Here is a 226482-nt window from a genome sequence, read left to right as displayed (position 1 = left end):
TGAGCGGCTTGCCGTCGACTTCCAGGCCGACCATCGTGAACTCGCCGTTGTTGAAGCGCAGGCCTTGGTCGCGGGTGCAGGTGAAGCTGAACAGCGTGTCGGTCCAGTGGTGGACGGACAGGACGGTAGCGGTGTCGAATTTGCTCATGGATTCGGAAACTGACGCGTATAACGGGCCTCAAAACGGGCCCAAACCGAGGGCGTCGGCCCGATCACGGATCGGCCGGCCGGCGCGTCGGACACGCGCCTTCTCGATCAAAAGACGATTGAGGAACTTGCCATTTTACCCTGCTTGGGGCAAGCGCGGGCTTGACCCCCGCGGCGCGCGCGGATTTGGCGCAGCGAATGCGCGCCGACGACCGTCATCGGTCGGCCGCGAGCTTCGCGCCGAGGCCGACGAGCGCCGCCCCGCACAGCGCGTCGAGCGGGCGCCGCACGCGCCGGTAGCCGCGCTGCGCGCGCGGGTTCGCGAACAGGTATGCGACGCTGCAATACCAGCCGCCCGACATCGCGCCGATCGTCAGCAGCGTCGCGCCGTTGAACCACAGCGGCACGTGCGCGGGCATCATCGCCGCGAACACGCTCGTCCAGAACGCGCACGATTTCGGGTTGGTCAGGCACGTGAAGAGCCCTGTCCGGTACGCGCGCAGGTAATCGCGCATCGCGGGCGGCGGCAGGGGGGCGCGGGCGTCGTCCGGGCGGTCGGCCGCCAGCGCCGGCTCGCGCCGCGCGCTCGCGCGCAGCAGCTTGAGGCCGAAATACACGAGATAGATCGCGCCGCCGATCCGGATCGCCTCGTACAGCCACGCGAGCTGGTGCAGCACGGCCGCGAGGCCGAGCATCGCGAGCGTCGCCCACGTGAGCGACGCGGTGCCGACGCCGAGCGCCGACACCGCGCCGAGGCCGCGGCGGCCCGAGAGCGACAACTGCGAGATCATGAAGACGTTCGGGCCCGGCGTGACGAGCGCGACGAGGTAGACGGCGGCGATTTGCAGCAGGATCGGCAACAGGTTCATGGCGGCGCGGGCTCGGCGGCGGGGGCAAGCCGTTAATGTAGCGCGCGCCGCGCCGCCGCGCTCACGGCGGGTCCAGCCGCAGCCGCGCGATGTACGGCAGATGGTCGGACAGCCATGCGGTCTCGTCGCCGGGCGCACGCCATTCGAGCGGCGTCATCCCGCGCACGAACATCTTGTCGAGCGCGAGCGCGGGCGAGAACGCCGGAAACGTGCGGCCCGGCTCGCCGAGCAGCGTCGCCACTTCCGACAGGCCGATCTCGCCGAAAAGCGGGATCGAATCGTTGCGCCAGTCGTTGAAGTCGCCCGCGAGCACGAGCGGCCCCGTGCTCGCGTTGCGCACGATCCAGTGCGCGATCCAGTGCATCTGCCGCAGTCGCGCGGCGCGCGTGAGCGCGAGGTGCGCGCACAGCAGCGTCACGGGCGCGCCGCCCGCGAGCGTCGCGCGCGCGACGAGCAGGCCGCGGCGCTCGAAGCGGTGCGCGGAGATGTCCCAGCGGCCGCCGAGATCGAGCGGGTGCGGCGAAAGGATCGCGTTGCCGTGCCGCCACGATGGCTTGAACACGTTTGGCCCGAGCGCGATCTGCCAGTCGAGCGCGCGCGCGATCTCGGTCGCCTGGCAGTGCCAGATGTCGTCGACGGGCTCCGCCATCGGCGTGCCGAAGCGGGACGCGAGCACCGGGCGCGGCATGCGCCGCGCCATCGCTTCCTGCAGGAAATAGATGTCCGCGTGCGTCGATTCCACCCAACTGCGCATCGCGTCCCACGCGGTGAAGCCGAGCGGCGAGCGCCCCTTGTGCAGATTCCAACTGACCGCCGTGATCTCGTTGGCGGCGGGCAGCGGCTCGGCGAGCAGCACGGTTTCGGGGACGTGCATGGCCGCTCAGTCCGCGACGACGCGTGCGCGCACGCGGTAGACGAGCTGCGGGCCGCGGTCGGCGAGCGTCCAGTCGGTCCACTGCGCGGCGCGCGCGTTCAAGTCCGGGTGGCTTGCGACGATGCGCCGCGGCGGCGCCGACGTGCACGGCGCGCCGGCGGACGGCGCCGCGCCTTCGTCGGCGAGCGTCTCCTGCGCGTCGATCGCGAGCGCGACCGCGCCGTCCTCGACGTACAGCGGCGCGACGGTGATCGTGCGCGACAGGCCGGAGCCGGGTGCGTCGGCCGCCGACGCGGCCGCTGCGGCGCAGCCTTGCGCCGGCGCGACGGGAAAGCTGTGCGTGTCCGAACGGGCCTGGCCGACGGTGGTTTTCTGCTCGAACGTGTCGATCGTCTGGCCGTCGCGCACCACCTGGATCTCCCAATCGATCACGGGCTGCGGGCCGCTTTGCGCATGCGCGACGAGCGCGGCGCCGGCGAGCGCGCCCGCGACGCAGGCTTCGAGCACGAATTCTCCGGCGCGGGCGAGCCGGGAGGCGGGACAGGCGGACATCTTACGCTTAAACGAAATCATCGAACTTCCGACCGCGCGGGTTTTTGCTCGGTTCAATTTTCGCGCGCGGCGCCGTTATCGGGGACATCGACGACATGTGCGCGACGCGCGGATTTTTCAAGCGTCGGGCGACGCGGCAAACGGGCGCGGCGGCGCGGCGCGCAGGGGCGGCGCGCCGCGGATGGCGGCGCGATGCGCACGACGTGAACTCATGATCATACGCGCGGCGCGTGTCGCGTGCAGCATCGCGAGCATGTCAGCAGCAGACCCCGACGGCTGCTCGCTTGCACGGGATGCCGGGCTGGCTACACTGAAATCGAAGGGGTCCGATGGACGGACAGCGGTAGCAAGGCGAGGTGGGCGATGACGACGGCGATGGTGAAACAGGAACTGGCGGTGGCTTCGTTCAGCACGGTCTACGATATCGAGCGAGTCGAGACGGCGCTGAATGATCTGAACGAAGGCGCGAGCGATGCGCTGCGCGCGACTTACGAGAAGATGCTGAAGACGGGCAACCTGCGCTTTTGCGTGAAGCCGACGCGCATGCCCGCGTTCGATTCGCTCGCGGACGAATTGCCGAACTTCGCCGAGCCGCTCGACGACGTGCGCAAGCAGGTGGCGCTGTGCCTTGAAACCGACGACCGTCTCGAATTGATGCCGATCCTCCTGCTCGGCGAGCCGGGCATCGGCAAGACGCATTTCGCGAAGGCGCTCGCGAAGATGCTCGGGACCGCTTACCACTACGTGCCGATGAGTTCGCTGACGGCCGGCTGGGTGCTGTCGGGCGCATCGTCGCAGTGGAAGAACGCGAAGCCGGGCAAGGTGTTCGACGCGCTCGTCAACGGCTGCTACTCGAATCCCGTGATCGCGATCGACGAGATCGACAAGGCGGGCAGCGACGCGCAGTACGATCCGCTCGGCGCGCTGTATGCGCTCCTCGAGCACGATACCGCGTGCGCGTTCGTCGACGAATTCGCCGAGGTGCCGATCGACGCGGGCAACGTGATCTGGATCGCGACCGCGAACGACGCGAGCGCGATTCCCGAGCCGATCATGAACCGGATGAACGTGTACGAGATCGAGCCGCCCGACGCGTCGGGCGCGCGCCGCATCGCGCAGACGATCTACGGCGAGATCCGCAACGCGCACGCGTGGGGGCGGCGCTTTCCCGACGCGCTCGGCTGCGACGCGCTCGACGTGCTCGCCGCGATGCCGCCGCGCACGATGCGCCGCGTGCTGCTGCACGCGTTCGGCGCGGCGCGGCTCGACGGGCGGGACGCGATCGCGCCGCGCGACATCCGCACCGACGAAAGCGCGGGGCGCCGCCGGCCGATCGGCTTTTGACGGCCGCCACGCGCGCACGCTTCGCGCGACGTACAATCGAAGGTCCTGCCTTCGAAGCGTGAGCGAAGCGAATGACAATGGAGCGGATTGATTGTGTGGTGATCGGCGCCGGCGTTGTCGGCGTGGCGATCGCGCGCGAGCTGGCCGCGCGCGGCCGCGAGACGCTGATCCTGGAAGCGGCCGACGCGGTCGGCACGGGCGCGAGCTCGCGCAGCAGCGAGGTGATCCACGCGGGGCTCTACTACCCGCGCGGATCGCTGAAGGCGTCGCTGTGCGTGCACGGGCGAGACCTGCTGTACGACTTCTGCGACACGCACCACGTGCCGCACCGGCGCTGCGGCAAGCTCGTCGTCGCGACCTCGCCCGCACAGGCGAAGCAGTTGAAGGTGATCGCCGCGCGCGCGGAAGAAAACGGCGTGCTCGATCTGCTGACGCTGTCGCGCGACGAGGTGCAGGCGCTCGAGCCCGAGCTCGAATGCATCGAGGCGCTGTTCTCGCCGAGCACGGGCATCGTCGACAGCCATCAATTGATGCTCGCGCTGCTCGGCGACGCCGAGCGCGGCGGCGCATCGTGCGCGCTGCGCTCGCCCGTCGAATCGATCGACGCGGCGGGCGGCCGCTTCGTTGTGCGCACGGGCGGCGATGCGCCGGCCGCAATCGAGGCCGCGTGCGTGATCAACAGCGCGGGGCTCGGCGCGCAGGCGCTCGCCAAGCGCATCCGCGGGCTCGATTCGCGCTGGGTGCCGCCGCTCTATCTCGCGCGCGGCAATTACTTCAGCCTGTCCGGCCGCGCGCCGTTCGCGCACCTCGTCTATCCGGTGCCGGACCGCGCCGGGCTCGGCGTTCATCTGACGCTCGATCTCGCCGGCGGCGCGCGCTTCGGGCCCGACGTCGAATGGATCGACACGCTGCGTTACGACGTCGATCCGCATCGCGCCGAATCGTTCTACACGTCGATCCGCGCGTATTGGCCCGGATTGCCCGACGGCTCGCTTCAGCCGGCTTACGCGGGCATTCGTCCGAAAGTCTCCGGGCCCGGCGAGCCCGCTGCCGATTTCGTGATCCAGGGCGCGGCGCAGCATGGCGTGCGCGGGCTCGTGAACCTGTTCGGCATCGAGTCGCCCGGGCTCACCGCGGCGCTCGCGATCGCGCAGCGCGTCGGCGAAATGGCGGCGCGCACGCCGCATGCGTAGGCTGCGTGACGATTTCTTGTTCTCCGTTGGCTTATCTTCGGAATTACCCGCGACACATCGGGGCGCGTGAGCGGTATGCTTGTGCGCTGCTGCCGCCAGAGCAGCGACAACCCACAATGTTGGAGCGAATTCCCATGAAAACGTCCCGCCGGAGTTTCCTGATCACGAGCGTCGGCGCCGTGTCGGCGCTCGCGCTCACGCGCGAAGCGTTCTCGGCCGATCTGCCGATGCTGTCCGAAACCGATCCGACCGCCGTCGCGCTCGGCTACAAGGCCGACGCCACCAAGGTGGACAAGGCGAAGTTCCAGAAATACGTGGCAGGCGAAACCTGTTCGGGCTGCATGCTGTATCAGGGCAAGAAGGGCTCGGCATCGGGCCCGTGCGGCGCGTTCCCCGGCAAGCAGGTGGTGGCGAAGGGCTGGTGCAGCGCGTTCACGAAGAAGATGGCGTGACGCAGGCCTGGCGCGGCGTCGCGCCGCGCCGCACCGTGCCGAATCGACATGCACAGACGCCCGCCGTCCGACGACGGCGGGCGTTTTTTTTATTGCTTGAAATCGATTCCGCCGCTTTCTACACTCGCTCCACGACGCTCGGCGCGGCGCCCGCCCTTTTTTTCAGGCGGCGATATCGGCGCACGGCGCATCACGAAAGCACGACGACAGCGAGGAGCGAGGATGTCATCCATTGCGGTTTCGACGAAAACGGCGGGACATGCGCTGAACCGGCGCGCGGTGGCGGCGGCCGTGATCGGCAACGCGCTCGAGTGGTACGACTTCACCGTTTTCAGTTTCATGACGGTCGTGATCGCGCAGTTGTTCTTTCCGACCAGCAACGAATATTCGTCGCTGCTCCTCACCACCGCGACGTTCGGCGTCGCGTTCTTCATGCGGCCGATCGGCGGCATCGTGCTCGGCCTCTACGCGGATCGCGCGGGACGCAAGGCGGCGCTGTCGCTCGTGATCCTGCTGATGACGGTCGGCATCTTCCTGATCGCGGTCGCGCCGCCGTATGCGGCGATCGGCATCGGCGGGCCGCTTCTCATCGTGCTCGGCCGCCTGTTGCAGGGCTTCTCCGCGGGCGGCGAATTCGGCAGCGCGACCGCGCTGCTGATCGAGGCGGCGCCGTTTTCGCGGCGCGGCTACTACGGCAGTTGGCAGATGGCGAGCCAGGCGGCGGCGCTTCTGCTCGGCTCGCTCGTCGGCGTGGCCGTGACGCGCGGCCTGTCGACCGAGGCCCTGCATGCGTGGGGCTGGCGCGTGCCGTTCCTGATCGGGCTCGTGATCGGGCCGGTCGGCTTCTACGTGCGCCGCCATCTCGTCGATTCGGAGGCGTTCCTGCAGGCGCGCGAGCGCGGCGAGCACGTGACGCTTCGCGAAGTGTTCGCGCGGCACGCTCGCGCGGTGATGTGCGGGCTCGGCGCGGTGATCGCGCTCACCGTCACCGTCTACGTGCTGATCAGCTATCTGCCGACGTTCGCCGTCAAGCAACTGAAGCTGCCTTACGGGCAATCGTTCTACGCGGTGATCATCGGCAACCTGCTGCTGACCGCGCTGTCGCCCGTCGCGGGCGCGTGGTCCGACCGGATCGGGCGCAAGGGGCTCTCGCTGTGGGCGCTCGGGCTCACGCTCGTGATGATCTATCCGCTCTTCGTGTGGCTCGACGCGTCGCCGAGCATCGCGCGGCTGATCGTCGTGCAGGCGATCCTGTCGGTGACGCTCGCCGGCTACTATGGCCCGTTCGGCGCGATGATCGCCGAGCTCTTTCCGGCGAACGTGCGCTCGACGGGGCTGTCGCTCGCCTATAACGTCGCGGTGATGGTGTTCGGCGGCTTCGGCCAGTTCATCGTCACGTGGCTCATCAAGACGACGGGCACGCCGCTTGCACCGACCTATTACGTGATGGCGGGGCTCGCGCTGTCGCTCGTCGCGCTCGCGTTCGTGCCGGCGAGAGGCAGCGATCCCGATTGATCGACGTTGACGGCCGCACGCTGAAAAGCATCACGCATTCCGTAACAGCCGCGGCCCGAATCCGTTCGATCTCCGATGACCGTTGCGAAAATACGAAGATATAAGGGATAACGCTGATCTCGGCGCATCGTGCCGAATCGGCTCGGCATCGCGCGCGTTTTGCGCCGCAAAGCCGCGCATCTCCTTGCAATTGACGATTGCGAGCATATGACGAACGGTTTTTTCTCCAGCTTGTTCCTCTTACGAAAGCTCAAGTAATATCCGCCTACGCCGGCCTGGGCCGGCCTTGAACCGGAGACCTGGAGGAAACATGGAACATAACCGTCTGTTGCGCGCACTGCGTGTTACCGCCATCGCGGGCGTTGCAGCGGCATCTTGCGGCATCGCGGGCTCTGCATTCGCACAGATCCCGAACAAAACGCTCGTCTACTGCTCAGAAGGCAGCCCGGCGGGCTTCGATTCCGCGCAATTCACGACGGGCGTCGATTTCACTGCATCTTCGTTCCCGATCTACAACCGCCTCGCCGAGTTCGAGCGCGGCGGCACGAAGGTCGAGCCCGGCCTCGCCGAGAAGTGGGACATCTCGCCCGACGGCAAGGTCTACACGTTCCATCTGCGCCACGGCGTCAAATTCCACACGACCGATTTCTTCAAGCCGACGCGCGAATTCGACGCGGACGACGTCACGTTCACGTTCGAGCGGATGCTCGATCCGAACCAGCCGTTCCGCAAGGCGTATCCGGTGTCGTTCCCGTACTTCACCGACATGGGCCTCGACAAGCTGATTACGAAAGTCGAAAAGCTCGATCCGTATACGGTCCGCTTCACGCTGAAGGAGCCGAACGCGCCGTTCATCCAGAACCTCGCGATGCAGTATGCGTCGATCCTGTCCGCCGAATACGCGGACCAGTTGATGAAGGCGGGCAAGGCGGCCGACATCAATCAGAAGCCGATCGGCACGGGCCCGTTCATCTTCCGCAGCTACACGAAGGACGCGACGATCCGCTTCGACGGCAATCCTGATTATTGGAAGAAGGGCGCGGTGAAGATCTCGAAGCTGATCTTCTCGATCACGCCCGATCCGGGCGTGCGCGTGCAGAAGATCAAGCGCAACGAGTGCCAGGTGATGAGCTATCCGCGGCCCGCCGACATCGCGACGCTGAAGGCCGATTCGAACGTCGACATGCCGTCGCTGCCGGGCTTCAACCTCGGCTACCTCGCGTACAACGTGCAGCACAAGCCGGTCGACAAGCTCGAAGTGCGCCAGGCGCTCGACATGGCGATCAACAAGAAGGCGATTCTCGAATCCGTCTATCAGGGCGCGGGCCAGGCGGCGAGCGCGCCGATGCCGCCGACCCAATGGTCGTACGACAAGAACCTGAAGGCCGCCGCCTACGATCCGGCGAAGGCGAAGGCGCTGCTCGCGAAGGCGGGCTACCCGAACGGCTTCCCGATCACGCTGTGGGCGATGCCCGTGCAGCGCCCGTACAACCCGAACGCGAAGCTGATGGCCGAGATGATCCAGGCCGACTGGGCGAAGATCGGCGTGCAAGCGAAGATCGTCACGTACGAGTGGGGCGAGTACATCAAGCGCGCGCATGCGGGCGAGCACGATACGATGCTGATCGGCTGGAACGGCGACAACGGCGACCCCGACAACTGGCTCGGCACGCTGCTCGGCTGCGAGGCGGTCAAGGGCAACAACTTCTCCGAGTGGTGCTACAAGCCGTTCGACGAGCTGATCCAGAAGGGGCGCGTGACGACGTCGCAGGACGGCCGCACGAAGATTTACATGCAGGCGCAGCAGATCTTCGCGCAGCAACTGCCGTTTTCGTCGATCGCGAACTCGACCGTCTATCAGCCCGTGCGCAAGAACGTCGTCGACATGCGGATCGAGCCGCTCGGCTATGCGCGCTTCGACGGCGTCAGCGTGAAATAAGCGCGTTGGTGCGCCGTTAGCCCGACTGCACGATAATCACCCGGCGACGGGGGGCCACGAGCTCCTCGTCGCCGGTCGCACATTTCCCACAAGAAAATATCGAGAAGCGTCATGTTCCGATTCGTCTTGCGCCGCGTGGGCATGGTGATCCCGACCTTCATCGGCATCACGGTGCTCGCGTTCGCGCTGATCCACCTGATACCGGGCGACCCCATCGAAGTGATGATGGGCGAGCGCGGCGTCGATCCGGCGATGCATGCGGAAGCCTTGCATCGCCTCGGGCTCGACGAGCCGCTTCCCATGCAGTACCTGCACTACGTCGGCCGCGCGCTGCGCGGCGACCTGGGCATGTCGATCATCACCAACACGAGCGTGATGGGCGAGTTCCTCGCGCGCTTTCCGGCGACGGTCGAGCTGTCGATCTGCGCGCTCGCGTTCGCGCTCGCGCTCGGGCTGCCGGCCGGCGTGTTCGCCGCGCTCCGGCGCGGCACGATCGTCGATCACGGCGTGATGGGCACGGCGCTCACCGGCTATTCGATGCCGATCTTCTGGTGGGGGCTCATCCTCATCATGGTGTTCTCGGCGACGCTCGGCTGGACGCCCGTGTCGGGCCGCATCGCCGTTGAATACGAGATTCCTCATGCGACGGGCTTCATGCTGATCGACACGCTGCTCTCCGGCGAGGAGGGCGCGTTCGCGTCGGCGGTGAGCCACCTGATCCTGCCCGCGATCGTGCTCGGCACGATTCCGCTCGCGGTGATCGCGCGGATGACGCGCTCGTCGATGCTCGAAGTGCTGCGCGAGGACTACATCCGCACCGCGCGCGCGAAGGGGCTGTCGCCCGCGCGCGTCGTCGTCGTGCATGCGCTGCGCAACGCGCTGATTCCGGTCGTCACGGTGATCGGCCTGCAGGTCGGCACGCTGCTCGCGGGCGCCGTGCTCACCGAGACGCTGTTCTCGTGGCCGGGCGTCGGCAAATGGCTGATCGACGCGATCGGCCGCCGCGACTATCCGGTCGTGCAAGGCGGCATCCTGATGATCGCGACGCTCGTGATCGTCGTGAACCTGGTCGTCGATCTGCTGTACGGCGTGCTGAATCCGCGCATTCGCCATACGAGGTAATCGAACATGCATCCCCACACTCATATCCATTCGCTGCGCCGGCGCCCGAGCGCCGCCGCGGCATTCGACCGCGCGCGCGCGGCCACGCGGGAGGCCCGATGAGCGACCTGCAAAACGCGATGCCGTCGCAGGCGGCGCCCGCAAGCGGCCGCGTGCTCGCGCTGCGCGAATTCTGGGCGAATTTCTCCCGCAACCGCGGCGCGGTCGGCGCCGGCATCGTCGTGCTCGCGCTGGTCGCAGTCGCGCTGCTCGCGCCGGTGCTCGCGCCGCACAGCCCGATCGAGCAGTACCGCGACCACGTGAAGATTCCGCCCGCGTGGCTCGCGGGCGGCAACTGGCAATTCGTGCTCGGCACCGACGAAGCGGGCCGCGACATCCTCTCGCGGCTGATGTACGGCGCGCGGATGTCGTTCTGGATCGGCTTCGTCTCGGTCGTGCTCGCGCTGATTCCGGGCGTCGTGCTCGGGCTCGTCGCCGCGTTCTTCCAGAAGTGGGCCGACACGCCCGTGATGCGCGTGATGGACGTGCTGCTCGCGCTGCCGTCGCTGCTGCTCGCGGTCGCGGTCGTCGCGATCATCGGCCCGGGCCTGACCAACACGATGTTCGCGATCGCGATCGTCGCGCTGCCCGCGTACGTGCGCCTCACGCGCGCGTCGGCGCTCGGCGAGCTGCAGAAGGAGTACGTGACGGCGTCGCGCGTCGCGGGCGCGGGCACGCCGCGCCTGATGTTCTCGCAGGTGCTGCCGAACTGCACGGCGCCCCTCATCGTGCAGGCGACGCTCGGCTTTTCGTCGGCGATCCTCGATGCGGCCGCGCTCGGCTTCCTCGGCCTCGGCGTGCAGCCGCCGACGGCCGAGTGGGGCGCGATGCTCGCGTCGGCGCGCGACTACATCGACAACGCATGGTGGATCGTCACGATGCCGGGCCTGTCGATCCTGATCTCGGTGCTCGCGATCAACCTGCTCGGCGACGGGCTGCGCGACGCGCTCGATCCCAAACTCAAGCGGATGGCCTGACATGAGCGATTTATTGACCATCCGCAATCTCGCGGTGAACTTCAACGGGCTGCCCGCGGTCGACAGGATCAACCTGTCGGTCGCGCGCGGCGAAGTGGTCGGCGTGGTGGGCGAATCCGGCTCGGGCAAGAGCGTGACGATGATGGCGCTGATGGGCTTGATCGACGCGCCCGGCATCGTCACCGCCGACGAAGTCACGTTCGACGGCGTCGATCTCTTGAAGGCGAGCCCGAAGGCGCGCCGCAGGATCATCGGCAAGGACGTCGCGATGGTGTTCCAGGACGCGCTGACGAGCTTGAACCCGAGCTACACGGTCGGCTATCAGATCAAGGAGGTGCTGAGGCTGCACGAGGGCCTGCGCGGCGACGCGCTGAGAAAGCGCGCGCTCGAACTGCTCGACCAGGTCGGGATTCCCGATGCGAAGAACCGCATCGACACCTTCCCGCACCAGATGTCGGGCGGCATGAACCAGCGCGTGATGATCGCGATGGCGGTCGCGTGCAATCCGAAGCTCCTGATCGCCGACGAGCCGACGACCGCGCTCGACGTGACGATCCAGGCGCAGATCATGGATCTGCTCGTCACGCTGCAGAAGGAGCGCGGGATGGCGCTCGTGCTGATCTCGCACGATCTCGCGGTCGTGTCGGAAGTCGCGCAGCGCGTCGCGGTGATGTACGCGGGCGAGATCATCGAGACGAACCGCGTGCCGGAGATCTTCGCGCATCCGCATCATCCGTACACCGAAGCGTTGCTCGCGGCGATTCCGGAGCACAATGCGGGCGCGAAGCGCCTCGCCGCGCTGCCCGGGATGGTGCCGGGCCGCGACGACAGGCCGAGCGGGTGCCTGTTCGCGCCGCGCTGCAAGTACGTCGTCGACGACTGCATGAAGGCGCGGCCCGCGCTTGCCGAGCTCGCGCCGGGCACCGGCGTGCGTGCGCGCTGCATCAAGCCGCTCAATCTGCAAGCGATGCACACCGAAGGAGGCGCGCGATGAACGCAGTCCACGAAACGCGCGAGTCCGCCGCGCGAGACGATGTCGTGCTCGTCGCGGACCATCTCGCGAAGCACTACGCGGTGCGGCGCGGGATGTTCGGCCACGGCACCGTGAAGGCGCTGAACGGCGTGTCGTTTTCGCTCGTGCGCGGCAAGACGCTTGCCGTCGTCGGCGAGTCCGGCTGCGGCAAGTCGACGCTCGCGCGGCAGCTCACGATGATCGAGCAGCCGAGCGCGGGGCACTTGTCGATCGACGGCCGCGACGTCGCGGGCGCCAGCAAGGAAACGATCGCCGCGCTGCGCCGCCGCGTGCAGATGGTGTTCCAGAATCCGTTCGCGTCGCTCAATCCGCGCAAGACGGTCGAGCAGACGCTCGCCGAGCCGCTTGCGATCAACACGCGGCTCACGGCCGCCGAGCGCGCGCAGCGGATCGCGCAGATCATGCGCACGGTGGGCCTGCGGCCCGAGCATGCGAAGCGCTACCCGCACATGTTCTCGGGCGGGCAGCGCCAGCGCGTCGCGATCGCGCGCGCGATGATCCTCGAGCCGCGGATCGTCGTCGCCGACGAGCCGGTGTCCGCGCTCGACGTGTCGATCCAGGCGCAGATCCTGAATCTCTTCATGGATCTGCAGGAGCAGTTCAGGACGAGCTACGTGTTCATCTCGCACAACCTGGCGGTCGTCGAGCACATCGCCGACGACGTGATGGTGATGTACTTCGGCAGCGTCGCGGAGCTCGGCGACAAGAAGACGATCTACGCGCGGCCGCGGCACCCGTACACGCGCGCGCTGATGTCGGCGACGCCCGCGATCTTCGAGGCGGATCGCAAGATCCAGATCAAGCTGCAGGGCGAGCTGCCGTCGCCGCTCAATCCGCCGTCCGGCTGCGCGTTCCATCAGCGCTGCCCGTACGCGGTCGAGCGGTGCCGCGCCGAGGAGCCGAAGCTGCGCGACGTCGATGGCCGGCTCGTTGCCTGCCATCGCGCCGAGGAGGTGGGGGAGGCGAATGCCTGAGGCAGTGGCGGCGCGCGAAGCCGCGCGCCGCTCGCGTAACAGCGTGCGGCGCGTGGCGACGCACGCCGCACGGACGCCCCGGCGCTGGCGCGCGCGCTCGCTCGCGAGCGCCGTGCTCGCCGGCGCGTGCGCGACGGGCGGGCTCGCCTGGCCGCCCGTCGGCGCGCTGGCGGCGGGCAGCGTCGCGACCGCGCCGCTGCCGCAGGCGCCGATTCCCGCGCCGAGCATGTCGCTGCCGGGCTTCCACGCGCCGCCGCCGTCGACGTCGAACGGCACCGTCGCGAGCGGCGCGGTGCGCACGCAGCCCGCGCGGATGCCGTTCTACGTCGCGACGAAAAACAGGGTCACGATTTACGTGCTCGGCACGCTGCACGTCGGCGACCCCGCCGACTATCCGGCGAGCCAGCCGTTTCGCCGGCCGATCCTCGCGGCGCTCGCCGCGTCGCCGACACTCGCGCTCGAGCTGTCGCCGGACGATCTGCTCGAATCGCAGGACGACGTGTCGAAGTACGGCGTATGCAACTACGCGTGCCTGCCGCGCCTGTTGCCGCCGCCCCTCTGGCAGAAGCTCGCGAGCCGGCTGCGCGGCAATCCGGCCGCGCTCGCCGGCATCCGCAACATGCGGCCGTGGCTCGCGTCGCTCGTCGTCGAAACGTACGATTCGCTGTCGGCCGGCTTGCAGACCGAATACGGCACCGAGGCGCAACTGCAGAACGTGTTCCTGCGCAAGAAGGGCGGCAGGGTGGTCGGGCTCGAGACGCTCGCCGAGCAGATGCGCGCGTTCACGGGGCTCACGCTCGCGCAGCAGCGCGAGATGCTCGCGCAGGACATGGTGCAGACGCCCGCGCAGAACGCGGCCGACGTGCGCGCGCTGCATCGCCTCTGGCGCATCGGCGACGCGGACGCGATCGCCGCCTGGGCGAGCGCGAAGACGGAGCGGCTCGCGCGCGCGCAGTCGATCGCCGATTCGATCGACAACAAGATCGTCTACGAGCGCAACCGCCGCTTCGTCGCGCGGATGACGGCGATCGCCGCGCCGAACCGGCCGCTGTTCGTCGCAATCGGCGCGCTGCACCTGGGCGGCCCGAAGGGCGTGCTCGAATTGCTGCGGCAGCAGGGCTATCGCGTCGACGCCGGGTAATCGGGAACCCGAACGAACGGGCGGGCGAATAGGGATGGAGATGGGGATAGGGATAAACCCACATTTTGGCCGCGGCGCACGGGCAAACCCTGTTCCGACGATTGACACTCCAAGGCGCTAAACCTATGCTCTTTTCACCAAGCCGTAAAAAAGAAAATGCGCTACGGGGAACAATAAAAACAGCGCGGGGGTAGCGTTGCCGGCATGCTTTCGGCGTGCCGGCAACGGTTGTCTGCATGCACGACGGGGCCAGTCACGACAACAAGCCACCATGCAGGCACGTACGCCTATTCGATGGGCGTTCCGCCGTCCGGCCGGGGGAAGCAGATGCGGGCGGCGGCGGACGCATTTTTCATCCTGAGCGACGGATTCGGTCGCGACGATGCGGGGCCGCTGGCCGGCCTGCCGCGCGGATCGGCTGGCCGATCGAAGCAAAAGCGCCCGAGGGCGCTTTTTTCATGTGCGCCGTGCGGCCGCGCGCCGCGCCCGCTCACCGAAACATCAGAACATTCAGCAGAACGATGTTCGTCGCGAGCAGCGCGAGCGCGGTCGGGATCTGCGCCTTGATCACGCCGTTCTTGTCGGGCAGCTCGAGCAGCGCGGCGGGCACCATGTTGAAGTTCGCGGCCATTGGCGTCATCAGCGTGCCGCAGTAGCCGGAGAACATCCCGATCGCGACCATCACGGCCGGATCGCCGTGGAACACGTTGACGAGGATCGGCACGCCGACGCCGCCCGTCATCACCGGGAACGCGGCGAAGCCGTTGCCCATCACCATCGTGAAGAGCGCCATCCCGATGCAGTACACGGCGACCGCGACGAGCCGGTAATCGAGGTTCACATACGCGGTCGTCACGTGCGCGACCGCCTTGCCGACGCCCGCGTCCGAGAACACGAGCCCGAGCATGCCGAGCATCTGCGGCAGCACGGCCGCCCACGACAGCGCGTCGATCAGCCGCCGCGCCTCCTGCAGCGACTGGCCGACCGAATCGCGCGTGATCCGGCATGCGAAGCCGAGCGCGATCACGCAGCCGATGCCGAAGCCGATCAGCGTGACGTTCTTCGGATCGACGAGCGGCGCGCCGCCGACGTGCAGATGGCTTGCCGCGAGCGTGATCGCGACCGTCACGAACGGAATCGTGAGCGCGGGCATGAAGAGCCGGTTGCCGATGCGCGCGGCGCTCGCGCGGCGCGCATCGTCGGACGGCAGCTTCGGCTTGGCCGCCGTCACGCCGCCGAAGCCCGCGATCAGCGCCATCACGATCACGAGCGCGCCGACGAGCTCGACGGGCAGCTTGTCGCCGATGAGGAAGACGAGCGCGTACAGCAGCCAGAAGCCGCCCGCGGTGAAGCGGCGCGGGTGCGCGCGGTCCGTGACGATCGTCGCGCCGACCGCGAGCAGCACGAGGCCGACGAGCCAGAACAGATAATCGATCGTGAGCGTCATGCGCGGCCTCCGTTGTCGGCGGCGGGGTTCGCGGCGAGGTGCGACGCGGCGCCCGCGCGCAGCTCGCGTTCGAGCCGGCGGTCGAGCAGCCACAGCCGCAGGCCGTGGATCAGGAACGCGGACGCGGCGGTCGGGATGCCCCAGAGCGCGACGTGCATCGGTTCCACCGCGATGCCCGCTTCCTTCAGGAACGTCACCATCAGCACGATCGCGCCGAACGCGACGAAGATGTCTTCGCCGAAGAAGAGGCCGACGTTGTCGGTCGCGGCCGCGTACGCGCGCAGCCGGTGGCGGATCGCGTCGGGCAGCGGACCGAAACGGTTCTCGGTCGCGCCTTCGGCCATCGGCGCGATCAGCGGCCGCACCATCTGCGGATGACCGCCCAGGCCCGTCAGGCCGACGGCCGCCGTCAGCTCGCGCACGAGCAGATAGAGGATGAGGAGGCGCCCCGCGGTGGCCGCCCTGATGCTCGCGATCCACGCCTGCGCGCGCTCGCGCAGCCCGTGCCGCTCGAGGAGGCCGATCACGGCGAGCGGCAGCAGGATGATGAGCGGGATGTTGCGGGTCTTGAGGAAGCCCGCGCCGATCGCGGCGAGAATCCGCTCGGGCGGAAAGTGCGCGCTCGCTGCCGTCACGATCGCCGCGGTCGCGACGATCAGCATCGGGTTGAAGCGCAGCGCGAAGCCGACGACGATCACGGCGACGCCGATCAGCGGCCATAGACTTACGGTGCCTTGCATGAACATTCTCCTGACATGGGTTGACGCGCGCCGTCTTCGGGCGGCGCGCGGCGGCTTGCGATCGGCGCGCGGCCGTCGCGCCGATGGGCCTTCGCGGCTCTCATGGCCGCTCGGGACTGCGGAGTGGACGCGCGCTCGTCGTGCGCGTCCGCCCGATCCTGGCGACGGCGAAGGCTGTCGCGCGGACATGGGTGCGCGCCGGCCTTCGCCGTGTCGGCGAATCGTTCGTGCGGCGGGCGCGGCCCGCCGCCTGCAAGGTGTCGTGTGCGCCCGGCGCGCGGGCGGTGTTCATGCTTCGTGACCTTCTCGGTCTTCGCTGCGCGCAGCCGGACGGCAGGCGTGCGGTCGACGGGATGCGCGATGCGCACGCGCCTTGACGATCGCCTTCGCGGCTTCGGCGCGGGCAGGCCGCTCGCGCAGGGCCGGGTCGCTGGGAAAAAGCGCCGCCGGCCGCGCGTGCGAATCAGACGAATCCGGGACGCATCCCGCGCGAAGCGTTACGCGCGCTCTCCCGCGTGCAGCGCGCCGGGCGCGTGCACGTCGATGCCGGCCGCTTCGAGCGCGTGGCGGATTCGTCTCGCGAAGGCGAGCGCGTGCGGGCCGTCGCCGTGCAGGCAGACCGTCTGCGCGTTGAGCGGCACCCATTCGCCCGTGACCGCGCGCACGCGCTGGCCGCGGACCATCTCGAGCGTGCGCGCGAGCATCTCGTTCTCGTCGTCGACGAGCGCGCCCGGCTGGCTGCGCGGCACGAGCGAGCCGTCCGCGCGATAGCCGCGATCGGCGAACACTTCCTCGACGGCGACGAGCCCCGCGTGCCGCGCGGCATCGACGAACCCGCTTTTCGCAAGGCCGAACACCGCGAGCGACGGATCGAAATCGTGGATCGCCGACACGACCGCGTCGGCGATCTCGGGCTCGCGCGCGGCCTGGTTGTACAGCGCGCCGTGCGGCTTCACGTGCGCGATGCGCCCGCCTTCCGCCTGAGCGATCGCAGATAGCGCGCCCAATTGATACAGCACGCCCGCGTAGATCTCGCTCGCGGGCAGATCCATTTCCCTGCGGCCGAAATTCTCCGGATCGTGAAAGCTCGGATGCGCGCCGATCGACACGCCTTTTTCGACCGCCCAGCGCACGCAGTCGCGCATCGCCGTGGCGCCGCCCGCGTGCCAGCCGCACGCTATGTTCGCCGATGTGACGAAGTCGAGAAGCGCCTCGTCGGAGCCGCAGCCTTCGCCGAGGTCGGCGTTCAAATCGATTTCCATGACGTTTCTATCCAAAGCGTTCGCGGCCGGCCGCGCGGCGGCACCCGGCCCCGGAATCATGCGGCCACTGCCCGCGCGGCGCGCGCGCGCTGCAGCGCTTCCTCACGCATCTCGATCGCGATGTCGATCTGCCGCAGGTACGCGCGCTCGGCGGCGAGCGCGTCGCGCGCGGCCGCCGCCGTCACGCGGACGAAGCGGACCGGCAGGTTCAGGCGCGCCTGCGCGAGCTTCCAGAGGTCCGCGCGGATCACGGCGCCGATCCGCGGATAGCCGCCCGTCGTCTGCGCGTCGTTCATCAGCACGATCGGCTGGCCGTTGCCCGGCACCTGGATCGTGCCCGGCAGCACCGCGTGCGACAGCAGGTCGCCCGTCTCGGTGCGCTCGAGCTTCGCGCCCGCGAGCCGGTAGCCCATCCGGTTGCTGTTCGGCGTGACGATCCATTCCTCGTCCCAGAACGCCTGCTGCGCCGCCGGCGCGAAGCTCGCGTATTGCGGGCCGGGCAGCACGCGCACGGGCATCGCCCATGCGGCGTGCGCGTGCTTGGCGTGCTTGGCGTGCTTGTGGCGGCGCGGCTCCTTGTCGACGCGCGCGAACGCGCACCACGCGGGCGCCTTCACGCCGAACTCGGGCGCGTCGGGCGCGACGCACGCGGGCGCGGCGGCGGGCGGCGCGCCGACGGGCAGCCGGTCGCCGTCGCGCAGCACGCGGCCGCCGAGGCCGCCGAAGCGCGACGCGAGATCGGTGCTGCGCGAGCCGAGCATCGGCAGCACGTCGATGCCGCCCGCGACGCACAGATAGCCGCGCATCCCGCGCTTCGCGACGGGCAGCGCGAGCGTCTGGCCGGCCGCGACGGGCACGCTCCACCACGAGTAGATCGGCACGCCGTCGAGCGTCGCGCCGAACTCGGTGCCGGTGATCGCGATGCGCGCCGCGCGCGGAAAGCGGAACGACGCGGGGCCGAGCGTGATTTCGATCGCGGCGGCGTCCGGCCGGTTGCCGACGAGGCGATTGCCCACTTCGAGCGCGAGCGAGTCGAGCGCGCCGCTTTGCGCGACGCCCAGATGGCGATAGCCGCGGCGGCCGAGATCCTGGACTGTCGACAGCGGCCCGGCGCGCAGCACTTCGATGCCGCTCGTTGCTTGGCGTGAAGTCATCCGGTATGCACCCCCGCGACGGTGAAGCGCACGCGGTCGCCCGGCTGCAGCAGCGTGGGCGGCGTGCGCGCGGGATCGAAGAGCGCGAGCGGCGTGCGGCCGATCAGTTGCCAGCCGCCCGGCGCGGCGGCCGGATAGATGCCCGTCTGCTCGCCGCCGATGCCGACCGAGCCGGCGGGCACCTCGAGCCGGGGCACGGCGCGCCGCGGCGTGTGCAGCGAGCCGTCGAGGCCGCCCATGTACGTGAAGCCCGGCTGAAAGCCGAGGAAGAACACGACGTAGGCGCCCGCCGAATGGCGGCGCACGACCTCGTCGCGCGCGAGCCCCGTGTGCTTCGCGACCGCGTCGAGATCGGGGCCGAACGCGCCGCCGTACTCGACGGGGATCTCGACCTCGCGGCCGCTTTCGGCGACGCCGTCGGCGTCGCGCCACGCGGCCTTCATCAGCGGCGCGAGCGTGTCGGCGGCCGTTTCGAGCGGGTCGAACACGATCGTCAGGTTGTTCATGCCGGGCACGACGTCTACGACGTGCGGCCAGCCCGCCGCCGCGCTCGCGACCGCCCACACGCGGCGCTGGCATTCGAGCGTCGCGGGCGGGGGCGCCTCGCAGACGAGGGCGGTGTCGCCAAGCGGATAGATGCGTGGAGTGGTCATCGGTGGCAAGCAAACGGCGTTGAGCCGGGAGAAGAATACATTATCAATAAAATGTCGATAACTTATCGTCAAAAAATTTTGCCGGACGTCGCGCGGACGACTTTGGCGTACACTTTCGCGCACCTCCGACTCGCCTTCGCCGATCCGCCATGCAGCGCCATCCGACCAAGATCGTATCGTCCGAACATCTCGTTTCCGAGACAAGCGCGGAGCTCTCCGAGCTCGAATATGCGCTCATCATGGCGGGAAATGCGTTCAATCGCTGGATGGTCCGGTGCATGGCGGCGGCCGGCGCGAAGGACATGACGGCGGTCGAGGTGTCGCTGCTGCACCACGTGAGCCACCGGGACCGCAAGAAGAAGCTGGCCGACATTTGCTTCGTGCTCAACATCGAGGACACGCACGTCGCGACGTATGCACTCAAGAAGCTGGTAGCTAGAGGGTACGTAAAAAGCGAAAAGACAGGCAAGGAAGTGTTCTTCGAAGCGACCGACGCGGGCCGCGCGCTCTGCCTCAAGTACCGCGACGTGCGCGAGCGCTGCCTGATCGAGACCCTGAAGGACAGCGGGCTCACGAACGAGCAGATCGGCGACGCCGCGCAACTGCTTCGCCACGCGTCGGGGCTGTACGACACCGCGGCGCGCGCGGCCGCGTCGCTGTAGCTTCCGGGCGGCGCTGCGGCGGGGCGGGCAGTGCCGGGCCGAGCGCCGGCCGTCGCGCCCCGCGTGCCGGCCGGCGCGCGTCAGTCGCCGGACCGATGGAGCCGCGTCTCGGTGACGATCCAGTCGAGCGGCAGATCGTGCGCTTCGCGCGGCAATTCGCGCACGCCGCACGCGTCGTAAGCGACGCCGACCGTCACGGGCCGCGCCGTGCCCGGCCACGCGGCGAGCGTGCGGTCGTAATAGCCGCCGCCGTAGCCGAGCCGGAAGCAGCCGTGATCGAAGCCGACGCACGGAATCAGCAGCAGGTCCGGCACGAGCCGCGCGCCCGCCGCGGGCTCGGCGATCCGGTGGCGGCCCTCGCGCATCGGCGCATCGGGCGTCCACGCGTGGAATTCGAGCGGCGTGCGAGGCGCTCCGATCACGGGCAGCGCGGCCTGCCGGCTCGCGTCGCCCGCGAGCCACGACGCGATCATCTCGCGCGCGTCGAACTCGCCCGCGAGCGGCCAGTAGAAGCCGACCGTGCGCGGCGCGGCTTGCGCGAGAATCGCGAGCACGCGCTGCGCGAGCGCGTCGTGCGCGAGCGGCGAGCGATGCGCGTCGAGGCGGCGCTGCGCAAGCGTTTCGCGCAGCGTTTGCTTCGGGTTCGGCGCTTGGGCGCGTGCTATGCTTTCGCTCACTAGAGTGCTCCGTATACAACGATGTCAACCAGACTTTTTCGAGTATATCGCGCGTTCGCGGCGCCCCTCGTCGCGGCCGTGCTGGCCGCGGGGACGGCCGCCTGCGCCGCGCAGACCGCCGACGAAGTGGCGTCGAACGACGATCGGGTGTTCGTCCAGTTGCGCGAGGCCGCGCGCAGGAACGATCCGGTGCGCGCAGCGCAGCTCGCCGCGCTGATCCCGAATTATCCGGCGCCGTCGTATCTCGATTACTTCCAGATCAAGCCGCAACTGTTCGACTCGGCGGGCCACGCGCGCCTCGACGCGCCCGACGCGCCGGTGCTGTCGTTCCTGTCGCGCTACGACGGCCAGGCGATCGCCGACCGGATGCGCAACGATTACCTGCTCGTGCTCGGCGCGCGCCACGACTGGCGCACCTTCGACGAGCAGTACAAGCGCTTCGTGCTAGACGACGACACGCAGGTCAAGTGCTATGCGCTCGAATCGCGCGCGGCGCACGGCGAGAACGTCGCGGACATGGCGCGCGAGCTGCTCGTCGAGCCGAAGTACTACGGCGATGCATGCGTCGACCTCATCACCGCGCTCGCGGCGAACAAGCAGTTCTCGAGCGACGACGTGTGGGCGCAGGTGCGCCTCGCGTACGAGCAGAACTACACGACGCTCGGCGGCAAGATCGCCGACGCGCTCGGCCCGCGCCCGGTCGGCTTCGATCAGGTGACGAGCGCGCCGCCGCTCTTCCTCGCGCGCGGCATCGGCTCCGATGCGGTGTCGCGGCAGCTCGCGCTCGTCGCGATCACGCGGATGGCGCGCAACGACCCGGAAGCGGCGGCGGGGCAGCTCGCGTCGCTCGCGTCGACGCTGACGGCGGACGAGCAGGCGATCGGCTGGGGCGAGATCGGCTATCAGGCGACGGTCAAGCGGCTGCCGCAGGCCGCGTCGTGGTATCGGAAGTCGATGGGCGCGCCGCTGTCGGATCCGGCGTACGAATGGCGCGTGCGCGCGGCGCTCCTCGCCGGCGACTGGCCGATGGTGCGCCGCTCGATCGAGCAGATGCCCGAGCGGCTGCGCGACGACACCGCGTGGATCTACTGGCGCGGCCGCGCGCTGAAGGAGGGTGGCGACACGCTGAAGGCGAACCAGGAATTCGAGCGGATCGCCGGGCAGTTCAACTTCTACGGGCAGCTCGCGGGCGAGGAGCTCGGCCAGAAGACGACGATCCCGCCGCGCGCGAAGGTGGCGGACGCCGAGATCGACGCGATGGGCAAGGTGCCGGGCTTCGCGCTCGCGCAGCGCTTCTACGCGCTCGATCTGCGGCTCGAAGGCAACCGCGAATGGAACTGGCCGCTGCGCGGGATGAACGATCGGCAACTGCTCGCCGCGGCCGAGTACGGCAAGCGTGTCGACCTCCTCGACCGCACTGTCAACACCGCCGATCGCACGACGGCCGAGCACGATTTCTCGCTGCGCTATCCGTCGCCGTATCGCGACATCGTCGAGCGCTACGCGCGGACCAACGGGCTCGACATCGAATGGGCGTACGGGCTGATCCGCCAGGAATCGCGCTTCATCACGAACGCGCGCTCGTCGGTGGGCGCGGGCGGCCTGATGCAACTGATGCCGGCGACGGCGCAACTCGTCGCGAGGAAGCTCGGCCTCGGCACGGTCACGCGCGCGCAGATGCACGACATCGACACGAACGTGCAGCTCGGCACCTGGTACCTGTCCGACATCTACCAGAAGTTCGACAACTCGGCCGTGCTCGCGACGGCCGGCTACAACGCCGGGCCCGGCCGGCCGGCCCAGTGGCGGCAGGGGCTCGCGCGCCCCGTCGAGGGCGCGATCTTCGCGGAGACGATCCCGTTCAACGAGACGCGCGAATACGTGAAGAACGTGCTGTCGAACGAGACGTACTACGCGGCGCTCTTCGAGAAGAAGCCGCAATCGCTGAAGGCTCGCCTCGGCTTCATCGCGCCGTAACGCGCGTCGCGCAACGGCCCGGAACATCGCACAGGCGTTTTCCGGGCGCCGCCGGCCGGCGCTTCGTGTGAGATTCGCCGCCGCGCATCGCGCGGCGGCGCGCTTGGGTGAGGCACGATCATGCAAGGCCAGACCATCGCCGTGCTCGGCGGCACGGGCTTCATCGGCAGCCGCCTCGTCAACGCACTCGTCGAGGCGGGCGCGCGCGTCCGGATCGGCTCGCGCCGCCGCGAACATGCGCGGCATCTCGCGATGCTGCCCGTCGACATCGTCGAGCTGTCCGCGTTCGACGTGCGCGAGCTCGCCCGCTTCGTCGCGGGCGCGGACGCGGCCGTCAACCTCGTCGGCGTGCTGCACGGCGGGCACGGCAAGCCTTACGGCGAACGCTTCGAGCGGCTGCACGTCGCGCTGCCCGCGGCGCTCGCCGCCGCGTGCATCGAAGCGCGCGTGCCGCGCATGCTTCACGTGAGCGCGCTCGGCGCCGATCCGCGCGCGCCGAGCATGTACCTGCGCTCGAAGGGCGACGGCGAGGCAGCGCTGCGCGCGCAGGCCGCGGCGGGCGTGCTCGACGTCACGGTGTTCCGGCCGTCGATCGTGTTCGGTCCGGGCGACGCGTTCGTCAATACGTTCGCGCGGCTGCAGCGAATCTTTCCGGTGCTGCCGCTCGCGATGCCCGACGCGCTGATGCAGCCGATCTACGTCGGCGACGTCGCGCAGGCGATCGCGAACGCCTGCGCGCGCGACGCGACGCGCGGCCGGACCTACGAGCTCGGCGGGCCGCGCACGTACCGGCTCGAGGAGATCGTCCGCTATGCGGGCAGGCTCGCCGGCAGCCCCGCGCGGATCATCCGGCTGCCCGACGCGCTCGCGCGGCTGCAGGCGTGCGTGTTCGAGATGCTGCCGGGCGAGCCGCTCATCACGCGCGACAATCTCGCTTCGCTGTCGGTGCCGAGCGTGATGACGGGGCCGATCGCGCCCGAGCTCGGCATCACGCCTGCGAGCCTCGAAAGCATCGCGCCGACCTACATCGGCGACGCGGCGCCGCGCTCGCGCTTTCCCGGCCGGCGCACGCGCCGGTAAGCGGACGGAACGACCGCGGCCGCCGCGGGCGGACCGGACGATCGACAACTACAGGATGAATCCCATGAAACTCGTGATCGGTGACAAGAACTATTCGTCGTGGTCGATGCGCCCGTGGGTGCTGATGAAGCACTTCGGAATCCCGTTCGACGAAGTGATGATCGGGCTGCGGCTCGACGACACGACCGAGCGCATCCGCGCGCACTCGCCGTCGGGCAAGGTGCCGTGCCTCGTCGACGACGACGGCGGCGCGGTCTGGGATTCGCTCGCGATCGTCGAGACGCTCGCCGAGCGCTTCCCGCAGCATGCGCTGTGGCCGAGCGATCCGGCCGCGCGCGCGCACGCGCGCAGCGTGTCCGCCGAGATGCACGCGGGCTTTACCGCGCTGCGCGCCGAGATGCCGCTCAACGTGCGCGAGTCCCACCCCGGGCGCGGCGCGACGCCCGCCGCGCTCGCCGACGTCGCGCGCATCGACGAGCTGTGGCGCATGTGCCTCGCCGCGTCGGGCGGCCCGTTCCTGTTCGGCGCGTTCTCGATCGCCGATGCGATGTACGCGCCCGTCGTGCTGCGCCTGAAGACCTACGCGCCGCCGCTGTCGCCCGAGGCGAGCGCGTATGCGGCGCGCGTCGCCGAGCTGCCGGCCGTGCGCGAATGGATCGAGGGCGCGCGCGGCGAGACCCGCGTGATCGACCTCTACGGGCCGTCGCGATGAGGATCTACGCGGTGGGCGGCGCGATCCGCGACGAACTGCTCGGCTTGCCGGTGCGTGATCGCGACTACGTCGTCGTCGGCGCGACGCCCGAGCAGATGGCCGCGCAAGGCTTCAAGCCGGTCGGCAAGGATTTTCCGGTGTTCCTGCATCCGGACACGCATGAGGAATACGCGCTCGCGCGCACCGAGCGCAAGACGGCGGCCGGCTATCACGGCTTCCAGTTCCATTACGCGCCCGACGTCACGCTCGAGCAGGATCTCGTGCGGCGCGACCTGACGATCAACGCGATGGCGCGCGAAGTGAGCCCGGACGGCGCGCTCGTCGGGCCGGTCGTCGATCCGTTCGGCGGGCAGGCGGATCTGCGTGCGAAGCTGTTCCGGCACGTCGGCGGCGCGTTCGTCGAGGATCCGGTGCGCATCCTGCGCGTCGCGCGCTTCGCGGCGCGCTTCGCCGAGTTCTCGGTTGCACCGGATACGGCCGCGCTGATGCGCAAGATGGTCGATGCGGGCGAGGCTGACGCGCTCGTGCCCGAGCGCGTGTGGCAGGAGCTCGCGCGCGGGCTGATGGAAGCGAAGCCGTCGCGAATGTTCGCGGTGCTGCGCGAATGCGGCGCGCTGGCGCGGATCCTGCCCGAGATCGACGCGCTCTTCGGCGTGCCGCAGCGCGCCGACTATCACCCGGAGGTCGACACGGGCGTGCACGTGATGATGGTGATCGATCACGCGGCGAAGCAGGGCTATTCGCTGCCGGTGCGCTTCGCGGCGCTCACGCACGATCTCGGCAAGGCGACGACGCCCGCCGACGTGCTGCCGCGCCACATCGGCCACGAGGGCCGCAGCGTCGATCTGTTGAAGCCGCTGTGCGAGCGGCTGCGGGTGCCGAACGAGTGCCGCGATCTGGCGCTCGTCGTCGCGCGCGAGCACGGCAACCTGCATCGCGTGATGGAGATGGGCGCGGCCGCGCTGGTGCGCCTGTTCGAGCGCGCCGATGCGCTGCGCAAGCCGGCGCGCTTCGCCGAGGCGCTGCAGGCGAGCGAGGCCGACGCGCGCGGCCGGCTCGGCCTCGACGCGACGCCCTATCCGCAGGCCGAGCGGCTGCGGCAGGCGCTCGTCGCCGCGCGCTCGGTCGACGCGGGCGCGATCGCGCAGGGGCTCGCGGGCGAGCCCGCGAAGATCAAGGATGCGGTGCACCGCGCGCGCGTGCGCGCGGTCGCGCAGGCGATCGGCATAGCGGACTGAGGCCGGCGGCGCCGACATGGTGGGGCTGGGCAGACGAGCCCGGCGACGGCCGCTCTTCGATGGTAGTGCCCCCGCGAATGCGGCTCGTCCTATCGAATCGCCGCGTCTGTCGCGGCGAGGGGGCCGTCTGACTGCGCAATCGCTCCGCGCGTCGCCATGCCCGCTCACCGCGCTGCGGCGCGCACATTGCGACATCGTCGCGCCACCCGGCGATGAACCGATTCGCATCGTATGGCGCCGAAACGCGCCCGGTCCTGGTTTCGATTTTGGTCTCCGGCGTCGGCTCCGCGTCGCGCGGCATGCTGGACGGCCGGTTCATCTCGCGGTCCCTCGTTTTCCCGAATGCCGGTTCGCCGCGATGGCGTCATTGTCCGCCGGCTTTTCGATCCTGACAGTCGACGTCATCCCCGACCTTCGATCCGCTGCTCCGGACTTTCCCATATCGCGTTTCCGCCTCGCATTCCGCGGCGCAACCGCGCGCCGGCTTGTATCGTCGTTGCCGGCTCGCCGCCCCCCGTTCCGCTAATCTTCGATCTCGAAAACGAATACTGCTGTCGATTTTTTCTGTTCCTAAAATTCAGACTGGCCGGCCCGACCCGCTTATCCGCCGGGAAATGCTCAACCAGAACAACTATGACTGCCGACATGCTGCGGGGCGTAATTCCACACGGCTTGCGCTTTGCCGTCGTCCTGGGGGCGGCATGCCTGCTGCTGCGCTTTCTGCCGAGCGCAATCAACGCCGCATGCGTCGTGGCAGGACTCTCCGTGATACTGCGATGGCGGTGCGCGGCCGCATCGCCGCTGCTTTGCCCGCTGTCGATCACGATGGGTTTCGCGCTTGCCGTGGGTTTGCAGCAGGTCTGGCGCACCGAGCGCATGCGCCGTCAGGAATTCGCCCGCATGCGCCGCGACGCGCGCCTGTGCGAGGAGCTGCGGCGTGCGAAGGAGGTCGCCGAAGCCGCGGACCGGGCCAAGACGAGCCTGCTGGCGATGGTCAGCCACGAAGTCCGCATACCGATGAACGGCGTGCTCGGCGTGCTGCAATTGCTCGAAGGTTCTCGGCTGGATGCGATACAGCGTCGCCAGGTCTCGATTGCGCGGGATTGCGCCGAGCATCTGGTCGGCCTGCTCGACGGCGTGGCCGATTACGTGCGCGGCGGCGCGGCGCTCGACGCGCCGGCTCCGGTTGACTTCGATCCTCGGCACCTGATTGAAGGCGTTGTCGAATTGATGCGCACGCATGCGTCGGCCCGCCAGACGGCCATCGATGTCTTCGTCGACCATCGCGTGCCGCCGGCGCTGCACGCAGACGCCGGACGGCTGCGTCAGGTGCTGATGAATCTGTTGAGCAATGCGGTGAAGTTCACCGAACGGGGCCGCGTCGGCGTGTCGTTGACGATGCGAGGCCGCGTCGCGGGCGCGTGGCAACTGGAGATCGCCGTCGAGGATACGGGGATAGGTATCCCGGAACACATGCTGACGCGGATTTTCGACGAGTTCGTTCAAGCCGACGAGTCGATCGGGCGACGCTTCGGCGGCGCGGGCCTCGGGCTCGCCGTATGCCGGCGCATCGTCGAGACGCTGGGCGGCACGATCGCCGTGGCCAGCGAATACGGCGTCGGCAGCCGGTTCCGGGTCGTCGTGCCGGTGGCCGCGGCGGTTGCGGCGCGGCCGCCGGCCATATCGGCGTTGCCTTCATCGCGACGCTTGAAGCTCCTCGTCGTCGACGACGACCCGGTCAACCTGATCGTGATTGGCGGCCTTCTGACCCAGGCGGGCCACGACGCGACGCCGGTGAGCAGCGCGGACGCGGCCGTCGCGGAGATCGCCCGCGGGCGCTTCGACGCCGTATTCGTGGACCTTCACATGCCGCTCGTGGACGGCATCGAGACGGCGCGCCGCATACGCGTGCAGAACGCGCGCAGCCAGGGGCGGCCGGAGATGCCGATCGTCGTGCTGACCGCGGATCTGCTTCGTGCGCGGCATGCCGACGTGGCGGACGCGTTCATGTCGATCCTCGTGAAGCCGGTTCGGCGAGACGCGCTGTGCCGGGTGCTCGAACTCGTCGCCGGCGCTGCCGAGCCCGCCCGGCCTCCGGACGGAATCGGTTCGACGGACATGGCCGTGGATCTCGCGTGCCTGAGCGAGCATGCGGAGGCGCTCGGCGTCGCCGCGGTCGGCTGGCTCGTGCATCAGTTCCGGTTCGCGGGACGGCGCTCGCTGCGCGAGCTCGGCGAAGCGATCACGGAGCAAAACCTGCACCGGGTCAACGAGCTTTCACACCGGCTCGCGAGCTCGGCCGCCGCGCTGGGACTGCTGCGGCTCGGGGCGCTCGCCGAGCGCCTGAAGCAGGCGGCCGCTCGTCATCCGCCGTCGGACCTGTCCGCGCTCCTGGTCGCGCTCGACATCGAGTTCGAACACGCTTTCGATGCATTACGCGACATCGCGCGCGAGGCGCGGGGCGCGCGGCGCAATCGTCAACTGCATCGGTTCACCGCGGCGTCGAGCCGATAGCCGACTCCGACTACCGTGCCGATCGGGCAGCGGAGCCCGCCCGCGTCGCCGGACATCTTGCGGCGCAGCCGCGCGATCAACGTGTCCACCGTGCGCGCGTCCGCGGCGCGCTCGCGCTTGCTGACCACTTCGAGCAAGTACTCGCGCGTGAGCGTCGTGCCGCGAACCATCACGAGCGCCGCCAGCAGATCGAACTCGCGCGGGGTCAGCGGCAGCACGGCGCCGCCCACGAGCGCCAGCTCCCGGCGCCGCAGGTCGATCAGCCAGCGGTCGAACGTGAGCACCGTGTCGACAGGCGCGACCTCGTGATACAGCCGTTGCCGGCGCAACAGGGCGCGCACGCGCGCGAGCAGCTCGCGCAGCCGGAACGGCTTGGTGATGTAGTCGTCGCCGGCGGTTTCCAGGCCGAGGACGCGATCGAGGTCGCCGTCCCGTTGCGTGACGAAGATGATGCCGGCCGTGCTGTGCTCGCGCAGTTCGCGGGCAAGCGAGATGCCGTCGCCGTCGGGAAGATTGATGTCGAGCAGCAGCACGTCGGCGGGTGCGGCGCGCAGCGCGTCGCGCGCTTGCGCGACGTTGCCGCTCGTGCGCAGATCGAAGCCGGCGCTGCACAGGTAGCGCGCCAGCATCGTGCGGGTGATGGGATCGTCCTCGACGACGAGAATGCGTCCCGGTGCTGTTTCCATGGCGTCTCCTTCCGGATAACCAATTGGCGCGATTGATTCGAATATGGCAACGGTTCCGCGCCGGTTCCGCCGTCGATCCCGGCCGGCAAATTGTCAGTCGCCATGTTAAGCGGAGCATGCAATCGAATGCTCGAAGCCGTGCCGCCGTCGCGCGATCGTTCGCCGTCGCGGCCCCGTCGTCACGCGATGCCGCGCTTCCGTGTGAACAACGGTCGACAACGGCGGGCCGGCGACGTTCGATGCCGCGCGAGCCTCGCATACTGGGCGCACGCCAGCGACGGCTCGCCGTCGCGGCATGCCGGTTCATTCGGGCCTTCCCGGCGTATCCCGTTTCCGGACTCGACGCCACGTATGCGGGATCGCGCGTCCATGCCGGGAGATCGTCGAAAGACCGCATCGGAACCCCGATGCCGGAGTGATCGAATTCGTGAATGCACGAGCGAGGCCTTCGACGTGGAAGCGATATTGCGAAACGTTTATCGACCGTATCGGCGATTGCCGGATTTGCTCGAATTGTTGATGCGCGCGTTCGCTCGACATCTGGACCTGGGCGGCGCGTCATTGCGATTGCGCGACGTCGGCGTGCTGCGGTTGCATCGCAGCGGCGAGCGGTTCGATCTCGTCTGGCTCGACGGGAAGGGCGCCGGCGCCCACGCCGACGACGACATCCGCGCGGTCGCGCATTCGGCGCGGTTTCCGGTGACCTATGCGGGAGAGCCGCTCGGCATGCTGACGTTGAGCGCGACGGAGGGCGCCGCGCGGTCGGACGCCTTCGCCGCGCACGGCGCGGCCTTTGCGCATCGCTGCGCGCTCCTGTTCCAGCGCTACGGCGTGCAACGCTGGGCCCGGCAGCGGCTGAGCCGAAGCTTGTTGCTCGTGGGCATGTCCGAGCCGTTGCATCGCATTGAGATATTCGTCGAAAAGGCGTCGTACAGCCTGTTGCCCGTGTTGCTCACCGGCGAGTTCGGCACCGAGAAGGCGCCGTTGGCGGCGGCGCTGCATTGCTGCGGGCCGAGACGTGACGGGCCGTTCATCGAAGTCAACTGCGCCGATCCGGCGGACGATCCGGCGCAATGGTTCAGGCAGGCGGCGGGCGGCACGTTGTTCTTCAACGGCATCGACGAGCTCGCTCCCCGGCTTCAGAACCAGGTGCGGCAGTATCTGCATTCGCGGCTCGGGCAATGGCTGGTGGTGCCGGGCGAGTGCGAGGTGCGCGTGATCGCGTCGACGACGTCCGATTTGCGACGATGCGTGGAGGAAGGGCGATTCTCGCAAGCGCTGCTGGCGGAGCTGGACTTCTTGTCGGCGACGGTGCCGACGCTTCGCCAGCGCGAAAACGACATCGCGCCCCTCGTCGCCGCGGCGCTCGAGCATCATGGCTACGTCGCCGAGCGCAAGTGCAGCGACGCACTGCTCGAGATATGCGAGCGCTACGCGTGGCCGGAAAACGTCTATGAGCTCGAGCGCGTGATCGCGCGCCTGGCGGTCATGACGGGCGATGCCCCCATTGGCCGCGACGACGTCGCGCTTCATGTGCCGTGGATGATTGATCGGCCGCACGGCGAGCGCGTCGGCGCGGCGCACGGCCACGATCGGGACGACGGGACGTCACGGCCCGCGATCGAGACGAATGCCGCCGCGTTGCAATCTTCGGTGCTGCCGGCCCACTGGGCGCGATGCGCAATGACGCGCAACGCCGCGGAGCTGGCGCGATTGCATAAGGCGCTGCGCAAGGCGCTGCTTTATCTCGGCGAGCATTACGCCAATCCGATTTCGATGGAGCAGTTGGCGCAGCACGCGCACGTGAGCCCGTCGCATTTGAGCTATCTGTTCCGTCACACGTTGAATGTCGCGTTCAAGCCGTTGCTTCAGCACATTCGCATCGAGAAGGCGAAGGAAATGCTGATGCGCCACGACTGTCCGCGTGTGACCGAGGTTGCGCTGAGCGTCGGCTTCGGCGACTTGAGCCACTTCGAAAAAAGCTTCCGGCGCATCGTGGGATCGAGCCCGCGCGAGTTCAGGGGCTCGGCGGCGTGACGGGCCGCTGCCATCGCGATATGGACGGCGCGGACGGGTCCTTCAGGTTCGACGCGTTCAGGTCCACCTGCAACGCTCCGGGCATCAGCACGCAGTTTTGCAGGTGTTGCCACGCCATCGCGTGCACATAGCCGCACCCGGCGGGCGTGACGGCGGGGAATGCGCCGAGGGGCCCAGGTAGGGCTGCGGGTTCGTCGTCGGCACGTTCCAGGCCCAGATGCGCAGTTCCGGCGGCGGATTCAGACCGGCCATCAGCGACGCGATCGAATCGGCCAGATCGTGCGAGCAATAGACGCCGGGCTGATAGCCGTTCTTGACGACCTCGGCCGCCCATGCGCCGAGATAGGCCTGGGCATCGGCGTCGAGGGGGCTGCCGTCTTCCCAGTCGATGTACAGGTAGCCGTCGCGCGGAAAGCCTTCGGCGCGCGCCAGGTGAGCGGCTTGCGAGCCGTCGGCGGTGCCTTGCGCATCGGTCAGCGTGTTCGATCCGGCCTGTTGGCCGACGTAAATCGGCAGCAGCCCCCAGCCTTGCTCGATCAACGCCTGACGATTGCCCATCCAACTGTCGTCGGGATGGTTCGGCGCAGGCGCGAGATAGTAGCCGCACCAACTGAGATTGGTGTTGGATTTGAGCCAGTCGAGCTGCAGTTGGCCGGGGAAGATGTCGGTGTCGAAGCCTGCGTAGAAGGGCATGGCGTTGCTCCTTTCAGATGGCCCGCGGCGGCGGGCCATTCCAACGGCTATGAGGATGTCAGGGGGCGGACGGGTCCTTCAGCGTTGACGAACTCAGGCCCACCTGCAACGTCCACAGCATCAGCACGCTGTCTTTCTCGTATTGGTATGCGATGGCGTCCGCGTAGCCGCAATTGGCGGGGTTGTCGGTCTCAAATTGACCGATGGACCCTGAGTACGGATGTAGCTCCTCGATTGTTTCCTTCGTGGCCCAGATACGCAACTCGGGCGGCGGGTCCAGATCGGCCGTCCACGTCGCTATCTTGGCGGCAAGCTTGCCCGAGCAACAGACGCCGGGGCGATATTGATATTTGCCCTTCATGACATTGTCCGCCCATGCGAGGAGATAGGCTTTTGCCTTTTCGTCGGCAAGGCTGCTGCTTCTCCAGTCGATGAATACGTAGGCGCCCTTTCGAAATTTTTCGTTGTCCATCAGCTCGGCGGCATCTGAGCCGTCGTCTTTGCCTTGCTTCTCGTCGATTTTCGCTGGGTCGGCTTGCTGGCTCCTGTAGAGGGGCAGCAAGCCCCAACCCTGTTTGGTCAGCGCTTCGCGCTTGCCTTTCCACTCGCTGTCAGGACGCCCGGGCGGAGGCGTCAGATGGTAGCCGCACCAGGAGAGGTTGGTTTTCTCCTTCAGCCATTTGAGCTGGTCCAGACCAGGAAAGTCCTCAATGTCGAATCCTGCATAGAAGGTCATGCTGGCGCTCCTTGATTGACGACTCGCAGCGATAGTTGGCGTGCTGGCAGAACGTGCGAGGCCACGAAACACAGGGGGGCTCGCGCGATCCGTCACACCACGGGAAGCAGCGTTTTCAGCGCCTCGTATTGCTGCGAGATCGTTTTGCGAATCAGGTAGTCTTCGATCAATGCCGCAGCGACCTTGCGCTGCGCGGCGATTTCCGGCAGCGATGCGTATTCGAGGTCGGGATATGCCGCATCGCGTCGGAATGGGGCTTCGCCGGGAGTGGCAGTCGTCATTGTCAGATAGGCGATCGCCTTGCCTTTCTCGAATACCACCATCGTCATCTCATGGGTGATGCCAGTGGCGCGCGGTACGCTGTAAGTCCGAAAGCGTACCGACGTGCTTATCCGCGTGTCGACATAGCGCGGATCGAATTCCGTTCGGAACAGCTCGCACAGGGTGTCCAACTGCAACTGGTTTTTCACGCGAATCACGACGGCCATCAATACGCCCGAAAAGCCGATTTGCCTGGGCTCAACGTATTCGTTTTGCTCGAGGACGCGGATCAGCACCAAGTCGTCGCTGAATGCGGCGTCGAGTACGCCTACGGCCAATTCGTTGGGCAAGCGCGCCACCGTTCGATCGATCAGTTGCCTCAACCTCACTCGCGCCTCGTCAAAGCGGATCAGCAGTTCGCGGGGGACATGGCCTCCCGCAGTGAAGTCGTTGTGATTCGCGGCCATTCCGTCGGCAATCCGGTCCATCAGGTTGCGTGCCAGGCAGTAAGCGGGGTCTCCATCATCCAGTATGGCTTGTGTCAGGGAGCCGCCATGCTGTTCGATGGCATCGGTGACGCTCGCCACGTGCGCGGGAGGGGCCGCATTGATATCGGCCACCCCGGCCATTTCGCTTAGCGTGTGGGCAATTTGTGATCTGTCGCTGGATCTCCAGATTTGCCCGAAGCGTTCAAAGCGTCTATCGAGCTTATCCGGGTGACGCGAACTTCCATCCGCGATCTCGCACAGCATCGTCGCGATTTCCCGCAGGTGGTACATGATGTCCGGCAGCGGCAGCTTCACTTCGGTGCTATCGCCGGTCGCCCCGACTTCCGCGCTGTCGGCGCCGGACGATTTCACCGCGATCGTCGTGTTCTGGATGTCGATCTGCCCCTGGGCCAGTTCCTCCCAGACCGCCACCGCTTCGATCGTGTCCCGTCGCGGCAGCGTGACGTCGATCAATTCCATCAGCAGCGGCTTGCGAACATCCGTTTTTATCTGCGCGGGCAAGGGGCCCCGCAGCAGGGTTGGCTGCGGCACCGGAAGCTTGGATAGCAGCAGAGGTGGCAGAGACGGCAATTGGGCGTGCCAGGTGTAGCCGAGCCGGTGCAGGATGAATGGACGGATCGCGTCATTGAGCAAGATGCCGGGTATCCGTTCCGGGTGATCGACGTCCGGGTCGGATATCCGGCGCCTGTCGTTGGTCCAGAGCCCCAGCCGTTGCTGGTCGAACACCTGGCGCAGCGATTGCGGGTCGTCGTATTCGAGCGAATAGGCCGAGTAGATCCGATGCTTTGACTTTGGGTCGTCCCGCTGCGCGATCCATTGCTTGATCGTCTGATCGGCGAAGTCGCCAGCCACCCGTGCGATGTCGACCCCTGCCCGGATCATCGTGTCCGTCACCAGCTCTTCAAGCAGGCCGTAGACGTAGGCTTGCAGCGGTACCGGCGCCCACGGATCGATGACGACCTGCGTATCCCAGTCGGATTTTCCGCCGCCGTTTTCCGTGGCCGCTGTTCCCTCGGGCTCGTGTATGCATTTGAACGCGTTGCCGCCCTTCATATAGAACTTCACCAGTTTCCGGCCCTGGACAACGTGAAATTTCGCTTGCAACGACTCGTTCAACTCGGCGATGCGAACGTCGATTTCCTGCAGCGCCTCCAGGACTCGGGCGCGGATGGCCCGCTTCTCGATGCCGTCCGGCTTTTCCACGTCGTTGATCAGTTCGGTCAGCCAACTGCTCATCGCGCGCCGCGCCGACCGCTGTTCGGGCGTTTCCATACATGCTCCCGGACTAAGTTTCAATTGCAGCGATTGAACGAGTTCGTCGAGTCATGACGAGTCCGTTGTCGGCCGCCCCCAAAGCCTTGGCTTGACCCGGTCGTAGGGCGGTCGCGACCTGGCATGACACGAAGCCGTCTGACGAGAGCGGGTCTCCCGCAAGGCAGGCGCTGCCCATGAGCTATCCCGCCCGAGGTCCCGTCGCCCCGGCCCCCGCCGCCGCGGCCATCGCCTGTTCCGCCTGTCGCTGCGCCGCCTCGACCGCGCGAGCCTGGGCCTCTCCGGCTTGCCGCGACGCGTTCGCCACGGCGGCTTCGCCGGCTGCCGCGCCGCTCAGCGCGGCCGCGAGCGCCTGCTCGGCCTGCGTCATCGCTTCGCGCGCGGCGTGATCGCCGTCGGCTGCGCCGGCGTGCGCCGTGCTGTTCAACGCGGCGCGCATCGCCTTGTCGGTCGCCGCGACCGCGTCATCGACCGCCTGTTGCGCCTGCATCTCGGCGGTCTGCGAAATGGACTCGGGCGGATTCGTCGCCGATACGTCACGTCGGGGGGTCATCGCATGCCTCGCTTGATCGGAGCCGGAACCGCAACCGTGGAAACGGCATCCGTCTTTCCGGCGGTGTGCAATGCGTGCAGCGATTCCAGCAGCGCCAGCCTGGCGTCCACGACCATCTGCTGAGCCTTCGCGCGCGCTTGCCTGCGCATGTCGGCGACGGCGGCGTGCGGGTTCGCGAATTCAGGCGGTGCGTTGGCCGGCGTGATGGACGGCGTGATGACCGGCGCGACGCCGGAAGGCGCGGACACGCGTAGCCGCCCGGCCGCCGCTTGCGAGTCTTCCGGCCGTTCGAATGCGTTCGAAATCGGTTTATTGGGAATGCTCACGATACGTTCTCCTGTTCTGCGGTTGCGTTTTCCGTCGCGGCGGGCGCAAGCGCCGCCGGCGCGGCGGGTTTCGCGCCGAAGTCGTTCAGCGAAATCACGCCGTTGCCGCTCAACTGCAATTCGGCATGCAATTGAGCGGACTCGACGGGGAACAGACAGGTCGCGCCATCCTGGCCCATCGTGCCGCGGTCGGGCTGGTGGGCGGCCAGAAACGCCTGCGCCGCGTGCATGAAGAGCTCGACGATGCGCTTGGCCGCTTCGCCCGTCTCGCCCTTGTAGGCGGTGTGCTGGACGATCTGCTGGGCGCCTTGCGACAGCCTCGCGAAGCCCACCATTCGGCCTTGAGCGAGCCAGTTGCGCACGGTCTGCGCGACGTCGGACGGCCCCGCCAGGCCCTGCACCTGCGGACAGTCCAGCGCGCCGAAAAGAATCGGCAGCAACGCTTCCGACGCATCCGTCGCCGCGGCTTCGCGCCGCTCGGGCGTGGCGGCGCTGCTGTTCAGTTGTTCCGCGTAGTCGAGATAGAAGCGGTAGAAGTCGCAGAATTCGAGCACGGTGCGCGCCTGCTTCAACGCGAACGAGGCGGCCTCCTGCTGCAACGGCTGCTGCCGTGCGCCCTGCGGCAGGTGCATCAGGTCCGTGACCGCCAGGCTGTCGTCGAAGCCGAGCGCCTGGAACAGCGGCGCCGACTTGACGCCCAACTGCGCGAGGAAGCTCGCGCCCGCGGCCAGTTCGTCGCGGGTGACGAGACGGTGTTCCGAGAGGACCTTCGCCACCTGCGCGGCCACGACGGACGAGCCGTCGCCGCTCTCGGCGCGCGCGAGGATGTGCAGGTCGGCCAGGCTCAGCGTCATGAGCTTGACCGGGCTGATCATCAGCCCGAGCTGCGGCAGCAGCGTGTAGCGCGACGCGTGCAGCCCCTGCTGGACCGTGGCGATCAGCTCCGTCTCGTCCGCGAAGTCGTAGCGCGCCGACGGCGCGGTGGCGGCCCAGACCAGCCACTCTATGCCGCCGTCGACGAACGCGAGCGCGAGCCGCCCGATGTCGGACAGCGCGTTGGGCAGCGGTATCAGCTTGCCGGCAACGGATACGGTCATGGCAATGCTCCTTGATCGGACTGCGGGAGGCATACGGGTTCGCTTCAGCCGGCCGGGAATCCCTTGAGCACGGTCGCGGCGACCGAGCCGATCTTCGCGTAGTCGTCGGTTGCGGACTTCATCATCTCCTGCGCCTGGGTGAGCGCCGTCGCGTATTGCGGCTTGCCGGTGGCGAGGAACTGCGCCATCGCCACGCCGGCCGCCGTCGTCGCGATCGTGGTGATGTTGCGCAACGCGTCGGTCGCGTCCTGTACCGCGAGCGCGGTCGATTGGGCGACCGACTGATAGGCCTTGCCCGCGCCGCTCGTCAACACCACCTGCGGGCTCATCGTCGCGAGCTGGCTCTGGTTGATCACGTCGATGACTTGAGAGTTGACCTTCGAGGGATCCATGACATTTCCTTCGGTGGGGTGAATGTGTCAGCGGGCAGCGCGAAATCCTTCAGTTCCTGCTGCTCGGTGCGCCGTGGTTCGGCGTGTCGCCGCCCGGCTTCGACAGCGCGGCCGTGACCGATTGCGCGAACTGGTCCAGCGCGTACTCGGCGTCGCCCGCGTCCTTCGCGGCCGTGTCGGCCGAGGCCTTCAGCTCGTCGAGGGCGGCCTTGGCTTCGCCGAAAGCCGTCTCGCTTTCCTTGACGGCGGCTTCCACGACGGCGGCCGGCGACGACGATTCGCCGGGCCCCGGCAGCGGATGCACTTCGGGCGGCGGTGCCGGCGCGGGCGGCGGCGGCGGGGGCGGCGCCGGGAACGGCACGGCGAGGATCTTCGCGCACGCGGCCGTCAGCGCGGCCGAGTTGATCATGCCGGCGCTTTGCTGGCGATTCACCGCGTTGTGCATGGCCATGCCGAGCGTTTCCAGCAAGACGGCGTCGAGCATGCCGAACGCTTGTGACGGCGATTGGCCGGTCGTCAGCGTGACGACGTTGCTGACGGCGTCGACGATTTGACTGTTGACGGTGCTGTCATCGGTGCTCATGACGATTAGCTTCCCTGTTGGCTTCCCTTGGCGATGATCAATGCGAGAACCTGAGTCGTGGCCGCGCCGGCGATGACCTGGCCCCGCTGCTGATTGGCGACGGCATTGCCCATCGCGATGCCGATGCTGTCGGCCATCGCGAGATAGGTCATGGCCATCGCGGCGGCGGCCGTTTGATCTACGGCGAGCTGTGGCATCGCGCGGACCGGTGCGGCCGAATACCCGATAGCCGGCGCGCATGGCGCCCGCGTGCCCCGGTGCGTCGGCCGCGGGCGTCAGGCGCGGTTATTTCAGGCCGAGGATCTCCGCGGTGGCGGCGCCCGTGGTGCCCGTTTCCACCGTCAGCAGCGTGGACACGGCCTGCGTGGTGGATGCCTGCATCGTCACGTACGATTGCTGCTGATTGTTCGTCGCGTTGTGTGCGGCGTTCGACAGCGCCTGGCTCGTTGCCACATACAGGTTGCCCATCGCGACGGACGGCGCGTCGCCCAGTACCTTCGTGTTGACTTGCGAGACCGAATCGGTGATCTGGCTGTTGACTGAAGTCGGAAATGCCATGATTCATACTCCTTAATATAGAGATGACGAGTGTGGCGATGATCAATGCACGGACCCTCAGCCGAGGATCTTCTTGGTCGCCATCGCCGTACTGCCGGTGTCCAGCGAGTACAGCAGCGCGACGCCCATCGTGGTCGCAGCCTGCGCCGTGACGTACATCTGCTGTTGCGCCAGGGTCGCGTTGTGTGCCGCATTGGCCAACGCCTGCGCCGTGGCCTGGTACAGGTTGCCCATCGCGATGGACGGAGAGACTCCCAGCACCTGGGTGTTCGCCTGAGTCACCGAATCGGTGATCTGGTTGTTGACGGCAGTCGGAAAGGCCATGTGCTCAACTCCTTGGGATCAACGGTTGCCGGCGATCCTCAGGTACCGAGGATCTTGGTGGTGGCGATCCCGGTCGTGGCCGTGTCGAGCGAATACAGCGTCGCGACGCCCATCGTGGTGGCGGCTTGCGCGGTCACGTAGCTCTGTTGCTGCGCATAGGTCGCGTTGTGCGCCGCGTTGGCCAGGGCTTGCGCCGTAGCCTGGTACAGGTTGCCCATCGCGATCGCCGGCGCATCGCCCAACACTTTGGTGTTGGCCTGCGTGACGGAATCGGTGATCTGGTCATTGACGCTGGTCGGAAAAGCCATGTCGGGCTCCTTGGTGGTTTAGTCCTGGCCGCTTAGCTGCCGAGGCCGCGAACGCCGGTGCTCAGGATGTCCTTGGTCGACACGCCCGTGGCGGCGGTATCGAGCGAGTACAGCGTCGCGACGCCCATCGTGGTGGCGGCTTGCGTGGTGACGTAACTTTGCTGCTGAGCGTTGGTGGCGTTGTGGGCGGTATTGGCGAGCGCTTGCGCGGTGGCCTGGTAGAGGTTGCCCATCGCGATCGCCGGCGCATCGCCCAATACCTTGGTATTGGCCTGTGTGACGGAATCGGTGATCTGGTCGTTGACGCTGGTCGGGAATGCCATGGTTGCTCCTTGTGACGGTGTGGCTGCCTTTCGGCGGGATGTTTTCGGTACGAACCCTGCGCAACTTGGCAGGGCCGTGAAAACATCTTAGAAAAGCAACCGCGGCCCCAATTGGTGCGACCGATGGAAAACACGGCGCCGAATCGGCAAATCGTCGTAAACGGCCAGACGAACCTGCCGAGCCGATCGGCGTTTTCGCCGTATCGGTGTCGGTTTCGTGGTGGCAGAAAAGGCGGCATGCGGAAAAAGCGCCGATTTGCGGCGAAATTTCCGATCCGGCCCGCAAGGGCGCGAGAAGGCGCAGTCGGCCGGACGAAACGTCTCCGGCGCTTCAGCGATGATCAAGGAGGCGGCGCACCGCGCGCGTGCGCATGCGCGCGCAGGCGATCGGCGCTGGCGAGCAGGCGGGTGCCGGGGTTGGCGGGGGAGGCGGCCGGCGCGCTCGGTGCGCGCTCTGGCGAGCGGCAACGCGTGCGTCGCGCTGCCGCTCCGATTTCAGCGTGCGGCCGCGGCGACGCGCCCGTCCGGCCCATAGAAGCCGTTGCGCGGCGGCGCGGCGCGCAGCACGGACAGCGTGCGTTCGTTGTAGTCCATCCGGATGCGGATCAGCATCCCGTTGATCGCGTTCGCGTGGCGCGCGCGCTCGGCCGATTGCTGCAGCAGTTGCCAGCCGTTCGCGAGGCGCGCGTCGTTTTCCGCCGCGAGATCCATCCCTTTCTTGCCGGCCGGCAGGCCGAGCGACGCGAGCAGCGTGTCGCGCCGGCGCTCGAGTTGCGCGAGCTTCTCGAGCAGCCCGGTTTTCCGCTCGACGATGCCCGGCAACGCGTCGAGCGGCGACGCCGTCGTCAGCGCCTTCTCCTCGTACGCGAGCAGGGACGCGTACGCCTCGACCGTCGCGTGCTCGTCGTTGACCGTGGCCAGCAGTTCGTCTCTCATTTCGTTTCGCTCGGCATGGCGGCGCGCGGGCCGTCCGCGCGCCGTGTTGTGCATTCCGTCGTCCGGCTGCGAAGCCGGCTCAACTGTTGCCCGTCTGCGGCGGCGGCTTCAGCAGATCGCGCGCGGTCTGCAGGATCCCGTCGGCGATCTTGCCCGTGTCGATCGACAGCGTGCCGTTCTTGATCGCGTCCCGGATCGCGTCGACCTGGGCGGTATCGATGTCGGCGCCGCCCGAAGCGGCGAGGCTGCGCAGCGTCGACGACAGGCCGGACAGGCTCACGCTCGCGTCTCCGCCCGCCGGCGCGCCCGCGGGCGCCTGGGCCGCGGGCGGCTGGTCGGCTTGCGCGCGAGCCGCGCCCGTACTGGCGTTCGACAGCGTGCGGGCGTTCGAAGTAGGGGTGGAATCGACATTCACGATGGTGTTTCCTGTACGGGTTTGACCACAATAACGGCAAGGCCGGCCCGAACTTTAGCCCCCGTTTTTCAGTAACCCCCTGAATCAACGAAAGTTTGCAATCTTAGAGGGGGATTTCCACCGTCGCGGCGTCCTTGACGATCGCCGTGACGATCTGGCCCGCCGCCATCCGCACCCGCACCTGTTGGCCAGGCGCCGCGTTGTTGAGCACGCTGCCCTCCGCCGAAATCGTGAATCCCTGCCCCGACGCGACGACCCGCACCGTCTGCCCGATCGACACCGACGCCGCGCTCTTCAGCAGATCCTGGCGCAGCGGCAGCCCCGCCGCGACCCGCGTGAGCGTGGTTGCGCCGACCGCCTGCTGCGCGTCGGTGATCACGGCGAGCGGCAGCATCGTCAGATCGCCGTCGCGCGCGACGAGATCGGCGGCCGTGAGCGTCTCGCCCGGCGCGATCTGGCGCGCGGCGACATAGTAGGTTGCCTGCACGGCGAGCTTCGCCTGAAGGTAGATCGTCCACGGACGCTCGCCCGCGCAGCGCACGCCGACCGTCGTGCGGCCCCACAGGCGCGCGCCCGACGGCAGGAACGGCTCGAGCGTCGCGCACGCGGCGAGCCCGCGCGGGAACGCGGGCGCGACGGTGACGGTGGTCTTGCCGGGCAGGCCGGCCGCCTGCTGCTGCAGGAACGCAAGCGCCGCGCGGCGGATCGATTCGCCGTCCTGCTGGCCGGCGGGAGCCGGAGCCGCCGCGGCGGTGCCGGTTGCGGCCGTCGGTTGCGCGCCGGGTGCGCTCGCCGCCGCCCGAATCGGCGCGGGGCGGATCGGCAGCGTGCGCGGCGCGGGTTGCGAGCGGAACGACACGGGGATCACGCCGCTTTGCGTGGCCGCTGCGCCGGCCGGCGCGCGCCATCCGGCCCCCGCCGGCGCGGGGCTAGCGGGAAGAGCCGGTCCGGCTGTCGATGGCGCGGGATTCGCGTGGCCGTTCGATTCGGCTCGCGGCGCGGCCGCGGTTGCTCGCCGGTTCCAGCCGCTCGGGGCGGCGGTCAAGGCCCGGCCGTTCGATTCGGCCGGGCCGGGTTCGATCACGATCAGGCCGTGGCCCGGCTCGGCCGCCGCGTGGACATTGCCGGGTTCGCCCGATTCCGCGCCCGGCGCCGCGCCGGCTCGGCCGGCCCATGCGGCAGCCGCCTGCGCGCTCCATCCGCTCGGGCTTGCCGTGCGGTCGGCCCCGTTCAGGCCCGCCGCGCCCGCGGCATTCGCGCCGCGCACACCCGCCGCGTTCGCATTCGCGAGCGCGGTCTGTGCCGATTCGCCGCGGCCCGGGATCACGATCATCCCGCCGTCGCCCGTCTGCTGCGCGAGCGCCGCGCCCATCCAGCCCGCCAGCGCGAGCGCCGCGGCAAAGCGCACGCGCGTTGCGCGGCCTGCGTCAGTCGTCATCGCGCCCTCCTCGAAACCCGTTTGGAAACCTGCTTGGAAACCAATTGATACGGGGTTGCATTCTAGGGATGGGCGAGCGCCGGCAAACCGCGAATAGAGGGGCCCTTTGCCGGTTATTCGCCCGATTGCCCGTTGCGTTGTCCGCCTACCATGCGTCCCATGGGAAAAAGCCTCTTTGGCCGTCCGTCGCCGGTTGTCCGCGCCGCGGGTGCCGCGGGCGGCGAAAGAGCGGCGCATCTTATCTTCAGACGGAGCTCGCGGATGTTGGACAAACTCGATGCCGAATTCGCGTTCGGCCGCCAGGCGCTCGACGTGCGCGCGTATCGGCAGGAACTGCTGTCGTCGAACATCGCGAACGCCGATACGCCCGGCTACCGCGCGCGCGACGTCGACTTCTCGTCGACGCTCGCCCGCGCGCTCAAGCAGGACGGCGCGGCGAGCGCGGGCAACGGGGCGACACTGCCGCTCGCGCAGCCGGCGGGCGTGACGAGCGGGATGTCGATGGCGGCGACTTCGGGCGCGCACCTCGCAGGCAACGTGAAGCTGATCCCGACGGGCGGCCCGAGCGACGACTACGGCCGCGCGCAGTACCGGATTCCGCAGCAGCCGGCGCTCGACGGCAACACCGTCGATCTCGACACCGAGCGCGTGCAGTTCGCCGACAACGCGGTGCACTACCAGGCCGGGATGACGGCGATGACGCAGCAGATCAAGACGATGATCGCCGCGATCACGTCGAATTCGGGTTCGTGACGCGCCGCATCGGCGCTTTTCCCGCGTGCCGCGCGCGTCACGGGAAACGGTTGAATGAGCGCGCAACGCGATAAGGAGCATGCATGCCTTCGTTGATGAACATTTTCGACGTCGCGGGTTCCGCGATGTCGGCCCAGTCGCAGCGTCTGAACGTGACGGCGTCGAATCTCGCGAACGCCGACAGCGTGACGGGGCCCGACGGCAAGCCCTACAAGGCGAAGCAGGTGGTGTTCGCGACCGCGCCGATGGGCCGCGCGCGCACCGCGTCCGGCCAGGGCGTCGGCGGCGTGCAGGTGACCAAGGTGGTCGACGATCCGTCGCCGATGAAGACGACCTACGATCCGTCGAACCCGGCCGCCGACCAGAACGGCTACGTGACGATGCCGAACGTCGATCCGGTGCAGGAGATGGTCAACATGATTTCCGCGTCGCGCTCGTACCAGGCGAACGTCGAGACGCTCAACACCGCGAAGCAACTGATGCTGAAGACGCTGACGATCGGCAGTTGACACGCGGCTTTGCATCGACCGAAAGAAACACGCACAGCAGAGAGAAAGGCGAACCGGGATGACATCTTCCTCCACGACCATCGGCAGCAGCGGCACCTCCGTGAACTCGCTGCCGTATGACACGATGAGCTCGAACGGCCAGTCGTCGGGCACGAGCGGCGCGAGCGGCACGAACGCGAACAGCAATGTCGCGAGCTCGCTGTCGACGACGTCGGCGGCCGATCTGCAGACGACGTTCCTCAAGCTGCTCGTCACGCAGTTGCAGAACCAGGACCCGACGAGCCCCGTCGACAGCTCGCAGATGACGTCGCAGCTCGCGCAGATCAACACCGTGAGCGGCATCGCGCAACTGAACACGGCGCTCACGTCGCTGTCGTCGCAGATCACCGCGAGCCAGCAGACGCAGGCGGCGATGCTGATCGGCTCGAACGTGCTCGCGCCCGGCAACACCGTGCCCGTCAAGAGCGGCGCGGCGTCGCCGTTCGGCGTGCAGCTCACGAGCGCCGTGTCGAACCTGACGATCAACGTGAAGAACTCGGCGGGCGTCGTCGTCAACACGATCGACGCGGGCGCGCAGTCGGCGGGCACCGTGCCGTTCAACTGGACGCCGACGGACGGGGCCGGCAACGCGCTGCCCGACGGCACCTACACGATCAGCGCGAGCTACACCGACACGTCCGGCAAGCAGTACGCGCCGACCACGCTGTCGTCCGCGCAGGTGCTGAGCGTCATCAAGCAGGCGGACGGCACGCCGGGGCTCGTGCTGTCGAACGGCTCGACGGTCGGCTTCAGCCAGGTCGCGTCGATCTTCCCGAACACCACGAAGAGCGCGTCGACCGACAGCTCGTCGTCTTCCACCAACTAATCCAGCACGTCGCTACGGAGACCGAGATGGGCTATCAACAAGGTTTGAGCGGTTTGGCGGGCGCGTCGAGCAACCTCGACGTGATCGGCAACAACATCGCGAACGCGAACACGGTGGGCTTCAAGGGAAGCACCGCGCAGTTTTCCGACATGTACGCGAATTCGGTCGCATCGGCCGTCAACAATCCGATCGGCATCGGCACGATGCTCGCATCGGTGCAGCAGCAGTTCAGCCAGGGCACGATCACGTCGAGCACGTCGTCGCTGAACGTCGCGATCAACGGCAACGGCTTCTTCCAGATGTCGAACAACGGCGTTCTCACGTACTCGCGCGACGGCACGTTCCAGCGCGACAAGAACGGCTACATCGTCAACTCGCAGGGCCTGAGCCTGATGGGCTACCAGGCGGACAAGAACGGCGTGATCAACACTGCGCAGACCGTGCCGCTGCAGGCGCCGACGAACAACATGGCGCCGACCGCGACGACCAGGATCTCCGGCCAGTTCAACCTGAACTCACAGGATACGGTGCCGACCAAGACGCCGTTCGACTATGCGGATTCCACGACGTACAACTTCCAGACGGCGGTCCAGGTATACGACTCGCTCGGCGGCTCGCAGCAGGTCAACATGTATTTCGTGAAGTCGGCGGCCGGCACGTGGGAAGCATACGCGGGCGTCAAGAACCAGACGCCGACCGATCTCGGCACGGTCACGTTCGATACGTCGGGCGCGATCAAGAGCACGACGCTGGCGGGCTCGACCACGCCGACCACGACGCTCGGCCAGTTCCAGTTCTCGATCCCGAACACGGACGGCTCCGCGACGCCGCAGGCGCTCACGCTCGACCTGACGGGCACGACGCAGTACGGCGGCAAGGACGGCGTGACCAACCTCGCGCCGGACGGCTTCGCGAGCGGCACGCTCACGACCTTCACGATCGGCAACGACGGCAAGCTGACCGGCAACTACTCGAACGGCCAGACCGCGACGCTCGGCCAGATCGTGCTCGCGAACTTCAACAACCCGAACGGCCTCGTGAACATCGGCAACAACCAGTACGTCGAGACGGCCGCATCGGGCGTGCCGCAGATCTCGGCTCCCGGCAGCACGAACCACGGCACGCTGCAGGGCAGCGCGCTCGAAAACTCGAACGTCGATCTGACGAGCCAGCTCGTGAACCTGATCACCGCGCAGCGCAACTACCAGGCGAACGCGCAGACGATCAAGACGCAGCAGGCCGTCGACCAGACGCTCATCAACCTGTAAGCGGCCTTCGCGGACAACAGCCAGCATGGACCGACTGATCTATACGGCGATGACGGGCGCGGCGCAGTCGCTCGAGCAGCAGTCCGTCGTCGCGAACAATCTCGCGAACGCGTCGACCACGGGCTTTCGCGCGCAGCTCGCGACGTTCCGCGCGGTGCCGATGAACTTCGACGACGGCAGCGGCAACGTCGATCCGGCGACGACGCGCACCTACACGCTGTCGTCGACGCCCGGCGCGGATTTCGCGCCGGGGCCGATCGAGCGCACGGGCAATCCGCTCGACGTCGCGGTTCAGGGGCCGGGCTGGCTGTCGGTGATGCTGCCGGACGGCACCGAGGCGTATACGCGCGCGGGCAACCTGCATGTCGACCAGAACGGGCAACTCGTGACCGCGAACAACCTGCCCGTCGTCGGCAACGGCGGCCCGCTCGCCGTGCCGCCGAACGCGCAGCTCACGATCGGCGCGGACGGCACGGTGTCGGCGCTGATGCCGGGCGATCCGCCGACCGCCGTCGCGATGATCGATCAACTGAAGCTCGTGAACCCCGATCCCGCGACGATGAAGCGCGGCGACGACGGCCTGTTCCGCACCGCGGACGGCAATCCCGCCGACGCCGACGCGGCCGTGAAGGTCGTGCCGAATTCGCTAGAAGGCAGCAACGTCAATCCGGTGGCGGCGATGGTGTCGATGATCGACAACGCGCGCGCGTTCGAATTGCAGACGAAGCTGATCCAGTCCGCCGACCAGAACGAGCAGGCGGCGAACCAACTGCTCAACTTCAGCTAAGCGCCGCCGGGCGCCAGACAAGGAGTCAACACGTGAACCGTTCCCTCTACATCGCCGCGACCGGCATGAATGCGCAGCAGGCGCAGATGGACGTGATCTCGAACAACCTCGCGAACGTGAGCACCAACGGCTTCAAGGGCTCGCGCGCGGTGTTCGAGGATCTGCTGTACCAGACCGTGCGCCAGCCGGGCGCGAACTCGACGCAGCAGACCGAGCTGCCTTCCGGCCTGCAGCTCGGCACGGGCGTCCAGCAGGTCGCGACCGAGCGCCTGTACACGCAGGGCAGCCTGCAGCAGACCGGCAACTCGAAGGACGTCGCGATCAACGGCCAGGGCTTCTTCCAGGTGCTGATGCCGGACGGCACGAACGCGTACACGCGAGACGGCTCGTTCCAGACCAACGCGCAGGGCCAGCTCGTCACGTCGAGCGGCTATCAGGTGATTCCGGCGATCACGATGCCGCAGAACGCGACGTCGCTCACGATCGGCAGCGACGGCGTCGTGTCCGTCACGCAGCCGGGCTCGAACAACGCGGTGCAGATCGGCGCGCTGCAGATCGCGACGTTCATCAATCCGGCCGGCCTCGACGCGAAGGGCGAGAACCTGTTCGCGGAGACGACGTCGTCGGGCGCGCCGAACGTGTCGCAGCCGGGTCTGAACGGCGCGGGCACGCTCAAGCAGGGCTACGTCGAATCGTCGAACGTGAACGTCGTGCAGGAGCTCGTCAACATGATCCAGACGCAGCGCGCGTACGAAATCAACAGCAAGGCCGTGACGACGTCCGACCAGATGCTGCAGACCGTCACGCAGATGTCGCGCTAACCGGCACCAGGTCAGAAGCCATGAAGCAGGTTCGTTTCCTCCCGCAACCGGCGCGCCGCGCGCGCGTCGCGGCCGCGCTCGCGGCCGCCGCGCTCGCGGGCTGCGCGCAGATCCCGCGCGAGCCGATCACGCAGCAGCCGATGTCGGCGCCGCCGCCGATGCCGCCCGCGATGCAGGCGCCCGGCTCGATCTACAACCCGGGCTATGCGGGCCGGCCGCTCTTCGAGGATCAGCGGCCGCGCAACGTCGGCGACATCCTGACGATCGTGATCGCGGAGAACATCAACGCGACGAAGTCGTCGGGCGCGAACACGAACCGGCAGGGCAACACGAGCTTCGACGTGCCGACGGCGGGCTTTCTCGGCGGCCTCTTCAACAAGGCGAACCTGTCCGCGCAGGGCGCGAACAAGTTCGCGTCGACGGGCGGCGCGAGCGCGGCGAACACGTTCAACGGCACGATCACCGTGACGGTGACGAACGTGCTGCCGAACGGCAACCTCGTCGTGAGCGGCGAGAAGCAGATGCTGATCAACCAGGGCAACGAATTCGTGCGCTTCTCGGGCGTCGTCAATCCGAATACGATCTCCGGCCAGAATTCGGTCTACTCGACGCAGGTGGCGGACGCGAAGATCGAATATTCGGCGAAGGGCTACATCAACGAAGCCGAGACGATGGGCTGGCTGCAGCGCTTCTTCCTCAACATCGCGCCGTGGTGAAGACGATGCGTATCCTGCTCGCGCGCGCCGTGCGCACCCTCGTCCGATCGAATCGCCGCGCGGCGGCGTGCTGCGCGCTCGCGTCGTGCGCGTTCGCGCTCGCATGCGCGCCCGCCGCGGCGCGCGCGGAGCGCCTGAAGGATCTCGCGCAGATCCAGGGCGTGCGCGACAACCCGCTGATCGGCTACGGCCTCGTCGTCGGCCTCGACGGCACGGGCGACCAGACGATGCAGACGCCGTTCACGACGCAGACGCTCGCGAACATGCTCGCGAACCTCGGCATCTCGATCAACAACGGCTCGGCGAACGGCGGCGGATCGTCGGCGATGACGAACATGCAACTGAAGAACGTCGCCGCGGTGATGGTGACGGCGACGCTGCCGCCGTTCGCGCGGCCGGGCGAGGCGATCGACGTGACCGTATCGTCGCTCGGCAACGCGAAGAGCCTGCGCGGCGGCACGCTGCTGCTCACGCCGCTGAAGGGCGCGGACGGCCAGGTGTACGCGCTCGCGCAGGGCAACATGGCGGTGGGCGGCGCGGGCGCGAGCGCGAACGGCAGCCGCGTGCAGGTGAACCAGCTCGCGGCCGGCCGCATCGCCGGCGGCGCGATCGTCGAGCGCTCGGTGCCGAACGCGATCGCGCAGATGAACGGCGTGCTGCAACTGCAACTGAACGACATGGATTACGGCACCGCGCAGCGGATCGTGTCCGCGGTGAACTCGAGCTTCGGCGCGGGCACGGCGACGGCGCTCGACGGCCGCACGATCCAGCTCACCGCGCCCGCCGATTCGGCGCAGCAGGTCGCGTTCATGGCGCGGCTGCAGAACCTCGAGGTGAGCCCCGAGCGGGCGGCGGCGAAGGTGATCCTGAACGCGCGCACGGGCTCGATCGTGATGAACCAGATGGTGACGCTGCAGAACTGCGCGGTCGCGCACGGCAATCTGTCGGTCGTCGTCAACACGCAGCCCGTCGTGTCGCAGCCGGGGCCGTTCTCGAACGGGCAGACGGTCGTCGCGCAGCAGTCGCAGATCCAGCTCAAGCAGGACAACGGCTCGCTGCGGATGGTGACGGCGGGCGCGAACCTCGCCGAAGTGGTGAAGGCGCTCAACTCGCTCGGCGCGACGCCCGCGGACCTGATGTCGATCCTGCAGGCGATGAAGGCGGCGGGCGCGCTGCGCGCGGACCTGGAGATCATCTAAGTGACGACTTTCACGAAAGCGAACGATCTGTCGCAGCGCTTCGCGCTCGACGTCCAGGGGTTCGACGCGCTGCGCTCGAAGGCCACGGCAGCGTCGCCGCGCGAGGGCGTGAAGATGGTCGCGGGCCAGTTCGACGCGATGTTCACGCAGATGATGTTGAAGAGCATGCGCGACGCGACGCCGTCGGACGGCCTGCTCGATTCGAGCTCGTCGAAGATGTACACGTCGATGCTCGATCAGCAGCTCGCGCAGCAGATGTCGTCGAAGGGCATCGGCGTCGCCGACGCGCTGACGAAGCAGTTGCTGCGCAACGCGAACGCCGCGGCCGACGCGCAGGGCGAAGGCGGCCTCGCGGCGATGAACGCGCTCGCGAGGGCGTATGCGAATTCGAATGCGTCGTCCGGCAACGGCGCGCTCGCGGGCACGCGCGGCTATTCGGCGGCGAGCGCGCTCACGCCGCCGCTGAAGGGCAACGGCAATTCCGCGCAGGCGGACGCGTTCGTCGAGAAGATGGCGGGCGCCGCGCAGGCAGCGAGCGCGGCCACCGGCATTCCGGCGCGCTTCATCGTCGGCCAGGCGGCGCTCGAATCCGGCTGGGGCAAGCGCGAGATCCGCGGCGCGAACGGCGAATCGAGCTACAACGTGTTCGGCATCAAGGCGACGAAGGGCTGGGCCGGCCGCACGGTGTCGGCCGTCACGACCGAGTACGAGAACGGCAAGCCGCGCCGCGTCGTCGCGCAGTTCCGCGCGTACGACTCATACGAGCACGCGATGACCGATTACGCGAACCTCCTGAAGAACAACCCGCGCTACGCGGGCGTGCTGAACGCGGGCCACAGCGCGGAAGGCTTCGCCAACGGGATGCAGAAGGCCGGCTACGCGACCGATCCGCACTACGCGAAGAAGCTGATTTCGATCATGCAGCAGCTCGGCTGACCTCGGTCGACACAAGCCGAGCAACCGTTCGGTACATTTCGGACCGCGCCGGCTGGCCCCGCGCGGTTTTAACGTTTGCTGAAAAAATAAACTCCGGTTTCGATCTAAACTTTGCGTTGCTGTTGCCGCTAAACGTGAGAGACCAGCGATCGGGCGGATCACGCCCGGTCATAACGCGCCCCCGAAATCCGCCGGGCGCATAGAGATAAAATACCGGCAAGCCATGAATACCGAACAGTCGACGAGTCTGGCCGAGAGCGCCGCCGCGCATTCCGGCCATGATTACGGCCGCCGCAATCCGCTCGAGATCGGCGTGCAGTTGCGCAACCTCGTCAATCGCGGAGATTTCCTGACCGTCCAGTACCAGGGCGGCCAGCTCGTCACCCGCATCCTCGACGTCGACGTCGGCGCGCGGACCTTCGTATTCGACTGGGGCGCGCTTGCCGATCAGAACGCGGGCATCCTCGCCGCGCCGCGCTGCGTGTTCCATGCGTCGCCGGACGGCGTGCGCGTCGAATTCTCGACCGCGCCCCCGCGCGAAACCCGCTACGAAAACCTGCCCGCGTTCGAGGCCGACTTCCCCGACGTGCTGTACTGCGTGCAGCGCCGCGAATATTTCCGGGTCGACGCGCCGATCCTCGATCCGTACGTGTGCCGCGGCAAGCTGCCCGACGGCGAGAGCTTCCTGTTCGAGGTGCACAACCTGTCGCTCGGCGGCCTCGGGCTGCGCACGGGCGACGACCGCGTGGCGTCGCTCGAGCCGGGCACGACGCTGCCCGACGTCGAGCTGAACCTGAACGGCCACGGGAAGCTGTCGCTCGATCTGCAGCTCGTGTCGCACCGCGCGACCGAGACGCCGAGCGGCGCGCGCCGCTACCAGCTCGGCTTTCGCTTCCTGTCGCTGCCGGGCAATGCCGAGAACACGCTGCAGCGCATCATCACGCAGCTCGAGATGAAGCGCCGGCAACTCGCGCGCGCCTGACGAAGCCGCTCTCGCGCGTGGCCGACGCGACCGTGCGGGGCAACGGAAACGCTCGCGGCGGCGCTCGCGCGCCGGCCGCGCAACGCGGCGCGCATCTTTTGCGCGTGCGGTCCCTCAATTTTTTCGACGCGCGGCCGTTATACCGGGAGTCCACGCAACCCGGCGGCCGCGGCGCGGCCGGCTCATAGGATCGCGCATGTCCAATACCCTCATGAACCTCGGGGTCAGCGGCCTGAACGCCGCACTCTGGGGGCTCACCACGACCGGCCAGAACATCAGCAACGCGGCGACGCCCGGCTACTCCGTCGAGCGTCCCGTCTATGCGGAGGCAAGCGGCCAGTACACGAGCAGCGGCTATCTGCCGCAAGGCGTGTCGACCGTGACGGTCCAGCGGCAGTACAACCAGTATCTGTCGGACCAGCTCAACGCCGCGCAGACGCAGGGCAACGCGCTGTCGACCTACTACACGCTCGTCGCGCAGTTGAACAACTACGTCGGCAGCCCGACGGCCGGCATCGCGACCGCGATCACGAACTATTTCACCGGCCTGCAGACTGTCGCGAACAACGCGGCGGACCCGTCCGCACGGCAGACCGCGATGAGCAACGCGCAGACGCTCGCGAGCCAGCTCGTCGCCGCGAGCCAGCAATACTCGCAACTGCGCCAGAGCGTGAACTCGCAGCTCACCGACAGCGTCAAGCAGATCAACAGCTACACCTCGCAGATCGCGCAGCTCAACGAGCAGATCGCGTCGGCGAGCTCGCAGGGGCAGCCGCCGAACCAACTGCTCGACCAGCGCGATCTCGCGGTGTCGAATCTGTCGCAGCTCGCGGGCGTGCAGGTCGTGCAGAGCAACGGCAGCTACAGCGTGTTCCTCGCGGGCGGCCAGCCGCTCGTCGTCGGCAACATGAGCTACCAGCTCGCCGCCGTCGCATCGAAATCCGATCCGAGCGAGCTCACGATCGTGTCGAACGGCATCGCCGGCGCGAATCCGCAGGGCAGCCCGCAATACCTGCCCGACGCGTCGCTGTCGGGCGGCACGCTGGGCGGCCTGCTCGCGTTTCGCAGCCAGACGCTGGACCCCGCGCAGGCGCAGCTCGGCGCGCTCGCGGTCAGCTTCGCGTCGCAGGTCAACGCGCAGAACGCGCTCGGCGTCGACATGTCGGGCAACCCGGGCGGCAATCTGTTCGCGGTCGGCAGCCCGACCGTCTATGCGAATCAGGGCAATACCAGCGGCGCGACGCTGACGGCGTCGATCGCGGACGGCACGCAGCCGCCGTCGAGCGACTATTCGCTGTCGTACGACGGCTCGAAGTACACGCTGACGGATCGCGCGACGGGCAGTGTCGTCGGCACGGCGACATCGACGTCCACGCCGCCGACGATGACGATCGGCGGCTTGAATCTGTCGCTCACGAGCACGCCCAACGCGGGCGACGCGTTCACCGTGCTGCCGACGCGCGGCGCGCTCGAAGGCTTCGCGCTCGCCACCGCGAACGGCTCGGCGATCGCGGCCGCGTCGCCCGTGCTCGCGGCGGCCGCGCCGACGAACAGCGGCACGGGCGCGATCTCGCAGGGCTCGGTGAGCGCGGGCTATCAACTGCCGTCCGGCACGACGACGCTCACGTACAACGCGTCGTCGAAGACGCTGTCGGGCTTCCCGGTCGGCACGACGGTGACGATCGCGGGCACGCCGCCGACGTCGATCGACATCACGAGCGCGACGACGCCCGTGCCATACGACCCGTCGAAGGGCGCGTCGATGACGATCTCGAGCACGACGCAGCCGGCGCCGTCGGGCGTGATGAACGGCGTGAGCGTATCGCTGTCGGGCACGCCCGCGGATGGCGACCAGTTCACGATCGGCGCGAACAAGGGCACCAACGACGGGCGCAATGCGCTTGCGCTGTCCCAGCTCGTGAACTCGAAGACGATGAACAACGGCACGGCGACGCTGACCGGCGCGTACGCGGGCTACGTGAACGCGATCGGCAACGCGGCGAGCCAATTGAAGGCGTCGAGCGCCGCGCAGACGGCGCTCGTCGGCCAGATCACGCAGGCGCAGCAGTCGGTGTCGGGCGTGAATCAGAACGAGGAAGCGGCGAACCTGATGCAGTACCAGCAGTTGTATCAGGCGAACGCGAAGGTGATCCAGACGGCGAACTCGGTATTCCAGACCGTGCTCGGTCTCTTCAACTGAACGAGGTAGGCGGCGATGCGCATTTCCAGCTCTCAGCTCTACAGCCTGAACGTCGACATGATGAACGACCAGCAGGCGCAGATCGCTCAGCTCTACCAGCAGGTGTCGAGCGGCGTCAGCCTGACGACGCCCGCCGACAATCCGATCGCGGCCGCGCAGGCGGTGCAGTTGTCGGCGACGTCCGCGACGCTCTCGCAGTACACGCAGAACCAGACCATCGTGCAGACCGCGCTGCAGACCGAGGACACGACGCTCACGAGCGTCAACGACGTGCTCAACGCCGCGTACCAGGCGATCATGCACGCGGGCGACGGCGGGCTGTCGGACAGCGACCGCGCGGCGCTCGCCGCGCAGATCCAGGGCTCGCGCGACCATCTGCTCACGCTCGCGAACACCGCGGACGGCGCGGGCAACTACCTGTTCGCGGGCTTCCAGCCGACGACGCAGCCGTTCTCGAACAAGCCGGGCGGCGGCGTCACGTATGCGGGCGACTACGGCGCGCGCACGGTGCAGATCGCCGATACGCGCACGGTCCCGCAGGGCGACAACGGCGCGAGCGTGTTCATGTCGGTGCCGTTCCTCGGCAGCCTGCCGGTGCCCGCCGCGGGCGCGAGCAACACGGGCACGGGCACGATCGGCGCGGTCAGCATCACGAACCCGTCCGATCCGACCAACACGCACCAGTTCACGATCACGTTCGGCGGCACGGCGGCGGCGCCGACCTACACGGTGACCGACAATACGGTCACGTCGCCGACGCCGCCGGTCGCGCAGCCGTACTCGCCAGGCGAGGGGATCGATCTCGGCGGCCAGACGGTCGCGGTGTCGGGCACGCCGGCCGCGGGTGACACGTTCACGGTGACGCCCGCGCCGCAGGCGGGCACCGACGTGTTCGCGACGCTCGACACGGTGATCGCCGCGCTGAAGACGCCCGTCGGCAACAGCCCGACCGCGTCGACCGCGCTGACGAACACGATGGCCACCGCGTCGACGAAACTGATGAACACGATGACGAACGTGCTGACCGTGCAGGCGTCGGTGGGCGGCCGCCTGCAGGAAGTGAAGGCGATGCAGGCGGTGACGACGACGAATTCGCTGCAAACGACGAACAGCCTGTCGAACCTGACCGACACGAACCTGCCCGCCGCGATCAGCCAGTTCCTGCAACTGCAGAATTCGCTGAGCGCCGCGCAGAAGGCGTTCGTGCAGATGCAGAACCTGTCGCTGTTCCAGTATCTGAATCCGTAAGCGGCCGATTCGGTTCGCGAATCGGCCGCGCGAACAGCGGGCGGTTGGCTGCGCCGAGACCTCGTGCGGTGCGATGAAGCGGACGGCACGCGCCGCCCGCTTTGTTTTTTCGGCGAGGCCATCGCGCCGTTGCCATGTTGTTGGCGCTTGCCGCCCGTTGTCGTCGATTCCCGCCGCTCTCGCGCGCCCGCGCCCGTTTCCTTACCCGTTCCTTGCGTTTGTTGCCCGCGCGCATCCCGCGCGGCGGGGCGTTTTTGCGCGCCCGCCGCTTGTCAGCGCGATTCCCGCTTCGTACACTCGCGCGTGATTTTGCCTCGACGCGCCGTCGCGCGCGCCTCAATCCAGACAACCAGGAGAATCCCGCGATGGCCGATTCCTATTTTCCGCGGTGGCGCGCGCAGCCGCGCGACGACGCGGCCCGCTTCGTCGCTCCCGACGAGCGCCTGCCGTGGCCGCAGACGTTCGCGATGGGCGTGCAGCACGTCGTCGCGATGTTCGGCTCGACCGTGCTCGCGCCGCTGCTGATGGGCTTCGATCCGAACCTCTGCATCCTGATGTCCGGGATCGGCACGCTGCTGTTCTTCGTGCTCGTCGGCGGGCGCGTGCCGAGCTATCTCGGCTCGAGCTTCGCGTTCATCGGCCTCGTGATCGCGGTGACGGGCTACGCGGGCGGCGGCGCGAATCCGAACATCCCCGTCGCGCTCGGCGGGATCGTCGCCAGCGGCGTCGCCTATGCGCTGATCGGGCTCGTCGTGTCCGCGATCGGCACGCGCTGGATCGAGACGCTGATGCCGCCCGTCGTCACGGGCGCGATCGTCGCCGTGATCGGGCTGAACCTCGCGCCGATCGCGGTGAAGAGCGTGTCCGCGTCGACCTTCGATTCGACGCTCGCGCTCGTGACGGTGCTCTGCGTCGGCGGCGTGGCGGTGTTCGCGCGCGGGATGCTGCAGCGCCTGCTGATTCTCGTCGGCGTGCTGATCGCGTACGCGATCTACGCGGCGCTCACGAACGGCATGGGGCTCGGCAAGCCGGTCGATTTCTCGGTGGTCGCGCATGCCGCATGGTTCGGCGTGCCGACGTTCCATCGGCCCGTGTTCGATACGCACGCGATGCTGCTGATCGCGCCCGTCGCGGTGATCCTCGTCGCGGAGAACCTCGGCCACATCAAGGCGGTGAGCGCGATGACGGGCCGCAATCTCGACCGCTACGTCGGCCGCGCGTTCATCGGCGACGGCCTGGCGACGATCGTGTCGGGCAGCCTGGGCGGCACGGGCGTGACGACGTATGCGGAGAACATCGGCGTGATGGCGGTGACGCGGATCTACTCGACGCTCGTGTTCGTCGCGGCCGCGCTGATCGCGATCGCGCTCGGCTTCTCGCCGAAGTTCGGCGCGGTGATCCAGACGATTCCGGGGCCGGTGCTGGGCGGCGTGTCGATCGTCGTGTTCGGCCTGATCGCGGTGACGGGCGCGCGGATCTGGGTCGTGAACCGCGTCGATTTCTCCGACAACCGGAATCTGATCGTCGCCGCCGTCACGCTCGTGCTCGGCGCGGGCGACTTCTCGCTGAAGCTGGGCAGCTTCGCGCTCGGCGGGATCGGCACCGCGACGTTCGGCGCGATCATCCTCTATGCGCTGCTGCGCAAGGAGAAGGAGCCGGGGCCGATGGTGTGAGCGCACGGGCGCGGCCGGCCCGCAACGTGATCGCGCCGTCGGGCGCATCGGCGCGCGCGGTTTGTCCGGCCTCGAGCCTGCCTGCCGAAACCCGCCCGAACGTTCAGCCCGCCTGCGCCTGCGCGTCGAGCCACGCGCAGAACCGGCCGACGAGCGCGTTGCTCGCCGTCTCGCGCGGCGCGATCCACCAGTAGCTGAGCGTCGCGATGCGCGGGCCCGGCAGCGGCGTCACGAGCCGGCCGCTCGCGAGTTCGTCGGCAATGAGCGGCAGCGGCCCGAGCGCGACGCCGAGACCGTCCACGGCCGCCTGCAAAGCCAGATAGAAGTGGTCGAACGACTGCTTCTTGCGGCCCTTCATCGGCGCGCCCGCCGCGGCGAACCATTCGCGCCACGCGTCCGGGCGCGTATCCGAATGCAGCAGCACGTGGCGCGCGAGATCGTCCGCGCTTGCGATCGGCGTGCGCTTCAGGAGCGCCGGGCTGCACACGGGAATCACGCTTTCGTCGAGAAAGCGGCCGCTCGTGCAGTTCGGCCAGCGGCCCGGGCCGCGCCGGATCGCGACGTCGAAGCCGTCGAGCGAGCCGAGCGGCGCATTCGACGTCGACAGCTTCAGCTCGACGTTCGGCGCCTCGCGCTGAAACCGCGACAGCCGCGGCAGCAGCCATTTCATCGCGAACGTCGGCAGCGCGTTGATCCGCAGCACGCGCGCCGTGCCCGTCTCGCGCAACTGGTCGGTCGCGCGTGCGATGCTGTCGAACGCCGCCTCGATGGTTGCGAGATAGCGGCGGCCTTCGTCGGTGAGCTTCACCCGCTTGCCGTGCCGGCGGAACACCGGCTGGCCGAGCCACGCCTCGAACGCGGCGATCTGCCGGCTGATGGCACCGTGGGTCACATGCAGCTCCTCGCCCGCGGCGCTGAAGCTTTCATGTCTTGCTGCTGCCTCGAAGGCCCTGAGGGCCGGAAACGGTGGGAGATCGCGTGCCATGCTTGTGATTCTAGATCACAAGGGCGCGCCGATAAAATCGTTTGGAGTCCACGGCGAACGGGCGTAATCTCGGTTCGTGAAAATCACGAGGACTCCCATGCAATCTCGTTCCGGACCTGGCGGCGATGCGCTCGACGTGAGCGTTGCCGATCTGTTCGCAGGCTTTCTCGGCCTCGGGCTGATCTCGTTCGGCGGCGCGCTGCCGTTCGCGCGCCGCGCGCTCGTCGAGGAGCGCCGCTGGCTGAGCGCCGACGAGTTCACCGATCTGCTCGGCCTTTGCCAGTTTCTGCCGGGCGGCAACGTGATCAACCTGTCGGTCGCGGTCGGCATGCGGTTTCGCGGCGTGCCGGGCGCGATCGCGGGCCTGCTCGGCCTCGTCGCCGGGCCGACGCTCGTCGTCATCGCGCTCGGCGTGCTGTATGCGAGGACGCAGCAGAATCCGGCCGTCCACCATCTGTTCGGCGGCCTCGCGGCGGCCGCGGCGGGCCTGCTGGTCGCGATGGCGGTGAAGGTCGCGAAGCCGCTGCGCCACATGCGCGCGGGCGCGTGCGTCGCGGCGCTCGCGTTCGTCGCGATCGCGCTGCTGCGCGCGCCGCTGCTGCCGACGATGCTCGTGCTGACGCCCATGAGCATCTGGCTCGCATCGCGCGCGCCGCGCGGCGCGAATGCGGGCGCGCAGGGAGTGCGGCGATGAGCGGCACGCTTGCCGCACTCGCGGCGATCTTCGGCCAGCTTTCGCTGCTCGCGTTCGGCGGCGGCAACACGATCCTGCCGGAGATGCAGCGGCAGGTCGTCGACGTGCATCACTGGATGAGCGCGCAGGCGTTCACCGCGCTCTTCGCGCTCGCGCAGGCGGCGCCCGGGCCGAACATGATGATCGTGCCGCTCGTCGGCTGGCACGTTGCGAGCTGGCCGGGCCTTCTCGTATCGTCGGTCGCGAAGTTCGGGCCGTCGTCGATCGTGACGATGCTCGCGCTGCACGCGTGGGAGCGCTTCAGGGACAAGCCGTGGCGGCGCTACGTGCAGCAGGGGATGATGCCCGTCACCGCGGGCCTCGTCGTCGCGAGCGCGGTGCTGATCTCCGAGGCGTCGAACCGCTCGGCGCTGCAATGGGGGATCACCGCGGCGGTCGCGGCGCTCGCGTACCGGACGCGCGTGCATCCGCTGTGGCTGCTCGCGGGCGGCGCGCTCGCCGGGCTCGCCGGCGGATTTTTCGCGTAGACGCGCCCTGGGGCGGTGCGCGATGCGCAGCCATCCGCGAATCCCGGCTCCGCGCGCGGGAGCCGGGCGCTTCACGGGAGGCGTCAGCCCGGCGTGCGCGCGCCGCTTTTCACGAGGCCGAGGAGCTTGCCGCGCTCGGCGTTCAGATCGACGTTCGTCGACGACCAGTCGAGCACATAGCCGTGGTTGAGCGAATCGCGGACGATCGACGCGTAATCGGACTTCGCGAGCTTGCCGTCGCGCATCGCGCGATTCACTTCGTCCTGAAGGTCCGGCGTGAAGCCCGGATAGGCGGCGACGAGCGCCGCGTACTGGCGCGCATCGATTTCGTCCGATTCGCGATTGAACGCCCACACGACGACGAGCACGATCGCGATGAACGGCACGAGGGTATAGCGCAGGAAGAACTTGACGGCTTTCATGGCAGGGCGGATGCAGTGAATCGGGAGACGGATCGCCGGGCGCGGTCGGCGCGTGCGTGCGGGCGAGTATACTTTCATGCATTCGTTCAATTGCAAACAAGGCTTCAACACCATGTCGACACTTCCCGCCTGCCCTCAATGCGCAATGGAAAACACGTATCCGGACGGCGAACAGTATATTTGCGCGGACTGCGGGCACGAATGGCCGATCGCCGGCGACGCGAGCGCCGCCGATGATGACGCGGCCGCCGTCGTGAAGGACGCGAACGGCAACGTGCTCGACGACGGCGACTCGGTCGTGCTGATCAAGGACCTGAAGGTGAAGGGTTCGTCGATCACGCTGAAGATGGGCACGAAGGTGAAGAGCATCCGTCTCGTCGGCGGCGATCACGAAGTCGACTGCAAGATGGACGCCGGCAACTTCATGCTGAAGGCGTGCTATCTGAAGAAGGTCTGAGCGGCGCGCGACGGACGATGAATCCCGACGCCGCCAGCCGCAACCTGACGGTCGCATCGCTGCTCACGCTGTCGGGCGGCTATCTCGACGCATACACATACGTCGGCCACGGCCACGTGTTCGCGAACACGATGACGGGCAACGTCGCGCTGCTCGGGATCAATGCGGCGGCGGGCGAGTGGGCGCAGGCGCTGCATCACGTGCCGCCGCTCGCGGGCTTCGTGATCGCGGTGTTCGTCGCGCACACGCTCGGCCTCGCCGCGCAGAAGGGCTGGATCCGGCACGCCGCGTTCATCAGCCTGATCGTCGAGATCGGCTTTCTCGCGTTCGCGTCGGCCGGCTGGCCCGCGATGTCGAGCGCGTGGCTGATTCCGGGCATTTCGTTCGTCGCGACGTTGCAGACGCTGTCGTTCACGCATCTCGAGAATCTGTCGTACACGTCGGTGATGACGACGGGCAATCTGAGGCGTTCCGCGCAGTTGCTGTTCGCCGGGCTGATTCCGCGTTACGACGCGCTCGCGCTGCGCGATTCCGGCCTGCTCGCCGTGATCAGCTTGTGCTTTCTCGCGGGCGCGGTGGCGGGCGGCTTCGTCACGCGGATCGTCGGCGACGGCGCGCTGTGGGGCGCGGTGCTGCTGCTCGTTGCGGCGTTCGCCGAGATCGTGCGGCGCGCGCGCCGCGATGCGGGCGGCGGCGTCCCGAAGGACGAATCCGTCGCGCGCGCCGCGCCGCGTGGCGCATCCGCCGAACGCGCCGAGCGATAGAGGAGGCATCGCGCGCTCGCCGCCGCGCCGAACGCCACGGCCGGGAGCGGGTGATGAAACTCGCCGATCCATTCGGCAAGCGCCCGCCGTTGCATCACCACGACAACGCCGCGATTCTCGCGGCGTTTATTTTTTTACAGACCTTACATCGTCATATGATTCGTGGGCTCGCCGCGCGCGGCGAGCCGGCCGCGGCCGCGGCCACGGCCGGAGAAGAGACGGAGACAATTCACAAAGGAAAGCTCATGAAGCAAACCACCAAGATCGCGGGACTGGTAGGAGGAGCAATGCTGGCGATCGCAGGCCAGCAGGCGATGGCGCAAAGCTCGGTGACGCTCTGGGGCGTCGCGGACGTGAGCCTGCGTTACCTGAGCAACTCGAATGCGCAGAACGACGGCCGCTTTTTCATGACGAACGGCGCGATCACCAATAGCCGCATCGGCCTGCACGGCAGCGAAGACCTGGGCGGCGGCCTGAAGGCGGTCTTCAATCTCGAGAGCGGCGTCAATCTGCAGGACGGCTCGTTCTCGGACAGCAAGCGCATCTTCAATCGCGCCGCATACGTCGGCCTGACGAGCCAGTACGGCACCGTGACGCTCGGCCGCCAGAAGACGGTGCTGTTCGATCTGCTGAGCGACACGTACGATCCGCTGACGGTCGGCAACTATCTGGAAAACGCGTGGCTGCCCGTCGCGCTCGGCGCGGGCCTGTACGCGGACAACTCGGTCAAGTATCGCGGCACGTTCGGCGGCCTGACGATCGGCGCGATGTACTCGTTCGGCACCGACTCGACGTCGACGGGCGCGGGCGGCTTTTCCGGCCAGCTTCCGGGCCACATGGGCGCGGGCAACATGTACGGCTTCTCGCTGTCGTACGTCGCCGGGCCGGTCAGCGTCGCGGCGGGCGTGCAGCAGAACAGCGACAACTCGAACCGCAAGCAGACGATCTATCACGCGAACGTCGTCTACGCGTTCAGCAAGGCGAAGATCTACGCGGGCTACCTGCATTCGAAGGACGACACCGGCTTCGTCGACACAGTGCTCGCGCAGCAGCCCGGCCTCTTCACGAACGGCGCGCCGAAGCGCACCGGCCGGATCGACGACGGTCCGTTCGCCGGCGTGAGCTGGCAGGCGACGCCCGCGCTCACGCTGACGGGCGCGTTCTACTACGACCGGATGCGCAACGCGACGATCGCGAACGGCCAGCTCGACAGCGGCAATCGCTATACGGTCGTCGGCCTCGTCGAATATGCGCTGTCGAAGCGCACCGAGATCTACGGCACCGTCGATTTCAACAAGGTGAACGGCGCGGCGACGGTCGAGATGCCGGGCCGCAGCAACCAGACGGGCGTCGCGATCGGTCTGCGCAACATCTTCTGAGCGTTTCGGCGTCGCTCGGCGTCCGTGGAAGGCCCGCGCAAAAGCGGGCCTTTCTCGTGGCGGCAGCGCTGCCTCAGCGCATGGCAGCCTTCGTCGCGCTGTTCGCCTGCTGCGACACTTGCGTGAGGATCTGCCCGGCCGCCGCGAACGACGGGTTCAGGTAGATCTTCGTGAACGAATGGCCGAGCGGATCGGTGAGCAGATGCAGGCCGAGCGAGAAGTTCGACGGCATCACCGTCTGCACGAGGCCGAGGCTGCCGATCACCGTGTCCGACGACGACGTCAGATAGCTCGAGCCCGGCAGCAGATAGCGCGCCGCGTTGCCGACGTTCACCGAGCTGATCTTGCCTTGTGCGCGCTCCGGTCCCGTGATCAGCAGATTCATCTCGAAGTTCGCGTACAGCGTGCCCTGCGAGTGGCCGACGAGCACGACCTTGCGGTTCTGCTGCAGATACGTGCGGTACTGGTTCAGGTGATCGGGCAGCTCGGGAGTCTCGCTCTTCGTCAGGATGTCGATGTATTTCTGTTGCAGTGCCGCGTCCATGCCGCCCGCGGGAATCGCGCCGCCGTCGATCGCGCGCCAGAAGTCCGCCGGGCTCGCGCCTTCGACCGATTTCTGCTTGAACACCTGCCACAGGTCGCTGAACGTGCCTTGCGTCGCGTTATATGCGTTGCCGTACACGTATGCGTTGTTCGCGTCGCGCGCGTTCAACTGGTTCTTCAGCACTTGCAGGCTCGCGACCGCATCGTCGAACGTATTGTTGATGCCGTTGACGAACACGATCGCGGAGCCGGGCGAGGCCGCTGCGGCCGGCGTGACCGTCGCCGCATGCGCGGCGTTCAGGTGCATAGAACAGGGCAGCGCGACGAGCGCGCCGGCAATCGTCAGCGTCACTAACTTTTTCATCGAAAGTCCCCTCGGATGGTGGTTGAAGCGCTACGGCGTCGGTGAACTCAATTCGGCATGGACGTCGGGTTGAAGCCGCACGATGCGGGGCCGGGATCGTCGAAGAACTGGCCGCCCGCGAGCGACTGGAAGCGGATGTACGCGAGCGTGTCGGCTTCGGTGTCGAGCATGATCGCGCGCGTGCTCTTGATCCGGTCGAGCATCGTCTGCTGGTCGACGCCCGCCTTCGCGAGCACGCGCGCGCTCAGCGCGCATGCGATGCCTTTCGCGATCGCGTCGCCGGCCGTCTTGGCGTCGCCCGGATCGTGGACGTCGTTGACCGCCTGGCTCCAGCCGTATGCGATCTGCGTGAGCGCTTCGCGCGTGACGGCCGAATCCGCGTATTCATGCGCGATGTATTCGATGACGCGAGGGGGTAGCGGTGGCGGCGCGCCGTGCGGCGCCGCCGCCGATGCGACGGCGAATGCGCTCGCGAGCGCTGCGGGCGCGGGTGATTTTGTTTGCTCGGCCGGCGTGGCGGCGGGCGCCGCATCGGTCGACACGATTCGCGCGCAGGCCCACACGAATGCGGCGATCGCGAGCGCGGCCGCAACAGGGTATTGCCATCGCATGCCCTCTCCTTTTGTTGTGTCTTTTGTATTCGTTGCGGACCGCAGCCGGTTTCCCGTCGCGATTCCGCAGTTCTCGTCTCCACCAACGGCTTGCAAACGTTACAAGAAATCATCGCAACGGGGAAGCGTTACCGTATCGTGAGCGAGGGCCTCGCGTCGTGGCGGTTCGAGTGCGGCGTCAATTGCTTCGATTATTGCGCCGCGTGACGAGCCGTCCGGCCCGATCCGATCATGCCGGTGGAAATTGAAAATGGCGTGACGGCGAACCGCGCGAACCGCGCGAATCGCACGAATCACGACGCAGTGCGCCGATCGCTCACGAACTGTTCGCCGCGACCGTGCTTTCCGCGTGCTGCCACGCGAACAGGCCGGGCACGAAGATCAGCAGATCGCGGATGCGTCGCGCGCCCGCGAGCCCGAGCGACGTCGCCGGGTCGAGCCCGAGCGCGCCGCCAATCAGCACGAAGCCGCCTTCCTGCACGCCGAGCCCGCCCGGCACGAAGAACGCGACGCTGCTGAGCGCCTGGATCAGCGCTTCGATCACGAGCGCGTCGACGATCGAAACGGGCGCGCCGAGAAAATGCAGCGCGAGCCAGATTTCGAGCGATGTCGCGAGGTGTTGCAGCGGCTGCCAGAAGAACAGATAGCGCACGACGGTGCCGCGCCGCCGCCAGACGGCCTTCAGCGCTTCGTCGATCTGCGCGGAGCGTTCGACGAGCGATGCGAGCTGACCGCCCGCGACGCGATTGAGCGCATGCATCGCGCGCTCGAACGGCTTCGCGTGCTGAACGAGCGCGAACAGGATCAGGAGCGGCGCGAGCGCGGCGAGCCCCCACGCGAACATGCCGGCGACGCGCGCGGTGTCCGACGTCGCGTGCACGAGCAGATAGCCGACGCCCGCGAGCGCGAAAAGTGCCTGGCTGATCAGCGTGAGCTGCATGTCCGACACGAGGCTCGCGACCGTGGCGGGTGCCGTCAGGCCATGCGCGCGCAACAAGCGGAACGATGCGAACTCGCCGCCGATGCGCGCAACGGGCAGCAGCCCGTTGACCGATTCGCGAATCCACACGAGTCGCAGCATCGCGCGCAGGCTCGGCCGATCCGGTGGCGCGATCAGCGTTTGCCAGTCCTTCGCGTTCGCGAGCATCGGCAGCAGATGTGACGCGGCGGCGAAGACGAGGCCGATCCCCGCCGCGCGCAGCAGATCCAGCACCGCGCGCGGATTGTCGCGCGCGACGAGCCAGAGCGAGACCGCGAGCCCCGCGAGCGCTGCAATGCGCCCCGCATGCTGCATCAATCGTCGGTTGCGCGCGTCGCGCGCATTGCTTCGTGATTGCGTAAGTTCGTTTGGCATGACGAAGAAAAACGTGTTCGATGCGTGACGCCGATCAGGCATTCGGGCGTTTTTCCGGCGCGGGGCACAGGCGGCCGTCGCGGTCGACGTCGAAGCTGAAGCCGCGCCAGATCACGCGCGACGACGAGAAGCTCGCGACGAAGATGCCGAATGCGATCAGGTCCGCGAGCGGCAGCAGCCACAGATCGCGCACCGGCCGCAGCGTCGCGCGATCGACGATGCACTTCGCGGCGACGCGCGCGGCGAGCGAGACGGGCACGAGCGGCCACGCCCACGCAGCGCCGCTCGACAGCACGCCGGCGAGCAGCGTGAGCGCGAGCGGATGCGTGAGCAGCGAGCCGAGGTGGCCGAGCGGATCGACCGCGCGGATCGTGCGGCTCCAGCGCAATTCATGCTCGGCGAGCTGCGCGACGCGCGTCTCGACGCAGCCGTGCTCGACCGCGAACGGCGGCACGACGACGCGCGCGCCGCGCGCGCGCACGGCTTCGCCGATCGCGTGATCCTCGGCGAGATGATGCGCGAACTGCGCGAGGCCGCCGATCGCGTCGAGCATCGCGCGGCGCATCGCGATCGTCTGGCCGAAGCATGGTCGCGCGAGCTTCAGCGCGAGGCCCGTCACGACGCCCGGCAGGAACTGATGATTGGTGACGAGCGCCTCGACGCGCGGCCAGAAACCTGGGTCCGGGCGACCGCGATAGACGCAGGTGACGAGCCCGACGTCCAGTTCGCCGAGCTCGCCGACGATGTGCCGCACGTAGTCGGGGCCGACGCTCACGTCGCTGTCCGCGAAGATCAGCACGTCGTGCACGGCGGCGGGCAGCATGTTGACGAGGTTCGCGATCTTGCGGTTCGGGCCGTACAGGCGGGCGTCGGCGACGATCGTCACGTGCGCGCCGGGAAACGCGTCGCGCAATGCATCGACGGCGCGCAGCGCGGGATCGTCGCGATCGTGCACGCCGAACAGGAACTGGATCGGGCCGTCGTAGCGCTGCTCGCAAAAGCTCGCGAGATTCGCGAACAGCGTTCGCTCGGTGCCGTGCAGCGGCTTGACGATCGTCACCGGCGGGCACTCGCGCGGCTCGCGCGGCGCACGCGCGAAGAAGCGGTGCGTGAGCGCGGCCGCGACGAGTGTGTACGCGCAGCCGAATGCGGCCGCGATCGCGCACAGCGCGGCGAGCAAGTCGGCGAGCAGCGCGACGAAGCGGCCGATGTCGCCGAACGAGACCAGCTCGGCCGCGAGCAGCGCGCAGACGGTGCCGGCGAGCCACGCGAGCGCTTTCATCGCGCGGCCTTCGGCGTGCGGCGGCGCGGATGAACGGCTGCCGCGCGATCGGTCGTGCGAGCGTGGCGGCGTGCGGCGAGATCGAGACAGAACAAGCTGATGGCTCCGCGTGAATGCGACTCTCGTCGGGAGGCGCCGGGCCGGCGCTCGCGCGCGGCGCGCGACCGGTCCGGCATGCCGTGTCCGGTCGCGCGCCGCAACGCTTAAGTTACTACGCGAAGCGGCGTTGGTGTGCGGCCGAATGAATCACGGTAATGCACGGAGCCGACTTTCTGATGGCACTATGGTGACAAATCGGTTTAGCGCCCGTTCCTGGCGTGAACAGGCTCCCGGCGATTTGACGGCGCGCGGGCGATGCGCGCAGGCGCGGTGCCGTCGTGAGCGACACGCGCGCGGCGGAAGAATGAAACGCGCGAAAGGTGTGCCGGGCGTGGCAAGCGAAGCGGATCAGAACGTGATCGTCGTGCGCACGCCGACGATCGCCTCGTTGCCGATGCGCGAGCCCGGCTCGTTCGGGTTCGGGATGCCGCCGCCCGGCCGGAATGCGTACTGGAAGTCCGCCTGCAACTGCCACCACGGCGTCACCTGATACTGATAAGTCGCCTCGATCAGCGTTTCCGCGCGGCGCACCGGATAGCCGGGCGTCTGGAACACGCCGGCGTCGCCGTCGGCGCCGCGCGCGTGCGAGCCGATTTTCGCGTAGCTGACGGCGAGCCCCGCCGTGTCGTTGTCGCGTCCGGCGAACGGCGCCTTCAGCGTGACGCCCGCGTTCAGCGTGAAATCGACCGCGTTGCGATCGCCGGGCGCGCCCATCACGCGCGCGAACACGTTCAGCGAGCGCGGGCTGTCCGCGCTCGGCCGCCACACCATCTGGTCCGCGACCGCGTAGAAGCCGTAGTTGCCGCGATGCGTCGCCGCGATGCCGTTGCTTGCCGGATCGGCGAGGGGCACGCCGTTCGTGTCGTAGCGCGGATCGGCGAAGCGCTCGGAGTTGTACCAGACGCCGAGCTTGTACAGGCCCGGCAGGCCCGCCGGCTGCGGCGCCTTCGGATCGGCGGGCGGTGCGTTGAGCGCGTACTGGAGCTCGCCGATGAAGAGCGCGCCGTTGCGCAGGTTGAAATTCGTGCCGTGCCGATTGAGCTGTTGCGCGTCGCCCACGCCGCCCGCCGGATTGCCGTCGAACACGCCCGCCATCACCGTCCACGCGTCGGATGGCTTCGCGCGCAGCCGCACGCCGAGCGACGACAGCGGATACGCGGGGCCGCCCGCCGGCATGTCGACGGCGGGCAGCACGGGCCAGCCGAACGTCGCGTTGATGAACGTGCTCGCGTACTGGCTCACCATGAATTCCTGGTCGAGGCTTTGCTGGCCGATCTTCACGTCGGCGCGGCCGTTCGCGAACGACTGCTGATACCACAGCTCCCACAAGCGCGTCGTCCCTTCGGCCTCGATGCCGCTCGCCGTCTGCAGCAACTGCAGGTTGCGCGACGTGAGGCTCGTGCCGTGAATCTGCAGACCCGACACGTTGAACGTGCCGCCGGGCAGCCCGATCGCTTTTTCGGTGTCGACGCTGAAGCCGAATTGCGTGAGACCGTCGTATGCGCCGCCGCGGCTCGTGCCGCCCGACAGGTTGCGCAGGTACTCGCTCGTTTCCTGCAGATTCAGCGTGATCCCGTGATCGCCGAGCTTGCTGCGCAGGCCGCCCATGTCGCCGAACAGGTTCGAGCGTTCCCAGAAGCCGGTGGGGGCGGGCGTGGCGGCGGCATCGGCGGCCTGCGCGGCGGATGGCGTCTGCGCGCCGTCCGCGGCCGCGGCTTGCGCGAGCGCGGGGTGCGAGACGCCGAGCGACAGCAGCAACGGCAGGCCGGAAACGATGCCGGATTTGACGAGCATGTGACGGATGGTTTTCTTCATGACGAATCGTTGCCTGGATGAATGCGGGCGATATCCTCGCCCGCTCGCCGCTTGAGGTTGCCCGCCGGGCACGGCTGACCGTCGGGCTTGCCGGGTGCTCAGGAGAACCACCAGCTAACGCGCATCGCCTGATTCAGGCCGGCGCGGCCGCCCGAGGCGGACAGCAGCGCGACGATCGCGACAGCCCCCGCGATGGCGCCGACGATCGCGCAACTGATTGGCCGGACGATCAGCCCCGCGCCTGGCAGCGCGCCGTTGCTCGATGCGTTCGCCGCATGCGCGAGCGGCGAGATCGACGATATGACGATCCGGCGGCTCGCGAAATGGGCGTAGCGCCCGAGCTTAGCCTTGAAAAACTGAACAAGCATGACTTCGCTCCCGTCCGCTCCGGCTTGCGCCGGACGACGTAACACATCGCTTGCGCGCCGGAGGGGGGCTTGCGACGAGACCTAAACAGAGGAAGCGTGCTGCGTGCGTGCGGACGGAGGCCGCCGGCGATGAAGCGCGCTAACTCGACCAATGCGAGCTAGCGGCGAAGGAGGACCAGGCGGCTAGCGCGCGATTGCATTGCCGGCTTCGACCGGCGTCGGACTGCAACTACTGGGGGACGTGTCCACGAGGGACTCTCCTTCTGTGATGAACCGCGGCGGATTGTATGCGTGCCGTACGTGGGCGCGCAAGAAAAAAACGAATAAAGATGCCGGATCGGTCAACATCCGGCGAAATCGGCGCGTGCGCGCGGCAAGCGCCGCACGGTGCGCGTTCCGGCTTTCGATCCGGCTCCGTCCCTCGGCGATTGAAAGCAACGGGCACGGTTTCATCGCGTAAAAACTTACAGTGCCGCAAGCGCGGAAATTTTTTTTCGCGAAGCCGACGAACGTCATTGACTTTAGGTTCGCCGCCTACCTAGAATCCCGCCATCTCCACAAATGGGGCATCCGCCTTGGACACTTGCAGTAGTCGACTTTCGAGCAGTTTCTCCGCCTGAACGGCAAGACGTCCGCGCCCATTCATTCGCCGCCGTCCAGCCGATCAGGCAGACGGTGCGCGTCGCAGTTCGCAGTACCGCTTCCCCGTGCACCCTTGATTCGCGCCGCATGAGCGCCGCGTTTTCGCGCGCCCATCCGGCACTCGCCGCGAACGCCGGTTCGCGGCGCGCGTTCGCTTGGCGCTGCCGCATGCTTGGCATGACGGCGGCGTCGAGCGTGTGTGTTCGCGTGCGCGTTCGTCGTGCATGCGTGCTCGCAGTGAGCCAACCTTCAGACAAGGAGCCGACATGCCGGACAGTGACAGTCATCCCATATGCCGCACCCTGGATCTTTTCGATTTCGATCATCAAGGGAAGCGCGTAGGGCTCGATCGATAAGCGCATCGCGCGCATGACGTTCGGGCACGCGGCTTCCCGCCATGCGCGAGAACCCGCGCCCGGAGAATCATCATGCAATTCGGTCTGCTTCTGTCGCAACTGCCGCACGTCGCCGAATCGCGCGTCCACTACGACGCGATGCTGTCGCTCGAAGCCGCCGGCAAGCCGGCATTCGCCTCGTTCTGGCGGCGCCTGAAAACCCTGATTTCCTGAGACCAGCGGCGCGCTTACGCATGCCGATGCGGCGCTTCGACGACAACCATACGCATAGGGAGAAAACACATGTCCACGCCAACCGATATCTCGCCGCCCATCGCGCTCGAGCGCAGCGCGGTCCTCGATCAGGCGCACCTGGGCGACATCAAGGGCGCGTTCGGCACGATCGCGCACCACGACACGGCGCCGCGCAGCGGCTGGTGGGCGCGCGTGCGCACGCTGCTCGCGATCCTCGGGCCGGGTCTCATCGTGATGGTCGGCGACAACGACGCCGGTGCGTTCGGCACCTATACGCAGGCGGGGCAGAACTACGGCACGTCGCTGCTGTGGACGCTGCTGCTGCTCGTGCCCGTGCTGTTCGTGAACCAGGAGATGGTGCTGCGCCTCGGCGCCGTGACGGGCGTCGGCCACGCGCGCCTCATCTTCGAGCGCTTCGGCAAGTTCTGGGGCGCGTTCAGCGTGATCGACCTCTTCATCCTGAACGCGCTGACGATCGTCACCGAGTTCATCGGCATCACGTTCGTGCTCGATTTCTTCGGCGTGTCGAAGGTCGCGGGCGTGTGCATCGCGGCGGCGCTCACGATGGCGGCCGTCAGCACGGGCGACTTCCGCCGCTTCGAGCGCTTCGCGGTGGTGCTGTGCGTGCTGAGCTTGCTGCTCGTGCCGGTGCTCGTGTCGATCCATCCGCCCGTGCATCAGATGACGCGGGACCTGTTCGTGCCGGCCTGGCCCGCGCACGCGAAGCTCTCCGACGTGATGCTGCTCGTGATCGGCATCGTCGGCACGACGGTCGCGCCGTGGCAGTTGTTCTTTCAGCAGAGCTACGTGATCGACAAGCGGATCACGCCGCGCTTCATGAAGTACGAGAAGGCGGATCTGTGGATCGGCATCGTGTTCGTGATGATCGGCGCGATCGCGATGATCTCGTTCTGCGCGGCGCTCTACGCGGGCCGCCCGGAGGCGGGCGGCTTCACCGACGCGGGCGGCGTGATCGCCGGCCTTGCGAAGTACGCGGGCCGCACGAGCGCGACGCTCTTCGCGATCGCGCTGCTCGACGCGTGCATCATCGGCGCGGCGGCCGTGTCGCTTGCGACCGCGTACGCGATCGGCGACGTGTTCAAGATCCATCACTCGCTGCATCGCGGCGTGTCGGATGCGAAGGGCTTCTATCTCGTCTACTTCGGGATCGTCGCCGCGGCGGCCGCGCTCGTGCTGATGCCGGGCAGCCCGCTCGGCCTGCTGACGGAAGCGGTGCAGACGCTCGCGGGCGTGCTGCTGCCGAGCGCGACGGTGTTCCTGCTGCTGCTGTGCAATGACCGGGCCGTGCTTGGCCCGTGGGTCAACTCGACGAAATTGAATCTGTTCACGGGCGCGGTGATCTGGGTGCTCGTGATGTTGTCGATTATCCTGACGGCTTCCGTGATGTATCCGGACATGAGCGGCGAGACGATGCTCGAGGTGCTCGCGGGCGGCACGCTGCTCGCGGTGGTCGGGCTCGCGGCGACGCTCGTGGTGCGCAAGCGCGTCGGCGGCGCGAACGTCGCGGCCGGCGCGGGCATCGACCGCAGCGGCCGCGACACGTGGCGGATGCCGCCGCTCGACGCGCTGCCGGCGCCGCGGATCACGCTGTCGACGCGCATCTGGATGGGCGTGCTGCGCGGCTATCTGGTGCTCGCGGTCGGGCTCGTGATCGTGAAGGTCGTGCAGATGGCGTTTTTCAGGTAGCCGGTGCGTGCGGCCGTTCGGCGCGCAGCGGCCGTTTTCCGACGATTCGGTTCCGATGGGAGCGACAGGATGAAGCGTTACGCATGGGCTGCATCGATGATGACGGCGGTGTTGGTGCTTGCCGCGTGCACGAGGACGGACGACGACGAAGTGAGCAGCAAGACCAACGATGTGGCCGTCGCGGCGGCGGGCGCGTCGGGCGCGTCGGCGAGCGTCGCGGCGGCCGCGCCTGCATCGGGTGCGAGCGAATGAACGCAAACGCGCGCGCGATGCGCGTCGCGCGCTGCGGTGCATGCGGAAAAACCAAGGAATCCTTCGAATGAAAGCCGCCTGAAAATTATTCGACATAGTTTGACAGTTGCGCGGGCGGCAGTGAGCTAAGCTGCTTCGCGCGCGGCATCGAAGCGCGATCGTCGCCGATCGTGCGCCGCGCATGCGTTCCGGTTCGCTGTCGTGCGCCGGCGCGCGCATTCGCCGGCGTCTTGCGCGCCGGCTCGTGAGCGGTCGCGCCGAAGTAACCGGTGCTACCGAATGTGACAAACGCGGCGCTGCATGAATGTCCGTGCAATCATGCTCGCTCACGTTCAACCCAAACGGTGATTGCGATGGGAATCCTGAATACGGTAGGTGAGATTGCGGGCGCAGTGGCGGCCGTCGAGGCAGCGGAGAGGGTCGATCCGGACGCTGGTCTGCTGACGAAGGCCGCGGCCGCGGTCGCGGGCTTCAAGGGCGCCGAGGCGCTCGAGAATCTCGTCGAGAAAAAGAAGGACGACGAGGCGGCCGACGGCGACAACACGGCCGCGCCGCAGGACGGCGACGCATCGCAGGCGTGACGCGTCGGCGCGACGAATTCGCGTCGCGCACGGCACCCGATGAAGCGGAGGGCATTGCCCTCCGCTTTTTTCTGGGCGGCGCGCGGAAGAATCCACAGATGATTGCGCCGTATGACAGTACGCGCACACCGCGCCGCAAGAAATTCGGAAACTTGCTATCGTCCGGTCATCGAGGCTTCGATCAGGCGGCGCTATGGAATTCGACTACGATCTCTTTGTCATCGGCGCGGGCTCGGGCGGCGTGCGCCTGAGCCGGGTCGCGGCGTCCTGCGGCGCGCGCGTCGGCATCGCCGAGGAAGAACGGATCGGCGGCACCTGCGTGCTGCGCGGCTGCATTCCGAAGAAACTGCTCGTCTATGCCGCGCACTACAGCCACGACGTCGAGGATGCCGCGGGCTTCGGCTGGACCTTCGACATCGGCCTCTTCTCGTGGCCGGCGCTCATCGAGGCGAAGGATCGCGAGATCGCGCGCCTGAGCGGCATCTACGTCGATCTGCTGAACAAGTCGGGCGTCGAGATCCACGCGGGGCGCGCGACGCTCGTCGACGCGCATACGGTCGATGTCGCGGGCCGGCGCGTCACCGCGCGGCACATCGGCGTCGCGACCGGCTCTCGGCCGGTGCTGCCGCCGATTCCCGGCATCGGGCACGCGATCACGTCGCGCGAGGCGCTCAGCCTGCCCGAGCTGCCCGGGCGGATCGCGATCGTCGGCGGCGGCTACATCGCGGTCGAGTTCGCCGGCATCTTCAACGGGCTCGGCGTCGACGTCGACCTGTTCTATCGCGGCGAGCAGATCCTGCGCGGCTTCGACGACGACGTGCGGCGCGCGCTGCACGGCGAGATGACGAAGCAGGGCGTCGCCATCCATACGCGCGCGGCGATCGAGGCGATCGAGCGCGGCGCCGACGGCGCGCTGACGCTCAGGCTCGCGCAGGGCGCGCACGGCCCGTATGACGCGGTGCTGTACGCAACGGGGCGCGTCGCGAATGCCGACGGGCTCGGGCTCGAGGCGGTCGGCGTCGCGCGCGACGCGAGCGGCGCGATCGAGGTCGACGCGTATTCGACGACGACGGTGCCGTCGATCCACGCGATCGGCGACGTCACCGCGCGCCCGCAACTGACGCCCGTCGCGACGCGCGACGGCATGCTGCTCGCGGCGAACCTGTTCGACGGCAAGCGGATCGCGGCCGATCATCGCTACATCCCTTCCGCGGTGTTCAGCCAGCCGGAGATCGCGACGGTCGGCCTCACCGAGGCGGATGCGCGCGCCGAGCTCGGCGCGCTCGACATCTACAGGACATCGTTTCGCGCGCTGCGGCATACGCTGTCCGGCCGCGACGAGAAGACGCTGATGAAGCTCGTCGTCGCGCGGGACAGCCAGCGCGTCGTCGGCGCGCACATGGTCGGGCGCGATGCGGCGGAAATCATCCAGGGCATCGCGATCGCGATCCGGGCGGGCGCGACGAAGGCGCAGTTCGACGAGACGGTCGGCATCCACCCGACCGCGGCCGAGGAGTTCGTCACGATGCGGCAGAAGGAGCCGGACGACGCGTGATTGCGTCGATGGGGGCCCGGCGGGCGCGCCTGGCGCCTTCAGGCCGGCGGTGGCCGCTCGCCGCATGCGGGCGGGCGAGGCTGCCGCAATGCCCGGCCGGGCGCCAGCAAGCGTGCGTCGAGCGCGATCGTCCGGCCCGATCCCGCTGACTGGCCGGTCGGTTGCACCGCCGAGCCATTGCGCCATTCAATCGCCCGCCCACCCGCGCCGCGTGCCGCCACAGCCCCATTTACGGCCCGCCGCAGGCGCGCGCGAGACTTGCCTCATAATCGGGCACAGTCGATACTCTTGGATTCCGCGAAATTCCCCCTTCCAACTGATTGAACGGTTTTCGTCATGACCACGATTCTTGAAAATCTCCCGGCCGGCCAGAAGGTCGGCATCGCGTTCTCCGGCGGCCTCGACACGAGCGCCGCGCTGCACTGGATGCGCATCAAGGGGGCCGTTCCTTACGCGTACACGGCCAATCTCGGCCAGCCCGACGAAGACGACTACGACGCGATCCCGAAGCGCGCGATCCAGTACGGCGCGGAAGGCGCGCGCCTGATCGATTGCCGCGCGCAGCTCGTGGCCGAAGGGATCGCGGCGCTCCAGTGCGGCGCGTTTCACATCTCGACGGCGGGCGTCACGTATTTCAATACGACCCCGATTGGCCGCGCCGTGACGGGCACGATGCTCGTCGCCGCGATGAAGGAGGACGGCGTCAACATCTGGGGCGACGGCAGCACGTACAAGGGCAATGACATCGAGCGCTTCTACCGCTATGGCCTGCTCGTCAATCCGGACCTGAAGATCTACAAGCCGTGGCTCGACCAGCAGTTCATCGACGAGCTCGGCGGCCGCGCGGAAATGTCCGAATTCATGCACCAGGCGGGCTTCGGGTACAAGATGTCCGCCGAGAAGGCGTACTCGACCGATTCGAACCTGCTCGGCGCGACGCACGAGGCGAAGGATCTCGAGAGCCTCGAGAGCGGCATCAAGATCGTCAATCCGATCATGGGCGTCGCGTTCTGGCGCGACGACGTGAAGATCGACAAGGAAGAAGTGACGATCCGCTTCGAAGAGGGCCGCCCGGTCGCGCTGAACGGCGTCGAGTACAAGGATGCGGTCGAGCTGCTGCTCGAGGCGAACCGGATCGGCGGCCGCCACGGCCTCGGCATGAGCGACCAGATCGAGAACCGGATCATCGAGGCGAAGAGCCGCGGCATCTACGAAGCCCCGGGGCTCGCGCTCCTCTACATCGCATACGAGCGCCTCGTCACCGGCATCCACAACGAGGACACGATCGAGCAGTACCGCGAGAACGGCCGCCGTCTCGGCCGCCTGCTGTACCAGGGCCGCTGGTTCGATCCGCAGGCGATCATGCTGCGCGAGACCGCGCAGCGCTGGGTCGCGCGCGCGGTCACGGGCGAGGTGACGGTCGAGCTGCGCCGCGGCAACGACTATTCGATCCTCGGCACGCGCTCGCCGAACCTCACGTACCAGCCGGAGCGCCTGTCGATGGAGAAGGTGGAGTCGATGTTCTCGCCGCGCGACCGGATCGGCCAGTTGACGATGCGCAACCTCGACATCACCGACACCCGCGACAAGCTGCGCATCTACTCGCAAGTCGGCCTGCTGACGCCGGGCGAATCGTCGGCGCTGCCGAAGCTGAAGGAAGACGAGAACGGCAAATGACGTCCTGACGTCCGGCCCGGCCGCGGCAGCGCGGGCCGGCCGACGTGAAGCAAGAAGACGCCCGCGCCGCAATCGCGCGGGCGGCGCGCCGCGAAAGCGCGCAAAAGCGCGCAAAAGCGCGGGCCGCTCGCCGGTCCGCGCTGCCGGACCGGGGCGAGCGCGCCCGCCGTCCGCACGCATCAACCGTCGAACGAAGCCGCATTCGTCGCGTTCACAGAACCGATAACAAGAATGGAGGTTGATATGTTCCAGATGCTGCCGCCGATGACGTTCGGCCGACGCCTGTCGGTGTGGTGGTCGTGCATGTGGCGTCAGACGCTCGCCAGCGCGCCGGTATGGATCGCCGGCGTCGCGATCGTCGGATGGTGGATATGGCGAACCGATCCCGTCGCCGGCCGGCTGCCGAGCGGCAACGCGACGGCGATCGCCGGCGTCGCCTTCATCGTTGGCCTCGCGGTTTGCCTGCCGATCACCGGATACATGGTGCGCGGCGGGTTCGCCGCGCACGCGCTGACGGCGCCCGGCCGGCTGTCGCTGTGGCAGGCGCTGACGCTCGGACTGACGACGGCCGGCTGGGCCGCGCTGGCCGCGCTGCCGATCAGCGTGGCGACGATGCCGCTGCGCCATGCCGGCCATCCGCTCGTCGGTCAGGCGATCGGCTGGATGCTGAACGTCGCGGCCGGCATGTACATCGTGCTGCCGCGGCAGGCGCGGCGGCTGCGGCTGCTCGCGGGCGAATCCGCATGACGTTGCGCGCGTCGTGACCGGCGCGCGCGGGTTGCACCGCACATCGACGAAGGGGGCGCGAATGAACTGGAGAATCCGTATGCGGGCGGCGGTCGCGGCGGCCGTGTTTTCAGCGGGCCTTTCGGCTAGCGTGCCGGCGATCGCCGCCGGCCCGGCGGTCGACGCGGGCCGCTATCTGTACGTCGAAGGCGGCAGCGCGCACGGCGTGCTGACCGTCAAGGGCAATGCCTTCGACATCGAGACGATCGGCGGCAACTGCCATACCTGCGCGCTGAGCGGCACGTTCGATGGGCGCGTCGGCATCGCGCGCGACGGCGACAACGTATGCCGGATCGCGGTGTCCGGCGGGCACGGCGTCGTCAGGCTGGATACGTCAGGCTCGGACGCGTGCCGGGATTTTTGCGGGATGCGCGCGTCGTTCGACGGTGAATATCGGCGCCCGAGCGCCGCGTGCGCCGATCGCGCGCGGAGCGTGCGCACCGAGCGGTCGCACAAGCAATACGCGGCGCACGACTACGATGGCGCGCGCGCGACGCTGAAATCGCTGCTGGCCGAATGCAGCGGCTTCATGGACTGGATCGAGCTGGACCGGGCGAAGAGCGATCTGGCGCTGACGGAGTACCACCGCGGCGATCGCGCGCAATGCGTGGCCGTGCTGTCCGATACGCTCGCCTATCGCGCGCAGCAGGATCATAGCGAGGCGTTCGGCCTGCCGCCGTGCGACGCCGACAACTACAAGCCGACGGGCGACGCGATCCTGCACAATCTCGCGCTTTGCCGGGCGCCGGCGAAGCGCTGACGCGCGAGCCGGGCGGGGCGATTCGACGATTCGACGATTCGACGGCCGCGACGAACGTGTCGCCGGAGCCGATCGCAGCGGGCGCGCCGGCCCCGGCTGCGCAGCCGATCCGGCCGCCCGCGCTTGACCTTCCCACTGTGGGAAGATTCATCCTTCGATCGCCCCAAATCCCCCTGGAGAAGCAACATGAAGCTCGAAGTGAAGGACATGTCGTGCGGCGGCTGCGCGAACGCGATCACGCAGGCGATCAAGGCCGTCGATGCGTCGGCGGCCGTTTCCGTCGACATCGCGTCGAAGGTGGTCGAAGTCGGCTCGGCGCTCGGCGTCGAGCGCGTGGTCGAGATTATCGAAGCCGCGGGATTCCATCCGGCCGTCGTCGCCGCGTGAGCGGCGCGGCCGGCGTTCGAGCGTCGAGCAGATCCGCCGCCCGCGCGCCGCCCGCTCAGGTCTTCGCGGCACGCAACCGCAGCGCGTTGCCGATGACGGAAACCGAGCTCGCCGCCATCGCGGCGCTCGCGAAGATCGGGCTCAGCGTGATGCCGAACCACGGATACAGCACGCCCGCCGCGACCGGAATGCCGACTGCGTTGTAGACGAATGCGAAGAACAGGTTCTGCCGGATGTTCTTCATCGTCGCGACGCTGAGCGCGCGCGCGCGTGCGATGCCGCGCAGATCGCCCTTCACGAGCACGATCCGGGCGCTGTTCATCGCGACGTCGGTGCCGGTGCCCATCGCGATGCCGACGTTCGCCTGCGCGAGCGCCGGTGCGTCGTTGACGCCGTCGCCCGCCATCGCGACGACATGCCCTTGCTGCTGCAGCGCCTGCACGTGCCGGTACTTGTCCTCGGGCAGCACGCCCGCCTTCACGCCGTCGAGCGACAGCGTCTTCGCGACCGCGTTCGCGGTGACGGGATTGTCGCCCGTCAGCATCACGATGCGCGCGCCCGACGCCTTGAGCAGCCGCACCGCGTCCGGCGTCGTCGCCTTGATCGGGTCCGCGACGCCGATATAGCCGGCAAGCCTTCCGTCGATCGCGACATACATCACGGTCTGGCCGGCTTCGCGCAGGCGATTCGAATCCGTTTCGACAGCCGTGCAGTCGATCGCGAGGTCCGCCATCAGATGCGCGTTGCCGAGCGCGACCGCGCGCTCGTCGATCGTGCCTTTCACGCCCTTGCCGGGCACCGAATCGAAGGATTCCACCGGTTTGCGCGCCGCGCCCGCCTGCGTCGCATGCTCGACGATCGCCTGCGCGAGCGGGTGCTCGCTCACGCCTTCGAGGCTCGCCGCATCGCCGAGCAGCGCGCGCTCGCGCCGCGGGTCGAGCGCGACGACCGTCTGCACGCGCGGCCGCCCCTGCGTCAGCGTGCCGGTCTTGTCGACGACGACGGTATCGACCTTCTCCATCAGTTCCAATGCTTCGGCATCCTTGATGAGCACGCCTTCGCGCGCGCCTCGGCCGACGCCGACGATGATCGACACGGGCGTCGCGAGGCCGAGCGCGCACGGGCACGCGATGATGAGCACGCTGATCGCGACGACGAGCGCGTTCGCGAGCGCGGGGGCCGGACCGAACGCCGCCCATGCGACGGACGCGATCGCGGCGAGCGCGATGACGGCGAGCACGAACCAGCCGGACACCTGATCGGCGAGCTTCTGGATCGGCGCGCGCGAGCGTCCGGCTTCGGCGACCATCTGCACGATCCGCGCGAGCAGCGTGTCGGCGCCGATCCTTTCCGCGCGCATCACGAACGTGCCCGTCTGGTTGACGGTCGCGCCCGTCACCGGGCTGCCCTCGGTTTTCTCGGCGGGCACCGGCTCGCCGGTGATCATCGATTCGTCGACGCTCGAGTGCCCTTCGACGACGATGCCGTCGACCGGCACCTTCGAGCCGGGTTTCACGCGCAGCGTATCGCCGACGACGACCGCCTCAAGCGGGACGCTCTCCTCCGAGCCGTCGGACTTCACGCGCACCGCCGTGTGCGGCGTGAGCTGCAGCAGGCCGCGGATCGCGCTCGACGTGCGTGCGCGCGCGGCAGTTCGAGCCCTGGCGAGCGCCGAGGTACGTCAGCCGCCGCCTGCCGTCGAGGACATGAGCGGTGACGGATGTCGGCCCGATGGCGCGGACGCCTGGCGGAGCGCGGTCGCGGGTGCGACGCATGCCGGCAAGTTCCGATCGCGAACATACGGCGGCCGCGCGATCGAACCGTTCGACGCCGTCATCGCGAGGCCGATCGCGTGCGAGCGCGACCGCGCGCTCGTCGATCGTGCCTTTCACGCCCTTGCCGGGCACCGAATCGAAGGATTCCACCGGTTTGCGCGCCGCGCCCGCCTGCGTCGCATGCTCGACGATCGCCTGCGCGAGCGGGTGCTCGCTCACGCCTTCGAGGCTCGCCGCATCGCCGAGCAGCGCGCGCTCGCGCCGCGGGTCGAGCGCGACGACCGTCTGCACGCGCGGCCGCCCCTGCGTCAGCGTGCCGGTCTTGTCGACGACGACGGTATCGACCTTCTCCATCAGTTCCAATGCTTCGGCATCCTTGATGAGCACGCCTTCGCGCGCGCCTCGGCCGACGCCGACGATGATCGACACGGGCGTCGCGAGGCCGAGCGCGCACGGGCACGCGATGATGAGCACGCTGATCGCGACGACGAGCGCGTTCGCGAGCGCGGGGGCCGGACCGAACGCCGCCCATGCGACGGACGCGATCGCGGCGAGCGCGATGACGGCGAGCACGAACCAGCCGGACACCTGATCGGCGAGCTTCTGGATCGGCGCGCGCGAGCGTCCGGCTTCGGCGACCATCTGCACGATCCGCGCGAGCAGCGTGTCGGCGCCGATCCTTTCCGCGCGCATCACGAACGTGCCCGTCTGGTTGACGGTCGCGCCCGTCACCGGGCTGCCCTCGGTTTTCTCGGCGGGCACCGGCTCGCCGGTGATCATCGATTCGTCGACGCTCGAGTGCCCTTCGACGACGATGCCGTCGACCGGCACCTTCGAGCCGGGTTTCACGCGCAGCGTATCGCCGACGACGACCGCCTCAAGCGGGACGCTCTCCTCCGAGCCGTCGGACTTCACGCGCACCGCCGTGTGCGGCGTGAGCTGCAGCAGGCCGCGGATCGCGCTCGACGTGCGTGCGCGCGCGCGCAGTTCGAGCACCTGGCCGAGCAGCACGAGCGTCACGATCACCGCCGATGCCTCGAAATAGAGCGGAATGTCATGGCCGTTGCGGAACGCCTGCGGAAGCGCGTCGGGGAACAGCAGCGCGAACACGCTGAACAGATAGGCCGCCGCGACGCCGAGCGCGATCAGGCTGAACATGTTCAACTGCCGCGTGACGAACGACTTCCAGCCGCGCACGAAGAACGGCCAGCCGCCCCACAGCACGACAGGCGTCGCGAGCGCGGCCTGCACGCATTGCGGCCACGACGCCGCCGTCCCGAACGGCCGCGGCCAGCGTGCGAGCAGCGCGTCGATGCCTGCGCCGATATCGAACGGCAGCGCCATCGCGCCCATCGTCATCAGCACGAGCGGCACGGACAGCGCGAGGCCGACCCAGAAGCGCCGTGTCATCGATTCGAGCTCGGGGTTCCTCTCTTCGGCCGCGCCCGGCGCGAGCGGCTCGAGCGCCATCCCGCAGATCGGGCAGTCGCCCGGCGCGTTTGCGCGTATCTGCGGGTGCATCGGGCACGTGTAGATCGTGCCCGGCTGCGCCGCGGCTTCGCCGGGCGGCTGCTTCGGCATCCCGACGAACTGCTGCGGCGATGCGCGAAATGCTGCCAGGCACCGGTCGCTGCAGAAGCGATACGTGCGGCCCCGATAGTCGTATCGACGTTTCGCGTCGAGCGGCACCGTCATGCCGCAGACCGGGTCGACCACCGTTTCGCCGGGCGCCCCCGCATCGTGCGAGCGACTCGGATCACGCCGTTCGTCCGCGTCGTGGCCGTGATCGTGATGGACATGTGCGTCGTGCATGGCAAGCGCTCCTGTCTCGTCGATGGATGTCGATGTCTGCCGCAACGGCGCGCTTCACTTCCCGAAGCGTTGCGATGCCGATGGCCGCGATGCATGAAAAGATGGGCGAGCGGGCGCGAGCAACAACGGGTACGGCAGGAAGCCGAGCGTGCGGCATCGATGGCGAGGCAGCCACACGACGGTTGCGATTGCGCCGAGCCGGCGCGCCGCGCCGATCGCAAAGCGCCGTGCAGCCTCCATCTCCACCGACGCCCGCGTGGGGCGGGCAATCCCGAATCCCGTTGCGAGCGGCGTGGCGACCGTTGCAATCGCGAATCGCTTGAGTGCTTTCATTTCGGGGGCCTGAGCACCGGGATCGAACGCGAATGATCGTTTCACTGTAGTGCCGGCTGGATGATGCGGGTTGACCTACCTCAATCGAGCCCCGTTGCATGCGCGCCGGCCGACACATGCTGAGGCTCGGCCGCCGAGCGGGCCCAAAAACGGCGGCGGGATATCGCGTACGATTCTTGCTGTCTCGCCGCGCAGGTCGACCGTTGACGCAAATCAAGTGGATCAGGAACCGCATACGTAGCATCGATTCGAAGCCTGTACGGCGATTCGCGGGCGATGGCCCGAGACGAGCCGTCGGCGGCCGGCGCCGCGCCTTCCCCGGCGAACTGCAATGGAGATGGCAGAATGCGACATCACTCTTCGGTCCCGCGTCCCGCCGCGACATGGATGCGTCTGATCGGCGCCGCGCTGCTGGCGGCGCTCGCATTCGCGTTGTCCGGTTGCGGCTACAACGCGATTCAGGTGCAGGACGAGCAGGTGAAGGCGAGCTGGTCGGAGGTGCTGAATCAGTATCAGCGCCGCGCGGATCTCGTGCCGAATCTCGTCAATACCGTGAAGGGCTATGCGAATCAGGAGCGCGACGTGCTCACGCGCGTGACCGAGGCGCGCGCGCAGGTCGGCTCGATTCGCGCGACGCCGGAGCTGCTGTCCGACCCGCAGGCGTTCGCGAAATTCGAGGCCGCGCAGGGGCAACTGACGTCGTCGCTGTCTCGGCTGCTCGTCGTGTCCGAGAACTATCCGCAGTTGAAGTCCGATGCGAACTTTCGCGATCTGCAGGCGCAGCTCGAAGGCACCGAGAACCGCATCACGGTCGCGCGCAATCGCTACATCCGCTCGGTGCAGGCGTACAACACGACGATTCGCTCGTTCCCGAGCAACCTGACCGCGATGGCGTTCGGCTACCAGGAAAAACCGAACTTCTCGGTCGCGAACGAAGCGGAGATCTCGAAGCCGCCGCGCGTCGACTTCGGGACCACGCCCGCGCCCGCCACCACGCCCGCGCCGGCCGCCGGAGCGTCGAATTGAAGGGCTTGTTCCGCGCGGCGTGCTTCGCGGTCCTCACGTTCCTGTCGATCGGCGGCGGCGCCTGCCGCGCCGAGCAGCCGGTGCCGCCGCTCGCCGCGCGCGTGACGGACGAGACAGGCACGCTGACGGCCGCCGAACGCGCGGCGCTCGAACAGTCGCTGAAGGATTTCGAAGCGCGCAAGGGCAGCCAGATCGCGGTGCTGATCGTGCCGACGACGCAGCCCGAGACGATCGAGCAGTATTCGATCCGCGTCGTCGAGCAATGGAAGCTCGGCCGAGCGAACGTCGACGACGGCGCGCTCCTCATCGTCGCGAAGAACGACCGCACGCTGCGCATCGAGGTCGGCTACGGGCTCGAAGGCGTGCTGACCGATGCGACGAGCCACCGGATCATCGACGAGATCATCGTGCCGAGCTTTCGGCGCGGCGATTTCTACGGCGGCATCTCGGCGGGCGTCGGCAGCATGATGCGCGTGATCGAAGGCGAGCCGCTGCCGCCGCCGCGCGCGCGTCGCGGCGATGCAGGCGGGCTCGGCCGCCTGCTGCCGCTGCTGTTCGTGATGACGATCGTCGCGGGCGGCGTGCTGCGCGCGATATTCGGGCGGCTCGCGGGCTCGGTCGTCACGGGCGGCGTGGTGGGCTTCGTCGCGTGGCTGTTGTCCGGCGCGCTCTTCGTTGCGATCGCGGCGGCCGCGATCGCGCTTTTCTTCACGCTGCTCGGCGGCGGGATGGGCGCGCGCGTCGGCGGGCCGTTCATCGGCGGGCGCGGCGGCGGCTGGGGCGGCGGGAGCGACGGCTTTCGCGGCGGCGGCGGCGGGTTCGGCGGCGGCGGCGCGTCCGGGAGGTGGTGATGGATATCGCACGAATCGCGAGGCACCTGTCGATGACGCGCTGGCGCGTCGGCGCGGCGTTTCCGAAGCGCACGCTCGGCAAGATCGAGCGCGCGATCGTCGCGAGCCACGGGAAGCACGTCGGCCAACTGCGGTTCGCGGTCGAAGGCGCGCTGCACGCGTCGATGCTCTTGCGCGGAATGACCGCGCGCGATCGCGCGATCGATGTGTTCTCCGAACTGCGCGTGTGGGACACCGAGCACAACAACGGCGTGCTCATCTATCTGTTGCTCGCCGATCACGACGTCGAGATCGTCGCCGATCGCGGGATTCATGCGCGTGTCGACAGCGACGACTGGGAGAAGGCGTGCCGCGAGATGGAAGCGGAATTCCGCCGAGGCCGCTTCGAGGCGGGCTCGATTCACGGGATCGAGGCCGTCACCGCGTTGCTCGCGCGGCACTATCCGTCGCGCCGCGCGCCGGGCGACGAGTTGTCGAGTGCGCCCGTCGTGCTGTGAGCCGCGTGCCGTGCTGCCGCGCGCTCGAACGGCGAGCGATTATTCCACCGTCACCGACTTCGCGAGATTGCGCGGCTTGTCGACGTCGGTGCCGCGCGCGCATGCGGTGTGATACGCGAGCAACTGCAGCGGCACGACGTGCAGGATCGGCGACAGCGGCCCGTAATGCTCGGGCATCCGGATCACGTGCAGCCCCTCGTCGTTGACGATGTGCGTGTCCGCGTCGGCGAACACGTACAGCTCGCCGCCGCGCGCGCGCACCTCCTGCATGTTCGATTTCAGCTTTTCGAGCAGTGTATCGTTCGGCGCGACCGTCACGACCGGCATCGCCTCCGTCACGAGCGCGAGCGGCCCGTGCTTCAGCTCGCCCGCCGGATACGCTTCCGCGTGGATGTACGAGATCTCCTTGAGCTTCAGCGCGCCTTCGAGCGAGATCGGGTAGTGCAGCCCGCGGCCGAGGAACAGCGCGTTCTCCTTGCGCGCGAATTCTTCGGACCACGCAATGATCTGCGGCTCGAGCGCGAGCACGCTGTTGAGCGCGGCGGGCAGGTGGCGCAACTGCTTCAGGAAGTCGGCTTCGCGGGCCGCGTCGACGTGGCCGCGCAGCTTGCCGAGCGTCGCCGCGAGCACGAACAGCGCGACGAGCTGCGTCGTGAACGCCTTCGTCGACGCGACGCCGATCTCGGTGCCCGCGTGCGTGAGGAATTGCAGCTCGGTCAGACGCACCATCGCGCTCGTCGCGACGTTGCAGATCGCGAGCGTGTGCGCGTGGCCGAGCGCCTGTGCGTGCTTGAGCGCGGCGAGCGTGTCGGCCGTCTCGCCCGATTGCGAGATCACGACGACGAGCGCGCGCGGGTTCGGCACCGATTCGCGGTAGCGGTATTCGCTTGCGATCTCGACTTGCGTCGGGATTTTCGCGATCGATTCGAGCCAGTACTTCGCGGTGAGGCCCGAGTAGTAGCTCGTGCCGCACGCGAGGATCAGCAGGCTGTCGATATCGGCGAACACGCCGCTTGCGTTGCCGCCGAACAGCGAAGGATCGAACGCTTCGGTTTGCGCAATCGTGTCGGCGATCGCGCGCGGCTGCTCGAAGATTTCCTTCTGCATGAAGTGCCGGTACGGGCCCAGCTCGACCGCGCCGCCATATGCGGCGACGACGCGCACGTCGCGCGCCGCGCGCGCGCCGTCACGATCGACGATCGTCACGCCCGCGAGCGTCAGCTCGCAGACGTCGCCTTCCTCGAGGAACGTGAAGCGATCGGTGCTGCCCGCGAGCGCGAGCGCGTCGGACGCGAGGAAGTTCTCGTGCTCGCCGAAGCCGACGACGAGCGGCGAGCCCTGGCGCGCGCCGACGACGGTATGCGGCTCGTCCTTGTGCGCCACCGCGATCGCGTATGCGCCGTGCAACTGCTTGACGGCTTCCTGAACGGCTGCGAACAGATTGCCGCGATAGAGGCTGTGGATCAGGTGCGCGATGACTTCGGTGTCGGTCTGCGACACGAACTCGTAGCCCTTCGCGCGCAGCGCTTCGCGCAGCGGCTCGAAGTTCTCGATGATGCCGTTGTGCACGAGCGCGAGCGCGTTCGACGAGAAGATCGGATGCGCATTGTGCGTGACGGGCGCGCCGTGCGTCGCCCAGCGCGTGTGCGCGATGCCCGTCTCGCCTTCGAGATGCGATTCGCGCACCTGCGCATCGAGATCGGCGACGCGCGCGACGCTGCGCGCGCGCTTCGGCGCACCCGGCGCAGGGGCGCCGGCATCGAGCACCGCGACGCCGCACGAGTCGTAGCCGCGATACTCGAGACGGCGCAGTCCTTCGATCAGCACTGGAACAATGTTACGTTGCGCAACTGCGCCGACAATCCCGCACATGAAAATCTATCCTCGCAACTCGACAATGATGCGGGCGCGCCGCTGCGCGCCCGAAAAACGGTTCAGCTCTTCTTCTTGACGGGGCGCACGTAGCCGCTTTTCGCGGTCTGCGTCTTGTCGTTCAGCACGAGCATGCCTTCGGCGACGTCCTTCCATACGGTCGTGCCCGCCGCGATCGTCACGCCGCGGCCGACGCGCACGGGCGCGACGAGCTGCGTGTCCGAGCCGACGAACACGTCGTCCTCGATGATCGTGCGGAACTTGTTCGCGCCGTCGTAGTTGCAGGTGATCGTGCCCGCGCCGACGTTCACGCGCGCGCCGATGTCCGCGTCGCCGAGATAGGTCAGATGGTTCGCCTTCGAGCCGTGGCCGAGCGTCGCGTTCTTCACCTCGACGAAGTTGCCGACGTGCGCTTCGTCGGCGAGCACCGCGCCCGGGCGCAGCCGCGCGTACGGGCCGACGACCGTGTGCGCGCCGAGCGTCGCGCCGTCGAGATGCGAGAACGCGTCGACGCGCGCGCCCGCGGCGATCGCCGCGTTGCGGATCACGCAGTTCGCGCCGATCGCCACGCCGTCGGCAAGCGTCACGTCGCCCTCGAACACGCAGTTCACGTCGATCGACACGTCGCGCCCGCACACGAGCTTGCCGCGCACGTCGATGCGCGCCGGATCGGCGAGCGTGACGCCTGCGGCGAGCAGCGCGTCGGCCAGGTTGCGCTGGTGAATGCGCTCGAGCTCGGCGAGCTGAGCCTTGCTGTTCACGCCGAGCGTCTCCCATTCGTCGTCCGGCTGCGTCGTGACGATCTCGAAGCCCGCTTCGATCGCCTGCTCGACGACGTCGGTCAGGTAGTACTCGCCCTGCGCGTTGTCGTTGCCGAGCGCGCCGAGCCACATCGACAACTGCGCGGTCGGCGCGATGACGATGCCCGTGTTGATCTCGGCGATCTTCAGCTCGTCGGCCGACGCGTCCTTCTGCTCGACGATGCGCGTGACGCACCCGGCCTGATCGCGCACGATGCGCCCGTAGCCCGTCGGATCGTCGAGCGTGACGGTCAGCACGCCGTAGCGGGCGTCGGTCGCGGCGTCGACGAGGCGCTTGAGCGTCGCCGTGCGCGTGAGCGGCACGTCGCCGTACAGCACGAGCGTCGGCTGCGACGGATCGAGCAGCGGCAGCGCCTGGCGCACCGCGTGCCCCGTGCCGAGCTGCTGCTCCTGCACCGCGAACTGCACGTCGGGCGCGGCGACGGCCGCGCGCACCCGCTCGGCGCCGTGGCCGATCACGACGACGAGCCGGGACGGCGCGAGCGCGCGGGCGGTATCGATCACGTGGGAGAGAAGGGGCCTGCCGGCCAGAGGATGAAGCACTTTCGGCAGCGCCGAACGCATGCGCTTGCCGGTGCCTGCCGCCAAAATCACGATATTCATGGCGCCAGTTTCGTAGGGAGAGTTCGAAGCTGGCCATTCTAGCATGCAGGCCCTCTCCGGCCGCTGCGGCTCGCCGCGAGCCACGTGTCGACCCACTCGCGAATCGCTGTCGTCGTCAGCGGCGTGTCACACGCGCAACGCGAGACTCCCGCTCGCATGACGCGACGGCGGATCGGCGAGCTGAACCGATCGCGCCACGCGCGGTTTCAGGGAGGGAGTGTGAATCAGGATCAGGACAATGCGTCCGCGCGTTTCAAGACGCGCCGGCGTCTCATCAGTGTCGACGATCCGACGGGCGCGGTGCTGCTGTCGCCGTTCATCAAGGGCGGCACGGTCAGCAACGCGCCGTACAACCACTATGCGCTGCTGAAGAGCATCGAGGGCGCGTTCGGGCTGCCGTATCTCGGCTATGCGGGGAGCAAGCCTGGCGCGCCGCTGTTCGTTCCGCGTGCATTTCGTTCAACGGCGGCGCGCGCCGGGAATGACGGATTACAGATCGTCGAACTGCACGATCGACACGGACTTCGCGCCGCCCGGCGCGAGCGCGTCGGTGCCGCACGGGTCCTCGTCGAACGCGATGTCGCCGTTCGGATCGGCTTCGCCCGTCGCGCGCAGTCCGGCGAACGGGAACAGTTGCGCGTCCATCAGGTGCGACGGCACGACGTTCGCAAGTGCGTTGAACATGTTGTCGACGCGGCCCGGGAAGCGCTTGTCCCAATCGCGGATCAGCGCCTTCATTTCCGCGCGCTTCAGGTTCGGCTGGCTGCCGCACAGGTTGCACGGAATGATCGGGAATTCGCGCAGCTCCGCGTATTTCTCGAGATCGGTTTCCTTCGCGTAGGCGAGCGGACGGATCACGACGTTCCTGCCGTCGTCCGATTGCAGCTTCGGCGGCATCCCTTTCAGCTTGCCGCCGTAGAACATGTTGAGGAGCAGCGTCTGCACGATGTCGTCGCGATGGTGGCCGAGCGCGATCTTCGTCGCGCCGAGCTCGCCCGCGACGCGGTACAGGATCCCGCGGCGCAGCCGCGAGCACAGCGAGCAGGTGGTCTTGCCTTCGGGCACGAGGCGCTTCACGATGCTGTACGTGTCCTGGTTCTCGATGTGGAACGGCACGCCGATCTTCGTCAGGTACTCGGGCAGCACGTGCTCCGGAAAGCCCGGCTGCTTCTGGTCGAGGTTCACCGCGACGATGTCGAAATCGATCGGCGCGCGCTCGCGCAGCCGCAGCAGGATGTCGAGGAGCGCGTAGCTGTCCTTGCCGCCCGACAGGCAGACCATCACCTTGTCGCCGTGCTCGATCATGTTGTAGTCGCCGATCGCCTGGCCGACCTGGCGCACGAGCCGCTTGAACAGCTTGTTGTTCTCGTACGCTTCCTTCTGCTCGCGGCGCGTGAGCGCGCGGCGGCCGATCTCGGCCGTGTTCGCTTCGACGGCGGCGGCCGCGTCGGCTTCGTTCAGATGCGGGGTGTGGGGCGCATTCATGCTCGCTCCTCGTCCTTGATGCGAAATACTTCGACGCCGACGGCGTCGCAATCGGGATAGGCGTCCGGCTTTTCGGTGGAGACGCGCACCGCGCGCACCGCGTCGTGCGCGAGCAGGCTCGTTGCGATCGCGTCGCAGAGCGTTTCCTGCAGATGAATGTGGCCGCGCGCGACGCACTGCGCGACGCTTTGCTTCATCAGATCATAGTCGACGACTTCGCGCAGCCTGTCCTCGACGGGCGTCGTCAGCGCGAGCGGCACGAACAGGTCGACGTTGATGACGACGCGCTGTTCGCCGCGCTTCTCGTGCTCGAAGGCGCCGATGTTCATGTACACCTCGTGATTGCGCAGGTAGAGCCTGCGGCAATCGGCGAGCCTGGGATGCAGGAGGGCGGCAAACATGGTCGTTCCAGTCAAAGGGTGAAGCATGCAAAGGGGCGCGGCCGGGCGCGGCGTCGAGATGTCCGCACGGGGCCGCGCCCGTCAATTCCGTTCGTCCGCGGGCGGCGCGAGATGCTCGCCGCCGTCGACGGTCAGCGTCGCGCCCGTCACGCCGGGCGCGTCCGCGAGATAGCACGCGGCGTCGGCGATGTCGCGCGCGTGCGGCGCGCGCCCGCATGCGAGGCCGACGACCCGCACCTTCGGCGCGAGCGCGAGCGCCTGCGCGGTCGTCGCGCGGTGCAGCGCGGCCTGCGCGAGCGAGTGCGACAGGCGCTCGGGCGCCGGATGAAACAGCGTCTCGTCCAGCAGATGGATCACGACCGCGCGCTCGCGCTCGTCATCGCGCGCGGCGTCGGGCGTCGCGTCGGCGAGCGCGCGCGCGAGCACGAGCGGCGCGGCGACGCCGCGCGCCATCGCGCCCGCGAGCGACGCGTAGCCGACGTCGTGCGCGTTGTCCGCGACGCCCGCGGCCTGCGCGACGACGCAGGTCGGCCGGCCGAGCGCCGCGTCGCAGGCGGCGACGAGCCGCGCGACATCCGCTTCCACGGAGAGATCGGCGACGAGCACCGCCGCGCGGCGGCCGAGCGCCTCGACTTCGACGGCGAGCGCGGCGGCCGCGCGGGCTTCGTCGCCCGCGGCGACCGCGAGCGCGACGTCCCAGCCGCGTCGCGCGAAGCCGACGGCGAGCGCGTGTCCGACGGCCGCGGTGCCGGGCGCGGGCCGCGCGGCGGCGGGCGTCTGCTGCGCGCTCGCCCGCGCCGCTTCGGCGGCGCCCGCTTGCACGGCGCCCGTCTGCACGGCGCCCGTAATCAGCACGACCCGCGCGGAGCGGGCCGCGGATGTGTCGCAGGTGTCGGCTGGGGCGGTCATTTACAATGCCGGGATGAATCCGAAAGCTCACGAACCCGCTAGTTTACCCGTTCCCGGCCCCGACGCGCTCGCGCAGTCCGACGCGCTCGCCGCTTCGCTGCGCGCCGAAATCGCCGCGGCGGGCGGCTGGATCCCGTTTTCGCGCTATATGGAGCGCGTGCTGTATGCGCCGGGCATCGGCTACTACAGCGGCGGCGCGCAGAAATTCGGCCGGCGCGCCGACGACGGCAGCGATTTCGTGACCGCGCCCGAACTGTCGCCGCTCTTCGCGCGGACGCTCGCGCGCCCCGTCGCGCAGGCGCTCGGCGCGAGCGGCACGCGGCGCGTGATGGAATTCGGCGCGGGCACGGGCAAGCTCGCGGCGGGGTTGCTGAACGCGCTCGCCGCGCTCGGCGTCGAGCTCGACGAATATGCGATCGTCGATTTGTCCGGCGAACTGCGCGCGCGCCAGCGCGAGACGCTCGCCGCGCACGCGCCCGGTCTCGCCGCGCGCGTGCGCTGGCTCGATGCGCTGCCCGAGCGCTTCGAGGGCGTCGTCGTCGGCAATGAAGTGCTCGACGCGATGCCGGTGCAACTCGTCGCGAAACAGGCGCACGGCTGGCGCGAGCGCGGCGTGTCGGTCGACGACGCGGGCGCGTTCGTGTTCGCCGACCGGCCGCTCGCGCGCGCCGAAGACGCGGCGCGGCTCGCGGAGCTCGACGCCGACGAAGGCTACGTGACCGAGACGCACGAGGCGGCGGCGGCGTTCGTGCGCACGGCCTGCGCGATGCTCGCGCGCGGGGCGGCGTTTTTCATCGACTACGGCTTTCCGGGTCACGAGTACTATCACCGGCAGCGCGCGCAGGGCACGCTGATGTGCCACTACCGGCACCGCGCGCATGGCGATCCTTTCGTCTATCCGGGGCTGCAGGACATCACCGCGCACGTCGAATTCAGCGCGATCTACGAGGCGGGTGTCGGCGCGGGTGCGGATCTGCTCGGCTATACGTCGCAGGCGCGCTTCCTGCTGAACGCGGGCATCACCGACGTGCTCGCCGAAATCGACCCGTCCGACGCGCAGCATTTCCTGCCCGCCGCGAACGCGGTGCAGAAGCTGATTTCCGAGGCGGAGATGGGCGAGCTCTTCAAGGTGATCGCGTTCTCGCGCGGCATCGACGGCACGCTCGACGCGTTCGCGCGCGGCGACCGCTCGCACACGCTGTAGCCGGCCGGACGCGACGCGATGCTGCGCTGGCTGCTCACCACGTTCATCGCCGTGATGGTGCTCGCGCGCGCGTGGCCGTGGCTCGCGAAGCTCGGCGTCGGGCGGCTGCCGGGCGACGTGACATTGCGGCTCGGCTCGCGCGTCTATCCGTTTCCGTTCATGTCGACGCTCGTGATCATGGGCATCGTGTCGGTGATCGCGCGGCTCTGGTGACGCCGGCGCCCGGGCGGCCGACGCCGCGTTCGGACGACCCGAGGCCCGGGCGCGGCGGGCGTGCGCGCAACCGGCCGCCTGTCGCGCACCGCGCCGCCCGCGCTCGCGTTACAGCTCGAGCTCGCCGAGAATCCGGTGCGCGAGCGCCTTCGCTTCGTCGAACGCTTCCGCCTCGTTCGCGCTCGTCGCTTCGACCTCGTAGAGCGTGTTGTCGGGCGTGCCGCCTTCGTCCCGGGACAGGATCACGTAGCCCTGGAAGCGTCCGTTATCCGTCTTGCGGGTGTGCGCCTTGGCCGTGTAAAGGCCCTTCGTGTAGGTGTTGCCGCCGTCCATGATGCCTCTCCCGAGAAAGGACGCTCCCATCGTAGCATTCCGACGCCGCGCTTTCAGCGGCGGCAAAAACGCGCGGCGGGCGAGCGGGGCCGCGCGCGCATGGGCGGCCGGGAGCGGGCGCCCGAAGACGGCATCGGGCGGCGCGCCGCGCCGCCGGCGCTCGCGTCACGCCGCGACGAGCGCGACGACTTCGTCGAGCGTCGGCGCGTGCGCGCCCGTGTGCCGGCACGCCGCCGCGCCCGCCGCGAGCGCGAACGACAGATGCGCGCGCCAGCCGCGCTCCGGCACCGTCATCAGGCTGAACAGCAGGCCGCCGATCGTCGCGTCGCCCGCGCCGACCGTATCGGCGACCTCGATGCGCGGCGGCTGCGCGTCGAGCGTCTCGCCGCCCGCGTAGAGCGTCGCCGTGTCGGGCCCGCGCGTGACGAGCAGCGCCGCATGTGGATTGAGCGCGCGCAGCCGTGCGATCGCGCCTGCTTCGTCATCGCCCGCGAACAGGTGGCACAGGTCTTCGTCGGACACCTTGATCAGATCGGCGAGCTCGGCCATCCTCGCGAGCGTCGGCCGGTAGCCGTCCGTCATCAGGTTCCGGTAGTTCGGATCGAAGCTGATCTTCACGCCCGCTTCGCGCAGCTCCGCGGCGAGCGCGACGAGCGTCGACGCGAGCGGCTCGCGCACGAGGCTGATGCAGCCGAAATGCGCCCACTTCACATGCTCGCGCCAGCCGTCGGGCAGCCGTTTCGGATCGAACGCGAGATCGGCGCTGTTTTCGCCGATGAAGAAATAGGCGGGCGGCTGCGTCTCGTGGACGATCGCGAGGAGCGGCGCGCGCTCGACGCGCTGCAGGAAGCGCAGATCGAGGCCGGCCGCCTCGCTTTCGCGCCACAGCTCGTCGGAGAAGCAGTCGCGGCCCACCGCGCCCGCGCACGCGCTCGGCGCGCCGAGCCGCGCGACCGCGCGCGCGACGTTCCAGCCGGCGCCGCCCGGGCGCGACGTCCAGTGCGCGCCGCCCGTGCGGACCATGTCGGTGAGAATGTCGCCCGCCGACACGAATTGCGGAAATCCTGCGCTCATCGAACTTCTCCGTTGCGGCGGCGCGCGGCGCCGTCGCCTTTGTCGCTGTTGTCGTTGCTGCCGTCGTTCCTGGCGTTGCCACCGTGCCCGTTGCCACGCGCAGCGGGCGCGGCCTGGCCGTCGCCCCCCGCGCCGTCGCCCGCGCGCGCGCCGCGACCGCCGTCGTCGCGTGTCGACGCGAGCGCGTGCAGCACTTCGTAGCACGCGCCCATCGTGTGGTAGTCGGTCTTGCCGGCCGGGCTCTTTTCGTCGCTGTACTTGCGGTTGTCGCAGGTGAGGATCCGGTACCATGCGCCGTGGCGGTGATCGACGAAGTGCGCCCAGCTATAGCGCCAGATCTCGTCGTACCAGTCCCAGAAGCGCTCGCTGCCGGTGCGCTGCGCGAGCAGCGCGGCCGCCGCGAAGCTCTCCGCTTGCACCCAGAAGTACTTGTCGTGGTCGCACACCGTGTAGTCCGGCCCGAAGCCGTAGCAGAGGCCGCCGTGATCGCTGTCCCACGCGTGCGAGAACGCCGCGTCGAACAGCTCGATCGCGCGCGGCGCGAGCCAGTCGAGCGGGCGGTGACGCTCGAGAATCAGCAGCAGCTTCGCCCATTCGGTCTGGTGGCCGGGCTGGAAGCCCCACGGCCGGAAGATGTTCGAGCTGTCTTCCTTGTTGTATTCCCAATCGATCGACCAGTCCGCGTGGAAATGCTCCCATACGAGCCCCTGCGACAGCGCGGCCTGCCGCTGCACGATGTTCGTCGCGATCTTCTCCGCGCGATCGAGATATGTCAGATGGCCCGTCGCCTCGTATGCGGCGAGGAGCGCTTCCGTCGCATGCATGTTCGCGTTCTGGCCGCGGTAGCTCGACACGGTCCAGTTCGGCGTCGCGTCGTCTGCGTAGAGGCCCGCCGCGCGATCCCAGAAGCGATGCTCCATCAGGTCGAACGTATGCGCGATGAGCGGCTTCGCCTCTTCGACGCCAGCCATCGCCGCATGCGCGGCCGCGAGCAGCACGAACGCGAGCCCGTAGCAGTGGCGCGTGCCGTCGCGTGTCGCGCGCTTCTCGCCGTCGCGCCATTCGATCTCCCAGTCGTAGCCTTCGTGCCCGGCGTCCCAGTGCGCGTCGCGCAAAAAGCGCAGCCCGTGGCGCACGTGGTCGAGATCGCGCGCGTCGCCGAAGTGGCGGTACGCCATCGCATAGTTGAAGACGAAGCGGCAACTGCTGACGAGATGGCGCGTCGTGCGGTCGTAGATGCTGCCGTCGTCGCGGAAGAAGTGGTGGAAGCCGCCCGTCGGGTCGAACGCGTGCGGCGCGTAGAAGCGCAGCGTGTCCTCGACATGCGCGATGAGGAACTGCGGGTCGCGGAAGCTCGCGACGTATGGCGCGGTGGCGTGCGGCGCGCCGGGAGCCGGGCGGGGAGCGGGCGTGGCTGAGGTCGTCATGATCCGAGTACCGGGGTGAGGGCGCGCGGCGTGCGTGCGGCGCCCGTGCTGCTGGCCCGCGCGACGAGCCGCACGGGGAGGCTGAGTTCGGTTTGCGCGGGCGAATCGGCGAGCAGCAGCTCGACGCCTTGCCGGCCGAGCGCCTCCTTGTCGATCGCGAGCGTCGTGAGAGGCGGCGCCGCGTGCGTGGCGGCCGGGATGTCGTCGAAGCCGACGAATGCGATGTCCTCGGGCACGCGCACGCCGCGCTCGACGCACACGCGCATCGCGGCGAGCGCGGCCGCGTCGTTGTATGCGAACACCGCGTCGGGCAGCGGGCCGCCCGCGTCGAGCAACTGCCGCATCGCGTTCGCCGCGCCGGCGTCGGGGCCGAGGCTCGTGTCGATCGACAGCTCGAGCGACGGATCGAACAGCATGCCCGCGTCGAAGAACGCGCGGCGATAGCCGAGCGCGCGCTGCGCGATGCTGTAGTGCGCGAGCGAGCCGCCGATGAACGCGACGCGCCGGCGGCCCGATGCGAACAGGTGATGCATCGCGAGCGCCGCGCCGCCCGCGTTGTCGACGTTGATCGAGCGCAGGCCGGGCGCGCGGATGTCGATGAGGACGAGCGGCCGGCCCGTCGCGGCGAGCGCTTCGAGCGTCTCCGGCTCCATGAAGCCCGCAACCGCGATCGCGTCGGGCGCGTGCGGGCGCATCTGGCGAAGCACGTCGTCGGTCGGGCCCGTCGTCAGCAGCGTCGGCACGATGCCGCGCTCGCGGCATGCGTCCTCGACGCCGTGCAGCACGTGCGAGAAGAACGGCGTCGTCGCGAAGTTGTTGTGCTGGCGGTGCAGCAGGAACGTGAGCCGCTTGATCCGCGGGCGCAACTGCGTCGGATCGTAGTTCATGCGGTGCGCGATCTCGACGATGCGCGCGCGCGTCGCCTCGGACAGGCCAGGCTGATTCTTGAGCGCGCGCGACACGGTGCCGATCGACACGTTGGCCGCCTGCGCGACGTCGCGAATGGTGGTGCCCATCGTTTTGAGCCGGGATGTTTAGAGTGTTGGCGATTGTATAGTAAAAATCGCCGCAAAACGCTCCGGCATTGCGCGGAATCGGCTTATAAGTGCTTATGTATAAACGGTAAATGCAGCCATAATCGTTTACTAAAAATACTAAACAAAGTGATTGCGCCGAGGCGGGCGGCGCTTACGCCGCGACCCGGAAGATCGCGGCCGCCTTGTGCAGCGCGGCCGCCTCGCCGGCGAGCGCGCCCGCGGCGCTCGCCGCCTTCTGCACGAGCAGCGCGTTGTGCTGCGTCATCTCGTCCATCTGCGCGACCGCGCGGTTCACCTGATCGATGCCGCTGCGCTGCTCGTCGGACGCGTGCGAGATCTCGTCGACGAGCGTCGCGACCTGCCGCACCGACGCGAGCATGCCGACGATCGTGCCGCCCGCGGCCTTCACCGTGTCCGCGCCGAGCTCGACTTCGCCCGTCACGTCGGCGATCAGCGCCGAGATCTCCTTCGCCGCCTGCGCGCTGCGGTGCGCGAGGCCGCGCACTTCCTGCGCGACGACCGCGAAGCCGCGCCCCGCCTGACCGGCGCGCGCCGCCTCGACGGCCGCGTTCAGCGCGAGCAGGTTGGTCTGGAACGCGATGCCCTCGATCGTCGACGAGATGCTGCGGATCTGCCGCGAGCGCACCGACAGCGCCTCCATCCGCGCGATTGCATCGCGCGCGGCGGCGTCGCCCTGCTCGGCCTGCGTCGACGCTGCGAGCGCGAGCGAGCTCGCCTGGCGTGCGTGATCCGCGTTCGTGCGCACCGTCGCCGCGAGCTGCTCCATGCTGCTCGCCGTCTGCTGCAGGCCGGCCGCGTGTTCGTCGGTGCGGCGCGACAGGTCGTGGTTGCCGTGCGCGATGTCGGACGTCGCGTGCGCGATCGCGTCGGCCGCGCGCTGCAGCGTGCCGATCGTCGCCGCGAGGCGCGTGCGCATCGCGTGCATCGCATGCAGCACGCTGCCGGACGCGGCGCCGGCGGCGCGCACGTCGAGCGCGAGATTGCCGGACGCGATCTCGTTCGCGACGCTCGCCGCGTAGTCGGGCTCGCCGCCCAACTGTCGCGCGAGCGCGCGCGCCATCGCCGCGCACAGGATCGCGACGGCGGCGACGCCCGCGAGCACGCAGAGCGCGACCGCCCACTGGACGAGCCGCGCGACGCCGCGCGCGCGATCGTACGCGCGCTGCGCGGCCTCGAGCTGCCCCTGGCGCAGTTGCGCGGCCTCGCCCTTCACGCGTTGCGCGACGGGATCGAGCGTCTGCGTGACGACCCATTGCGCTTCGGACAGGTTGTTCGCCTTGAGCAGATCGACCGCGGGCCGGATGCCCTTGTCGCGCAACGTCGCCCAGTCGGCGGCGAGGCGCTCGGCCTGCTCGCGCTCGGCGCCGGCGCGCGGCGTCGCGCGGAAGTCGGCGAGCAGGCGATCGATCGCGTCGATGTCGCGCGCCGACGCCGCGGCGACCGCCTCCGTTTTCGCGGCGGACGGATCGAGCACCGCGTCGCCGACCGCGTAGCGCGTCTGCGTGACGAGCTCGTCGATCGACGAGATCCGCTGCAGCGTCTTCGCGCGATCTTCGAAGACGTGCGCGAGCGCGTCGCCGACGCGCGCGACGCCGGCGAGGCCGATGCCGCCGGCGGCGGCGAGCACGAGGACGACGACCGCGACGAGGGCGCGCAGACGGGTCTTGACGGTGAGGCGGGTGGTGTTCATCGGGTGGTTCCGGAAGCGGCGCGCCGCGCTCGTGACGCGCCGGGCCGTGACGAGAAGCCGGCTTAACGGCGTCGCGGAACCAGGGTTGAATGAATTTTTCGTGAAGCGACGCCCCGCTTTGGGGCGTCGGCCGCCGGGGAGGCGGCGGCGCGGCCGAAGCAGCCCGCTTTGCCGCGCCCGTCGCTCAGCGCTTCGCCGCGCTCGCGCCCGAGCCAAGCGGCCGGCCGCCGCGCGCGCCCGTGGGCCGCTCGCGGCTCGTATCGCGCGCGCCCCAGCGCTGCGCGAGCGCCGCGCAGGTCATCAACTGGATCTGATGGAACAGCATCAGCGGCAGCACGACCGCGCCCACCGCGTGCGCGGCGAAGATCACCTTCGCCATCGGCACGCCGGCCGCGAGGCTCTTTTTCGAGCCGCAGAAGATGATCGTGATCTGGTCCGCGCGGTTGAAGCCGAGCCGCTTGCTGACGATCGTCGTGACCGCGAGCGCGATCGCGAGCAGCACGACGTTGACGACGACGAGGCCCGCGAGCGCGGTCGCCGGAATCTGGTGCCAGAGCCCTTCGTTCACCGCCTCGCTGAACGCGACGTAGACGACGAGCAGGATCGAGCCCTGATCGACGAAGCGCAGCACGCCGCGGTTGCGCTCGATCCAGCGGCCGATCACGGGCCGCAGCAACTGGCCGGCGATGAACGGCACGAGCAGTTGCATCACGATCGCGCCGATCGTGCTCCACGGCGACGCGGTCGCGCCCGTGCCCTGCGTCGACACCATCACGCCGACGAGCGCCGGCGTGACGAAAATGCCGAGCAGGCTCGATGCGGACGCCGAGCAGACGGCGGCCGGCACGTTGCCCTTCGCGATCGACGTGAACGCGATCGACGATTGCACGGTCGACGGCAGCGTGCAGAGAAACAGCACGCCGGCGTACAGTGCGGGCGTGACGAGCGGCGTGAGCACGGGCTTGAGCGCGAGGCCAAGCAGCGGGAACAGCACGAACGTGCTGAGCAGCACGACCGCGTGCAGCCGCCAGTGCGTCGCACCCGCGATGATCGCCTCGCGCGACAGCTTCGCGCCGTGCAGGAAGAACAGCAGGCCGACCGCGACGTCGGTCGCCCAGTTGAATGCGTGCGCGGCTGCGCCGCGGCACGGCAGGAAGCTCGCGAGCACGACGGTGCCGACGAGCGCGAGCGTGAAGTTGTCGGGAACGAAGCGGGAGCGCGCCATCTCGGGTCTCGATCGAATGCGGTGGAAGCGCCGGCGGCCCGCGGGCGGCGCGGCGGTTGTCGACCTGATATTGTCGCGGCCGGCGATTGAATAGGCAAATTCATTCGAAGAATCGATTGATGATTCGAATGCATGCCGATGCACGCTGCCGGCACATTGGAACCTTACGGCGGAAACGGTCGAAAACGGGCGGCGTGCATGCGCCGGAAACGTATGCGGGATCGGCAAAAGCCGTGCAGTAACACGGTGTTACACCGATGCTTTTGGTCTAACACTTTTGCGCTCGACACGTTTTCGCCTCGCCCATAAATTACCGCTGAAAGGCTTGCGCGCGATTCAGGTGCGCGCGCGGGCAAAAAAGCCAAGCAGCAGACCAATCATGATGACGGAACGGGCAGTACGGAAGATCGGGCAATGGGCGGCGGGCGCGATGTGCGCGCTCGCAGCGACGCTCGCCTTCGCGCAGCCGCCGCACGGCGGCGGGCCCGGTTTCGGCAGCGGGCGCGGCGGCGCGCCGTACATGGCGGGCAGCGGGGGCGGCTGGCGCAGCGCGCCCGGCTATCTGCAGGCGGCGCCGCACGGCGGCGACGCGCGGATCGGCGTGAACGGCTATCGCCAGCGCTGGGGGCTGCGCCCGACGCCGTCGTATGGCCGCTACGCGGCGCAAAACCCGTACCGGCCGATCAGCGCCGAGGCGCGCCAGGCGCCGCACGCGCCGGGCTCGGCCAACCTGCCGATGCGCGCCGGCTCGATCCGCGCCGACGTCGCGCGCTACAACGAGGAGCGCGGCGGCCGTCCCGCGCCGGCGCCGAGGCAGGACGAAGCCCCGCGCGTGCCGTTTTTCGCGCCGTTCTACCGCAACTGAGCGCCGGGCCGGCGGCCGCGCTCGCCGCCGGCTGATGCAAATCCGCGACACTCGCGCGAAATCCTGCCTCGCATTTCCTTGATTACGCTATCTTTCGCGCCTCGTTGCGAGGACGACGCGCGCACGCAAGCGTTTTCTCCGCGTTCGAACCGCCGCCCGCGATCGTCGCCGGCGCGCGTTCCGCGCGCGCAGGAAAGCCGTTCGTCAGTTTGAAACCGGCGAGCCGATCGCCGACACCCGACAAATCGCCGGGAAGTTAACGCTGACGCTATATCCGCAATAAGTCCCTCCTTTTTTGACCGGAAAAATGGCTCGGGAAGATGGCGACGCCCCCCGAACGGCATCGCGTCTTCCTGGCGTCGCCCGCCCGTTCGCCTCGCTTCCGTTGGACGACAATCTGGAGATCACATGAAGTCAACCGTCAGCCGCGCGCTGCAAACCACTTTCGCGTGCGTCGCCGTCGCGGCGCTGGCCGCGGGCGCATCGGGCGCTCGCGCGCAATCGAGCGTTCAGCTCTACGGGCAAGTCGACGAATGGATCGGCGCGCAGAAATTCCCGGGCGGGCAGCGCGCGTGGGGCGTGCAGGGCGGCGGGATGTCGACGTCGTACTGGGGGCTGCGCGGCACCGAGGATCTCGGCGGCGGCTATCAGGCGATCTTCACGCTCGAGGATTTCTTTCGCGCGCAGAACGGCCGTTACGGCCGCTTCGACGGCGACACGTTCTTCGGCCGCAACGCATACGTCGGACTCGCGACCCCGTACGGCACCGTGCGCGCGGGGCGTCTGACGACGCAGCTCTTCATCTCGACGATCCTCTTCAATCCGTTCATCGATTCGTACGTGTTCTCGCCGATGGTGTACCACGTGTTCCTCGGGCTCGGCACGTTCCCGACGTACACGACCGATCAGGGCGTCGTCGGCGATTCGGGCTGGAACAACGCGATCGACTACACGAGCCCGAGCTTCGGCGGCTTCAACGCGGCCGCGATGTACGCGTTCGGCAACACGGCGGGCGACAACCGCTCGAAGAAGTGGAGCGGCCAGTTGAATTATTCGAACGGCCCGTTCGCGGCGACGGCGATCTATCAATACGTGAACTTCAACGGCGGCCCGGGCGACCTCGGCGCGCTCGTGTCCGGCATGAAGAGCCAGGGCGTCGCGCAGGTCGGCCTGTCGTATGACTTCAAGCTTGCGAAGATTTACGCGCAATACATGTATACGAAGAACGAGCGGAACGCCGGAAGCTGGCATGTGAACACCGCGCAAGGCGGCGTGTCGGTGCCGCTCGGGCCGGGCAGCGCGCTCGCGTCGTACGCATATTCGCGCGATTCGGGCGGGCTCGATCAGACGCATCGCACATGGGCGCTCGGCTACGACTATCCGCTGTCCAGGCGCACCGACGTGTATGCCGCCTACATGAACGATCGCTACTCGGGCATGTCGAGCGGCGACACGTTCGGCGCGGGAATTCGTGCGAAGTTCTAACGAATGGGATGCCGGGCGCGCGCCGCCCGGGCGATGCAGGGAAAAGTGAGCGGCGTCACATTAGCGGCGCCGTTTTGCCTTTTTTGACGTTTTCAATTCACCAGCTTTGTTACAGTTGCTTGCGATTGCATAATTCCTCTCGATTGCGAGCATTTCGGATGGATACCCTCGTCAGCATGAATGTGTTTCGCTATGTCGTCGAAGTCGGCAGCTTCGTCGGCGCGGCCGAACGCATGGAGATGTCGGCGGCGATGGCGAGCAAGCACGTGATGCATCTCGAGCACCAGCTCGGCGCGCGTCTTTTGCATCGCACGACGCGCCGCGTCGCGCCGACGGAGGCGGGACGCGAATACTACGAGCGGCTCGTGCAGGCGCTCACCGAACTCGACGAGGCCGGGCAGGCGGTGGGCGCCGCGAGCGTCGTGCCGCAAGGGCGGCTGCGCGTGACGTCGCTGTCCGCGTTCGGGCTGCGGCACGTGATGGACGCGGTGACGTCGTATGCGCAGCGCTACGCCGACGTGACGGTCGAGATCACGCTGTCCGATCGCGTCGTCGAGCTGATCGACGAAGGCTACGACGTCGCGGTGCGCGCGGCGCCCACGGGCATGAAATCGTCGTCGCTCGTCGCGCGGCAGATCGCGACCGCGCACATCGTGCTCGTCGCGTCTCCCGACTATCTCGCGAAGCACGGCACGCCGGCGACGATCGCCGATCTCCAGCATCACAGCTTCATTCGCCGCGAGCCGAACGAGACGCTGATCGACGCGGCGATCTCCGACGTCGCGGCCGCCTCGCGCGTGCCGCTGTCGGGCAACGTGATCGTCAATCATCTCGAAGGGCTGCGCGTCGCGGTGCTGAGCGGCGCGGGCATCGCGCTCCTCGGCACCGAAGTGGTCGGCGAGGACATCGAGTCCGGCCGCCTCGTGCCGCTGCTGCTCGATGCGCTGCCGCCGCGCGAGCTGCCGATCTACGCGGTGTACGCGAGCCGCCGGCACGTGTCGGCGAAGGTGCGCTCGTTCGTCGATTTCCTCGCCGATCGCTTCGCCGGCCAGTCGCTGTGCCCGTCGATCGACGAGCGGCTGCGGCAGATCGCGATGCCGCGGATGAAGCGGCTCGGATGACGCGCGCGGGCGCCGCGCGCGCCGCGTAGCGACGAAAAAAAGCGGACCGTGCGGTCCGCATCAGACTGAAGACGAACCCTCGCATCGCGAGGGTTTTGTTGTTTACCGCTTCTCGTTCTTCGCGTTCACCCGCGAGAGCGCCGCGACGTTCGGACCATGCGGCGGGCCCGGTTACGCGCGAATCCCGAGGCGCGCCTTCGCGTCGTCGTATTCGCGCTTGAGGCGCGCGACGAGCTCCGCGACGCACGGAACGTCGTCCATCAGCCCGACGCCCTGGCCCGCGCCCCAGATGTCCTTCCACGCCTTCGCCTTGTCGCCGCCGAAGTTCATCTTCGTCTTGTCGGATTCGGGCAGCGCGTCCGGATCGAGCCCCGCGTTCATGATGCTCTCGCGGATGTAGTTGCCGTGCACGCCGGTGAAGAGATTCGTGTAGATGATGTCGGCCGATTTCGCGTCGAGGATCGCGCGCTTGTACGCGTCCACCGCGTGCGCTTCCTGTGTCGCGATGAAGCGCGTGCCCATGTACGCGAGATCGGCGCCCATCGCCTGCGCGGCGAGGATCGAGCCGCCGTTCGCGATCGAGCCGGACAGCACGATCGGGCCGTCGAAGATCTTGCGCGTTTCGCCGGCGAGCGCGAACGGCGAGGTCGTGCCCGCGTGGCCGCCCGCGCCGGCGGCCACGAGGATGAGGCCGTCGACGCCCGCTTCGAGCGCCTTCTGCGCGTGCCGCAGGTTGATCACGTCGTGCAGCACGATGCCGCCGTAGCTATGCACCGCGTCGACGATCTCGCGCGCCGGCGCGCGCAGGCTCGTGATGAAGATCGGCACCTTGTGCTCGACGCACACGCGAATGTCGTGCTCGAGCCGCACGTTCGACTGATGGACGATCTGGTTCACGGCGATCGGCCCGATCACGGCGTCCGGGTTCGCGGCCTTGTGCTCGGCGAGCTGCGCCTGGATCTGCGTGAGCCATTCGTCGAGCAATTCGGCCGGGCGCGCGTTGAGCGCGGGAAACGAGCCGACGATGCCCGCCTTGCATTGCGCGAGCACGAGTTCCGGATAGCTGACGATGAACATCGGCGACGCGATGACGGGCAGCGCGAGGTTTTGCAGGACGGCGGGCAGGGCCATGCGGTGTCTCCTGAATCGTCGCCGCGAGCGCGGCGGATGCATGAAATTCGTCGCGTCGCGCCGCCCTTGCGGACGCGCGTCGCGCGCTGTCGATATGTTATGGGAGTGTCGTGCCGACTGCGCGCCCGTGATGAATTAATACGAACGATCGTGCCATTATAGACGCGCTTCGACGAACGCGCTGCCGCACGGCTGTCGAATGAGTGCTCTGTTTCTACGCTTTGCGCGGGGGCGGCTGCGATGGCGAGTCGATCGCGCTCCTACAATAACGAGCACAACAATCCGAGAGAACAAGACCATGCCGTTTGAGGAGTTCGCGCCGTTTCGCGTCACGGCGCAAGACGTCGACATCTTCGGCGTCAAAGGAGGCGCGGGACCGCCGCTTCTGTTGCTGCACGGGCACCCGCAAACGCACATGATCTGGCATCGCGTCGCCGCGACGCTCGCCAGACATTTCACGGTGATCGCCACCGATCTGCGTGGCTACGGCGCATCGGGCAAGCCGCCGAGCGATGCGCGGCATGAGCCGTATTCGAAGCGCGCGATGGCGGCCGACCAGGTCGCCGTGATGCGCCACTTCGGCTTTTCGCGCTTCTACGTGTGCGCGCACGATCGTGGCGCGCGCGTCGCGCACCGGATGGCGCTCGATCATCCGGACGCGGTCGAGCGGATGCTGCTTCTCGATATCGCGCCGACCCTCGCGATGTACGAGCGCACCGATCGCGCGTTCGCGACCGCGTACTTCCACTGGTTCTTCCTGATCCAGCCCGAGCCGTTGCCCGAGACGCTGATCGGCGGCCATTCGGACGCGTACGTCGAGGCGGTGATGGGCAATCGCTCGGCGGGGCTCGCGCCGTTTTCGACGGAGGCATTGCACGCGTATCGCGACGCGCTGCGGCAGCCGGGCGCGGTGCATGCGATGTGCGAGGACTATCGCGCGTCGGCGACGATCGATCTCGATCACGATCGCGCGGATCTCGAGCGCGGGCACAAGCTCGCGTGCCCGTTGCGCGTGCTGTGGGGCGAGCAAGGCGTCGTCGCGCGCTGCTTCGAGCCGCTCGACGAATGGCGGCGCGTCGCGCGCGACGTGAGCGGCCGCGCGCTCGCATGCGGGCATTACATTCCGGAAGAGGCGCCCGTCGCGCTGATCGACGAGATCGTCTCGTTCTTCGAGGCGCGCGAGGCGGCGTGACGCCGACGCCGCGGGCGGCGGCGATCGACGGCGCGACGCGCGCGCGTCAATCTTCTTCGGGCGCAAGCGGCGGCAATCGCCGCGCGACGGGCGTCGACTTGACGATCGACGTGCTCGTTTCCGCACGCTCGGTCACTTTCGCGAGTATCCCGTCGAGCTGTTCGATCGAGCGCAGATAAAGCCGGCAGACGAAGCAGTCGTCGCCCGTCACCTTGTCGCATTCGACGAATTCCGGAATCCGCCGCAGCAACTCCTCGACGAGATGCAACTGGCCGGGCAGCGGCTTCACGCGCACGATCGCCTGCAGCGTGTAGCCGAGCGCGCGCGGATCGAGCTCGACCGTGAAGCGCGCGATCACGCCCTGCGCTTCGAGCCGGCGCAGCCGGTCGGCCGTGCTCGGCGCGGACAGCCCGACGCGCCGCGCGAGCTCGCTGACGGGCTGGCGCGCGTCGTCGGCGAGCGTGCGCAGCAGTTCGCGGTCGATCGCATCGAGCGCGCCCGCCACGGGTGGCGGTGTGGAAAGGCGTTTTTGCATGGCAGCCTTCTTTTCAAAGGTGGAAAGACGCTTTGTGCTCAGTTTATCGATGGAGATGCGCGAATCAAGTCCCTAGAATCGAAGTCAGGCTTTTTTCTCGCGAGAACTCACATGGCTTCGAACCTGGCTTCGCATGACACGCGCCGCGGCGCGCTCGAAATGGTGGTCGCGATGCTGATGTCCGGCACGATCGGCTGGCTCGTCGTGTCGTCGCGGCAGCATCTGATGAATGTCGTATTTTTCCGCTGCCTGTTCGGCGGCGCGACGATGCTGATCATTTGCGCGGCGCTCGGCTTGCTGCGCCGCGATCTGCTGACGAAGCGCACGGCCGCGCTCGCGCTGATCGGCAGCATCGCGATCGTCGCGAACTGGGCGCTGCTGTTCGCCGCGTATTCGCGCGCGTCGATCTCGATGGCGACGGCCGTCTACAACACGCAGCCGTTCATGCTCGTCGCGCTCGGCGCGATCGTGTTCCGCGAGCGGCTCACCGCGTCGGCCGTCGCCTGGCTCGTGCTGGCGTTCGGCGGGCTCGCGCTCGTCGTGCGCGTCGAGCCCGCGGTGCTCGCGGTGCCCGGCGAGTATCTCGAGGGCGTCGCGCTCGCGCTCGGCGCGGCGTTCCTGTACGCGGTGTCGTCGATCGTCACGAAGCGGTTGAAGGGCACGCCGCCGCATCTGCTCGCGCTGTTCCAGACGGGCGTCGGCGTGCTCGCGCTCGCGCCGTTCGTCCACTACGACGCGCTGCCCGCGACGGCGGGGCAGTGGCTCGACCTCGTCGTGCTCGGCGTCGTCAACACGGGGATCATGTACGTGCTGCTGTACGGCGCGATCCAGAAGCTGCCGACCGCGACGATCGGCGCGCTGTCGTTCGTCTATCCGGTCGTCGCGATCGTCGTCGACCGGATCGCGTTCGGACAGGCGCTCGCGTGGAGCCAGGTGTTCGGCGCGGCGCTGATCCTGCTCGCGGCGGCGGGCGTGAACCTCGGATGGCGGATCGCGCCGGCGCGAAGCGTCGCGGCGCGCGGCTGAACGCGCCGCGCGAATGCGAATGCGAATATGAGCGCGAGCGCGCGCTGCGACATTCCGACACGCGCAAGAAAGTTGTAGGGAAACTCCTGATGCGGTGCAGCGAGGGCGCTCGTATGATGCGCAGTGACGTTGATCACGTCCACAGAATTCTCATTCGATACGCCGTTCGCCTGTCAAGTCGGACGGTTTTTTTTTGCGTGCGCGGCACGCGCTCGATGCGCACCGCTCATGTGGCCCGTCGTGCGGCGATGCGCGCGAGCACGATGCGCTTCGCGTCGTCGTCGAGCTTGCGCCAGCCGGCGATCTCGTCGCGCGTGCGGCGGCAGCCCTCGCACCAGCCGGTCCCCGCATCGATCCGGCAGACGTTCGTGCATGGCGACGGCACGCCCGCATTCGGCACTGCGTGTTGCGCAGCGGCGCTTGCCGCCGTGGCGTTGGCGCTTGCGTCCGTGCGCGCGGTGGCCGGCGCATGCGTCGCCGCATCGAGGGCGGGCGCCGCGCCCGGCGCGCACTCGGCGGGCGTCGCGCCGTGCGTTTCCGTCAGGTCGCCGCTCATGCGTCGCTGCGTTGCGCGACGTCGGCGACCGGCGCGCCAGTCAGCGACACGAGCTCCTGCGGCGACAGGTTGAATACTGCGTGCGGGTGGCCCGCCGCCGCCCACAGGCTGTCGAGTTCGAGCAAGTCGCGATCGATCAGCATGACGGGCTCGACGAGATGGCCGATCGGGCACACGCCGCCGATCGCGTAGCCGGTGTTGTCGCGCACGAACTTTGCGTCCGCGCGGCCGACTTCGCCGACCTGCGCGGCGACTTTCTTTTCGTCGACGCGGTTCGCGCCGCTCGCGACGACGAGCACCGGCGCGCCGTCGGCGCGGCGCCGGAACAGGATCGACTTCGCGATCTGCGCGACCGAGCAGCCGAGGCCCGCGGCGGCTTCGGCCGACGTCTTGCCGGTTTCCTCGAGCATCACGATGCCCTTCGCATGGCCGCGCTCGCGCAGCAGCAACGCGACACGGCGGGCGGAATCGGGAAGCTTGTCGATGGGGGCGGGGGTAGCCATGAGTGCGCTTCGCATCCTCGTGGAGTGGGGTGAATGGGCGCCCGCGCGCGTCACGCGCAGGCGGGCGGCTCGGTGGCCGCGCGCTGCTTCGCGAGCAGCGCGCGGCCCGCGCGCGACACGTTCGCGCGGCCGATCGCATTCGAGATGAAATCGCCGGCGGCGACGACCTGATCGAGGTCGACGCCCGTGTCGATGTTCAGCCCGCGCATCATGTACAGCACGTCTTCCGTCGCCACGTTGCCCGTCGCGCCCTTCGCGTACGGGCAGCCGCCGAGGCCCGCGACCGACGCGTGGAAGATCGCGATGCCTTCGAGGAGCGCCGCGTAGATGTTCGCGAGCGCCTGCCCGTAGGTATCGTGGAAGTGGCCCGACAGCCGCTCGCGCGGAAACGCCTTCGCGACCGCGTCGAGCACCGCGCGCGTGCGGCCCGGCGTGCCGACGCCGATCGTGTCGGCGATGTCGATCTCGTCGCAGCCGAGCGCGGCAAGACGCTCGACGACATCGACGACCGCCTCGATCGGCACGTCGCCCTGATACGGGCAGCCGAGCGCGCACGACACGCTCGCGCGCAGCCGCACGCCCGCGTCCTGCGCCGCGCGCGCGACGGGTTCGAAGCGCGCGATGCTCTCGGCGATGCTGCAGTTGATGTTGCGCTGGGAGAACGCTTCGCTCGCCGCGCCGAAAATCACGACTTCGTCGGCGCGCGAGGCGAGCGCGTTCTCGACGCCCTTCAGGTTCGGCGTGAGCGCCGAGTAGATCGTGCCCGCGCGGCGCTCGATGCCGGCCATCACGTCGGCGCCGTCGGCCATCTGCGGCACCCATTTCGGCGACACGAACGACGCCGCCTCGACGTTGCGAAAACCGGCGCGCGACAGCCGGTTCACGAGTTCGATCTTCACGCCGGTCGGCACGAACGCCTGCTCGTTCTGCAGCCCGTCGCGCGGGCCGACTTCGACGATCTTCACGGATTGGGGGAGCGTCATCCGAGTCTCCTGATTCCTGTCTTCTGATGAATGTGGGGCATGCGGTTGTCCGGCGCGCGTTGGCAGGCCGCGATCAGTAGCCGCGATCGCGGTCGACGACGCCGCCGATCGGCTCACCGCGTTCGAGCGCGCCGATCTTCGCGGCGATCTGCTCGACCGCCTCCGCGCGCAGCGTATCGGCCGAGCAGTGCGGCGTGATCGCGATTCGCGGCTCGCGCCAGAACGGGTGCTCGGCCGGCAGCGGCTCGGTTGCGAACACGTCGAGCGTCGCGGCGGCAAGGCGGCCGCTCGCGAGCGCGTCGAGCAGATCCGCTTCGACGAGATGCGCGCCGCGTGCAAGGTTCACGAGATACGCGCCGTGCGCGAGCTTCGAGAACGTGCGCGCGTTCAGGATGCCGTCGGTGCTCGCCGTGCTCGGCAGCAGGTTCACGAGCAGCTTCACGCCGCACAGGAATGCGTCGAGCTGCGCGGCGCCCGCGAACGTCGCGATGCCGTCGAGCGTCTTTGGCGCGCGGCTGTAGCCGCGTACCGGCAGCCCGAGCGCGGCGAGCGCGCGCGCGACTTCGGCGCCGAGCGCGCCGAGCCCGAGCACGCCGACGACGAAGGTCTCGCGCGAATGCGGCTCGAGCACCTGCCAGCGGCGCTCGCGCTGCAGCAGCGCGTATTCGTCGAAGCGGCGCAGATAGCGCAGCGCCGCGTGCGTCGCGTATTCGACCATCTGCCGCGCCATCCCGGCGTCCTCGAGGCGCACGAGCGGCACGCCGCGCGGCAGCAGGCCCGGATGCGCGCGCTCGAGCGAGAGTATCGCGTCGACGCCCGCGCCGAGGTTGAACACCGCCTTCAGACCGGCGCGCGGCGCGAAGAACTCGCGCGGCGCGCGCCAGACGAGCGCGTAATCGGCGCTCGCGTCGTCGCCCGGCGCCCAGGCGCGCAACTGCGCGCCGGGCAGCGCGCGCTCGATGTCGCGCTTCCAGTCCTGCGCGTCCCGATGCGGCGTGTAGAGCAGAATGCGCATGCGTCTACTTCGCGAACAGTTGGCCGATGTCGGCGAACGCCTTGAATTCCAGCGCGTTGCCGCACGGATCGACGAAGAACATCGTCGCCTGCTCGCCGGCTTCGCCCTTGAAGCGGATGTGCGGCTCGATCACGAAACGCGTGCCGGCTGCCTTCAGCCTGTCGGCGAGCGCGTGCCATTCGTCCATCGACAGCACGACGCCGAAATGGCGCACCGGCACGTCGTCGCCGTCGACCGGGCTGACGGCCGAGCGGCCCGTCTCGTCAGGCGCGAGATGCGCGACGAGCTGATGTCCGAAGAAATCGAAATCGACCCAGCGATCGGAGCTGCGGCCTTCCGGGCAGCCGAGCAGGCCGCCGTAGAAGCGGCGCGCGTGCTCGAGGCTCGTGACCGGAAACGCGAGATGAAACGGGCGCAACGCGCCGCGCGGCGTGGCGGACATGCATCGTCTCCTGAAGGGAAGCCCTCATTCTACGGTTTTGCCGTGCGTTGCGTCGCAAAGCGGGGAAATGCAAAGCACAAAAAATTGGTTCGCCGCGCGCGGCGCGCACGCGACAATCGGCGCAGGCTCCTAGCTTCGCGAGGGACACATGCGCTCATGCAGCAAATCGACGTGGCCGCCGCGGCTCGTCACGGTGCCAGGCCTGCACGGCAGCGAAGGCGCGCACTGGCAGACCTGGCTCGAGAGACAGTTCGCGCGCGCGCTGCGCGTCGAGCAGGACGACTGGGACGCGCCGCATGTCGAGCGCTGGGCGCGGAAGGTGGGCGATCTGCTCGCGCGCGAGCGCGGGCCGTTCGTGCTCGCCGCGCACAGCTTCGGCTGCCTCGCGACCGCGCATGCGCTGGCGCAGCACGCATCGGCTGCGGATGCGCGAGGAGCGGACGTCGTCGGCGTGCTGTTCGTCGCGCCGGCGAATCCGCGCAAGTTCGCGTTCGCGGGCGATTTCGACGCGCGGCGCCTCACCGTGCCGTCGATCGTGGTCGGCAGCGAAAGCGACCCGTGGATGACGCTCGCCGACGCGCGCGAGTTCGCGCACCGGCTCGGCAGCGCGTTCGTCAATCTCGGCGACGCGGGGCACATCAACGCCGCGGCGGGCTACGGTCCGTGGCCTCGCGCGAAATACTTCGTCGACACGCTCGTGCACTGCGCGGCACCGCTCAGGTTTCGCGACGACGATGCGCCGGCGTTCGGCTCACTCGTGCCGGAGCGGCTCGTGACGGCGGCCTGAGGCATTCTTGAGGCATGCTTGATGCCGCTTGATGCTGTTTTCCCGCTATTTGTCCGGATGTGCAGCGCCGAATGTCTCGCCGAACGTGTTTTCGACCGCATCGAAACGGACCGGGTACGCCCGACCGAATCGACTGAACGAATCAACAGGACGACGGCATCCGCCCACGCATGCCGTCGCCCGGCTTCCGAATCGTCAGTTCGTGACGGGGGCGACCGCGGCCGGATCGGAATAGCTCGACTTGCCGTTCTCGACGTGCCCTGCGAAGCGGCGCGCGAACTTGCCGTTCGCGCCGTCCGATACCGTCACGTCATACCAGTGATGGCTCGATGCGAGCGCCCATTGCTCGACCCGCTCGTCGCCGCCGTGCAGCGTGATCTGGCGCGGCGACGCGCCATACGCGTTGTCGGCGAGCGTCAGTTGCACGCTCTGCCCGCCGTGATTCGTGAGCTTCAGATACAGGTTGCCGTTCGCGACGTCGTAGCCCGCCTTCACTTCCGGATGCGCAGCCGCATGCCTGCCGTGGCCCTCGGCAGCGGCGACGCCTTCGAAGCGGCGCACGAAGCCGTTTGGACCATGCACGGCGAACGCATACGCGCCGTTCGTCGCGGCGAGATCGAACTCGTCGTGCAGCGAGCGGTGCGCGCCGACCGTGTAGCGCCACGGGCCGTCGCTGCGATTCATTGCATATACATAGAAGTGCGCGCCTTGCTCGCCGCGATTCGCGAACTCGATCCGCAGGCGCGCGCCGCCGTGCACCGATGCGTTCACGTGCAGCTCGTAAGGCAGCGCGCGCGCCGGGCGCACGCCGGGCTCCTGCGGATCGACGGGGCTCGGCGCGGCGGGCACGGTCGGCGCGGGCTTCGTCGAGCAGAGTTGATCGGCGATCGACCGATAGTTGCTCGTATCGGGCAGCGGCGGCAGCGTCGCGTCGGGCGTGCGGAAATCGAATGCCGACGTCAGATCGCCGCACACCGCGCGGCGCCACGGCGTGATGTTCGGCTCGTCGATGCCGAAGCGCGCGGCGATGAAGCGGATCACCGACGTATGGTCGAACACCTGCGAGCACACGAAGCCGCCCTTCGTCCACGGCGACACGACCGTCATCGGCACGCGCGGGCCGAGGCCGTACGGCAGGCCGTCGGCCGTGTAGCTGCCGCCGCGCCCAGGGTTCACGACGTCGTGGATCTCGCCGTCGACGGTGACGGTCGACAGGCCCTGCGCGCGCGTCGTCGCCGGCTGCGGCGGCACGACGTGATCGAAGAAGCCGTCGTTCTCGTCGTACATGATGAAGAGCACGGTCTTGCGCCACACGTCGGGGTTTGACGTCAGCGCGTCGAGGATCTGTGACGTGTAGTTCGCGCCGTATGCGGGCGTGTATTTCGGATGCTCGGAGAACGCGGCGGGCGGCAGCAGCCACGACACCTGCGGCAGCTTGTTCGCGAGCACGTCGGCTTTCAGATCGTCGAGCGTGCGCGCCGTCTGCGCGCGCTGATACAGCGACGAGCCCGGCTTCGCGTTGATGAAGTTCGCGAAGTTCTGCAGGATGTTCGTCCCGTAGTTGCCGTTCAGCGGATCGGCGCCCGTCGTGCCCTGCTGATAGATCTGCCACGAGATGCCGCTTGCTTCGAGGCGCTCGGGGTACGTCGTCCACGTGAGCAAATCGTATTTCGGCGGCGCGTCGCCGTCGACATAATCGCTGTTGTCGAGAAGCGGGCCGCCGTACTTGCCGGTCGGGTCGACGGTGCCCGTCATCAGGTACGAGCGGTTCGGATGCGTCGGGCCGGGCAGCGAGCAGAAGTAGTTGTCGCAGACGGTGAAGGCGTCGGCGAGCGCGTAGTGGAACGGGATGTCCTCGCGCACGTGATAGCCCATCGTCATGTCGGTCTTGTTCGCGGGCCACCGGTCATAGCGGCCGCCGTCGATCGCCGCGTGCGTCTTGTACCACGAGTGATCGAGGTCGCCGATGCATTGCGCGCTCGTCGTCAGCGTGTTCAGGCGAAACGGCAGCACCGGCTTGCCCGGGTCCGCCTTCGACGGCTGATACCAGACGGGCTTGCCGTTCGGCAGCGGAATCGGGAGGCGATCGTTGTAGCCGCGCACGCCGCGCAGGTGTCCGAAGTAATGGTCGAACGAGCGGTTCTCCTGCATGAACACGACGATGTGCTCGACATCGCGGATCGTGCCCGTGCGCGACGCGGCGGGAATCGCGAGCGCGCGGCGGATCGATTCGGGAAACACGGTGAGCGCGGCAGCGGCGCTCGCGGATTGCGCAACGGCATGCAGGAAACGGCGGCGGCTTTCTGACGTCATGTTTTCACCTTTGGCTCTGCGGGGAAGAGGGCGCGGCAAAAAGCGATCAGCCAGGATTCGATGCGGGTTGCGCGGATGCCGCCGTCGCGCCGGATGCGTCGTCGGCGCTGTCTTCGGGCGGGTAGTGGATCACGGGCGTCGCTAGCGGCGCGCTCGCGCCCGCGGGCGCATTGCCGGCCGCCGTCGCGCCGCCGTTGAACGCGTTCGCGGCGCCGCCTTGCAGCGACGCGGGCGACGTGTCGGCGTTCGCGCGGGCTTGGGACGTATCGTCGCTGCACGCGGCGGCGAGCGGCGCGACGCAGAGTGCTGCAACGACGGCGGCGAGACGCTGGCGCATCGGGGGTGTCTCCTGAGGGATCGCGGGTGCTGAACGTCCGCTAGTATGAGGAAACGATGCGTCGGTTACGTGAACCGTTTGCGACGGCCATATTATGACGAATCGCTTTCGATTTGCTGGCGGCCGCCGGTCACGGACATGCCGGTCACGGACGTGCCGGTCACGGACGTGCGGCGAGGCGGCTTGCGGCGCGCCTCGTCGCGCAGCCAGCCGAGCCATGCGGCGATCGCGCGCGCTTTCGGATGCCCGGGCCGCCAGACCACATAGTGCGCGTGGACGTCGGCGAGGCTCACCTTCGACACCCGCACGAGCGCGCCCGACGCAAGCTCCGGCGCGATCAGCGAGCGGCGCGCGAGCGCGACGCCGCGCCCTTTCAGCACGGCTTCGATCAGCGATTCGACATCGTCGAACCGCGGCGCGCGGCGCGGTTCGACGAGATCGACGCGCGCCGCCTGGAACCAGGGCTCCCACGGCTGCGCGGGGTGTCGCAGGAGCGTCGAGCGTGCGAGGTCGCCGGCCTCGCGCGGCGCGACGCCATCGCGGTTGCGATACGCGGGGCTCGCGACCGGAAACAGCGTCTCGTTCATCAGCTTTTCCGCGACCACGCCGGGCCACGCGCCGGGGCCGTAGCGCAACGCGACGTCGATGCGGCTGCCTTTGTCGAGCGGCGCGAGCGCGATGTCCGGATGGAGCACGACGTCGATCGCAGGATGCGCGGCGCGAAAGCGCGGCAGGCGCGGCTCGAGCCAGCGCGTCGCGACGCTCGGCAGCACGCTCACGTGCAGCGTCGTGTTCGATGCGCGGGCGGCGCGCACCGCCTTCGTCGCGTCGAACGCGCGCGCGAGCACGCTCAAGCCCTGCCGCACTTGCAGCGCGAGCGCATGCGCGGCTTGCGTCGGCACTGCGCCGTTGCGCTCGCGCGTGAAGAGCGGGCGGCCGAGTTGCGCTTCGAGCGCGCGCACGTGCTGGCTGACCGCGCCTTGCGTGAGCGCGAGCTCGTCGGCCGCGCGCGTGAAGCTTTGCAGCCGCACCGCAGCCTCGAATGCGCGCAGCGTCTGCAACGGTGGAATGCGGGATCGTGTCATTCGCGTATTAGTAACACTAATGCCCGAGCACGACAATTTATCGTTTGTCGCGAGCGCATCCGGTTCCTACACTCGCCGCCATCGCCATTCATGTCGGCAAAGGAGGCCTCGCAATCATGAGCAGTTATCGACTCTACTATTCGCCGGGCGCGTGCTCGCTCGCCGCGCACATCGCGCTCGAGGAAACCGGTGCGCCGTTCGATGCCGAGCCAGTGCGCCTGTCGCATCGCGAGCATCTCGGCGAGCGCTATCTCGCGATCAATCCGAAGGCGCGCGTGCCCGCGCTCGCGATTTCCGGCGAAGCGCGCGTGCTGACCGAGACGCCCGCGATCCTCACCTATCTCGCGCGCCGGCATCCGGACGCCGCGCTGCTGCCGATCGACGATCCGCTGCGCGAGGCGCGTTGCCATGAATGGCTCGCGTGGCTCGTCGGCTGGGTGCACGGCGTCGGTTACGGCGCGCTGTGGCGGCCGGGGCGGTTCGCCGGCGACGAATCGATTCATCCGGCGATCTCCGCGCACGCAAGGCGCGTGATCGACGAAGCGAACGGCGCGATCGACGCGGCGCTGCGCGACGGGCGGCAATGGGCGGAGCCGGGCGGGTATTCGATCGTCGATCCGTTCCTGCTCGTGCTGTATCGGTGGGGGTGCGCGATCGGGCTCGACATGGGTCGACGCGATGCGTGGAGCGAGCATGCGGCGCGCGTCTCTGCGCGCGATGCGGCGAAGCGGGCGCTCGCGACGGAGGGGCTGTAGCGACGCAAGGGCGCGTATGCGCCGCCGAGCCTTCACACCGGCACTTCCGACGTCAACTTCACCTTCTGCAGCGGAATCTCGGTCTTCACGCTCTGCACGCCCCTGATTCGCGTCAGGTGCTGCATCTGGAATTGCCGGTAGTCGTCGATGTCGGCCGCGACGACGCGCAGCAGGAAATCGCAGTCGCCCGCCATCAGGTGGCACTCGACGACCTGCGGCAACTGCTGGACCGCCTCGGCGAAGTGATCGACGGTGTCCGCGTCCTGCTCCTTGAGCCAGACGCGCGTGAACACGGTCAATCCGCGGCCGACCATCGCGGGATTGAGCACCGCGACGTACCGTTCGATCACGCCGGCTTCCTCGAGCAGCCGCACGCGCCTCAGGCACGGCGAAGGCGACAGGCCGATCTCTTTCGCGAGTTCGACGTTCTGCAGCCGGCCGTCGCGTTGCAGCGCCTGCAGGATGCGCCGATCGATGGTGTCGAGCTTCATTGAAATTCCATTCCAGAAAAATACCGAAAATCAGCGGTCAATCCCAATTTGGCATCAGCATATAGCAACAACGCAACCCGATTCCATCGATTTTGGCAGACAATATTGCCCCGAAGGAGATTTAATGAACAGTCTGCCAACATCCACCCTCGTTTCCGAGGAATCCCCTGCAAGATCCGAAGCCTGGCGCGGCCTGCGCGCATCGCTGCCCGTGATGCTCGGCTTCGTTCCGTTCGCGCTCGTGCTCGGTGCGCAGGCGGCGCAAAAGGGCTTCAGCGTCGTCGAAGTGCCGCTTCTGACCGGCCTGAATTTCGGCGGCGGCTCCGAATTCACCGCGATCCGGCTATGGACGTCGCCGCCGCACATCCTGCTCATCGTCGCGATGTCGTTTCTCGTCAACTGCCGGCACATCCTGATGGGCGCGGCGTTCGCGCCGTATCTGCGGCATCTGTCGCGCAAGCAGACCTTCCCGGCGCTCTTCTTCATGTGTGACGAAAGCTGGGCGATGGCGCTCGCCGACGCGCGGCGCGAGGGACGCGGGCGCGTCAGCCTGCCGTACTATCTCGGCGTGTCGGCCGGGCTGTATCTCACCTGGATCTCGTGCACCGCGCTCGGCGCGGCGCTGGGGCCGACGATCGGCGACGTCGAGCAATACGGCTTCGACATGGCGTTCACCGCGGTCTTCCTCGTGCTGCTGCGGGGCATGTGGAAAGGCGCGCGCGCGAGCCGCCCGTGGCTCGTCAGCCTCGTCGTCGCGGCGGCGACCTCCCTGCTCGTGCCGGGCGCGTGGTACGTCGCGGCGGGCGCGCTCGCCGGCCTCGTCGCGGCCGTCGCCTGCGGAGAGCCGGCATGATCGACATCCCGACGCTGCTGACGATCGTGCTGATGGCCTCGTCCACCTACCTGAGCCGGATTCTCGGCTACGTCGTGCTGCGCAATCGCACGCTGAGCCCGCGCATGATGTCGGTGATGGAGAGCGTGCCGGGATGCGTGCTGGTATCGGTGATCGCGCCGGCGTTCGTGTCGGACAAGCCGGCCAATCTGCTCGCGCTCGCGATCACGCTGCTCGCCGCGACCCGCCTGTCGATCCTGCCGACCGTGATCATCGGCATCGTGTCGACCGGCGTGTTGCGCCATCTGCTCGGTCAATGACGAACATGGACGACCAACCGCACGCCGCCGAAGATCGCCGGATCGATACCGGGCGCGGACGCCTGTTCGCGCGATGCTGGCCCGCGCCGCATCGCGCGGGCGCGCCGGACGATACGCCGCCCATCGTGCTGCTGCACGATTCGCTCGGCTGCATTCGTCTGTGGCGAACGTTTCCGCAGACGCTGGCCGCATGCGCGGGGCGGCGCGTGATCGCTTACGATCGCCTCGGCTTCGGTCAGTCGGATGCGCGCACGGATACGCTCGACGCCGGCTTCGTGCGCGACGAGGCGCGGCGTTTTTTCCCGATGCTGCGCGATGCGCTCGGCTTCGATCGTTTCGTCGCGTTCGGTCATAGCGTCGGCGGCGGGATGGCCGTGCATTGCGCGGCCGCGTTCCCGTCGGCGTGCGAAGCGCTGATCACCGAATCCGCGCAGGCGTTCGTCGAAGACCGCACGCGCGCCGGCATCGTCGACGCGCGCGAGCAGTTCGAGCGGCGCGACGCGTTCGAGCGGCTGCGCGCGCATCACGGCGACAAGGCGCGCTGGGTGCTCGATGCGTGGATCGGCACGTGGCTGTCGCCGGAATTTGCCGACTGGTCGCTCGGCGATGTGTTGCCGCAGGTGATGTGCCCGACGCTCGCGATTCACGGCAGCGACGACGAATACGGCTCGACGCTGCATCCGGAGACGATCGCGCGCTCGGTCGGCGGCGCGCTCCCGTTCGCTCAAACGCCAGCTATTTCGCTTTGCCGCAGCGCTTCCCAATGCGCGACCAGCCGCGATGCGAGCGCGTCGCTCGCCGGCAGGAACGGCAGCCGCAGCGCGTTGTCGCACCAGCCCTGCGCGGCGAGCAGCGCCTTCACGGGCGCGGGATTCGGCTCCGCGAACAGATCGGCGACGAGCGGCTGCAACGCGGCCGCGATCCGCCGCGCGTCGTCGAGCCGGCCTTCCCGCAGCAATGCGTGCGCGCGCACGTGCCACGCGGGCAGCACGTGCGCGGCGCTCGCGATCACGCCGTGCGCGCCCGCGCACAGCGCCGCGAAATTCTGGTTGTCATCGCCGGAGAGGATGCGCAGCGGCGTTTCGTGCACGAGGCGCAGCATTCGCTCCATCGTCCCGCCGCATTCCTTCACGCCGACGACGCGCGCATCGCGCGACAGCGCCTTCAGCGTATCGAGCTCGACGTTCACGCCGGTGCGGTACGGGATGTTGTAGACGAGCACGGGCAGATCGGCCGCTTCGACGATCGCTTCGATGTGCCGCTGCACGCCCGCCTGCGTCGGTCGAACGTAGACGGGCGGCGTGACGAGCAGCCCGTCCGGGCGCAGCGCCGCGAGCGAGCGCGCGCGTTCGGCCGCCGCGTGCGTCGCGACCGCGGTCACGCCGAGCACGACCGGCAGCGCCGGGGCGGCGTCGCGCAGCGTCGCGAAAATCGCTTCCTGCTCGCCCGCGTTCAGGAGCGCGCCTTCGCCCGTCGTCGCGCCGGCGACGAAGCCCGCGATTCCTTCGTCCGCATAGTGCCGCGCAAGGCGCGCGAGCGCCGAATGGTCGATTTCGCCGGCGTGGAACGGCGTGATGATCGGAAGCCAGATACCTTCGAAACGTGATTGCATGTGCATCCTCTAGGTGAAACGGGTGGAGGGGAGCCGTCCCGCCGGCCGGCGCCGGATCGAGGTATGCGAATGGTGCGTGAACACGCGGGCATCCCGTCCGGCGATCGCCTGACGGGATGCGACGTCCCCGTCAGTCGGAGAGTCGTTTTTTGAGGTTCAGCCCGGCCATGCGCGCGTGCGCCGCAAGCGCGGCGGATGGCGACAGCGAACGCGAGTGAAATGCGGCGGACATGGCTGAACGAAAAGTGGGCTGAGCGGCGATCTTAGCACCAATGCGTTGGCGATGGCGAGCGGCTGCGACACGGCGGCGCATGTTTTGCGCGGCGGTTCGCGCGCCGGGCCGCATGAATGGCCGGGGCGCGTGCCGGAACACGCATGCCGAACGCGCGAGCCGCGCGGCGTCGCGCTGGACACCCCCTGCGTAGCAACGGTCGCATCGTGCCTCGCACCGCGTCGAGATGCTCGATCGCCGGCATCGCGGCTGGCAGCACGCCGCGCGCGCCGGCCGCCAATGGCACGGCTATTGCGACGTCGTCTCCGAGCCGTCGCTTCCGATTCGACGAACACGTTCATTCGGGCGTATCGCGGCTCACGACTACATCAATCACTGGAGACGAAAACATGGAAGGGCTTTCGCAAGTCCAGGTGCCGGGCATCGACGCAGGCGGCACGATGACCGACACCTTCTTCGTGCGCGCGGACGGCCGCTTCGTCGTCGGCAAGGCGCAAAGCAATCCCGAAGACGAATCGCTCGCGATCCTCAACTCGTCGCAGGATGCGCTCGCCCACTGGCGGCGGGACGTCGACGACGTGTATCCGGAGCTGCTCACCTGCGTATACTCGGGCACGGCGATGCTCAACCGCGTCGTGTAGCGCAAGGGGCTCGACGTCGGCCTGCTCGTGAACAAGGGTTTCGAGCACATCCATTCGATGGGCCGCGCGATCCAGAGCTATCTCGGCTACGCGCTCGAAGAGCGGATCCACCTGAACACGCATCGCTACGACGAGCCGCTCGTGCCGCTGTCGCGCACGCGCGGCGTCACCGAGCGCACCGACGTGCAGGGCGACATCGTGATTCCGCTGCGCGATGACGAGGTGCGGCACGCAACGCGCGAACTCGTCGCGGCGGGCGCGAAGGCGATCGTGATCTGCCTGCTGCAATCGCACAAGAATCTGACAAAGACGGCAAACCAGCTCGGCATCGCGAAAAGCACGCTGTACGAGAAGATTCGCGAGTACGGTCTGCTCGGCGCGGTGAGCGATACGCGTCGGCGTGGGGGGCATTGACGCGGGCGGCAAGACGCTCTACATGCGCCTGCGGGCGACGCCATCGCAATGCCCCGAGAATATATCGGCGGCGTGCACAATGTCCCCATCGTCCTTCGCATCTCTTCGCGCCGGATCGGCTCGCGCCGCGCCGATCGCCGCTAAAATCGTCGCTTGCGAAAACCTGACGAATCACGTCGAACCACCAGCGGAGCATCAACGATGAAGCACAACAAGGGAATCGGCCGCCGGCTCGCCGCCGGCGTCGCCGCAGCGCTGCTCGCGGCGGCCGCGCATGCGGATACGTCGCTGCTGAACGTGTCCTACGACGTCACGCGCGAGCTGTACAAGGACATCAACGCGAGCTTCGTCGCCGCGTACAAGCAGAAGACGGGCGAGACGGTGTCGGTGCGGCAGTCGCACGGCGCGTCGAGCGCGCAGGCGCTGTCGGTGCTGCAGGGGCTGCAGGCCGACGTCGTGACGATGAATCAGCCCAACGACATCGATCTGCTCGCCGAGCGCGGCCAGTTGCTGCCGAAGGACTGGCGCGCGCGCCTGCCGGACAACAGCTCGCCGTACTCGACGACGATGGTGTTCCTCGTGCGCCACGGCAATCCGAAGCAGATCAGGGACTGGAGCGATCTCGCGAAGCCCGGCGTGCAGGTGATCATCGCGAATCCGAAGACGTCGGGCAACGGCCGCTACGCGTATCTCGCCGCGTGGGGTTATCAGAAGCTGAAGGGCGCGACCGATCAGCAGGCGCTCGACTTCGAGAAGGCGATTTTCCGCAACGTGCCGGTGCTCGATTCCGGCGGCCGAGGAGCAACGACGACGTTTACGCAGCGCGGCATCGGCGACGTGCTCGTCACGTTCGAAAACGAAGTCGCGCTGATCGACACGGGCGCGGCGGGCGCGAGCTTCGACGCCGTCTATCCATCGGCGAGCATTCTCGCGGAGCCGCCCGTGGCGATCGTCGACAAGGTCGTCGACAAGAAGGGTACGCGCCGCGCGGCGCAGGCGTACCTCGACTATCTGTACTCGCCCGCCGCGCAGGAGATCGTCGCGCAGCACCATCTGCGCCCGCGCGACCCGAACGTGCTGAAGAAGCACGCGAGCGAGTTCAAGCCGCTCAGGACGTTCAGCGTCGAGCAGATCTTCGGCAGTTGGGCGAACGCGCAGAAGACGCATTTCGCCGACGGCGGCACGTTCGACAAGATCATCGTCGACCGCAAGTAAGCGCATCGGCCGGCCGGCGATTCGCGCGGGCTGTCGCCGCTTCGTCATTCGCCGTCCGGATGACGATTGCATCATCCCTTCGGAAATTCACGGGCGTATTCGATGGAATCGGAATACGCCCGTTTTGTTTCCTTTCTCCGGTTCGAATGCCGGATTATTTCGCGCATTTCGGTATTCCCGGCGCGGATTCAGTCACCGCCCGGCCGCGTGCCTGTCGCAATCAGCCTGATTCGTTGTGTCCGCAACGAACGTTCGCATGCCGAGACGCCTTTGGGGCGGCTTGTGTACGCGCAGGGCCTCGCAAACCGCGCGTGATTGCTTTCGGCAGAGAGGCAAACTCGGCCGCATTCATCGATTGACGATCGATTGAAGAATGGTGGGCTTCCACGGTTGACGCGCCATTTTTTCATTATTACGATGCGCCGAAATTGAATAAATCAATTGAGACTTTATCGAGGAAGATATTGCGCCGCAATATCTTACGTCTTTGAAATAAATAGAAAGCGAAAATGAAAAAAACGATGCATGGAGGGTATGCCGGCCCGGCGCGATCGCGTGGCCGGATGTCGGCGGCGGTGGCCGCTGCCGCGGCGATGCTGCTCGCGCTCGGCGGGTGCGGCGACGATCTGCAGAGCACCACGACGCCCGCGCAGCTCAATCAACCGTACACGGACACGACCGCGTACTCGCCGAAGGCGGGCGACGGGTTGCCGGCGTCGCAGGTATCGGAGCGCGCGGCGGTGATGAGCCACCAGTGGTCGGCGAACGGCGCGCCGCTCGACTACCTGACGACGACCGGGCATCTGACGGCCTACGATCCGAACGGCAACGCGCAGGCGACGATGTCGTACGTCGCGTACACGGTGCCGAGCCGCGACGGCTCGCCGCGGCCCGTCACGTTCTTCTACAACGGCGGCCCGGGCTCGTCGTCGGTGTGGTTGCGTCTCGGCTCGTTCGCGCCGACGCGCGTCGCGACGCCCGATCCGCTGATGACGAACTGGCCGAACTATCCGCTCGTCGACAACCCGGAAAGCCTGATCGCAACCACCGACATGGTGTTCATCGATCCGCCGGGCACGGGCCTCTCGGAGGCGATCCAGCCGAACACGAACCAGACGTTCTGGGGCGCGGACGCCGACGTGAAGGTGATGCGCGACTTCATTCGCCGCTATCTGTCGGTCAACGGCCGCGGCGGCTCGCCGATCTATCTGTACGGCGAATCGTATGGCACGCCGCGCACGGACATGCTCGCGCTCGCGCTCGAATCGGCCGGCGTGCCGCTCGCGGGCATCGTGCTGCAGTCGTCGATCCTGAACTACATGGCGGCCACGGGCGATCAGGCGGCCGGCACCTTCCCGTCGTATGCGCAGGTGGCCGCGTACTTCAACCAGGTGTCGCCGTCGCCGACGAATCTCGGCGCGTACGCGCAGCGCATCGAGGATTTCGTGACCGCGCAATACGCGCCGATCGTGCATTACGCAACGGCGTCGTCGCCGATTTCGCCCGATGCCGGCACGCTCTCCGCATGGTCGACGCAAACGAGCATGACGACCGCGTCGATCAGCGCGTACTTCCAGTATTTCTATGACACGGAACCGTCGCCCGGCCAGACGACGCTCGTGCCCGGCTACACGATCGGCCGCTACGACGGCCGCGTGTCGCTGCCGAACAGCGATCCGCGCCTCGCGAGCGACGACGATCCGTCCGACATCCTGATCTCGAAGCCGTTCACGACCGCGCTCGCCTCGCAGATGCCGAACTACCTCGGCTACACCGCGCCGAACGCGACATATCAGACGCTGAATCCCGACATCATCGGCGTGTGGAACTTCAGCCACGCGGGGCAGCCGTATCCGGACACGATCCCGGACCTGCTCGCCGCGCTGCAACTGAATCCGAAGCTGAAGGTGCTCGCGTCGAACGGCTATCATGATCTCGCGACGCCGTATTTCGAGACGGAGAAGGAGCTCGCGCGGCTGCAGACGGTGTCCGGTCTTGCGCCGAATCTGCAGGTGACGTTCTATCAGGGCGGCCACATGATTTATCTCGACGACGTTGCGAGGCCGCAGATGCAGGCGGATCTCGTCGCGTTCTACCAGAACCGGCCGGCGGCGAACGCATTGACGCTCGCGGCGCTGCCGTCGCCGTGGCCCGACGAGAGCCCGGCGAACACGCCGACGGCGAAGATCGCGCGAGCCGCCGCGGCCCGCTGAGATTGCGGCCCGCTTCGTTGAACCCCTGATATTGCGAGTCCAGTCATGTTCCAGATTCTCCCGTTGCGGCGCATCCTTCCGGCGGTCGCATTCGCGTTCGCCGCCGCGTGTTCGATCGGCGCGTCCGCCGAAACCTTGCAGGCCGTTTCGTCCGTCGCGCCGTTGCACGGCGGCGTCGACGGCCCGTTCTTTCCGAAGGCAGCGTCGGCTGTGCCGGCGTCGGCTTCGGCGACGACGGGCGCGCAGTTGCAGCAGCAGGCGCAGAGCCGGCTCGCCGCGAGCCTCGGCGCGAGCGGCGCGCTTCGCAACGGCGCGGCGGTCACGAAGGCGCAGGCGCAGGCGAGCGGCCTCGGCTACGTCGCGCAGCATTTCGACGAGATCGACGCCGCGCACACCGGCAAGGTCACGCTCAAGCAGGTCCAGCAGTTCATCGAGCAGCAGCGTCAGTGACGCGCTGACGGGCGGCGCGGCGTGCCCGGCCCGCCGAAGGCCGGGTGTGCCGCCGCTCGCGGATCGCGCGAAATCCGGCCGCGCGACGAACGCATCGCAAGCGCCGCGTGCTACGCTCGCCGCACCGATTCCGGCGAGACTGCGATGAACGTCGATCCCTCCTTCCCGCATTCCTCCGATCCTTTCGCGCGCGACGGCGCACGCGACGGCGCGCAAGCGCGCAAGCCGCCGCGCGGCGGCCGCCGGATCTGGTCCGGCACGCGCGAGGTGATCGCATACGGCATGCCGGCGTCCGTCTGGCGCGATCTCTACTACTGGGCGCTGAAAGTGAGCTGGCCCGTGTTCTTCGCGTCGCTCGCCGCGCTGTTCGTCGTCAACAACACGCTGTTCGCGCTGCTCTACCAGCTCGGCGCCGCGCCGATCGCGAATCAGTCGCCGCCCGGTTTCGCCGGCGCGTTCTTCTTCAGCGTCGAGACGCTCGCCACCGTCGGCTACGGCGACATGCATCCGCAAACCGTCTACGCGCACGTGGTCGCGACGCTCGAGATCTTCGTCGGGATGTCGGGGATCGCGTTGTCGACGGGGCTCGTGTTCGCGCGCTTCGCGCGGCCGCGCGCGAAGATCATGTTCGCGCGCCACGCGATCGTGCGCCCGCTCAACGGCCGGATGACGCTGATGGTGCGCGCGGCGAACGCGCGGCAGAACGTGATCGCCGAGGCGCGCGCGAAGATGCGGCTGATGCGGCGCGAGCGCTCGTCCGAGGGGTATTCGCTGATGAAGATCCACGATCTGAAGCTCGTGCGCAGCGAACATCCGATTTTCCTGCTCGGCTGGAACATGATGCACGTGATCGACGAGTCGAGCCCGCTGTTCGGCGAGACGCCGGAGTCGCTCGCCGAGCGCAGCGCGATGCTGCTCGTGACGATCGAGGGCTCCGACGAGACCACCGCGCAGGTGATGCAGGCGCGCCACGCGTGGGAGCACGGCGACATCCGCTGGCACCACCGCTACGTCGACCTGATGAGCGACGTCGACGGCATGACGCACATCGATTACACGCGCTTCAACGACGTCGAGCCGGTCGAGCCGCCGGCGGCGGACGTGCCCGGCGTGGCGACGTCCGGCGTGGCGACGCCCTGCGCAAAGCCTCCCGGCGAAGGCGACGCCCGCCCGGTCTGACCCCGCCGAGCCGGCGCGGAGCGAAATCTTTCTCGAATCGCAAGCAAAGCTTCAGCCGTCTTTCGATGAAATGCTGATCGATATCAAGATGAGCAAAAAAATTCTTCTATTGGCGTAAAAAAATAAGGCTCATTGCGTTGCGCATCGAAACAGAGGGGCGCGCTTTCCCGGCGCGCGGCGATGCGGCAACGGCGAACAGCACATCGAGGAGACGACACATGAACGCTCGCTTGCCGATCGACGGCCCGCCCGCGTTGGCCGACTATCGCCTGGCCGACAACCTTCGCGCGACGCACGGCCGCATTTTCCTGACGGGCACGCAGGCGCTCGTGCGCCTCCTGCTGATGCAGCGCGCGCTCGACGCCGCGCAGGGCGTCAACACCGCGGGCTTCGTGAGCGGCTATCGCGGCTCGCCGCTCGGGATGGTCGACCAGCAGCTCTGGAAGGCGAAGCAGCAGCTCGACGCGAGCGGCGTGCGCTTCCTGCCGGCGATCAACGAAGAGCTCGGCGGCACGGCGGTGCTCGGCACGCAGCGCGTCGAAGCCGATCCGCAGCGCACCGTCGACGGCGTGTTCGCGATGTGGTACGGCAAGGGCCCGGGCGTCGACCGCGCGGGCGACGCGCTCAAGCACGGCAACGCGTACGGCTCGTCGCCGCACGGCGGCGTGCTCGTGGTGGCGGGCGACGATCACGGCTGCGTGTCGTCGTCGATGCCGCATCAGAGCGATTTCGCGATGATCGCGTGGCGCATGCCGGTCGTGAATCCGTCGAACATCGCCGACATGCTCGAATTCGGCCTGTACGGCTGGGCGCTGTCGCGCTACTCGGGCGCGTGGGTCGGCTTCAAGGCGATCTCGGAGACGGTCGAATCCGGCTCGACCGTCGATCTCGACGCGCTGACGATGCGCTGGCCCGCGCCCGAAGGCTTCGCGCCGCCCGCGGGCGGCCTGCACAACCGCTGGCCCGACCTGCCGAGCCTCACGATCGAGGCGCGCCTCGCCGCGAAGCTCGACGCGGTGCGCCACTTCGCGCGCGCGAACAGCATCGACAAGTGGATCGCGAAGAGCGCGCGCGCGAACGTCGGCATCGTCACGTGCGGCAAGGCGCATCTCGACCTGATGGAGGCGTTGCGCCGGCTCGATCTGACGGTGGCCGATCTCGACGCGGCCGGCGTGCGGATCTACAAGGTCGGCCTGTCGTTCCCGCTCGAGATGACGCGGATCGATACGTTCGTCGAGGGCCTCGCCGAAGTGCTCGTGATCGAGGAAAAAGGCCCCGTGATCGAGCAGCAGATCAAGGATCATCTGTACAACCGCGCGCCGCACGCGCGGCCCGTCGTGCTCGGCAAGTACGATGCCGCCGGCGCGCCGCTATTGTCCGAGCTCGGCGAACTGCGGCCGTCGCGCATCCTGCCCGTGTTCGCCGAATGGCTCGCGCGCCACAAGCGCGCGCTCGATCGGCGCGCGCGCGTCGTCGATCTCGTCGCGCCGAGCATCCTGTCGAACGAAGCGGACGCCGTGCGGCGCACGCCGTATTTCTGCTCGGGCTGCCCGCACAACACGTCGACGAAGGTGCCGGAGGGCTCGATCGCGCAGGCGGGAATCGGCTGCCATTTCATGGCGTCGTGGATGGAGCGCGACACGACGGGCCTGATCCAGATGGGCGGCGAGGGCGTGGACTGGGCCGCGCACGCGATGTTCACGAACACGCGCCACGTGTTCCAGAATCTCGGCGACGGCACGTACTTTCATTCAGGGATCCTTGCGATCCGGCAGGCGGTGGCCGCGCGCGCGAACATCACCTACAAGATCCTCTACAACGACGCGGTCGCGATGACGGGCGGCCAGCCCGTGGACGGCAGCATCTCGGTGCCGCAGATCGCGCGGCAGGTGGAGGCGGAAGGCGTGTCGCGCTTCGTCGTCGTGTCCGACGAGCCCGAGAAGTACGACGGCCATCACGCGCTGTTCCCGAAGGGCACGACGTTCCATCACCGGCGCGAGCTCGACGCGGTGCAGCGCGAGCTGCGCGAGACGCCGGGCGTCACCGTGCTGATCTACGATCAGACGTGCGCGGCCGAGAAGCGCCGCCGCCGCAAGAAGGGCGCGTTTCCCGATCCGGACAAGCGCCTGTTCATCAACGAAGCGGTGTGCGAAGGCTGCGGCGATTGCGGCGTGCAGTCGAACTGCCTGTCGGTCGAGCCCGTCGAAACCGGGCTTGGCCGCAAGCGGCGCATCGATCAATCGTCGTGCAACAAGGATTTCTCGTGCGTGAACGGCTTTTGCCCGAGCTTCGTCACGGTCGAGGGCGCGAAGCTGAAGAAGGCGGCGGGCGTCGCGTTCGACGAAGCCGCGCTCGCCGCGCGCGTCGGCGCGCTACCGCGCCCCGCGACGCATCTCGCCGACGCGCCGTACGACATGCTCGTGACGGGCGTCGGCGGCACGGGCGTCGTGACGGTCGGCGCGCTCGTCAGCATGGCCGCGCACCTGGAAGGCAAGAGCGCGTCGGTGCTCGATTTCATGGGCTTTGCGCAGAAGGGCGGCTCGGTGCTGTCATTCGTGCGGATCGCGTCGTCGGACGCGTGGCTCAACCAGGTGCGGATCGACACGCAGCAGGCCGACACGCTGCTCGCGTGCGACATGGTCGTCGGCGCGAGCGCCGATGCGCTGCAGACGGTGCGCCGCGAGCGCACGCGGATCGTCGTCAATACGCATGCGATTCCGAACGCGGCGTTCGTGCGCGATCCCGACGCGAGCCTGCACGCGGACGCGCTCGTCGAGAAAATGCGGCATGCGGCGGGCGACGGCTTCCTGTCGCGCTGCGATGCGCAGGCGCTCGCGACGAAGTTCCTGGGCGACACGATCGGCGCGAACATCCTGATGCTCGGCTTCGCGTGGCAGCAGGGGCTCGTGCCGGTGTCGCTCGACGCGATGATGCGCGCGATCGAGCTGAACGACGTGGCCGTGCCGATGAACAAGCTCGCGTTCTCGATCGGCCGGATGGCGGCCGCCGATGCGGCGGGGCTCGACGCGTTGTGGGATGCGCGCCATCCGGTGCATGCGTCGCCGCTGCCGCAGACGCTCGATGCGATCGTCGCCGATCGCGAGGCGCGGCTCGCCGATTACGGCGGCGCGCGCTACGTCGCGCGTTATCGCGCGCTCGTCGGCGCGGCACGCGCAACGGGCGACGAGCGTATCGCGCGCGCGGTCGCGGCGACGTTCTACCGGCTGCTCGCGGTGAAGGACGAGTACGAGGTCGCGCGGCTCTATACGGACGGCGCGTTCCGCACGGCGCTCGAGGCGCAGTTCGAAGGCGCGGCGGGCAAGGACTTCCGCGTGAAGTTCAATCTCGCGCCGCCCGCGACCGCGAAGGCGGGCAGGGACGGCGCCGCGCCGCGCAAGCAGGTGTTCGGGCAGTGGCTGTGGCCGGTGCTCGGCATGCTCGTGCGCGTGCGCGGCCTGCGCGGCACGCGGCTCGATCCGTTCGGCGGCACCGTCGAGCGCAGGATGGAGCGCGCGCTCGCCGACGACTACGAAACGACGATGCGCCGCGCATTCGCGGCGCTGACGCCGCAGACGGCCGACCTCGTCGCGCGGCTCGCCGAGTTGCACGCGAAGGCGCGCGGCTACGGGCACGTGAAGCTCGCGAGCGTCGCGGGCGTGAAGCGCAGCGAACGCGAACTGGCCGCGCGCCTGTCGATCGACGCGGCGACGAGCGCCGCCGTGCAGCGCGCGCTCGACGAGATGAAGGGCGCGGGCGCGTTGCGCGGGATTCCGGTCGTCGTCGCGAAGTCGTGAATGTCGTGTGAGCGGCGCGTGAATGTCGCTTGAGCGCGGAGTGACGCGCGTGCGGGCGGTGGTGCGCAAACGCGTGGCCGCCCGCCGTTTTTTTCGCGGCGCGTTTTGGGTGCGGCGCGCGCCGCGTCAGACGATCCCCTTCTTGCGCGTCGATAGCGCCGTCTCCGACAAATCGATTTCGCGCATCAGCTTCGCGAGCGTCTCGTCGTTGATCTGCTGCTCGCCGCGCAGCCGGTAGAGCACCGAGCGCTCCGCGCGGATCGCGGCGATCTTCAGCGCCAGCTCCATCTTCTCCGTCTGCCGCGCTTCCTCGCGCGGCGTCGCGCCGTCCGCGGCGAGGCCCGCGAGCCGGCGGCGGTACAGGTCCATCACGCGCGCGGTCACGTCCGCGCAGCGCGCGGCGGCCGTCTCGTCGAGATCGACGGCGAGCGCGTCGTGCGCCGCGTCGACCGCGCGGATCGCCGCCTGCGCGGCCGCCGCGCGCGCGGCGCGCTCCTCCTCCGCGTGCGGATTGCGCATCGGGCGCACGCCGCGCAGCAGCAGCGGCAGCGCGATCACCGCGACGACGAGCGAGCCGAGGATCACGCCCGACGCGACGAAGATCGCGGTGTCGCGGCCCGCGAGCGGCGTGCCGTCGCCGAGCGCGACCGGCACCGACAGCACGCCGGCGAGCGTGATCGCGCCGCGCACGCCGCCCACCGTCATCACGGCGATCGTGCGCAGGCCCGCCATCGTGCCGGCGAGGCCCTGCTTCGCGGCGCGGCGGCTCGCGATCCAGCGCAGCAGCCACACCCACGCGAAGCGGATCGCGTAGAGCGCGGCGAGCATCGCGGCGACGTAGCCGATCATCGCGCCGACGAGCGCGTCGCTCGTATGGTGCGCATCGACGAGCGCGCGGCCGATGATGTGCGGCAACTGCAGCCCGAGCATGATGAACACCATGCCGTTGAACACGAACTCGATCATCGCCCACGTGCTTTCCGCGCGCACCCGCGCGGCGACCGTGCTGCTCTTCGAGAAGCTCGTGTAGTTCATCATCATCCCGGACGCGACGGCCGACAGGATTCCCGACAATTCGAGGTGCTCGGCAATGAGATACGACGCGAACGGCACGAGCAGCGTCATCACGATGCCGGGGGCCGGATCGCCTTCCTGCGCGGCGTTCAGGAAGCGCGTCGACAGCGCGCTGAACAGCCACGCGAGCGCCGCGCCCGTCGCCAGGCCGCCCGATGCGACGATCACGAAGCTGATCGACGCGTCGCGCAGCGAGAACATGCCGGTCAGCGCGGCCGCGATCGCGAACTTGAGCGCGACGAGGCCCGACGCGTCGTTCATCAGCGCCTCGCCTTCGAGAATGTGCATCAGTTGCGGCGGGATGCGGCCCTTGCCGGCGATGCCGGCGAGCGCGACGGCGTCGGTCGGCGACAGCACCGCGGCGAGCGCGAACGCGACGGGCAGCGGCAGGCCGGGAATCAACCAATGCGCGAAGTAGCCGACCGCGAGTACCGTCATGAACACGAGGCCGAACGCGAGCATCAGGATCGCGCGCCGCTGCAGGTACAGCTCGCGCTTCGGGATGCGCCAGCCGTCCGCGAACAGCAGCGGCGGGATGAACAGCAGCATGAAGATTTCGGGATCGAACGTGACGTGCAGGTTGAACCTCGGCCACGCGAGCGCCGCGCCGATCGCGATCTGCATCAGCGGCAACGGCAGGCGCAGCGGCAGCACGCGCGTCGCGACGCCGGACAGCGCGACCGCGAGCAAGAGGATCAGAACAGTGAAGACGATTGCCATCGATGAGCGAAACGGGGATGAAACGACGGTACGCAGTGTAGCGTGCGCGCGAAATGCGCGGCGTGAAGCCGGGGAGCGAGCACGGGCGCACTGTGGTGGTGCGCACAATCCCCATCGGCATGCATGCGCGGCGTGCCGCGGGCGGCGCGCCCGTGCCGGGGAGCGAGCGGCGGGACGCGGCGCCGCGCGAGTGAGCACGGAGCTTGCTTGATGCTTGCCGACAACTATGATCGAACAACCGAGGACCACCGATGAAAACCCGCGAGTCGCACGTTTCGCCTGCCGACGTTTTCGTCATCAGGAGGGCCGCCGCATGACCATCGCCCAGCAGGAGCGCCCCGTCGCCGCGTCGCCGTATCGCTTCGAGGCGGAGATGACGTCCGGTCTCGAGCGCGTCGCCGCGCATCATCACGATCTGACGCTCACGTCCGTGTTTCAGCCGATCTTCAGCCTGTCGCACATGCGCGCGGTCGGCTACGAGGCGCTGTTGCGCGCGCACGATGCGCTCGACCGCCCCGTGTCGCCGCTCGACGTGTTCGGCGAAGCCGCGCGCCACGGCGAGGCGACGCAGGTCGACCGCCTCGCGCAGGCGCTGCATCTCGAAAACTTCGCGCGCTTCGGCGCCGAGCGCGAATGGCTGTTCCTCAACGTGCACCCCGGCGTGCTCACCGATCCGTTTCAGGCCGCCGCGCTGTTCGCGAACCTGAAGCGGTTGGATATTCCGCCGCGGCGCATCGTGCTCGAAGTGCTCGAGCAGCGCGCCGGCGACATCGAGCGGCTCGCCGACGCGGTGCGCGAATTCCGCGAGCAGGGCTTCCTGATCGCGCTCGACGACTTCGGCGCCGGTCATTCGAACATCGAACGAATCTGGCAACTGAGCCCGGACATCGTGAAGCTCGACCGGATCATGCTGTCGCACGCGCAGCACCGCGCGGGGCTCACGGCGATCCTGCACGGGCTCGTCACGCTGCTGCACGAGGCGGGCAAGCTCGTGTTGATCGAAGGGGTCGAGACCGAACACGAGGCGCAGATCGCGTTGTCGTGCGACGCGGATTTCGTGCAGGGCCATTTCTTCGGACGTCCGGCGCCGGGGCTGCCCGACAGCGCGGCGGCGTCCGCGTGCATTGGCGAGCTGACCGAGCGCTATCGCCAGCAGACCGAAGCGTCCGAGCGGCGCGACGCGCAGCGGCTCGCGCCTTATCAGCGCGCGTTCGAGCGCGCGGCCGAGCGCCTCGCGGCGGGCGAGCCGCTCGACGAGGTCTGCTGGAACTTTCTCGCGCTCGACCACGCGGCGCGCTGCTTCCTGCTCGACGAGCGCGGACGGCAGGCGGGCCGCAACGTCGTGCTGCGCGCGGACCGCGCGTCGCGCGAGACGCGCTTTCTGCCGCTCGCCGACGCGCAGGGCGCGAGCTGGCTGAGGCGCCCGTATTTCCGGTCGGCGATCGTCGAGCCGGGGCGCGTGCAGGCGACGCGGCCGTATCTGTCGATCAACGAGGCGCTGCCGTGCGTCACGCTGTCGATCGCGGTTCGCGTGAACGACGCGCTGTGCGTGCTCTGCGGCGATATCGACTGGATCGACGACGAAGCGTCGACGGGCGCCTGAGCGTCGTCGGCGCGCCGGCGGCATGCCGGTGCGCCGCATCGCGATCATGCGGCGGACGGCGCGCCGTCAGAGCGCGACAAACAGCATCCCGTGCGGGTCCTGCAGCGCCGATGCGCTGCCGATGCCCGCGACCACCGGGGTCAGGTGCCCCGTCTTCGTGTCGAGCTGCATGACCTGACCTTGTCCGGCGCTGTACGCATCGCCCTGCTTGAACGGCGCATCGACCCGATAGGTCGTGTTGCTCGCATCGGTGAAGAGCATGAAGGTCTTGCCCACGGGGCCGGACGCCGGCACCCAGCGCGTATCGTCGACAGGATAGACCGGACCGTCCTTGTCGTTGTAGAGCGTGAGCGTCAGCACGCTGACCGTTTGCGCTGGGCCGGGGTTGTGGATGAATACCAGCTTGCCGTCGGCCTGGCTGTCCAGCATGAGGTCGCCGGCCGAATCGATCGCTTCGGAATCCGGATCGGTCAGGCTCAGCGTGACCGGCTGGTTGTAGGTCGGGTTCGCCGCGCCGCCGACCGTCGGCGTCACGTCGATCGCCTGCGCGTTACCGGCCAGCACCGGCGCGACGTCGAATGTCGTGCCGTTCGGATTGAGCGTGAGCGACACGACGGTCGGCGCGGCACCCGGCGTCGTCGGATTCGACGCGCTCACGTAGATGACGCCGTTCAGTAGCTGCATGTCGTCGAAGCCGCCGCCATGCGCGGTCGGATTGACGGTCGGCAGATACGTTTTCTGGTTGCCCGACGCGAGATCGATGATCGTCAGCTCCGGGTTGCCGTCCTCGTTTGCCATCGCCCAAAGCGCGTTCGTGTCGGCGCGCGCCATCAGACCGTCCACATGGCCCGGCACCACGTAGGACTTGAGCACGTTGCCGTTCAGATCGTACTGGACGATCGTGTTCGTCAGGTTCGGCACCGAGCCGTCCTTCACGTCGCCCGCCATCTGGTAGCCGATGAAGACCGTGTCGTTGTAGCGGACGATCGAATCCGGCTTGGCGTTCGAGGAGGGCGCCTTCGCGAAGACGGACAGCGTGTAACCGCTCGCGGTCGCGGTGTTCGGCACGGGGGCGGCATTGGCCGCTACCGCGCCCGGCACCGGGGCGACGTCGTCGCCACCCCCGCACGCGGACAGCATGGCGGCGGAGATTACACAAAGCAGGGCGATTTTTTTCATATGGATATCCTGAATGAAAGATCGGTAATGAGCTGCGAACGTTCGTGAAGGGGTTTCTTGAAGTCGCGGCGTGATGTATTTGAAGCGCGATGCGCGGCGTGCGGGCGTTGCTGCAGCAAACGTAGGTTTGCAATGTGTCTGCGAAATTAATTGCGATTTTTGTTTGAGTTTTTGATTCGATCGGGCGTTGTTTCCTCTGCGTGCGATCCGGCCTCGCGACGCGCTGCGAGCAACGCGCTCTTGGCTCGTGCATTCGAGCCTTCCAACGCCGCGGGCGGTTCGCGGGCGTTTGCGGATTCTTTTGCGCGTCACCGTGGACGCGACCGGCGGCGGCACGCCGTTGCATTTTGCGAACGCGAGGCCGAGAATGCGCTGAGGATTGCGATGCCGGGCCGGCATCAAGCGATCCCGTCATCGGCACAACGCGAAGAACAATCATGAAAAGACCGCTTTCGTTGACCGTCCTTGCGTGGTTCGTCATCGTCTCGAACGTGATCGGGCTGATCTCGCTGCCGCTTTCGCTGCGCGATCCGAATGCCGTCGCGATCCTGCGCTACTCGCCGCTGCCGCTCGAGGCGACCGTCGCGATCGCCGTCGTCAGCGAGGGGCTGCATCTCGCCGCCGGCGTCGCGATATTGAAGCGGCGGATCTGGGGACGCACGCTCTACGCGATCGTCGCGCTCGCCGGATTCGCGATCTCCTCATTCACGACGCCGTTCAAGGGCATGCTGATCGTCGTCGCCGCGCTGATCGCGCTGTTCCTGTTCATCCTGTATCGCCCGGCCGCGACGGCCTACTTCAGGCAGGCGGCGTCATGAACGTGCTGCGCAACGCGTTTGCCGCGCTGTTCCATGTGTTCGGCAGCTTCGTCGCGATCGTCGCGATGACGCTCGTCGTCTGGCTGCAGCCATCGACCTCGCTGCGGCTCGCGTGGATCGCGGCGCTGCTTGCCGTCGCGGGCTGGCGCCTCGCCGCGCGCGGCGGCGACTGACGCGCCGGCCCCGACGCGCGCGAAGCGAGGGCGCGAGCGCTGTCGCGCGTTCGGCGACGGCGGCTGACCGGCGCTCGTTCGTCGGGAAGGCGTGCATTGAAAACGTCCGCCGGGACCATTCGCAAAGAGGCATGCGTAGCCGACGGCCGGCGCAATCCGCCTTCCGCGCAAAACCATTCAATTGCCATTCCAGGTTCTTTCAATTTCATTCACATTCGCGTCATATCGCCCCCGTATCGTCCTTGCGTTTTTGAAAGAAATCACACCAACGGGAAGCCGAAAACATGAAGCAGCGAGTGAGATTGGCCGCGCTCCTTTGCGCGAGCGTCTTCGCGGCGGCGGGCTGCGGCAGCGACGAGCCGAAGACGCCGGGCGCATCGGACGACGGCGCGCAAGCGAGTGCCGCGCGCAACGTCATCTTCTTTCTGGGCGACGGGATGGGGATGACGACGCTGACGGCCGCGCGCATCTACGCGGTCGGCGAGGACGGCGCGCTCACGCTCGACACGCTGCCCGAGACCGCGTTCGTGAAGACCTATTCGAACGATGCGCAGGTGACGGACAGCGCGCCGTCGATGTCCGCGTACATGACGGGCGTGAAGACGAATAACGAAGTGATCTCGATGACGCCCGACACGAAGGCGATCGAGCCGACCGCGAGCCTCACCGGCAACTGCGGCGCGAACAACGGCAAACCGGTGCCGACGCTGCTCGAGATCGCGAAGGCGAAGGGGCTCGCCACGGGCGTCGTCACGACGACCCGCGTCACGCACGCGACGCCTGCGGCGACCTACGCGCACGTGTGCCATCGCGACGCCGAGAACGACATCGCCGCGCAGCTCGTGCCGGGCGGCGCGGGCTACAACGCGGCGCTCGGCAACGGCGTCGACGTCGTGCTGGGCGGCGGCGCGCAGTTCTTCGTGCCGAAGGACGCGGGCGGCAAGCGCGCGGACGGCCGCAATCTCGTGAACGAGCTGAAGGCGAAGGGCTACGCGATCGCGCAGAACCGCGACGAGCTCTTCGCCGCCGATGCGGCGAAGAGCGGCAAGCTCGCCGGCCTGTTCGCAGCGAGCCACATGAGCTACGACCTCGACCGCGGCGCGACGAAGGAGCCGAGCCTCGCCGACATGGCGACGCGCGCGCTCGACGTGCTGCAGAAGAACCCGAACGGCTATTTCCTGATGGTCGAAGGCGGGCGCATCGATCACGCGCTGCACGACACGAATGCGAAGCGCGCGCTGCAGGACACGGTGGCGTTCGACAACGCGATCAAGGCGACGCTCGACAAGGTTCGCCAGACCGATCCGGATCTGAAGAACACGCTCGTCGTCGTGACGGCCGACCACGACCACACGCTGGTGCTGAACGGCTACGCGGCGCGCACGGGCAAGACGGAAGCGGGCAAGCCGGGCGTGCTCGGCGTGCTGCGCAACTATCAGACGGGCGCGGTCGCGAAGGACGCGGACGGCGCGCCGTACACGATCATCGGCTTCGGCAACGGCGAGAACCGCGTGCAGGGCAGCCGCGCGGGCACGAGCCTCACCGACGCGGTGACGGGCGCGGACGACTATCGCCAGGAAGCGGTCGTGCGGATGGCGAAGGGCGGCGAGACGCACGGCGGCACCGACGTGTTCCTCGGCGCGATCGGCCGCGGCGCGGAAGGCTTTCACGGCGTGATCGAGAACAACAAGGTGTTCGAGCTCGTGCGCAGCGCGGCGCAGCTCTGAGCGCGGCTTGGACGGAACAGGGGAATACAGGATGTCGACTATCAAGCGCATCGCGGCGGCGGCGTTCGCCGCGGCGGCCCTCTCGGGCGGTGTCGGCCAGGCGGCGCACGCCGCGGGCCAGGCGAAGAACGTGATCTTTTTCCTCGGCGACGGGATGGGGCCGACCACCGTGACGGCGAGCCGCCTCTACAAGGTCGGCGAGGCCGGTCAGTTGACGATGGAGAAGCTGCCGCGCACCGCGCGCATCAAGACCTTCTCGAACGACGCGCAGACCACCGACAGCGCGCCATCGATGGCCGCGTACATGACCGGCGTGAAGATGAACAACGAGGTGCTGTCGATGTCGTCGGACACGCGCGCGATCGCGCCCGGCAGCGACGCGAACGGCAACAAGACGGTGAACAACTGCGTCGCGGGCAACGGCAAGCCGGTGTCGACGCTGCTCGAGCTCGCGAAGGCGCGCGGCAAGGCGGTCGGCGCGATCACGACGACCGAGCTTACGCACGCGACGCCCGCCGCGACGTATTCGCACATCTGCCATCGCGACGCGCAGTACGACATCGCCGCGCAGGCGGTGCCGGGCGGCGCGGGCTACAACGCGGCCCTCGGCGACGGCGTCGACGTGCTGATGGGCGGCGGCCGCAATCACTGGACGCCGTACGATCCGGTCGCGAACAAGCGCGGCCGCGCGGACGGGCGCAACCTGCTCGCCGAGCTGCAGGCGAAGGGCTACGCGGTCGTCGCGACGAAGGACCAGCTCGCGCAGGCGGGCGCGGCCAAGCTGATCGGACTCTTCAGCACGACGAGCCATCTCGAATACGAGCTCGACCGCGTCGCGGGCAAGGGCGAGGGCGCGACGCAGCCGAGCCTCGCGGAGATGACCGCGAAGGCGATCGACGTGCTGCAGAAGAATCCGAACGGCTATTTCCTGATGGTCGAAGGCGGGCGCATCGATCACGCGCTGCACGGCACGAACGCGAAGCGCGCGCTCGAAGACACGGCGGCGTTCGACGAGGCGATCCGCACCGCGCTCGCGAAGGTCGATCTGTCGAACACGCTGATCGTCGTGACGGCCGACCACGACCATACGATGACGATCAACGGCTATTCGAAGCGCGGCAATCCGGTTCTCGACATCAGCCGCAGCTATCGCGACGGCCAGCCGAACAAGGACGCCGACGGCAACACCTACACGACGCTCGTGTTCGGCAACGGCGCGAACCGGCCGAACGTGCGCGCGCCGGTGGATTCGGCAACGGCGACGAACGACGCGTACCTTCAGGAAGTCGGCGTGCGGATGGGCAGCGCGGGCTCCGAGACGCACGGCGGCGGCGACGTGATGCTGTTCGCCGACGGCGCCGGCGCGAAGGCGTTCAAGGGCACGCTCGACAACACGAAGGTGTTCGGTCTCGTGAAGTCGGCGTTCGGGTTCTGAGCGCAATGGCCGCAATGCTGATGATGTCCGCGATGCAACGCGTCGCCGCGCGGCGCGCGTGCGCGGCGTTCGGCGCGGCGGCCATGCTCGCCGCCGCGCCGGCGATCGCGGCGCGCGCCGCCGCCCCCGCCCCGGAGCTCGATGCGGTGCTGCTGCACGAGAGCATGACGGTGAGCGCGGACGGCGTGACGCGCACCGTCACGTATCGGGAGCGGATGGTGCGCCGGGATGGGCACGTCTGGATCGAGCGCGTGCTGCCTGCCGGCGCGAAGCGCGCGGAAGCCGGCGATGCGCATGCGCACGCGGGCCACAAGCATTTCGATTTCGACGCGGCCGCGCGGCACGTGACGAACGACGGCGGCAAGATCGGCGTCGAATACGTCGATGCGGCGCAGCGCACGGTCGTCGCGGTGCCGCCCGCCGAGTACGAGACGACGGGCTTCGACGGCTCGTGGGACAACGCGTTCTACATCACGCCGCCGTCGCAACTGAAACGCCTCGCCGCGAAGTCGAAGCCGGGGCCCGCGCCCGGCACGCGCTGGTATGAGCAGACGGTCGGCGCGCCGCGCGCGCAGGGCGTCAATCGCATTTTGTGGAGCGACGCGCTGCAGGCGCCGCTCGTCGTCGAATACCGCAGCGCGGACGGCCATGCATCGCGCAAGCTGACGCTCACGCCCGCGCCGCGCGCGAAGGCGCCGCCGTGGCGGCAACTGCAGTCGTATGCGCGCAAGGAGTATGCGGACTATCTCGATTGATGCGCGATTCGTTTTGCGCGTGAGACGCTGCGCTTCGCGTGCGAGGCCGAACCGGTCCGGGCAAGGCGAAGCAACGCGGCGCAATCCGGCAAAGCGACGTGATGCGGCGCGCCGCCCCGGCCGCATTCCGCCCGCTCGGCCGTTACACGCGCGTTCGCGCCGTCGGTTACGATGCTGGCTGGTTCAACTCGTCCCAGGGCGCTTGCATGCCAGCTTCCTCGATCCTTCTCGAAGTCATCGCGACGACGATCGGCGATGCGAAAGCCGCCGCCCGCGCGGGCGCCGACCGCCTCGAACTCGTGACCGCGATCAGCGAAGGCGGCTTGACGCCGAGCGTCGGCGTGATCGAAGCCGTCATCGCCGCGGCGCCGATTCCCGTGAACGTGATCGTGCGGCCGCACAGCCGCTCGTTCCACTATGACGCGAGCGAGCTCGCGGCGATCGCGCGCGACGTGCGCGCGGCCGTCGCGGCGGGCGCGAACGGCGTGGTGTTCGGAATGCTCGACGCGCACGGCGACATCGATCTCGACGCATTGCAGCGCATCGCCGATGCGGCCGACGGGCGCGACCTCACGTTCCATCGCGCGTTCGACGTCGCGCGCGATCTGAACGCCGCGCTCGACACGTTGTTGCGCGTGCCGTCCGTCACGTCGGTGCTGACCTCGGGTGGGCATCCGTCGGTGCTCGATGCGCGCGACGTCGTCGCGCGGATGGTGCAGCGCGCCGAGGGCGCGACGTGCACGGTGCTCGCGGGCGCGGGGCTCACCGTCGATGCGCTCGGCGATTTCGTGCGCGCCACGGGCGTGCGGGCCGTGCACTTCGGCTCGGGCGTGCGCGAGCGCGGCGACGTGCTCGCGCCGGTCGACGAGCGGCTCGTCGCGAAGGCGCGCGCGGCGCTCGATGCGGCGGCGCGGGGGTAGCACGTCGGTCGCGCGCAGCGTCGTGCGCCGTGCACGACGAAGGAAGCCGGGACCTCGCCCGGCTTGTTGCCTGGCCGCGGCCGACGTTCAGGCGCTCAACTGCGTCGCTTCGGCGGCCGACATCCCGAGCCGCGCGAGCAGCTTGCGGTCCGCTTCGGCGCGCGGGTTGCCGGTCGTCAGCAGCACGTCGCCGTAGAACATCGAATTCGCGCCGGCGAGGAAGCACAGCGCCTGCATCGAATCGTCGAGCTGCTCGCGGCCCGCCGACAGCCGCACCATCGCCTTCGGCATCGTGATGCGCGCGACCGCGATCGTGCGCACGAACTCGAACGGATCGAGCGCCTGCGCATTCTCGAGCGGCGTGCCCTCGATCGCGACGAGATTGTTGATCGGCACCGATTCCGGATACGGGTCCATGTTCGCGAGCTGCGCGATGAGGCCCGCGCGCTCGCGGCGCGATTCGCCCATCCCGATGATCCCGCCGCAGCACACGTTGATGCCCGCGTCGCGCACGCGCTCGAGCGTGTCGAGGCGATCCTGGTACGTGCGCGTCGAGATGATCTGCCCGTAGAACTCGGGCGACGTGTCGAGGTTGTGGTTGTAGTAGTCGAGGCCCGCTTCGGCAAGCGCCTTCGCCTGGTGCGCTTCGAGCATGCCGAGCGTCACGCACGTCTCGAGGCCCATCTCCTTCACGCCGCGGATCATGTCCTTGATCGGTTCGATGTGCCGATCCTTCGGATTGCGCCACGCGGCGCCCATGCAGAAGCGCGTCGCGCCGTTTTCCTTCGCGGTGCGCGCGGCGGCGAGCACGGCGTCCACTTCCATCAGCTTCTCCGCCTTCAGGCCGGTTTCGTGGTGTGCGGATTGCGAGCAGTAGCCGCAGTCTTCCTCGCAGCCGCCCGTCTTGATCGACAGCAGCGTCGAGAGCTGGATCGCATTCGCATCGAAGTGCTCGCGGTGCGCCTGCTGCGCGCGGAACAGCAGATCGTTGAACGGCAGCTCGTAGAGCGCGATCACGTCGGCGACGCGCCAGCGCGGCGCGGCGGGCGCGGCCACCGGCGTTTCGGTCGTCGCGGGAGCGGTTTGAGCTTGAGTCATGTCGGTCATCCTTCGGTCAGGGATCGATTCGAAAAATCGGCGATGAGCGGGCGAAACGTCAGTGCGGCGCGGCCGCGCGCAGCGCATGCAGCAAGCGGTTCACGTCGAGCGCCTTCGACGCCGCGTCGGGCGACGGCGGGCTCATGTGCGCGATGTCGCCGAGAAGCGGCGCGCGGTGCTCGCGTTCGAGCCATGCGCGCAGCGTGCCGACGTTGTCGTCGGCGAAGTTCATCGCCGGATCGACGCGGTTCGCGACCCAGCCGGCGATCGCGAGGCCGCGCGCGGCGATCGCGTCGGCGGTGAGGAGCGCGTGGCTGATGCAGCCGAGCCGCACGCCGACGACGAGCACCACCGGCAGGCCGAGCGCGACCGCCAGATCGGCGGTGTCGCGCGCGTCGGTGAGCGGCACGCGAAAGCCGCCGACGCCTTCGACGACGACAACGTCCACCCTCTCGCACGCGCGGCGATGCGCGCCGACGATCATGCCGATGTCGAGCGTCACGCCTTCGCGCGCGGCGGCGATGTGCGGCGCGGCGGCCGCCTCCAGCAGGAACGGTGTGCGGATTTCCGGGGGCAGCGCGACGTTCGCGGCCGCGTCGAGCTGGTCGGCGTCTTCGTTGCGCCGCACGCCGTCGCGCTCGTACGCGCCCGCGGCGACCGGCTTCATCGCGGCCGCGCGCAGCCCAGCGCGCGCGAAGCCGCGCAGCAGCGCGGCCGACACCAGGGTCTTGCCGATCCCGGTATCGGTGCCCGTCACGAACAGCGAAAGCGGCGCACTCATGCGGCGGCCTCGACCCGTGTGACGAGCGCCGCTTCGAGGCGCGCGAGATCGTCGAACGAATGCGCGGCCGACAGCGAGATCCGCAGCCGCGACGTGCCGGCCGGCACCGTCGGCGGCCGGATCGCGGGCACCCACAGGCCCTGCGCGTCGAGCGCGGCCATCGCGGCGAGCGTCGCTTCGTTGCTGCCGATCACGAGCGGCTGCACGGCCGTGTGCGAATCGACCGGCCGCCAGGGCGTCGCGCGCAGGATCGCGCGCGTGCGCTCGATCAGCGCGCCGAGATGCGCGCGGCGCGCGTCGCCTTCGTCGCCCGCGATGATCGCGAGGCTCGCGGACACCGCGCACGCGACGGACGGCGGCGCGGCCGTCGTGAAGATGTAGCTGCGCGCGCGCTGCACGAGCCATTCGATCACGGTCTCGTGCGCGACGACGAACGCGCCCGCGACGCCCGCCGCCTTGCCGAGCGTGCCGACGCAGACGAGGTTCGGCGAGCGCAGCCCCTGCGCGGCGAGCGCGCCGCGGCCTTGCGGGCCGAGCACGCCGAAGCCGTGCGCGTCGTCGACGACGAGCCATGCGCCATGCGCCTCGGCGAGCGCGACGAGGCGCGCGAGCGGCGCGACGTCGCCGCCCATGCTGAACACGGTGTCGGAGACGATCAGCTTCGCCGGCGCGTCGCAGGCGCGCAGGAGCATCTCGAGCGCGTCGGCGTCGCCGTGCGGATAGACCTGCACGTTCGCGCGCGACAGCCGCGCGCCGTCGATCAGCGACGCATGATTGAGCGCGTCGGAGAAGATCGTCGCGCCGCGGCCCGCGAGCGCGGTGAGCGCGGCGAGGTTCGCCATGTAGCCGGTGCTGAAGTAGAGCGCGCGCGGCGCATCGGAGAAGCCGCCCGAGAACGCGGCGAGCTCGTCCTCGAGCGCCGCGTGCGCGCGCGAGTGGCCGCCGAGCAGATGCGAGCCGCCGCTGCCCGAGCCGTAGCGGCGCGCGCCTTCGGCGAACGCTTCGACGAGGCGCGGATGCGCGGCGAGCCCGAGATAGTCGTTGCTCGCGAAGCCGACGATCTCGCGGCCGTCGACGCTCATGTGCGCGCCGCACGCGGTGTCCGCGATGCGGCGGCGGCGGCGCAGCCCTTGCGCGTCGATGTCGGCGAGGCCGCGTTCGAGCGTGGCGAGCAGATTCATGCGTGAGCCTCCGAAAGCGTGGCGTCGAGCGTCGCGCGCGTGCGCGAGGCGAGCCATTCGATCTCGCCGTCGTCGAGGATGTAAGGCGGCATCAGATAGACCGTCGTGCCGATCGGGCGCAGCAGCGTCTCGCGCGCGAGCGCGTGCCCGAAGAAGCGGCGCGGGAACGTCTGCGCCGCATCGCCTTCGAGCGCGACGTCGAACGCGAAGATCGTGCCGCGCTCGCGCAGGTGGCGTACCTGCGGATGCGACGCGAGCGGCGCGAGCGCGTCGCGCATCAGCGCGGCCTTGCGCGCGTTTTCGGCAAGCACATCGTCTTCGTCGAACAGATCGAGCGTCGCGACGGCCGCGCGGCACGCGAGCGGATTGCCCGTGTACGAATGCGAATGCAGGAAGCCGCGCGTCACGTCGTCGTCGTAGAACGCGTCGAAGATCGCGTCGCGCGACAGCACGAGCGACAGCGGCAGATAGCCGCCGCTGATGCCCTTCGACAGGCACAGGAAATCGGGCCACACGCTCGCCTGCTCGCACCCGAAGAACGTGCCGGTGCGCCCGCAACCCACCGCGATCTCGTCGGCGATCAGATGCACGTCGTGCGCGTCGCACAGCGCGCGCAGGCCGCGCACGTATGACGGATCGTGCATCGCGAAGCCCGCCGCGCATTGCACGAGCGGCTCGACGATCAGCGCGGCGATCTTCTCGCCGCGCTCGGCGAACAGGCGCTTCACGTCGCCGAGCGCGCGCGCGGCGACGTCGGCCGCCGTTTCGCCGTCGCGCGCGCCGCGCGCGTCCGGCGATGCGACGACGTGCGCCGTGCGAATCAGCGGATCGTATGCGTCCTTGAACAGCGCGACGTCGGTGACGCCGAGCGCGCCGATCGTCTCGCCGTGATAACCGTTCGCGATGCAGACGAATTCGCGCTTGTCGCCGCGGCCGCGATTGCGCCACGTGTGGAAGCTCATCTTCAGCGCGATCTCGACGGCCGATGCACCGTCCGACGCGAAGAACGCATGGCCGAGCGTGTGCTGCGTGCGCGCGGCGAGCCGCTCGGCGAGCTCGATCGCGCTTTCGTGCGTGCAGCCGGCGAGCATCGCGTGCTCGAGCGTGTCGAGCTGCTGCTTCAGCGCCGCGTTGATGCGCGGGTTCGCGTGGCCGAACAGGTTCACCCACCACGAGCTGATCGCGTCGAGATAGCGGTTGCCCGCGCGATCGAACAGCCACGCGCGTTCGCCGCGCGCGACGGGAATGAGCGGCAGCCGCTCGTGGTGCTTCATCTGCGTGCAGGGATGCCAGACCGCGCGCAGGCTGCGCGCGACCCAGTCGTCGGTTGCGTGTGTGCTCAAGGACTGCTCCGGGACCAGAACGTGTCGAGGGCGCGCGAAGCGCCGCTCGTTCATGCGGGATCGACAGCGAGAACGCGTGCGATCGGATGGCGAAGAAAACGCGTGTGCAAATCGAAAACCGGCGCTGAGATTAGCGTGTTTTGCGCTCGGCTGCAGTACTCGTTACAAAACGCCGGAGCCTTGCCGGACGCGGAGTTCGGCGCATTTCGCGGCGTCTCGCGACGGTTCGGGGCAGATCATCCGAATACGCGGGAGAAGGCGACGGCAAAGAGTCGCTACCTGTCGGCCGGAAACCGTGCGAGCGGCGGCCGAAAAACGTCTGACGACTCGAAAAGAGGGCGCGTGCGATGCGCGATGTCGCGTCGATGTGAAGAAAGAACCTGGAGAAAACGGCGGGGAAGGGCCGCGCGGCGCGTCGCCGTCGACCGGACGGCCGGTATCGTCAGGCGCGGCCGGTCAGCGGCTCGCGAGCGCGCGCGCCGCGCTCGTCGATTCGTCGGCCGTTTGCGTGCCCGCGTCGCGCCACACGACGCGCTCGTCGACCGCGTACAACTGGCATGCCCCCGCGCCCTGCTTGCGGCAGCCTTCGAGCGCGAGCGCCATCGGATCGTCGCCGCCTTCGGCCCACGACCATGCGCCTTCGCTCGACACCGCGAACGCGCGGCTCGGATGCTGCGCGAGGAAGCGGCGATACGCGGCGCGGCCGGCGTCGTCGATGAAGGGCACCGCTTCGACCGATTCGATCGCCGCATAGCCGCTCGCCTTCGGCTCGTGCGGATTCGCGACCGCGTAGCGCACCGACGTCGGCAGGCTCAACTGCGCGAGGAACGACGCGACGGGCGGCCACCAGATCGGCACGCCGTCGCGATCGACGATGATCCGGTGCGCGTCGTCCTTGTATCGGCCGAAATCGACGAAGAGCGTGCTTGCGCCGTGCGACATGTACGCGTCGCGCAGTTGCGCGACGAGCGCGGGCGACCACACCGAATCGTTGTCGCCGTACAGCCACAGCGAGGGCACGTGCGTGCGCGAGCCGTACGTGTCGAACGCGTTGACGAGGTTCTTCTGCCAGCCTTCGCAGAGATCCTGGCGCAGCCCGCCCGAGAAGTTGATGATCCCGCGCACGCCGCGCGCGGCCTCGGTGCCGTATGCGAGCGACACGAGCCCGCCGTGCGACGTGCCCGCGACCACGACGTGCTTCGCGTCGACATAAGGCAGCTTCGACATGTAGCCGAGCGTCGCGGCGACGTCGCGCGCCTGCGCGACGCCGTTGCGCTCGACGTCGCAGCCTTCCTGGACGTACGCGCCGCCCGAGCCCGCGAAGCCTTCGCGGTTCGGCGCGACGACCGCGTAGCCGCGCCGCACGAACTCGCGCGCGAACGACAGCGGCCGGCTGCGCGGCTGCGCGCGCAGGTCGCCGGGATTCTTGCCGTGGTTGAAGACGACGAGCGGGAACGGGCCGGGGCCGTCCGGCTTGAACACCGTCGCCTCGAGCGTGATCGTGCCGGCCGCGTCGACCGGAATGCGGATGATCGTTTCGTTGAGATTCGCGGCGACGGGCGGCAGGCCCGAATCGCCGTAGTCGAAGCGCTCGGCGTTCGCGAGCGCGCCGGATGCGCGCGGCGCGGCGGCAGACGCGGACGGAACGTCGGACGCAAGCGTGCCGGCCTGAGCGGCCGACAGCACGCATGCCGCGATCCATCCCGTCATCACCTTGCCGAATGCCATGCCTGAGCCCACCCACGCGAGTTGCGCCAAACGTGGGCCATCCTAGCCTGACAAATTTCGGTTGTGCAACGCCGTAATTACCCGGCCATGCCGAAATGTGTCGCCGAATCCGCAGAACTGCGAAGCGATGCGATGGACTCAGCGCTCGCTTACATCGCCGTCGACGTAACGCCACGCGCCTTGCGCGTCGCGCGTGAACCGGCTCGTTTCGTGCATCCGGTGCGCGCGGCCGCCGATTTTGTAGCGCGCGACGAATTCCACTTCGGCGTGCGTATCGTCGAGCTGCACATGGCGCTTGATCGCGAGGCCGAGCCAGCGCGGCGCGTCGGCGCGGCCGGCATCGGCGTCGAGATCGGGCGGGCAGGTGCGCGCGTCCCAGGTCGCGCGCAGGTAGTCGGTTGCGCCAAGTACGTATGCGCTATAGCGCGAGCGCATCAGCTCGAGCGCCGTCGCGGCGGTGGCGTGCCCGTCGATCAGGCGTGCGCAGCAATCCGCGTAGCGCGGCGCGCGCGCATTCGCATTCGCGCCGGGCGCGGCGCCGCCGCACGGGCAATCGAGCGGGCGCCCGGAGACGTTCGTCGCGGCTTGCATCGTGATTCGAGGAACGAGGCGGCGCGGCCGGCTCACCAGCCGAGCTCGACGCCGTCGTATTGAAAGAAGCGGCCGTTCGCGTGTTCGCGGTCGCCCGCCGCCTGCGCGATCACGCGGCGCATGCCGGCGACGCTCGTCTGCGGATCGAGCGCGGCCTGCGCGCCGCCCATGTCGGTGCGCACCCAGCCCGGATGCAGCGCGATGCAGGCCGCGTGCCGCGCCTGCAGCGACGCGATCCGCAGCGCGTCGTTCACCGCTGCCTTGCTCGCGCGGTAGAGCCAGCCTGTCGTGCCGGTCGCCTCGCTGATGCTGCCCATCTTGCTCGACAGCACCGCGAGGACACCGCGGCTCGCCTCGACGAGCGGCAGCAGGATCGGCATCAGCAGCATCGGGCCGAGCACGTTCGTGTGCATCACCGCATCGAAGTCCTCCGCGCCGACGGGCTCGACGCCCGCCGTGCGCGGACCGTACACGCCCGACACGACGACGGCCGCGTCGAGCGCGGTGTCGCCGAGCCGGGCGTCGAACGCCGCGATGTCGTCGGGCTGCGCGACGTCGAGCGCGAGCGCGCGCGCGCCGAGCACATCGAGCGACGCGAGCGACGCCGCGTCGCGCGCCGTTGCGATCACGCGCCAGCCGTCATGCAGATACTGGCCGACGAACTCGCGGCCGATGCCGCGCGATGCGCCGACGATCAATACGGTCTTCATCGAAGGACTCCTGTTCGGGTGCGTGGCGGAGGTCAGATCAGTTCGATGCCCATCGCGGTCGCCTCGCCGCCGCCGATGCACAGGCTCGCGACGCCGCGCTTGCCGCCGCGCGCGCGCAGCGCGCCGATCAGCGTGACGAGGATGCGGGCGCCCGACGCGCCGATCGGATGGCCGAGCGCGCACGCGCCGCCGTTCACGTTGACCTTGTCGTGCGGCAGGTCGTGCTCCTTCATCGCCGCCATCGTGACGACGGCGAACGCCTCGTTGATCTCGTACAGATCGACCTCGGCCGCGCGCCAGCCGTTCCTGTCGAACAGGCGCCGGATCGCGCCGACGGGCGCCGTCGTGAACTTCGACGGCGCTTGCGCGAACGTCGAATGGCCGACGACGCGCGCGAGGGGCGCGAGCCCGAGCCGGTTCGCCGTCGACGCGCGCATCATCACGAGCGCGGCCGCGCCGTCGGAGATCGACGACGAATTCGCGGCGGTCACGGTGCCCGTCTTGCTGAATGCGGGCTTGAGCGTCGGGATCTTCTCGGGGTTCGCCTTGAACGGCTGCTCGTCGCGCGCGATCACCGTGTCGCCCTTCTTGCCGGCCACCGTCACGGGCGCGATTTCCCACGCGAACGAGCCGTCCTCGTTCGCCCGCTTCGCGCGCGCGAGCGATTCGATCGCGAACGCGTCCTGCGCCTCCCGCGTGAACGCGTATTCGCCCGCGCATTCCTCGGCGAACGTGCCCATCAGGCGGCCCTTGTCGTAGGCGTCCTCCAGGCCGTCGAGGAACATGTGGTCGAGCACCTGGCCGTGGCCCATGCGCATGCCCGCGCGCGCCTTCGGCAGCAGGTACGGCGCGTTCGTCATGCTTTCCATGCCGCCCGCGACGATCACGTCGACCGAGCCCGCGACAAGCATGTCGTGCGCGAACATCGCCGCGCGCATGCCCGAGCCGCACATCTTGTTGACCGTCGTGCAGCCGACCGAAAGCGGCAGCTTCGCGCCGAGCGCCGCCTGCCGCGCCGGGGCCTGTCCCTGCCCCGCGGGCAGCACGCAGCCCATCACCGCTTCGTCGATCTGCTCGGGCTTGATGCCCGCGCGCTCGAGCGCCGCGGCGATCGCGGCCGCGCCCAGTTGCGGCGCGGCGAGCGACGCGAAGTCGCCCTGAAAGCCCGCGATCGGCGTGCGCGCCGCCGACGCGATGACGATCGGGTCCTGATCAACAGCCGTCATGTTTCGTCTCCTTGATGGTTTGGGCAATGAGATCGGCCGCACCGGCGAGCTGCGCCGCGTCGGCCGCCACGACGTCATTGTCCGCCGAATGCGCGCCTTTTGCCGAGAGCGCGCCCACTGCGCGGCGGTACGTCGCATCGAGTTGCCCGGGATGCGACACGGCCATCCCGAGGTTGCGCATCCGGCCGTCGTGCACGCCGTACACGAGCGCGTGCACGGTGATCGGCTGGCCGCGCGCCCACGCGTCGTTCACGATCGTCGTGCGGCACACGTTGACGACCTGCTCGATCGCGTTGAGCTCGATCAGGCGCCGATAGCGCGCTTCGCCGAGCGGCCATTCGCCGAGCAGCGCCGCGTGCTTCTCGCGCACGTCCTGCACGTGATGCAGCCAGTTGTCCGCGAGCCCGACGCGGCGGCTGTGCAGCGCCGCGTTCACGCCCGAGCAGCCGTAGTGGCCGACGACCATGATGTGCTTGACCTTCAGCAGGTCGACCGCGAACTGGATCACCGACAGGCAGTTCAGATCGGTGTGCACGACGACGTTCGCGATGTTGCGGTGGACGAACACCTCGCCCGGCGGCAGGCCGATGATCTGGTTCGCGGGCACGCGCGAATCGGAGCAGCCGATCCACAGATACTCGGGCGCCTGCTGGTCGGCGAGGCGCGAGAAGTATTGCGGATCGACGGCGAGCTTGCGCTTGACCCAGGCGTCGTTGTTGTCGAACAGATGCGAGAGCGGATGGTCGTTCGTGTTCATCTCAAGTGGGTTCCGTGGGATGAAAATGGCGCGGCTCACGCGGCGGCGCGCTTGCCGTCGTCGGCCGCGGCGCCTGGCGCGAAGCGCTCCGGATAGCGGATGCAAAAGCGCAGCGACGGCTCGTAGGCGAAAAAATCGGGCAGCTCGCCGCGCAGCAGGCGGTCCTTGCTGTCCTGCCAGAGCTGCGGATCGAAGAAATCCGCGTGATGCGCGATGAAGTGCTCGCGCACGCGCGGATCGCCGAGCAGGAACGGCGCGTAGGTTTCCGGGAAGATGTCGTGCGGGCCGACCGTGTACCACGGCTCGCCCGACATCTCGTCTTCCTCGTTGCGCGGCGGCGGCACGCGGCGAATGGTGCAGTCGGTTAGATATTCGATCTCGTCGTAGTCGTAGAACACGACGCGCCCGTGGCGCGTCACGCCGAAGTTCTTGTACAGCATGTCGCCGGGGAAGATGTTCGCCTGCATCAGCTCCTTCACCGCGTTGCCGTATTCGCGCACGCCGTGCTCGATCTCGGCGTCGCTGCCGTTCTGCAGATACAGGTTGAGCGGCACCATCCGGCGCTCGATGTACAGGTGCTTGATGACGAGGTTGTCGCCCTCGTATTCGATCAGCGACGGCACTTCCTTTTCGAGCTCGCGCACGAGTGCGTCGTCGAGCCGCGCGAGCGGCAGCGCGACGCTCGAGTATTCGAGCGTGTCCGCCATCCGGCCGAGACGGTCGTGGCGCTTGACGAGCAGGTACTTGCCCATGATCTGCTCGCGCGTCGTCTCCTTCGGCGGCGGGAAGTGATCCTTGATCATCTTGAACACGTACGGGAACGACGGCAGCGTGAACACGAGCATCACGAGGCCCTTGATGCCGGGCGCGATGATGAAGCGGTCGCTCGAATGCGACAGGTGATGCAGCAGATCGCGATAGAACAGGTTCTTGCCCTGCTTCTGCAGGCCGACCGACGTGTAGATCTCCGCCTTCGGCTTGCCCGGCATGACCGAGCGCAGGAACTGCACGTAGGCGGACGGCACGTTCATGTCGACGAGGAAGTACGAGTGCGAGAAGCTGAAGATGATTTTCAACTGATCGCGGCGCAGGAGCACCGTGTCGAGCGCGAGAAGGCCCGCGCGCACGTGGCGGATCGGCATCGCGAACGGCAGCACGCGGTCGCCGTTGATGATGCGGCCGACGACGTACGCGGTCTTGTTCCGGTAGAACAGCGACGACAGCACGTGGATCTGGAAATTCACCGCTTCGTCGAACGTGCCGAACTCGTCGTGAATCGCCTGCATGATGCACGCGATGTCGCGCTCGAGATCCTCGAACGGCGGGTTGAGCTGGAAGTTCGTGACGATCCGCTCGAGCGTCGCGGCGAGCCCCTCGCTGCCCGGATAGTATGCGCGGTACGTCGGCTTCGCGGCGGGCTCGTCGTTCTCGATGTATTCGGTCGAGATCGCCGGGCGCACGAAGATGAAATCGTTGTTGAAGTACGCGCGATGCAGGATCTTGCAGCACACCGAATTGAAGAACGTCTCCGCGCATTCGGGCTGGCGGTGCGACGTCAGCAGGCCGATGTAATGCAGCTTGATCTGCGGCCAGACGTCGTTGCCGATGTTCTCCGCATCGTATTCGTCCTCGAGCAGCTCGACGCATTCGCGCACGCGGTCGTCGTACGACGTGATGCGCTCGCGCGCGAGCCGCTGCAGCCCGTGCCAGTCCGCGCGCTCGAACAGGCCCTTTGCCTCGACGGCCGCTTCGCGGAAGATCCGGTAGTGGCGATCGAAGTTTTCGAGGATCGTCTGCGCGACGTCGAAGCCGATCTGCGAGGACAGCAGTTTGGGAAAATGATTCATCGTGCGGGGGCTCACGGGCGGAAAGCTCACGCCATTTTAGCGCCGGGCGGGCGCGCTTTAGCCAATGCGGGGCGATTCGGCGCAGGCGGCCGCTTCGGGCGGCCCGGCCGGTTCGGCGACGTTCCGCGACGTTTGGCGGATCTTTTCGCAACGATCGGGGTTCGCGCGGGATCGTGGCTCGATCTTTTTTCCGGGGCGCGAAGGCGGTCCGGCGCACCTTCCGCGCGTTGAGCGATAGAATCGGTTCCGGCCGGCGCCGCACCGCGGGCCCGACGACAACGCAACGAGACCCCCCGATGAACGCACTGGAACACCAACTCGATTACCCGTTCGCCGACACGCTGCCCGAGCCGGGCGGCTTCGTCGAGGTCGCGCCGGGCGTGCGCTGGTTGCGCATGCCGCTGCCGTTCGCGCTCGATCACATCAATCTCTGGCTGCTGCGCGACGAGATCGACGGGCAGGCGGGCTGGACGATCGTCGACTGCGGGATCGCGTCGGCGCAGATCAAGGCGCATTGGGAGCGGATCTTCGATGCGCACCTGGACGGGCTGCCCGTGCTGCGCGTGATCGTCACGCACTGCCATCCGGATCATTTCGGACTCGCGAACTGGCTGTGCGAAGGCGGCGCGCGCGCGCGCTGGAACGTGCGGCTGTGGATGACGCTCGGCGAATACCTGTTCGGCTGCCTGATGGCGGCCGGCAACGGCTCGAACGCCGGCGGGCCTGCAGCCGCCGACCATTTCGCGCGGCACGGCCTCGCCGATCCGGCCGCGCTCGACAAGCTGCGCAACCGCAGCAGCTACTTCGCGGACCTCGTGCCCGCCGTGCCGCCGCGCTACCGGCGGCTGCGCGAAGGCGACGCGCTCGCGATCGGTGCTCGCGAATGGCGGGTCGTCACGGGCTACGGCCATTCGCCCGAACATTGCGCGCTCCACTGCGCGGCCGACGGCGTGCTGATCTCTGGCGACATGGTGCTGCCGCGCATCTCGACGAATGTGTCGGTGTTCGATCTCGAGCCGGAGGCGAACCCGCTCGCGCTGTATCTGGACTCGCTCGGCCGCTACGAAGCGATGGCGGAGGGCACGCTCGTGCTGCCGTCGCACGGCAAGCCGTTCCGCGGCGTGAGGACGCGCGTCGCGCAGTTGCGCGCGCATCACGATGCGCGTCTGGCCGAAGTGCGCGCCGCCTGCCGCGAGCGGCCGATGAGCGCGGCCGATATCGTGCCGATCATGTTCAAGCGGGGCGGGCTCGACATTCATCAGATGACTTTCGCGCTCGGCGAGGCGATCGCGCACCTGAACCTGCTGTGGCTCGCAGGCGAGCTCGCGCGCGACGCGGGCGCGGACGGCGTGATCCGGTTCCGGCACGCGGGCTGACGCGGCGGGCGGCGCCGCGCCGCCATCGCTTTGCGGCGCGCACGAAGCGCACGAAGCGCACGAAGCGCAATGCGCAGCGGCGAGACCAGCCGGGGAAGGCTCAGTCGTTCACCTGGCGGCTCTGAATTCGTCGGAGGAGAGATGCGCGGAGCAGGGCAAGCGCCGCGCGATGCGGCCCGGCGCGTGTCGTTGCGCGCGGGCCGCAGCGGGGGCGTCGCAGCGTTACTGCACCGACACCGCGTCGAAATGCTGTCGCCCGAACGGGCTCACGCGATAGCCGGCGACGTTCGGCCGCGTGATCGCAGCGGCGGTCGGGTAGCCGAGCGGAATCCACAGCGCCTCGTCGTGGATGATCTTCTGCGCGGCTTCGTACAGCTTCGCGCGCTTCGCCTGGTCGGCGGTTTCCTTCGCGTCGGCGATCAGCTTGTCGAGCTTCGGATCGCAATAGCGCGCGAAGTTCAGGCCCGACTTCACCGAGTTGCAACTGAATTGCGGCGTGAGGATGTTGTCCGGATCGCCGTTGTCGCCGGCGAAGCCCATGAACAGCAGATCGTGCTGGCCGAGCTTCGCCTGCTTGATCAGCTCGCCCCATTCGATCACCCTCACGTCCGCCTTCACGCCGATCTTCGCGAGGTCCGCCTGCAGCAGCTCCGCGCCCGCCTTCGGGTTCGGGTTCAGCACGCTGCCCGTCGGGCGCACCCAGATCGTCGTCGAAAAGCCGTTCGGGAAGCCCGCCGCGGCGAGCAATTGCTTCGCCTTCGCCGGATCGTGCGGATACGGCGCGATCGATTTCGCGTAGCTCCACGTGTTCGGCGGATACGGATTCGTCGCGGGCGTCGCGGTGTTGTCGAACACGACCTTCAGGTACGTCGCGCGATCGAATGCGAGATTGAGCGCCTCGCGAACCTTGTCGTTGTCGAGCGGCTTCTTCTGCGTGTTGAGCGCGACGAACGCGGTCATGAACGCGGGCGCCTCGACGACCTTCAGCGCGCGATCGGCCTTCGCCGCCGCGACGTCCTGCGGCTTCGGCGACAGCGCGATCTGGCATTCGCCCGCCTTCACCTTCTGCGCGCGCACCGACGGATCGGGCGTGATCGCGTAGATGAGGCGCTCGACCTTCGGCTTCGGCCCCCAGTACGTCGGGTTCGCCTCGTAGCGGATCACCGCGTCCTTCGTGTAGCTCTTCAGCACGAACGGCCCGGTGCCGACCGGCTTCGCGTTCAGATCCGTCTGCTTGCCGGCCTTCAGCAGTTGATCCGCGTACTCGGCCGAATAGATCGACGCGAAGCCCATCGTCAGGAGCGGCGCGAACGTCGCGTTCGGCTCGGTCAACTCGAACTTCACGGTCGAATCGTCGACCTTCGAGACGGCCTTCACGAGCTTCGTGAGCCCCATCGACTGCGCGTGCGGAAAGCCGCTCGCGCCGGCGACCTTGTGCCACGGATTCGCGTCGTCGAGCATCCGGCTGAACGTGAAGACGACGTCGTCGGCATCGAGCGCACGCGTCGGCTTGAAGTAGTCGGTCGTCTGGAACGCGACGTTCGGGCGCAGATGGAACGTGTACGTGAGGCCGTCGGCGCTGACGTCCCATTTATCCGCGAGCGCGGGCACCACTTTCTTCGTTGCTTCGTCGTACGACACGAGCGTGTTGAAGACGACGTCGGCGGACGCGTTCGTCGTGACGAGCGAGTTGTACTGGACGACGTCGAAGCCGTCCGGGCTCGACTCGGTGCAGACCGTCAGCGGTTTCGCGACGGCGACGGCGGATGCGGCGGCGACGAGCGCGGCAGCGGCGATGTGCGTGAAGCGCATGAGATCTCCCACGTGGCGTAATTCTGTCGACGGCGGGCGGCAACGTCGCAGCGGCCGCACGCCAGCGGGATAGCATACCGTCAATGGGCGCTCGACGTTAGCCGGCGTCGGCGCGCGTCGCGCCGCGGCGCCGGAACCGCCGCCGCAGCGGCGCACCGCCGCGGGCGAGCGGCGTTACGTCAGCTCGATCGCCAGCGCGGTCGCCTCGCCGCCGCCGATGCACAGGCTCGCGACGCCGCGCCGCGCGTCAGTGCGAGAGCGCCTCGGCGAGCGCGAAAATCTCGGCGTCGAGTGCCTGCATGTTCCGCTTGCCGATGCGGCGATACACGTCGTTCTGCGCGGCCTCCCAATCGACGCGGGCCGCCTTGTACAGCGCGGTGCCCTTCGGCGTGAGGCGCCAGAGGCGCACGCGCTGATCGTCGCCGGATTCGGCGCGCACGAGTTGATTCGATTGCAGCGTCGCGAGCGTGCGGCTCAGCGTGGTCTGGTCGAGCAGCAGGCGCGTCGCGAGCTCGCCCGTCGGCAGCGTGTCGCTGCCGTGCAGCGCCGCGAGTATCGTGAATTGCGTGATGCGGATGCCGTGTTTCGCGAGATGCGCGTCATAGCGCGACGTGATCGCGCGCGTGGCCTGGCGCAGCGTGCCGCAGTGGCACGGGAGTCTCATCGGTGCGTCGCTCATCGTGGGTCCTTCGGAATCGTTCGTCGATGGCAAACATTCTATGACGTACAAAATGCATATGCATGGTTTTGTGCCGAGCAGCCAATGCATTTCGGCGTAACATCTGGCCTGACGTATTGCTGGAGGGATCGATGCGTATGCATCGATTCAGCGGCGAGAGCCGCGCGAATCCGTGGTCTTGTTGGAGAGAATCGAGATGAAACTGGATGATGCTGTCGTATTGGTGACTGGCGCGAATCGCGGCCTGGGGCTCGCATTCGTCAACGGGCTGAAGGCCGCCGGCGCGAGGAAAATCTATGCGGCCGCGCGCGACCCGGCGCGCGTGACGACGCCCGGCGCGCAGCCGGTGCGCCTCGACGTCACGCGCGCGGACGACGTCGCCGCCGCCGCGCGCGACCTGCGCGACGTCAATCTGCTCGTCAACAACGCAGGCATTTTCCGGATGGGCTCGCTTCTCGCGGATGCGGACGGCGGCGGGCTGCAGGCGCAGCTCGACACGAATTTCTTCGGTCCGCTCGCGATGGCGCGCGCGTTCGCGCCGGTGCTGCGCGACAACGGCGGCGGCGCGATCGTCAACGTGCTGTCGGTGCTGTCGTGGCTAGGCTTGCCGGGCACGGGCGCATACGGCATTTCGAAGGCGGCCGCATGGGCCGCGACGAACGCGATACGCAACGAGCTGCGCGAACAGGGCACGCGGGTTCTCGCGCTGCATTCCGCGTACATCGACACCGACATGGTCGCGCACGCGCAGGGCGTGCCGAAGAATCGCCCGGAGGACGTCGTCCGGCAGACGCTCGACGCGCTTGCGGCGGGCCGCGACGAAGTGCTCGTCGACGCGTTGACGCGCGACGTGAAGGCTGGGCTGTCGGCCGATCCGGCGGTCTACACGCAGCCGCCGGCGGGCGCGTGACGGCGCGGTGAGCGGCGCGCGCCGGTTGCGCTGGCGCTGCGGGATGGATGCATGAACGGCGCGGCGCGGATCGGCGCCGCCGCCCCGCTCAGCCCGCCTTCGCCCGAGGCTTGCGCGGCGCCTTCTCGAACAGGCGGTCATACAGCCAGCGCGGCATCACGTGCAGCAGCTTCGCGACGACGCCCATCTGCCACGGAATCACGCGAAACGCGGTCTTTTGCGAGATCGCGAGCGCCGCGCGCTTCGCGAAGCGGTCCGCGTCCATCAGGAACGGCATCGGATACGGGTTGTGCTCGGTCATCGGCGTGCGGATGTAGCCGGGCGCGATCGTCACGACCGCCACCTGCGCGGCCCGCAGCTCGACTCTGAGCGCCTCGAGATACTTGATCGCCGCTGCCTTCGACGCGCTGTACGCGCCCGAGCCCGGCAGCCCGCGCACGCCGGCGACGCTCGCGATGCCGACGAGCGTGCCGCGCCGCGCGGCCGTCATCGGCGCGATGAACGGCTCGAACGTCGCGATCATCCCGTAGTAGTTGACGTCCATGATCTCGCGGAACGCGGCGAGATCGCCTTCGCCCGTGATCGCGCCCTTGCTGATGCCGGCGTTCGCGATCACGACGTCGGGACACCCGTGCGCGGCGACGAAGCGCGACGCGGCGAGCGCGAGCGCATCGGCGTCGCGCACGTCGGCCGGGTAGATCGAGATCGCGGCCTTGGGGAAGCGTTGCGCGAACTCGGCGAGTGCGTCGGCGCGCCGGGCGACGAGGCCGAGCGTCGCGCCGTGCCGCGCGTATTCGGCGGCGAGCGCGAGGCCGAGCCCGCTGGACGCGCCGGTGATGAAGACCTTGAGCGGAGGAGGGGCGTTCATGCCGGCGCGAGGGGGGAGATTACAGCTTTTTGTCCTGCACTTGCTTGACGAGGAAATCGAGCACTTGCGCGGTGCCTTCGAGGCTGTTCGTGTACGCCGGGCCCGTCTTGTACTTGCCCTGGACGACGATCGTCGGCACGCCGTCGATGTTGTAGCTCTTCAGCAGCTCGGCCGACTGCTTCACCTGGCCCTGCACGCTGAACGAGTTGTACGCGTCGAGGAACTTCTTCTTGTCGACGCCCTGCGTTGCGAGGAAGTCGGCCTGCGCCTGCGGCGTCAGCAGGTAGTTCTTCTCCTTGTGGATCGCGTTGAACACGGCGGGCGTGACCTTCTCGGAGACGCCGAGCGCCGACAGCGCGTAGAACAGCTTCGAGTGCGGGACGAAATCGTCGCGGAACGCCACCGGCACGCGCTTGAACGCGATCTTGTCGCCCTCCTTCTTCACCCACGCCTCGACCGTCGGCTCGAACTCGTAGCAGTGCGGGCAGCCGTACCAGAAGAACTCGATCACCTCGACCTTGCCGGCGGGCGCCGACACCGGCTGCGGCGACTTCATCACTTCGAAGTCCTTGCCGGTGACGGGCGCGGACGGCGACGCCTGTGCGAAGCCCGCGACGAGGCTCAGGGACAGGAACAGCGAGCTAAGCAGTTTTTTCATGTTCGAACGTTCAATCGGTTGCGTGGGTAGCGAAGTCGGACGGCGCGGCTTACTGCTTCGTAAAGCGGATCACAGCGGTATCGACTCCCGCATCGGACAGCCGCTGGCGCGCGGAGTTCATGTCCTCGAATTTCGAGAACGGCCCGATCCGCACGCGGAAGTAGGTGACGCCGCTCACGTCGCGCTTGGACACCTTCGATTCGAAGCCCTGGAAGCCGAGGCGCGCGCGCTGCTGCTCGGCGTCCGCCTCGGTCTTGTACGCGCCCACCTGCAGGAAGTAGCCGGTGTTCGCGTCGGCGCCCGGCGTCGGCGCCGGCTTCGCGGCGGCCGTCGTCGCCGACGACGCGCCCTTCGGCGCCTGTGCGGCCTTGGGCGGCGTCGCGGCGCTCGCCTGCGCGTTGTTGTTCGCGACGTGCGGCGCCGAGCTGCCGTTCGCGGCCGCCTGCGGCTTCTTCGCGGGCGGCGGCGTGAGCTCGGCGGGCTTCGGCGCGACGGCGACGCCGTTGTCCGCGGCGTTGTTCGACGCGCTCGGCGAGCCGTTGCCGTTGTTGTTCGACGACGGCACCTCGACGATCTGCGGCTCGGGCAGCAGCGGCGGCTGGCTCGGGTTCGCGGCCTGGCCGGGCGCCGTGTTGGGCGGCGCGGGCTGCGCGGCCTGCGGCGTCACCGGCTGGCCGGGCGTCTTGCCCTGCAGCGCGCGATTCGGATCGAACTGCTGCGGCTGGCTCGCGTTGTTGTCGGCGGGCGGCGCGACCTTCGAGACGAACGGCGACGGCGCGCGGGTGATGTAGAGCGCCACCACTACCGCGATGGCCAGGCCGACGATGAGACCCAGCACGATACCAAGAAATGTTCCTCCGGCTTGTTTCGATTGCTTCGACGTTCGGCGTGGTTTTGCCATTGCTTGAGTCACCTGCGAAAGATTTCGTGAAACAGCCGCGACGCGCTGCGCCGCGGCGCTTGGCCGACGGCCTCGGCGTTACATCTTGCTGGGCGCGGATACGCCGAGCATCGCGAGACCGTTTTCGAGCACCTGGCGCGTCGCCGCGAGGAGCGCGACGCGCGCGGTGCGCGGCGCTTCTTCGTCGACGAGAACGCGCTCCGCATTGTAGAACGAGTGAAACTCGCTCGCGAGCTCGCGCAGGTAGAACGCGACCGCATGCGGCGCCAGCTCGTTCGCCGCGTGCGCGAGCACGTCCGGATACTCGGCGAGCTTCTGCATCAGCGCCATCGCCTGCTTGCTGTCGAGCGGCGACAGCTCGGCGCCCGGCAGCAGCGCGTCGGTCGCGCCGTAGCGCGATTTCCATTCGTTGAGCACCGAGCAGATCCGCGCGTGCGCGTACTGCACGTAGTAGACCGGGTTTTCGTCGTTCTGTTTCAGCGCGAGATCGATGTCGAACACGAATTCGGTGTCCGCCTTGCGGGAAATCAGGAAGAAGCGCACCGCGTCTCGGCCGCGCGTGATCGTCGCCTCGTCGAGCAGCTCGGGTGAGGCTTCCGAGCCCGGCGTCGCGCCGCCCGACCATTCGATCAGGTCGCGCACCGTCACGTAGCTGCCCGCGCGCTTCGAGATCTTCACTTCCTGGCCGTCGCGCATCACCGTGACCATCTTGTGCAGCACGTAGTCGGGGTAGCCCTTCGGAATCCCGACGTGCAGCCCCTGCAGGCCCGCGCGCACGCGCGCGATCGTGCCGTGGTGATCCGAGCCCTGGATGTTGATGACCTTCGTGAAGCCGCGCTCCCATTTCGTCACATGGTACGCGACGTCCGGCACGAAGTACGTGTACGTGCCGTCCGTCTTGCGCATCACGCGGTCCTTGTCGTCGCCTTCGTCCGTCGTGCGCAGCCACAGCGCGCCTTCCTGCTCGTAGGTCATGCCGGCCTCGATCAGCGCGTCCACCGTCTTCTCGACGCGGCCTTCCGTGTAGAGCGACGATTCCAGGTAGTACTGGTCGAACTTCACGCCGAACGCCTTCAGGTCCATGTCCTGCTCGCGGCGCAGGTAGGCGACCGCGAACTTGCGGATCGCCTCCAGATCCTCTGCGTCGCGCTTGCCCGTCACCGGCTCGCCGTCGCTCGCCGCGACGGTCTCGCCGTTCAGGTAGTCGCGCGCGATGTCGGCGATGTACTCGCCGTTGTACGCGGCTTCCGGCCAGCCGGCGTCGCCGGGCTTGAGGCCGCGCGCGCGCGCCTGCGTCGAGATCGCGAGATTGCCGATCTGCACGCCCGCGTCGTTGTAGTAGAACTCGCGGTGCACCGCGTAGCCCTGGCTCGCCAGCACGTTCGCGAGCGCGTCACCGAGCGCGGCCTGCCGGCCGTGACCGACGTGCAGCGGGCCCGTCGGGTTCGCGGACACGAATTCGAGCAGCACGCGCTTGCCGCGCTCGCGCTCGGACGCGCCGAACGCGCGGCCTTCGGCGAACACCGCGCCGATCACCGCCTGCTTCGATGCGGGCGTGAGGCGCAGGTTGATGAAGCCGGGGCCGGCGATCTCGGCCGCGTCGACGAGGCCCGCCGCCGCGGGCTGCGTGGTGAGCGCCGCGACGATCCGTTCGGCGAGCTGGCGCGGATTCGCGCCAAGCGGCTTCGCGAGCTGCAGCGCGACGTTGCACGCGACGTCGCCGTGCGCGGCGACCTTCGGGCGCTCGAGCGCGATCGCGGGGAGGACGAACGCGGCGTCGGCGTCGCCTTTCGACGCCTGGACGACCTGCTTCACGCTGTTTTCGAGCAGGGTTTCGAGAGTATGTTTTTGGGCAGGCAGCATGCTGGTCGAGGATATCGTTGGCGGCGGTCCAGCGTGACTGGGGCGCCGTCGCGCCGCAGGGCGCGCGTTTCAGGGATCGCTGAATTTTAACAGGTGCTAATATGCCGCTCAGGTGCTACGCGCCCCCGACGTTTGTTCAGCGCGCCGGCCGGGCGTCCGTCGCGGACGTACGGCGAGCACGACAAGATGAAAAGGGAATTGTCATGATTACGTTCAAAAGCAAGGCGGCACAGGATCTGGATGTGCTGAAGGATTTCGCGGTCTACGTGCTCGGCCTCGTCGGCAAGCAGCTCGGCGAGCGCGGCGTGATCACGTTCGATGAGCTCGACGGCGCGATCGCGAAGCTCGAAGACGCGGTTAACCAGGCGAAGCAGGCGCGGGCCGAGCACGCGGGCCACTTCCATGAAGACGAGCCCGACCATGCGCACCACGAAGTGCCGCCGAGCCTCGCGCAACGCGTCGCGCCGTTCCTCGTGATGCTGCGCGAGGCGAAGGCGCAGAACGCCGACATCCACTGGGGCTTCTGAGCACCGTTCGTCGGCCCTCCGGCCCCCGGAAAGCCCGCGTCGCGCGGGCTTTTTGCATGTTGGGGGCCGGGGTTGCGGGGCGGCCGGCGGCGGCCGCACGGCGCGCGTCGCGCGCACCGTCCGTCAGAGCAGCGGCGCGAGCGCGCGCTCCGCGTCCGCCTTCGACAGCGCCATCCGGCGCGCGAAATCCTCGAGCTGGTCCTGGCCGATCTTGCCGACCGAGAAGTACGTGCTGTCCGGATGCGCGAGATAGAAGCCCGACACGCTCGCGGCAGGCAGCATCGCGAGCGAATCGGTGATGCTCATCCCGATTTCGTCTGTATGAAGCGCTTCGAACATTGCGCGCTTCACGAGGTGATCGGGGCACGCCGGGTAGCCGGGCGCCGGGCGGACGCCTGCGTACTTCTCGGCGATCAGCGCGTCGTTGTCGAGCTGCTCGCCCGCCGCGTAGCCCCACAGCTCGCGGCGCACGCGCGCATGCATCGCTTCGGCGAACGCTTCCGCGAGCCGGTCGGCGAGCGCCTTCAGCATGATCGCGCTGTAGTCGTCGTGGTCGGCGAGGAACTGCTTTTCCTTCGCGTCGACGCCGATGCCGGCCGTCACCGCGAACATCCCGATGTAGTCGGCCACGCCCGAATCCTTCGGCGCGATGAAATCGGCGAGCGACCGGTTCGGCCGCATCGCGCCGTCCACCACCGGGCGCACGCTCTGCTGGCGCAGGTTGCGCCACGTGAGCAGCACTGCCGAGCGCGTATCGTCGGTGTAGATCTCGATGTCGTCGTCGCCGACCGTGTTCGCGGGCAACAGCGCGATCACGCCGTTCGCGGTCAGCCAGCGGCCCTGGATCAGGCGCGCGAGCATCGATTTCGCGTCGGAGAACACGCGGCGCGCCGATTCGCCGACGATCTCGTCGTTCAGGATCGCCGGATACGGGCCCGCGAGATCCCAGGTCTGGAAGAACGGGCCCCAGTCGATGTAGTTCGCGAGCTCGTTCAGGTCGTAGTTCCTGAACACGCGGCGGCCGATGAACTTCGGCTTGACGGGGGCGTAGTGCGCCCAGTCGATCTTCGTCTTGTTTGCGCGCGCCTCGTCGAGCGTGACGAGCGGCAGCGCCTTCTTGTTCGCATGCTGCGTGCGAATGCGCTCGTAATCGGACTTCAGCTCGTCGAGGTACTTCGCCGCGCCTTCGTCGGACAGCAGGCTCGATGCGACCGACACCGAGCGCGACGCGTCCGGCACGTAGACGACAGGCCCTTCGTAGTTCGGCGCGATCTTCACGGCGGTGTGCACGCGCGACGTGGTCGCGCCGCCGATCAAGAGCGGAATCTTCTTCACGCGGAAGTAGTCGTCGCGCTGCATCTCGGAGGCGACGTAAGCCATCTCCTCGAGGCTCGGCGTGATGAGGCCCGACAGCCCGACGATGTCCGCGCCCTCGACCTTCGCCTTCGCGAGGATCTCGTTGCACGGCACCATCACGCCCATGTTGACCACTTCGAAGTTGTTGCACTGGAGCACGACCGACACGATGTTCTTGCCGATGTCGTGCACGTCGCCCTTCACGGTCGCGATCACGATCTTGCCCTTCGCGCGCACGTCGCCGCCCGCTTCCGCGAGCAGGCGCTTTTCTTCCTCGATGAACGGGATCAGGTGCGCGACCGCCTGCTTCATCACGCGCGCGGACTTCACGACCTGCGGCAGGAACATCTTGCCCTGGCCGAACAGGTCGCCGACGATGTTCATCCCGTCCATCAGCGGGCCTTCGATCACGTTGATCGGGCGGCCGCCCGCCGCGGCGATCTTCGCGCGCGCCTCCTCGGTGTCCTCGACGATGAAGTTCGTGATGCCGTGCACGAGCGCGTGCGCGAGACGCTTCTCGACCGGCTGGTTGCGCCATTCGAGGTTCTCTTCCTTCTTCGCGGCGCCCGTCTTGAACTTGTCGGCGATCTCGAGCAGGCGGTCGGTCGAATCCGCGCGGCGGTTCAGGATCACGTCCTCGACGCGCTCGCGCAGCTCCGGGTCGAGCTCCGCATACACGCCGAGCTGGCCCGCGTTGACGATGCCCATGTCCATCCCCGCCTGGATCGCGTGATAGAGGAACACGGTGTGGATCGCCTCGCGCACGGGATCGTTGCCGCGGAACGAGAACGATACGTTCGACACGCCGCCGCTTACCTTCGCGTGCGGCAGGTGCTGCTTGATCCAGCGGGTCGCCTCGATGAAGTCGACCGCGTAGTTGTTGTGCTCCTCGATGCCGGTCGCGACCGCGAAGATGTTCGGATCGAAGATGATGTCCTCGGGCGGGAACCCGACTTCGTTCACGAGCACGTCATACGAGCGCTTGCAGATGTCGGTCTTGCGCGCGAAGGTGTCGGCCTGGCCCTGCTCGTCGAACGCCATCACGACGCTCGCCGCGCCGTAGCGGCGAATCAGCTTCGCCTGGCGCACGAACGCAGCCTTGCCTTCCTTCAGCGAGATCGAGTTGACGATCGCCTTGCCCTGCACGCATTTCAGGCCCGCCTCGATCACGTCCCACTTCGACGAGTCGATCATGATCGGCACGCGCGCGATGTCCGGCTCCGACGCGATCAGGTTCAGAAAGCGCACCATCGCCGCCTTCGAATCGAGCATCGCCTCGTCCATGTTGATGTCGATCACCTGCGCGCCGTTCTCGACCTGCTGGCGCGCGACGGCGAGCGCCTCGTCGAACTGGCCATTGAGGATCATCCGCGCGAACGCCTTCGAGCCGGTGACGTTGGTGCGTTCGCCGACGTTGATGAAGAGCGTCCCGGACGTGACGTTGAACGGCTCGAGGCCGGCTAGGCGCATCGTATGGTCGGTCATGGCGGTGCGTGCGTATTCGGGTTGGCGGATTGGGGTGGGACGTGCGGCGTGCGTGGCGCGTCAGGCGGCTTCGCTGTACTGGCTCGGCCAGCGGCGCGGCTTGACCTCGGCGAGCGCCTTCGCGATCGCCGCGATGTGCTCGGGCGTGGTGCCGCAGCAGCCGCCCGCGACGTTCACGAGGCCCGCCTGCGCGAATTCCTTCAGGAGGCCCGACGTGACGTCGGGCGTTTCGTCGAAGCCGGTGTCGCTCATCGGGTTCGGCAGGCCCGCGTTCGGATAGCACGACACGTAGGTGTCGCACAGCTTCGAGAGTTCGGCGATGTACGGGCGCATCAGCGCCGCGCCGAGCGCGCAGTTCAGGCCGAACGTGAGCGGCTTCGCGTGGCGCAGCGAATTCCAGAACGCCTCGACCGTCTGGCCGGACAGGATGCGGCCGGACGCGTCGGTGACGGTGCCCGAGATCATGATCGGCAGCCGTTCGCCGGTGTCGTCGAACAGTTGGTCGAGCGCGAAGAGGGCGGCCTTCGCGTTCAGCGTGTCGAAGATCGTCTCGACGAGGAACAGGTCGACGCCGCCGTCGAGCAGCGCCTTCGCCTGCGCGTAGTACGCGTCGCGCAGCTCGTCGAACGTGACGTTGCGCGCGCCCGGATCGTTGACGTCGGGCGAGATGCTCGCCGTCTTCGGCGTCGGCCCGATCGCGCCCGCGACGAAGCGGGGTTTCTCCGGCGTCGCGTATTTGGCGGCCGATTCGCGCGCGAGCCTGGCCGACGCGACGTTCATCTCGGCGGCGAGCGCTTCCATCCCGTAGTCGGCCTGCGCGACGGCCGTCGCGCCGAACGTGTTCGTCTCGACGATGTCGGCGCCGGCGGCGAAGTACTGGTCGTGGATCTCGCGGATGATCTGCGGCTGCGTGATCGACAGCAGCTCGTTATTGCCTTTCACGTCGCGCGAAAAATCCTTGAAGCGCTCGCCGCGATACGCGGCCTCGTCGAGCTTGTAGCGCTGGATCATCGTGCCCATCGCGCCGTCGAGGATCAGGATGCGCTGCCGGAGCAACTGCGGCAGCGCCGCGCCGCGCGTGTACGGCGCGGCGAGGGCGGCGGATGGGGCGGAAGACGCGGTCGGCTTGGGCTCGGACATGGCGGATTACCGGCGAATCGGAAAGCCGTCATTGTAGCCGCTGCTTCCGTCGCCCGTGAGGCGGCCGCGCGTGGACAAACAAAGCCCCCGCGCGGCGGCCGGGCGGGGGCGGATTGGAGTGCGCCGGATCGCGTCGGGCGGCGGCGCTGTCGCGGACCCGCGGGTCCGGCAGGCGGCCGCGCTGGCGCGACGTCAGTGGAGAACGACGGGTTGCGTCATCAGGCTGTCGAACTGCCCGAGGAATTCATCGACTTCGTCGAGCGTCGGCTCGGCCTTGATCAACTGCTTCACGTGCTCGCGAAAGCGCGCGGCGAGTTCGCCGTCGATGAAGATTTCGCGTTGCGCGTTCTTGTCGACGATTTCGTAGCCACCCGAGTTCATCGCGTGGTGGCCGTCTTGCGGCGGAAATTCGACGACGCAGTAGTTGGGGCTGTTGTAGATCATTTGCATGGCGGCACTCCTCTTTGCTGTGGCTTTCGGCCGTGTTGCCCCGTAAGTGGGGCGGACCGAGCCGGTTTCAAGGGGTTGGCGCTGCACGCCGGTCGCATCTCCGGGGCGTATCGGTTGGATGCCGATGACCTTAAAACGTTTCCGATTCTCCTCCGGTGGACGAAAGTTGGTGTCAAAGATTGTCAAGGTTGTTGCCGCTCGTGAACGGCGGGCGGACTGGCCGGCGCGCCCGCGGTCGAATTTACCGATTCGTCTGCGTTGCGCGGCGCGCCGGACGCGGGCGTCGGCGCGGACGCCGCGCCGGAGTCGCCGTTCGCATCCGCGCTTGCGCGTTCGCCCGCCGCATCGCTCGCGCTCGCGCGCTGGCGCAGCAGCAGCTCGATCTGCGCGCCGCTCGGTTCCGTCTGAACCATCCGCACGGGCAGCCAGCCGAGCGACGGCGCGAGCCAGATGTCGATGCGGCGCGCATCGCCCGCGCGGCGCGGCAGTCGCATGAAATGTCTAGCATCGAGCGAGCCCGCGCTCGTCGAGATCGTTTCGTCGCCGATCGTCGTGATCGGCCATGTCTCGCCGCTGTCGCGATCGACGACGAAGAACTCGCGCGTGACGCCCGGACGATACGCGTCGGGATCGCCGCCGACGAGGCCCGCGAGCTGCATCAGCATGCTGAAGCGGTCCTGCGCGCCGTCGGGCAGCGCGAGCGAATTCGGCGTGCCGGTGAACACGATTTGCTTCGTCTCGCGATTGAAGATCGCGAAGTCGGACGGCCGCCTGCCGCGCGTCTCGACGTAGCGTGCCGGCGCGATGCCGAACGCGTCGACGCGGCCGCGGCTTTCGTAGGTGTACGGGCCGACGAACGGCACGGGCATCGATACGTACAACGAATAGCCGCTGCCGTCGGTGCGCCAGTGGATCGTGCCCGGCATGTTTTGCATGCCGTTGTAGAACGTGTCGTATTGCAGGTCGGCGGATGGCGGCAGCGCGAACTTGACGCCCTTTGTTGCTTCGCCGGGTGGCGCGGCTGCGCCCGACGCGCCGGCCGCTGCGCTACTTGCCGCGCTGCCCGTTGCGTCGCTCGCCGCACCGCTCGCCGCCGCGCCCGCCGGCTCGGCCGCGGAAGCGGTGGCGGAAGCGGCGGCGGGAGATTCGTCGGGAGATTCGACGGCGCTCGATACGGGCGCCGAAGCGCGCGGCGCACGGGCGCGCGGCGCGGGCGCAGGCGCCGCGCGCTTCGGCGCGGCCCGCGGCCCGTCGGCGGCGGGCTTCTCGGGCGCGCTCGCGCGCTCGATCGGCTGCGGCTTCAGCAATTCGACCTGAACCGGCACGTTATCGGGCTCGACGGGCTTGAACGGCTCGCGAAACCGCACGAGCCACAGCGCGGCGAGCCAGTGCAGCGCGAGCACGAGCGCGAGAACGAACGCCGCGCGCCGTACGCGGCGCGGATTCGGTGAAACGATGGACGACGAAGGCATCAGGGGCGGGCGAGCCTCTCGAACAGCGACGAAACGGGAAACGGGGCGCGCGACTCGCGCGCTCCGGAATGCGGCGGCGCCCGTCAGGCGTCGCGCGCCCCTTCACTATACCCAAGCTCGTACGACAGCTTTTGCGCGCAGGCGCGCAGCGCGACGTCGACCTCGCCGCCCCAGCGGATGTCGAATGCGCCTTCGTGGCCGAGCGCGATGATCGCGAGCGCGAGATCGCCGACCGCGTCGAACACCGGCATCCCGAATGCGTTGATCGTCGGCAGCAGCATGCCTTCGACGCGCGCCGCGCGATGCGCGCGCACGTCGGCGAGCGCCGCGTCGACTTCGGCGGGCGTGCGCGGGCCCGTGTAGTGCGCCGCGCGCCGCGTGTCGGCGAGCTCGCGCGCGATCATCGCGGCCGTCTTGCTGCGCGGCAGATACGTGGCGAACACGAGGCCCGTCGCCGAGCCGAGGAGCGGCATCACGTCGCCGAGCTTGAGCGACGCCTTCGCCGGATGGCTCGACTCCATCCAGTGGACGATCGTCGGCCCCTGGTTGCCCCATACCGCGATGCCGACTGTCTGGTCGAGCTGATCGCGCAGCGCGGTGAGCGCGATCCGCGCGAGCTTCACGCCGTCGACGCGCGCGAGGCGCGCCAAGCCCATCTGCAGCGCGAAGCCGCCGAGTTCGTAGCGGCCCGACACCGGGTCCTGCGACACGAGCCCGAGCCGCTGGAAACTGACGAGGTAGCGGTGCGCCTTCGCCGGGCTCATTGCCGCGCGCTGCGCGAGGTCGCGCAGCATCATCGCGCGCGGCTCGCTCGTCAGCACGTCGAGGAGGCGAAAGCCGACTTCGATCGACTGGATGCCCGAGCGGACCTTTTCCTCGGCGGAGTCGTGGTCGTCGGGGAGATCGTCGTCGGGGGCGTCGGTTGCGTTCGAGGCGGACTTGTTCACGGCGTTGCGGGAGAAAGGGAGGTGGAGCCCCGCGCGGCTCGCAGCGCGTGCCGCCGCGCGGATTCGCCATCGTAAAATAGATTCCTTCCATCGTCACTACAACGGCTCACTTCCTTATGAAACTTGCTTCGCTCAAGGACGGCACGCGCGACGGCCAGTTGATCGTCGTATCCCGCGACCTGCACACGGCGGCGATCGCCGACGCGATCGCGCCGACGCTGCAGCGCGTGCTGGACGACTGGGCGTTCTACGCGCCGCAACTGCGCGACCTGTACGACGCGCTGAATCACGGCCGCGCGCGCAACGCGTTCGCGTTCGAGCCGGCCGACTGCATGGCGCCGCTGCCGCGCGCGTTCCAATGGGCGGACGGCTCCGCGTACGTGAACCACGTCGAGCTCGTGCGCCGCGCGCGCGGCGCCGAGATGCCGCCGGAATTCTGGACCGATCCGCTGATGTACCAGGGCGGCAGCGACGATTTCCTCGGGCCGCGCGACGACATCGTCTGCGCGTCGGAGGCGTGGGGCATCGATTTCGAGGCGGAGGTCGCGGTGATCACGGCCGACGTGCCGATGGGCGCCGCGCCCGACGAAGCGCTGAAGGCGGTGCGGCTCGTCACGCTCGTGAACGACGTGTCGCTGCGCAACCTGATTCCCGCCGAGCTCGCGAAGGGTTTCGGCTTCTTCCAGAGCAAGCCGGCGAGCGCGTTCGCGCCGGTGGCCGTGACGCCCGACGAGCTCGGCGAGCACTGGCGCGACGGCCGCCTGCATCGCCCGATGCTCGTCCACTGGAACGGCAGGAAGGTCGGCCAGCCGGATGCGGGCGTCGACATGGTGTTCCACTTCGGTCAACTGATCGCGCACGCGGCGAAGACGCGCAACGTGCGCGCGGGCTCGATCGTCGGTTCGGGCACGGTGTCGAACAAGGATGCGAAGCGCGGCTACTGCTGCATCGCCGAGAAGCGCTGCCTCGAGACGATCGAGCACGGCGCGCCGCAGACCGAGTTCATGCGCTACGGCGACAGGGTGAAGATCGAGATGGTCGACGAGGCCGGGAAGTCGATCTTCGGCGCGATCGAGCAGGCGGTGGCGCCGGTGGACGCCGCCGCGTGACCGGGCCGCAGCGGTCGCGCAGTCCGCTCAGGCCGCGCAGGCGGGTATCGCCGCCGCGCCCGCGATGCCTGCCGGCACGGCGGCGCGCACGCGCCGCATTGCCCATCCCGCGCCGGGTTTCGCCGGATGACCGCGCCCCCGGCCTTCGCTACACTGAATTTGCACGCGTCGCGACCGCCAACTCCACACCCACATCGAAGGGAGGTCCAGCATGACCGATCTCGCTCTCTATGCCGGCTACGAAGCGCTGCGCGTCCGGCGTCAGCCGCACGGCATCGTCGAAATCGTGATGAGCGGCGAAGGCGCGAACCGCAGCGGCCTCGCGGTCGCGAGCGAGGCGATGCATCGCGAGCTCGCCGACATCTGGCGCGACATCGACCGCGATCCCGACGCGCGCGTCGCGTTGATCCGCGGCGAGGGCAAGGGCTTCTCGGCGGGCGGCGATCTCGCGCTCGTCGAGCGGATGGCCGGCGATCACGCGGTGCGCGAGCGCGTCTGGCGCGAGGCGCGCGATCTCGTCTACAACGTGATCAACTGCGGCAAGCCGATCGTGTCGGCGATGCACGGGCCGGCCGTCGGCGCGGGGCTCGTCGCGGGGCTGCTCGCCGACGTGTCGATCGCCGCGAAGAGCGCGCGGATCATCGACGGCCACACGCGTCTCGGCGTCGCCGCGGGCGATCACGCGGCGATCGTCTGGCCGCTGCTGTGCGGGATGGCGAAGGCGAAATACCACCTGCTCCTCTGCGAGCCCGTGAGCGGTGAGGAAGCCGAGCGCATCGGGCTCGTGTCGCTCGCGGTCGACGATCACGATCTGCTGCCGAAGGCGTATGAGCTCGCGGAGCGCCTCGCGCAAGGCTCGCAAAGCGCGATCCGCTGGACCAAGTACGCGCTCAACAACTGGCTGCGGCTCGCCGGGCCGACGTTCGACGCATCGCTCGCGCTCGAATTCATGGGATTTTCCGGGCCGGACGTGCGCGAAGGCATTCGCTCGCTGCGCGAGCGCCGCGCGCCGGACTTCACGGGCGACGCGCCTTCGTGAGCGCCGCGCGCGCTATGATCGATCATGGACGCCGCCGCCGCGCGGCGTTTCTCCGCGACCCGCTTCACTCGCTTCGAAGGAATCGACGATGACCGACACCAACGGCTCCAATCCGTTTTCCGGCTACGGCGGCTTTCAGCCCGCCGGCTTCCTCGACAAGATGTGGGACATGATGCGTCTTGCGCCGTTCGGCGCAATGAGCGCGTTTCCCGGTGCGTCGCAAGGGTTGCCGCCTTCGCTGTCGGCGATGTCGGACCTGATGGCGCCGCTCGCGAGCGTCGAGGAGCTCGACAAGCGGATCACCGATCTGCGCGCGGTCGAGCAATGGCTGAAGCTCAATCTCGGCATGCTGCAATCCGCGATCCAGGCGCTCGAGGTGCAGCGCGCGACGCTCGCGACGCTGCGTGCATTCGGCACGCTCGCGCAGACGTCGATGGCCGCTGCCGAAGCCGCGCTGTCGCCCGACGACTCGGCGCAGCGCGAATCCGCGCCGGCGACGAAGCGCGAAGCGTACGCCGGCGAGCCGGCCGACGCGCGCGCCGGCTCGGATACGGGCGCCGAAGCGGGCGCGGCGGGCGACGCCGGCAACGAAACGCCGCCGTCCGCCGCCGACGCATTCGATCCGGCGGGCTGGTGGAACCTGCTGCAATCGCAATTCGATCAGCTCGCGCGTTTTGCGATGACGCAGCCGGGCATGGCGGCGGGCGGCGACGCGCACGCGTCGGGCGCGGCCGCCGCGCCGAAGCCGTCCGCCGCGAAGAAGCCGGCGACACGCCGCGCCGCTTCCCCGCGCGCGAGCGGCTCGGCGGCCGACCGCGCGCCGGGCGCATCGAGCGCATCGAGCGCGGCCGGCGCAGCGAAGCCCGCCGCCGCGAAGAAGCCGGCGAAGCGCAGCCCGTGACGCGCACGGCGCCGATGAGGACACGCTGAGGCAGACATGCGGCTCGCGCTCGTGCTGATGGGAGGCGGCGCGCGCGCCGCGTATCAGGTCGGCGTGCTGAAGGGGCTCGCCGAGATCGCGCATGACGTCGATCCGAAGCGGCGCACGTCGCCGTTCACGGTGATCTGCGGCTCGTCGGCGGGCGCGATCAATGCGACGTCGCTCGCGAGCCACGCCGACGACTTCGAGTACGGTGTGCGGCGTCTGCTCGAATTCTGGGAGCAACTGCGCGCCGAGCGCGTCTACCGGACCGACTGGCTCGGCATCGCCGCCGCGGGCGCGCGCTGGCTTGCCGCGATGAGCATCGGCTGGGCCGCGCGCCGCTCGCCGCGCGGGCTGCTCGACAACGCGCCGCTCGCCTACCTGCTGCGGCGCGAGCTCGATTTCCGCCGGATCGAACTGATGCTCGAGGCGCGCAAGCTGCATGCGCTGTCGGTGACGGCGCTCAGCTATTCGAGCGGCCGGCACCTGACGTTCTATCAGGCGAGCGAGCCGATCCAGGCATGGCGGCGCGCGGAGCGCACCGCGCGGATGGTCGACCTGTCGGCCGAGCATCTGATCGCGTCGTCGGCGATCCCGTTCGTGTTTCCCGCGGTGCCGCTCGTGCTCGACGGCCAGATCGAATATTTCGGCGACGGCTCGATCCGGCAGATCGCGCCGCTGTCGCCCGCGATCCATTTCGGCAGCGACCGGATCGTCGTCGTCGGCGCGGCGGACCCGCGGCCCGAGGTGCCCGCCGCGAGCGGCAACGGGCGCGGCTACCCGTCGCTCGCGCAGATCGGCCAGCAGGTGCTCGCGAGCGTGTTCCTCGATTCGATCGGCGCGGACATCGAGCGGATCGACCACGTGAACCGGATGATCGAGCACCTGCCCGCGTACGTCGAGCCGGCGAGCGGCTGGCGGCACGTCGACGTGCTCGCGATCGCGCCGTCCGAGCGGATCGAGCTCATCGCGTCGAAGCATCTGAAGCGGCTGCCGCTCACGGTGCGCGGGCTGCTTGGCGCGGTCGGCGGCAACAAGCCGGCGGGCGCGTCGTTCGCGAGCTATCTGCTGTTCGAGGCCGAGTTTGCGCGCGAACTCGTCGAGCTCGGCTACCGCGACGCTCACGGGCAGCGCGAGCGGCTCGCGCAGTGGATCGCGTCCGCCGAGCGCCGCGTCGCGGAGGCCGAGCGCGCTCCCGGCGCGAGCGTCGGCGCGGGCGCGAGCGTCGCGCGGCGGACGACGATGTGATGGGCGCGGCGAACTCGTCGCGTCCGGCCGTCGCCCCCCGCGGTTTCGGTTGCGTTTTCGCCACGCTGACGGAATGCTTTCGCTGCGACGCTTTGCCGCACTGGCGCGGCTCTGGCGTTCGCCGCCGTCCCGGAACGGTCATGGTCGCGTGCTATCATGGCCGCCGCCGAATACATCACATCGGGCCGCTCGCGCGCGGCCGTCCAGGACGGCAGGCGCGTGCGGGGCCTTGCAACGAAGCCGGCGGTGCGCCGGCGCCTTTCAGGCACGCGCGGCACGGCTTCCGATCGCCGGGAGCGCTGAGTGCGGCCTGCCCCACGGTGGAAGCGCGGTCGCCCGGCGTCCGGCGCGAAACCTGCGTCCGGGCCCGGATTAGCGCGTAAAATTATCGACTTGGCCGCGAAAGCGCCCTCACTGGGCCGATTTTCCGCAACAGTCTCGTTTAGTTGTCGCATTGCGCAGAACAGGGGTGGGACCATGAACACCATGCTTTATCCGGAACTCTACAAGTCGCTCGAAGCTGTCCGCTGGGACATGGAAAAGGACATCCCTTGGGACAAGTTCGACGCGTCGCTCCTGACCGACGAGCAGGCGAAGACGATCAAGATGAACGCGATCACCGAGTGGTCGGCGCTGCCCGCGACGGAGATGTTCCTGCGCGACAATCATCACGACAGCGACTTCTCCGCGTTCATGAGCGTGTGGTTCTTCGAGGAGCAAAAGCATTCGCTCGTGCTGATGGAGTACCTGCGCCGCTTCAAGCCGGAGCTGATGCCGACCGAGGAGGAGCTGCACGCGGTGCGCTTCGAGTTCGACCCGGCGCCGCCGCTCGAGACGCTGATGCTGCACTTCTGCGGCGAGATCCGCCTGAACCACTGGTATCGCCGTGCGGCCGAGTGGCATACCGAGCCCGTCATCAAGCACATCTACGAGACGATTTCTCGCGACGAGGCGCGTCATGGCGGCGCGTATCTGCGCTACATGAAGAAGGCGCTCAGCAACTGCGGCGATGTCGCGCGCGCGGCGTTCTCGAAGATCGGCGTGCTGATGGCGTCGGCGCGCCGCACCGAGAAGCCGCTGCACCCGACGAACCTGCACGTGAACCAGTCGCTGTTCCCGCGCGACACCGTGCAGTCGCGCCTGCCCGATCCGGAATGGCTCGAGCGCTGGCTCGACGAGCAGATCCGCTTCGACGGCGAGTGGGAGAAGAAGGTCGTCGAGCGGATTCTGCACAACCTGTCGGTGCTGTTCGAGCGCACGTTCGCGACCGCGCAGGAGCTGAACCGCTACCGCAAGGAAGTGACCGCGCGCCTGCAGCCGGAGAGCGGCCCGGCCGCCACGCAGCCCGTGTGACGCGCGGCGCCGCATCGCGACAGGCCCGCTCGCAGGTCCGGCGGGCTTTTCTTTTGCCGATTCTTGCCGATGCGGGTCGCGGCCGGCGCGTGTGAGCCGCGACGCTCGACATCGTTTTCCCGTTCATCCGTCCAACGAGTTTTCGCCCCATGCCCGCTTCGTTCGAACGCAAGCTGATCACCCGCGACGCGCTCGTCGCATTGCGCGCGTCGCTGCCCGCGCCCGTCGTCTTCACGAACGGCGTGTTCGACATCCTGCATCGCGGCCACGTCACCTATCTCGCCGACGCGAAAGCGCTCGGCGCGTGCCTCATCGTCGGCGTGAACAGCGACGCATCGGTGCGCATGCTCGGCAAGGGCGACGACCGGCCGATCAACGTGCAGGAAGACCGGATGGCGCTTCTCGCCGCGCTCGAATGCGTCGACTGGGTCGTCGGCTTCGACGAGAAGACGCCGGTGTCGCTGATCGAGGCGGTGCGCCCCGACATCCTCGTGAAGGGCGGCGACTACGACATGGACGCGCTGCCCGAATCGGCGCTTGTGCGCGGATGGGGCGGGCGCTCGCTCGCGATACCGTTCGAGCACGAGCGCTCGACGACCGCGCTCTTGAAGAAGGTGCGCTCGCAGTCGAGCTGAGCGAGTGCGCGCGCGACGGTGGTCTGCCGCCGGGTTATCGCGCGGCGGGGGCGCGCGGGGAGGTTGGCGCGAGGGCGGACGCAGCCGGCGACGATGAAGATGCCAACGCCGCCGGCCAGCCCGGCGCTGCGCCGAACGCGTTCAGCGGCGCGGTGTCGAGCGTCGGCGACACGATCGGCCCGCCGACGATCGGCTGATCCGCCGCCTGCGACAAGGGCGTCACGCGCAGCGCATCCGGCCGCACCTGCAGCAGCGCATGGCCCGGCTCGCGCGGGCCCGCGGCGGGCAGCGGGCCGAACACGCCGCGCACCACGACGAACGCGAGCATGTTGGCGAGAAAGAGAATCGAGATCAGCCAGCGCAGCATCGTCAATACTCCCAGGAATCGTTTCGTTACCCTCACTCCATCGCGCATCGCCGCGAGGCCCCGCTTCGTGCGCGCGGCGCGCAGGCCGCATCCGCGCACGGCGCGCGTCACGCCGAATGCGCGATCAGCGCGAGACCCGTCAGCACGAGCGTGTCGTGCCGCGTGTGCGGGACGGTCAGCGCGCGCACGATCGCATCCGCCGCGCCGCCCGACAGCACGAGCCGCACGGGCGCCTTCCACGCTTGCTCGAGATCGCGCCACGCGCGCTCGATGAGCCCCGCCTGCGCCTGCAGGCAGCCGGCCGACAGCGCATGCGGCGTGTCGATCGCGAACGGCGTGTGCGGCGCGTCGTTCGCGGCGAGCTCGTCGAGCAGGCTCGTCGCCGCGTCGATCGACACCGTCGGCAACTGCGCTGTGTGCATGCCGAGCGAGCGCATCATCAGCGCCCAGCCGGGCGCGATCAGCCCGCCCGCGAAGTGGCCGTCCGCGCGCAGCGCTTCGAGCGTCGTCGCGGTGCCGAACGTCGCGATCAGCAGATGCTCGCCCGGAAACGCGGCGTGCGCGCCAATGAGCCCCGCCCAGCGGTCGCTGCCGAGGCGCGCAGGCTCCGCGTAGCCGTTCGTCACGCCGCACTGCGCGGCGCTCGCGCGCACGACGGTACGCGGCAGCGCGGGCCAGTGCGCGTCGATCAGCGCGTCGATGCGCGCGGCAGCCGCGTCGCCGGCGACGTTCGAGATCCACGCGCCGCGCGGCGCGGGCAACGTCGACCAGTCCGGGGTGTCGTCCGCATGCTCGAACGCGCCGCTCGTGACGAAATGGCGCTCGGTATCCGCGAGCGCCCATTTGATGCGGCTGTTGCCCGCGTCGATCAGCAAGCGCAAACCGCTCATCGGACGGCTCCCGGCGCGCGCAGCGACACGTCGCCCGCCGCGATCGCTTGCCGGCCGGCGGGCGTGTCGAGCAGCAACTGGCCGGTTTCGTCGATGCCGACGGCGATGCCGCGCGCGTGCTCCACGCCGCGTTCGAGCAGCGCGACTTCGCGGCCCGCGTAAGCGTGCAGCGCGTTCCAGCGCGCGGCGAACGGCGCGAGGCCGTCGGCCGCGAACGCGGGCAGCGCGGCGGCGAGCGCGTTCAGCGCGGCGGCGAACGTATCGGTGAGCGTCGCGCCGGCGCGCACCGAGGCGAGCGCGACGGGCGGCAGGCCGCCCGCGAGCGTCGCGTCGCGCGCGCGCAGCGCGTCGATTTCGGCTGCGGCGGCGTCGGCCGTGCGCACGTTGACGCCGAAGCCGATCACGACCGCGGTCGCATCGCTCGTGTTCCAGACGGTTTCGATCAGCACGCCGGCGAGCTTGCCGACGATCGCGGTTTCGCCGTCGCGCGTCGTCGCGACGAGCAGGTCGTTCGGCCATTTGAGCGCGATGCGGCGGGCGTCGTCGGCGACGCCGTCGCGCGGTTCGGCGGGCAGCGCGGCGAACGCTTCGGCAAGCGCCGCGCCGACGGCGAGGCTCAGCCCCGCGAGCGCGCCAACGGGGCGCGGCAGCACGCACGCGACGGAGCAAAGCAGCGCGTCGCCCGGCTTCGCGAACCACGGGCGACCTTGCCGGCCGCGCCCGGCCGTCTGCTCGTACGCGACGCGCGCGATCGGCGCGGCGAGCGCGTCGCGGCGGCGGGGCAGCGTTTTCAGGTGCGCGCCGAGGTCGGCGTTGGTCGAGCCGGTCGTGTCGACGATCTCGATCGACCATTCGCGCGCGGCGGGGGCAAGGTGCGCATCGACGCGGGCGCGATCGATGAGCGGCCCGTCGCTCGCGGGCGTTGAAGGTTGGGTGGCGACATTCATGGCGCGTATTGTTGCGGAACTGGCCGACGGTTGCCAGCGTAATGTTCGATGGTCCCGTCGCTTGACGGGGAGGGCGGATCGCGTCCGTGCGCGGGTTCGTCGGCGATGCGCCCATCATAGCCGCGCACGGGCGGCGCTGCGTCGCGGCGCGCGCTCACGGCGGCGGGCCGTCGCCTGTCACCGCCACTCGCCATCCGCTACCTGTCATTCGCCGCCCGCTACCCGTCGTTGTCCGTTACCGCCCCGCCGTCACCGCTCCGCCGTCACCGCCCGCTCAAGGCGCGAGCGCCGGATGCTTGAGCGCGTGCGCGGCCTCGATCCACTGCGCATGGAACGCGTCGGGATCGCGCGGCAGCCCGAGCTCGCCGTTGCGGTATGCGATCGCGAGCGTTTGCACCGCTTCCGGCAGCTCGTGGTCGGCGGCCTGCCGGTACAGCGCGAGCGCGCGCGCTTCGTCGCGATGCACGCCGCTGCCGTCGCGGTAAGCGTTCGCGAGCATGAACTGCGCGGCCGCGATGTCGTGCCGCGCGGCAAGCTCGAACCAGCGGGCCGCCTCGGTCGGATCGGCGGGCGTGCCGTAGCCGCTGCGGTAGATGAGGCCGACGTAGTACGCGGCGTTCGGATCGCCCGCGGCGGCGAGCGGGCGCAGCATCGCGAGCGCGCGCGGGTAGTCGCGCGCGACGCCGCCCGTGCCGAGCAGCCACGCCTTGCCGAGCGCGAGGCGCGCGTCGCGCACGCCGGCGCTCGTCGGCGCGCGGCCGGCCGGGTTCGCGTGCGCGGCCGTTTCGAGCCAGCGCCTGCCTTCGTCGCGCAGCGCGAGATCGCGCGAGCCGGCGAGCGCAAGGCCGAGCGCCGATTGCGCGTCGGTCGAGCCGCGCCGCGCGAGCGCGCGCAGGCGGCCGAGCGCGTTCGGCTCGGCCGCCTGTTCGACCATCGCGCGCCATTCGTCGAGTTGCGCGCGGGTGACGCCCGGCGCGCCGGACGCCGGGCGCCCGATCCGGTCCGTCGCGGCGACGCCCGCCGCGAGCGCCGCGGCGACGGCGAGCATGCCGGCGGGCGACAGCGTCGCGCGCAGCAGGCGCCGCAGCGGCGATGGGCGACGGGCGCCATCGGGCGGCGTCGCGGCTTGAGCATGAGTCGAGAGCAGATTCTTGGTCGCGTTCATCATCGAGGTGAATCGGTTTCAGGGTCGACGGGCGGGGCGGCGCGCGGCGCGTCTTGGCGGCGCGCGCCGCCCGCTCCGTCATTGCGTCAGATCGATCTCGTAAGTCGCGAGCCCCTTGCCGGAGCCGTCGTCGGCCGCGACCTGCGTGATGCCCGCGACGCTCGCGGCGTTCGCGAGCGCGACGAGGTTCGGCGCCGATGCGAACTGCACGTGCGCGATCGAGCCCGCGAGCTTCGTGAAGCGCCAGCTACGCTGCATGCCGTCCGCCGCGCGCGTGATCTGGCCGCGTTTCTTGATGTACGCGATCAGCACGTCGCGGTTCGCGTCGGGCGACGCGAAGATCGTCTTGCTGCCGTCGAGGCCCGGGAAGTTGCCGCCGCCGCTCGCGCGGTAGTTGTTCGTCGCGACGATGAACTGCGCATTCGGATCGATCGGCGCGCCCTTGTACACGAGGTTCCTGATCCGGCTGCCGACCGCCTGCGTGACGTCGATCTCGTAGCGCAGATCGGCGGACGTGAACATGTCGAAGTTGTAGCCGGGGAACGAACTCACGAGCTTCTGCACGGTCGCCTTCGTCGGATCGATCGTGTTGAAGCGCTTCGCCGCGGTCTCGAGCCAGTTCTTGATGTCCGCGCCGCTCACCTTCACCGCGTAGACCGTGTTCGGATACAGGTAGAGGTCGGCCGCGTTGTTGATCGCGAGCGCGCCCGCCGCGACGTCGGTGAAGTCGTTGCCGCCGCCGAAGCCGCTCTTGAACGGCGCGCTCACCGACAGCACCGGCAGCGACGCGTACTGCGGCAGGTTCGCCTGCACGTAGCTCGCGACGTAGTCGGCCTGCGCCTCGTTGACGATCCGGATCGCGCCCGGGTCGCCCACGTCCGCGAAATAGCTGGTCATCCGGTAGTCGGTGCTGCCGATCGGCGTCTTTACGTAGTCGATCGTCGCCTGATGCTCGGCCGCGATCGCCGCGGCCACCGACGGATCGGCGGCGACGTAGCTCTTGTCCGGATTCTGGATCGAGCGCGCCTCGACGCTCGTCTGCGATTTGTCGACGCTCCACGTCTTGCCGTCGAACGCGAGGCCGAGCTTGATCACGCCGAGGTGCTTGCCCCAGTAGTTCGCCATCACGGTCGGCACGCCGTTGACCGTGCCCTTCGCCTTGTCGACGCCCGGCAGGTTGAACTGCGCGACCGTGCTCATCGCGTCGGGGAACACCTGGTGCGAGTGGCCGATCAGCATCGCGTCGATGCCGGGCACGGTGGACAGCCACCAACTGCCGTTTTCCATCGTCGGCGAGTACGGCGAGTTGTCGAGGCCGCCGTGCGAGATCGCGACGACGAGGTCCGCGCCCTTCGCGCGCATCTCGGGGATGTACTTCTCGGCCGCTTCCTTCAGGCCCGTCGTGTAGACCTTGCCGTCGAGCCAGCGCTTGTCCCAGCTCATGATCGCGGGCGGCGTGAAGCCGATGATGCCGACCTTCACGGGCGCCGTGATCGTGCGGCCGTCAGGCGTCGTCGCGGTGACGGTCTTCGTGAGGATCGTGTACGGCGTGAAGAGGGGCGCGTTCGTCTTCGCGCTGATCACGTTCGCGAGCACCTGCGGGAAGCCCGGGCCCGCGCATTTCTTCTGCTGCGCCGGATCGGGCAGGCCGTCGACGGCGAACGCGTTGCCCGTCACCTGCGACAGGTACGGCAGCCCGTAGTTGAATTCGTGATTGCCGATGCCGCCGCCGTCGAACTTCGCCGCGTTCATCACCTTGTAGATCGCGAGCGTCTCGCTGCACGACACGGGCTTCACGAGCGCCTGGTAGTCGGCGAGCGCCGTGCCCTGGATCGTGTCGCCGTTGTCGAGCAGCAGCGTGTTCGGGTATTGCGCGCGCGCCTGCGCGATCAGCGTCGCGACGCGCTCGAAACCGAGCGACTTGTCCGCCGCGAGCTTGAAGTAATCGTACGACAGCACGTTCGTGTGCAGATCGGTCGTCTCGAGCAAGGCGAGCGTCGCCTTCGTGCCGGCGGGGGCCTGCGCGTCGGACGACGCGGGCGGCGGCGAGTCGACGTCGTCGTTGCAGCCGGCGACGAGCGCCGCGCACGCGACGAGGGCGGCGGCTAGGCGCCGCCGGCGAAAACGCAAGGGGAATGGCATCGGGATTTTTCCTGTTCTGTTTCCGTTGAGCCGGGGATGGCGTGAGCGGCGCATGCGCCGGCGGCCTGGCATGCAGCGCGTGAGAGTATCGAAAGGAAACGTGACCGAAGAATGAAAGCGTTCGGAAGGCTGACCGGAAGGCGCGCGGAAAGCATGCCGGAAGCTTGCGCGGCGCGGGAGCCGCCGGTGCGGGCCGCGCGCCTCGCGCGCGCCGCGCCGGGCGGCCGGGCGAAACGAGACTTCGCGCGGCGAAGCGGTTCGCTACAATGGCCGCTGTCACCGTTTTGCAAAATCGCCCTTGAACTTCCAGACTCCTCCCGGCCTGTCGGTCGACGCCGGCAGCCAAGGCCAGACCGTGCGCCTGTCCGGCCAGTGGACGGCGCTCGCGCTCGCGCGCGACCGCGGCAACGTCGCGCGCCGGATCGCCCGGCTCGCGAAGGAGTCCGTCGGCGAGTGGGACCTGTCGGGCGTCGACCGGCTCGACCACGTCGGCGGCCAGGCGCTGTGGCGCGTGTGGGGCCGCAGGCTGCCCGCCGGGATCGCGCTCACCGACACCCAGCGGATCGTGTTCGAGCGCATCGAGCGGCTCGACGCGGGCCGCGAGGCGCCCGAGCCCGTCGTGCGGATCGATCCCGTCACGCGCTTCGGCCAGGGCCTCTTCACGTTCGGCGAGCACCTGTACGGCGGCATCGCGCTGCTCGGCGGCCTGATCGTCGATCTGCTGTCGGTGCTGCGCCGGCCGCGCACGATGCCGTGGACGGAGATTTCCGCGAACGTCTACGCGGCGGGCGCCAAGGCGCTGCCGATCACGGCGCTCGTCGCGTTCCTGATCGGCATCGTGCTGTCGTATCTGTCCGCGCAGCAGTTGCAACTGTTCGGCGCGAACCGCTACATCGTCAACATCCTCGGCCTCTCGGTGATCCGCGAGCTCGGACCGGTGCTGTCGGCGATCCTCGTCGCGGGCCGCTCGGGCTCCGCGATCACCGCGCAGATCGGCGTGATGCGCGTGACGGAAGAGCTCGACGCGATGCGCGTGATGGGCATTCCGCACGGCCTGCGGATCACGCTGCCGCGCGTGCTCGCGTTGGGCGTCGCGATGCCGCTCCTCGTGATGTGGACCAACGTCATCGCGCTCACGGGCGGCGCGCTCGCCGCGAAGTTCGTGCTCGGCATCGACCTGAACTTCTTCGTGCGCTCGCTGCCGTCCGTCGTGCCGATCGCGAACCTGTTCATCGGGCTCGGCAAGGGCGTCGTGTTCGGGATGCTGATCGCGCTCGTCGCGTGCCACTTCGGCTTCCGGATCAAGGCGAATTCGCAGAGCCTCGGCGAAGGGACGACGACGTCCGTCGTCACGTCGATCACCGTCGTGATCCTCGCCGACGCGGTGTTCGCGATCCTTTTCCAGAACGTGGGGCTCGGATGAGCGCGCGCGACGACGATTTCGTGATCGAGGTGCGCGATCTGACGAAGCGCTATGGGCGCAACGTCGTCCACGAACATCTCGACTTCGACGTGCGCGCGGGCGAGATCGTGTCGATCGTCGGCGGCTCGGGCTCGGGCAAGACGACGCTCGTGCGGCAGATCCTCGGGCTCGAGCGGCCGAGCGCCGGCACGATCAGGGTGTTCGGCGAGGACACCTCGAAGATCGACGCCGACACCGCGCGCGTGATGCGCAGCCGCTCGGGCATGCTGTTCCAGCACGGCGCTCTGTTCTCGTCGATGACCGTGTTCGACAACGTCGCGCAGCCGCTGCGCGAGCTCGGCCGCGTGCCGGAAGATCTGCTGCACGACATCGTGATGCTCAAGCTCGAGATGGTCGGGCTGCCGTGCAAGCATGCGTCGAAGATGCCGGCTGCGCTGTCGGGCGGGATGGTCAAGCGGGTCGGGATCGCGCGCGCGATCGCGCTCGAGCCGGAGCTGCTGTTCCTCGACGAGCCGACGGCGGGGCTCGACCCCGGCGCGTCCGACGAGTTCGTCGAGCTGATCGCGACGCTGCATCGCACGCTCGGCCTGACCGTCGTGATGGTCACGCACGATCTCGACACGATGGTCGCGCTGTCGACGCGCGTCGCGGTGATCGCGGAGCGCAAGGTGCTCGTCGCGGCGAGCGTCGAGGTGGCGGCGGGCGTCGATCATCCGTTCATCCGCGAATACTTTCTCGGCCGGCGCGGCCGCCGCGCGCTGCAGGCGCTGCCGCCCGAGCGTCGCGCGCGCCTGCCGAAGGCCGCGCTTGAGCCGGCGCCGTCGGACGTCGAGCTGTAGTCGAGGAACACGAGGGAACCCCCGCATGGAAAACAAATCACACGCGTTCTGGGCCGGCCTCTTCACGATCGCGCTGCTCGCCGCGATCGTCGGCGCGGTCTACTGGTTCAACGTCGATCGCACGGTGCGCGCGCCGTACGATCTCGTGTCGCGCTCGAACGTGACGGGGCTCTTTCCCGACGCGGCCGTCCGCTATCGCGGGCTCGACGTCGGCAAGGTGCAGTCGATCAACTTCGATCGCGGCCATCCGGGCCAGATCGTGATCCGCATCCTCGTCGACACGAACGCGCCGATCACGCGCTCGACATTCGGCAGCCTCGGCTTCCAGGGCGTGACGGGCATCGCGTTCGTGCAGCTCGACGACACGGGCGCCGATCTTGCGCCGCTGCCGACGTCGGCGAAGGCGGTCGCGCAGATCCCGATGCGCCCGAGCCTGTTCGACCAGCTCCAGCAGCGCGGCGACGTGCTGCTCAAGCAGATGGAGATCGCCGCGAAGAGCGTGAACGAGATGCTGTCGCCCGAGATGCGCGGCCAGTTGAAGGCGACCGCGGCGAGCATGCAGCACGCGGCCGACGGCATCACGCAACTGTCGAAGCAGGTCGAGCCCGCGCTCGCACAGATGCCGCAGACGATGGCGCACGTGAACCGCGCGCTCGGCTCGGCGAACGCGCTCGTCGCGCCGGGCGGGCCGCTCGTCGCGAACCTGAACCGCGCGGGGCAGGCGCTTGCGTCGATGAACGACACGCTTGCCGAGCTGAGCGCGCGCGTGCGCTACGACACGCTGCCGCGCTTCAACGCGCTCGCGACGAACGTCGGCGACACGTCGCGCACGCTGAAGGACGTCGCGGGCGACGTCGGCCGCAATCCGCGCAGCCTGCTGTTCGGCGCGCCGGCGGCGGAGCCGGGCCCGGGCGAGTCGGGATTCGTGTGGCCGGGCGCCACGCCTGCCCAATAAGTTTTTCTGGAATTCGCGATGCACACACACTTCATGTCAGGTTCATTGTTCCGCCGCGGCCGTCCGGCGCTCGCACTCGCCGCGGTGCTCGCGATCGCGGGCGCGAGCGGCTGCGCGGGCACGCCCGCCGCGCTCACGAACATCCGCTACGACCTCGGTCCGGCGCAGCCGGCCGCGTCGGCGGGCGCGGGGCCCGCGCTCAAGGTGCTCGACGTGAGCGCGCCCGACGCGCTCAACTCGGACCGCTTCGTCTACCGGCTCGCGTATGCGGACGCGCAGCGGATCGCCGTCTACCGCGACAGCAAATGGACCGCGCCGCCCGCGCAGTTGCTGACGCAGCGGCTGCGCGGCGCGCTGTCGCTGCGCGGCGCGGTGCTCGAGGGTGGCGACGGCGTGCGCGCGCCGGTGCTGAAGGTCGAGCTGTCCGAGTTCGAGCAGGTGTTCGACGGCCGCTCGGAGAGCCACGCGGCCGTCACCGCGCGCGCGACGCTCACGCAGGACGGCCGGGTGCTCGGCCAGCGCACGTTCGTGTCGCGCGCGCCGGCGAGCACGCCGGATGCGGCGGGCGGCGCGCAGGCGCTCGCCTCGGCGAGCGACGAGCTCGTCGCGCAGATCGTCGCGTGGCTCGGCGTCCAGGCTTACGCGGCCGCGCCATGAACGCCGCCGCGCGCGCCGCCGCCGGGATGACGCGTGCCGCGCCGTGCCCGGCGCCGCCGGGATGACGCCCGCCGCGCGCCGGCAGCGTCGCCAGTCGACGCTCGCGCGTCAGGCGTTCGCCGTCTACGCGGCGCTCGTCGTCTATGCGTCGCTCTATCCGTTCACGGGCTGGCGCTCGCTCGGCATCGGCCCGTTCGACTATCTGCTCGCGCCGCTGCCGCGCTATCTGACCGCGTTCGACGTCGTCAGCAACGTGATCGGCTATCTGCCGTTCGGCGCGCTCGCGGTGCTCGCGCTCTATCCGCTGCGCGGCGTGCCGGCCGTGCTCGCCGCGACGCTCGCGGGCGCGCTGCTGTCGGGCGCGATGGAGGCGCTGCAAACCTACCTGCCGACGCGCGTGTCGTCGAATCTCGATCTCGCGGCGAACGCGCTCGGCGCGCTCGTCGGCGCGGCGGCGGCCGCGCCCGCCGCGACCGCGCTGATCGAGCGCGGCGTCGTGCGGCGCGTGCGCTTCGCGTGGTTCGAGCGCGACGCGCCGACGCCGCTCTTTCTCACCGCGCTGTGGGCGGGCGCGATCCTGTTTCCGTCGCCGTTCCTGTTCGGCATCGGCGACTGGCCGAGCGAGCTGTGGGAGCGCGCCGACGTGTCGATGCGCGGCGCGCTCCTCGCATGGGCGCCCGGCGCGTGGAACGTGCCCGCGTGGCCGGACCGGCTCGACGGCCTCCTGTCCGATTCCGCATGGGAGACGCTGCTCGCCGCGCTCGGCCTGTTCGCGGCGCTCGCGGTGGCGTCGCTCGCGATGCGCGTGCGCGCGCCGCGCGTGCGGCTCGTCGTCGGCTTCACCGCGTTCGCGCTTGCGCTGAAGGCGGCCGCGACGTTCATGCAGTCGCACACGGGGCTCGTGTTCGACTGGGCGACGCCCGGCGCGCTGCGCGGCATCGCGGCGGGCCTCGTCGCCGCGCTCGTCGCGCTGCGGCTGCCGGGCGCATGGCGCGCGGCGCTCGCGGCGGCCGCGCTCGCCGTCGCGCTCGTGCTCGTCAACGTGCTGCCCGTCAATCCGTTCTTCGATTTCGCGCTGTCCGGCTGGCAGCAGGGCCGCTACGTGCACTTCAACAGCATCGCGCGCTGGCTCGCGTGGATCTGGCCGTACGCGGCGCTCGTCTGGCTTGCCGGCCGCGCGGAGGGCGCGTGGCTCGCGAAGCGCGGGGCGGGCGCTTCGCGCGGCGCCAGCGGCAAACGGCGCCGGTCGCTATAATCGGCCACGACTACCGGCCGCGACCTGCCTGCCGATGCCGGCTGATCGTTTCAATCCGAGTTTCAATCCGGGTTTCTGTTCGAGTTGCTGTCCGGGTTTCTGTCCGGGTTTCTGTCCAATAACGCCGGGCGCTCACGCGGCGTCCGCACGCAATGGGCCACATCATGGATCCCTACTATCGACACCACGTCTTCTTCTGCCTGAACCAGCGCGAAAAGGACGCCGAGCGCCCGAGCTGCGCGAACTGCGGCGCGCAGGAGATGCAGGAATACGCGAAGAAGCGCGTCAAGGAGCTCGGCCTCGCGGGCGCGGGCAAGGTGCGCGTCAACAAGGCGGGCTGCCTCGACCGCTGCGAGGAAGGCCCTGTCGTCGTCGTCTATCCGGAAGGCACCTGGTACACGTACGTCGACAAGAGCGACATCGACGAAATCGTCGAATCGCATCTGCGCGACGGCCAGGTCGTCGAGCGCCTGAGAATTTGAGCACGGTTTTTCGAATCGCCCCACACGCTGTCGCATGAACGCCCATACCCAGAAGTCCCTGGTCGCCGGCCCCGTCGGCAACATCGAGATCGCGATCGACCTGCCCGACGCCGTGCGCGACGGCTCGGCCGCGCCGCGCGGGATCGCGCTCGTCGCGCATCCGCATCCGCTCTTCGGCGGCACGATGGACAACAAGGTCGCGCAGACGCTCGCGCGCATCTTCGTCCAGTTGAACTACGCGGTGATCCGCTCGAATTTTCGCGGCGTCGGCGCGACCGAGGGCGAGCACGACAACGGCGCGGGCGAAGTCGACGATCTGCTCGCGGTGCTCGCGCACATGCGCGCGCTGCCCGGCCACGCGGAGCTGCCGATCGTGCTCGCCGGCTTCTCGTTCGGCACGTTCGTGCTGTCGCACGTCGGCAAGCGGCTGCGCGACGCGGGGCAGGCGATCGAGCGGATGGTGTTCGTCGGCACGGCGGCGAGCCGCTGGCAAGTCGCCGACGTGCCGGAAGACACGATCGTGATCCACGGCGAGAACGACGACACGGTGCCGATCGCGTCGGTCTACGACTGGGCGCGTCCGCAGGAGCTGCCCGTCGTCGTGATTCCGGGCGCCGAGCATTTCTTCCATCGCAAGCTGCATATCCTGAAGCGCGTCGTCGTCGGCGCGTGGCGCTGACGGGCGGCGAACTTCCGTATAATGGCCAGGTTTTGCGTCGGCCCGTCCACACGGACGTCCGATGCGCCGTGCAGGCCGCCGCGCCGCTTTTCGCTCTGCGAACCGATCGCGCCGCCGCCTGTCCAATCGGCGCGTTTCGCGAGCCTTCGTTCCCCGACATGCCGCCGGAACGCCGCCGACCGGCCCTTCAACCGCGCGCCCCGTGCGCGCTGCCATTTCTGCCATCAGCCTGAATCGATATGCGTCTGTCTTCCTTCGGCCTCACGTCACTCGCTTCCTCCACCGCCATCGCCGTCGCCGCGCGTAACGTCGCGCTCGGCATCGTGCTGCCCGCCGCGCTCGTGTCGACGATCGCCGTCGCGCAGGCAAAGCCCGCCGCCAAGGCGAAGCACGCGGCCGCGCCGGCCGCCGCCGCGCCGACGGGCGCGCCCGCCACGTACGTGCCGGGCGCGGTGCCGCCGCCCGGCGTGAACGCGCGCTCGTGGGTGCTCGTCGATGCGTCGAGCAATCAGGTGCTCGCGTCCGGCAACGCCGACGAGCGCGTCGAGCCCGCGTCGCTCACGAAGCTGATGACGGCCTACCTCGTGTTCGAGGCGCTCGATGCGAAAAAGATCACGATGGAGCAGATCGTCACGCCGGGCGAAGCGGTGCGCCGCGTCGGCCGCGACGAATCGCGGATGTTCATCGAGGCGAACAAGCCCGTCAGCGTGCACGACCTCGTCTACGGGATGATCATCCAGTCGGGCAACGACGCGGCGATCGCGCTCGCCGAGCTCGTCGGCGGCAGCGAAGGGCAGTTCGTCAACATGATGAACGCGCAGGCGCAGCGCCTCGGGATGACGAACACGCACTTCGCCGACGTGAACGGAATGCCCGACCCGAATCACTACACGACGGCGGGCGACCTGGCGAAGCTGTCGACGCACCTGATCCGCGACTATCCGGATTACTACAACATCTTCTCGGTCAAGGAATTCGCGTACAACAACATCAAGCAGCCGAACCGCAACCGGCTGCTGTGGCTCGATCCGACCGTCGACGGCCTGAAGACCGGCCACACGCAGGCGGCGGGCTACTGCCTGATCGCGTCGGCGAAGCGCTCGCTGCCGGGCGCGGCCGACGCGACGCGCCGCCTCGTCACCGTGATGATGGGCGAGACGAAGGAGAGCGACCGCGTGCAGGACAGCATGAAGATGCTGAGCTACGGCTACACCGCGTTCGATTCGGTGCGCCTGTACAAGGCCGGCCAGCCGATCGACACGCCGCGCGTCTACAAGGGCAAGAGCAACAACGTGCAGGTCGGCGTGAAGAAGGACCAGTTCATCACCGTGCCGCGCGGTCTGGCGGACAAGGTGAAGCCGGAAGTCGCGCTGAACGCGCCGCTCATCGCGCCGCTCGCGGACGGCCAGGCGGTCGGCTCGGTGAAGCTTGTCGCCGATGGCAAGACGGTGGCGGAATTCCCGGTCGTCGCGCTGCAGCCGGTGCCGGAAGCGGGCCTCCTCGGCCGCATCTGGGATTCGATCCTGCTGATGTTCAGCAAAAAGAAGTAAGCTGTCCGCACCGCCTGCGGCGCCGGGCACGCCGGCGCCGCAGGCATTCGCCTTCCGTCACGATTTTCGTCATTCGTTCAACGCCATGAGTCAAGCCGACATCGAACCGATCGTCTATCTGAGCGTCGCTTCGCGCGAGGAGCTGGTGCCGCTTTCCGAAGCGCGCGTGCCGGTGCTCGACCGCGGCTTCATCTTCGGCGACGGCGTCTACGAAGTCGTGCCGGTCTACGCGGACGGCGCGCGGCGCGCGCCGTTCCGGATCGCGCAGCATCTCGCGCGTCTTGCGCGCAGCCTGAAGAAGATCGGCATCGCCGATCCGCACGACGAAGCGGGCTGGCGCGCGCTCGTCGCGCGGGTCGTCGGCGCGAACGCGGCCGCGCTCGGAGACGGCCAGCACGCGATCGTCTACATCCAGGTGACGCGCGGCGTCGCGAAGCGCGGCCACGCGTTTCCGGCGAACGCGGTGCCGACCGTGTTCGCGATGGCGAGCCCGCTCGTGCTGCCGACCGACGCGCAGCGCGCGCAAGGCGTGCGCTGCGTGACGGCCGAGGATCGCCGCTGGCTGCATTGCGACATCAAGTCGGTGTCGCTGCTCGGCAACGTGCTGATGGCGCAGCATGCGGTTGAACACGACGCGACCGAGACGATCCAGTTGCGCGACGGCAACGTGACGGAAGGCTCGTCTTCGAACGTGTGGATCGTGAAGAACGGCGAGCTGATCGCGCCGCCGCGCAGCAACAGGATTCTCGAAGGGATCCGCTACGCGCTCGTCGAGGAGCTTGCCGAGGAGTGCGGGATCCGCTTCGTCGCGCGCGAGATCAACGAAGCGGAGCTGCGTGCGGCCGACGAGATCCTGCTCACGTCGGCGACGAAGGAAATCCTGCCCGTGACCCTGCTCGACGATCTGCCCGTGCAGGGCGGCCAGCCGGGCCCGGTGTTCGAGGCGCTGTATGCCGCGTACCAGCGGGCGAAGGCGCGCGAGATGGAAAGCGCCTGAGCGGGCCGCCCCGCCGACGCGTGGAGAAACGACATGACCGAACCGAACAAGACCGTCGAGCTGACGGGCGAAATCGCAACGCCCAAGGAAACGCTGCTCGAATTTCCGTGCGACTTCCCGATCAAGGTGATGGGCCGCGCGCATCCGGAGTTCAAGGATACGATCTTCAAGGTCGTGAGCGTGCACGACAACGAGATCGATCTCGAGAAGATCGAGGAGCGCGCGTCGAGCGGCGGCAACTACACGGGCCTCACGATCACCGTGCGCGCGACGAGCCAAGCGCAGCTCGACAACATCTACCGCGCGCTGACGGGCCACCCGATGGTCAAGGTCGTGCTGTGACGGCCGGCCGCTAATCCTCTTCCTTTCGCGCACGCGCGGCAGCATAGGCCGCCGCGTGCCGCGCCTCCTGCGCCGCGCACAGCGCCTTGAAGCGCGCGATCTCGTCCAGCAGCCAGGTCCTGAACGCCTGCACGCGTGGCGTCTGCGCGAGCGACGGCGGGCACACGAAAAAGTAGTGCCACGGGCTCGGCCCCGCGATGTCGAACAGCCGCACGATCCTTCCCGCCGCCACCTCGGGCACCGCGAGCGAGCGCCGCACGAGCGCGATGCCCTGGCCGTCGATCGCCGCCTGCAGCAGATTCGACGAATCCTGGTACAGCACGCCGCGCTTCGGCTCGGTCAGCGTGTCGAGGCCCGCCGCGTCGAACCACGGCCGCCACAGCTCGTCGTCCGAGCGCAGCAGCGGATAGCGGACGAGATCGGCGGGCGTCTCGGGCAGCACGCCGCCGTTGAGCGTGGGCGCGCAGACGGGGAAGAACGTCTCGTCGAGGAGCGGCTCGACGTACAGCCCCGGATAGACGCCGTAGCCGAAGCGGATCGCGACGTCGACGTCGTCGCGCGTGAAATCGACGAGCGAATCGCTTGCCCGCAGCTCCAGGTCGATCTCCGGATGCCGCTCGATGAACGGGCCGATGCGCGGCGTGATCCAGCGCGCGGCGAACGACGACAGCGTCGATACGACGAGCCGCTTGTCCCGGTCGCTCGCGCGGATCTCGCGGGTCGCGTCGGCGAGGAGCGTGAGCGCGGCGCGCACCTGCTGCGCGTAGCGGCCGCCCGCCTCCGTCAGCGCGAGCCGCTTGCCGTGGCGCACGAACAACCGCACGCCGAGCTCCGCTTCGAGCGCGCGCATCTGGTGGCTGACCGCGCCGTGCGTGACGGACAGCTCGTTCGCCGCGCGCGAGAAGCTTTCGTGTCGCGCGGCGGCCTCGAACACGCGCAGCGCGTTCAGCATCGGCAGTTGACGGACGGTCATCGGTTAGTTTTTCTCACAAGCACGTGAGAATCGATCGTTTTGCGCAAAGCCTTGTGGGAACTACGATTGTAGCCACTGAAGCAATTTTGGCGGAGGCTGTCATGAAAGAGATTTCCTCAAGCATCACGTTCGAGATCCAGCCCGGCGAAACGGTGCCGATGAAGGTCGCGCGCAGCACGCGGCTCACCGTGCGGGGCGCGCCCGTCTGGGCGACGCGCAGCAACGATGTCCACGATTATTTCCTGTGCGCCGGCGAGACGCTGAAGCTGCGGCGAGGCGAGCGCCTGTGGCTGAGCGCCGACGGCGAGACGAGCGCGTGCGTGTCGTTCTCGATGATCGTGCCGCCGCAGCAGGCGGCCGTGTCCGGCATCATGCGGCTCGCGGCGCGATTCGTCGCGCTCTTTCGCGACGGGTGGCGCACGGTCTGAGCGTCGCACCGGCCGCCGGCGCGCCGCCGCGCGGCCGGCTCCATCCGGCACCGGCGAGGTGCATGGGTTTTCGGTAAACTACCGCCCATGTCAGCCTCGCCGGTTTCCATCGTGCCTCCCGCTCCCGACGCGCATGCCGCGCCCGACGCCGCCGCGTCCGCTTCCCCGCATTCTCCTCCCGCCGCGCGGCCCGTCACGCCGCCCGTCACGGTTCGCTGGCTCGGCGAGACGCCCTACGACACGTGTTTCGACGCGATGCGCGCGTTCACCGACGCGCGCACGCCGGACACCGGCGACGAGATCTGGGTCGTCGAGCATCCGCCCGTCTATACGCTCGGCCAGGCGGGCAACCCGGCGCACCTGCTCGTCGCCGACAGCGGCGTGCCGCTCGTGAAGGTCGACCGAGGCGGGCAGATCACGTACCACGGCCCGGGGCAAATCGTCGCGTATCTGCTCGTCGACTTGAGGCGGCGCAAGCTGATGGTGCGCACGCTCGTCACGCGGATCGAAGAGGCCGTGATCGAGACGCTCGCGGCGTATAATCTCGCGTCGGTCCGCAAGGCCGGCGCGCCCGGGATCTACGTGGAATCGGGGCCGCATCGGGGCGCGAAGATCGCCGCGCTCGGTCTCAAGATCCGCAACGGCTGCAGCTATCACGGTTTGAGCGTCAACGTGAAGATGGATCTGCGCCCGTTTCTCGCGATCAACCCGTGCGGCTACGCGGGGCTCGAAACGATCGACATGGCGAGCCTCGGCGCGACCGCCGACTGGCACGAGGTTGCGCAGACGCTCGTGCGCCGTCTGATCGCCAACCTCGACGGCGCAACCGCGGCCGCCGCATTGCCGCCGCAGGCACTGGAACAATCGAATGACTGACCTTACCGCTACCCCCGCACCCGCCGAACCGGCCGCGCCCGCCTACGATCCGACCGCCAAGCAGAAGGCGCAGGCGAAGACCGCGCGCATTCCGATCAAGATCGTCCCGATCGAGAAGCTGAAGAAGCCCGAATGGATCCGCGTGAAGGCGGCCACCGGCAGCTCGCGCTTCAACGAGATCAAGACGATCCTGCGCGAGCACAACCTGCATACCGTGTGCGAGGAAGCGAGCTGCCCGAACATCGGCGAATGCTTCGGCAAGGGCACCGCGACGTTCATGATCATGGGCGACAAGTGCACGCGCCGCTGCCCGTTCTGCGACGTCGGCCACGGCCGGCCCGATCCGCTCGACGTCGACGAGCCGAAGAACCTCGCGCGCACGATCGCGGCGCTCAAGCTCAAGTACGTGGTGATCACGAGCGTCGATCGCGACGACCTGCGCGACGGCGGCGCCGGCCACTTCGTCGAGTGCATCCGCGAAGTGCGCGAGCAGTCGCCGCAAACGCGCATCGAGATCCTGACGCCGGACTTCCGCGGCCGTCTCGACCGCGCGATCTCGATCCTGAACGCCGCGCCGCCCGACGTGATGAATCACAACCTCGAAACGGTGCCGCGCCTGTACAAGGAAGCGCGCCCCGGCTCGGACTACGCGCACTCGCTGAAGCTGCTGAAGGACTTCAAGGCGCTGCATCCGGACGTCGCGACGAAGTCGGGCCTGATGGTCGGCCTCGGCGAGATGACCGACGAGATCCTGCAGGTGATGAGGGATCTGCGCGCGCACGACGTCGACATGCTGACGATCGGCCAATACCTGCAGCCGTCCGAGCACCATCTGCCGGTGCGCGAGTACGTGCATCCGGACACGTTCAGAATGTACGAGGAAGAGGCGTACAAGATGGGCTTCACGCATGCGGCCGTCGGCGCGATGGTGCGCTCGAGCTATCACGCCGATCAGCAGGCGCACGACGCCGGAGTGGTTTGACCGCTCCGCCGGCCTGACGGGCAGCCGAATGAAGAAACCGCAGCGAAGGCTGCGGTTTTTTCATGCGCGTGGCGCGCGATGCGCTGCGCGCCACCTTCGCGGATTCCGCCGCGCCGATCGCGTCCGTCGCGTCCGTCGCGTCCGAACGGGCGAAGCTCGTGCGTCCGGCGCTACACCGTGACGACGATCTTGCCGAACTGCTCGTTCGATTCCAGATAGCGGTGCGCGTCGGCGATTCGCTCAAGCGGGAACACGCGGTCGATCACCGGCTTGAGCGCGCCGGCCTCGAGCCCGTCGAGCACGAAGCGCTTCGCGGCGTCGAGCTTCGCCGGATCGCCGACGACGCGCTTGTACTGGTAGCCGTGCACGCTCAGCATCTTGCCGAGCACGGCGAACAGCGGGAAGGGCGCCTGGTCGGCTGCGAGCGCGCCGTATTCGATCACGATGCCGCCTACCGCGAGCGCGTCGGCCAGTTGCGGCAGCATCGGGCCCGCCACCGGATCGAACGCGACCCGCGCCCCCGCGCCGCCCGTGATCTCGCGCACGCGCGCGGCGGGATCCTCGCGCTGCGTGACGATCACGTGGTCGGCACCGAACTCGCGCAGCGCCTGCGCCTTTGCGTCGGTGCGCGTCGTCGCGATCGCGACCGCACCGACCATCCGCGCGACCTGGATCGCCGCGAGGCCGACGCTGCTCGACGCCGCCGTGATGACGACCGCGTCGCCGCGCTCGATCCGCGCGAGGTCGATCAGCGCGCCCCACGCGGTCACGTACTGCATCCACACCGCGGCCGCCTCGGTCCAGCCGAGCGACGCGGGATGCTTGACGGCGACGGCGGCGGGCACTGTCGCGACTTCGCCGTACGTGCCCCAGCGCGTGATCGACAGCGGCGGCACGATGCTGACCGCATCGCCGGCCGCGAAGCCCGTCACGCCGGGGCCGACCGCGCTGACGACGCCCGCCGCCTCGTAGCCGAGCCGCGCCGGGAAGACCGGGTCCTCGACATAGCGCCCCGAGCGGAACATCGATTCGGCGCGGTTCAGGCCGAGCGCCTTCACTTGCAGCGTGATTTCGCCTGGTCCCGGCGGCGCGGGGGCGATTTCGTCGAAGCGCAGGACGTCGGGGCCGCCGGTTTGATGGATGCGAACGATGCGTGCCATATCAGATCTCCGTGAGAAAAATCGGTGAGCCCACTATAATTCGCGCCGATTCGACAATAAATCGCGTAGCCGGATCATCTATTGAAACAAACAGTTTCGAATTATGGATCGACTTACCAGCATGGCGGTGTTCGTGAAGGCCGCGGAAACGGGCTCGTTCGCGGCGGCGGGCGCGTCGCTCGGCCTGTCGTCGCAGATGGTCGGCAAGCACGTGCGCTTTCTCGAGACCCATTACGGGATGCGGCTCATCAATCGCACGACGCGCCGCCAGAGCCTGACCGAAGCCGGCCGCGCGTTCTACGAGCGCAGCCGCGCGGTGCTGGCCGAGGCGCAGGCCGTCGATGCGCTCGCCGCGAACCTGATGGCCGCGCCGCGCGGCACGCTGCGCATCAACGCGCCGATCAGCTTCGGCGTGCATTGCCTGATGCCGATGCTCGCGTCGTACCTGCGCGCGTATCCGGAAGTGCGGGTCGATCTGACGTTGAGCGATCGCGTCGTCGATTTCGTCGACGAAGGCTACGACGCGGTGATCCGCATCGCGCCGCTCGCCGACTCGGGGCTGATCGCGCGGCCGCTCGCGCCATACCGGCTCGTGCTGTGCGCGTCGCCCGCGTATCTCGCCGAGCGCGGCACGCCGGCCACGCCCGCCGATCTGGCCGCGCACGAATGCCTCGGGTTTTCGTATTCGGGGCAACCGGCGGCGCTCGAATGGCCGTTCGAGAGCGCGCAAGGGCAGCAGCATTCGGTACGCGTGAGGAGCCGGCTCGCGGTCAACAACGGCGCGGCGCTGCGGATGGCCGCGCTCGACGGGCTCGGGATCATCCTGCAGCCGGCCGAGCTCGTGCGCGACGATCTCGCGGCGGGCCGGCTCGTGCGTCTGTTGCCCGGCCACGAGCCGCCCGCGCGGCCGATCCATTTGCTGTATTCGCCCGACCGGCAGCCGACGCCGAAGCTGCGGAGCTTCATCGACGCCGTGATGGCGGGGTTCGGTGAACGGGCGGGCGACGGGCGGGCGTGAGGTTTGGCGCGAGGTTCGGCGCGAGGTTCGGCGTAAGGCCGGGTGAACGGGGGGCGGCGGGGCGCGGCGTGCGAGCGCTCCCCTGCGTCCCGAAGCGCGGACCGCTCGGCGAAGCGCTCAATCGCCCCCGACGATCCCGTCGCGCCGCGGGTCCGAGCCGCCGAACCACACCGACTGCCCCTCGACGTTGATCCGCTGAATCCCCTGCAGGCTCGACCCCAGCTCGACGACGCGCACGTCGTGCCCGCGCTCCTTCAGCGCATCGGCGAGCGCATCGGACACGCGCCCCTTCTCGAGCTCGGTTGGCCCGTTGCGCGAGCCGAAGTTCGGCAGCGCGATCGCCTGCTGCATCGTCATGCCCCAGTCGATCATCCCGACGAGCGTCTTCGCGACGTCGTTCGCAGTGGACGCGCCGCCCGCCGAGCCGAGCGCCATCATCAGCCGCTGCGAGCCTTTCTCGAACACGAGCTCGGGCGCGAGCGTCGAGCGCGCGCGCTTGGCCGGCTGCACGCGATTCGCGACCGGCTTGCCGTGCTCGGCCGACACGGGCGAGAAGTCGAGCAACTGGCTGTTGAGCAGGAAGCCGCGCACCATCAGCCGCGAGCCGAAGCGGTCGTTGAGCGTCGACGTCATCGATGCGGCGTTGCCGTAGCGATCGACGACCGTGATCTGCGATCCCGACGGCGGCTCCGCGCCGCGGTCGGCGGCGGACGCGGGCGGCAGGCCGGACGGCGAGCCGGCGCTCGCGGCGCCCGCGCTCGCATCGCCGGTCAGCCGCGCGCGCTCGGCGACGTAGCGCCGCTCGACGAGGCTCTTCCAGTTGCCGCCGGGCGGCGCGACGAAATCGGGATCGGCGACGTATTGCGCGCGGTCCGCATACGCGAGCCGGCCCGCCTCGCTGAACAGATGCGCGGCGAACGGCGTCGGCTCGACGCCTGTCGCATTGCGCACGGGCTTCTGCGCGCCGATCTGCCGCCAGTCCGGCTGCGCTTCGAGCAGGCCGAGGATCTGCGCGACGACGAGCCCGCCCGCCGACGGCGGCGGCATCCCGCACACGGTCCACTTGCGATAGTCGGCGCACAGCGGCTCGCGCGCTTTCGCGCGGTATTGCGCGAGGTCCTGCACGCTCAGCACGCCCAGATTCGGCGCCTGCCGGACTTTCGCGACGATGTCGCGCGCGATCGCGCCCGTATAGAACGCGTTCGCGCCGTGCGCGGCGACGAGCCTGAGCGTCGCCGCGAGCTGGGGATTCCTCAGCGTCGCGCCGGCGGGCTTCGGCGCGCCGTTCCTGTCGTAGAAGTACGCGCGCGCGGCCGGATCGCTCGCGAGCGACGGATCGTTCGCGAGCGCCGCCGCCAGCCGCGGGCCGAGCGGAAAGCCTTGCTCGGCGAGCCGGATCGCGGGCTGGAACAGGCGCCGCCACGGCAGCTTGCCGTGCGAGCGGTGCGCGAGCTCGAGCATCCGCAGCACGCCCGGCACGCCGACCGCGCGCGCGCCGAGCGCCGCGCGCGGCAGCGGCTTGCCGCCGGCATCGTGGAAGAGCCGGTCGGTGGCGGCGGCGGGCGCGGTCTCGCGGCCGTCGTAAGCTTCGACTGTCTTGCCGTTCGCATGCAGCAGGAACGCGCCGCCGCCGATGCCCGACGCCTGCGGCTCGACGAGCATCAGCACCATCTGCGCGGCAATCGCCGCGTCGACGGCGGCGCCGCCCGCCTTCAGCATCTCCTGGCCGGCCTGCGCGGCGAGCGGATGCGCGGCCGCGATCATGTCGCGCTGCGCGGTCCAGCCCGGCTTGTCGACCCAGCTCGACAGCTCGGCGGGCGCGGCCGGCGATTCGTCGCCCGACGTCGCGGAAGCTGCCGAGGCCGACGCTGCCGCCGAGGCCGACGCGGCGGCGTTCTGCGCGCCCGGGCCGGGCGCGTTCGCGCATCCGGCGGCGGCGACGGCGAAGAGGGCGGCGGCGATCGCGCCAGCCCGCGAGCGGGATGGGCGCGGACGAATCCGGTCGGTCATGAATACCTCGGTGCGAACGAAAGACGGCGAAAGACGACGACGGCGCATGCGCATGCAAATGCGAACGCCCGTGCGGCGCCGCGGGCGGGGTATTGTCGCCGCGTCGGAAGCGGCTTGTCATCCGACAATAAACCCTTAGCGTCGCGGGTTCGAACTGCCGCCGACTACCGTGGTGGCCCGGCGATGTCCGCCGCCCGCCGCGCGGCGCGCGCTGGTCCGCGCATACGGATTCGCGCTCGCCGCGATCCTCGTGATCGCGCTGTTTCCCGTGCTGTCGGTGGCGGCCGCCGGGATCGTCGCCGACGCGGCCGGCTGCGAGCTGAACGAAGCCGCTGTCCATCCTTGCCTGATAGGCGGCATCGACTTCGGCGAGACGCTTTACGCGATGGGCGTGCTCGGCATGGCTGATGCTCGGTTCGCTGCCCGTCGGCGGCCTTTTGCTGACGGGCTGGGCGATCGCGCTGCTCGTGCATCTGCGGCGCCGGCGCGCGATGCGTCGCGCGGACGCGCGGCGCTGACCCTCGCCCATTCCATTCACCGGCGTGCGGCCGCCCTGCGTCCCGGCGCCGGACCGGACATCGGCGGACATCGGCGGACATCGCCGGGCGCGCCGCGTCACCCGCCGCGCCCGGCGTTCCGTGCCTCGTCGAGCACGAAGTCGATGAACGTCGACGTCGCGCGCGTGTGATGGCGGTTCGGCATGTACAGCATGTACATGTGCGTGCCGAAGATGCTGAGCCGGTACGCGTCGAGCGTGGTGACGACCGCGCCGCGCCGCACGTCGTCGTGGACGACGTAGTCCGGCACGATCCCGACGCCGAGCCCGGCCAGGATCGCCTGCCGCAGGAACAGGAAGTTCTCAGAGATGAGCGTCGGCTCGAGCAGCACCTCGTGCCGCTCGTCGCCGAGGTACGCGGCCACTCGCAACTGCCGGCCGACCACCGTCGACGTGATGACGGGCGCGTCGAACAACTGGTCGAGCCCGGTCGGCATGCCGTGCGTCGCGGCGAAGCCGGGCGACGCGCACGCGACGTAGCGCACCGCGCCCATGTCGCGCGCGACGAGGTTCTGCGGCGGCTCGGACATCACGCGCACCGCGATGTCGACTTCGTCGCGCATCAGATCCTCGACGCGGTTCTCGAACACGACGTCGAGCACGATCCCCGGATAGAGCCGCTTGAACGCGATCAGCCAGTTCGACATCACGAGCTGCCCGTAGCCGCTCGGCACCGACAGCCGCACGCGCCCCTGCAGATCCTGGCCGAGCGTCGTCAACGCCTCGCGCGCGGCGAGCAGCTCGTTCTGGATTCGCCGGCCGTGCTCGTAGAGCCGCAACCCGACCTCGGTCGGCTCGATGCGCCGCGTCGTGCGCCGCACGAGCTGCAGCCCGATCGACTTCTCCAACTGGTTGAGCCGGTAGCTGACGTTCGCGCGGCTCATCTTGAGCCGCTGCGCCGCCTTGCTGAGATTGCCCGCATCGAGGATGTCGACGAGCAGCGTGAGCGCATTCAGATCCATCGCCATGCCCGCGTGTAGCAGTTAATTGTCAAAACCGGCTTGACAGGTTGTTAAAGAATGCTGGAATTGTCAATCAATCTGGATCAATCGAGAATCGTGGCAAACCCCGCGCTTCTCTCGATGGAGCGAAGGCGCGCATTCCGCACGGAGCGACAGACATGAATCAGCAGGCTTCCCACGCACCCGGCGCCGTCACGCGCGAGCGGCGCGACAAGGTGCTCGTCGTCACGATCGACCATCCGCCCGTCAACGCGCTGTCCGCCGGCGTGCGGCGCGGCCTCGTCGACGCGCTCGACGCGGCCGACGCCGATGCCGCCGTCTGCGCGGTGCTGATCGTCGGCGCCGGGCGCAACTTCATCGCCGGCGCGGACATCCGCGAATTCGGCAAGCCGCCCGTGCCGCCGTTGTTGCCCGACGTATGCAACCGGATCGAGGCGAGCGGCAAGCCCGTCGTCGTCGCGTTGCACGGCGCGACGCTGGGCGGCGGCCTCGAGATCGCGCTCGCCGCGCATTACCGGATCGCGGTGCCGGGCGCGAAGCTCGGCCTGCCCGAAGTGCAGCTCGGCTTGTTGCCCGGCGCGGGCGGCACGCAGCGCACGCCGCGCCTCGTCGGCGCGAAGGCGGCGCTCGAGCTGATGCTGAGCGGCCGGCACGCGCCGGCCGAGGAGGCATTGACGCTCGGCCTCGTCGATCGTCTCGCGCACAGCGACGACACGCTCGCCGAAGGGCTCGCGTACGTGCACGAGCTGCTCGCGGCGGGCGCGAGCGCGCGCCGCACGCGCGACGCGCAAGGGCTCGCCGATCGCGCGGCGGCCGAAGCCGCGCTCGACGCGGCGCGCGCCGACGTCGCGAAGAAGTCGCGCGGCCTGTTTTCGCCGGCGAAGATCGTCGACGCGGTCGCCGCCGCGCTCGCGCAGCCGTTCGACGAGGGCCTGCGCACCGAGCGCCGGCTGTTCGTCGAATGCCTCGACAGCCCGCAGCGCGCGGGGCTCGTGCATGCGTTCTTCGCGGAGCGCGAGGCGGCGAAGTCGCCGGAGACGCGCCGCGCCGCGCCGCGCGCGATCGAGCGGATCGGCGTGGTCGGCGGCGGCACGATGGGCGCGGGCATCGCGGTCGCGGCGCTCGACGCGGGCTTCCCGGTGACGATGATCGAGCGCGACGACGCGTCGCTCGAACGCGGCCGCGCGCACGTCGAGAAGGTCTATGCGGGCCTTGTCGCGAAGGGCCGGATGACGCCGGCCGCGCAGGCGGCGCGCCTCGCGCGCTTGACGGGCGGCACGTCGTACGAGGCGCTCGCGCAGGCCGACGTCGTGATCGAGGCGGTGTTCGAGGACATGGCGGTCAAGAAGGCCGTGTTCGCCGAACTCGCGCGCGCGTGCAAGCCGGGCGCGGTGCTCGCGACGAACACGTCGTACCTCGATATCGACGAACTCGCCGCGAGCGTCGAGCGCGCGCCGGACGTGATCGGCCTGCATTTCTTCTCGCCCGCGAACATCATGAAGCTGCTCGAAGTGGTGGTGCCGGCGAAGGTGAGCGCGGACGTGGTCGCGACCGCGTTCGAGCTCGCGAAGAAGCTCAAGAAGATTCCGGTGCGCGCGGGCGTGTGCGACGGCTTCATCGGCAACCGCGTGCTCGCCGTGTACCGGACGGCCGCCGATTACATGATGGAAGACGGCGCGTCGCCGTATCGGATCGATCGCGCGATCCGCGAATTCGGCTTTCCGATGGGGCCGTACCAGGTCGTCGATCTCGCGGGCGGCGACATCGGCTGGGCGACGCGCAAGCGCCGCGCGCCGACGCGCGATCCGCGGCTGCGCTACGTCGAGATCGGCGATCGCCTCTGCGAGCGCGGCTGGTTCGGCCAGAAGACGGGCCGCGGCTACTACCTGTATCCGGACGGCGCGCGCGTCGGCACGCCGGATCCGGAAGTCGAGGCGATCATCGCCGAAGAACGTGCGAAGAAGGGCGTGAGCCCGCGCGCGTTCACCGATGACGAGATCGTGCGCCGCTATCTCGCCGCGATGATCAACGAAGGCGCGAACGTCGTGCACGAGCGGATCGCGCTGCGCCCGCTCGACGTCGACGCGGTGTTCCTGCACGGCTACGGCTTTCCGCGCCATCGCGGCGGCCCGATGCATTACGCGGACGCGGTGGGCCTCGCGAACGTGCTCGCCGACATTCGCGCGTTCGCGAGCGAGGACCCGGTCTTCTGGAAGCCGTCGCCGCTCCTCGTCGATCTCGTCGCGCGCGGCGAGACCTTCGCGAGCCTGAACCGCATCGACTGACGCCCGCCCGGTCGCCCGCCGGTTGCCCTTCAAGTATTCGAGAACGACGCACATGGATCTCAATTTCACCGCAGAAGAGGAAGCGTTCCGCGCGCAAGTGCAGCGCTTTCTCGCCGACGCGCTGCCGCCGCGCATTTCGCGCAAGGTGAAGGGCGGCTTGCGGCTCACGCGCGACGACATGCGCGAATGGCACGCCATCCTCAACGCGCGGGGCTGGCTCGCGAGCCACTGGCCGCGCGAATGGGGCGGCCCCGGCTGGAGCGTCGCGCAGAAGTTCCTGTTCGACAACGAATGCGCGATCGCGGGCGCGCCGCGCATCGTGCCGTTCGGCGTGAACATGCTCGGCCCCGTGCTCATCAAGTTCGGCAGCGAAGCGCAGAAGCGCCGCTGGCTGCCGCGCATTCTCGACGGCACCGACTGGTGGTGCCAGGGCTATTCGGAGCCGGGCGCGGGCTCCGATCTCGCGTCGGTTGCGACGAGCGCGGTGCGGGGCGTCGACGCGCAGGGCGACCACTACATCGTCAACGGCCAGAAGACGTGGACGACGCTCGGCCACTACGCGAACATGATCTTCTGTCTCGTGCGCACCGCGACCGGCGTGCGCAAGCAGGAAGGCATCAGCTTCCTGCTTGTCGACATGAGTTCGCCCGGCGTGGAGGTGCGCCCGATCGTCACGCTCGACGGCGAGCACGAAGTCAACGAAGTGTTCTTCACCGACGTGCGCGTGCCCGCCGAGAACCTGGTCGGCGAGGAGAACAAGGGCTGGACCTACGCGAAATACCTGCTCACGTATGAGCGCACGAACATCGCGGGCGTGGGCTTTTCGGTCGCGGCGCTGGACAAGTTGCGCGCGGTGGCGGCGAAAGTGACGAAGAACGGCCGGCCGCTCGCCGACGATCCGCTCTTCGCCGCGCGGCTCGCGCGCGTCGAGATCGAGCTCGACAACATGAAGACGACGAACCTGCGCGTGCTCGCGGCCGTCGCGGGCGGCGGCGCGCCGGGTGCGGAGAGCTCGATGCTGAAGATCCGCGGCACGCAGATCCGCCAGGAGATTTCGTCGCTGATGCGGCGCGCGATGGGGCCGCACGCGCAGCCGTTCATCGACGAAGCGCTCGACGCCGACGACGACGGCGAGCCGTTGGGCGGCCTGCCCGAAGCGGCGAGCGCGGCGGCGCAGTATTTCAACAACCGCAAGCTGTCGATCTTCGGCGGCTCGAACGAGATCCAGAAGAACATCGTCTCGAAGATGATTCTCGGGCTGTAAGGGGAAGGACGATCATGGACTTTCGACACACCGAAGACCGCCGGATGCTGGCGGACAGCCTGAACCGCTTCATCGCCGAGCAATATCCGTTCGCCGCGCGCGACCGGATCGCGCTGTCCGATGCCGGCTACAGCGACGACATGTGGCGGCGCTTCGCCGAGCTGGGCGCGATCGGCGCGCTCTTCCCGGAGGACTGCGGCGGCTTCGGCGGCGCGGGCTTCGACATCGCGCTCGTGTTCGAGTGCGTCGGCCGCGGGCTCGTCGTCGAGCCGTTCGCCGGCGCGCTGATGGCCGGGCGTGCGCTCGCGCAGGCGGGCGGCCCCGCGCACCGCGAACGGCTCGCGGCGCTGATCGAAGGGCGCGCGATCGGCGCGTTCGCGCACGCGGAGCCCGGCACGCACTACGAGCTGCACACCGTGAGGACGCGCGCGACGCGCGAAGGCGGGCGCTGGGTGCTCGACGGCGCGAAGGCCGTCGTCGATTGCGGCGAGCACGCGACGTTCTTCGTCGTGAGCGCGCGCACCGCGGGCGGCGACGACGACGCGGCGGGCCTGTCGCTCTTCGTCGTGCCGAAGACGGCGGCGGGCGTGGCGGTGCGCGGCTACCGGAAGATCGACGGCGGCCGCGCGGCCGACGTGCGCTTCGAGCGCGTCGCGCTCGAAGGCGACGCACTGCTCGGCGCGCCGGGCGAAGCGGCCGACGCGATCGAGCGCGCGATCGGCTTCGGCCTGCTCGCGCTCGCGGCGGAGGCGCTCGGCGCGATGGACGTCGCGAAGGCGCACACGCTCGAGTATCTGCACACGCGCCGCCAGTTCGGCGTGCCGATCGGCAGCTTCCAGGCGCTGCAGCACCGGATGGCGGACCTGCTGCTCGAGATCGAGCAGGCGCGCTCGGCGGTGATCAACGCGGCCGCGCAGCTCGACGCGCCGCGCGTTGCGCGCGAGCGCGCGCTGTCCGCCGCGAAATACAGCGTCGGGCGGATCGGCGCGCTCGTCGCCGAGGAGAGCATCCAGCTTCACGGCGGCATCGGGATGACGTGGGAGCTGCCGCTCGCGCACTATGCGAAGCGGCTCGTGATGATCGATCACCAGCTCGGCGACGAGGATCATCATCTCGCGCGCTACGCCGCGCTGTCGAAGCCGCAGCCGATGCAATGACCGCGAACGAACGGAGGAGACGAAGATGCGCAACGAACCGGGCGCGCAGCCGCTCGCGGGGATCAAGGTGCTCGACTTCTCGCGCGTGCTCGCGGGGCCGTGGTGCGCGATGGTGCTCGCGGATCTCGGCGCGGAGGTGATCAAGGTCGAGCATCCGCGGCGCGGCGACGACACGCGCGACTGGGGCCTGCGCGTCGGCGACACCGAGACGACCTACTTCAACAGCGTGAACCGCAGCAAGCGCTCGATCTGCGTCGATCTGCAGACGGAAGCGGGGCGGCGCATCGCGCGCGGGCTCGCCGCGCAGGCGGACGTCGTCGTGCACAACTTCAAGGCGGGCGGCGCGGAGAAGCTCGGGCTCGGCTACGACGCGCTCGCCGCGCTCAATCCGCGGCTCGTCCATTGCGCGATCTCCGGCTACGACCGCTCGGGCCCCGAAGCGAGCCGGCCGGGCTACGACCTCGTCGTACAGGGCGAGGCCGGCCTGATGGCGCTGAACGGCGAAGCGGGGCGGCCGCCGCTGAAGTTCGGCGTCGCCGTCGCGGATCTCTTCACCGGCATGTACTCGGCGCAGGCGATCCTCGCCGCGCTCTACGAGCGGCATGCGACGGGGCGCGGGCGGCGCATCGAGATGGCGCTCTTCGATTGCGGGCTGATGGTCACGTCGTACTACGGGCTCGAAGCGCTGCTGATGGGCGAGGACCCGCCGCGCTACGGCAACGCGCATCCGTCGATCGTCCCGTATGGCGTGTTCGACGCGGCGGATGGCCCGATCGTGATCACGGTCGGCAACAACGCGCAGTTCGCGCGCTTTTGCGACGTGATCGGCCGGCCGGAGCTCGCGGCCGACGCGCGCTTCGCGACCAACATCGCGCGTTCCGCGAATCGCGCGGAACTGCTGCCGGAGATTCTCCGCGAGCTCGGCCGCCGGCCGCGCGCGGCGCTGCTCGCGGCGCTCGCCGACGCGGGCATTCCGTGCGGCGAGGTGCTCGGCCTGCGCGAGGCGCTCACCTCCGAGCGCGCGCAATCGGCGGGGCTCGTCACGCGGCAGCCGCATCCGGCCGCGGGCGAAGTCGACGTGCTCGCGCCGCCGTACCGGTTCGACGGCGAGCGCCTGCCCGTGCGCGGCGCACCGCCCGTGCTCGGCGCGGATACCGAACGCGTGCTGGGCGACTGGCTCGGGATGTCCGCGCGCGAGATCGCGCAACTGCGCAGCGACCGCGTCGTCTGAGCGGGCGATGCGATGCGTCGCCGCGTCGCCGCGTCGTTTCATCGCCGCATCACCGCAGAACGCACGACCGCCGCGCAGGCGGCAACGATTACACAACAACCTCGTCGATCGAGGAGGAGACGTCATGGAGACTTCCGTCATCGAAACGGTCGTGGCTCGCCGCGACTATCAGCAGCTCGTGCGTGCGCGGCGCCGCTTCAGCTTCACGCTGACGGCGCTGATGATCGCGACGTACTACGGCTTCATCCTGCTCGTCGCGCTCGCGCCGCGCACGCTCGCCGCGCCGCTCTACGCGGGCGCGACGATCAGCGTCGGGATTGTCGCGGGCGTCGCGATCATACTCGTCGCGATCGGCCTGACGGCGGGCTACGTGCTGCGCGCGAACTGCTCGTTCGACCGCTCGTTCGACGCGCTCTTCGAGCGTTCGTGACGGAGGCCGCGATGCTGCGCAAATCGACCGCGCGTCCCGCGCTTTTCGCACTGTCCGCGCTCTTCCCGTGCGCGGCGCTTTCTCCCGCGGCCGCGCACGCGATGGGCGTCGCCGCCGCACCGGTGCCGGGCAAGGTCGCGCTGAATCCCGTCGCGATCGGCATGTTCTTCGTCTTCGTGTTCGCGACGCTCGCGTTGACGCGCTGGGCCGCGCGCCGCACCCGCTGCGCGCGCGACTTCTACACGGCGGGCGGCGGCATCACCGGCCTGCAGAACGGCCTCGCGATCGCGGGCGACTACATGTCGGCCGCGTCGTTTCTCGGCTTGTCGGGCATGGTGTTCACGTTCGGCTTCGACGGGCTCATCTATTCGATCGGCTTTCTCGTCGGCTGGCCGTTCGTGATGTTCCTGATCGCCGAGCCGCTGCGCAATCTCGGCAGGTTCACGTTCGTCGACGTCGTCGCGTACCGCTTCGCGCAGCGGCCGATCCGGCTCCTCACGTCCGCGAACGCGCTGACGATCGTCGTGCTGTACCTGGTCGTGCAGATGGTCGGCGCGGGCAAGCTGATCCAGTTGCTGTTCGGGCTGTCGTACGGCGTCGCGGAGCTGATCGTCGGCGTGCTGATGGTCGTCTACGTGTTCTTCGGCGGAATGACCGCGACGACCTGGGTGCAGATGATCAAGGCCGTGCTGCTGCTCGCCGGCGCGACGCTGCTCGCCGCGCTCGCGCTCGGCGAGTTCGGCTTCAGCGTCGACGAGATGTTCCGCCGCGCGGTGGCCGTGCATCCGGGCGCGCTCGGCATCATGGGGCCCGGCAAGCTGATCCGCGATCCGGCGAACGCGCTGTCGCTCGGCATCGCGCTGATGTTCGGCACCGCGGGCTTTCCGCACATCCTGATGCGCTTCTTCACGGTGCCGAACGCGAAGGAGGCGCGCAAATCGGTGCTGTACGCGACGGGCTTCATCGGCTACTTCTATCTGCTCACGTTCGTGATCGGCTTCTCGGCGATCGTGCTGCTCGCTCAGCATCCGGAGTTCTTCCGCCACGACGCGACGGGCGCGTTCAGCCTCACGCGCGATCTCGTCGGCGGCTCGAACATGGTCGCGGTGAAGCTCGCGCAGGCCGTCGGCGGCAACTGGTTCTACGGCTTCATCGCGGCTGTCACGTTCGCGACGATCCTCGCCGTCGTCGCGGGCCTGACGCTCGCCGGCGCGACGACGATCTCGCACGATCTCTACGCGCAGATGTGGGCGCGCGGCCTGCCGGACGAGCGGCGCGAAATGCGCATTTCGCGCGCGGCGACGCTCGCGCTCTCCGCGGTGGCGATCGGCCTGTCGATCCTGTTCGAGCACGTGAACGTCGCGTTCATGGTCGGGCTCGTCGCGGCCGTCGCGGCGAGCGCGAATTTCCCGGTGCTCGCGACGTCGATCTTCTGGCGCGGGATGACGACGCGCGGCGCGGTGGCGGGCGGCGGGCTCGGGCTCGCGTCGGCCGTCGTGCTCACGCTGCTGTCGAAATCGGTGTGGGTCGACGTGCTGCATCACGCGCACGCGCCGGTGTTCCTCGACAACCCGGCGCTCGTGTCGGTGCCGCTCGCGTTCGCGGGCATCGTGATCGGCTCGCTCGCCGACCGCGGCGAGCGCGCGCGGCGCGAGCGCGACGCGTTCGCGCGGCAGGAGTTCTACGCGCAGACGGGCGCGCTCGCCGCGCAGGCCGTCACGCACTGAATCGTCGGGAAGCAGCGCGCGGCGGCGCGCGATTCGTCCGGCGATCCGGACGGCCGCGTTCCGGAAATCCGGATTTCCGGAACGCGCGCGCCCTCGAAGATTCGGAAAACCCAGAGAAATCAACAGGCTGAGCCTGATCGAGTGGCTGGCATCGACCTTGCAAAGTAAACGCCCAAGGCCGCCTGGGCCTCACTACTACAGCAAGGAGACATTCGATGACCCATCTCGTCCACCTCCCCCGGATTCGCTGAGGCCATCGCTTGTTGCGGCACGGCAGCCGCGCGGGCGAGTGGCTTCCCCTGACATTCGTCCGCGCGCGTGACGCCGACCTCCTTCGACTCACCTTCTCTCTTCTCTGGAACCACCGTGAAGAAACCGTTCTATAAAGTCCTCTACGTGCAGGTGATCTTCGCCATCGTCGTCGGCGTGATCCTGGGTCACTACTATCCGTCGCTCGCCGTCGACATGAAGCCGCTCGGCGACGGCTTCATCAAGCTGATCAAGATGGTGATCGGCCCGATCATCTTCTGCACCGTCGTGACGGGCATCGCCGGCATGCAGGACATGAAGAAGGTGGGGCGCGTCGGCGGCAAGGCGCTGCTGTATTTCGAGATCGTGTCGACGTTCGCGCTCGTGCTCGGCCTCGCGGCGACGCACATCCTGCGCCCGGGCGTCGGCTTCAACATCGATCCGGCGACGTTGAACGGCAAGGAAGTCGCGTCGTACGCGGCGAAGGCGCACGGCCAGTCGACCGTCGACTTCCTGATGCACATCATCCCGAACACGATGATCGACGCGTTCGCGCAGGGCGAGATCCTGCAGATCCTGCTGATCGCGCTGCTGTTCGGCTCGGTGCTCGCGCACCTCGGCGAGCGCGGCCGCGTCGTCACCGAGTTCATCGACGGCGTCACGCGCGTGCTGTTCGGCATCGTGCACATCGTCACGAAGCTTGCGCCGATCGGCGCGTTCGGCGCGATGGCGTTCACGATCGGCAAGTACGGCGTCGGCTCGCTCGTGCCGCTGCTCAAGCTGATCGGCACGTTCTACCTGACGTCGGTCGTGTTCGTGCTCGTCGTGCTCGGCACGATCGCGCGCTTCACCGGCTTCTCGATCATCCGCTTCGTCGGCTACATCAAGGAAGAGCTGCTGATCGTGCTCGGCACGAGCTCGTCGGAAGCGGCGCTGCCGCAACTGATGGAGAAGCTCGAGAAGGCGGGCTGCTCGCGCTCGGTCGTCGGCCTCGTCGTGCCGACCGGCTATTCGTTCAACCTCGACGGCACCAACATCTACATGACGATGGCCGTCCTCTTCATCGCGCAGGCCACCAACATCGAGCTCACGTGGATGCAGCAGCTCACGCTGCTCGCGGTCGCGATGCTGACGTCGAAGGGCGCGAGCGGCGTGACGGGCGCGGGCTTCATCACGCTTGCCGCGACGCTCGCCGTCGTGCCGACCATTCCGCTGTCCGGCATGGTGCTGATCCTCGGCATCGACCGCTTCATGAGCGAATGCCGCGCGCTGACCAACATCGTCGGCAACGGCGTGGCGACGGTCGTCGTGTCCGCATGGGAGAAGGAACTCGACCGCGCGAAGCTGCGCGCGGCGCTGTCGGGCAACGGCGGGGCCGCCGCGGGCGAAGCCGCGCGGATCTGACGATGAGCGGAAACACGGCGGGGCGCGCAGCGGCGCGCCCGCCGGGCGGGGCCGGGCCGGGCGCGTCGAAGCGCGCTTCGCCCGGCCCCGCGGCCTTTTCGGGCGGCGGCTATGCCACAATAGACGATCCTTACAATCCGGAAGCCGTCACCGTGAAGCGCCGCCTGCTCGTCGTCCTCGCGCTCGCCGCGATGCTCGCGGCCGCGTGCGCGCTCACGTGGACCATCACATGGCAGCGCGGCGTCGCCGATTTGCGGGACAGCGCGGCGGCGCGCGTGGACCGCACGACGAACGCGCTGAAAAGCACGCTCGACCGCTACGAATCCCTGCCGTACCTGCTGGGCGGCCATCCGTTCGTGCAGGACGTCCTCGCCGCGCCGGGCAATCGCCGCCGCGTGAATCGGGCGAACGCCTACCTCGAGGACGTGAACCGCCACGCGCACGCGACGGCGACCTACGTGATCACCGCGAACGGGCTGTGCGTCGCCGCGAGCAACTGGCGCGGCCCGGACAGCTTCACCGGCATCGGCTATCAGTTCCGCCCGTACTTCATCGATGCGGTGAAGGGCGGCACCGGCCGCTTCTTCGGAATCGGCACGATCTCGCGCGATCCCGGCTACTACATCTCGCAACCCGTGCGGCACGACGGCAAGATCGTCGGCGTCGCGGTCGTGAAGCTCAATCTCGAATGGTTCCAGGGCGCGGACGCGTCGGAGCCGCTCGTCGTCGCCGACGACCACGGCGTGATCTTCCTGTCGTCGGTGCCGGAGTGGAAGTACCACACGCTCAAGCCGCTGCCGGGGCCGATCGCGACGTCGATCCACGAGACGCGCCAGTATGCGCAGTATCCGGTGACGCCGCTGCCGCTGCGCGTCGAGCGCGTGCTCGGGCCCGATGCGCAGATCGTGCGGATGGGCGCGGGGCGCCGCGCGCCGCGCTATCTCGCGACGCGCCGCCTGCTCGGCGAGCCCGACTGGCAGCTCGTCACGCTCGCGCCGATCGAGCCCGTCGACGCCGACGCGCGCAACGCGACGATCGTTACCGCGTTCGGCTTCGTGTCGCTCAGCCTGCTCGCGTTCTACTGGCGCACGCGTCGCGCGCGCGTGAAGGAGATGCTGCGCAGCCGCGTGCTGCTGCAAAGCGCGTATGCGGAGCTGAACCGGCGCGTCGAGGAGCGCACGGCCGATCTGTCGCAGGCGAACGCGCGGCTCAAGAAGGAAGTCGGCGAGCGGATCCGCGCGGAGCAGGAGCTGCGCGCCGCGCACGACGAGCTCGTCCAGGCGAGCAAGCTCGCCGCGCTCGGCCAGATGGCGGCCGGCATCACGCACGAGCTGAACCAGCCGCTCGCCGCGCTGCGCAGCTTCTCCGACAACACGCGCGTGCTGCTCGACCGCGGCGAGCAGGCGGCCGCGCGCGAGAACCTCGAGGCGATCGCGGCGCTCACCGAGCGGATGGGCAAGATCACGAATCAGTTGAAGCTGTTCGTCGGGCGCGCGAAGCCGCGCAACGAGCAGGCGCACGTCGCGCGCGCGCTGCGCAACGTGCTCGCGCTGCTCAAGGAGCGGATGCAGGGCGTCGAGCTCGCGATCACGCTGCGCGACGAGACGTGCGATCCTGTCGAGGCCGCGCGCTTCGATCCGTCGCGGGACGAGCCGGCGCTCGTCGCGCGCTGCGAGGATCTGCGGCTCGAGCAGGTGCTCATCAACCTGCTCGGCAACGCGCTCGACGCGGTCGCGACGGCCGCCGCGCCGCGCATCGACGTGACGATCCGCGCGACGGCCGCGACGCTTGCGATCGTCGTGCGCGACAATGGGCCGGGGATCGCGCCGGAATCGCTCGCGCGGCTGTTCGAGCCGTTCTTCACGACGAAGGAAATGGGGCGCGGGCTCGGGCTCGGCCTCGCGATCTCGTCGTCGATCGCGCGCGACGCGGGCGGCTCGCTCACCGCGCGAAACGCGCCGGCGGGCGGCGCGGAGTTCGTCTTGACGCTGCGCCGCGTGCGCACGCATCATCCGGACACTTCCGCCGCGCGCTGAGCGCGCTTTTTCGCGCGCGGCACGCGTCAGCATCATGGGGTGAAAGAAGATGGCGAACCGCCTGCAAGTGATCTACATCGAAGACGACGAGCTCGTGCGCCGCGCGAGCGTGCAGAGCCTGCAGCTCGCGGGCTTCGACGTCATCGGATTCGGTTCGGTCGAGGCGGCCGAGAAGGCGATCGGCGGCGACGCGGCCGGCGTGATCGTGTCCGACATCCGCCTGCCCGGCGCGAGCGGCCTCGATCTGCTCGCGCAGTGCCGCGAACGCACGCCCGACGTGCCCGTCGTGCTCGTCACCGGGCACGGCGACATCTCGATGGCCGTGCAGGCGATGCGCGACGGCGCATACGATTTCATCGAAAAGCCGTTCGCGGCCGAGCGCCTGATCGAGACGGTGCGGCGCGCGCTCGAGCGGCGCGCGCTCGTGCTCGAGAATCACGCGCTGCGGCGCGAGCTCGCGGGGCAGGGCGTCGTCGCGCCGCGGATCATCGGCCGCAGCCCCGCAATCGAGCAGGTGCGGCGGCTGATCGCCAACGTCGCGCCGACCGACGCGTCGGTCCTCATCAACGGCGACACCGGCGCCGGCAAGGAGCTGATCGCGCGCAGCCTGCACGAGCTGTCGCCGCGCCGCGACAAGCCGTTCATCGCGGTCAACTGCGGCGCGCTGCCTGAGCCGATGTTCGAATCCGAAATGTTCGGCTACGAGCCGGGCGCGTTCACCGGCGCGGCAAAGCGCCGTATCGGCAAGCTCGAGTACGCGTCAGGCGGCACGCTGTTCCTCGACGAGATCGAGAGCATGCCGCTCGCGCTGCAGGTGAAGCTGTTGCGCGTGCTGCAGGACGGCGTGCTCGAGCGGCTCGGCTCGAACCAGCCGATCCGCGTGAACTGCCGCGTGGTCGCGGCGGCGAAGGGCGACATGAGCGAGCACGTCGCGGCAGGCACGTTCCGGCGCGACCTGCTGTATCGGCTGAACGTCGTGACGATCGCGCTGCCGCCGCTCGCCGAGCGTCGCGAGGACATCGTGCCCCTCTTCGAGCACTTCATGCTCGACGCGGCGGTGCGCTACGGGCGCCCCGCGCCGCTTCTCACCGATCGTCAGCGCGCGAGCCTGATGCAGCGCGACTGGCCGGGCAACGTGCGCGAGCTGCGCAACGCGGCCGACCGCTTCGTGCTCGGCGTGACGGAAGACATCGCCGGCGACGCGGGCGCGCAAGCCGACGAGAGCGCCGAGCAGTCGCTGAAGGAGCGCATCGAGCAATTCGAGCGCGCGGTGATCGCCGAGACGCTGAATCGCACGGGCGGCGCGGTCGCGACGACGGCCGACAAGCTGCACGTCGGCAAGGCGACGCTCTACGAGAAGATGAAGCGCTATGGGCTGAGCGCGAAAGGAGAAACGGACCGCTGATGCGGGCGGGGGCCCGCGTCGAGCGATCCGCGCGGCGCCGGGATGCAGGGCGCGCTTACGCGCTCGTGTCGAGCGCCTTTTGCAGCAGTTGATCGAGCTCCGCGAACTGCGGCGCGCCGACGTAGCGCTTCAGGATCTTGCCGTCCTTGCCGATCACGAATGTCGTCGGCGTGAGCTGGACGTTGCCGAACTGCTTCGCGACGCTGCCGTCGTCGAGCGCGACCTTGAACGGCAACCGGCGCGTCTGCGCGTAGTTCGCGACGTACATCGGCGGATCGTAGTTCATCGCGACCGCGACGAATTCGAGGCCCTGGCCCTTGAAGCGGTTGTACGTGTCGACCATCTGCGGCATTTCCTGCATGCAGGTCGCGCAGCTCGTCGCCCAGAAGTTGACGAGATAGACCTTGCCCTTCAGATCGGCGGCGGTCGAGACTTTCTGGCCGGACAGCAGCGTGAACGTCGCTTCGGGCGCGCTGGACTTGCCGTTGAACGCGAAATAGCCGGCGACGGCGATCGCGACCGCGGCGAAGGCGATCGCGACGTAGCGCAACGGGCCGGCGCGGCGGCCGGCGGAGGCGGGAGCGGGGCTCATCTGCGGGACCTCTGAATGCGTGGACTTCAGGCGGCGCCGCGTGCGGGCGCCCGATCGATGCGAACGGCGCTCATTGTACCGTCAATCGGGCGTGCGCACCGGCGCCGCGCTGTCGCGCCGAGCGGCGATAATGCAGCTTCGTTCTATGTCCATTGCACCCTTTTTCATGATTCGTGCCGCTCTTCGCTACGCGCGCTTGCTTCGTTTCCGTTCGATTGGCCGGCCTGAGGCGTTCGGCGCGGCGGCGCGGTTACGTCCGTCGGGGGCGACGCGTGGGCGCGTGGGCCGCGCGTCGCCGGGCGTTCGCGCGCGCCGCGCGGCCGTCGTGCTCGGCGCGCTCGCGTCGCTGGCCGCGTGCTCGCCCGCCTATGACTGGCGCACGCTGCACAACGACGCCGGCTACACGATCGACCTGCCGGCCAAGCCGACCGTCGAAGAGCATCCGGTCGCGATCGGCGGCGTGCCGATGAAGATGCGGATGCAGGCGGCGCACGTCGGCGGCGCGGTGTTCGCCGTCGGCACGGTGATGCTGCCGGACGACCGCGACGCGACCCAGCACGCGGCGCTCGACTATCTGCGCACCGGCTTGGCGCGCAATCTGCGCGCGCAGCCGTCCGAACAGGCGGTGCTCGTGCCGCTCGCGGCCGGCGGCCAGACGGCGGGCGTCGAGCTGCGGATGAGCGGGGCGCCTGCCGGCGCATCGGATGCATCCGGCGCGGATCGGCAGGGGGATGGCGCGTCCGGCGCGCGCGCGTCGAAGACGGTGATCGCGAGGCTCGTCGCGCACGGCCGGCACGTGTACGAAGTGATCGTGATTTCCGATGCGCCGCTGGCGTCGGAGCCGCTTGAACAATTTTTCGGCTCGTTAAAACTCGATTGAGCGGGCGATGCGGGATGCATGAGAGCCGGTTCCGGAGTGAAAGTTCCTTCGCAAGAACGGGCGCTAATCGCCGGATTTTGCGGGATTTTTTCGACTATCCACAGACACTGTGGACAACTTTGTTGAAAAGTTCGACGGGCAGTCGGCAAAGGCCCGCCAGAGGGCCTTTCAGTTAGATTGCCCGCAATCTTTGCACTTGCAAAAAATCAATAAAATCAATGCATTGCAAGGAGCGCTTCAAGTGATGGCTGGAACGCGTCGAGATTGGGCTGGATTCGGCCAATTGTGCATAAGTCAAGTCTTGACATGCATCTTTTTGCCGGTCGCTCGAAGGCGACCGGGCTCGAAACCCTTGTGCCGACGCCCGCGGGCGGGGCGGTCGGCCGCGATCCCGTTGCCTTCCGATTACTGCACGACGGAGATGTCCGCCCGCCGTTCGTGCTTCGTCAGCGCGGCGTCGATCGCGCCATGCACGGCGGACGGCGTGTCGAGCAGGTAGAAATGCCCGCCGTCGAACGTCTCGCGCCCGATCGGCAGCGTCGACGCGCGCTGCCAGTCCTGCAGCCCGCCCTCGGACAGCACGGTGTCGTGCGCACCGGCGAAGACCGTGACGGGCACGGGCAACGGCGTGGCCGACGCGAGCGGAAAGAACGCCTCGACGATCCGGAAGTCGGCCTTCGCGAGTTGCAGCAGCATCGCGCGCAACTCGTCGTGCGCGAAGACTTCGGGCGGCGTGCCGCCGAGCGTCGCGAGGTGCTCGACGATCGCCGCGTCGGGGCGCTGATGGACCGGGAACGCGCGGCGCCGCGACGCGGCGAACGGCGAGTCGGCGCCCGATACGCCGAGCCAGCGCGGCGCACGCCCGAGCTGCGTCATGTCGTGCGCGAAGCAGTACGCGACGAGCGCGCCCATGCTGTGGCCGAAGATCGCATAGTCGGCGGGGAGCGCGGGGGCCAGCTCGCGCAGGTAGTCGCGCAGCGCCGGCAGCGTGTCGAAGGCGGCGTGCTTGAGACTTCTGCCCCGCCCAGGCAGCTCGACGAGCCAGACTTCGACATGCGGCGGAAACGCGACGGCCCACCGGAAGTAGTTCGTTGCGGAGCCGCACGCGTGATGGAACATCAGCAGCCGGTGCCGCGCGTGCTCGCGTCGGTCGGGAATGGTGAGGGTGCCGGGCAGCAGGGCCATGCGCGATCGCTCCAGTGTCGGTCCGTGTCAGGGAAGGCAAGTCTTCGGGCGGTCCACGGCGCCGCGAATGCTCGGGGCGCAGGACGCGAGGCGATGCCCTGTGTTGAAAGCAAGGGCGTCATTGCGCCTACTATATTACGATTCGCCCACGATTCCCGTTTTCGTTTCGCGGTTCGAATGCTCGGCCGTGTCGTTGTTATTGTCGGCTGCGGTTGCGATGGCCATCGCGCTGAACGTCGGGCGCCGGGCGCTTTCCGTGGGCAGCGCCGCCGTTCTCGGGTAAAAAAACATGGCGATCATCGTCCGTGCCGCCTGTCGCGCCGACTGGCCTGCATTGCGCGCGCTCTATCTGCGCGCGCGCCGCGACACGTTCGTCTGGCTGCCCGCAGACAACTTCGCACTCGACGATTTCGACGCGCACACGCGGGGCGAATCGCTGCTCGTCGCGCAAGCGGAGGGCGAGGGCATCGTCGGCTTCGTGTCGGTGTGGGAGCCGGAGCGCTTCGTCCATCATCTGTACGTCGCGGGATCGAGGCTGCGTGGAGGAATCGGCAGCGCGCTGCTGCGCGCGCTGCCGGGCTGGCCCGCCGAGCGCTACCGGCTCAAGTGTCTCGTGCGGAACGAACGAGCGCTCGCGTTCTATCGCGCGCACAGATTCGTCGAAATCGATTCGGGCGTATCGAAGGACGGCGAATATCGGCTGCTGGAGACACGGGAAGCGGGCGACTGACGGCGCTCGGCCGGGAAGTCGCGAGCGACGGGCGCTTCTGTTCGCGCGCATTCCAGTATCGCGCCGCCGGTCGACACGCAGCGTTCGCGGCACGGCTGCATCGCGCCGATCGCATCGACGCGCGGCTCGTTCTGCCGATGGCGCGCGCCCGCCGGTTCTCTCTCGACCCAGGCTGGTATTCCGGCGGGCGTCAGCTTGGCATTGACGCATCGTTCCATGTCGCCGCTCGCGGTGCGGCGCCACATCGCCCGTCACTCCGCCGCCTTTCCGGGTTCCGCCTCGGCAACCGTCGGCGGATTCTCGGATCGAGGTCCGTTCACGCCGGTGCGAACACCCGTCGGTACTGGATCGCCTCGGCGATATGCGCAGCGCTCGGCGCCTCGTCGCCCGCGAGATCGGCGATCGTCCGCGCGACCTTCAGCACCCGGTAGTACGCCCGCGCCGACCAGCGGAACCGCTCGCCAGCGTCGCGCAGCAGCGTCTCGCCCGCGCTGTCCGGACGGCAGAACGCATCGGTCTCGCGGCCCGTCAGCATGTGGTTGGTCTTGCGCTGCCGCGCGAATTGCCGCCCGCGCGCGAGCGCGACGCGCGCGGCCACGGTCTCGCTCGATTCTCCGGCGGTTGCGGGCCGTTCGGCCAGCTCGGCGGGCGTGAGCGCGGGAATCTCGATCTGGATGTCGATCCGGTCGAGGAGCGGCCCGGACAGCTTGCGCAGATAGCGCGCGGCGATCTCGGGCGAGCAGCGGCAGCGGCCGCCGGGGTCGCCGCGCCAGCCGCACGGGCAGGGATTCATCGCGGCGATCAACTGGCACGCGGCCGGGAAATCCGCCTGCAGCGCGACGCGCGAGATCGTGATGCGGCCCGCTTCGAGCGGCTCGCGCAGCGTCTCGAGCACATGCCGGTCGAATTCCGGCAACTCGTCGAGGAACAGCACGCCCAGGTGCGCGAGCGTGATCTCGCCCGGCTGCGGCGGATTGCGGCCGCCGACGAGCGCGGCCGAGCTCGACGAGTGATGCGGCGCGCGAAACGGGCGCCGCCGCCATTGCGCGAGCGAGAAGCCGGCGCGGCTCGACGACAGGATCGCGGCCGACGTCAGCGCCTCGTCGTCGGTGAGCGGCGGCAAGAGGGCCGGCAGGCGCGCGGCGAGCATCGACTTGCCCGCGCCCGGCGGCCCGATCATCAGCATGTGGTGGCCGCCCGCCGCCGCGACTTCGAGCGCGCGCTTCGCGCTCGTCTGGCCGATCACGTCCGCGAGGTCGGGGGCGGATGCCGCGGGGAGCGCGTCGAGACGGGGCGCGGCGACGGGCGTGAGCCGCCCGTCCGGCGCGTCGGCGAGATGCGCGCACAGCGCGGGCAGATCGGCCGCGCCGTATACCGTCACGCCCGGCACGAGCGCCGCTTCGGCCGCGCTCGGCAGCGGCAGGTAAAGCTCCGCGGCCGCCGCCGTCATCGCCACGGGCGGCGATTCGGCATCCGCGGACGAGCCGCTTTCGTCCGCCTGCTGGCCGCGGGCGGCGCCGCACGCCATCGCGAACGCGCCGCGCATCGGCCGCAGCGCGCCCGTCAGCGACAGCTCGCCCGCGAACTCGCGGCCGTCGAGCGCGCCTGCCGGAAGCTGGCCGCTCGCGGCGAGGATGCCGAGCGCGATCGGCAGATCGAAGCGGCCGGACTCCTTCGGCAAGTCGGCGGGCGCGAGGTTGACGGTGATGCGCCGCACGGGGAATTCGAAGCCGCAGTTCTGCAGCGCGGCGCGCACGCGCTCGCGGCTTTCGCGCACTTCGAGATCGGGCAGCCCGACGATCGAAAACGACGGCAGCCCGTTGGCGAGATGGACTTCGACGGTGACTTCCGGCGCGCGGCCGGCAGCGGGCGCGCGGCTGCGCACCACGGCAAGCGACATGATTCGACTCCGCGTGACCCGGACCGGGCGGCGCGAATCGCGCCGCCCGTGGCGTCCGGAGGATGGTTTCGATGCGCGCTTGCCGGCGTGGCGCGAACTGCGGGGGAAGCCGCTCAGCGAATACGAGCGGCGGCGGACGTCACGACTGGACGTCCGCCAGTTTCTGTTCGAGCTCGGCGACGCGCTTTTCGAGCTCCTCGAGCCGCGCGCGGGTACGCGCGAGCACCTGCGCCTGCGTGTCGAATTCTTCGCGGGTGACGAGGTCGAGCTTCGAGAAGCCTTGCGTGAGCATGGCCTTCACGTTGCGCTCGACATCCTTGACCGGCGAGTTTTTCAGCAGATCGCCGATGCGCGCCTGCAGGTCGTTGAAAACGTCGCTGGGTTGCTTCATGGTGTTCCCCTTCCAGGTGCACAAAATTTGTGCAATAGCCGTTGCAGTCGTGCCCGCGAATTGCGCATGACCGAAATTGGTGCGCCCGCAGGCCCGTTTTCCGGGCATTCGCCCGCGTGAAGCCGCGTTCGTGATGCGCCGGACGTGCGTGCACTCTAGCAACCTTCCTTTCAGCGCGCCAGCAAACCGGGCCCGCGTTGGCCGTTCGGCCAAGGCGCGCTTGCGTTTACGCAAGCGTGTGCGGATAGCGGAAATCTGCGTGAAAGCCTTTCGAGACCGGCGTGTGCCGATATGGCATGCGAGTTGCTGTAGGTGTTTCGCTACACATTGCAGCAGTGATGGGACAACCACCATAGCGAGAGGACTTCATGAAACTGATTACCGCAATCATCAAGCCGTTCAAGCTCGATGAGACGCGCGAGGCGCTCTCGGCGCTCGGCGTCTCGGGCATCACGGTGACGGAGGTCAAGGGGTTCGGCCGCCAGAAGGGGCATACCGAGCTGTACCGGGGGGCCGAATATGTCGTCGATTTCCTTCCTAAGATGAAGATCGAAGCCGCGGTGTCGGACGACCTCGTCGACCAGGCCGTCGAGGCGATCGAGCGCGCGGCGCGTACGGGGAAGATCGGCGACGGCAAGATCTTCGTCACGTCGATCGAGCAGGTGATTCGGATTCGTACTGGGGAGACGGGCGCTGACGCCCTGTAACAAGAGACACGAGCGATAAGAGGAAAACCAAGATGCGCAAAATCCTGATGTCCCTGTTGATGGCCGGCTCGCTGCTTGCGGGCGGCATCGGCGCCGCGATGGCCGACGACGCTTCGTCGGCTCCCGCCGCCGCATCGGCCGCAACGGCTTCCGACACGTCGGCGAGCGCCGCCGTATCCACGTCGGCCGCATCCACGTCGGCCGCATCCACGCCGGCCGCATCCGCGCCGGCCGATGCCTCCGCGGCCGCTTCGGCCGCCGCGCCGGCCTCGGCCGCCGCCGCGCCTGCCGCGCCGAGCGCGCCGTTCTCGGTCGATTCGTCGAAGATCAACTCGGGCGACACCGCGTGGATGCTCACGTCGACCGCGCTCGTGCTGTTCATGACGATCCCGGGCCTTGCGCTTTTCTACGGCGGCATGGTCCGCAAGAAGAACGTGCTCGCGACCGTGATGCAGAGCTTCGCGATCACCGCGCTGATCACGGTCCTCTGGACGGTGGTCGGCTACAGCCTCGCGTTCACGCCGGGCAGCGGCTTCATCGGCGGCTTCTCGCGCGTGTTCCTGTCCGGGATGAACTACATCCACGGCGACAAGGCGACGACGCTCACCGTCAGCCACCTCGCGCCGACGATCCCGGAATCGGTCTATTTCGTCTATCAGATGACGTTCGCGATCATCACGCCGGCCCTCATCTGCGGCGCGTTCGCCGACCGGATGAAGTTCTCGGCGATGCTCGTCTTCATGACGCTCTGGTCGCTGATCGTCTACGTGCCGATCGCGCACATGGTCTGGGAGCCGACGGGCTGGCTGTCGTCTGACGGCGTGCTCGACTTCGCGGGCGGCACGGTCGTGCACATCAACGCCGGTATCGCGGGCCTCATGTCGTGCCTCGTGCTCGGCAAGCGCGTCGGCTACGGCCGCGAAGCGATGGCGCCGCACAACCTCGTGCTGACGCTGATCGGCGGCTCGATGCTGTGGGTCGGCTGGTTCGGCTTCAACGCGGGCTCCGCGGTCGCCGCGGACGGCCGCGCCGGCTTCGCGATGCTCACGACGCAAGTCGCCACCGCGTGCGCGGCGCTCGGCTGGATGTTCGCCGAGTGGATCGCGAAGGGTAAGCCTTCGGTGCTCGGCATCGTGTCGGGCGCGGTCGCGGGCCTCGTCGCGATCACGCCGGCCGCCGGCTTCGTCGGCGTCGCGGGCGCGCTCGTGATCGGCATCGCGGCGGGCGTCGTCTGCTTCTGGTCGGCGACGTGGCTCAAGTCGAAGCTCGGCTACGACGATTCGCTCGACGCGTTCGGCGTGCACGGCGTGGGCGGCATGCTCGGCGCGCTCCTGACGGGCGTTTTCGCGGTCAAGGACATCGGCGGCGCCGACGGCAGCCTGCTGCTGCAGGCGAAGGGCGTGCTGATCACGCTCGTCTACAGCGGCGTCGTCAGCTTCGTGCTGCTGAAGGTGATCGACCTCGTGATCGGCCTGCGCGTGACGGAAGAAGAAGAACGCGAAGGCCTCGACGTGATCCTGCATGGCGAGCACGTCGAATAACGGGATTCAATCCCCGAATCCAGGGGGCGAAGTGCTTGCACGCTTCGCCGCCCGCAGAATGAGCGCAGCGATTTCGACCCGCCCTCCAGGCGGGTTTTTTTTCGCGCGCTCGCGGCCCGCCGGGCGGCGCACCGGGCGTCGCGCGCAAGGCGTCGGAAACCTCGCACGCGACACCTCGCCGGATACCGCGCGACACTCGCGCAACAGCCGAGCGACGCCTTCGCAACACCCGCCGGAAGCCCGCGCCCGGAGCGGGCCACGCGATAACCCTGTGGGCTATCGGGTCAATAGCGACAAACATGCGGTAAATCCTTGCGATACCGGGAACAATCCCCAAATGCGACGGGCAATTGCTCTACAATCTTTTTTCTCCCGTCCGCGAGTCACACATGGTTCCCCATCTCGTTACGGCGTTAAACGGCCCGCTGCTCGAGCTCGAGCGGAAGATCCTCGACGCCACGCCCGCGATCGAACGCTGGTTCAGGCTCGAATGGCAGGAACACACGCCGCCGTTCTACTGTTCGGTCGATCTGCGCAACGCGGGCTTCAAGCTCGCGCCCGTCGACGCGAACCTGTTCCCGGGCGCGTTCAACAACCTGCCGCCCGAAGTGCTGCCGCTCGCCGTGCAGGCGGCGATGGCCGCGATCGAGAAGATCTGCCCGGACGCGAAGAATCTGCTCGTGATCCCCGAGCTGCCGACGCGCAACGCGTTCTATCTCGAGAACGTCGCGCGCCTCGCGATGATCATGCGCCAAGCGGGCCTGAACGTGCGCTTCGGCTCGCTCGATCCGGGCATCGTCGACGTCACGCCGATCACGCTCGCCGACGGCCAGAAGATCGTGCTCGAGCCGCTCGAGCGCACGCCGCGCCGCCTCGGCCTGAAGAATTTCGATCCGTGCTCGATCCTGCTGAACAACGATCTGTCGGCGGGCATTCCGGGCATGCTGGAAAACCTGCACGAGCAGTATCTGCTGCCGCCGCTGCACGCCGGCTGGGCGGTGCGCCGCAAGTCGACGCATTTCTCGTGCTACGACGACGTCGCGAAGAAGTTCGCGAAGATGGTGGGCGTCGATCCGTGGATGCTGAATCCGTATTTCTCGCACGTCGAAGGCGTCGACTGGCACGCGAGCAACGGCGGCGAGGCGCTCGCCGAAGCGATCGACGCGGTGCTCAAGAAGATCACGCGCAAGTATCGCGAATACGGGATCGGCGAGAAGCCGTACGTCGTCGTGAAGGCGGACGCCGGCACGGCGGGGCGCGGCGTGATGACGGTGCACGACGCGTCCGAGATCGGCCGGATGACGAAGCACGAGCGCGCGCAGATGGCCGAATCGAAGGCGGGCGTGCCGGTGCGCGACGTGATCGTGCAGGAAGGCGTCTACACGTTCGAGCGGATCGGCGACGAGGTGGCCGAGCCCGTCGTCTACATGATCGACCGCTACGTGGTGGGCGGGTTCTACCGCACACACGGCGCGCGCGAGCGCGACCAGAATCTGAATGCGCCCGGCATGCATTACGTGCCGCTCGGCTTCGAGCACACGGCGCTGCCGGATACGCACGCGAAGCCCGGCGCGGCGCCGCCGAACCGCTTCTACATGTATGGCGTCGTCGCACGGCTCGGGCTGCTCGCGTCGTCGGTCGAGCTCGAGAAGACCGACCCGGAAGCGATCCAGGTGTGACGCGCTCCTTCCAGTATCAGGATTCGCATGGACATTCTCTTTATCGCCGACCCGCTCGAGCGCTTCAAGATCTACAAGGACTCGACCTACGCGATGATGGCCGAGGCGGCGCGGCGCGGGCACGCGGTGTACGCGTGCGAGCCGAACCAGCTTGCGTGGACGGGCGCGGGCGTCGAGGCCGACGTGCGCCGCGTGGCGATCGTCGGCGACACGGCTGATCTGCACCGCGATCGCTGGTACGAGGCGGCGGCGCGCGAGTCGCGCGCGCTGCCGTCGTTCGGCGCGATCCTGATGCGCAAGGATCCGCCGTTCGACATGGAGTACGTGACGTCGACGTGGCTGCTCGAACTCGCCGAGCGCGCGGGCGCGCGCGTGTTCAACAAGCCGCAGACGATCCGCGACCATTCGGAGAAGCTCGCGATCGGCGAGTTCGCGCAGTTCGTCGCGCCGTCGCTCGTCACGCGCGACGCGGCGCGGCTGCGCGCGTTCCACGCCGAGCACGGCGACGTGATCCTCAAGCCGCTCGACGGCATGGGCGGGATGGGCGTGTTCCGCGTGAAGGCGGACGGCATGAACCTCGGCTCGATCATCGAGATGCTGAGCCACGACGGCGCGCGCTCGGTGATGGTGCAGAAGTTCATCCCGGAGATCAAAGCCGGCGACAAGCGGATTCTGCTGATCGACGGCGAGCCGGTGCCGTATTCACTTGCGCGGATTCCGCAGGGCAACGAGGTGCGCGGCAATCTGGCGGCGGGCGGCGTCGGCGTCGCGCAGCCGCTCACCGGGCGCGACCGCGAGATCGCGACGGCGCTCGGCGCGGCGCTCGCGGCGCGCGGCTTGCTGCTCGTCGGTCTCGACGTGATCGGCGACTGGCTGACCGAGGTGAACGTCACGAGCCCGACTTGCTTTCGCGAAATCATGGAGCAGACTGGATTCGACGTCGCCGGCATGTTCGTCGACGCATTGGAGCGCGCGGCCGGCTGATGCGCGCACGGCCCGGCGGCGGCTTGCGCAGGCCCCCGCCGCCGGATCGGTCCGCCCGGCCCGGCAAGCCCGGCCGGACAGGCTCGACTGGCCTGCTACAATGCCCGTTCGCCCGGCACGGTTTTCCGTGCGTCAGGCCCGGCGGTCGGGCCGAACACGTTGCAAGGCTGACATGGCAGGCATTCTCATCATCGCGCATGCGCCGCTCGCTACCGCTTTGCGGGACTGCATCGCGCACATCTACGGCGGCGTGCCCGCGCGGATCGGTTGCATCGACGTGCAGGCCGAGAACGATCCGGCCCAGGTGATGGCGTTCGCGCATGCGGAGCTCGCGCGCCTGAAGGAAGAAAACGGCGCGCTCGTGCTGACCGACATGTACGGCGCGACGCCCGCGAACATCGCGGGGCAGCTCGCGAAGGTCGAAGGCGTTCGCGTGCTCGCGGGCGTCAATCTGCCGATGCTCGTGCGCGCCGTCTGCTATCGGACGACGCCGCTCGATACGCTCGTCGACAAGGCGCTCGCCGGCTCGACGAAGGGCATCCACGAGATCGCGGCGGGCACGCCGCCGCCGCATCCGAGCGCGCTCGGGTGCGGCGAGTGCGCGCCGATTCCGCCCGAGCCGAAGGCGCAGACGCAACCGCATTGAGCCTGCCGCGCACCGATTCGCATCACCCTGTGCGGCCGGCAGGCCGGCCGCAGCCCGTTTTGACCTCATCGGAACACCATGCTTGAACAAGAAACGACCATCGTGAACAAATTGGGGCTCCATGCGCGCGCGTCGGCCAAGCTCACGCAGCTCGCGGGCAATTTCCAGTCGGAAGTATGGATGACGCGCAACGGCCGCCGGATCAACGCGAAGAGCATCATGGGCGTCATGATGCTGGCGGCGGGCATCGGCAGCACGGTGACGATCGAGACCGAGGGGCCGGACGAGCGGGAGGCGATGGACGCGCTCCTCAAATTGATCGCCGACAAATTCGGCGAAGGGCAATGACGCCGCGGCGGCAGGCCGCTCAGCTATCCAGCGAGAATGCCGCGCAACGTCGCGGCATTTTTTTCGTCCCGCGGCGGCGTGCCGCGATGCTGCGCCGCACGCAGTCACGCAGGGCATGCGGAATTTATAATCGTCGATCGGGGTCATAAGCGCATCGCAGCGGTGCGCCGCGACTCACGTGATCAAGGAGGTGCGCGTGTCCTTCACGCTGCATGGCATTCCCGTTTCAAGAGGCATCGCGATCGGACGAGCGTATCTGATCGCGCCGGCGGCGCTCGACGTCGCGCATTACCTGATCGAGGCCGAGCGGATCGAGGCCGAGATCGAACGTTTCCGTGCGGCGCTCGACGCGGTCCGGCGCGAGCTCGACGTGCTGCGCGCCGATCTGGCCGACGATACCCCGACCGAAGTCGCGGCATTCATCGACGTGCACGCGATGATCCTCGGCGATGCGATGCTCGTGCAGGAAACCATCGACCTCATCCGCACGCGCCGCTACAACGTCGAATGGGCGCTGACCGAGCAGCTCGACGTGCTCGCCGGCCACTTCGACGACATCGAGGACGAATACCTGCGCGAGCGCCGCGCCGACATCGAGCAGGTCGTCGAGCGGGTGCTGAAGGCGCTCGCGGGCGCGCCGTCCGCCGCGCAGGCGCTCGACCGCGCGGCGGGCAACGGCCACGACGAGATGATCGTCGTCGCGCACGACATCGCGCCCGCCGACATGATGCAGTTCAAGACGCAGTCGTTCCAGGCGTTCGTCACCGATCTGGGCGGGCGCACGTCGCACACGGCGATCGTCGCGCGCAGCCTCGGGATTCCGGCCGCGGTCGGCGTCCAGCACGCGAGCGCGCTGATTCGCCAGGACGATCTCATCATCGTCGACGGCGATCAGGGGATCGTGATCGTCGATCCCGCGCCGATCGTGCTCGAGGAATACTCGTACCGGCAATCGGAGAAGGCGCTCGAGCAGCGCAAGCTGCAGCGCCTGAAGTTCTCGCCTGCGCAGACGCTCTGCGGCACGAAGATCGACCTGCTCGCGAACATCGAGCTGCCCGACGACGCGAAGGCGGCCGTCGACGCGGGCGCGGTCGGCGTCGGCCTGTTCCGCACCGAGTTCCTGTTCATGAGCAAGGTGCGGATGCCGGAGGAAGAGGAGCAGTTCGCCGCGTACAAGCGCGCCGTCGAGCTGATGCAAGGGATGCCCGTCACGATCCGCACGATCGACGTCGGCGCGGACAAGCCGCTCGACGCGCACGACGAAGGCTACGAAACCGCGCCGAATCCGGCGCTCGGCCTGCGCGCGATCCGCTGGAGCCTGTCCGAGCCGCAGATGTTCCTCACGCAGTTGCGCGCGATCCTGCGCGCGTCGGCGTTCGGCCAGGTGAAGATCCTGGTGCCGATGCTCGCGCACGCGCAGGAGATCGACCAGACGCTCGACCTCATCAACGAGGCGAAGCGGCAGCTCGACGCGGCGGGGCTCGCCTACGATCCGAACGTGCGGGTTGGCGCGATGATCGAGATTCCGGCCGCGGCGATCGCGCTGCCGCTGTTCCTGAAGCGCGTCGACTTCCTGTCGATCGGCACGAACGACCTGATCCAGTACACGCTCGCGATCGACCGCGCGGACAACGCGGTCGCGCATCTGTACGATCCGCTGCATCCGGCGGTGCTGCATCTGATCGCGTTCACGCTGCGCGAAGCGAAGCGCGCGGGCGTGCCGGTGTCGGTGTGCGGCGAGATGGCGGGCGATCCGGCGCTCACGCGCCTGTTGCTCGGCATGGGGCTCACCGAGTTCTCGATGCATCCGAGCCAGTTGCTCGTCGTCAAGCAGGAGATCCTGCGCGCGCATCTGAAGGCGCTCGAGAAGCCGACCGCGGACGTGCTCGCGGCGTTCGAGCCGGAAGAAGTGCAGGCGGCGCTCGGGCGGCTCGCGAGCGCGGAGCCGCGAGCGGACGTGGCCGCGTGATCGGGCGGCGCACGCGCCCGCCCGTTCCGGTTCGATCGCAAGCGCGATCGCGCGCTGCGCTTTTACGAGATGCAGACAGCGGCGCCGCCGCTCAATGCGTGCCGCCCGCGCCGCACACCGAGCAATCCGGCTGCCGCGCGATCTTCATCGTGTTCCATTCCATCCGCAGCGAATCGAGCATCATCAGCCGGCCGACGAGCGTCGTGCCGATGCTGCCGATCACGCGCAGCGCCTCGGCCGCCTGCATCGCGCCGATGATGCCGACGGTCGGCGCGAATACGCCCATCGTCGAGCACGCGACTTCCTCGAACGGCTGATCCTCCGGAAATACGCATGCGTAGCACGGCGAGCCGGGATCGCGGAAGTCGAACGTGCTGATCTGCCCGTCGAAGCGCAGCGCCGCGCCTGATACGAGCGGCACCCGATGCGCGACGCACGCGCGGTTGATCGCGTGGCGCGTCGCGAAGTTGTCGGTGCAGTCGAGCACGACGCCCGCGCGCGGCACGTGCGCGTTCAGCCACGCGTCGTCGACGCGCTCGGCGACCGCGTTCACCTTCACGTCGGGATTGAGCTGCGCGAGCGCGTCGCGCGCCGATTCGACCTTCTTGCGGCCGACCGACGCCGTCACGTGCAGGATCTGCCGCTGCAGGTTCGTGAGATCGACGGTATCGGCATCGACGAGCGTGATCGTGCCGACGCCCGCCGCCGCGAGATACATCGCTGCGGGCGACCCGAGCCCGCCCGCGCCGACGACGATCGCGTGCGCGTCGAGAAAGCGCTGCTGCGCGTCGATGCCGATCTCGTCGACAAGGATGTGGCGGGAATAGCGGAGGAGTTGTTCGTCGTTCATCGTGGGGCCGCAAGGCGGTGAAACGGTCTCGAATATTATTCTAGGCGCGCAAAGAAAACGGGCCATCGCGGCGGTGTGCCGCGATGGCCCGTGCGTGGCGCGGGCGCTTACTGCGGTTGCGGCGCCGACGCCGGCCTGGCAGCCGACGCGGGCTTCGCAGCCGCGCCCGACGCGCCCTTCGGTGCCGATGCGGCGGCGGCCTTGGCGGCGGCGCTCTTCGTCGTGCTGTCGGCGGCGATCATCTTCGATTGCGCGACCGGCTTGCCTTCGAGCTTGTTGAGCGCCTGCTGCATCATGAAATCGTCCGCGCTGCCGAATTCGATCGGCTTGCGCTCGCGATCCTTCTGGCGCTGCTCGGGCGTCTTTTTGTCGTTCTGCTCTTCGAGGATGCGCAACTGCTCCATCCTGCGCTGCTCGCGTTCCTCGAGCTCCTTCTTCTCGTTCGGGTCCTGTGTGTTCGCGAGGTGGTTCGTGTAGTCGACCTCGCGCGTGACGAGCACGTCGTCCGGATCGCCATCCGCGTACTGATCGACCGGAATGTCGGGCAGGATGCCCTTGTTCTGGATCGAGCGGCCGCTCGGCGTGTAGTAGTACGCGGTCGTCAGGCGCAGCGCGGAATCGGCCGTCATCGGCCGCACCGTCTGCACCGAGCCCTTGCCGAACGTCGCCTTGCCCATGATCACCGCGCGGTGCGAATCCTGCAGCGCGCCCGCGACGATCTCCGACGCCGACGCCGAATATGCGTTCGTCAGCACGACCATCGGCACCGTCTTGAAGACGGCGGGCAGGTTCTTGAGCGGATCGGAGTCGAACGACGGCAGGCGGTAGTTCTCGTAGTTGTCGCGGTAGATCTGCTTCGAATCGGGGATCTGGCCGTTCGTCGACACGACGACGGAATCCGGCGGCAGGAACGCGCCCGCGACGCCGACGGCGCTTTGCAGCAGGCCGCCGCCGTTGTTGCGCAGATCGACGATCAGGCCCTTCAGGTTCGGCTGCTGGCGCGCGATGTCCTGCAGCTTCGCCGCGAGATCGGGCGTCGTGCGTTCCTGGAAGCTCGTGATGCGGATGTACGCATAGCCCGGATCGAGCAGCTTCATCTTCACGCTCTGCACGCGGATCACCGCGCGCGTGACCGTGACGGGGAACGTGCGGTCGTCGCTCTTGCGGAAGATCGTCAGCGTGACCTTCGTGCCGGGCTCGCCGCGCATCTGCTTGACCGCCTTGTCGAGCGTCATGCCGCGCACCGGGCGATCGTTGATGCGGGTGATCAGGTCGCCCGGACGGATGCCGGCGCGGAACGCGGGCGTGTCCTCGATCGGCGAGATCACCTTGACGAGGCCGTCTTCCTGCGAGATTTCGATGCCGAGGCCGGCGAAGCGGCCCTTCGTCTGCTCCTGCAGCTCCTGGTAATCGGTCTTGTCGAGAAACGACGAGTGCGGGTCGAGGCTCGACACCATGCCCTTGATCGCCGCGGTCAAGAGCTTCTTGTCGTCGACGGGCTCGACGTATTCGCGCTTGATCTGCCCGAACACTTCCGCGAAGAGCCGCAATTGATCGAGCGGCAGCGGCGCGGCGGCCGTCGTGACGGCCTGCTGGGCCGACGCGGAGATTTGCAGCGTCGCGAAGACGCCAGTCGCAAGGCCCGCGGCAATCAGGCCGATGTTCTTCAATTTCATACGCATAGAGTCTGGTGCGGTCGGAAAGCGCGTGGCTGTCGCGGGAGCAACGGGATGGTGACGGTCATAGGACGGTCAAGTATAACTGTTCGTCCGGATGCCTTGTGGATCGGGGCGAAACGGGGAGCGCCAGCGTGATTCGGACAGCGCCGCGCGAAACAGGTTCAGGTTCGCGCGGCGCATGCCGGCGGGCGGGCTGCCGTCCGCGCGCCGCGCAAGGCGGCGATCAGGCCGCCGACGCCTTGCCCTGCTGCGCGACGGCGGCCTGCGCCTTCGCGATCGCGTCCGGATCGCCGAGGTAGTAGTGCCGGATGGGCGTGAGGCTCGCGTCGAGTTCGTAGACGAGCGGCACGCCGTTCGGGATGTTCAGGCCGACGATGTCCGCGTCCGAAATGCCGTCGAGATACTTGACGAGCGCGCGGATCGAGTTGCCGTGCGCGGCGATCAGCACCTGCTTGCCCGCTTTCACCGCGGGCGCGATCGATTCGTTCCAGAGCGGCAGCACGCGCGCGACCGTATCCTTCAGGCACTCGGTGAGCGGCAGTTGTTCGCGCGGCACCTTCGCGTAGCGCGGATCGCCGTACGGCGCGCGCTCGTCGGTCGGCTCGAGCGCGGGCGGCGGCGTGTCGTAGCTGCGGCGCCAGACGAGCACCTGCTCGTCGCCGTACTGCGCGGCCGTCTCCGCCTTGTTCAGGCCCGACAGCGCGCCGTAATGGCGCTCGTTCAGCCGCCACGAATGGACGACGGGCACGTACATCAGATCCATCTGGTCCTGCACGTGCCAGAGCGTGCGGATCGCGCGCTTCAACACCGATGTGTACGCGATGTCGAACGTGTAGCCGGCTTCCTTCAGGAGCTGGCCGGCCTGCTGGGCTTCGCGGTTGCCTTGTTCGGTCAGGTCGACGTCGACCCAGCCGGTGAAGCGGTTTTCCTTGTTCCAGGTCGATTCGCCGTGGCGGATGAGAACGAGCTTGTACATAGATGCTTGCGGTCGGTGGTGAGGAAGCGGTAAGCACGGATGCGGACCCGTGCTCTGGGGCGACATCGCGTCAGACGGTTATTTTATAATGGCAAGATTGCCCTTTCCGATTTCTCTTTTTCGGCGGATTTTCCGTGACGTTCTTCACCGATTACACGAACCTCGCGCTCATCGCGATCCTGGTGGTTTCCGGCGGCCTGCTCGCGTGGCCCGCGCTGCGGCGCGGGGGCGGCGGCCTGTCGGCCGCGGAGGCGACCCAACTGATCAACCGCCGCAACGCGGTCGTCGTCGATCTGCGGCCGGCGGCCGAGTACGGCGCGGGCCACCTGCCGTCCGCGCGCTCCGTCGAGTTCGGCGAACTGCAGGCGAAGGCCGGCCAGTTGTCGAAGAACAAGGCTACGCCCGTGCTGCTCGTGTGCCAGAACGGTCAGCAGTCGCAAAAGGCGCGCAAGATCGTCGAGGAGGCGGGCTATCAGGACGTCCATGTGCTGCAGGGCGGCGTCGCCGCATGGCAGCAGGCCGGCATGCCGGTCGTCAAATGAGGAGTGGCGAAGTGAATAAAGTGGTCATGTACAGCACGCAGGTGTGCCCGTATTGCATGCAGGCCGAGCGGCTGCTCAAGCTGCGCGGCGTCGAGCACGTCGAGAAGGTGCTGATCGACAAGGAGCCGGCGCGCCGCGCGGAAATGATGGAGCGCACCGGCCGCCGCACCGTGCCGCAGATCTATATCGGCGACACGCACGTCGGCGGCTACGACGACTTGTCGAAACTCGACCGCGAAGGCGGCCTGAAGCCGCTTCTCGAAGCCGCCTGACGAGGCGCGAGCCATCGCGCGGCCGCCGTCTTGCGGGCGGTGCGCGGTCCAGGCGCGATCATACCGGGCGTGCCGGAGGGTTCCGGCCGCCACGAAATCATTTTTAGGGAGCCACCATGTCCGACGTCGAAAACCAACCGTTCTTCAACATCCAGCGCATCTACCTGAAGGATCTGTCGCTCGAGCAGCCGAATTCGCCCGCGATCTTCCTCGAGCAGGAGATGCCCGCCGTTGAAGTCGAAGTCGACGTGAAAGCCGAGCGCCTCGCCGACACGGTCTACGAGATCGTCGTCGCGGGCACCGTCACCGCGAAGGTGCGCGAGAAGGTCGCGTTCCTCGTCGAAGCGAAGCAGGCGGGCATTTTCGACATCCGTAACATCCCGGCCGAGCAGATCGATCCGCTTTGCGGCATCGCATGCCCGACGATCCTGTTTCCGTACCTGCGCTCGAACATCGCCGATGCGATCACGCGCGCGGGCTTCCCGCCGATCCATCTCGCCGAGATCAACTTCCAGGCGCTGTACGAGCAGCGCCTCGCCGAGATCGCGCAGCAAGGCGGTGTGCCGAGCGGCGCGACGGTGAACTGAGCATGAACGACGACCGGTGCTGAGCATGAAAGTCGCTGTTCTCGGCGCCGGCGCATGGGGCACCGCGCTCGCGGCGCATCTGGCCGCGCGGCACGATACGCTGCTCTGGGCGCGCGACGCGGCGCTCGTCGCCGAGCTTGCCGCGCGGCGCGAGAACGTCCGCTACCTGGGCGGCGTCGCGCTGCCGCCCGCATTGCATTACGAGGCCGATCTCGCGGCCGCGCTGTCGCACGCGCAAGCGGACGGCGCGCTCTGCGTGATCGCCGCGCCCGTGGCCGGGCTGCGCGCGCTGTGCCGCGCGATGCGCGACGCATGCTGCGTGCCCGCTCATTTCGTCTGG

General features: G+C 68.7%; 213 protein-coding genes and 8 pseudogenes (2 of these 221 running past the window's edge). 121 read left to right on the top strand and 100 right to left on the bottom strand.

All coding sequences use genetic code 11. The features are described 5' to 3' along the window. The 4 genes from AQ610_RS17565 to AQ610_RS17550 all read right to left on the bottom strand — a co-directional run. A protein-coding gene (locus AQ610_RS17565) for a ferredoxin--NADP reductase (RefSeq protein WP_006024186.1) crosses the window boundary here: on the bottom strand, positions 1–148 show its start. The gene continues 623 nt to the left of window position 1, outside the view; 148 of the gene's 771 nt are visible here — the first part of the coding sequence; its start codon is at positions 146–148; its stop codon lies off the left edge, out of view. Positions 149–362: 214 nt separating this feature from the next. Continuing rightward, the gene (locus AQ610_RS17560) at positions 363–1016 is read right to left on the bottom strand and encodes a LysE family translocator (protein ID WP_015601308.1); all 654 of its coding nucleotides are present in this window, start codon (positions 1014–1016) and stop codon (positions 363–365) included. Positions 1017–1077: 61 nt separating this feature from the next. Then, complete coding sequence (locus AQ610_RS17555) at positions 1078–1890, bottom strand: endonuclease/exonuclease/phosphatase family protein (protein WP_009911022.1); 813 nt, start codon at positions 1888–1890, stop codon at positions 1078–1080. Positions 1891–1896: 6 nt separating this feature from the next. Next, positions 1897–2463, bottom strand: a complete 567-nt coding sequence (locus tag AQ610_RS17550) for a hypothetical protein (RefSeq protein WP_015601668.1) — start codon at positions 2461–2463, stop codon at positions 1897–1899. Between the two features lie 342 nt (positions 2464–2805). Between AQ610_RS17550 and AQ610_RS17545 the strand changes: the two genes are divergently transcribed. From AQ610_RS17545 to AQ610_RS17500, 10 genes are all read left to right on the top strand, one after another. Next, the gene (locus tag AQ610_RS17545) at positions 2806–3786 is read left to right on the top strand and encodes an AAA family ATPase (protein ID WP_006024191.1); all 981 of its coding nucleotides are present in this window, start codon (positions 2806–2808) and stop codon (positions 3784–3786) included. Between the two features lie 71 nt (positions 3787–3857). Continuing rightward, positions 3858–4979 (top strand): NAD(P)/FAD-dependent oxidoreductase, encoded by a 1122-nt coding sequence (locus AQ610_RS17540; protein ID WP_043281922.1) that lies wholly within the window; start codon positions 3858–3860, stop codon positions 4977–4979. 134 nt (positions 4980–5113) lie between these two features. Continuing rightward, complete coding sequence (locus AQ610_RS17535; RefSeq protein WP_006024193.1) at positions 5114–5431, top strand: high-potential iron-sulfur protein; 318 nt, start codon at positions 5114–5116, stop codon at positions 5429–5431. Between the two features lie 222 nt (positions 5432–5653). Further along, the gene (locus AQ610_RS17530; RefSeq protein WP_009911030.1) at positions 5654–6946 is read left to right on the top strand and encodes an MFS transporter; all 1293 of its coding nucleotides are present in this window, start codon (positions 5654–5656) and stop codon (positions 6944–6946) included. 310 nt (positions 6947–7256) lie between these two features. Continuing rightward, positions 7257–8885, top strand: coding sequence for an ABC transporter substrate-binding protein (locus tag AQ610_RS17525; RefSeq protein WP_006024196.1), 1629 nt, complete (start codon positions 7257–7259; stop codon positions 8883–8885). Between the two features lie 111 nt (positions 8886–8996). Beyond that, a complete protein-coding gene (locus AQ610_RS17520) occupies positions 8997–10007 on the top strand; it encodes an ABC transporter permease subunit (protein ID WP_006024197.1) in 1011 nt (336 codons plus the stop codon). Positions 10008–10105: 98 nt separating this feature from the next. Further along, positions 10106–11023, top strand: a complete 918-nt coding sequence (locus AQ610_RS17515) for an ABC transporter permease subunit (protein ID WP_006024198.1) — start codon at positions 10106–10108, stop codon at positions 11021–11023. Between the two features lies 1 nt (position 11024). Then, positions 11025–12017, top strand: a complete 993-nt coding sequence (locus AQ610_RS17510; RefSeq protein WP_009911032.1) for an ABC transporter ATP-binding protein — start codon at positions 11025–11027, stop codon at positions 12015–12017. Next, positions 12014–13030: a peptide ABC transporter ATP-binding protein gene (locus AQ610_RS17505; RefSeq protein ID WP_006024200.1), complete on the top strand. Its 1017-nt coding sequence runs from the start codon at positions 12014–12016 to the stop codon at positions 13028–13030. Before AQ610_RS17510 ends, AQ610_RS17505 begins: the two co-directional genes overlap by 4 nt. Next, the gene (locus AQ610_RS17500; protein ID WP_043281925.1) at positions 13023–14171 is read left to right on the top strand and encodes a TraB/GumN family protein; all 1149 of its coding nucleotides are present in this window, start codon (positions 13023–13025) and stop codon (positions 14169–14171) included. The genes AQ610_RS17505 and AQ610_RS17500 overlap by 8 nt, the downstream gene beginning before the upstream one ends. Positions 14172–14661: 490 nt before the next feature. On the opposite strand, the gene AQ610_RS17495 is transcribed toward AQ610_RS17500, so the two are convergent. From AQ610_RS17495 to pxpB, 5 genes are all read right to left on the bottom strand, one after another. Continuing rightward, a complete protein-coding gene (locus AQ610_RS17495) occupies positions 14662–15618 on the bottom strand; it encodes a DUF979 domain-containing protein (protein ID WP_006024202.1) in 957 nt (318 codons plus the stop codon). Then, positions 15615–16358 (bottom strand): DUF969 domain-containing protein, encoded by a 744-nt coding sequence (locus AQ610_RS17490; RefSeq protein ID WP_015600507.1) that lies wholly within the window; start codon positions 16356–16358, stop codon positions 15615–15617. The genes AQ610_RS17495 and AQ610_RS17490 overlap by 4 nt, the downstream gene beginning before the upstream one ends. Before the next feature lie 497 nt (positions 16359–16855). Continuing rightward, positions 16856–17620, bottom strand: a complete 765-nt coding sequence (pxpA, locus tag AQ610_RS17480) for a 5-oxoprolinase subunit PxpA (protein ID WP_009911042.1) — start codon at positions 17618–17620, stop codon at positions 16856–16858. A 56-nt stretch (positions 17621–17676) separates the two neighbouring features. Further along, entirely contained in the window at positions 17677–18774 is a 1098-nt protein-coding gene (locus AQ610_RS17475) for a 5-oxoprolinase subunit C family protein (protein WP_006024206.1), read from the bottom strand. After that, on the bottom strand, positions 18771–19427 hold the full coding sequence (gene pxpB, locus AQ610_RS17470; RefSeq protein WP_006024207.1) for a 5-oxoprolinase subunit PxpB: 657 nt from the start codon (positions 19425–19427) through the stop codon (positions 18771–18773). The genes AQ610_RS17475 and pxpB overlap by 4 nt, the downstream gene beginning before the upstream one ends. A 149-nt stretch (positions 19428–19576) precedes the next feature. Here pxpB and AQ610_RS17465 point away from each other — a divergent pair, with 149 nt between their 5' ends. Continuing rightward, positions 19577–20089, top strand: a complete 513-nt coding sequence (locus AQ610_RS17465) for a winged helix DNA-binding protein (RefSeq protein ID WP_006024208.1) — start codon at positions 19577–19579, stop codon at positions 20087–20089. Between the two features lie 80 nt (positions 20090–20169). On the opposite strand, the gene AQ610_RS17460 is transcribed toward AQ610_RS17465, so the two are convergent. After that, positions 20170–20766, bottom strand: coding sequence for a 5-formyltetrahydrofolate cyclo-ligase (locus AQ610_RS17460; RefSeq protein WP_006024209.1), 597 nt, complete (start codon positions 20764–20766; stop codon positions 20170–20172). Between the two features lie 21 nt (positions 20767–20787). Between AQ610_RS17460 and AQ610_RS17455 the strand changes: the two genes are divergently transcribed. The 5 genes from AQ610_RS17455 to AQ610_RS17435 all read left to right on the top strand — a co-directional run bounded on the left by AQ610_RS17455 (position 20788) and on the right by AQ610_RS17435 (position 28287). Then, on the top strand, positions 20788–22743 hold the full coding sequence (locus AQ610_RS17455; protein ID WP_006024210.1) for a lytic transglycosylase domain-containing protein: 1956 nt from the start codon (positions 20788–20790) through the stop codon (positions 22741–22743). Between the two features lie 120 nt (positions 22744–22863). Further along, a complete protein-coding gene (locus AQ610_RS17450) occupies positions 22864–23823 on the top strand; it encodes a complex I NDUFA9 subunit family protein (RefSeq protein WP_006024211.1) in 960 nt (319 codons plus the stop codon). 64 nt (positions 23824–23887) lie between these two features. Then, positions 23888–24535, top strand: a complete 648-nt coding sequence (locus AQ610_RS17445) for a glutathione S-transferase family protein (RefSeq protein ID WP_009911051.1) — start codon at positions 23888–23890, stop codon at positions 24533–24535. Further along, positions 24532–25773, top strand: a complete 1242-nt coding sequence (locus tag AQ610_RS17440; protein WP_006024213.1) for a multifunctional CCA addition/repair protein — start codon at positions 24532–24534, stop codon at positions 25771–25773. Before AQ610_RS17445 ends, AQ610_RS17440 begins: the two co-directional genes overlap by 4 nt. 342 nt (positions 25774–26115) lie before the next feature. After that, the gene (locus AQ610_RS17435; protein WP_231748933.1) at positions 26116–28287 is read left to right on the top strand and encodes an ATP-binding protein; all 2172 of its coding nucleotides are present in this window, start codon (positions 26116–26118) and stop codon (positions 28285–28287) included. Here the strand turns inward: AQ610_RS17435 and AQ610_RS17430 are convergent. After that, positions 28251–28973: a response regulator transcription factor gene (locus tag AQ610_RS17430; protein ID WP_006024215.1), complete on the bottom strand. Its 723-nt coding sequence runs from the start codon at positions 28971–28973 to the stop codon at positions 28251–28253. The genes AQ610_RS17435 and AQ610_RS17430 overlap by 37 nt on opposite strands. 453 nt (positions 28974–29426) lie before the next feature. Here AQ610_RS17430 and AQ610_RS17425 point away from each other — a divergent pair, with 453 nt between their 5' ends. Then, positions 29427–31010 (top strand): helix-turn-helix domain-containing protein, encoded by a 1584-nt coding sequence (locus AQ610_RS17425; RefSeq protein ID WP_043281927.1) that lies wholly within the window; start codon positions 29427–29429, stop codon positions 31008–31010. Between the two features lie 84 nt (positions 31011–31094). Here the strand turns inward: AQ610_RS17425 and AQ610_RS17420 are convergent, their stop codons facing one another. The 16 genes from AQ610_RS17420 to flgA all read right to left on the bottom strand — a co-directional run bounded on the left by AQ610_RS17420 (position 31095) and on the right by flgA (position 41734). Next, the gene (locus tag AQ610_RS17420) at positions 31095–31703 is read right to left on the bottom strand and encodes a glycoside hydrolase domain-containing protein (protein WP_231748931.1); all 609 of its coding nucleotides are present in this window, start codon (positions 31701–31703) and stop codon (positions 31095–31097) included. A 58-nt stretch (positions 31704–31761) separates the two neighbouring features. Next, a complete protein-coding gene (locus AQ610_RS17415; RefSeq protein WP_006024219.1) occupies positions 31762–32439 on the bottom strand; it encodes a glycoside hydrolase domain-containing protein in 678 nt (225 codons plus the stop codon). Positions 32440–32531: 92 nt separating this feature from the next. Continuing rightward, entirely contained in the window at positions 32532–34481 is a 1950-nt protein-coding gene (locus AQ610_RS17410; RefSeq protein ID WP_006024220.1) for a hypothetical protein, read from the bottom strand. A 181-nt stretch (positions 34482–34662) separates the two neighbouring features. After that, positions 34663–34971, bottom strand: a complete 309-nt coding sequence (locus AQ610_RS17405; protein WP_009917260.1) for a hypothetical protein — start codon at positions 34969–34971, stop codon at positions 34663–34665. Between the two features lie 59 nt (positions 34972–35030). Next, positions 35031–35360: a hypothetical protein gene (locus AQ610_RS17400; RefSeq protein ID WP_006024222.1), complete on the bottom strand. Its 330-nt coding sequence runs from the start codon at positions 35358–35360 to the stop codon at positions 35031–35033. After that, a complete protein-coding gene (locus AQ610_RS17395) occupies positions 35357–36457 on the bottom strand; it encodes a hypothetical protein (RefSeq protein WP_006024223.1) in 1101 nt (366 codons plus the stop codon). The genes AQ610_RS17400 and AQ610_RS17395 overlap by 4 nt, the downstream gene beginning before the upstream one ends. A gap of 44 nt (positions 36458–36501) precedes the next feature. Beyond that, positions 36502–36849, bottom strand: a complete 348-nt coding sequence (locus AQ610_RS17390; RefSeq protein WP_006024224.1) for a hypothetical protein — start codon at positions 36847–36849, stop codon at positions 36502–36504. Positions 36850–36898: 49 nt separating this feature from the next. Further along, a complete protein-coding gene (locus tag AQ610_RS37915) occupies positions 36899–37432 on the bottom strand; it encodes a RebB family R body protein (protein WP_006024225.1) in 534 nt (177 codons plus the stop codon). A gap of 5 nt (positions 37433–37437) precedes the next feature. Next, positions 37438–37629, bottom strand: a complete 192-nt coding sequence (locus tag AQ610_RS17380) for a RebB family R body protein (protein ID WP_009911057.1) — start codon at positions 37627–37629, stop codon at positions 37438–37440. Between the two features lie 88 nt (positions 37630–37717). Further along, on the bottom strand, positions 37718–37990 hold the full coding sequence (locus tag AQ610_RS17375) for a RebB family R body protein (RefSeq protein WP_006024227.1): 273 nt from the start codon (positions 37988–37990) through the stop codon (positions 37718–37720). A 57-nt stretch (positions 37991–38047) separates the two neighbouring features. Beyond that, the gene (locus tag AQ610_RS17370) at positions 38048–38314 is read right to left on the bottom strand and encodes a RebB family R body protein (RefSeq protein ID WP_006024228.1); all 267 of its coding nucleotides are present in this window, start codon (positions 38312–38314) and stop codon (positions 38048–38050) included. 38 nt (positions 38315–38352) lie between these two features. After that, positions 38353–38622: a RebB family R body protein gene (locus tag AQ610_RS17365; protein ID WP_006024229.1), complete on the bottom strand. Its 270-nt coding sequence runs from the start codon at positions 38620–38622 to the stop codon at positions 38353–38355. 32 nt (positions 38623–38654) lie between these two features. Further along, the gene (locus AQ610_RS17360) at positions 38655–38945 is read right to left on the bottom strand and encodes a RebB family R body protein (RefSeq protein ID WP_006024230.1); all 291 of its coding nucleotides are present in this window, start codon (positions 38943–38945) and stop codon (positions 38655–38657) included. A gap of 495 nt (positions 38946–39440) precedes the next feature. Beyond that, positions 39441–39935, bottom strand: a complete 495-nt coding sequence (locus AQ610_RS17355; protein ID WP_009911058.1) for a flagellar protein FlgN — start codon at positions 39933–39935, stop codon at positions 39441–39443. A gap of 25 nt (positions 39936–39960) precedes the next feature. Beyond that, positions 39961–40296: a flagellar biosynthesis anti-sigma factor FlgM gene (flgM, locus tag AQ610_RS17350; RefSeq protein WP_006024232.1), complete on the bottom strand. Its 336-nt coding sequence runs from the start codon at positions 40294–40296 to the stop codon at positions 39961–39963. Between the two features lie 103 nt (positions 40297–40399). Further along, entirely contained in the window at positions 40400–41734 is a 1335-nt protein-coding gene (gene flgA, locus AQ610_RS36875; protein WP_006024233.1) for a flagellar basal body P-ring formation chaperone FlgA, read from the bottom strand. 261 nt (positions 41735–41995) lie between these two features. Here flgA and flgB point away from each other — a divergent pair, with 261 nt between their 5' ends. The 13 genes from flgB (at position 41996) to AQ610_RS17280 (ending at position 55691) form a co-directional block, all read left to right on the top strand. After that, positions 41996–42487, top strand: coding sequence for a flagellar basal body rod protein FlgB (gene flgB, locus AQ610_RS17340; protein ID WP_009911062.1), 492 nt, complete (start codon positions 41996–41998; stop codon positions 42485–42487). Between the two features lie 83 nt (positions 42488–42570). Continuing rightward, positions 42571–42996, top strand: coding sequence for a flagellar basal body rod protein FlgC (flgC, locus tag AQ610_RS17335; protein ID WP_009911063.1), 426 nt, complete (start codon positions 42571–42573; stop codon positions 42994–42996). A 58-nt stretch (positions 42997–43054) separates the two neighbouring features. Then, complete coding sequence (flgD, locus tag AQ610_RS17330; protein ID WP_006024236.1) at positions 43055–43861, top strand: flagellar hook assembly protein FlgD; 807 nt, start codon at positions 43055–43057, stop codon at positions 43859–43861. A gap of 26 nt (positions 43862–43887) precedes the next feature. After that, a complete protein-coding gene (flgE, locus tag AQ610_RS17325) occupies positions 43888–45129 on the top strand; it encodes a flagellar hook protein FlgE (RefSeq protein WP_009911064.1) in 1242 nt (413 codons plus the stop codon). 25 nt (positions 45130–45154) lie between these two features. Continuing rightward, complete coding sequence (gene flgF, locus AQ610_RS17320; RefSeq protein WP_006024238.1) at positions 45155–45916, top strand: flagellar basal-body rod protein FlgF; 762 nt, start codon at positions 45155–45157, stop codon at positions 45914–45916. Between the two features lie 32 nt (positions 45917–45948). Beyond that, a complete protein-coding gene (gene flgG, locus AQ610_RS17315) occupies positions 45949–46737 on the top strand; it encodes a flagellar basal-body rod protein FlgG (protein ID WP_006024239.1) in 789 nt (262 codons plus the stop codon). Between the two features lie 20 nt (positions 46738–46757). Further along, positions 46758–47453: a flagellar basal body L-ring protein FlgH gene (flgH, locus tag AQ610_RS17310; protein WP_006024240.1), complete on the top strand. Its 696-nt coding sequence runs from the start codon at positions 46758–46760 to the stop codon at positions 47451–47453. A 5-nt stretch (positions 47454–47458) separates the two neighbouring features. Then, positions 47459–48652 (top strand): flagellar basal body P-ring protein FlgI, encoded by a 1194-nt coding sequence (locus tag AQ610_RS17305; protein ID WP_045554919.1) that lies wholly within the window; start codon positions 47459–47461, stop codon positions 48650–48652. After that, entirely contained in the window at positions 48653–49588 is a 936-nt protein-coding gene (gene flgJ, locus AQ610_RS17300; protein WP_006024242.1) for a flagellar assembly peptidoglycan hydrolase FlgJ, read from the top strand. A 223-nt stretch (positions 49589–49811) separates the two neighbouring features. Then, positions 49812–50570, top strand: a complete 759-nt coding sequence (locus tag AQ610_RS17295; RefSeq protein ID WP_006024243.1) for a flagellar brake protein — start codon at positions 49812–49814, stop codon at positions 50568–50570. 196 nt (positions 50571–50766) lie between these two features. Beyond that, the gene (flgK, locus tag AQ610_RS17290; protein WP_009911071.1) at positions 50767–52770 is read left to right on the top strand and encodes a flagellar hook-associated protein FlgK; all 2004 of its coding nucleotides are present in this window, start codon (positions 50767–50769) and stop codon (positions 52768–52770) included. Between the two features lie 15 nt (positions 52771–52785). Further along, the gene (gene flgL / locus AQ610_RS17285; RefSeq protein ID WP_006024246.1) at positions 52786–54018 is read left to right on the top strand and encodes a flagellar hook-associated protein FlgL; all 1233 of its coding nucleotides are present in this window, start codon (positions 52786–52788) and stop codon (positions 54016–54018) included. Between the two features lie 365 nt (positions 54019–54383). Next, positions 54384–55691 (top strand): solute carrier family 23 protein, encoded by a 1308-nt coding sequence (locus AQ610_RS17280; protein ID WP_009911074.1) that lies wholly within the window; start codon positions 54384–54386, stop codon positions 55689–55691. A gap of 103 nt (positions 55692–55794) precedes the next feature. Here AQ610_RS17280 and AQ610_RS17275 read toward each other — a convergent pair whose 3' ends face one another. Then, entirely contained in the window at positions 55795–56676 is an 882-nt protein-coding gene (locus AQ610_RS17275) for a transcriptional regulator GcvA (protein WP_009911076.1), read from the bottom strand. Positions 56677–56773: 97 nt separating this feature from the next. Here AQ610_RS17275 and AQ610_RS17270 point away from each other — a divergent pair, with 97 nt between their 5' ends. Then, positions 56774–57370, top strand: coding sequence for a chromate transporter (locus AQ610_RS17270; protein ID WP_006024249.1), 597 nt, complete (start codon positions 56774–56776; stop codon positions 57368–57370). Further along, positions 57367–57897 carry a chromate transporter gene (locus AQ610_RS17265; protein WP_006024250.1) on the top strand — a complete coding sequence of 177 codons (531 nt, stop codon included), beginning with the start codon at positions 57367–57369 and terminating at the stop codon, positions 57895–57897. Before AQ610_RS17270 ends, AQ610_RS17265 begins: the two co-directional genes overlap by 4 nt. 83 nt (positions 57898–57980) lie before the next feature. Here AQ610_RS17265 and AQ610_RS17260 read toward each other — a convergent pair whose 3' ends face one another. Beyond that, positions 57981–58319: a hypothetical protein gene (locus AQ610_RS17260; RefSeq protein WP_006024251.1), complete on the bottom strand. Its 339-nt coding sequence runs from the start codon at positions 58317–58319 to the stop codon at positions 57981–57983. Positions 58320–58431: 112 nt separating this feature from the next. Here AQ610_RS17260 and AQ610_RS17255 point away from each other — a divergent pair, with 112 nt between their 5' ends. The 3 genes from AQ610_RS17255 (at position 58432) to AQ610_RS17245 (ending at position 60919) form a co-directional block, all read left to right on the top strand. Next, positions 58432–58776, top strand: coding sequence for a zinc ribbon domain-containing protein YjdM (locus tag AQ610_RS17255; protein ID WP_009911077.1), 345 nt, complete (start codon positions 58432–58434; stop codon positions 58774–58776). 17 nt (positions 58777–58793) lie between these two features. Continuing rightward, positions 58794–59540 (top strand): YoaK family protein, encoded by a 747-nt coding sequence (locus AQ610_RS17250; RefSeq protein ID WP_006024253.1) that lies wholly within the window; start codon positions 58794–58796, stop codon positions 59538–59540. Between the two features lie 245 nt (positions 59541–59785). Next, on the top strand, positions 59786–60919 hold the full coding sequence (locus AQ610_RS17245; RefSeq protein ID WP_009911078.1) for a porin: 1134 nt from the start codon (positions 59786–59788) through the stop codon (positions 60917–60919). Between the two features lie 73 nt (positions 60920–60992). Here AQ610_RS17245 and AQ610_RS17240 read toward each other — a convergent pair whose 3' ends face one another. The 6 genes from AQ610_RS17240 to AQ610_RS17215 all read right to left on the bottom strand — a co-directional run bounded on the left by AQ610_RS17240 (position 60993) and on the right by AQ610_RS17215 (position 67355). Continuing rightward, positions 60993–61814, bottom strand: coding sequence for a hypothetical protein (locus AQ610_RS17240; RefSeq protein WP_006024255.1), 822 nt, complete (start codon positions 61812–61814; stop codon positions 60993–60995). 59 nt (positions 61815–61873) lie between these two features. After that, positions 61874–62437: a hypothetical protein gene (locus tag AQ610_RS17235; RefSeq protein WP_006024256.1), complete on the bottom strand. Its 564-nt coding sequence runs from the start codon at positions 62435–62437 to the stop codon at positions 61874–61876. Between the two features lie 316 nt (positions 62438–62753). After that, a complete protein-coding gene (locus tag AQ610_RS17230; RefSeq protein WP_197417878.1) occupies positions 62754–63734 on the bottom strand; it encodes a lysylphosphatidylglycerol synthase domain-containing protein in 981 nt (326 codons plus the stop codon). 91 nt (positions 63735–63825) lie between these two features. Beyond that, complete coding sequence (gene hpnI / locus AQ610_RS17225) at positions 63826–65073, bottom strand: bacteriohopanetetrol glucosamine biosynthesis glycosyltransferase HpnI (RefSeq protein ID WP_006024258.1); 1248 nt, start codon at positions 65071–65073, stop codon at positions 63826–63828. Positions 65074–65520: 447 nt separating this feature from the next. Continuing rightward, the gene (locus tag AQ610_RS17220) at positions 65521–66987 is read right to left on the bottom strand and encodes a carbohydrate porin (RefSeq protein WP_006024261.1); all 1467 of its coding nucleotides are present in this window, start codon (positions 66985–66987) and stop codon (positions 65521–65523) included. Between the two features lie 98 nt (positions 66988–67085). Further along, a complete protein-coding gene (locus tag AQ610_RS17215; RefSeq protein WP_006024262.1) occupies positions 67086–67355 on the bottom strand; it encodes a hypothetical protein in 270 nt (89 codons plus the stop codon). Positions 67356–68425: 1070 nt separating this feature from the next. Between AQ610_RS17215 and AQ610_RS36870 the strand changes: the two genes are divergently transcribed. The 9 genes from AQ610_RS36870 (at position 68426) to AQ610_RS17170 (ending at position 76292) form a co-directional block, all read left to right on the top strand. Then, a complete protein-coding gene (locus AQ610_RS36870) occupies positions 68426–68566 on the top strand; it encodes a hypothetical protein (RefSeq protein WP_006024265.1) in 141 nt (46 codons plus the stop codon). A gap of 69 nt (positions 68567–68635) precedes the next feature. Further along, positions 68636–70294, top strand: coding sequence for an NRAMP family divalent metal transporter (locus AQ610_RS17210; protein WP_006024266.1), 1659 nt, complete (start codon positions 68636–68638; stop codon positions 70292–70294). A gap of 69 nt (positions 70295–70363) precedes the next feature. Then, entirely contained in the window at positions 70364–70546 is a 183-nt protein-coding gene (locus AQ610_RS17205; RefSeq protein WP_006024267.1) for a hypothetical protein, read from the top strand. Between the two features lie 353 nt (positions 70547–70899). Then, complete coding sequence (locus tag AQ610_RS17195; RefSeq protein ID WP_043281934.1) at positions 70900–71127, top strand: hypothetical protein; 228 nt, start codon at positions 70900–70902, stop codon at positions 71125–71127. Positions 71128–71320: 193 nt separating this feature from the next. Beyond that, positions 71321–72682: a glutathione-disulfide reductase gene (gene gor / locus AQ610_RS17190; RefSeq protein ID WP_006024270.1), complete on the top strand. Its 1362-nt coding sequence runs from the start codon at positions 71321–71323 to the stop codon at positions 72680–72682. 336 nt (positions 72683–73018) lie between these two features. Then, the gene (argG, locus tag AQ610_RS17185; RefSeq protein WP_006024271.1) at positions 73019–74359 is read left to right on the top strand and encodes an argininosuccinate synthase; all 1341 of its coding nucleotides are present in this window, start codon (positions 73019–73021) and stop codon (positions 74357–74359) included. A 243-nt stretch (positions 74360–74602) separates the two neighbouring features. Beyond that, on the top strand, positions 74603–75106 hold the full coding sequence (locus tag AQ610_RS17180; protein WP_006024272.1) for a hypothetical protein: 504 nt from the start codon (positions 74603–74605) through the stop codon (positions 75104–75106). 79 nt (positions 75107–75185) lie between these two features. Then, positions 75186–75905 carry a hypothetical protein gene (locus AQ610_RS17175; protein ID WP_009911084.1) on the top strand — a complete coding sequence of 240 codons (720 nt, stop codon included), beginning with the start codon at positions 75186–75188 and terminating at the stop codon, positions 75903–75905. A gap of 186 nt (positions 75906–76091) precedes the next feature. After that, positions 76092–76292 (top strand): heavy-metal-associated domain-containing protein, encoded by a 201-nt coding sequence (locus tag AQ610_RS17170; RefSeq protein WP_006024274.1) that lies wholly within the window; start codon positions 76092–76094, stop codon positions 76290–76292. 55 nt (positions 76293–76347) lie between these two features. Here AQ610_RS17170 and AQ610_RS17165 read toward each other — a convergent pair. After that, a pseudogene (locus AQ610_RS17165) lies at positions 76348–77940 on the bottom strand (copper-translocating P-type ATPase); the annotation flags it as partial. Continuing rightward, positions 77837–79879 (bottom strand): heavy metal translocating P-type ATPase, encoded by a 2043-nt coding sequence (locus tag AQ610_RS17160; RefSeq protein ID WP_375371836.1) that lies wholly within the window; start codon positions 79877–79879, stop codon positions 77837–77839. The pseudogene AQ610_RS17165 and the gene AQ610_RS17160, both read right to left, overlap by 104 nt. 678 nt (positions 79880–80557) lie before the next feature. On the opposite strand from AQ610_RS17160, the gene AQ610_RS17150 reads away from it, so the two are divergent. From AQ610_RS17150 to AQ610_RS17140, 3 genes are read left to right on the top strand one after another with little or no spacing between them, the layout of a single operon-like run. Then, on the top strand, positions 80558–81238 hold the full coding sequence (locus AQ610_RS17150; protein WP_043281936.1) for a LemA family protein: 681 nt from the start codon (positions 80558–80560) through the stop codon (positions 81236–81238). Beyond that, a complete protein-coding gene (locus tag AQ610_RS17145; protein WP_015602300.1) occupies positions 81235–82089 on the top strand; it encodes a TPM domain-containing protein in 855 nt (284 codons plus the stop codon). The genes AQ610_RS17150 and AQ610_RS17145 overlap by 4 nt, the downstream gene beginning before the upstream one ends. Continuing rightward, entirely contained in the window at positions 82089–82586 is a 498-nt protein-coding gene (locus AQ610_RS17140; protein WP_009911086.1) for a TPM domain-containing protein, read from the top strand. Before AQ610_RS17145 ends, AQ610_RS17140 begins: the two co-directional genes overlap by 1 nt. A 39-nt stretch (positions 82587–82625) precedes the next feature. On the opposite strand, the gene glmS is transcribed toward AQ610_RS17140, so the two are convergent. Both glmS and glmU read right to left on the bottom strand, forming a co-directional pair. Further along, positions 82626–84458 carry a glutamine--fructose-6-phosphate transaminase (isomerizing) gene (gene glmS / locus AQ610_RS17135; protein ID WP_009911087.1) on the bottom strand — a complete coding sequence of 611 codons (1833 nt, stop codon included), beginning with the start codon at positions 84456–84458 and terminating at the stop codon, positions 82626–82628. A gap of 62 nt (positions 84459–84520) precedes the next feature. After that, on the bottom strand, positions 84521–85882 hold the full coding sequence (gene glmU / locus AQ610_RS17130) for a bifunctional UDP-N-acetylglucosamine diphosphorylase/glucosamine-1-phosphate N-acetyltransferase GlmU (RefSeq protein WP_006024281.1): 1362 nt from the start codon (positions 85880–85882) through the stop codon (positions 84521–84523). A gap of 294 nt (positions 85883–86176) precedes the next feature. Here glmU and AQ610_RS37415 point away from each other — a divergent pair. Then, a pseudogene (locus AQ610_RS37415) lies at positions 86177–86299 on the top strand (alkaline phosphatase family protein); the annotation flags it as partial. A 72-nt stretch (positions 86300–86371) separates the two neighbouring features. Here the strand turns inward: AQ610_RS37415 and ttcA are convergent. From ttcA to AQ610_RS17115, 3 genes are all read right to left on the bottom strand, one after another. Beyond that, positions 86372–87367 carry a tRNA 2-thiocytidine(32) synthetase TtcA gene (gene ttcA, locus AQ610_RS17125; RefSeq protein ID WP_006024282.1) on the bottom strand — a complete coding sequence of 332 codons (996 nt, stop codon included), beginning with the start codon at positions 87365–87367 and terminating at the stop codon, positions 86372–86374. Further along, positions 87364–87768: a dihydroneopterin aldolase gene (locus tag AQ610_RS17120; protein ID WP_006024283.1), complete on the bottom strand. Its 405-nt coding sequence runs from the start codon at positions 87766–87768 to the stop codon at positions 87364–87366. The genes ttcA and AQ610_RS17120 overlap by 4 nt, the downstream gene beginning before the upstream one ends. Positions 87769–87849: 81 nt before the next feature. After that, positions 87850–88677, bottom strand: coding sequence for an SDR family NAD(P)-dependent oxidoreductase (locus AQ610_RS17115; RefSeq protein WP_043281938.1), 828 nt, complete (start codon positions 88675–88677; stop codon positions 87850–87852). A gap of 13 nt (positions 88678–88690) precedes the next feature. Here AQ610_RS17115 and AQ610_RS17110 point away from each other — a divergent pair, with 13 nt between their 5' ends. Both AQ610_RS17110 and AQ610_RS17105 read left to right on the top strand, forming a co-directional pair. Then, positions 88691–89881, top strand: a complete 1191-nt coding sequence (locus AQ610_RS17110) for a class I SAM-dependent methyltransferase (protein ID WP_006024285.1) — start codon at positions 88691–88693, stop codon at positions 89879–89881. An 18-nt stretch (positions 89882–89899) separates the two neighbouring features. Further along, positions 89900–90094, top strand: coding sequence for a DUF2905 domain-containing protein (locus AQ610_RS17105; RefSeq protein ID WP_006024286.1), 195 nt, complete (start codon positions 89900–89902; stop codon positions 90092–90094). Positions 90095–90202: 108 nt separating this feature from the next. On the opposite strand, the gene AQ610_RS17100 is transcribed toward AQ610_RS17105, so the two are convergent. The 6 genes from AQ610_RS17100 to AQ610_RS17075 all read right to left on the bottom strand — a co-directional run bounded on the left by AQ610_RS17100 (position 90203) and on the right by AQ610_RS17075 (position 96901). Then, entirely contained in the window at positions 90203–90427 is a 225-nt protein-coding gene (locus tag AQ610_RS17100; RefSeq protein ID WP_006024287.1) for a hypothetical protein, read from the bottom strand. 165 nt (positions 90428–90592) lie between these two features. Next, positions 90593–91501 carry a carbohydrate kinase family protein gene (locus AQ610_RS17095; RefSeq protein WP_006024288.1) on the bottom strand — a complete coding sequence of 303 codons (909 nt, stop codon included), beginning with the start codon at positions 91499–91501 and terminating at the stop codon, positions 90593–90595. Then, entirely contained in the window at positions 91498–92928 is a 1431-nt protein-coding gene (locus tag AQ610_RS17090; protein ID WP_006024289.1) for an AGE family epimerase/isomerase, read from the bottom strand. Before AQ610_RS17090 ends, AQ610_RS17095 begins: the two co-directional genes overlap by 4 nt. After that, on the bottom strand, positions 92925–93944 hold the full coding sequence (locus tag AQ610_RS17085) for a LacI family DNA-binding transcriptional regulator (protein WP_006024290.1): 1020 nt from the start codon (positions 93942–93944) through the stop codon (positions 92925–92927). The genes AQ610_RS17090 and AQ610_RS17085 overlap by 4 nt, the downstream gene beginning before the upstream one ends. Before the next feature lie 172 nt (positions 93945–94116). Beyond that, on the bottom strand, positions 94117–95676 hold the full coding sequence (locus tag AQ610_RS17080) for a methyl-accepting chemotaxis protein (protein ID WP_006024291.1): 1560 nt from the start codon (positions 95674–95676) through the stop codon (positions 94117–94119). Positions 95677–95860: 184 nt separating this feature from the next. After that, entirely contained in the window at positions 95861–96901 is a 1041-nt protein-coding gene (locus AQ610_RS17075) for a bile acid:sodium symporter family protein (protein ID WP_043281941.1), read from the bottom strand. Between the two features lie 379 nt (positions 96902–97280). Here AQ610_RS17075 and AQ610_RS36865 point away from each other — a divergent pair, with 379 nt between their 5' ends. From AQ610_RS36865 to AQ610_RS17060, 3 genes are all read left to right on the top strand, one after another. Beyond that, a complete protein-coding gene (locus AQ610_RS36865) occupies positions 97281–97766 on the top strand; it encodes a hypothetical protein (protein ID WP_043281943.1) in 486 nt (161 codons plus the stop codon). Positions 97767–98174: 408 nt separating this feature from the next. Beyond that, positions 98175–99251, top strand: coding sequence for a porin (locus AQ610_RS17065; RefSeq protein WP_006024295.1), 1077 nt, complete (start codon positions 98175–98177; stop codon positions 99249–99251). 158 nt (positions 99252–99409) lie between these two features. After that, entirely contained in the window at positions 99410–100372 is a 963-nt protein-coding gene (locus AQ610_RS17060; protein ID WP_009911098.1) for a LysR family transcriptional regulator, read from the top strand. Between the two features lie 171 nt (positions 100373–100543). On the opposite strand, the gene AQ610_RS17055 is transcribed toward AQ610_RS17060, so the two are convergent. Further along, positions 100544–101503: an NAD(P)H-dependent flavin oxidoreductase gene (locus AQ610_RS17055; protein ID WP_009911099.1), complete on the bottom strand. Its 960-nt coding sequence runs from the start codon at positions 101501–101503 to the stop codon at positions 100544–100546. Between the two features lie 199 nt (positions 101504–101702). On the opposite strand from AQ610_RS17055, the pseudogene AQ610_RS17050 reads away from it, so the two are divergent. Then, positions 101703–102596 (top strand): annotated as a pseudogene (locus AQ610_RS17050) (alpha/beta fold hydrolase); the annotation flags it as partial. Continuing rightward, positions 102597–102692 (top strand): annotated as a pseudogene (locus tag AQ610_RS38510) (alpha/beta hydrolase); the annotation flags it as partial. Between the two features lie 49 nt (positions 102693–102741). Here the strand turns inward: AQ610_RS38510 and AQ610_RS17045 are convergent. After that, entirely contained in the window at positions 102742–103230 is a 489-nt protein-coding gene (locus tag AQ610_RS17045; RefSeq protein ID WP_015602269.1) for an Lrp/AsnC family transcriptional regulator, read from the bottom strand. Positions 103231–103341: 111 nt separating this feature from the next. Here AQ610_RS17045 and AQ610_RS17040 point away from each other — a divergent pair, with 111 nt between their 5' ends. Beyond that, positions 103342–104256, top strand: a complete 915-nt coding sequence (locus tag AQ610_RS17040; protein ID WP_006024300.1) for a DMT family transporter — start codon at positions 103342–103344, stop codon at positions 104254–104256. A gap of 226 nt (positions 104257–104482) precedes the next feature. Here the strand turns inward: AQ610_RS17040 and AQ610_RS17035 are convergent, their stop codons facing one another. From AQ610_RS17035 to AQ610_RS17015, 5 genes are all read right to left on the bottom strand, one after another. Then, complete coding sequence (locus AQ610_RS17035; protein WP_006024301.1) at positions 104483–104812, bottom strand: DUF1289 domain-containing protein; 330 nt, start codon at positions 104810–104812, stop codon at positions 104483–104485. After that, on the bottom strand, positions 104809–105315 hold the full coding sequence (locus tag AQ610_RS17030; protein WP_006024302.1) for a YbaK/EbsC family protein: 507 nt from the start codon (positions 105313–105315) through the stop codon (positions 104809–104811). Before AQ610_RS17030 ends, AQ610_RS17035 begins: the two co-directional genes overlap by 4 nt. A 50-nt stretch (positions 105316–105365) precedes the next feature. Beyond that, entirely contained in the window at positions 105366–106298 is a 933-nt protein-coding gene (locus AQ610_RS17025) for a hydroxymethylglutaryl-CoA lyase (RefSeq protein WP_009911100.1), read from the bottom strand. 73 nt (positions 106299–106371) lie between these two features. Further along, on the bottom strand, positions 106372–107313 hold the full coding sequence (locus AQ610_RS17020; protein WP_006024304.1) for a 2-hydroxyacid dehydrogenase: 942 nt from the start codon (positions 107311–107313) through the stop codon (positions 106372–106374). 4 nt (positions 107314–107317) lie between these two features. Beyond that, the gene (locus AQ610_RS17015; protein ID WP_006024305.1) at positions 107318–107755 is read right to left on the bottom strand and encodes a VOC family protein; all 438 of its coding nucleotides are present in this window, start codon (positions 107753–107755) and stop codon (positions 107318–107320) included. A gap of 148 nt (positions 107756–107903) precedes the next feature. Between AQ610_RS17015 and AQ610_RS17010 the strand changes: the two genes are divergently transcribed. After that, entirely contained in the window at positions 107904–108542 is a 639-nt protein-coding gene (locus AQ610_RS17010) for an RBBP9/YdeN family alpha/beta hydrolase (RefSeq protein ID WP_006024306.1), read from the top strand. A gap of 195 nt (positions 108543–108737) precedes the next feature. On the opposite strand, the gene AQ610_RS17005 is transcribed toward AQ610_RS17010, so the two are convergent. The 3 genes from AQ610_RS17005 to AQ610_RS16995 all read right to left on the bottom strand — a co-directional run bounded on the left by AQ610_RS17005 (position 108738) and on the right by AQ610_RS16995 (position 112277). Further along, complete coding sequence (locus AQ610_RS17005; RefSeq protein WP_006024307.1) at positions 108738–110855, bottom strand: phosphocholine-specific phospholipase C; 2118 nt, start codon at positions 110853–110855, stop codon at positions 108738–108740. Between the two features lie 46 nt (positions 110856–110901). Then, positions 110902–111192, bottom strand: coding sequence for a hypothetical protein (locus AQ610_RS17000; RefSeq protein WP_006024308.1), 291 nt, complete (start codon positions 111190–111192; stop codon positions 110902–110904). Between the two features lie 92 nt (positions 111193–111284). Then, a complete protein-coding gene (locus tag AQ610_RS16995) occupies positions 111285–112277 on the bottom strand; it encodes a LysR substrate-binding domain-containing protein (protein WP_043281945.1) in 993 nt (330 codons plus the stop codon). 116 nt (positions 112278–112393) lie between these two features. Between AQ610_RS16995 and AQ610_RS16990 the strand changes: the two genes are divergently transcribed. Continuing rightward, positions 112394–113032, top strand: coding sequence for a glutathione S-transferase N-terminal domain-containing protein (locus tag AQ610_RS16990; protein ID WP_006024310.1), 639 nt, complete (start codon positions 112394–112396; stop codon positions 113030–113032). Positions 113033–113064: 32 nt separating this feature from the next. On the opposite strand, the gene AQ610_RS16985 is transcribed toward AQ610_RS16990, so the two are convergent. Continuing rightward, positions 113065–113523 carry an Lrp/AsnC family transcriptional regulator gene (locus AQ610_RS16985; RefSeq protein WP_006024311.1) on the bottom strand — a complete coding sequence of 153 codons (459 nt, stop codon included), beginning with the start codon at positions 113521–113523 and terminating at the stop codon, positions 113065–113067. A gap of 124 nt (positions 113524–113647) precedes the next feature. Here AQ610_RS16985 and AQ610_RS16980 point away from each other — a divergent pair, with 124 nt between their 5' ends. From AQ610_RS16980 to AQ610_RS31880, 3 genes and pseudogenes are all read left to right on the top strand, one after another. After that, complete coding sequence (locus AQ610_RS16980; protein WP_009911101.1) at positions 113648–114376, top strand: AzlC family ABC transporter permease; 729 nt, start codon at positions 113648–113650, stop codon at positions 114374–114376. Then, positions 114373–114675 (top strand): branched-chain amino acid transport AzlD family protein, encoded by a 303-nt coding sequence (locus AQ610_RS16975; RefSeq protein WP_006024313.1) that lies wholly within the window; start codon positions 114373–114375, stop codon positions 114673–114675. Before AQ610_RS16980 ends, AQ610_RS16975 begins: the two co-directional genes overlap by 4 nt. Continuing rightward, positions 114672–115380, top strand: a pseudogene (locus AQ610_RS31880) (alpha/beta fold hydrolase); the annotation flags it as partial. The gene AQ610_RS16975 and the pseudogene AQ610_RS31880, both read left to right, overlap by 4 nt. Before the next feature lie 19 nt (positions 115381–115399). On the opposite strand, the gene dapA reads toward AQ610_RS31880, so the two are convergent. Continuing rightward, positions 115400–116287 (bottom strand): 4-hydroxy-tetrahydrodipicolinate synthase, encoded by an 888-nt coding sequence (dapA, locus tag AQ610_RS16965; RefSeq protein ID WP_009911103.1) that lies wholly within the window; start codon positions 116285–116287, stop codon positions 115400–115402. 621 nt (positions 116288–116908) lie between these two features. On the opposite strand from dapA, the pseudogene AQ610_RS33915 reads away from it, so the two are divergent. From AQ610_RS33915 to AQ610_RS16925, 7 genes and pseudogenes are all read left to right on the top strand, one after another. Then, positions 116909–117505, top strand: a pseudogene (locus tag AQ610_RS33915) (hydantoinase/oxoprolinase N-terminal domain-containing protein); the annotation flags it as partial. A 270-nt stretch (positions 117506–117775) separates the two neighbouring features. After that, positions 117776–118789 carry a sulfate ABC transporter substrate-binding protein gene (locus AQ610_RS16945; protein ID WP_009911104.1) on the top strand — a complete coding sequence of 338 codons (1014 nt, stop codon included), beginning with the start codon at positions 117776–117778 and terminating at the stop codon, positions 118787–118789. Positions 118790–118891: 102 nt separating this feature from the next. Continuing rightward, the gene (locus AQ610_RS36150) at positions 118892–119104 is read left to right on the top strand and encodes a hypothetical protein (RefSeq protein WP_144411956.1); all 213 of its coding nucleotides are present in this window, start codon (positions 118892–118894) and stop codon (positions 119102–119104) included. Between the two features lie 194 nt (positions 119105–119298). Continuing rightward, a complete protein-coding gene (locus AQ610_RS16940; RefSeq protein ID WP_043281952.1) occupies positions 119299–121002 on the top strand; it encodes a S10 family serine carboxypeptidase-like protein in 1704 nt (567 codons plus the stop codon). 45 nt (positions 121003–121047) lie between these two features. Then, positions 121048–121452 carry a hypothetical protein gene (locus AQ610_RS16935; protein WP_006024318.1) on the top strand — a complete coding sequence of 135 codons (405 nt, stop codon included), beginning with the start codon at positions 121048–121050 and terminating at the stop codon, positions 121450–121452. A gap of 144 nt (positions 121453–121596) precedes the next feature. Further along, entirely contained in the window at positions 121597–122631 is a 1035-nt protein-coding gene (locus AQ610_RS16930; RefSeq protein ID WP_043281953.1) for an ion channel, read from the top strand. A 218-nt stretch (positions 122632–122849) separates the two neighbouring features. After that, positions 122850–126425, top strand: coding sequence for an indolepyruvate ferredoxin oxidoreductase family protein (locus AQ610_RS16925; protein ID WP_006024321.1), 3576 nt, complete (start codon positions 122850–122852; stop codon positions 126423–126425). A 126-nt stretch (positions 126426–126551) separates the two neighbouring features. Here the strand turns inward: AQ610_RS16925 and AQ610_RS16920 are convergent, their stop codons facing one another. Continuing rightward, positions 126552–128219, bottom strand: coding sequence for a Na+/H+ antiporter (locus AQ610_RS16920; RefSeq protein ID WP_006024322.1), 1668 nt, complete (start codon positions 128217–128219; stop codon positions 126552–126554). A gap of 313 nt (positions 128220–128532) precedes the next feature. Between AQ610_RS16920 and AQ610_RS16915 the strand changes: the two genes are divergently transcribed. Beyond that, positions 128533–129822 (top strand): EAL domain-containing protein, encoded by a 1290-nt coding sequence (locus AQ610_RS16915; protein ID WP_006024323.1) that lies wholly within the window; start codon positions 128533–128535, stop codon positions 129820–129822. 66 nt (positions 129823–129888) lie between these two features. Here the strand turns inward: AQ610_RS16915 and AQ610_RS16910 are convergent, their stop codons facing one another. Then, a complete protein-coding gene (locus AQ610_RS16910; protein ID WP_043281954.1) occupies positions 129889–131001 on the bottom strand; it encodes a hypothetical protein in 1113 nt (370 codons plus the stop codon). A 437-nt stretch (positions 131002–131438) separates the two neighbouring features. Here AQ610_RS16910 and AQ610_RS16905 point away from each other — a divergent pair, with 437 nt between their 5' ends. The 6 genes from AQ610_RS16905 to AQ610_RS16885 all read left to right on the top strand — a co-directional run bounded on the left by AQ610_RS16905 (position 131439) and on the right by AQ610_RS16885 (position 136829). Beyond that, complete coding sequence (locus AQ610_RS16905) at positions 131439–131819, top strand: hypothetical protein (protein ID WP_006024324.1); 381 nt, start codon at positions 131439–131441, stop codon at positions 131817–131819. Continuing rightward, positions 131816–131992 carry a hypothetical protein gene (locus AQ610_RS36860; RefSeq protein ID WP_006024325.1) on the top strand — a complete coding sequence of 59 codons (177 nt, stop codon included), beginning with the start codon at positions 131816–131818 and terminating at the stop codon, positions 131990–131992. Before AQ610_RS16905 ends, AQ610_RS36860 begins: the two co-directional genes overlap by 4 nt. A 284-nt stretch (positions 131993–132276) precedes the next feature. Continuing rightward, the gene (locus AQ610_RS16900) at positions 132277–133719 is read left to right on the top strand and encodes an alkaline phosphatase (protein ID WP_043281955.1); all 1443 of its coding nucleotides are present in this window, start codon (positions 132277–132279) and stop codon (positions 133717–133719) included. A 31-nt stretch (positions 133720–133750) separates the two neighbouring features. Then, positions 133751–135154, top strand: coding sequence for an alkaline phosphatase (locus AQ610_RS16895; RefSeq protein WP_006024327.1), 1404 nt, complete (start codon positions 133751–133753; stop codon positions 135152–135154). 5 nt (positions 135155–135159) lie between these two features. Then, positions 135160–135909, top strand: a complete 750-nt coding sequence (locus AQ610_RS16890; RefSeq protein WP_041861773.1) for a hypothetical protein — start codon at positions 135160–135162, stop codon at positions 135907–135909. Between the two features lie 206 nt (positions 135910–136115). Next, a complete protein-coding gene (locus AQ610_RS16885) occupies positions 136116–136829 on the top strand; it encodes a copper homeostasis protein CutC (protein WP_015600809.1) in 714 nt (237 codons plus the stop codon). A gap of 87 nt (positions 136830–136916) precedes the next feature. Here the strand turns inward: AQ610_RS16885 and bioB are convergent, their stop codons facing one another. The 10 genes from bioB to aceK all read right to left on the bottom strand — a co-directional run bounded on the left by bioB (position 136917) and on the right by aceK (position 148091). Further along, complete coding sequence (bioB, locus tag AQ610_RS16880; protein ID WP_015601451.1) at positions 136917–137927, bottom strand: biotin synthase BioB; 1011 nt, start codon at positions 137925–137927, stop codon at positions 136917–136919. Positions 137928–137985: 58 nt separating this feature from the next. Continuing rightward, the gene (bioD, locus tag AQ610_RS16875; RefSeq protein ID WP_006024331.1) at positions 137986–138708 is read right to left on the bottom strand and encodes a dethiobiotin synthase; all 723 of its coding nucleotides are present in this window, start codon (positions 138706–138708) and stop codon (positions 137986–137988) included. After that, positions 138705–139889 (bottom strand): 8-amino-7-oxononanoate synthase, encoded by a 1185-nt coding sequence (bioF, locus tag AQ610_RS16870; protein WP_006024332.1) that lies wholly within the window; start codon positions 139887–139889, stop codon positions 138705–138707. The genes bioD and bioF overlap by 4 nt, the downstream gene beginning before the upstream one ends. Beyond that, positions 139886–141232 carry an adenosylmethionine--8-amino-7-oxononanoate transaminase gene (gene bioA / locus AQ610_RS16865; RefSeq protein ID WP_009911113.1) on the bottom strand — a complete coding sequence of 449 codons (1347 nt, stop codon included), beginning with the start codon at positions 141230–141232 and terminating at the stop codon, positions 139886–139888. The genes bioF and bioA overlap by 4 nt, the downstream gene beginning before the upstream one ends. 456 nt (positions 141233–141688) lie before the next feature. After that, the gene (locus AQ610_RS16860) at positions 141689–142960 is read right to left on the bottom strand and encodes a dienelactone hydrolase family protein (RefSeq protein ID WP_162486753.1); all 1272 of its coding nucleotides are present in this window, start codon (positions 142958–142960) and stop codon (positions 141689–141691) included. Between the two features lie 138 nt (positions 142961–143098). Continuing rightward, the gene (locus tag AQ610_RS16855; protein ID WP_009911115.1) at positions 143099–143551 is read right to left on the bottom strand and encodes a YchJ family protein; all 453 of its coding nucleotides are present in this window, start codon (positions 143549–143551) and stop codon (positions 143099–143101) included. Between the two features lie 32 nt (positions 143552–143583). Then, complete coding sequence (locus AQ610_RS16850) at positions 143584–144261, bottom strand: SDR family oxidoreductase (protein ID WP_015601344.1); 678 nt, start codon at positions 144259–144261, stop codon at positions 143584–143586. 32 nt (positions 144262–144293) lie between these two features. Further along, positions 144294–145487 carry an acetyl-CoA C-acetyltransferase gene (locus AQ610_RS16845; RefSeq protein ID WP_006024337.1) on the bottom strand — a complete coding sequence of 398 codons (1194 nt, stop codon included), beginning with the start codon at positions 145485–145487 and terminating at the stop codon, positions 144294–144296. Next, positions 145474–146244: a carbonate dehydratase gene (can, locus tag AQ610_RS16840; RefSeq protein ID WP_006024338.1), complete on the bottom strand. Its 771-nt coding sequence runs from the start codon at positions 146242–146244 to the stop codon at positions 145474–145476. Before can ends, AQ610_RS16845 begins: the two co-directional genes overlap by 14 nt. Before the next feature lie 35 nt (positions 146245–146279). Further along, positions 146280–148091 carry a bifunctional isocitrate dehydrogenase kinase/phosphatase gene (aceK, locus tag AQ610_RS16835; RefSeq protein WP_009911118.1) on the bottom strand — a complete coding sequence of 604 codons (1812 nt, stop codon included), beginning with the start codon at positions 148089–148091 and terminating at the stop codon, positions 146280–146282. A gap of 296 nt (positions 148092–148387) precedes the next feature. Here aceK and AQ610_RS16830 point away from each other — a divergent pair, with 296 nt between their 5' ends. Further along, positions 148388–149467 (top strand): MBL fold metallo-hydrolase, encoded by a 1080-nt coding sequence (locus AQ610_RS16830; protein WP_006024342.1) that lies wholly within the window; start codon positions 148388–148390, stop codon positions 149465–149467. Between the two features lie 222 nt (positions 149468–149689). Here AQ610_RS16830 and AQ610_RS16825 read toward each other — a convergent pair whose 3' ends face one another. Together AQ610_RS16825 and AQ610_RS16820 are read right to left on the bottom strand one after the other, a co-directional pair. Then, the gene (locus AQ610_RS16825; protein WP_006024343.1) at positions 149690–151279 is read right to left on the bottom strand and encodes an ABC transporter substrate-binding protein; all 1590 of its coding nucleotides are present in this window, start codon (positions 151277–151279) and stop codon (positions 149690–149692) included. A 247-nt stretch (positions 151280–151526) separates the two neighbouring features. Next, positions 151527–151943 carry a MarR family winged helix-turn-helix transcriptional regulator gene (locus AQ610_RS16820; RefSeq protein ID WP_006024344.1) on the bottom strand — a complete coding sequence of 139 codons (417 nt, stop codon included), beginning with the start codon at positions 151941–151943 and terminating at the stop codon, positions 151527–151529. 211 nt (positions 151944–152154) lie between these two features. Here AQ610_RS16820 and AQ610_RS16815 point away from each other — a divergent pair, with 211 nt between their 5' ends. Further along, on the top strand, positions 152155–152868 hold the full coding sequence (locus tag AQ610_RS16815; protein WP_043281960.1) for an SDR family oxidoreductase: 714 nt from the start codon (positions 152155–152157) through the stop codon (positions 152866–152868). 88 nt (positions 152869–152956) lie between these two features. Here the strand turns inward: AQ610_RS16815 and AQ610_RS16810 are convergent, their stop codons facing one another. The 4 genes from AQ610_RS16810 to argS form a co-directional block, all read right to left on the bottom strand. Then, entirely contained in the window at positions 152957–153736 is a 780-nt protein-coding gene (locus AQ610_RS16810) for an SDR family oxidoreductase (RefSeq protein WP_006024347.1), read from the bottom strand. A 19-nt stretch (positions 153737–153755) separates the two neighbouring features. Beyond that, positions 153756–154394 (bottom strand): thiol:disulfide interchange protein DsbA, encoded by a 639-nt coding sequence (gene dsbA / locus AQ610_RS16805; RefSeq protein ID WP_006024348.1) that lies wholly within the window; start codon positions 154392–154394, stop codon positions 153756–153758. Between the two features lie 49 nt (positions 154395–154443). Then, entirely contained in the window at positions 154444–155295 is an 852-nt protein-coding gene (locus AQ610_RS16800; RefSeq protein ID WP_043281961.1) for an SPOR domain-containing protein, read from the bottom strand. A gap of 78 nt (positions 155296–155373) precedes the next feature. After that, positions 155374–157158 carry an arginine--tRNA ligase gene (argS, locus tag AQ610_RS16795; RefSeq protein ID WP_006024350.1) on the bottom strand — a complete coding sequence of 595 codons (1785 nt, stop codon included), beginning with the start codon at positions 157156–157158 and terminating at the stop codon, positions 155374–155376. A gap of 203 nt (positions 157159–157361) precedes the next feature. Here argS and AQ610_RS16790 point away from each other — a divergent pair, with 203 nt between their 5' ends. After that, the gene (locus AQ610_RS16790) at positions 157362–157685 is read left to right on the top strand and encodes a DUF1840 domain-containing protein (RefSeq protein ID WP_006024351.1); all 324 of its coding nucleotides are present in this window, start codon (positions 157362–157364) and stop codon (positions 157683–157685) included. Between the two features lie 123 nt (positions 157686–157808). Here the strand turns inward: AQ610_RS16790 and metH are convergent, their stop codons facing one another. The 5 genes from metH to AQ610_RS16765 form a co-directional block, all read right to left on the bottom strand. Beyond that, a complete protein-coding gene (gene metH / locus AQ610_RS16785; protein WP_006024352.1) occupies positions 157809–160526 on the bottom strand; it encodes a methionine synthase in 2718 nt (905 codons plus the stop codon). Between the two features lie 60 nt (positions 160527–160586). Next, complete coding sequence (locus AQ610_RS16780) at positions 160587–161666, bottom strand: homocysteine S-methyltransferase family protein (RefSeq protein ID WP_006024353.1); 1080 nt, start codon at positions 161664–161666, stop codon at positions 160587–160589. A gap of 192 nt (positions 161667–161858) precedes the next feature. After that, on the bottom strand, positions 161859–162116 hold the full coding sequence (locus tag AQ610_RS16775) for a BTH_I0359 family protein (protein ID WP_006024354.1): 258 nt from the start codon (positions 162114–162116) through the stop codon (positions 161859–161861). A gap of 182 nt (positions 162117–162298) precedes the next feature. Then, positions 162299–163588 (bottom strand): DUF3108 domain-containing protein, encoded by a 1290-nt coding sequence (locus AQ610_RS16770; RefSeq protein ID WP_006024356.1) that lies wholly within the window; start codon positions 163586–163588, stop codon positions 162299–162301. Between the two features lie 83 nt (positions 163589–163671). Continuing rightward, the gene (locus tag AQ610_RS16765) at positions 163672–164535 is read right to left on the bottom strand and encodes an IclR family transcriptional regulator (RefSeq protein ID WP_006024357.1); all 864 of its coding nucleotides are present in this window, start codon (positions 164533–164535) and stop codon (positions 163672–163674) included. Positions 164536–164651: 116 nt separating this feature from the next. Between AQ610_RS16765 and AQ610_RS16760 the strand changes: the two genes are divergently transcribed. The 6 genes from AQ610_RS16760 (at position 164652) to rfaE2 (ending at position 170841) form a co-directional block, all read left to right on the top strand. Beyond that, a complete protein-coding gene (locus AQ610_RS16760; RefSeq protein WP_006024358.1) occupies positions 164652–165644 on the top strand; it encodes a fumarylacetoacetate hydrolase family protein in 993 nt (330 codons plus the stop codon). A 211-nt stretch (positions 165645–165855) separates the two neighbouring features. Continuing rightward, a complete protein-coding gene (locus AQ610_RS16755; protein WP_006024360.1) occupies positions 165856–166683 on the top strand; it encodes an enoyl-CoA hydratase/isomerase family protein in 828 nt (275 codons plus the stop codon). A gap of 88 nt (positions 166684–166771) precedes the next feature. After that, a complete protein-coding gene (locus AQ610_RS16750) occupies positions 166772–167584 on the top strand; it encodes a PhaM family polyhydroxyalkanoate granule multifunctional regulatory protein (protein WP_006024361.1) in 813 nt (270 codons plus the stop codon). A 36-nt stretch (positions 167585–167620) separates the two neighbouring features. Further along, a complete protein-coding gene (locus AQ610_RS16745; RefSeq protein WP_006024362.1) occupies positions 167621–168853 on the top strand; it encodes a patatin-like phospholipase family protein in 1233 nt (410 codons plus the stop codon). 477 nt (positions 168854–169330) lie between these two features. Continuing rightward, positions 169331–170206, top strand: a complete 876-nt coding sequence (locus tag AQ610_RS16740) for a ferritin family protein (RefSeq protein ID WP_009911126.1) — start codon at positions 169331–169333, stop codon at positions 170204–170206. A gap of 149 nt (positions 170207–170355) precedes the next feature. Further along, positions 170356–170841 (top strand): D-glycero-beta-D-manno-heptose 1-phosphate adenylyltransferase, encoded by a 486-nt coding sequence (gene rfaE2, locus AQ610_RS16735; protein WP_006024365.1) that lies wholly within the window; start codon positions 170356–170358, stop codon positions 170839–170841. 34 nt (positions 170842–170875) lie between these two features. Here rfaE2 and AQ610_RS16730 read toward each other — a convergent pair whose 3' ends face one another. The 5 genes from AQ610_RS16730 to AQ610_RS16710 form a co-directional block, all read right to left on the bottom strand. Next, on the bottom strand, positions 170876–171208 hold the full coding sequence (locus AQ610_RS16730) for a hypothetical protein (protein WP_043281962.1): 333 nt from the start codon (positions 171206–171208) through the stop codon (positions 170876–170878). A gap of 107 nt (positions 171209–171315) precedes the next feature. Next, on the bottom strand, positions 171316–172098 hold the full coding sequence (locus AQ610_RS16725; RefSeq protein ID WP_006024367.1) for a type III pantothenate kinase: 783 nt from the start codon (positions 172096–172098) through the stop codon (positions 171316–171318). Further along, positions 172095–173045 (bottom strand): biotin--[acetyl-CoA-carboxylase] ligase, encoded by a 951-nt coding sequence (locus AQ610_RS16720; protein WP_006024368.1) that lies wholly within the window; start codon positions 173043–173045, stop codon positions 172095–172097. Before AQ610_RS16720 ends, AQ610_RS16725 begins: the two co-directional genes overlap by 4 nt. A gap of 274 nt (positions 173046–173319) precedes the next feature. Further along, positions 173320–174213: a tetratricopeptide repeat protein gene (locus AQ610_RS16715; protein ID WP_006024369.1), complete on the bottom strand. Its 894-nt coding sequence runs from the start codon at positions 174211–174213 to the stop codon at positions 173320–173322. Positions 174214–174288: 75 nt separating this feature from the next. Then, positions 174289–176352, bottom strand: coding sequence for a bifunctional 2',3'-cyclic-nucleotide 2'-phosphodiesterase/3'-nucleotidase (locus tag AQ610_RS16710; RefSeq protein ID WP_043281964.1), 2064 nt, complete (start codon positions 176350–176352; stop codon positions 174289–174291). 298 nt (positions 176353–176650) lie between these two features. On the opposite strand from AQ610_RS16710, the gene AQ610_RS16705 reads away from it, so the two are divergent. From AQ610_RS16705 to AQ610_RS16660, 10 genes are all read left to right on the top strand, one after another. Next, on the top strand, positions 176651–177775 hold the full coding sequence (locus AQ610_RS16705; RefSeq protein WP_006024371.1) for an MlaE family ABC transporter permease: 1125 nt from the start codon (positions 176651–176653) through the stop codon (positions 177773–177775). Beyond that, complete coding sequence (locus tag AQ610_RS16700; protein ID WP_006024372.1) at positions 177772–178614, top strand: ABC transporter ATP-binding protein; 843 nt, start codon at positions 177772–177774, stop codon at positions 178612–178614. The genes AQ610_RS16705 and AQ610_RS16700 overlap by 4 nt, the downstream gene beginning before the upstream one ends. 25 nt (positions 178615–178639) lie before the next feature. Next, positions 178640–179569 (top strand): MlaD family protein, encoded by a 930-nt coding sequence (locus AQ610_RS16695; RefSeq protein ID WP_006024373.1) that lies wholly within the window; start codon positions 178640–178642, stop codon positions 179567–179569. 18 nt (positions 179570–179587) lie between these two features. Then, entirely contained in the window at positions 179588–180226 is a 639-nt protein-coding gene (locus AQ610_RS16690; protein WP_043281967.1) for an ABC-type transport auxiliary lipoprotein family protein, read from the top strand. Between the two features lie 43 nt (positions 180227–180269). Further along, a complete protein-coding gene (locus AQ610_RS16685) occupies positions 180270–181481 on the top strand; it encodes a VanZ family protein (RefSeq protein WP_197417869.1) in 1212 nt (403 codons plus the stop codon). A 164-nt stretch (positions 181482–181645) separates the two neighbouring features. Further along, positions 181646–181963 (top strand): (2Fe-2S) ferredoxin domain-containing protein, encoded by a 318-nt coding sequence (locus AQ610_RS16680; protein ID WP_015601571.1) that lies wholly within the window; start codon positions 181646–181648, stop codon positions 181961–181963. 34 nt (positions 181964–181997) lie between these two features. Beyond that, the gene (locus tag AQ610_RS16675; RefSeq protein ID WP_006024377.1) at positions 181998–182642 is read left to right on the top strand and encodes an alpha/beta hydrolase; all 645 of its coding nucleotides are present in this window, start codon (positions 181998–182000) and stop codon (positions 182640–182642) included. A 239-nt stretch (positions 182643–182881) separates the two neighbouring features. After that, positions 182882–184192, top strand: coding sequence for a D-alanyl-D-alanine carboxypeptidase family protein (locus tag AQ610_RS16670; protein ID WP_006024378.1), 1311 nt, complete (start codon positions 182882–182884; stop codon positions 184190–184192). Positions 184193–184277: 85 nt separating this feature from the next. Further along, on the top strand, positions 184278–185189 hold the full coding sequence (locus AQ610_RS16665; protein WP_006024379.1) for a D-amino acid aminotransferase: 912 nt from the start codon (positions 184278–184280) through the stop codon (positions 185187–185189). Positions 185190–185222: 33 nt separating this feature from the next. Next, on the top strand, positions 185223–185531 hold the full coding sequence (locus AQ610_RS16660; protein ID WP_004189266.1) for an HP0495 family protein: 309 nt from the start codon (positions 185223–185225) through the stop codon (positions 185529–185531). Between the two features lie 10 nt (positions 185532–185541). Here AQ610_RS16660 and AQ610_RS16655 read toward each other — a convergent pair whose 3' ends face one another. After that, on the bottom strand, positions 185542–186504 hold the full coding sequence (locus AQ610_RS16655; RefSeq protein ID WP_006024381.1) for a transcriptional regulator GcvA: 963 nt from the start codon (positions 186502–186504) through the stop codon (positions 185542–185544). Positions 186505–186605: 101 nt separating this feature from the next. On the opposite strand from AQ610_RS16655, the gene AQ610_RS16650 reads away from it, so the two are divergent. From AQ610_RS16650 to lipA, 3 genes are all read left to right on the top strand, one after another. Further along, positions 186606–186932, top strand: a complete 327-nt coding sequence (locus AQ610_RS16650) for a DUF2917 domain-containing protein (RefSeq protein ID WP_006024382.1) — start codon at positions 186606–186608, stop codon at positions 186930–186932. Between the two features lie 87 nt (positions 186933–187019). Further along, positions 187020–187808, top strand: a complete 789-nt coding sequence (gene lipB, locus AQ610_RS16645) for a lipoyl(octanoyl) transferase LipB (protein WP_015601790.1) — start codon at positions 187020–187022, stop codon at positions 187806–187808. Next, positions 187801–188790, top strand: coding sequence for a lipoyl synthase (gene lipA / locus AQ610_RS16640; protein WP_006024384.1), 990 nt, complete (start codon positions 187801–187803; stop codon positions 188788–188790). Before lipB ends, lipA begins: the two co-directional genes overlap by 8 nt. A 170-nt stretch (positions 188791–188960) precedes the next feature. Here lipA and AQ610_RS16635 read toward each other — a convergent pair whose 3' ends face one another. Next, a complete protein-coding gene (locus tag AQ610_RS16635) occupies positions 188961–189950 on the bottom strand; it encodes a zinc-dependent alcohol dehydrogenase family protein (protein WP_006024385.1) in 990 nt (329 codons plus the stop codon). A gap of 103 nt (positions 189951–190053) precedes the next feature. Here AQ610_RS16635 and AQ610_RS16630 point away from each other — a divergent pair, with 103 nt between their 5' ends. Beyond that, positions 190054–190968, top strand: a complete 915-nt coding sequence (locus AQ610_RS16630) for a LysR family transcriptional regulator (RefSeq protein ID WP_015601691.1) — start codon at positions 190054–190056, stop codon at positions 190966–190968. A gap of 117 nt (positions 190969–191085) precedes the next feature. Here the strand turns inward: AQ610_RS16630 and ggt are convergent, their stop codons facing one another. Further along, positions 191086–192978 (bottom strand): gamma-glutamyltransferase, encoded by a 1893-nt coding sequence (gene ggt, locus AQ610_RS16625; protein WP_043281970.1) that lies wholly within the window; start codon positions 192976–192978, stop codon positions 191086–191088. A gap of 172 nt (positions 192979–193150) precedes the next feature. Between ggt and AQ610_RS16620 the strand changes: the two are divergent. Then, positions 193151–193496, top strand: a pseudogene (locus AQ610_RS16620) (hypothetical protein). Between the two features lie 97 nt (positions 193497–193593). On the opposite strand, the gene AQ610_RS16615 reads toward AQ610_RS16620, so the two are convergent. Then, positions 193594–194496 (bottom strand): LysR family transcriptional regulator, encoded by a 903-nt coding sequence (locus tag AQ610_RS16615; RefSeq protein WP_009911141.1) that lies wholly within the window; start codon positions 194494–194496, stop codon positions 193594–193596. Between the two features lie 158 nt (positions 194497–194654). On the opposite strand from AQ610_RS16615, the gene AQ610_RS16610 reads away from it, so the two are divergent. From AQ610_RS16610 to AQ610_RS16570, 9 genes are all read left to right on the top strand, one after another. Next, positions 194655–196781, top strand: coding sequence for a 3-hydroxyacyl-CoA dehydrogenase NAD-binding domain-containing protein (locus AQ610_RS16610; RefSeq protein WP_006024390.1), 2127 nt, complete (start codon positions 194655–194657; stop codon positions 196779–196781). 52 nt (positions 196782–196833) lie between these two features. Then, entirely contained in the window at positions 196834–198045 is a 1212-nt protein-coding gene (locus tag AQ610_RS16605) for an acyl-CoA dehydrogenase family protein (RefSeq protein ID WP_006024391.1), read from the top strand. Positions 198046–198059: 14 nt separating this feature from the next. Then, on the top strand, positions 198060–199202 hold the full coding sequence (locus AQ610_RS16600; protein ID WP_006024392.1) for an acyl-CoA dehydrogenase family protein: 1143 nt from the start codon (positions 198060–198062) through the stop codon (positions 199200–199202). Positions 199203–199227: 25 nt separating this feature from the next. Continuing rightward, positions 199228–200433, top strand: a complete 1206-nt coding sequence (locus tag AQ610_RS16595) for a CaiB/BaiF CoA transferase family protein (RefSeq protein WP_006024393.1) — start codon at positions 199228–199230, stop codon at positions 200431–200433. A 124-nt stretch (positions 200434–200557) separates the two neighbouring features. Further along, positions 200558–200863, top strand: coding sequence for a DUF485 domain-containing protein (locus AQ610_RS16590; protein WP_006024394.1), 306 nt, complete (start codon positions 200558–200560; stop codon positions 200861–200863). 11 nt (positions 200864–200874) lie between these two features. Then, a complete protein-coding gene (locus tag AQ610_RS16585; protein WP_015602313.1) occupies positions 200875–202590 on the top strand; it encodes a cation acetate symporter in 1716 nt (571 codons plus the stop codon). Positions 202591–202956: 366 nt separating this feature from the next. Next, entirely contained in the window at positions 202957–204243 is a 1287-nt protein-coding gene (locus AQ610_RS16580) for a dicarboxylate/amino acid:cation symporter (RefSeq protein ID WP_006024396.1), read from the top strand. Between the two features lie 2 nt (positions 204244–204245). Beyond that, the gene (locus AQ610_RS16575; protein WP_006024397.1) at positions 204246–206279 is read left to right on the top strand and encodes a sensor histidine kinase; all 2034 of its coding nucleotides are present in this window, start codon (positions 204246–204248) and stop codon (positions 206277–206279) included. A 49-nt stretch (positions 206280–206328) separates the two neighbouring features. Continuing rightward, complete coding sequence (locus tag AQ610_RS16570) at positions 206329–207684, top strand: sigma-54-dependent transcriptional regulator (RefSeq protein ID WP_006024398.1); 1356 nt, start codon at positions 206329–206331, stop codon at positions 207682–207684. Between the two features lie 55 nt (positions 207685–207739). On the opposite strand, the gene AQ610_RS16565 is transcribed toward AQ610_RS16570, so the two are convergent. Next, positions 207740–208276 (bottom strand): peroxiredoxin family protein, encoded by a 537-nt coding sequence (locus AQ610_RS16565; RefSeq protein WP_015602162.1) that lies wholly within the window; start codon positions 208274–208276, stop codon positions 207740–207742. A gap of 73 nt (positions 208277–208349) precedes the next feature. Between AQ610_RS16565 and AQ610_RS16560 the strand changes: the two genes are divergently transcribed. Continuing rightward, a complete protein-coding gene (locus tag AQ610_RS16560; RefSeq protein WP_043281972.1) occupies positions 208350–209156 on the top strand; it encodes a hypothetical protein in 807 nt (268 codons plus the stop codon). A gap of 405 nt (positions 209157–209561) precedes the next feature. On the opposite strand, the gene AQ610_RS16555 is transcribed toward AQ610_RS16560, so the two are convergent. Together AQ610_RS16555 and AQ610_RS36140 are read right to left on the bottom strand one after the other, a co-directional pair. Then, complete coding sequence (locus tag AQ610_RS16555; protein ID WP_006024401.1) at positions 209562–210341, bottom strand: thioesterase II family protein; 780 nt, start codon at positions 210339–210341, stop codon at positions 209562–209564. A gap of 135 nt (positions 210342–210476) precedes the next feature. Continuing rightward, the gene (locus tag AQ610_RS36140; protein ID WP_015601548.1) at positions 210477–210641 is read right to left on the bottom strand and encodes a hypothetical protein; all 165 of its coding nucleotides are present in this window, start codon (positions 210639–210641) and stop codon (positions 210477–210479) included. Between AQ610_RS36140 and AQ610_RS16550 the strand changes: the two are divergent. Further along, positions 210631–211096 (top strand): annotated as a pseudogene (locus tag AQ610_RS16550) (GNAT family N-acetyltransferase); the annotation flags it as partial. The gene AQ610_RS36140 and the pseudogene AQ610_RS16550 sit on opposite strands and share 11 nt — an antisense overlap. A gap of 291 nt (positions 211097–211387) precedes the next feature. Here AQ610_RS16550 and AQ610_RS16545 read toward each other — a convergent pair. Both AQ610_RS16545 and AQ610_RS16540 read right to left on the bottom strand, forming a co-directional pair. Further along, positions 211388–212971: a YifB family Mg chelatase-like AAA ATPase gene (locus tag AQ610_RS16545; protein ID WP_006024404.1), complete on the bottom strand. Its 1584-nt coding sequence runs from the start codon at positions 212969–212971 to the stop codon at positions 211388–211390. A gap of 139 nt (positions 212972–213110) precedes the next feature. Next, positions 213111–213362: an accessory factor UbiK family protein gene (locus AQ610_RS16540; RefSeq protein ID WP_006024405.1), complete on the bottom strand. Its 252-nt coding sequence runs from the start codon at positions 213360–213362 to the stop codon at positions 213111–213113. Positions 213363–213730: 368 nt separating this feature from the next. On the opposite strand from AQ610_RS16540, the gene AQ610_RS16535 reads away from it, so the two are divergent. The 7 genes from AQ610_RS16535 (at position 213731) to ptsP (ending at position 221236) form a co-directional block, all read left to right on the top strand. After that, positions 213731–214069 (top strand): P-II family nitrogen regulator, encoded by a 339-nt coding sequence (locus AQ610_RS16535; protein ID WP_004198020.1) that lies wholly within the window; start codon positions 213731–213733, stop codon positions 214067–214069. Positions 214070–214101: 32 nt separating this feature from the next. After that, entirely contained in the window at positions 214102–215610 is a 1509-nt protein-coding gene (locus AQ610_RS16530) for an ammonium transporter (protein WP_006024407.1), read from the top strand. Positions 215611–215999: 389 nt separating this feature from the next. Next, on the top strand, positions 216000–217289 hold the full coding sequence (gshA, locus tag AQ610_RS16525) for a glutamate--cysteine ligase (protein ID WP_006024408.1): 1290 nt from the start codon (positions 216000–216002) through the stop codon (positions 217287–217289). Positions 217290–217316: 27 nt separating this feature from the next. Next, the gene (gene gshB / locus AQ610_RS16520; RefSeq protein WP_006024409.1) at positions 217317–218273 is read left to right on the top strand and encodes a glutathione synthase; all 957 of its coding nucleotides are present in this window, start codon (positions 217317–217319) and stop codon (positions 218271–218273) included. Between the two features lie 172 nt (positions 218274–218445). Beyond that, complete coding sequence (locus AQ610_RS16515) at positions 218446–218919, top strand: PTS sugar transporter subunit IIA (protein WP_006024410.1); 474 nt, start codon at positions 218446–218448, stop codon at positions 218917–218919. Between the two features lie 78 nt (positions 218920–218997). After that, a complete protein-coding gene (locus tag AQ610_RS16510; protein WP_006024411.1) occupies positions 218998–219267 on the top strand; it encodes an HPr family phosphocarrier protein in 270 nt (89 codons plus the stop codon). Between the two features lie 178 nt (positions 219268–219445). After that, a complete protein-coding gene (gene ptsP, locus AQ610_RS16505) occupies positions 219446–221236 on the top strand; it encodes a phosphoenolpyruvate--protein phosphotransferase (RefSeq protein ID WP_006024413.1) in 1791 nt (596 codons plus the stop codon). A gap of 91 nt (positions 221237–221327) precedes the next feature. Here the strand turns inward: ptsP and AQ610_RS16500 are convergent, their stop codons facing one another. The 3 genes from AQ610_RS16500 to gpmA form a co-directional block, all read right to left on the bottom strand. Next, entirely contained in the window at positions 221328–222086 is a 759-nt protein-coding gene (locus AQ610_RS16500; protein ID WP_006024414.1) for a HesA/MoeB/ThiF family protein, read from the bottom strand. 107 nt (positions 222087–222193) lie between these two features. Next, positions 222194–223768, bottom strand: coding sequence for a S41 family peptidase (locus AQ610_RS16495; RefSeq protein ID WP_006024415.1), 1575 nt, complete (start codon positions 223766–223768; stop codon positions 222194–222196). Between the two features lie 220 nt (positions 223769–223988). Further along, entirely contained in the window at positions 223989–224741 is a 753-nt protein-coding gene (gene gpmA, locus AQ610_RS16490) for a 2,3-diphosphoglycerate-dependent phosphoglycerate mutase (RefSeq protein ID WP_006024416.1), read from the bottom strand. A gap of 134 nt (positions 224742–224875) precedes the next feature. On the opposite strand from gpmA, the gene AQ610_RS16485 reads away from it, so the two are divergent. The 4 genes from AQ610_RS16485 to AQ610_RS16470 form a co-directional block, all read left to right on the top strand. Further along, positions 224876–225283 carry a rhodanese-like domain-containing protein gene (locus AQ610_RS16485; RefSeq protein ID WP_006024417.1) on the top strand — a complete coding sequence of 136 codons (408 nt, stop codon included), beginning with the start codon at positions 224876–224878 and terminating at the stop codon, positions 225281–225283. Between the two features lie 11 nt (positions 225284–225294). After that, positions 225295–225555: a glutaredoxin 3 gene (gene grxC, locus AQ610_RS16480; RefSeq protein WP_009911157.1), complete on the top strand. Its 261-nt coding sequence runs from the start codon at positions 225295–225297 to the stop codon at positions 225553–225555. 116 nt (positions 225556–225671) lie between these two features. Continuing rightward, positions 225672–226142, top strand: coding sequence for a protein-export chaperone SecB (gene secB, locus AQ610_RS16475; RefSeq protein ID WP_006024419.1), 471 nt, complete (start codon positions 225672–225674; stop codon positions 226140–226142). A gap of 25 nt (positions 226143–226167) precedes the next feature. After that, positions 226168–226482, top strand: the 5' portion of a protein-coding gene (locus AQ610_RS16470; protein ID WP_043281977.1) for an NAD(P)H-dependent glycerol-3-phosphate dehydrogenase. The gene runs 684 nt beyond the window's last position; the window shows 315 of its 999 coding nt (coding positions 1–315); it begins with the start codon at positions 226168–226170; its stop codon lies beyond the right edge, outside the window.

Origin of the sequence: Burkholderia humptydooensis (genome assembly GCF_001513745.1) — a bacterium.
Classification (GTDB): domain Bacteria; phylum Pseudomonadota; class Gammaproteobacteria; order Burkholderiales; family Burkholderiaceae; genus Burkholderia; species Burkholderia humptydooensis.
The sequence above is the reverse complement of the archived record's forward strand: the minus strand, read 5'-3'. Positions and strand labels throughout refer to the sequence as shown.

Coding starts and splice junctions, on each gene's coding strand:
- bioF (WP_006024332.1), bottom strand. CDS start 139,889: ATGAATCTGCTCGCCACGCTCGAACGCGGCCTCGCCGACATCGACGCG.
- AQ610_RS17395 (WP_006024223.1), bottom strand. CDS start 36,457: ATGACCGTATCCGTTGCCGGCAAGCTGATACCGCTGCCCAACGCGCTG.
- AQ610_RS17235 (WP_006024256.1), bottom strand. CDS start 62,437: ATGCGATGGCAATACCCTGTTGCGGCCGCGCTCGCGATCGCCGCATTC.
- AQ610_RS17005 (WP_006024307.1), bottom strand. CDS start 110,855: ATGACGTCAGAAAGCCGCCGCCGTTTCCTGCATGCCGTTGCGCAATCC.
- AQ610_RS17360 (WP_006024230.1), bottom strand. CDS start 38,945: ATGGCATTCCCGACCAGCGTCAACGACCAGATCACCGATTCCGTCACA.
- AQ610_RS16980 (WP_009911101.1), top strand. CDS start 113,648: ATGAACAGTCTGCCAACATCCACCCTCGTTTCCGAGGAATCCCCTGCA.
- AQ610_RS16600 (WP_006024392.1), top strand. CDS start 198,060: ATGGACTTTCGACACACCGAAGACCGCCGGATGCTGGCGGACAGCCTG.
- AQ610_RS16910 (WP_043281954.1), bottom strand. CDS start 131,001: ATGAAAAAAATCGCCCTGCTTTGTGTAATCTCCGCCGCCATGCTGTCC.
- AQ610_RS16985 (WP_006024311.1), bottom strand. CDS start 113,523: ATGAAGCTCGACACCATCGATCGGCGCATCCTGCAGGCGCTGCAACGC.
- AQ610_RS17000 (WP_006024308.1), bottom strand. CDS start 111,192: ATGCGCCAGCGTCTCGCCGCCGTCGTTGCAGCACTCTGCGTCGCGCCG.
- AQ610_RS17390 (WP_006024224.1), bottom strand. CDS start 36,849: ATGGATCCCTCGAAGGTCAACTCTCAAGTCATCGACGTGATCAACCAG.
- AQ610_RS16725 (WP_006024367.1), bottom strand. CDS start 172,098: ATGAGCGGTTTGCGCTTGCTGATCGACGCGGGCAACAGCCGCATCAAA.
- ggt (WP_043281970.1), bottom strand. CDS start 192,978: ATGACCGACCGGATTCGTCCGCGCCCATCCCGCTCGCGGGCTGGCGCG.
- AQ610_RS17035 (WP_006024301.1), bottom strand. CDS start 104,812: ATGAGCGGCGACCTGACGGAAACGCACGGCGCGACGCCCGCCGAGTGC.
- AQ610_RS17175 (WP_009911084.1), top strand. CDS start 75,186: ATGCGGGCGGCGGTCGCGGCGGCCGTGTTTTCAGCGGGCCTTTCGGCT.
- AQ610_RS16995 (WP_043281945.1), bottom strand. CDS start 112,277: ATGACACGATCCCGCATTCCACCGTTGCAGACGCTGCGCGCATTCGAG.
- AQ610_RS17040 (WP_006024300.1), top strand. CDS start 103,342: ATGGCTTCGAACCTGGCTTCGCATGACACGCGCCGCGGCGCGCTCGAA.
- AQ610_RS17490 (WP_015600507.1), bottom strand. CDS start 16,358: ATGCAAGGCACCGTAAGTCTATGGCCGCTGATCGGCGTCGCCGTGATC.
- AQ610_RS16585 (WP_015602313.1), top strand. CDS start 200,875: ATGCTGCGCAAATCGACCGCGCGTCCCGCGCTTTTCGCACTGTCCGCG.
- AQ610_RS17195 (WP_043281934.1), top strand. CDS start 70,900: ATGGGAATCCTGAATACGGTAGGTGAGATTGCGGGCGCAGTGGCGGCC.
- AQ610_RS17415 (WP_006024219.1), bottom strand. CDS start 32,439: ATGACCTTCTATGCAGGATTCGACATTGAGGACTTTCCTGGTCTGGAC.
- AQ610_RS17170 (WP_006024274.1), top strand. CDS start 76,092: ATGAAGCTCGAAGTGAAGGACATGTCGTGCGGCGGCTGCGCGAACGCG.
- AQ610_RS17115 (WP_043281938.1), bottom strand. CDS start 88,677: ATGACCGCCCCAGCCGACACCTGCGACACATCCGCGGCCCGCTCCGCG.
- flgL (WP_006024246.1), top strand. CDS start 52,786: ATGCGCATTTCCAGCTCTCAGCTCTACAGCCTGAACGTCGACATGATG.
- AQ610_RS16570 (WP_006024398.1), top strand. CDS start 206,329: ATGGCGAACCGCCTGCAAGTGATCTACATCGAAGACGACGAGCTCGTG.
- AQ610_RS16655 (WP_006024381.1), bottom strand. CDS start 186,504: ATGACCGTCCGTCAACTGCCGATGCTGAACGCGCTGCGCGTGTTCGAG.
- AQ610_RS16930 (WP_043281953.1), top strand. CDS start 121,597: ATGAACGTCGATCCCTCCTTCCCGCATTCCTCCGATCCTTTCGCGCGC.
- AQ610_RS17270 (WP_006024249.1), top strand. CDS start 56,774: ATGCAATCTCGTTCCGGACCTGGCGGCGATGCGCTCGACGTGAGCGTT.
- AQ610_RS16945 (WP_009911104.1), top strand. CDS start 117,776: ATGAAGCACAACAAGGGAATCGGCCGCCGGCTCGCCGCCGGCGTCGCC.
- lipA (WP_006024384.1), top strand. CDS start 187,801: ATGACTGACCTTACCGCTACCCCCGCACCCGCCGAACCGGCCGCGCCC.
- AQ610_RS17020 (WP_006024304.1), bottom strand. CDS start 107,313: ATGCGCATTCTGCTCTACACGCCGCATCGGGACGCGCAGGACTGGAAG.
- AQ610_RS17525 (WP_006024196.1), top strand. CDS start 7,257: ATGGAACATAACCGTCTGTTGCGCGCACTGCGTGTTACCGCCATCGCG.
- AQ610_RS16510 (WP_006024411.1), top strand. CDS start 218,998: ATGCTTGAACAAGAAACGACCATCGTGAACAAATTGGGGCTCCATGCG.
- AQ610_RS16670 (WP_006024378.1), top strand. CDS start 182,882: ATGCGTCTGTCTTCCTTCGGCCTCACGTCACTCGCTTCCTCCACCGCC.
- flgC (WP_009911063.1), top strand. CDS start 42,571: ATGCCTTCGTTGATGAACATTTTCGACGTCGCGGGTTCCGCGATGTCG.
- AQ610_RS17205 (WP_006024267.1), top strand. CDS start 70,364: ATGAAGCGTTACGCATGGGCTGCATCGATGATGACGGCGGTGTTGGTG.
- flgE (WP_009911064.1), top strand. CDS start 43,888: ATGGGCTATCAACAAGGTTTGAGCGGTTTGGCGGGCGCGTCGAGCAAC.
- AQ610_RS16825 (WP_006024343.1), bottom strand. CDS start 151,279: ATGCGCTTCACGCACATCGCCGCTGCCGCGCTCGTCGCCGCCGCATCC.
- AQ610_RS17160 (WP_375371836.1), bottom strand. CDS start 79,879: ATGCACGACGCACATGTCCATCACGATCACGGCCACGACGCGGACGAA.
- AQ610_RS16885 (WP_015600809.1), top strand. CDS start 136,116: ATGCCAGCTTCCTCGATCCTTCTCGAAGTCATCGCGACGACGATCGGC.
- AQ610_RS17265 (WP_006024250.1), top strand. CDS start 57,367: ATGAGCGGCACGCTTGCCGCACTCGCGGCGATCTTCGGCCAGCTTTCG.
- AQ610_RS17215 (WP_006024262.1), bottom strand. CDS start 67,355: ATGCTTGTTCAGTTTTTCAAGGCTAAGCTCGGGCGCTACGCCCATTTC.
- dsbA (WP_006024348.1), bottom strand. CDS start 154,394: ATGAAAAAACTGCTTAGCTCGCTGTTCCTGTCCCTGAGCCTCGTCGCG.
- AQ610_RS17500 (WP_043281925.1), top strand. CDS start 13,023: ATGCCTGAGGCAGTGGCGGCGCGCGAAGCCGCGCGCCGCTCGCGTAAC.
- AQ610_RS17065 (WP_006024295.1), top strand. CDS start 98,175: ATGAAGTCAACCGTCAGCCGCGCGCTGCAAACCACTTTCGCGTGCGTC.
- AQ610_RS17410 (WP_006024220.1), bottom strand. CDS start 34,481: ATGGAAACGCCCGAACAGCGGTCGGCGCGGCGCGCGATGAGCAGTTGG.
- AQ610_RS17180 (WP_006024272.1), top strand. CDS start 74,603: ATGTTCCAGATGCTGCCGCCGATGACGTTCGGCCGACGCCTGTCGGTG.
- AQ610_RS17560 (WP_015601308.1), bottom strand. CDS start 1,016: ATGAACCTGTTGCCGATCCTGCTGCAAATCGCCGCCGTCTACCTCGTC.
- AQ610_RS17055 (WP_009911099.1), bottom strand. CDS start 101,503: ATGGCCCTGCCCGCCGTCCTGCAAAACCTCGCGCTGCCCGTCATCGCG.
- AQ610_RS16890 (WP_041861773.1), top strand. CDS start 135,160: ATGGCCGCAATGCTGATGATGTCCGCGATGCAACGCGTCGCCGCGCGG.
- AQ610_RS16740 (WP_009911126.1), top strand. CDS start 169,331: ATGAACACCATGCTTTATCCGGAACTCTACAAGTCGCTCGAAGCTGTC.
- AQ610_RS17250 (WP_006024253.1), top strand. CDS start 58,794: ATGAATCCCGACGCCGCCAGCCGCAACCTGACGGTCGCATCGCTGCTC.
- AQ610_RS16545 (WP_006024404.1), bottom strand. CDS start 212,971: ATGTCGCTTGCCGTGGTGCGCAGCCGCGCGCCCGCTGCCGGCCGCGCG.
- flgD (WP_006024236.1), top strand. CDS start 43,055: ATGACATCTTCCTCCACGACCATCGGCAGCAGCGGCACCTCCGTGAAC.
- AQ610_RS17355 (WP_009911058.1), bottom strand. CDS start 39,935: ATGCACAACACGGCGCGCGGACGGCCCGCGCGCCGCCATGCCGAGCGA.
- AQ610_RS16905 (WP_006024324.1), top strand. CDS start 131,439: ATGAAAAGACCGCTTTCGTTGACCGTCCTTGCGTGGTTCGTCATCGTC.
- AQ610_RS17060 (WP_009911098.1), top strand. CDS start 99,410: ATGGATACCCTCGTCAGCATGAATGTGTTTCGCTATGTCGTCGAAGTC.
- AQ610_RS17495 (WP_006024202.1), bottom strand. CDS start 15,618: ATGACGCTCACGATCGATTATCTGTTCTGGCTCGTCGGCCTCGTGCTG.
- AQ610_RS16820 (WP_006024344.1), bottom strand. CDS start 151,943: ATGAGACTCCCGTGCCACTGCGGCACGCTGCGCCAGGCCACGCGCGCG.
- AQ610_RS17080 (WP_006024291.1), bottom strand. CDS start 95,676: ATGAACACCACCCGCCTCACCGTCAAGACCCGTCTGCGCGCCCTCGTC.
- AQ610_RS16590 (WP_006024394.1), top strand. CDS start 200,558: ATGGAGACTTCCGTCATCGAAACGGTCGTGGCTCGCCGCGACTATCAG.
- AQ610_RS16845 (WP_006024337.1), bottom strand. CDS start 145,487: ATGACGGCTGTTGATCAGGACCCGATCGTCATCGCGTCGGCGGCGCGC.
- AQ610_RS16990 (WP_006024310.1), top strand. CDS start 112,394: ATGAGCAGTTATCGACTCTACTATTCGCCGGGCGCGTGCTCGCTCGCC.
- AQ610_RS16775 (WP_006024354.1), bottom strand. CDS start 162,116: ATGCAAATGATCTACAACAGCCCCAACTACTGCGTCGTCGAATTTCCG.
- AQ610_RS16610 (WP_006024390.1), top strand. CDS start 194,655: ATGAATCAGCAGGCTTCCCACGCACCCGGCGCCGTCACGCGCGAGCGG.
- rfaE2 (WP_006024365.1), top strand. CDS start 170,356: ATGCCCGCTTCGTTCGAACGCAAGCTGATCACCCGCGACGCGCTCGTC.
- AQ610_RS17025 (WP_009911100.1), bottom strand. CDS start 106,298: ATGACGCTCCCCCAATCCGTGAAGATCGTCGAAGTCGGCCCGCGCGAC.
- flgB (WP_009911062.1), top strand. CDS start 41,996: ATGTTGGACAAACTCGATGCCGAATTCGCGTTCGGCCGCCAGGCGCTC.
- AQ610_RS17370 (WP_006024228.1), bottom strand. CDS start 38,314: ATGGCCTTTCCGACTGCCGTCAACAACCAGATCACCGATTCGGTGACT.
- AQ610_RS17375 (WP_006024227.1), bottom strand. CDS start 37,990: ATGGCATTTCCGACTTCAGTCAACAGCCAGATCACCGATTCGGTCTCG.
- AQ610_RS16660 (WP_004189266.1), top strand. CDS start 185,223: ATGACCGAACCGAACAAGACCGTCGAGCTGACGGGCGAAATCGCAACG.
- AQ610_RS17520 (WP_006024197.1), top strand. CDS start 8,997: ATGTTCCGATTCGTCTTGCGCCGCGTGGGCATGGTGATCCCGACCTTC.
- AQ610_RS17220 (WP_006024261.1), bottom strand. CDS start 66,987: ATGAAGAAAACCATCCGTCACATGCTCGTCAAATCCGGCATCGTTTCC.
- AQ610_RS17465 (WP_006024208.1), top strand. CDS start 19,577: ATGCAGCGCCATCCGACCAAGATCGTATCGTCCGAACATCTCGTTTCC.
- AQ610_RS16940 (WP_043281952.1), top strand. CDS start 119,299: ATGAAAAAAACGATGCATGGAGGGTATGCCGGCCCGGCGCGATCGCGT.
- AQ610_RS16595 (WP_006024393.1), top strand. CDS start 199,228: ATGCGCAACGAACCGGGCGCGCAGCCGCTCGCGGGGATCAAGGTGCTC.
- AQ610_RS17405 (WP_009917260.1), bottom strand. CDS start 34,971: ATGCAGGCGCAACAGGCGGTCGATGACGCGGTCGCGGCGACCGACAAG.
- gpmA (WP_006024416.1), bottom strand. CDS start 224,741: ATGTACAAGCTCGTTCTCATCCGCCACGGCGAATCGACCTGGAACAAG.
- AQ610_RS16565 (WP_015602162.1), bottom strand. CDS start 208,276: ATGAGCCCCGCTCCCGCCTCCGCCGGCCGCCGCGCCGGCCCGTTGCGC.
- AQ610_RS36150 (WP_144411956.1), top strand. CDS start 118,892: ATGGAATCGGAATACGCCCGTTTTGTTTCCTTTCTCCGGTTCGAATGC.
- argG (WP_006024271.1), top strand. CDS start 73,019: ATGACCACGATTCTTGAAAATCTCCCGGCCGGCCAGAAGGTCGGCATC.
- AQ610_RS16715 (WP_006024369.1), bottom strand. CDS start 174,213: ATGATGAACGCGACCAAGAATCTGCTCTCGACTCATGCTCAAGCCGCG.
- AQ610_RS16925 (WP_006024321.1), top strand. CDS start 122,850: ATGAACGCTCGCTTGCCGATCGACGGCCCGCCCGCGTTGGCCGACTAT.
- aceK (WP_009911118.1), bottom strand. CDS start 148,091: ATGAATCATTTTCCCAAACTGCTGTCCTCGCAGATCGGCTTCGACGTC.
- AQ610_RS17075 (WP_043281941.1), bottom strand. CDS start 96,901: ATGGCGCGCTCCCGCTTCGTTCCCGACAACTTCACGCTCGCGCTCGTC.
- AQ610_RS17010 (WP_006024306.1), top strand. CDS start 107,904: ATGCGCTCATGCAGCAAATCGACGTGGCCGCCGCGGCTCGTCACGGTG.
- AQ610_RS17535 (WP_006024193.1), top strand. CDS start 5,114: ATGAAAACGTCCCGCCGGAGTTTCCTGATCACGAGCGTCGGCGCCGTG.
- AQ610_RS16515 (WP_006024410.1), top strand. CDS start 218,446: ATGGCAGGCATTCTCATCATCGCGCATGCGCCGCTCGCTACCGCTTTG.
- AQ610_RS17140 (WP_009911086.1), top strand. CDS start 82,089: ATGGATATCGCACGAATCGCGAGGCACCTGTCGATGACGCGCTGGCGC.
- pxpA (WP_009911042.1), bottom strand. CDS start 17,620: ATGGAAATCGATTTGAACGCCGACCTCGGCGAAGGCTGCGGCTCCGAC.
- AQ610_RS16605 (WP_006024391.1), top strand. CDS start 196,834: ATGGATCTCAATTTCACCGCAGAAGAGGAAGCGTTCCGCGCGCAAGTG.
- AQ610_RS17030 (WP_006024302.1), bottom strand. CDS start 105,315: ATGGCTACCCCCGCCCCCATCGACAAGCTTCCCGATTCCGCCCGCCGT.
- AQ610_RS16920 (WP_006024322.1), bottom strand. CDS start 128,219: ATGGCAATCGTCTTCACTGTTCTGATCCTCTTGCTCGCGGTCGCGCTG.
- AQ610_RS17100 (WP_006024287.1), bottom strand. CDS start 90,427: ATGGACGGCGGCAACACCTACACGAAGGGCCTTTACACGGCCAAGGCG.
- ttcA (WP_006024282.1), bottom strand. CDS start 87,367: ATGAATGCGCCCCACACCCCGCATCTGAACGAAGCCGACGCGGCCGCC.
- bioD (WP_006024331.1), bottom strand. CDS start 138,708: ATGAGTGCGCCGCTTTCGCTGTTCGTGACGGGCACCGATACCGGGATC.
- AQ610_RS16895 (WP_006024327.1), top strand. CDS start 133,751: ATGTCGACTATCAAGCGCATCGCGGCGGCGGCGTTCGCCGCGGCGGCC.
- AQ610_RS17510 (WP_009911032.1), top strand. CDS start 11,025: ATGAGCGATTTATTGACCATCCGCAATCTCGCGGTGAACTTCAACGGG.
- lipB (WP_015601790.1), top strand. CDS start 187,020: ATGTCAGCCTCGCCGGTTTCCATCGTGCCTCCCGCTCCCGACGCGCAT.
- AQ610_RS16635 (WP_006024385.1), bottom strand. CDS start 189,950: ATGGCACGCATCGTTCGCATCCATCAAACCGGCGGCCCCGACGTCCTG.
- flgH (WP_006024240.1), top strand. CDS start 46,758: ATGAAGCAGGTTCGTTTCCTCCCGCAACCGGCGCGCCGCGCGCGCGTC.
- AQ610_RS16630 (WP_015601691.1), top strand. CDS start 190,054: ATGGATCGACTTACCAGCATGGCGGTGTTCGTGAAGGCCGCGGAAACG.
- AQ610_RS17255 (WP_009911077.1), top strand. CDS start 58,432: ATGTCGACACTTCCCGCCTGCCCTCAATGCGCAATGGAAAACACGTAT.
- AQ610_RS16680 (WP_015601571.1), top strand. CDS start 181,646: ATGGATCCCTACTATCGACACCACGTCTTCTTCTGCCTGAACCAGCGC.
- AQ610_RS17550 (WP_015601668.1), bottom strand. CDS start 2,463: ATGATTTCGTTTAAGCGTAAGATGTCCGCCTGTCCCGCCTCCCGGCTC.
- AQ610_RS17540 (WP_043281922.1), top strand. CDS start 3,858: ATGACAATGGAGCGGATTGATTGTGTGGTGATCGGCGCCGGCGTTGTC.
- AQ610_RS17475 (WP_006024206.1), bottom strand. CDS start 18,774: ATGACTTCACGCCAAGCAACGAGCGGCATCGAAGTGCTGCGCGCCGGG.
- flgA (WP_006024233.1), bottom strand. CDS start 41,734: ATGACGACTGACGCAGGCCGCGCAACGCGCGTGCGCTTTGCCGCGGCG.
- AQ610_RS16780 (WP_006024353.1), bottom strand. CDS start 161,666: ATGTCCGAGCCCAAGCCGACCGCGTCTTCCGCCCCATCCGCCGCCCTC.
- AQ610_RS17305 (WP_045554919.1), top strand. CDS start 47,459: ATGCGTATCCTGCTCGCGCGCGCCGTGCGCACCCTCGTCCGATCGAAT.
- AQ610_RS16615 (WP_009911141.1), bottom strand. CDS start 194,496: ATGGATCTGAATGCGCTCACGCTGCTCGTCGACATCCTCGATGCGGGC.
- AQ610_RS17445 (WP_009911051.1), top strand. CDS start 23,888: ATGAAACTCGTGATCGGTGACAAGAACTATTCGTCGTGGTCGATGCGC.
- AQ610_RS16500 (WP_006024414.1), bottom strand. CDS start 222,086: ATGAACGACGAACAACTCCTCCGCTATTCCCGCCACATCCTTGTCGAC.
- AQ610_RS16530 (WP_006024407.1), top strand. CDS start 214,102: ATGCGCAAAATCCTGATGTCCCTGTTGATGGCCGGCTCGCTGCTTGCG.
- AQ610_RS17380 (WP_009911057.1), bottom strand. CDS start 37,629: ATGCCACAGCTCGCCGTAGATCAAACGGCCGCCGCCGCGATGGCCATG.
- AQ610_RS17245 (WP_009911078.1), top strand. CDS start 59,786: ATGAAGCAAACCACCAAGATCGCGGGACTGGTAGGAGGAGCAATGCTG.
- flgK (WP_009911071.1), top strand. CDS start 50,767: ATGTCCAATACCCTCATGAACCTCGGGGTCAGCGGCCTGAACGCCGCA.
- AQ610_RS16750 (WP_006024361.1), top strand. CDS start 166,772: ATGACCGACACCAACGGCTCCAATCCGTTTTCCGGCTACGGCGGCTTT.
- AQ610_RS17110 (WP_006024285.1), top strand. CDS start 88,691: ATGAATCCGAAAGCTCACGAACCCGCTAGTTTACCCGTTCCCGGCCCC.
- AQ610_RS17085 (WP_006024290.1), bottom strand. CDS start 93,944: ATGGGCACCACCATTCGCGACGTCGCGCAGGCGGCCAACGTGTCGATC.
- AQ610_RS16810 (WP_006024347.1), bottom strand. CDS start 153,736: ATGAACGCCCCTCCTCCGCTCAAGGTCTTCATCACCGGCGCGTCCAGC.
- dapA (WP_009911103.1), bottom strand. CDS start 116,287: ATGCAATCACGTTTCGAAGGTATCTGGCTTCCGATCATCACGCCGTTC.
- AQ610_RS17120 (WP_006024283.1), bottom strand. CDS start 87,768: ATGTTTGCCGCCCTCCTGCATCCCAGGCTCGCCGATTGCCGCAGGCTC.
- AQ610_RS17365 (WP_006024229.1), bottom strand. CDS start 38,622: ATGGCTTTTCCGACCAGCGTCAATGACCAGATCACCGATTCCGTCACG.
- AQ610_RS36865 (WP_043281943.1), top strand. CDS start 97,281: ATGATGACGGAACGGGCAGTACGGAAGATCGGGCAATGGGCGGCGGGC.
- AQ610_RS17275 (WP_009911076.1), bottom strand. CDS start 56,676: ATGGCACGCGATCTCCCACCGTTTCCGGCCCTCAGGGCCTTCGAGGCA.
- AQ610_RS16695 (WP_006024373.1), top strand. CDS start 178,640: ATGGAAAACAAATCACACGCGTTCTGGGCCGGCCTCTTCACGATCGCG.
- AQ610_RS16675 (WP_006024377.1), top strand. CDS start 181,998: ATGAACGCCCATACCCAGAAGTCCCTGGTCGCCGGCCCCGTCGGCAAC.
- AQ610_RS16915 (WP_006024323.1), top strand. CDS start 128,533: ATGACCATCGCCCAGCAGGAGCGCCCCGTCGCCGCGTCGCCGTATCGC.
- AQ610_RS17430 (WP_006024215.1), bottom strand. CDS start 28,973: ATGGAAACAGCACCGGGACGCATTCTCGTCGTCGAGGACGATCCCATC.
- AQ610_RS17150 (WP_043281936.1), top strand. CDS start 80,558: ATGCGACATCACTCTTCGGTCCCGCGTCCCGCCGCGACATGGATGCGT.
- AQ610_RS17505 (WP_006024200.1), top strand. CDS start 12,014: ATGAACGCAGTCCACGAAACGCGCGAGTCCGCCGCGCGAGACGATGTC.
- AQ610_RS17105 (WP_006024286.1), top strand. CDS start 89,900: ATGCTGCGCTGGCTGCTCACCACGTTCATCGCCGTGATGGTGCTCGCG.
- gor (WP_006024270.1), top strand. CDS start 71,321: ATGGAATTCGACTACGATCTCTTTGTCATCGGCGCGGGCTCGGGCGGC.
- AQ610_RS16975 (WP_006024313.1), top strand. CDS start 114,373: ATGATCGACATCCCGACGCTGCTGACGATCGTGCTGATGGCCTCGTCC.
- gshA (WP_006024408.1), top strand. CDS start 216,000: ATGGTTCCCCATCTCGTTACGGCGTTAAACGGCCCGCTGCTCGAGCTC.
- AQ610_RS17260 (WP_006024251.1), bottom strand. CDS start 58,319: ATGAAAGCCGTCAAGTTCTTCCTGCGCTATACCCTCGTGCCGTTCATC.
- AQ610_RS16850 (WP_015601344.1), bottom strand. CDS start 144,261: ATGAAGACCGTATTGATCGTCGGCGCATCGCGCGGCATCGGCCGCGAG.
- AQ610_RS16900 (WP_043281955.1), top strand. CDS start 132,277: ATGAAGCAGCGAGTGAGATTGGCCGCGCTCCTTTGCGCGAGCGTCTTC.
- AQ610_RS17450 (WP_006024211.1), top strand. CDS start 22,864: ATGCAAGGCCAGACCATCGCCGTGCTCGGCGGCACGGGCTTCATCGGC.
- AQ610_RS16540 (WP_006024405.1), bottom strand. CDS start 213,362: ATGAAGCAACCCAGCGACGTTTTCAACGACCTGCAGGCGCGCATCGGC.
- AQ610_RS16495 (WP_006024415.1), bottom strand. CDS start 223,768: ATGCGTATGAAATTGAAGAACATCGGCCTGATTGCCGCGGGCCTTGCG.
- AQ610_RS16720 (WP_006024368.1), bottom strand. CDS start 173,045: ATGAATGTCGCCACCCAACCTTCAACGCCCGCGAGCGACGGGCCGCTC.
- AQ610_RS16745 (WP_006024362.1), top strand. CDS start 167,621: ATGCGGCTCGCGCTCGTGCTGATGGGAGGCGGCGCGCGCGCCGCGTAT.
- AQ610_RS16760 (WP_006024358.1), top strand. CDS start 164,652: ATGAAACTTGCTTCGCTCAAGGACGGCACGCGCGACGGCCAGTTGATC.
- AQ610_RS16690 (WP_043281967.1), top strand. CDS start 179,588: ATGCACACACACTTCATGTCAGGTTCATTGTTCCGCCGCGGCCGTCCG.
- AQ610_RS16770 (WP_006024356.1), bottom strand. CDS start 163,588: ATGCCTTCGTCGTCCATCGTTTCACCGAATCCGCGCCGCGTACGGCGC.
- AQ610_RS16665 (WP_006024379.1), top strand. CDS start 184,278: ATGAGTCAAGCCGACATCGAACCGATCGTCTATCTGAGCGTCGCTTCG.
- bioB (WP_015601451.1), bottom strand. CDS start 137,927: ATGACTCAAGCTCAAACCGCTCCCGCGACGACCGAAACGCCGGTGGCC.
- AQ610_RS36140 (WP_015601548.1), bottom strand. CDS start 210,641: ATGATCGCCATGTTTTTTTACCCGAGAACGGCGGCGCTGCCCACGGAA.
- can (WP_006024338.1), bottom strand. CDS start 146,244: ATGAACACGAACGACCATCCGCTCTCGCATCTGTTCGACAACAACGAC.
- glmS (WP_009911087.1), bottom strand. CDS start 84,458: ATGTGCGGGATTGTCGGCGCAGTTGCGCAACGTAACATTGTTCCAGTG.
- pxpB (WP_006024207.1), bottom strand. CDS start 19,427: ATGACCACTCCACGCATCTATCCGCTTGGCGACACCGCCCTCGTCTGC.
- AQ610_RS17515 (WP_006024198.1), top strand. CDS start 10,106: ATGAGCGACCTGCAAAACGCGATGCCGTCGCAGGCGGCGCCCGCAAGC.
- AQ610_RS36860 (WP_006024325.1), top strand. CDS start 131,816: ATGAACGTGCTGCGCAACGCGTTTGCCGCGCTGTTCCATGTGTTCGGC.
- gshB (WP_006024409.1), top strand. CDS start 217,317: ATGGACATTCTCTTTATCGCCGACCCGCTCGAGCGCTTCAAGATCTAC.
- AQ610_RS17440 (WP_006024213.1), top strand. CDS start 24,532: ATGAGGATCTACGCGGTGGGCGGCGCGATCCGCGACGAACTGCTCGGC.
- AQ610_RS36870 (WP_006024265.1), top strand. CDS start 68,426: ATGCAATTCGGTCTGCTTCTGTCGCAACTGCCGCACGTCGCCGAATCG.
- AQ610_RS17435 (WP_231748933.1), top strand. CDS start 26,116: ATGCCGGTTCGCCGCGATGGCGTCATTGTCCGCCGGCTTTTCGATCCT.
- argS (WP_006024350.1), bottom strand. CDS start 157,158: ATGCTGCCTGCCCAAAAACATACTCTCGAAACCCTGCTCGAAAACAGC.
- AQ610_RS17420 (WP_231748931.1), bottom strand. CDS start 31,703: ATGCCCTTCTACGCAGGCTTCGACACCGACATCTTCCCCGGCCAACTG.
- AQ610_RS16935 (WP_006024318.1), top strand. CDS start 121,048: ATGTTCCAGATTCTCCCGTTGCGGCGCATCCTTCCGGCGGTCGCATTC.
- flgF (WP_006024238.1), top strand. CDS start 45,155: ATGGACCGACTGATCTATACGGCGATGACGGGCGCGGCGCAGTCGCTC.
- AQ610_RS16860 (WP_162486753.1), bottom strand. CDS start 142,960: ATGGCATTCGGCAAGGTGATGACGGGATGGATCGCGGCATGCGTGCTG.
- AQ610_RS16830 (WP_006024342.1), top strand. CDS start 148,388: ATGAACGCACTGGAACACCAACTCGATTACCCGTTCGCCGACACGCTG.
- secB (WP_006024419.1), top strand. CDS start 225,672: ATGTCCGACGTCGAAAACCAACCGTTCTTCAACATCCAGCGCATCTAC.
- AQ610_RS16710 (WP_043281964.1), bottom strand. CDS start 176,352: ATGCCATTCCCCTTGCGTTTTCGCCGGCGGCGCCTAGCCGCCGCCCTC.
- AQ610_RS17090 (WP_006024289.1), bottom strand. CDS start 92,928: ATGACGACCTCAGCCACGCCCGCTCCCCGCCCGGCTCCCGGCGCGCCG.
- AQ610_RS16700 (WP_006024372.1), top strand. CDS start 177,772: ATGAGCGCGCGCGACGACGATTTCGTGATCGAGGTGCGCGATCTGACG.
- AQ610_RS17280 (WP_009911074.1), top strand. CDS start 54,384: ATGGCCGATTCCTATTTTCCGCGGTGGCGCGCGCAGCCGCGCGACGAC.
- AQ610_RS17095 (WP_006024288.1), bottom strand. CDS start 91,501: ATGAGCGCAGGATTTCCGCAATTCGTGTCGGCGGGCGACATTCTCACC.
- AQ610_RS16535 (WP_004198020.1), top strand. CDS start 213,731: ATGAAACTGATTACCGCAATCATCAAGCCGTTCAAGCTCGATGAGACG.
- metH (WP_006024352.1), bottom strand. CDS start 160,526: ATGACCGACCATACGATGCGCCTAGCCGGCCTCGAGCCGTTCAACGTC.
- AQ610_RS17015 (WP_006024305.1), bottom strand. CDS start 107,755: ATGTCCGCCACGCCGCGCGGCGCGTTGCGCCCGTTTCATCTCGCGTTT.
- AQ610_RS16755 (WP_006024360.1), top strand. CDS start 165,856: ATGACCGATCTCGCTCTCTATGCCGGCTACGAAGCGCTGCGCGTCCGG.
- hpnI (WP_006024258.1), bottom strand. CDS start 65,073: ATGAAAGCGCTCGCGTGGCTCGCCGGCACCGTCTGCGCGCTGCTCGCG.
- AQ610_RS17555 (WP_009911022.1), bottom strand. CDS start 1,890: ATGCACGTCCCCGAAACCGTGCTGCTCGCCGAGCCGCTGCCCGCCGCC.
- AQ610_RS16730 (WP_043281962.1), bottom strand. CDS start 171,208: ATGCTGCGCTGGCTGATCTCGATTCTCTTTCTCGCCAACATGCTCGCG.
- AQ610_RS17210 (WP_006024266.1), top strand. CDS start 68,636: ATGTCCACGCCAACCGATATCTCGCCGCCCATCGCGCTCGAGCGCAGC.
- AQ610_RS17295 (WP_006024243.1), top strand. CDS start 49,812: ATGAATACCGAACAGTCGACGAGTCTGGCCGAGAGCGCCGCCGCGCAT.
- AQ610_RS37915 (WP_006024225.1), bottom strand. CDS start 37,432: ATGAGCACCGATGACAGCACCGTCAACAGTCAAATCGTCGACGCCGTC.
- AQ610_RS16575 (WP_006024397.1), top strand. CDS start 204,246: ATGAGCGGAAACACGGCGGGGCGCGCAGCGGCGCGCCCGCCGGGCGGG.
- AQ610_RS17045 (WP_015602269.1), bottom strand. CDS start 103,230: ATGCAAAAACGCCTTTCCACACCGCCACCCGTGGCGGGCGCGCTCGAT.
- AQ610_RS16790 (WP_006024351.1), top strand. CDS start 157,362: ATGATTACGTTCAAAAGCAAGGCGGCACAGGATCTGGATGTGCTGAAG.
- AQ610_RS17455 (WP_006024210.1), top strand. CDS start 20,788: ATGTCAACCAGACTTTTTCGAGTATATCGCGCGTTCGCGGCGCCCCTC.
- AQ610_RS16650 (WP_006024382.1), top strand. CDS start 186,606: ATGAAAGAGATTTCCTCAAGCATCACGTTCGAGATCCAGCCCGGCGAA.
- AQ610_RS17545 (WP_006024191.1), top strand. CDS start 2,806: ATGACGACGGCGATGGTGAAACAGGAACTGGCGGTGGCTTCGTTCAGC.
- AQ610_RS16800 (WP_043281961.1), bottom strand. CDS start 155,295: ATGGCAAAACCACGCCGAACGTCGAAGCAATCGAAACAAGCCGGAGGA.
- glmU (WP_006024281.1), bottom strand. CDS start 85,882: ATGAATATCGTGATTTTGGCGGCAGGCACCGGCAAGCGCATGCGTTCG.
- AQ610_RS17530 (WP_009911030.1), top strand. CDS start 5,654: ATGTCATCCATTGCGGTTTCGACGAAAACGGCGGGACATGCGCTGAAC.
- AQ610_RS16555 (WP_006024401.1), bottom strand. CDS start 210,341: ATGGCCCTGCTGCCCGGCACCCTCACCATTCCCGACCGACGCGAGCAC.
- AQ610_RS16815 (WP_043281960.1), top strand. CDS start 152,155: ATGAAACTGGATGATGCTGTCGTATTGGTGACTGGCGCGAATCGCGGC.
- AQ610_RS16855 (WP_009911115.1), bottom strand. CDS start 143,551: ATGCAAGCCGCGACGAACGTCTCCGGGCGCCCGCTCGATTGCCCGTGC.